Origin of the sequence: Motilibacter aurantiacus (assembly GCF_011250645.1) — a bacterium.
Lineage (GTDB): Bacteria > Actinomycetota > Actinomycetes > Motilibacterales > Motilibacteraceae > Motilibacter_A > Motilibacter_A aurantiacus.
Map to the genome: position 1 here is coordinate 387,367 of NZ_JAANNO010000001.1, position 230,686 is coordinate 618,052.

209 protein-coding genes, 3 tRNA genes and 2 pseudogenes (1 of these 214 cut by a window edge) are annotated in these 230,686 nt (G+C 73.8%); 57 read left to right on the forward strand and 157 right to left on the reverse strand.

Translation table 11 applies throughout. The annotated features are described in order from the left end of the window. A protein-coding gene (locus G9H72_RS01775) for a MerR family transcriptional regulator (RefSeq protein WP_166166514.1) crosses the window boundary here: on the reverse strand, positions 1-857 show its 5' portion. It extends 226 nt beyond the left edge of the window; the window shows 857 of its 1,083 coding nt (coding positions 1-857); the start codon lies at positions 855-857; the stop codon falls past the left edge of the window. Between the two features lie 135 nt (positions 858-992). On the opposite strand from G9H72_RS01775, the gene G9H72_RS01780 reads away from it, so the two are divergent. Continuing rightward, positions 993-1,310, forward strand: coding sequence for a WhiB family transcriptional regulator (locus G9H72_RS01780; RefSeq protein WP_166166516.1), 318 nt, complete (start codon positions 993-995; stop codon positions 1,308-1,310). Positions 1,311-1,496: 186 nt separating this feature from the next. On the opposite strand, the gene G9H72_RS20865 is transcribed toward G9H72_RS01780, so the two are convergent. The 3 genes from G9H72_RS20865 to groES form a co-directional block, all read right to left on the reverse strand. Beyond that, on the reverse strand, positions 1,497-3,008 hold the full coding sequence (locus G9H72_RS20865) for a D-alanyl-D-alanine carboxypeptidase family protein (RefSeq protein ID WP_196790624.1): 1,512 nt from the start codon (positions 3,006-3,008) through the stop codon (positions 1,497-1,499). Between the two features lie 244 nt (positions 3,009-3,252). Beyond that, the gene (groL, locus tag G9H72_RS01790; protein WP_166166518.1) at positions 3,253-4,875 is read right to left on the reverse strand and encodes a chaperonin GroEL; all 1,623 of its coding nucleotides are present in this window, start codon (positions 4,873-4,875) and stop codon (positions 3,253-3,255) included. A gap of 160 nt (positions 4,876-5,035) precedes the next feature. After that, positions 5,036-5,350 (reverse strand): co-chaperone GroES, encoded by a 315-nt coding sequence (groES, locus tag G9H72_RS01795; protein ID WP_166166520.1) that lies wholly within the window; start codon positions 5,348-5,350, stop codon positions 5,036-5,038. Between the two features lie 294 nt (positions 5,351-5,644). Here groES and G9H72_RS01800 point away from each other — a divergent pair, with 294 nt between their 5' ends. The 3 genes from G9H72_RS01800 (at position 5,645) to G9H72_RS01810 (ending at position 10,362) form a co-directional block, all read left to right on the forward strand. Next, entirely contained in the window at positions 5,645-7,195 is a 1,551-nt protein-coding gene (locus G9H72_RS01800) for a GntP family permease (RefSeq protein ID WP_166166522.1), read from the forward strand. 117 nt (positions 7,196-7,312) lie between these two features. Then, positions 7,313-8,755: an NADP-dependent phosphogluconate dehydrogenase gene (gene gndA, locus G9H72_RS01805; RefSeq protein WP_166166524.1), complete on the forward strand. Its 1,443-nt coding sequence runs from the start codon at positions 7,313-7,315 to the stop codon at positions 8,753-8,755. Next, entirely contained in the window at positions 8,752-10,362 is a 1,611-nt protein-coding gene (locus G9H72_RS01810; RefSeq protein ID WP_331271891.1) for a gluconokinase, read from the forward strand. The genes gndA and G9H72_RS01810 overlap by 4 nt, the downstream gene beginning before the upstream one ends. A 64-nt stretch (positions 10,363-10,426) precedes the next feature. Here the strand turns inward: G9H72_RS01810 and G9H72_RS01815 are convergent, their stop codons facing one another. From G9H72_RS01815 to G9H72_RS01825, 3 genes are all read right to left on the reverse strand, one after another. Further along, positions 10,427-11,299, reverse strand: a complete 873-nt coding sequence (locus G9H72_RS01815; protein ID WP_166166526.1) for an aldo/keto reductase — start codon at positions 11,297-11,299, stop codon at positions 10,427-10,429. A gap of 92 nt (positions 11,300-11,391) precedes the next feature. Continuing rightward, positions 11,392-12,897 carry a TolB-like translocation protein gene (locus G9H72_RS01820; protein WP_166166528.1) on the reverse strand — a complete coding sequence of 502 codons (1,506 nt, stop codon included), beginning with the start codon at positions 12,895-12,897 and terminating at the stop codon, positions 11,392-11,394. Between the two features lie 11 nt (positions 12,898-12,908). Then, complete coding sequence (locus tag G9H72_RS01825; RefSeq protein ID WP_166166530.1) at positions 12,909-14,564, reverse strand: WD40 repeat domain-containing protein; 1,656 nt, start codon at positions 14,562-14,564, stop codon at positions 12,909-12,911. Positions 14,565-14,704: 140 nt separating this feature from the next. On the opposite strand from G9H72_RS01825, the gene G9H72_RS01830 reads away from it, so the two are divergent. Both G9H72_RS01830 and G9H72_RS22760 read left to right on the forward strand, forming a co-directional pair. Beyond that, a complete protein-coding gene (locus G9H72_RS01830; RefSeq protein ID WP_331271892.1) occupies positions 14,705-15,892 on the forward strand; it encodes a class I SAM-dependent methyltransferase in 1,188 nt (395 codons plus the stop codon). After that, the gene (locus tag G9H72_RS22760) at positions 15,889-17,520 is read left to right on the forward strand and encodes an FUSC family protein (RefSeq protein ID WP_166166532.1); all 1,632 of its coding nucleotides are present in this window, start codon (positions 15,889-15,891) and stop codon (positions 17,518-17,520) included. The genes G9H72_RS01830 and G9H72_RS22760 overlap by 4 nt, the downstream gene beginning before the upstream one ends. Here the strand turns inward: G9H72_RS22760 and G9H72_RS01840 are convergent. Continuing rightward, positions 17,517-19,094, reverse strand: a complete 1,578-nt coding sequence (locus tag G9H72_RS01840) for an alkaline phosphatase D family protein (RefSeq protein WP_166166534.1) — start codon at positions 19,092-19,094, stop codon at positions 17,517-17,519. The two genes, G9H72_RS22760 and G9H72_RS01840, sit on opposite strands and share 4 nt — an antisense overlap. 202 nt (positions 19,095-19,296) lie before the next feature. Here G9H72_RS01840 and G9H72_RS01845 point away from each other — a divergent pair, with 202 nt between their 5' ends. Both G9H72_RS01845 and G9H72_RS01850 read left to right on the forward strand, forming a co-directional pair. Beyond that, positions 19,297-20,877 (forward strand): alkaline phosphatase D family protein, encoded by a 1,581-nt coding sequence (locus G9H72_RS01845; RefSeq protein ID WP_166166536.1) that lies wholly within the window; start codon positions 19,297-19,299, stop codon positions 20,875-20,877. A gap of 212 nt (positions 20,878-21,089) precedes the next feature. After that, positions 21,090-22,664 (forward strand): alkaline phosphatase D family protein, encoded by a 1,575-nt coding sequence (locus G9H72_RS01850; protein WP_166166537.1) that lies wholly within the window; start codon positions 21,090-21,092, stop codon positions 22,662-22,664. 148 nt (positions 22,665-22,812) lie between these two features. Here G9H72_RS01850 and rimI read toward each other — a convergent pair whose 3' ends face one another. Then, positions 22,813-23,277: a ribosomal protein S18-alanine N-acetyltransferase gene (gene rimI, locus G9H72_RS01855; RefSeq protein ID WP_166166538.1), complete on the reverse strand. Its 465-nt coding sequence runs from the start codon at positions 23,275-23,277 to the stop codon at positions 22,813-22,815. Positions 23,278-23,356: 79 nt separating this feature from the next. Between rimI and G9H72_RS01860 the strand changes: the two genes are divergently transcribed. Then, the gene (locus G9H72_RS01860) at positions 23,357-24,019 is read left to right on the forward strand and encodes a L,D-transpeptidase (protein ID WP_166166539.1); all 663 of its coding nucleotides are present in this window, start codon (positions 23,357-23,359) and stop codon (positions 24,017-24,019) included. A gap of 83 nt (positions 24,020-24,102) precedes the next feature. Here G9H72_RS01860 and G9H72_RS01865 read toward each other — a convergent pair whose 3' ends face one another. After that, positions 24,103-24,519: an organic hydroperoxide resistance protein gene (locus tag G9H72_RS01865; RefSeq protein ID WP_166166540.1), complete on the reverse strand. Its 417-nt coding sequence runs from the start codon at positions 24,517-24,519 to the stop codon at positions 24,103-24,105. A gap of 230 nt (positions 24,520-24,749) precedes the next feature. Here G9H72_RS01865 and G9H72_RS01870 point away from each other — a divergent pair. After that, positions 24,750-25,591, forward strand: a pseudogene (locus G9H72_RS01870) (class I SAM-dependent methyltransferase). Positions 25,592-25,652: 61 nt separating this feature from the next. On the opposite strand, the gene G9H72_RS01875 reads toward G9H72_RS01870, so the two are convergent. The 5 genes from G9H72_RS01875 to G9H72_RS01895 all read right to left on the reverse strand — a co-directional run bounded on the left by G9H72_RS01875 (position 25,653) and on the right by G9H72_RS01895 (position 30,337). Further along, the gene (locus G9H72_RS01875; RefSeq protein ID WP_166166541.1) at positions 25,653-26,270 is read right to left on the reverse strand and encodes a fasciclin domain-containing protein; all 618 of its coding nucleotides are present in this window, start codon (positions 26,268-26,270) and stop codon (positions 25,653-25,655) included. A 102-nt stretch (positions 26,271-26,372) separates the two neighbouring features. Beyond that, complete coding sequence (locus G9H72_RS01880) at positions 26,373-26,984, reverse strand: uracil-DNA glycosylase (protein WP_166166542.1); 612 nt, start codon at positions 26,982-26,984, stop codon at positions 26,373-26,375. Continuing rightward, positions 26,981-28,048: an alpha/beta fold hydrolase gene (locus G9H72_RS01885; protein WP_331271894.1), complete on the reverse strand. Its 1,068-nt coding sequence runs from the start codon at positions 28,046-28,048 to the stop codon at positions 26,981-26,983. The genes G9H72_RS01880 and G9H72_RS01885 overlap by 4 nt, the downstream gene beginning before the upstream one ends. After that, positions 28,045-29,187: an alanine racemase gene (gene alr, locus G9H72_RS01890; RefSeq protein WP_331271895.1), complete on the reverse strand. Its 1,143-nt coding sequence runs from the start codon at positions 29,185-29,187 to the stop codon at positions 28,045-28,047. Before alr ends, G9H72_RS01885 begins: the two co-directional genes overlap by 4 nt. A 52-nt stretch (positions 29,188-29,239) precedes the next feature. Then, a complete protein-coding gene (locus tag G9H72_RS01895) occupies positions 29,240-30,337 on the reverse strand; it encodes an alpha/beta fold hydrolase (protein WP_166166544.1) in 1,098 nt (365 codons plus the stop codon). A gap of 174 nt (positions 30,338-30,511) precedes the next feature. Here G9H72_RS01895 and ppk2 point away from each other — a divergent pair, with 174 nt between their 5' ends. Then, entirely contained in the window at positions 30,512-31,552 is a 1,041-nt protein-coding gene (ppk2, locus tag G9H72_RS01900; RefSeq protein WP_166166546.1) for a polyphosphate kinase 2, read from the forward strand. Positions 31,553-31,633: 81 nt separating this feature from the next. On the opposite strand, the gene G9H72_RS01905 is transcribed toward ppk2, so the two are convergent. The 6 genes from G9H72_RS01905 to G9H72_RS01930 form a co-directional block, all read right to left on the reverse strand. Then, positions 31,634-33,169 carry a glycoside hydrolase family 43 protein gene (locus tag G9H72_RS01905; RefSeq protein WP_166166548.1) on the reverse strand — a complete coding sequence of 512 codons (1,536 nt, stop codon included), beginning with the start codon at positions 33,167-33,169 and terminating at the stop codon, positions 31,634-31,636. Positions 33,170-33,296: 127 nt separating this feature from the next. Continuing rightward, positions 33,297-37,580: a family 16 glycoside hydrolase gene (locus G9H72_RS01910; RefSeq protein WP_166166550.1), complete on the reverse strand. Its 4,284-nt coding sequence runs from the start codon at positions 37,578-37,580 to the stop codon at positions 33,297-33,299. 512 nt (positions 37,581-38,092) lie between these two features. Next, positions 38,093-39,244 (reverse strand): UDP-galactopyranose mutase, encoded by a 1,152-nt coding sequence (glf, locus tag G9H72_RS01915; protein ID WP_166166552.1) that lies wholly within the window; start codon positions 39,242-39,244, stop codon positions 38,093-38,095. Beyond that, positions 39,241-39,534, reverse strand: a complete 294-nt coding sequence (locus G9H72_RS01920) for a hypothetical protein (protein WP_166166554.1) — start codon at positions 39,532-39,534, stop codon at positions 39,241-39,243. Before G9H72_RS01920 ends, glf begins: the two co-directional genes overlap by 4 nt. Next, entirely contained in the window at positions 39,531-42,071 is a 2,541-nt protein-coding gene (locus G9H72_RS01925; RefSeq protein ID WP_166166557.1) for a family 1 glycosylhydrolase, read from the reverse strand. The genes G9H72_RS01920 and G9H72_RS01925 overlap by 4 nt, the downstream gene beginning before the upstream one ends. A 155-nt stretch (positions 42,072-42,226) precedes the next feature. Then, positions 42,227-44,332 carry a hybrid sensor histidine kinase/response regulator gene (locus tag G9H72_RS01930; RefSeq protein ID WP_166166560.1) on the reverse strand — a complete coding sequence of 702 codons (2,106 nt, stop codon included), beginning with the start codon at positions 44,330-44,332 and terminating at the stop codon, positions 42,227-42,229. 170 nt (positions 44,333-44,502) lie between these two features. Between G9H72_RS01930 and G9H72_RS01935 the strand changes: the two genes are divergently transcribed. Further along, positions 44,503-46,977 carry an aminotransferase class I/II-fold pyridoxal phosphate-dependent enzyme gene (locus G9H72_RS01935; protein ID WP_166166563.1) on the forward strand — a complete coding sequence of 825 codons (2,475 nt, stop codon included), beginning with the start codon at positions 44,503-44,505 and terminating at the stop codon, positions 46,975-46,977. A gap of 26 nt (positions 46,978-47,003) precedes the next feature. Here G9H72_RS01935 and G9H72_RS01940 read toward each other — a convergent pair whose 3' ends face one another. From G9H72_RS01940 to eccCa, 18 genes are all read right to left on the reverse strand, one after another. Next, positions 47,004-48,416 carry an NAD(P)H-hydrate dehydratase gene (locus G9H72_RS01940; protein ID WP_166166566.1) on the reverse strand — a complete coding sequence of 471 codons (1,413 nt, stop codon included), beginning with the start codon at positions 48,414-48,416 and terminating at the stop codon, positions 47,004-47,006. Beyond that, positions 48,413-48,796: a holo-ACP synthase gene (locus G9H72_RS01945; protein ID WP_166166569.1), complete on the reverse strand. Its 384-nt coding sequence runs from the start codon at positions 48,794-48,796 to the stop codon at positions 48,413-48,415. The genes G9H72_RS01940 and G9H72_RS01945 overlap by 4 nt, the downstream gene beginning before the upstream one ends. Positions 48,797-48,800: 4 nt before the next feature. Beyond that, entirely contained in the window at positions 48,801-50,303 is a 1,503-nt protein-coding gene (locus G9H72_RS01950; RefSeq protein ID WP_166166572.1) for a GGDEF domain-containing protein, read from the reverse strand. Between the two features lie 383 nt (positions 50,304-50,686). After that, the gene (glmS, locus tag G9H72_RS01955) at positions 50,687-52,537 is read right to left on the reverse strand and encodes a glutamine--fructose-6-phosphate transaminase (isomerizing) (RefSeq protein WP_166166575.1); all 1,851 of its coding nucleotides are present in this window, start codon (positions 52,535-52,537) and stop codon (positions 50,687-50,689) included. A 52-nt stretch (positions 52,538-52,589) separates the two neighbouring features. Then, positions 52,590-54,821, reverse strand: coding sequence for a putative bifunctional diguanylate cyclase/phosphodiesterase (locus tag G9H72_RS01960; RefSeq protein ID WP_166166578.1), 2,232 nt, complete (start codon positions 54,819-54,821; stop codon positions 52,590-52,592). Positions 54,822-54,885: 64 nt separating this feature from the next. Beyond that, positions 54,886-56,277, reverse strand: coding sequence for a phosphoglucosamine mutase (gene glmM / locus G9H72_RS01965; RefSeq protein ID WP_166166581.1), 1,392 nt, complete (start codon positions 56,275-56,277; stop codon positions 54,886-54,888). 8 nt (positions 56,278-56,285) lie between these two features. After that, entirely contained in the window at positions 56,286-56,792 is a 507-nt protein-coding gene (gene rpsI / locus G9H72_RS01970; protein WP_166166584.1) for a 30S ribosomal protein S9, read from the reverse strand. Positions 56,793-56,898: 106 nt separating this feature from the next. After that, complete coding sequence (gene rplM, locus G9H72_RS01975; protein ID WP_166166587.1) at positions 56,899-57,342, reverse strand: 50S ribosomal protein L13; 444 nt, start codon at positions 57,340-57,342, stop codon at positions 56,899-56,901. 226 nt (positions 57,343-57,568) lie between these two features. Beyond that, a complete protein-coding gene (locus tag G9H72_RS01980) occupies positions 57,569-59,191 on the reverse strand; it encodes an ABC-F family ATP-binding cassette domain-containing protein (RefSeq protein ID WP_166166590.1) in 1,623 nt (540 codons plus the stop codon). A 75-nt stretch (positions 59,192-59,266) separates the two neighbouring features. Further along, on the reverse strand, positions 59,267-60,490 hold the full coding sequence (mycP, locus tag G9H72_RS01985; protein WP_166166592.1) for a type VII secretion-associated serine protease mycosin: 1,224 nt from the start codon (positions 60,488-60,490) through the stop codon (positions 59,267-59,269). A gap of 4 nt (positions 60,491-60,494) precedes the next feature. Next, on the reverse strand, positions 60,495-62,348 hold the full coding sequence (locus G9H72_RS01990) for a hypothetical protein (protein WP_166166595.1): 1,854 nt from the start codon (positions 62,346-62,348) through the stop codon (positions 60,495-60,497). Positions 62,349-62,351: 3 nt separating this feature from the next. After that, entirely contained in the window at positions 62,352-62,681 is a 330-nt protein-coding gene (locus G9H72_RS01995; protein ID WP_166166598.1) for a hypothetical protein, read from the reverse strand. Positions 62,682-62,812: 131 nt separating this feature from the next. Then, a complete protein-coding gene (locus tag G9H72_RS02000) occupies positions 62,813-63,100 on the reverse strand; it encodes a WXG100 family type VII secretion target (RefSeq protein ID WP_166166601.1) in 288 nt (95 codons plus the stop codon). Between the two features lie 9 nt (positions 63,101-63,109). Next, positions 63,110-63,421 carry a WXG100 family type VII secretion target gene (locus G9H72_RS22185; RefSeq protein ID WP_166166604.1) on the reverse strand — a complete coding sequence of 104 codons (312 nt, stop codon included), beginning with the start codon at positions 63,419-63,421 and terminating at the stop codon, positions 63,110-63,112. A gap of 234 nt (positions 63,422-63,655) precedes the next feature. Further along, a complete protein-coding gene (locus tag G9H72_RS02010) occupies positions 63,656-64,231 on the reverse strand; it encodes a hypothetical protein (protein WP_166166607.1) in 576 nt (191 codons plus the stop codon). An 86-nt stretch (positions 64,232-64,317) separates the two neighbouring features. Then, positions 64,318-65,997 (reverse strand): putative T7SS-secreted protein, encoded by a 1,680-nt coding sequence (locus G9H72_RS02015; protein ID WP_166166610.1) that lies wholly within the window; start codon positions 65,995-65,997, stop codon positions 64,318-64,320. Beyond that, positions 65,997-66,290 (reverse strand): hypothetical protein, encoded by a 294-nt coding sequence (locus tag G9H72_RS02020; RefSeq protein WP_166166613.1) that lies wholly within the window; start codon positions 66,288-66,290, stop codon positions 65,997-65,999. The genes G9H72_RS02015 and G9H72_RS02020 overlap by 1 nt, the downstream gene beginning before the upstream one ends. A gap of 30 nt (positions 66,291-66,320) precedes the next feature. Continuing rightward, positions 66,321-70,400, reverse strand: coding sequence for a type VII secretion protein EccCa (gene eccCa / locus G9H72_RS02025; protein ID WP_196790708.1), 4,080 nt, complete (start codon positions 70,398-70,400; stop codon positions 66,321-66,323). Positions 70,401-70,554: 154 nt separating this feature from the next. Here eccCa and eccD point away from each other — a divergent pair, with 154 nt between their 5' ends. After that, positions 70,555-71,943, forward strand: a complete 1,389-nt coding sequence (eccD, locus tag G9H72_RS02030) for a type VII secretion integral membrane protein EccD (protein ID WP_166166619.1) — start codon at positions 70,555-70,557, stop codon at positions 71,941-71,943. Positions 71,944-71,956: 13 nt separating this feature from the next. Here eccD and G9H72_RS02035 read toward each other — a convergent pair whose 3' ends face one another. From G9H72_RS02035 to eccE, 3 genes are all read right to left on the reverse strand, one after another. After that, on the reverse strand, positions 71,957-75,313 hold the full coding sequence (locus G9H72_RS02035) for a PAS domain S-box protein (protein WP_166166622.1): 3,357 nt from the start codon (positions 75,311-75,313) through the stop codon (positions 71,957-71,959). Positions 75,314-75,434: 121 nt separating this feature from the next. Then, complete coding sequence (locus G9H72_RS02040) at positions 75,435-76,133, reverse strand: hypothetical protein (protein WP_166166625.1); 699 nt, start codon at positions 76,131-76,133, stop codon at positions 75,435-75,437. Then, a complete protein-coding gene (eccE, locus tag G9H72_RS02045; protein WP_166166628.1) occupies positions 76,130-77,395 on the reverse strand; it encodes a type VII secretion protein EccE in 1,266 nt (421 codons plus the stop codon). Before eccE ends, G9H72_RS02040 begins: the two co-directional genes overlap by 4 nt. A 169-nt stretch (positions 77,396-77,564) precedes the next feature. On the opposite strand from eccE, the gene eccB reads away from it, so the two are divergent. Continuing rightward, entirely contained in the window at positions 77,565-79,034 is a 1,470-nt protein-coding gene (gene eccB, locus G9H72_RS02050) for a type VII secretion protein EccB (RefSeq protein WP_166166631.1), read from the forward strand. On the opposite strand, the gene G9H72_RS02055 is transcribed toward eccB, so the two are convergent. The 38 genes from G9H72_RS02055 to G9H72_RS02240 form a co-directional block, all read right to left on the reverse strand. Then, positions 79,003-80,316, reverse strand: a complete 1,314-nt coding sequence (locus G9H72_RS02055) for a S8 family serine peptidase (protein WP_166166634.1) — start codon at positions 80,314-80,316, stop codon at positions 79,003-79,005. The genes eccB and G9H72_RS02055 overlap by 32 nt on opposite strands. Before the next feature lie 10 nt (positions 80,317-80,326). After that, positions 80,327-81,151: a tRNA pseudouridine(38-40) synthase TruA gene (gene truA, locus G9H72_RS02060; RefSeq protein ID WP_407939538.1), complete on the reverse strand. Its 825-nt coding sequence runs from the start codon at positions 81,149-81,151 to the stop codon at positions 80,327-80,329. Between the two features lie 86 nt (positions 81,152-81,237). Further along, on the reverse strand, positions 81,238-81,909 hold the full coding sequence (gene rplQ / locus G9H72_RS23305) for a 50S ribosomal protein L17 (RefSeq protein WP_166166640.1): 672 nt from the start codon (positions 81,907-81,909) through the stop codon (positions 81,238-81,240). A 101-nt stretch (positions 81,910-82,010) separates the two neighbouring features. Beyond that, the gene (locus G9H72_RS02070) at positions 82,011-83,027 is read right to left on the reverse strand and encodes a DNA-directed RNA polymerase subunit alpha (protein WP_166166643.1); all 1,017 of its coding nucleotides are present in this window, start codon (positions 83,025-83,027) and stop codon (positions 82,011-82,013) included. A gap of 99 nt (positions 83,028-83,126) precedes the next feature. Next, on the reverse strand, positions 83,127-83,753 hold the full coding sequence (rpsD, locus tag G9H72_RS02075) for a 30S ribosomal protein S4 (RefSeq protein ID WP_166166646.1): 627 nt from the start codon (positions 83,751-83,753) through the stop codon (positions 83,127-83,129). 30 nt (positions 83,754-83,783) lie between these two features. Then, positions 83,784-84,194: a 30S ribosomal protein S11 gene (gene rpsK, locus G9H72_RS02080; protein ID WP_166166650.1), complete on the reverse strand. Its 411-nt coding sequence runs from the start codon at positions 84,192-84,194 to the stop codon at positions 83,784-83,786. 61 nt (positions 84,195-84,255) lie between these two features. Next, complete coding sequence (gene rpsM / locus G9H72_RS02085; protein ID WP_166166653.1) at positions 84,256-84,636, reverse strand: 30S ribosomal protein S13; 381 nt, start codon at positions 84,634-84,636, stop codon at positions 84,256-84,258. A gap of 290 nt (positions 84,637-84,926) precedes the next feature. Then, entirely contained in the window at positions 84,927-85,043 is a 117-nt protein-coding gene (gene rpmJ, locus G9H72_RS02090) for a 50S ribosomal protein L36 (RefSeq protein WP_166166656.1), read from the reverse strand. Between the two features lie 62 nt (positions 85,044-85,105). Continuing rightward, positions 85,106-85,327 carry a translation initiation factor IF-1 gene (infA, locus tag G9H72_RS02095; protein ID WP_121194827.1) on the reverse strand — a complete coding sequence of 74 codons (222 nt, stop codon included), beginning with the start codon at positions 85,325-85,327 and terminating at the stop codon, positions 85,106-85,108. 265 nt (positions 85,328-85,592) lie between these two features. Further along, positions 85,593-86,408, reverse strand: a complete 816-nt coding sequence (map, locus tag G9H72_RS02100; protein WP_166166659.1) for a type I methionyl aminopeptidase — start codon at positions 86,406-86,408, stop codon at positions 85,593-85,595. A 60-nt stretch (positions 86,409-86,468) separates the two neighbouring features. Then, positions 86,469-87,122 carry an adenylate kinase gene (locus tag G9H72_RS02105; RefSeq protein WP_166166662.1) on the reverse strand — a complete coding sequence of 218 codons (654 nt, stop codon included), beginning with the start codon at positions 87,120-87,122 and terminating at the stop codon, positions 86,469-86,471. Next, on the reverse strand, positions 87,122-88,420 hold the full coding sequence (secY, locus tag G9H72_RS02110) for a preprotein translocase subunit SecY (protein WP_166166665.1): 1,299 nt from the start codon (positions 88,418-88,420) through the stop codon (positions 87,122-87,124). The genes G9H72_RS02105 and secY overlap by 1 nt, the downstream gene beginning before the upstream one ends. A gap of 308 nt (positions 88,421-88,728) precedes the next feature. Continuing rightward, on the reverse strand, positions 88,729-89,148 hold the full coding sequence (gene rplO, locus G9H72_RS02115) for a 50S ribosomal protein L15 (RefSeq protein ID WP_196790711.1): 420 nt from the start codon (positions 89,146-89,148) through the stop codon (positions 88,729-88,731). A gap of 83 nt (positions 89,149-89,231) precedes the next feature. Beyond that, positions 89,232-89,432, reverse strand: coding sequence for a 50S ribosomal protein L30 (rpmD, locus tag G9H72_RS02120; RefSeq protein WP_166166671.1), 201 nt, complete (start codon positions 89,430-89,432; stop codon positions 89,232-89,234). Next, a complete protein-coding gene (gene rpsE / locus G9H72_RS02125) occupies positions 89,432-90,067 on the reverse strand; it encodes a 30S ribosomal protein S5 (RefSeq protein ID WP_166166674.1) in 636 nt (211 codons plus the stop codon). Before rpsE ends, rpmD begins: the two co-directional genes overlap by 1 nt. 62 nt (positions 90,068-90,129) lie before the next feature. Beyond that, positions 90,130-90,510: a 50S ribosomal protein L18 gene (gene rplR / locus G9H72_RS02130; protein WP_166166677.1), complete on the reverse strand. Its 381-nt coding sequence runs from the start codon at positions 90,508-90,510 to the stop codon at positions 90,130-90,132. 2 nt (positions 90,511-90,512) lie between these two features. After that, positions 90,513-91,052, reverse strand: a complete 540-nt coding sequence (gene rplF / locus G9H72_RS02135; RefSeq protein WP_166166680.1) for a 50S ribosomal protein L6 — start codon at positions 91,050-91,052, stop codon at positions 90,513-90,515. A 12-nt stretch (positions 91,053-91,064) separates the two neighbouring features. Then, positions 91,065-91,463: a 30S ribosomal protein S8 gene (rpsH, locus tag G9H72_RS02140; protein ID WP_166166683.1), complete on the reverse strand. Its 399-nt coding sequence runs from the start codon at positions 91,461-91,463 to the stop codon at positions 91,065-91,067. A gap of 118 nt (positions 91,464-91,581) precedes the next feature. Continuing rightward, positions 91,582-91,767, reverse strand: a complete 186-nt coding sequence (locus tag G9H72_RS02145) for a type Z 30S ribosomal protein S14 (protein ID WP_166166686.1) — start codon at positions 91,765-91,767, stop codon at positions 91,582-91,584. Between the two features lie 3 nt (positions 91,768-91,770). After that, the gene (gene rplE, locus G9H72_RS02150; protein WP_166166689.1) at positions 91,771-92,340 is read right to left on the reverse strand and encodes a 50S ribosomal protein L5; all 570 of its coding nucleotides are present in this window, start codon (positions 92,338-92,340) and stop codon (positions 91,771-91,773) included. Continuing rightward, positions 92,340-92,663, reverse strand: coding sequence for a 50S ribosomal protein L24 (gene rplX, locus G9H72_RS02155; protein ID WP_166167720.1), 324 nt, complete (start codon positions 92,661-92,663; stop codon positions 92,340-92,342). Before rplX ends, rplE begins: the two co-directional genes overlap by 1 nt. 10 nt (positions 92,664-92,673) lie before the next feature. Further along, positions 92,674-93,042 (reverse strand): 50S ribosomal protein L14, encoded by a 369-nt coding sequence (gene rplN, locus G9H72_RS02160; protein ID WP_166166692.1) that lies wholly within the window; start codon positions 93,040-93,042, stop codon positions 92,674-92,676. 9 nt (positions 93,043-93,051) lie between these two features. After that, entirely contained in the window at positions 93,052-93,378 is a 327-nt protein-coding gene (gene rpsQ / locus G9H72_RS02165; RefSeq protein WP_166166695.1) for a 30S ribosomal protein S17, read from the reverse strand. Beyond that, positions 93,375-93,608 (reverse strand): 50S ribosomal protein L29, encoded by a 234-nt coding sequence (gene rpmC, locus G9H72_RS02170; protein WP_166166698.1) that lies wholly within the window; start codon positions 93,606-93,608, stop codon positions 93,375-93,377. Before rpmC ends, rpsQ begins: the two co-directional genes overlap by 4 nt. Beyond that, positions 93,608-94,027: a 50S ribosomal protein L16 gene (gene rplP / locus G9H72_RS02175; protein WP_166166701.1), complete on the reverse strand. Its 420-nt coding sequence runs from the start codon at positions 94,025-94,027 to the stop codon at positions 93,608-93,610. Before rplP ends, rpmC begins: the two co-directional genes overlap by 1 nt. Positions 94,028-94,032: 5 nt before the next feature. Next, the gene (gene rpsC / locus G9H72_RS02180) at positions 94,033-94,923 is read right to left on the reverse strand and encodes a 30S ribosomal protein S3 (protein ID WP_166166704.1); all 891 of its coding nucleotides are present in this window, start codon (positions 94,921-94,923) and stop codon (positions 94,033-94,035) included. After that, the gene (gene rplV / locus G9H72_RS02185) at positions 94,923-95,321 is read right to left on the reverse strand and encodes a 50S ribosomal protein L22 (protein ID WP_331271897.1); all 399 of its coding nucleotides are present in this window, start codon (positions 95,319-95,321) and stop codon (positions 94,923-94,925) included. Before rplV ends, rpsC begins: the two co-directional genes overlap by 1 nt. Further along, a complete protein-coding gene (gene rpsS / locus G9H72_RS02190) occupies positions 95,314-95,595 on the reverse strand; it encodes a 30S ribosomal protein S19 (RefSeq protein WP_166166707.1) in 282 nt (93 codons plus the stop codon). The genes rplV and rpsS overlap by 8 nt, the downstream gene beginning before the upstream one ends. Positions 95,596-95,613: 18 nt before the next feature. Continuing rightward, the gene (rplB, locus tag G9H72_RS02195) at positions 95,614-96,450 is read right to left on the reverse strand and encodes a 50S ribosomal protein L2 (RefSeq protein WP_166166710.1); all 837 of its coding nucleotides are present in this window, start codon (positions 96,448-96,450) and stop codon (positions 95,614-95,616) included. 75 nt (positions 96,451-96,525) lie between these two features. Then, positions 96,526-96,822 (reverse strand): 50S ribosomal protein L23, encoded by a 297-nt coding sequence (gene rplW, locus G9H72_RS02200; protein WP_166283457.1) that lies wholly within the window; start codon positions 96,820-96,822, stop codon positions 96,526-96,528. Positions 96,823-96,860: 38 nt separating this feature from the next. Next, a complete protein-coding gene (gene rplD / locus G9H72_RS02205) occupies positions 96,861-97,556 on the reverse strand; it encodes a 50S ribosomal protein L4 (protein WP_166166713.1) in 696 nt (231 codons plus the stop codon). Beyond that, positions 97,553-98,224: a 50S ribosomal protein L3 gene (gene rplC / locus G9H72_RS02210; protein ID WP_166166716.1), complete on the reverse strand. Its 672-nt coding sequence runs from the start codon at positions 98,222-98,224 to the stop codon at positions 97,553-97,555. Before rplC ends, rplD begins: the two co-directional genes overlap by 4 nt. Before the next feature lie 72 nt (positions 98,225-98,296). Beyond that, entirely contained in the window at positions 98,297-98,605 is a 309-nt protein-coding gene (rpsJ, locus tag G9H72_RS02215) for a 30S ribosomal protein S10 (RefSeq protein WP_066889903.1), read from the reverse strand. Between the two features lie 561 nt (positions 98,606-99,166). Then, positions 99,167-100,360 (reverse strand): elongation factor Tu, encoded by a 1,194-nt coding sequence (gene tuf, locus G9H72_RS02220; protein WP_166166719.1) that lies wholly within the window; start codon positions 100,358-100,360, stop codon positions 99,167-99,169. A gap of 115 nt (positions 100,361-100,475) precedes the next feature. Further along, positions 100,476-102,575: an elongation factor G gene (fusA, locus tag G9H72_RS02225; protein ID WP_166166722.1), complete on the reverse strand. Its 2,100-nt coding sequence runs from the start codon at positions 102,573-102,575 to the stop codon at positions 100,476-100,478. Positions 102,576-102,646: 71 nt separating this feature from the next. Further along, on the reverse strand, positions 102,647-103,117 hold the full coding sequence (rpsG, locus tag G9H72_RS02230) for a 30S ribosomal protein S7 (RefSeq protein WP_166166725.1): 471 nt from the start codon (positions 103,115-103,117) through the stop codon (positions 102,647-102,649). 1 nt (position 103,118) lies between these two features. Beyond that, a complete protein-coding gene (gene rpsL, locus G9H72_RS02235) occupies positions 103,119-103,493 on the reverse strand; it encodes a 30S ribosomal protein S12 (RefSeq protein WP_088289628.1) in 375 nt (124 codons plus the stop codon). A 246-nt stretch (positions 103,494-103,739) separates the two neighbouring features. Further along, a complete protein-coding gene (locus tag G9H72_RS02240; protein WP_166166728.1) occupies positions 103,740-104,006 on the reverse strand; it encodes a hypothetical protein in 267 nt (88 codons plus the stop codon). A 9-nt stretch (positions 104,007-104,015) separates the two neighbouring features. On the opposite strand from G9H72_RS02240, the gene G9H72_RS02245 reads away from it, so the two are divergent. Further along, positions 104,016-104,213, forward strand: coding sequence for a hypothetical protein (locus tag G9H72_RS02245; RefSeq protein WP_166166731.1), 198 nt, complete (start codon positions 104,016-104,018; stop codon positions 104,211-104,213). 294 nt (positions 104,214-104,507) lie between these two features. On the opposite strand, the gene G9H72_RS02250 is transcribed toward G9H72_RS02245, so the two are convergent. The 8 genes from G9H72_RS02250 to secE all read right to left on the reverse strand — a co-directional run bounded on the left by G9H72_RS02250 (position 104,508) and on the right by secE (position 116,674). Next, positions 104,508-108,386, reverse strand: a complete 3,879-nt coding sequence (locus G9H72_RS02250; protein ID WP_166166734.1) for a DNA-directed RNA polymerase subunit beta' — start codon at positions 108,384-108,386, stop codon at positions 104,508-104,510. 92 nt (positions 108,387-108,478) lie between these two features. After that, positions 108,479-111,979 (reverse strand): DNA-directed RNA polymerase subunit beta, encoded by a 3,501-nt coding sequence (gene rpoB / locus G9H72_RS02255; RefSeq protein ID WP_231126173.1) that lies wholly within the window; start codon positions 111,977-111,979, stop codon positions 108,479-108,481. Between the two features lie 567 nt (positions 111,980-112,546). Then, positions 112,547-112,939, reverse strand: a complete 393-nt coding sequence (gene rplL, locus G9H72_RS02260) for a 50S ribosomal protein L7/L12 (protein WP_166166740.1) — start codon at positions 112,937-112,939, stop codon at positions 112,547-112,549. 74 nt (positions 112,940-113,013) lie between these two features. Beyond that, complete coding sequence (rplJ, locus tag G9H72_RS02265; protein WP_166166743.1) at positions 113,014-113,604, reverse strand: 50S ribosomal protein L10; 591 nt, start codon at positions 113,602-113,604, stop codon at positions 113,014-113,016. A 385-nt stretch (positions 113,605-113,989) separates the two neighbouring features. Continuing rightward, a complete protein-coding gene (gene rplA / locus G9H72_RS02270; protein WP_166166746.1) occupies positions 113,990-114,709 on the reverse strand; it encodes a 50S ribosomal protein L1 in 720 nt (239 codons plus the stop codon). Between the two features lie 82 nt (positions 114,710-114,791). After that, a complete protein-coding gene (rplK, locus tag G9H72_RS02275; RefSeq protein WP_166166749.1) occupies positions 114,792-115,223 on the reverse strand; it encodes a 50S ribosomal protein L11 in 432 nt (143 codons plus the stop codon). Between the two features lie 42 nt (positions 115,224-115,265). Further along, a complete protein-coding gene (gene nusG, locus G9H72_RS02280) occupies positions 115,266-116,084 on the reverse strand; it encodes a transcription termination/antitermination protein NusG (protein WP_166167730.1) in 819 nt (272 codons plus the stop codon). A 290-nt stretch (positions 116,085-116,374) separates the two neighbouring features. Then, positions 116,375-116,674 (reverse strand): preprotein translocase subunit SecE, encoded by a 300-nt coding sequence (gene secE / locus G9H72_RS02285; protein WP_331271898.1) that lies wholly within the window; start codon positions 116,672-116,674, stop codon positions 116,375-116,377. Positions 116,675-117,065: 391 nt separating this feature from the next. Here secE and G9H72_RS02290 point away from each other — a divergent pair, with 391 nt between their 5' ends. Beyond that, positions 117,066-118,304: a pyridoxal phosphate-dependent aminotransferase gene (locus G9H72_RS02290; protein WP_166166755.1), complete on the forward strand. Its 1,239-nt coding sequence runs from the start codon at positions 117,066-117,068 to the stop codon at positions 118,302-118,304. Positions 118,305-118,308: 4 nt separating this feature from the next. Then, positions 118,309-119,430: an adenosine deaminase gene (locus G9H72_RS02295; RefSeq protein ID WP_166167733.1), complete on the forward strand. Its 1,122-nt coding sequence runs from the start codon at positions 118,309-118,311 to the stop codon at positions 119,428-119,430. 134 nt (positions 119,431-119,564) lie between these two features. Here the strand turns inward: G9H72_RS02295 and G9H72_RS02300 are convergent, their stop codons facing one another. The 9 genes from G9H72_RS02300 to G9H72_RS02340 form a co-directional block, all read right to left on the reverse strand. Continuing rightward, positions 119,565-120,629, reverse strand: coding sequence for a UDP-N-acetylmuramate dehydrogenase (locus G9H72_RS02300; protein ID WP_166166758.1), 1,065 nt, complete (start codon positions 120,627-120,629; stop codon positions 119,565-119,567). 21 nt (positions 120,630-120,650) lie between these two features. Next, positions 120,651-121,076 (reverse strand): MaoC family dehydratase, encoded by a 426-nt coding sequence (locus G9H72_RS02305; protein ID WP_166166761.1) that lies wholly within the window; start codon positions 121,074-121,076, stop codon positions 120,651-120,653. Then, on the reverse strand, positions 121,073-121,528 hold the full coding sequence (locus G9H72_RS02310) for an FAS1-like dehydratase domain-containing protein (protein ID WP_166166764.1): 456 nt from the start codon (positions 121,526-121,528) through the stop codon (positions 121,073-121,075). Before G9H72_RS02310 ends, G9H72_RS02305 begins: the two co-directional genes overlap by 4 nt. A gap of 32 nt (positions 121,529-121,560) precedes the next feature. Further along, positions 121,561-121,725 carry a 50S ribosomal protein L33 gene (gene rpmG, locus G9H72_RS21175; RefSeq protein ID WP_166166767.1) on the reverse strand — a complete coding sequence of 55 codons (165 nt, stop codon included), beginning with the start codon at positions 121,723-121,725 and terminating at the stop codon, positions 121,561-121,563. A 43-nt stretch (positions 121,726-121,768) separates the two neighbouring features. Beyond that, positions 121,769-121,841 (reverse strand) — tRNA-Met (locus tag G9H72_RS02320). 34 nt (positions 121,842-121,875) lie between these two features. Next, positions 121,876-121,948 (reverse strand) — tRNA-Thr (locus G9H72_RS02325). A 106-nt stretch (positions 121,949-122,054) separates the two neighbouring features. Then, complete coding sequence (locus G9H72_RS02330; RefSeq protein WP_166166770.1) at positions 122,055-123,011, reverse strand: hypothetical protein; 957 nt, start codon at positions 123,009-123,011, stop codon at positions 122,055-122,057. Continuing rightward, positions 123,008-123,532 carry a SigE family RNA polymerase sigma factor gene (locus G9H72_RS02335; RefSeq protein WP_166166773.1) on the reverse strand — a complete coding sequence of 175 codons (525 nt, stop codon included), beginning with the start codon at positions 123,530-123,532 and terminating at the stop codon, positions 123,008-123,010. Before G9H72_RS02335 ends, G9H72_RS02330 begins: the two co-directional genes overlap by 4 nt. Before the next feature lie 308 nt (positions 123,533-123,840). After that, positions 123,841-123,922, reverse strand: a tRNA-Tyr gene (locus tag G9H72_RS02340). A 140-nt stretch (positions 123,923-124,062) separates the two neighbouring features. Here G9H72_RS02340 and G9H72_RS02345 point away from each other — a divergent pair. Next, positions 124,063-124,551 carry a YajQ family cyclic di-GMP-binding protein gene (locus tag G9H72_RS02345; RefSeq protein ID WP_166166775.1) on the forward strand — a complete coding sequence of 163 codons (489 nt, stop codon included), beginning with the start codon at positions 124,063-124,065 and terminating at the stop codon, positions 124,549-124,551. Positions 124,552-124,634: 83 nt separating this feature from the next. Beyond that, a complete protein-coding gene (locus tag G9H72_RS02350; protein ID WP_166166777.1) occupies positions 124,635-125,549 on the forward strand; it encodes a GDSL-type esterase/lipase family protein in 915 nt (304 codons plus the stop codon). Between the two features lie 39 nt (positions 125,550-125,588). On the opposite strand, the gene htpX is transcribed toward G9H72_RS02350, so the two are convergent. From htpX to G9H72_RS02370, 4 genes and pseudogenes are all read right to left on the reverse strand, one after another. After that, positions 125,589-126,452, reverse strand: a complete 864-nt coding sequence (gene htpX / locus G9H72_RS02355; protein ID WP_166166779.1) for a zinc metalloprotease HtpX — start codon at positions 126,450-126,452, stop codon at positions 125,589-125,591. Between the two features lie 98 nt (positions 126,453-126,550). Further along, positions 126,551-126,916 (reverse strand): annotated as a pseudogene (locus G9H72_RS02360) (4Fe-4S binding protein); the annotation flags it as partial. Then, entirely contained in the window at positions 126,913-127,485 is a 573-nt protein-coding gene (locus G9H72_RS02365) for an NADH-quinone oxidoreductase subunit C (protein WP_331271900.1), read from the reverse strand. The gene G9H72_RS02365 and the pseudogene G9H72_RS02360, both read right to left, overlap by 4 nt. After that, positions 127,482-127,946, reverse strand: coding sequence for an NADH-quinone oxidoreductase subunit B (locus G9H72_RS02370; RefSeq protein ID WP_166166783.1), 465 nt, complete (start codon positions 127,944-127,946; stop codon positions 127,482-127,484). The genes G9H72_RS02365 and G9H72_RS02370 overlap by 4 nt, the downstream gene beginning before the upstream one ends. 148 nt (positions 127,947-128,094) lie before the next feature. Between G9H72_RS02370 and G9H72_RS22765 the strand changes: the two genes are divergently transcribed. The 4 genes from G9H72_RS22765 to rarD all read left to right on the forward strand — a co-directional run bounded on the left by G9H72_RS22765 (position 128,095) and on the right by rarD (position 134,217). Continuing rightward, the gene (locus tag G9H72_RS22765) at positions 128,095-129,999 is read left to right on the forward strand and encodes a GmrSD restriction endonuclease domain-containing protein (protein ID WP_166166786.1); all 1,905 of its coding nucleotides are present in this window, start codon (positions 128,095-128,097) and stop codon (positions 129,997-129,999) included. Between the two features lie 296 nt (positions 130,000-130,295). Continuing rightward, complete coding sequence (locus G9H72_RS02380) at positions 130,296-132,185, forward strand: 2-oxoacid:acceptor oxidoreductase subunit alpha (RefSeq protein ID WP_166166788.1); 1,890 nt, start codon at positions 130,296-130,298, stop codon at positions 132,183-132,185. Then, complete coding sequence (locus G9H72_RS02385; protein ID WP_331271901.1) at positions 132,182-133,228, forward strand: 2-oxoacid:ferredoxin oxidoreductase subunit beta; 1,047 nt, start codon at positions 132,182-132,184, stop codon at positions 133,226-133,228. Before G9H72_RS02380 ends, G9H72_RS02385 begins: the two co-directional genes overlap by 4 nt. Before the next feature lie 26 nt (positions 133,229-133,254). Then, the gene (gene rarD, locus G9H72_RS02390) at positions 133,255-134,217 is read left to right on the forward strand and encodes an EamA family transporter RarD (protein ID WP_166166790.1); all 963 of its coding nucleotides are present in this window, start codon (positions 133,255-133,257) and stop codon (positions 134,215-134,217) included. 45 nt (positions 134,218-134,262) lie between these two features. Here the strand turns inward: rarD and G9H72_RS02395 are convergent, their stop codons facing one another. The 4 genes from G9H72_RS02395 to G9H72_RS02410 are packed head-to-tail and all read right to left on the reverse strand — an operon-like array spanning position 134,263 to position 137,847. After that, positions 134,263-135,096: a metal ABC transporter permease gene (locus tag G9H72_RS02395; RefSeq protein WP_166166793.1), complete on the reverse strand. Its 834-nt coding sequence runs from the start codon at positions 135,094-135,096 to the stop codon at positions 134,263-134,265. Further along, on the reverse strand, positions 135,096-135,962 hold the full coding sequence (locus tag G9H72_RS02400; protein WP_166166796.1) for a metal ABC transporter permease: 867 nt from the start codon (positions 135,960-135,962) through the stop codon (positions 135,096-135,098). Before G9H72_RS02400 ends, G9H72_RS02395 begins: the two co-directional genes overlap by 1 nt. Positions 135,963-136,007: 45 nt before the next feature. Continuing rightward, positions 136,008-136,775 (reverse strand): metal ABC transporter ATP-binding protein, encoded by a 768-nt coding sequence (locus G9H72_RS02405; RefSeq protein ID WP_331271902.1) that lies wholly within the window; start codon positions 136,773-136,775, stop codon positions 136,008-136,010. A 7-nt stretch (positions 136,776-136,782) separates the two neighbouring features. After that, positions 136,783-137,847: a metal ABC transporter substrate-binding protein gene (locus G9H72_RS02410; RefSeq protein WP_166166799.1), complete on the reverse strand. Its 1,065-nt coding sequence runs from the start codon at positions 137,845-137,847 to the stop codon at positions 136,783-136,785. A gap of 186 nt (positions 137,848-138,033) precedes the next feature. Here G9H72_RS02410 and G9H72_RS02415 point away from each other — a divergent pair, with 186 nt between their 5' ends. The 4 genes from G9H72_RS02415 (at position 138,034) to G9H72_RS02430 (ending at position 141,199) form a co-directional block, all read left to right on the forward strand. After that, positions 138,034-138,534: a VOC family protein gene (locus G9H72_RS02415; protein ID WP_166166802.1), complete on the forward strand. Its 501-nt coding sequence runs from the start codon at positions 138,034-138,036 to the stop codon at positions 138,532-138,534. A gap of 32 nt (positions 138,535-138,566) precedes the next feature. Further along, positions 138,567-139,310, forward strand: coding sequence for a Clp protease N-terminal domain-containing protein (locus G9H72_RS02420; RefSeq protein WP_166166805.1), 744 nt, complete (start codon positions 138,567-138,569; stop codon positions 139,308-139,310). Positions 139,311-139,418: 108 nt separating this feature from the next. Beyond that, on the forward strand, positions 139,419-139,943 hold the full coding sequence (locus G9H72_RS02425) for a SigE family RNA polymerase sigma factor (RefSeq protein ID WP_166166808.1): 525 nt from the start codon (positions 139,419-139,421) through the stop codon (positions 139,941-139,943). Then, positions 139,940-141,199, forward strand: a complete 1,260-nt coding sequence (locus G9H72_RS02430; RefSeq protein ID WP_166166812.1) for a TolB family protein — start codon at positions 139,940-139,942, stop codon at positions 141,197-141,199. The genes G9H72_RS02425 and G9H72_RS02430 overlap by 4 nt, the downstream gene beginning before the upstream one ends. A gap of 77 nt (positions 141,200-141,276) precedes the next feature. Here G9H72_RS02430 and G9H72_RS02435 read toward each other — a convergent pair whose 3' ends face one another. The 20 genes from G9H72_RS02435 to G9H72_RS02530 form a co-directional block, all read right to left on the reverse strand. Then, positions 141,277-142,269, reverse strand: coding sequence for a polyprenyl synthetase family protein (locus G9H72_RS02435; protein WP_166167745.1), 993 nt, complete (start codon positions 142,267-142,269; stop codon positions 141,277-141,279). Positions 142,270-142,313: 44 nt separating this feature from the next. Then, positions 142,314-143,906 carry an NADH-quinone oxidoreductase subunit NuoN gene (nuoN, locus tag G9H72_RS02440; protein WP_166166815.1) on the reverse strand — a complete coding sequence of 531 codons (1,593 nt, stop codon included), beginning with the start codon at positions 143,904-143,906 and terminating at the stop codon, positions 142,314-142,316. Continuing rightward, positions 143,903-145,453 carry an NADH-quinone oxidoreductase subunit M gene (locus G9H72_RS02445; RefSeq protein WP_166166818.1) on the reverse strand — a complete coding sequence of 517 codons (1,551 nt, stop codon included), beginning with the start codon at positions 145,451-145,453 and terminating at the stop codon, positions 143,903-143,905. Before G9H72_RS02445 ends, nuoN begins: the two co-directional genes overlap by 4 nt. A gap of 6 nt (positions 145,454-145,459) precedes the next feature. Further along, entirely contained in the window at positions 145,460-147,364 is a 1,905-nt protein-coding gene (gene nuoL, locus G9H72_RS02450; RefSeq protein WP_407939539.1) for an NADH-quinone oxidoreductase subunit L, read from the reverse strand. Positions 147,365-147,448: 84 nt separating this feature from the next. Continuing rightward, entirely contained in the window at positions 147,449-147,748 is a 300-nt protein-coding gene (gene nuoK, locus G9H72_RS02455; protein ID WP_166166821.1) for an NADH-quinone oxidoreductase subunit NuoK, read from the reverse strand. Continuing rightward, complete coding sequence (locus G9H72_RS02460; protein WP_331271905.1) at positions 147,748-148,587, reverse strand: NADH-quinone oxidoreductase subunit J; 840 nt, start codon at positions 148,585-148,587, stop codon at positions 147,748-147,750. The genes nuoK and G9H72_RS02460 overlap by 1 nt, the downstream gene beginning before the upstream one ends. Further along, positions 148,584-149,237 (reverse strand): NADH-quinone oxidoreductase subunit NuoI, encoded by a 654-nt coding sequence (nuoI, locus tag G9H72_RS02465; protein ID WP_166166824.1) that lies wholly within the window; start codon positions 149,235-149,237, stop codon positions 148,584-148,586. The genes G9H72_RS02460 and nuoI overlap by 4 nt, the downstream gene beginning before the upstream one ends. Beyond that, positions 149,230-150,552, reverse strand: coding sequence for an NADH-quinone oxidoreductase subunit NuoH (gene nuoH / locus G9H72_RS02470; RefSeq protein WP_166166827.1), 1,323 nt, complete (start codon positions 150,550-150,552; stop codon positions 149,230-149,232). Before nuoH ends, nuoI begins: the two co-directional genes overlap by 8 nt. Beyond that, positions 150,549-153,053 (reverse strand): NADH-quinone oxidoreductase subunit G, encoded by a 2,505-nt coding sequence (locus G9H72_RS02475; protein ID WP_166166830.1) that lies wholly within the window; start codon positions 153,051-153,053, stop codon positions 150,549-150,551. Before G9H72_RS02475 ends, nuoH begins: the two co-directional genes overlap by 4 nt. Further along, positions 153,050-154,369, reverse strand: coding sequence for an NADH-quinone oxidoreductase subunit NuoF (gene nuoF / locus G9H72_RS02480; RefSeq protein WP_166166833.1), 1,320 nt, complete (start codon positions 154,367-154,369; stop codon positions 153,050-153,052). Before nuoF ends, G9H72_RS02475 begins: the two co-directional genes overlap by 4 nt. Next, on the reverse strand, positions 154,366-155,193 hold the full coding sequence (gene nuoE, locus G9H72_RS02485; RefSeq protein ID WP_166166836.1) for an NADH-quinone oxidoreductase subunit NuoE: 828 nt from the start codon (positions 155,191-155,193) through the stop codon (positions 154,366-154,368). The genes nuoF and nuoE overlap by 4 nt, the downstream gene beginning before the upstream one ends. After that, positions 155,193-156,578 carry an NADH-quinone oxidoreductase subunit D gene (locus tag G9H72_RS02490; protein WP_231126175.1) on the reverse strand — a complete coding sequence of 462 codons (1,386 nt, stop codon included), beginning with the start codon at positions 156,576-156,578 and terminating at the stop codon, positions 155,193-155,195. The genes nuoE and G9H72_RS02490 overlap by 1 nt, the downstream gene beginning before the upstream one ends. Then, a complete protein-coding gene (locus G9H72_RS02495; RefSeq protein ID WP_166166838.1) occupies positions 156,575-157,351 on the reverse strand; it encodes an NADH-quinone oxidoreductase subunit C in 777 nt (258 codons plus the stop codon). The genes G9H72_RS02490 and G9H72_RS02495 overlap by 4 nt, the downstream gene beginning before the upstream one ends. Further along, entirely contained in the window at positions 157,348-157,902 is a 555-nt protein-coding gene (locus G9H72_RS02500) for a NuoB/complex I 20 kDa subunit family protein (protein ID WP_166166840.1), read from the reverse strand. The genes G9H72_RS02495 and G9H72_RS02500 overlap by 4 nt, the downstream gene beginning before the upstream one ends. A gap of 31 nt (positions 157,903-157,933) precedes the next feature. Further along, entirely contained in the window at positions 157,934-158,308 is a 375-nt protein-coding gene (locus tag G9H72_RS02505) for an NADH-quinone oxidoreductase subunit A (RefSeq protein WP_166166842.1), read from the reverse strand. Positions 158,309-158,436: 128 nt separating this feature from the next. After that, entirely contained in the window at positions 158,437-159,714 is a 1,278-nt protein-coding gene (locus G9H72_RS02510) for a geranylgeranyl reductase family protein (protein WP_166166844.1), read from the reverse strand. A gap of 165 nt (positions 159,715-159,879) precedes the next feature. Beyond that, entirely contained in the window at positions 159,880-160,053 is a 174-nt protein-coding gene (locus G9H72_RS02515) for a CsbD family protein (RefSeq protein WP_166166847.1), read from the reverse strand. Positions 160,054-160,129: 76 nt separating this feature from the next. Further along, on the reverse strand, positions 160,130-160,837 hold the full coding sequence (locus G9H72_RS02520; protein WP_166166850.1) for a demethylmenaquinone methyltransferase: 708 nt from the start codon (positions 160,835-160,837) through the stop codon (positions 160,130-160,132). Between the two features lie 411 nt (positions 160,838-161,248). After that, positions 161,249-162,979: a 2-succinyl-5-enolpyruvyl-6-hydroxy-3-cyclohexene-1-carboxylic-acid synthase gene (menD, locus tag G9H72_RS02525; protein ID WP_196790629.1), complete on the reverse strand. Its 1,731-nt coding sequence runs from the start codon at positions 162,977-162,979 to the stop codon at positions 161,249-161,251. 96 nt (positions 162,980-163,075) lie between these two features. Next, a complete protein-coding gene (locus G9H72_RS02530; protein ID WP_166166857.1) occupies positions 163,076-164,056 on the reverse strand; it encodes an o-succinylbenzoate synthase in 981 nt (326 codons plus the stop codon). Between the two features lie 20 nt (positions 164,057-164,076). On the opposite strand from G9H72_RS02530, the gene G9H72_RS02535 reads away from it, so the two are divergent. Beyond that, positions 164,077-164,994, forward strand: coding sequence for a 1,4-dihydroxy-2-naphthoyl-CoA synthase (locus G9H72_RS02535; protein ID WP_166166862.1), 918 nt, complete (start codon positions 164,077-164,079; stop codon positions 164,992-164,994). Between the two features lie 345 nt (positions 164,995-165,339). Here the strand turns inward: G9H72_RS02535 and G9H72_RS02540 are convergent, their stop codons facing one another. Further along, positions 165,340-166,050, reverse strand: coding sequence for a winged helix-turn-helix transcriptional regulator (locus tag G9H72_RS02540; RefSeq protein ID WP_231126176.1), 711 nt, complete (start codon positions 166,048-166,050; stop codon positions 165,340-165,342). A gap of 354 nt (positions 166,051-166,404) precedes the next feature. On the opposite strand from G9H72_RS02540, the gene G9H72_RS02545 reads away from it, so the two are divergent. The 13 genes from G9H72_RS02545 to G9H72_RS02605 all read left to right on the forward strand — a co-directional run bounded on the left by G9H72_RS02545 (position 166,405) and on the right by G9H72_RS02605 (position 181,346). Further along, positions 166,405-167,043: a TetR family transcriptional regulator gene (locus G9H72_RS02545; RefSeq protein WP_231126177.1), complete on the forward strand. Its 639-nt coding sequence runs from the start codon at positions 166,405-166,407 to the stop codon at positions 167,041-167,043. Positions 167,044-167,547: 504 nt separating this feature from the next. Beyond that, positions 167,548-169,056 (forward strand): MFS transporter, encoded by a 1,509-nt coding sequence (locus G9H72_RS02550; protein WP_331271907.1) that lies wholly within the window; start codon positions 167,548-167,550, stop codon positions 169,054-169,056. A gap of 82 nt (positions 169,057-169,138) precedes the next feature. Next, a complete protein-coding gene (locus G9H72_RS02555; RefSeq protein WP_166166871.1) occupies positions 169,139-169,918 on the forward strand; it encodes a phosphatase PAP2 family protein in 780 nt (259 codons plus the stop codon). A gap of 184 nt (positions 169,919-170,102) precedes the next feature. Then, positions 170,103-170,957, forward strand: coding sequence for a helix-turn-helix domain-containing protein (locus G9H72_RS02560; protein WP_166166875.1), 855 nt, complete (start codon positions 170,103-170,105; stop codon positions 170,955-170,957). Between the two features lie 93 nt (positions 170,958-171,050). Continuing rightward, positions 171,051-171,995: an NADP-dependent oxidoreductase gene (locus G9H72_RS02565; protein WP_166166879.1), complete on the forward strand. Its 945-nt coding sequence runs from the start codon at positions 171,051-171,053 to the stop codon at positions 171,993-171,995. Positions 171,996-172,181: 186 nt separating this feature from the next. Then, positions 172,182-173,129 (forward strand): NmrA/HSCARG family protein, encoded by a 948-nt coding sequence (locus G9H72_RS02570; protein ID WP_166166882.1) that lies wholly within the window; start codon positions 172,182-172,184, stop codon positions 173,127-173,129. A gap of 224 nt (positions 173,130-173,353) precedes the next feature. Further along, positions 173,354-173,698, forward strand: coding sequence for an FAD-binding protein (locus G9H72_RS22770; protein ID WP_166166885.1), 345 nt, complete (start codon positions 173,354-173,356; stop codon positions 173,696-173,698). Between the two features lie 658 nt (positions 173,699-174,356). Then, positions 174,357-176,000 (forward strand): amidase, encoded by a 1,644-nt coding sequence (locus G9H72_RS02580; RefSeq protein ID WP_331271908.1) that lies wholly within the window; start codon positions 174,357-174,359, stop codon positions 175,998-176,000. Positions 176,001-176,098: 98 nt separating this feature from the next. Then, complete coding sequence (gene menE / locus G9H72_RS21200) at positions 176,099-177,292, forward strand: o-succinylbenzoate--CoA ligase (RefSeq protein WP_166166888.1); 1,194 nt, start codon at positions 176,099-176,101, stop codon at positions 177,290-177,292. Then, entirely contained in the window at positions 177,289-178,164 is an 876-nt protein-coding gene (locus tag G9H72_RS21205; RefSeq protein WP_166166891.1) for a 1,4-dihydroxy-2-naphthoate polyprenyltransferase, read from the forward strand. The genes menE and G9H72_RS21205 overlap by 4 nt, the downstream gene beginning before the upstream one ends. Before the next feature lie 38 nt (positions 178,165-178,202). Continuing rightward, entirely contained in the window at positions 178,203-178,472 is a 270-nt protein-coding gene (locus G9H72_RS02595) for a hypothetical protein (RefSeq protein WP_166166894.1), read from the forward strand. A 141-nt stretch (positions 178,473-178,613) separates the two neighbouring features. After that, positions 178,614-180,548 carry a methyl-accepting chemotaxis protein gene (locus G9H72_RS02600; protein WP_166166897.1) on the forward strand — a complete coding sequence of 645 codons (1,935 nt, stop codon included), beginning with the start codon at positions 178,614-178,616 and terminating at the stop codon, positions 180,546-180,548. 39 nt (positions 180,549-180,587) lie between these two features. Next, positions 180,588-181,346, forward strand: coding sequence for a class E sortase (locus G9H72_RS02605; protein WP_166166900.1), 759 nt, complete (start codon positions 180,588-180,590; stop codon positions 181,344-181,346). A gap of 1 nt (position 181,347) precedes the next feature. Here the strand turns inward: G9H72_RS02605 and G9H72_RS02610 are convergent, their stop codons facing one another. Next, positions 181,348-181,965: a pentapeptide repeat-containing protein gene (locus tag G9H72_RS02610; protein ID WP_331271909.1), complete on the reverse strand. Its 618-nt coding sequence runs from the start codon at positions 181,963-181,965 to the stop codon at positions 181,348-181,350. Position 181,966: 1 nt separating this feature from the next. After that, on the reverse strand, positions 181,967-182,941 hold the full coding sequence (locus G9H72_RS02615; protein ID WP_166166902.1) for a YhjD/YihY/BrkB family envelope integrity protein: 975 nt from the start codon (positions 182,939-182,941) through the stop codon (positions 181,967-181,969). A 168-nt stretch (positions 182,942-183,109) separates the two neighbouring features. Between G9H72_RS02615 and G9H72_RS02620 the strand changes: the two genes are divergently transcribed. Genes G9H72_RS02620 through G9H72_RS02635 form a run of 4 tightly spaced genes read left to right on the forward strand, consistent with a single transcriptional unit; the run spans position 183,110 to position 188,155 of the window. After that, entirely contained in the window at positions 183,110-184,699 is a 1,590-nt protein-coding gene (locus G9H72_RS02620) for an alkaline phosphatase D family protein (RefSeq protein ID WP_166166905.1), read from the forward strand. Between the two features lie 35 nt (positions 184,700-184,734). Then, positions 184,735-186,384, forward strand: a complete 1,650-nt coding sequence (locus G9H72_RS02625) for a phosphatidylinositol-specific phospholipase C1-like protein (RefSeq protein WP_166166908.1) — start codon at positions 184,735-184,737, stop codon at positions 186,382-186,384. Between the two features lie 53 nt (positions 186,385-186,437). Continuing rightward, on the forward strand, positions 186,438-187,760 hold the full coding sequence (locus tag G9H72_RS02630) for a phytase (protein WP_166166911.1): 1,323 nt from the start codon (positions 186,438-186,440) through the stop codon (positions 187,758-187,760). Further along, entirely contained in the window at positions 187,757-188,155 is a 399-nt protein-coding gene (locus tag G9H72_RS02635) for a hypothetical protein (RefSeq protein ID WP_166166914.1), read from the forward strand. The genes G9H72_RS02630 and G9H72_RS02635 overlap by 4 nt, the downstream gene beginning before the upstream one ends. On the opposite strand, the gene G9H72_RS02640 is transcribed toward G9H72_RS02635, so the two are convergent. Then, positions 188,156-188,401 carry a DUF4229 domain-containing protein gene (locus tag G9H72_RS02640; RefSeq protein WP_166166917.1) on the reverse strand — a complete coding sequence of 82 codons (246 nt, stop codon included), beginning with the start codon at positions 188,399-188,401 and terminating at the stop codon, positions 188,156-188,158. A gap of 68 nt (positions 188,402-188,469) precedes the next feature. Between G9H72_RS02640 and G9H72_RS02645 the strand changes: the two genes are divergently transcribed. Beyond that, positions 188,470-188,847, forward strand: coding sequence for a PLD nuclease N-terminal domain-containing protein (locus tag G9H72_RS02645; protein WP_166166920.1), 378 nt, complete (start codon positions 188,470-188,472; stop codon positions 188,845-188,847). A 149-nt stretch (positions 188,848-188,996) separates the two neighbouring features. Here G9H72_RS02645 and ccsB read toward each other — a convergent pair whose 3' ends face one another. Genes ccsB through hemL form a run of 6 tightly spaced genes read right to left on the reverse strand, consistent with a single transcriptional unit; the run spans position 188,997 to position 194,918 of the window. Continuing rightward, positions 188,997-189,974, reverse strand: a complete 978-nt coding sequence (ccsB, locus tag G9H72_RS02650; protein WP_331271910.1) for a c-type cytochrome biogenesis protein CcsB — start codon at positions 189,972-189,974, stop codon at positions 188,997-188,999. After that, positions 189,971-191,572, reverse strand: a complete 1,602-nt coding sequence (gene resB, locus G9H72_RS02655) for a cytochrome c biogenesis protein ResB (protein WP_166166923.1) — start codon at positions 191,570-191,572, stop codon at positions 189,971-189,973. The genes ccsB and resB overlap by 4 nt, the downstream gene beginning before the upstream one ends. A 2-nt stretch (positions 191,573-191,574) precedes the next feature. Then, complete coding sequence (locus tag G9H72_RS02660; protein WP_166166926.1) at positions 191,575-192,354, reverse strand: cytochrome c biogenesis CcdA family protein; 780 nt, start codon at positions 192,352-192,354, stop codon at positions 191,575-191,577. Next, positions 192,351-192,965, reverse strand: coding sequence for a TlpA family protein disulfide reductase (locus G9H72_RS02665; protein ID WP_166166929.1), 615 nt, complete (start codon positions 192,963-192,965; stop codon positions 192,351-192,353). The genes G9H72_RS02660 and G9H72_RS02665 overlap by 4 nt, the downstream gene beginning before the upstream one ends. After that, positions 192,962-193,606, reverse strand: coding sequence for a histidine phosphatase family protein (locus tag G9H72_RS02670; RefSeq protein WP_166166934.1), 645 nt, complete (start codon positions 193,604-193,606; stop codon positions 192,962-192,964). Before G9H72_RS02670 ends, G9H72_RS02665 begins: the two co-directional genes overlap by 4 nt. Next, a complete protein-coding gene (hemL, locus tag G9H72_RS02675; RefSeq protein WP_166166937.1) occupies positions 193,599-194,918 on the reverse strand; it encodes a glutamate-1-semialdehyde 2,1-aminomutase in 1,320 nt (439 codons plus the stop codon). Before hemL ends, G9H72_RS02670 begins: the two co-directional genes overlap by 8 nt. A 213-nt stretch (positions 194,919-195,131) precedes the next feature. Here hemL and G9H72_RS02680 point away from each other — a divergent pair, with 213 nt between their 5' ends. Together G9H72_RS02680 and G9H72_RS02685 are read left to right on the forward strand one after the other, a co-directional pair. Continuing rightward, a complete protein-coding gene (locus G9H72_RS02680; protein WP_231126346.1) occupies positions 195,132-195,602 on the forward strand; it encodes an ATP-binding protein in 471 nt (156 codons plus the stop codon). 37 nt (positions 195,603-195,639) lie between these two features. Continuing rightward, positions 195,640-196,911, forward strand: a complete 1,272-nt coding sequence (locus G9H72_RS02685; RefSeq protein ID WP_166166943.1) for an MFS transporter — start codon at positions 195,640-195,642, stop codon at positions 196,909-196,911. Between the two features lie 260 nt (positions 196,912-197,171). Here G9H72_RS02685 and G9H72_RS02690 read toward each other — a convergent pair whose 3' ends face one another. From G9H72_RS02690 to G9H72_RS02710, 5 genes are all read right to left on the reverse strand, one after another. Continuing rightward, positions 197,172-197,852 carry a nucleoside/nucleotide kinase family protein gene (locus G9H72_RS02690; protein WP_166166946.1) on the reverse strand — a complete coding sequence of 227 codons (681 nt, stop codon included), beginning with the start codon at positions 197,850-197,852 and terminating at the stop codon, positions 197,172-197,174. Between the two features lie 13 nt (positions 197,853-197,865). Further along, positions 197,866-198,747: a sugar phosphate isomerase/epimerase family protein gene (locus G9H72_RS02695; protein WP_166166949.1), complete on the reverse strand. Its 882-nt coding sequence runs from the start codon at positions 198,745-198,747 to the stop codon at positions 197,866-197,868. 122 nt (positions 198,748-198,869) lie between these two features. After that, entirely contained in the window at positions 198,870-199,670 is an 801-nt protein-coding gene (locus G9H72_RS02700) for an ATP-binding cassette domain-containing protein (RefSeq protein ID WP_166166953.1), read from the reverse strand. After that, positions 199,667-200,707 carry an ABC transporter permease gene (locus G9H72_RS02705; protein WP_166166956.1) on the reverse strand — a complete coding sequence of 347 codons (1,041 nt, stop codon included), beginning with the start codon at positions 200,705-200,707 and terminating at the stop codon, positions 199,667-199,669. Before G9H72_RS02705 ends, G9H72_RS02700 begins: the two co-directional genes overlap by 4 nt. Positions 200,708-200,757: 50 nt before the next feature. Continuing rightward, positions 200,758-201,807, reverse strand: a complete 1,050-nt coding sequence (locus G9H72_RS02710; protein WP_166166959.1) for a sugar ABC transporter substrate-binding protein — start codon at positions 201,805-201,807, stop codon at positions 200,758-200,760. A gap of 138 nt (positions 201,808-201,945) precedes the next feature. Here G9H72_RS02710 and G9H72_RS02715 point away from each other — a divergent pair, with 138 nt between their 5' ends. Beyond that, entirely contained in the window at positions 201,946-203,169 is a 1,224-nt protein-coding gene (locus G9H72_RS02715; protein WP_331271911.1) for an ROK family protein, read from the forward strand. 213 nt (positions 203,170-203,382) lie between these two features. On the opposite strand, the gene G9H72_RS22190 is transcribed toward G9H72_RS02715, so the two are convergent. Then, positions 203,383-205,275, reverse strand: coding sequence for a prolyl oligopeptidase family serine peptidase (locus G9H72_RS22190; protein ID WP_166166962.1), 1,893 nt, complete (start codon positions 205,273-205,275; stop codon positions 203,383-203,385). A 37-nt stretch (positions 205,276-205,312) separates the two neighbouring features. Then, the gene (locus G9H72_RS02725; protein WP_166167772.1) at positions 205,313-207,853 is read right to left on the reverse strand and encodes a glutamate--cysteine ligase; all 2,541 of its coding nucleotides are present in this window, start codon (positions 207,851-207,853) and stop codon (positions 205,313-205,315) included. A gap of 358 nt (positions 207,854-208,211) precedes the next feature. Between G9H72_RS02725 and G9H72_RS02730 the strand changes: the two genes are divergently transcribed. The 3 genes from G9H72_RS02730 to mobA are packed head-to-tail and all read left to right on the forward strand — an operon-like array spanning position 208,212 to position 210,200. Beyond that, positions 208,212-209,306 carry a lytic transglycosylase domain-containing protein gene (locus tag G9H72_RS02730; protein ID WP_166166965.1) on the forward strand — a complete coding sequence of 365 codons (1,095 nt, stop codon included), beginning with the start codon at positions 208,212-208,214 and terminating at the stop codon, positions 209,304-209,306. A 31-nt stretch (positions 209,307-209,337) separates the two neighbouring features. Continuing rightward, complete coding sequence (locus G9H72_RS02735; RefSeq protein ID WP_331271912.1) at positions 209,338-209,601, forward strand: DUF6457 domain-containing protein; 264 nt, start codon at positions 209,338-209,340, stop codon at positions 209,599-209,601. After that, positions 209,598-210,200: a molybdenum cofactor guanylyltransferase gene (gene mobA / locus G9H72_RS02740; RefSeq protein WP_166166971.1), complete on the forward strand. Its 603-nt coding sequence runs from the start codon at positions 209,598-209,600 to the stop codon at positions 210,198-210,200. The genes G9H72_RS02735 and mobA overlap by 4 nt, the downstream gene beginning before the upstream one ends. A gap of 271 nt (positions 210,201-210,471) precedes the next feature. Here the strand turns inward: mobA and hemB are convergent, their stop codons facing one another. The 8 genes from hemB to G9H72_RS02780 form a co-directional block, all read right to left on the reverse strand. Then, complete coding sequence (gene hemB / locus G9H72_RS02745) at positions 210,472-211,458, reverse strand: porphobilinogen synthase (RefSeq protein WP_166166974.1); 987 nt, start codon at positions 211,456-211,458, stop codon at positions 210,472-210,474. Continuing rightward, complete coding sequence (locus G9H72_RS02750; RefSeq protein WP_166166977.1) at positions 211,455-213,095, reverse strand: bifunctional uroporphyrinogen-III C-methyltransferase/uroporphyrinogen-III synthase; 1,641 nt, start codon at positions 213,093-213,095, stop codon at positions 211,455-211,457. The genes hemB and G9H72_RS02750 overlap by 4 nt, the downstream gene beginning before the upstream one ends. Next, positions 213,092-214,087: a hydroxymethylbilane synthase gene (gene hemC, locus G9H72_RS02755; protein ID WP_166166980.1), complete on the reverse strand. Its 996-nt coding sequence runs from the start codon at positions 214,085-214,087 to the stop codon at positions 213,092-213,094. The genes G9H72_RS02750 and hemC overlap by 4 nt, the downstream gene beginning before the upstream one ends. Beyond that, on the reverse strand, positions 214,084-215,511 hold the full coding sequence (locus tag G9H72_RS02760; protein WP_166166983.1) for a glutamyl-tRNA reductase: 1,428 nt from the start codon (positions 215,509-215,511) through the stop codon (positions 214,084-214,086). The genes hemC and G9H72_RS02760 overlap by 4 nt, the downstream gene beginning before the upstream one ends. After that, the gene (locus G9H72_RS02765; RefSeq protein ID WP_166167775.1) at positions 215,508-216,242 is read right to left on the reverse strand and encodes a redox-sensing transcriptional repressor Rex; all 735 of its coding nucleotides are present in this window, start codon (positions 216,240-216,242) and stop codon (positions 215,508-215,510) included. Before G9H72_RS02765 ends, G9H72_RS02760 begins: the two co-directional genes overlap by 4 nt. Positions 216,243-216,618: 376 nt before the next feature. Next, entirely contained in the window at positions 216,619-217,308 is a 690-nt protein-coding gene (locus tag G9H72_RS02770; protein WP_231126181.1) for a Rid family hydrolase, read from the reverse strand. Between the two features lie 29 nt (positions 217,309-217,337). Then, complete coding sequence (locus G9H72_RS02775) at positions 217,338-218,936, reverse strand: flavin monoamine oxidase family protein (protein WP_166166986.1); 1,599 nt, start codon at positions 218,934-218,936, stop codon at positions 217,338-217,340. 186 nt (positions 218,937-219,122) lie between these two features. Further along, positions 219,123-219,383 carry a glutaredoxin family protein gene (locus G9H72_RS02780; protein ID WP_166166989.1) on the reverse strand — a complete coding sequence of 87 codons (261 nt, stop codon included), beginning with the start codon at positions 219,381-219,383 and terminating at the stop codon, positions 219,123-219,125. Positions 219,384-219,440: 57 nt separating this feature from the next. On the opposite strand from G9H72_RS02780, the gene G9H72_RS02785 reads away from it, so the two are divergent. Continuing rightward, entirely contained in the window at positions 219,441-220,313 is an 873-nt protein-coding gene (locus G9H72_RS02785; protein ID WP_166166992.1) for an HAD family hydrolase, read from the forward strand. Between the two features lie 7 nt (positions 220,314-220,320). Here the strand turns inward: G9H72_RS02785 and G9H72_RS02790 are convergent, their stop codons facing one another. Next, entirely contained in the window at positions 220,321-221,178 is an 858-nt protein-coding gene (locus tag G9H72_RS02790; protein ID WP_166166995.1) for a lysophospholipid acyltransferase family protein, read from the reverse strand. A gap of 164 nt (positions 221,179-221,342) precedes the next feature. Further along, the gene (locus G9H72_RS02795) at positions 221,343-221,438 is read right to left on the reverse strand and encodes a 30S ribosomal protein bS22 (RefSeq protein ID WP_166166998.1); all 96 of its coding nucleotides are present in this window, start codon (positions 221,436-221,438) and stop codon (positions 221,343-221,345) included. A 207-nt stretch (positions 221,439-221,645) separates the two neighbouring features. Between G9H72_RS02795 and G9H72_RS02800 the strand changes: the two genes are divergently transcribed. Beyond that, on the forward strand, positions 221,646-222,848 hold the full coding sequence (locus tag G9H72_RS02800; protein WP_331271914.1) for a sensor domain-containing phosphodiesterase: 1,203 nt from the start codon (positions 221,646-221,648) through the stop codon (positions 222,846-222,848). Here the strand turns inward: G9H72_RS02800 and G9H72_RS02805 are convergent. Continuing rightward, positions 222,815-223,030, reverse strand: a complete 216-nt coding sequence (locus G9H72_RS02805; protein ID WP_166167004.1) for a helix-turn-helix domain-containing protein — start codon at positions 223,028-223,030, stop codon at positions 222,815-222,817. The genes G9H72_RS02800 and G9H72_RS02805 overlap by 34 nt on opposite strands. A 209-nt stretch (positions 223,031-223,239) precedes the next feature. After that, positions 223,240-224,415, reverse strand: coding sequence for an acetoin utilization protein AcuC (locus tag G9H72_RS02810; protein ID WP_331271915.1), 1,176 nt, complete (start codon positions 224,413-224,415; stop codon positions 223,240-223,242). 38 nt (positions 224,416-224,453) lie between these two features. Here G9H72_RS02810 and G9H72_RS02815 point away from each other — a divergent pair, with 38 nt between their 5' ends. Then, positions 224,454-225,620, forward strand: coding sequence for an MFS transporter (locus G9H72_RS02815; RefSeq protein WP_166167007.1), 1,167 nt, complete (start codon positions 224,454-224,456; stop codon positions 225,618-225,620). A gap of 131 nt (positions 225,621-225,751) precedes the next feature. Here the strand turns inward: G9H72_RS02815 and G9H72_RS02820 are convergent, their stop codons facing one another. From G9H72_RS02820 to G9H72_RS22775, 3 genes are read right to left on the reverse strand one after another with little or no spacing between them, the layout of a single operon-like run. Beyond that, complete coding sequence (locus tag G9H72_RS02820) at positions 225,752-226,936, reverse strand: ABC transporter permease (protein ID WP_166167010.1); 1,185 nt, start codon at positions 226,934-226,936, stop codon at positions 225,752-225,754. Further along, entirely contained in the window at positions 226,933-227,646 is a 714-nt protein-coding gene (locus G9H72_RS02825) for an ABC transporter ATP-binding protein (RefSeq protein ID WP_166167013.1), read from the reverse strand. The genes G9H72_RS02820 and G9H72_RS02825 overlap by 4 nt, the downstream gene beginning before the upstream one ends. After that, entirely contained in the window at positions 227,643-229,031 is a 1,389-nt protein-coding gene (locus tag G9H72_RS22775; RefSeq protein ID WP_166167016.1) for an efflux RND transporter periplasmic adaptor subunit, read from the reverse strand. Before G9H72_RS22775 ends, G9H72_RS02825 begins: the two co-directional genes overlap by 4 nt. Positions 229,032-229,155: 124 nt before the next feature. Here G9H72_RS22775 and G9H72_RS02835 point away from each other — a divergent pair, with 124 nt between their 5' ends. Both G9H72_RS02835 and G9H72_RS02840 read left to right on the forward strand, forming a co-directional pair. Then, complete coding sequence (locus G9H72_RS02835; protein ID WP_166167019.1) at positions 229,156-229,647, forward strand: SigE family RNA polymerase sigma factor; 492 nt, start codon at positions 229,156-229,158, stop codon at positions 229,645-229,647. Continuing rightward, complete coding sequence (locus tag G9H72_RS02840) at positions 229,644-230,681, forward strand: hypothetical protein (RefSeq protein ID WP_166167022.1); 1,038 nt, start codon at positions 229,644-229,646, stop codon at positions 230,679-230,681. Before G9H72_RS02835 ends, G9H72_RS02840 begins: the two co-directional genes overlap by 4 nt. Positions 230,682-230,686: the final 5 nt, after the last annotated feature.

Sequence of the window (230,686 nt, forward strand, 5' to 3'; positions counted from 1 at the left end):
GCGTCCGAGAGGGCCCGCGGGGGCATCTGACCGCCCAGCATCCGGCTGGCCACCGACCGCTCGGCCAGCGCCGCCGACAGGGCGTGCAGCGGCAGCGAGTGCAGCTCGGAGTCGCTGCAGGCCAGCAGGACCGGCCGGCCGTTGATCGGCGTGCTCACCGACTCCGGGTACGCCCGCAGCGCGCTCATGACGACCTCGGAGAGCAGGTGCTCGACCTCGACGCCCTCACCGGTCTCCGCCCAGCGGGCCCCGATGCCGGCCAGCACCGGGGTCAGCAGCCCGTTCCAGGTCGCCACGACGCCCTTGGCCTGCAGGCTCGAGCGGATGATCTCGCGGCAGACGTGGGCGTCGAGCGCCATCGCGGCACGAGCCAGCCCGCGTGAGGCGGCACTGCCGCCGGGAATGGCGAGCACGCGGCCGCCTCCCGGGGTGGCGCGCGAGGCGGCCGCCTCGGGCAGGCCGGGCGGCGGCGTACGAAGCCGGGTGACCTCCGCCGGCAGCCGCTCCTCGGGGCCGGCGACCGGCAGGGCCGGGGGCCCGGCCGGGACGCTTCCCGCGAGCTCGGGGACGGCGTCCTCGGACGCGCGGGCGAGCGCGATCGCGGCCGCCTCTGCCGGCGGCACGCCCTCGAGGGTGAGGCGCCGCATGAGGGTGAGCCGGGCGAGGTCGGCGGCGGTGTAGCGGCGGTGCGCACCCGCGGTGTGGGAGGACGGGCCCAGGCCGTACCTCCGGTCCCAGGTGCGCAGGGTGGCCGGCGCCACGCCCAGCCGTCGGGCGACCGCGGCCACGGTCAGGGCCGGCTCAGGGGCGTTCGCCATGCGCTGCGCCCCCTCGACGTCGCCGCTCGTCGGCCTCATGGCCGAATCGTCCCCTGCGGGGTGGCTCTTCGCCACCGGAGGGGGTCGCGCCGCGCGCGGGAACTTTCTGCGATCGAGGGTTGAACCACTTCTGGCGCGGTATACGACCGATACCGACGTCAGGAAGGCCCTCCCATGGCCGAGCTCTCCCGGCTCCCCGGTCCGAACGCGGACCTGTGGGACTGGCAGTTGTCCGGGGCATGCCGCCGCACCGACCCCGACGTGTTCTTCCACCCCGACGGCGAGCGCGGCCCACGTCGCCGGGCCCGCGAGCTGGCCGCGAAGACAGTCTGTGCCTCTTGCCCGGTCATCGTCCAATGTGCGAAGCACGCACTGGCCGTCCGGGAGCCGTACGGCGTCTGGGGTGGGATGTCCGAGGACGAGCGCGAGGCGGTGTACGCCAGCGCGCGCGGGCCGGTGCCGAGCTTCCCCGACAGCAGCGCCGTCGCCTGAGTCGACGCCTGTCGCGTCGAGCCTCACGGCTGCCCCCGCAGATGCGGACGGCCGCCGCACCCGGGGGTGCGACGGCCGTCCGGTGTCCTGTCGGTGCTGTCGACGTGCTGCCAGTTCGGGGCGTGCTGCGGGTGCGGCGAGGGCTGTCGGCGCGTGTCGCCTGCCCTGTCCTGCCGCGACGGCGCCTCAGCCGCCGTACTCCCAGTGCCACGGCTCGGGCCGGCTGCCGGTCGCGTCCGCCCAGGCCGGGTGGTACCAGCCGTACGCCGTGGCGTTGAGCACCAGCCACTCGTGCTGCGGCGTGCCGAAGCTCTCCACCCCGTCGCAGAGGTCCACCGCGACGCCCCAGCCGTGGTTCGACGTGCCGGGGATGGCGGCGAGCGTGGGCTTGCGGACGTACAGGTCCTCCTGCATCGCCCGGTTGCGGTAGGAGTCGGTCACGCAGATCGGCGAGCCGAACGTTGCGGCGTACGCCTTGCTCATGGCGGTGAAGGCGGCAGCGGCGTCGGCGCGGAGCAGGTGGCCGGGCGCGCCCCAGATCGAGCAGAGCGCCGGGAGCGGGAGCTCTCCGTTGGGGTAGCCGGACACGTCCTCGCCGGTGCAGCCCACGGCGCCGGCGTCGGGCAGGACCGCCTCGCCGGCCGCGAGCGCGTTGGCGCGCTGCAGCGCGGCGGTCCGCCGCCGCTGCTCGGCGACCGAGAGCGCCTGGGACAGCTGGTCCGCGGTCCCGGTGGACAGCAGCTTGGCCTGCAGCGCGGAGACGACCGTGCGCTGCCGGGCGACCAGCTCGTCGGCCTTCGCCTTGGCCGCCTTCTCGGCGGCAGCCGTCCTCGCCGCCGTCTGCGCGGTCTCGTCGGCCTCGGCCGCGGCGGTCTTCTCGCCCTCGATCGCGTCCTGCAGCGCCGCGAGGGAGGCGGCCTGCGCGTCGGCGAGCACGTCGATGTCGGCCGCGCCGCGCAGCAGGTCGCTCGGGTCGTCCGCGCTGAGCAGCGCCCCGAGCCCCGAGCCGTGCGTCCCCAGCGGCCCGGCGCGGTACGCGTCGGCGGCGAAGCGGTTGAGCGTCGACTGGGCGCCCTCGGCCGCCTTCTGGGCGGCGGTGAGCTTCTTGCGGGCCTCGACGTCGTCGGCGCGCGCGTCGGCGGCGGTCTTCTTGGCGGCCGCGTGCGCCTCGAGGGCGCGGCGGGCCTCCTTGATCAGCTCGGCCAGCCGCGCGGTCGCCGTCTCGAGCGAGACGGTGCCGGCGTTGACCTCGGCCGCCAGCTCGGCGGCCTCCTCCGGCGAGAGCACCGGGACGGACGGCGCGGGCGTGGGGGTCGCCCCGGGGGTAGCACCCGGGTCAGCACCCGGCACAGGACTGCCCGTGGGCGTCGCGCCCGGGGTGGCGGACGTCGCCGGCGTCGCGCCGGCGGTGGGGGTCGGCTTCGGGGCCGCGCTCGCGGTCGGCTTCGCCGTGGGGGTCGGGCTGGCGGCCTGCCCGTCACCGACGTCGCCGAGCCCGCCGCCCGCGGTGGGGGCCGGAGCCGGTGTCGCGGCGGGCGCGGCGGCGGCGCCGGGCACGGTGAGCGTGAGCGTGGCCGCGACCGTCGCGGCGAGGCCGACCGCGAGCGGCAGGCGCCGCCGTGGCGACTCGTCCGCTCCGTGCCGCACTCGTCGCGCTCCCGTCATCGTCGTGCCGTCCGCCGCCCGCGTGCTACGCATCCGTCGAAAGCTCCCGACCGCTTCTCGTTCCACGACGCGGGACAACGCCCGCCAGGCTACCCGTGCTCCCTGGATCGACCAGCTCTTCACGGTACTGAAGCCGATTCTTCGCGTCCGCTCAGGAAGGCCTTCGCCCCCCGGCCGGCTCGCGTTCGCCCGCCGGACACCCGGCGGGGAAACGCAGGGCGGCCCGGGGGCGCCTCGATCGAGGCGCCCCCGGGCCGCGCCCGGTGAGGAAGGACGGTCAGTGGCTGTGGCCGTGACCGTGGCCGCCCGCAGCCGCGGGAGCCTCCTCCTCCTTCTTCTCGACGACCAGCGTCTCGGTGGTGAGGATCATGCTCGCGATCGACGCGGCGTTGGTCAGCGCGGAGCGCGTGACCTTGACCGGGTCGATGATGCCCGCCCCGATCAGGTCGCCGTACTCCCCGGTCGCGGCGTTGAGGCCGCTGCCGGGCTCCAGGGCACGGACGCGCTCGACGGCGACGTAGCCCTCCAGGCCCGCGTTCTCCGCGATCCAGCGGAGCGGCTCGACGACCGCGCGGCGCACGATCGACGCGCCGACCGCCTCGTCGCCCTCCAGCTGGAGGGTGTCGACGGCGGCGGAGGCGTGGACGAGGGCGGAGCCGCCACCGGCGACGATGCCCTCCTCGACGGCAGCGCGGGTCGCCGAGACGGCGTCCTCGATGCGGTGCTTGCGCTCCTTGAGCTCGACCTCCGTGGCCGCGCCGACGCGGATCACGCAGACGCCGCCGGCGAGCTTGGCGACCCGCTCCTGCAGCTTCTCGCGGTCCCAGTCGGAGTCGGTCGCCTCGATCTCGGCGCGCAGCTGACGGACCCGGTCGGAGACGGAGGCGGCCTCGCCGGCCCCGTCGACGATCGTCGTCTCGTCCTTGGTGACGGTCACGCGGCGGGCGCGGCCGAGCACCTCGAGGCCGACCTGGTCGAGCTTGAGCCCGACCTCGGGGGCGACGACCTGGCCGCCGGTGAGGATCGCGATGTCCTCGAGCATGGCCTTGCGACGGTCACCGAAGCCCGGGGCCTTGACCGCCACGGACGTGAACGTGCCGCGGATCTTGTTGACGACGAGCGTGGACAGCGCCTCGCCCTCGACGTCCTCGGCGATGATCAGCAGCTGCTTGCCGGCCTGGACGACCTTCTCCAGCAGCGGCAGCACCTCGGAGACGGCGCTGATCTTGCCCTGGTTGATCAGGACGTAGGCGTCCTCGAGGACAGCCTCCTGACGCTCCGCGTCGGTCACGAAGTAGGGCGAGATGTAGCCCTTGTCGAACTGCATGCCCTCGGTGAACTCGAGCTCGGTGCCGAAGGTCTGGGACTCCTCGACCGTGATGACACCGTCCTTGCCGACCTTGTCGATCGCCTCGGCGATCGTGGCGCCGATCTCGGGGCTCTGCGCGGAGACGGCCGCGACGCTCGCGACCTCCTCCTTGCCGGCGACCTCGCGGGCGACCTCGAGCAGGCGGGCGTTGACGGCCTCGACGGCCGTCCGGATGCCACGGTTCAGGCCGGAGGGGCTGGCACCGGCGGCGACGTTGCGCAGGCCCTCGCGCACGAGCGCCTGGGCGAGCACGGTCGCGGTCGTCGTGCCGTCACCGGCGACGTCGTTGGTCTTGGTCGCGACCTCCTTGGCGAGCTGGGCGCCGAGGTTCTCGTACGCGTCCTCGAGCTCGACCTCGCGGGCGATGGTCACGCCGTCGTTGGTGATCGTGGGCGCGCCCCACTTCTTGTCGATGACGACGTTGCGGCCCTTCGGGCCGAGCGTCACCTTCACCGCGTCCGCGAGCGCGTTGACGCCGCGCTCGAGCGCGCGACGCGCGTCATCCTCGAACTGCAGGAGCTTGGCGGCCATGCGGCCATCCTTTCCGTACACGTCACTGCGGAGCAGCGGGGCCGCGCCGCGGCGCCGCTGCACGAAAACGGGTCGACCCCGGCGCGAGCGCGCCACGGGGCCGGAACCGACTGCGGCGACCGAGCAGGAGTGCCCGATCGCCGCAGGGGTGGAGGAAGCCCTACTTCTCGACGATCGCGAGGATGTCGCGAGCGGAGAGGATGAGGTACTCCTCGTTGTTGTACTTGACCTCGGTGCCGCCGTACTTGCTGTAGATGACCACGTCGCCGACCTTGACGTCGAGCGGCACGCGCTTGGCGCCGTCCTCGTCGAAGCGGCCCGGGCCCACCGCGAGGACGGTGCCCTCCTGCGGCTTCTCCTTGGCGGTGTCGGGGATGACGAGGCCGGAAGCCGTCGTCTGCTCCGCCTCGAGAGCCTGGACGAGGATGCGGTCCTCGAGCGGCTTGATGGTGACCTTGGAAGCGGTCGTCGTCACGTCTGCGACCTCCCGATCGTGGAGAGACGTCCTGCACGGAACTGCACGAACTGGTCTGTGCTCGAACGCACTGCGTTGGGGCGGGCGAGTCGGCACGCCGTCGCGGGGGTCGGGCCTCGTCGCTCGTTGGCACACTCACCAGGAGAGTGCCAACACGAAGATTAGGAGGCTGCCTGGCACTCGGTCAAGGCGAGTGCCAGAAGTGCGCGGGAGGCGTGATCGGCGCGACGCCGGGGGTAGCTACGGGTGGGCCCGCCGGCCCACGGTCCGACTCGGCGAACGGGAGAGCAGCCCATGGTCCCAGCAGCGCTCGGCACGACGCTCGGGCAGGCGCACCTGCTCGCGGCCGAGCCCGAGGCCCAGACGTCCGCGAGCGACACCCGCCTCGTGCTGGCCGCCCTGGTCGGCATCGCGGTGATCGTGCTGCTGATCACGGTGGTGAAGCTGCACCCGTTCCTCTCGCTCACCCTGGGCTCGGGCGTGCTGGCCCTCGCGGCCGGCATCCCCTTCGCCGACACGTTCGCCAGCTTCACGGCCGGCCTCGGCTCGACCGTCTCCGGCGTCGGGGTGCTCATCGCCCTGGGGGCGATCATCGGCAAGCTGCTGACCGACAGCGGAGGCGCCGACGAGATCGTCGACACGATCCTCGCGCGGACGTCCGCGGCCCGGCTGCCGTGGGCCATGGCGCTCATCGCGTTCGTCATCGGGATCCCGCTCTTCTTCGAGGTCGGGGTCGTCCTCATCATCCCGGTGGTCATGCTGGTCGCCCGGCGGGCGCAGCAGTCCTTGATCCGGGTGGGGATGCCGGCCATCGCCGGGCTCTCGGTGCTGCACGGGCTCGTCCCTCCCCACCCCGGCCCGCTGATCGCGGTGGACGCCCTGGACGCGAACCTCGGCCTGACGCTGGGCCTGGGCCTGCTCGTCGCGGTGCCCACGCTGATCGTGTCCGGGCCGTTGCTGGTGCCGGTCATGGAGCGCTGGGTGCAGCTGCCGCCTCCGCCCGCCCTGGCGACGGCGGGAGCAGCGGGCGCGCAGGCCGGCCGCCGGCGGGAGACCACGCTGGCCCGAGGCGGGCGCGGTGACGACGACCTCGTCACCCCGCGCGACATCTCCGGCGAGCGCGCCGCGGGCGCCGGCGCAGTCAGCGCCGAGGAAGCGGCCGAGCCGGCCAGCGGTCGCCGGCCCGGGTTCGGCACCACCCTGTTCACGATCCTGCTCCCGGTCGTGCTCATGCTCGGCCGCACGCTCGCCGAGTCCGTCCTCGACGAGGGCACCCGGCTGCGCACCACGCTCGAGTTCATCGGCAGCCCGCTCGTGGCCCTGCTCGCCACCGCGCTCGTGGCGCTCGTGACCCTCGGGGTGTCGGTCGGGAGCGACCGCTCGACGCTCTCGCGCGCGGTCGACTCCTCCTTCACGGGCATCGCGAGCATCCTGCTGATCGTCGGCGCCGGCGGGGGCTTCAAGCAGACCCTCGTCGACTCCGGCGTCGCCGACGTGGTGGCCAAGGCCGCCGAGGACACGTCGCTCTCGCCGCTCGTCACCGGCTGGCTCATCGCGGTGCTCATCCGGCTCGCGACGGGCTCAGCCACCGTCGCGACGATCACGGCGGCCGGCATCGTCGCCCCGCTGGCGGCCGACCTCAGCGACACCCACGCGGCACTGCTGGCCCTCGCCGTGGGCGCCGGCTCGCTCTTCCTGTCCCACGTCAACGACGCCGGCTTCTGGCTCATCAAGGAGTACTTCGGCATGACGGTGGGCCAGACGTTCAAGACGTGGTCGTTCCTCGAGTGCGTGATCTCGACGGTGGCGCTGGTGGTCATCCTGCTGCTGAGCCTGGTGGTCTAGCGCCGACGAATTCGATGGGACACCTATCCCAATTCACCCGCGCTGTGGTGTGATCTTGTCGCGACGCGCGCGACGCCGTCGCCACCCGTGCACCATCCACCGTCGAATGGAGCCTTCGTGAGCCCGCAGCAACCCGCCCGGATCGGAGTCACCGGCCTCGCGACGATGGGCCGGAACCTCGCCCGCAACCTCGCCCGTCACGGCTTCCCGGTCGCGGTGCACAACCGCAGCCAGGAGCGGACCGACTCGCTGGTCGCCGAGCACGGTGACGAGGGCACCTTCGTGCCGGTGTCCACGCTGGAGGAGCTGGCCGCGGTGCTGGAGCGGCCGCGCCGGGTGCTCGTGATGGTGAAGGCGGGGCCGGCCACCGACGCGGTGATCGACGACCTGGCCGGCGTGCTCGAGCCCGGGGACATCGTGATCGACGGGGGCAACGCGCACTTCGCCGACACCCGCCGCCGGGAGGCGGCACTGAAGGAGAAGGGCATCCGCTTCTTCGGCGTCGGGGTGTCCGGCGGCGAGGAGGGCGCGCTCAACGGGCCGAGCATCATGCCGGGCGGGGACGCGGAGGCGTACCAGGAGCTGGCCCCGATGCTCGAGGCGATCGCCGCCCAGGTCGACGGCACCCCGTGCTGCACCTACATCGGGCCGGACGGCGCCGGCCACTTCGTCAAGATGGTCCACAACGGCATCGAGTACGCCGACATGCAGCTCATCGCGGAGGCGTACGACCTGCTCCGCTCGGCGCTCGACCTGGGCCCCGCGCAGCTGGGCGACGTCTTCGAGAGCTGGAACTCCGGGGACCTCGAGTCCTTCCTCATCGAGATCACCGCACGCGTCCTGCGACACGTCGACAGCACGACCGGCCGGCCCTTCGTCGACGTGGTGGTCGACCAGGCCGAGCAGAAGGGCACGGGGCTGTGGACGGTGCAGACCGCGCTGGAGCTGGGCGTGCCGGTGTCGGGCATCGCTGAAGCGGTGTTCGCCCGTGGGGTGTCGAGCCACGCCGAGCAGCGGGAGCGGGCGCGCGGCGTCCTGCCCGGGCCGGGAGGCCGGCCGGAGGTCGGTGACCGCGACGCCTTCGTCGAGGACGTGCGCAAGGCGCTCTACGCCTCGAAGCTCGTGGCCTACGCGCAGGGCTTCGACATGATGCGGCAGGCCAACGAGCGCTACGGCTGGGACATCGACCGCGGAGCGGTGGCGACGATCTGGCGCGGGGGCTGCATCATCCGCGCCCGCTTCCTCGACCGCATCCGCGAGGCGTACGACCGCGAGCGCGAGCTGCCGAGCCTGCTCTTCGACGAGTACTTCACCCGGGCGCTGGTCGACGGGCAGGAGGCCTGGCGGCGCGTGGTGTCGCTGGCGACCGCCTCGGGCGTGCCGGTGCCCGGCTTCTCCAGCGCCCTGGCCTACTACGACGCGCTGCGGGCCGACCGGCTGCCCGCCGCGCTGATCCAAGGCCAGCGTGACCTGTTCGGCGCGCACACCTACCGTCGGGTCGACCGCCCGGGCAGCTTCCACGCGGGGTGGTCGAGCGGGGGCCGGGAGGAGGAGCGGTGACGGCAGAAGCCGATGCCGTGAACGGCGCTGCGCAGGTCGTGCTGGGGGTGGACCTCGGCACGACGGCCACCAAGGTCGTGGCGTTCGACGTGCAGGGCCGCGAGCACGCCTCGGCGTCCGCGGGCTACCCGCTGCTGGAGCCGTCGCCGGGCGAGGCCGTGCAGGACCCCGCGGAGATCACCGCGGCGGCGTTCCGGGCGATCCGTACGGTCGTTGCGGAGCTCGCCTCGCGCGGCGCGGTCGTGCGCGCGGTGTCGTTCAGCTCGGCCCTGCACAGCCTGGTGGGCGTCGACGCGGACGGGGTCGCGCTCACCCCGTCGATCACCTGGGCCGACATCCGGGCCAAGGACCAGGCCGCCCGGCTGCGGTCGACCGGCAAGGGCCTCGAGCTGCACCTGCGGACCGGGACGCCCACCCACGCCATGTCGCCGCTGACCAAGCTGATGTGGTTCCGCGAGGAGCAGCCCGAGCTGCACGCGCGGGTGGCCCTGTGGGCCGGCATCAAGGAGGTCGTGCTCCACGCGCTGACCGGCGAGTGGGTCAGCGACCACTCCGTGGCGTCCGCCACCGGGCTGTTCAACCTGCGCTCGCGCACCTGGGACCGCGAGGCGCTCCAGCTGGCCGGCATCGGCCCCGAGCGGCTCCCCCGCCTGGTCGCGACGACGTACGCCGGCCTCCGCCCGCTGCCCGAGACCGCCACCGAGCTGGGCCTGCCGGCCGACGTCCCGCTCGTCGCCGGCGGGGGCGACGGCCCGCTGGCCAACCTCGGCCTCGGCGCGGTGCGCCCCGGCGTCGTCGCCTGCTCGGTCGGCACCAGCGGGGCGCTGCGGGTCGTCGTCGAGAGCCCGTCGGTCGACCCCCAGGGCCGGGTCTTCTGCTACGCGCTGACCGAGGACCGGTGGGCCGTGGGCGGAGCCATCACCAACGGCGGCGTGGCGGTGCGATGGGCCGGCGACACCATGGCCCCCGAGCTGGAGGAGCTGGCACCAGAGCTCGGCGACTCCCCCGTCGAGCCGGTGCTCGACCTCGCGGCGACGGTGCCACCGGGGTGCGGCGGGCTGATCATGCTGCCGTACCTGCTCAGCGAGCGGGCACCGTACTGGACCTCCGTGCCGTCGGCGGCGTACGTCGGGCTGACCCGCGCGCACGGGCGCGCTCACCTGGTCCGGGCCACGCTGGAGGGCATCTGCCAGCAGCTCGCCCTCGTGCTGGAGTCCATGCGGGCGGCGGGCAACGAGGTCACCGAGATCCGCGCGACCGGCGGGGTGTTCAACAGCAGGCTGTGGCGGCAGGCCCTCGCCGACGTGCTCGGCATGCCCGTGTCGTTCGCGAAGGGCCACGAGGGGTCGAGCTTCGGCGCGGCCCTGCTCGGCATGCAGGCGGTGGGGCTCGTCGGCTCCGTCGAGGCCGCCGAGTCGCTCATCGAGATCGAGGAGACCGTGCAGCCGGACGCCGCAGCGGTCGAGGTCTACGCCACCCTGCGCCCGCTCTACTCCCAGGTCTACGCCGCGCTGCTCCCGGCGTTCACCCGCATCCGCGAGCTGGAGGAGACCCTGCCGCTGGCGTACCCGGCGGACCTGGCCGAGCCCGGGCTCGAGGAGGACTGACGCGGCCCCCGGGCCGGGACGGCTGCTCGTGCAGCCGCCCCGACCGGCGGTCGTCGGCCGGCGGTCAGCCGGCGGCGTTCGTGAGGGTGTCGTACTCCTCGTCGGTCAGCTCGATCGTGCCGGCCTTCAGGTTCTCCTCCAGGTGCGCCACCCGGGAGGTGCCGGGGATCGGCAGCATCACCGGCGAGCGGCGCAGCAGCCAGGCCAGGGCCAGCTGCGCGGGCGTGGCGCCGTGCTCCTTGGACGCCGCGTCGAGCGGGCCGCCGGGGGCCGCCAGCTCCCCGGTCGCGATCGGGAACCACGGGATGAAGCCCAGCCCCTCGCGCTCGGCGTAGTGCAGGACCTCCTCGGACTGCCGGTTCGCGAGGTTGTAGAGGTTCTGCACGCTCACGACGTCGACGACGGCACGAGCCTGCTCGATCTGCTCGACGGACACCTCGGACAGGCCGATGTGCCGGATCTTGCCCTCCTGCTGGAGCAGCTCGAGCTCGCCGAGCGACTCCTCGAGCGGCACCTTCGGGTCGATGCGGTGCAGCTGGTAGAGGTCGATGCGCTCGACGCCGAGGTGGCGCAGCGACAGCTCAGCCTGCTGGCGGAGGTACTCGGGGCGCCCGACCGGCCGCCAGTCACCCGGGCCGGAGCGCGTGAGCCCGCCTTTCGTGGCGATGACGACGTCGTCGGCGTAGGGGTGGAGCGCCTCGCGGATGATCTGCTCGGACACGAACGGCCCGTAGGAGTCCGCGGTGTCGATGAAGGTGACGCCCAGCTCCACCGCGCGGCGCAGGACGCGGACGGCCTCGTCGCGGTCGCGCGGCTCGCCCCAGATGCCCGGGCCGGTGATCTGCATGGCGCCGTAGCCCAGGCGGTGGACCGGCAGGTCGCCACCGATGCGGAACGTCCCGCTCTGCGCGGCCGGCTGCGAAGTCTCGACTGTCACGTGCTCGCCTTCCCATCGTGAAGCTCGTGTACGGCTGGGGGCAACCCGGCCCCCCGCTTGACGCTTCCCGGCCTCGGCCGTCGCGAGCGGCTTCAGCTGTGGGCGGACAGCTCGGCCTCCGCGCTGACGCCCGGCCCGGTGGTCCGGGTCGCCGGCCGCTCGGCCAGCCAGTAGGAGGCCGCCTTGGGCGCCGGGCGGCGGGCGAGGAAGCTGCCGTCGCGGCGCACCGGCGCCGATCCCGCGCGAACCCACTCGACACCCGTCCAGCGCCGGAAGTGCACGCGACCGCCGGGGACGCCGCGCACCGTGCCGCGCAGCACCGCCCGGGTGCCCCGTCGGGTCACGGTGAGCCGCACCTGCGGGACGGCGAGCACCCGGGCCGGTTCCGTGACGAGGGAGCCGACGACCGCCCGCAGGAGGGTGTTGGCGGTGATCCGCAGCCTCACCCCCTCGCCGGGCACGATCCCACCCCGGCCGACCTCCTGCCAGCCGTCCGCGCGGTGGGCCTGCACGACGACGTCCACCCGGCCCGGGGAGGCCACCCGTACCAGCACCGGCACCTCGGCCGTCCGCCCGACCGGCAGGGTGAGCTGCGGCGGGAGCTCGGCGTCCTCCACGGTGGCGGCCAGGTCGAACACCGCCGGGAGCTGGCCGTGCGCGACGACGAGCTCGCGAGCTGCGAAGGGGCTGTGCAGGTCGGCCCGCACGTCGGCCAGCACCTGCACCGCCTCACCCCCGGCGGCCGGCGCCAGCCAGAGCGAGCGCGCCGCTGCGGTGGGGGTGTCGGGCTCGTCCCAGGAGTCGTCCGGGGTCGCCGCCGACGGCCGGCCCGTCGAGAGCGCGTAGGTCCCCTCGGCGGCGGCGGCGACCAGGGAGGCAGCCCGAAGGCGGGGGAACAGGTCGAAGCCGTCCGCCGTCGAGACGTCCTCACCACCCTCGGCCAGCACCACCCGACCGTCGGGCGCGAAGGCGGCCTGCAGCTCGTCGCCCGGCGCGCCGACGACCTGCCGCGAACGGTCGGCGAGGGTGAGGACCGTTGCCCGGTCCCCCGTCCACGTCGAGGAGGTGAAGACGAGCCGGGAGCCGTCCGCCGAGACGTCGATCCCGCTCACCGGTGCGGTCTCGAGGACGGTGCTGCGGGCGCCGGTGACGAGGTCGACCGCGAGGATCGTCCCGCTGTCGGGCTCGGGCTCGTCCTCGTCGTCCCACGACGGAGGCTCGCTGCGAACGTTCTCGACGGCGTACAGCGTCCGGCCGTCGGGCGCCAGGGCTGCCACCTCGACGTCCACGCCGGGCAGCGTCCAGACGCGCCCCGTGCCGGTGTCCGCCACGAAGACGCCCTGCTCGTTGGAGACCCCGAGCCGCGTGCCGTCCCGGCTGGCGAGGACCGCGCTGCCCGCGAGGACGTTGTCCAGCAGGCGCCGCGGCGCGGAGCCGTCGAGGCGCTGCGCCCAGAGCGCGCCGCCCTCGACGTAGGCCAGGTAGGCGTCGGCGGGCACCTGCAAGGCCGCCTCCGCCGGAGTGGGCGGGGCCAGGCCCACGGCAGCGGCGAGGACGGCGGCCGCGGCCACACCGGCGAGCGCCGGACGCGCCGGCATCGCCCGCGCCCTCACAGCTGCACCCCGCCGCTGTCGCCAGCCTCGTGCCGGGCGTCGGCGTCGCGCACGACCCGGTAGTAGGCGGGCTCGGCCGGGGGGACGCGGAACACGAAGCGGCCGGCCCGCACCGGGGCCGTGGCCACCGGCTCCCACCGGGCGGCCAGGGGCCGCCGGCCCCGGCGCTCGACCTCCGGGCTGACCTGGCGCTCCAGGCGCACCGTACCGCCGCTCGCGCCGTGCAGGGTGCCGCGCAGCACCCGGCGGGCACGCTCCTCCTCCGAGTCCGAGAGCCGCACCTGGTAGGCGACGGGAAGGGTGAGCTCGTCGCTCACCCGGCCCACGACGACCCGGAAGGTCGTGTAGCCCGCGGCCGCGACGCGGAAGCGGGCGCGGCCCGCCGTGACCGGGACGCTCGCCAGCCGGGCCCACCGGCCGGACTGCCAGCGGTAGAGCACGGCCGGCGGGAGCGTGCCCGGCTGCGTGACCTGGGCCCGGGCCTCCAGGAGCACGGGCTCGCCGGCCGGGTGCGGGCTCGGCGATGCGCCGACGCGGTCGTACGCGTTGCTCAGCTCGACGTCCTCGACGTGGCCGCGCAGGCGCAACGGGGCCGGGATCGGGCCGTAGGCGACCGCGAAGTCGCGGACGCCCGTCGGGACGAGCAGGTCGACCGGGCGCGAGCCGTCGGCCGGGGCGAAGGAGACCCGGGCCCGGCGTGCCTGCTCGTCGGCGGTGAGCGCGTAGGCGCCCTCGGGGCCGGCGTCGACCACCACCGAGTCGTAGCGCCCGGGGAAGAGGGGCCGACCGTCCACCGCGGAGGCGGCCGTCACGTGCGGCTCCTCGTCGGCCCCGCCCCCGACGAAGGCCACGACGCCGTCGCTCTCGTCCGGCGCGGCGCCCGCGTTCGGGTAGGCCGGGTACGGCGGGCCGCTGAGTGGGTCGGTGTAGTAGTCGTCGTCGCCGCGGGCCGTGGTGATCAGCAGCTCGTCCCCGGCGCCCCAGGCAACGGTCTGCACGTCGGCGTCGGGCGGGCCGACCCGGCTGTCCCGCCCGGTCACGAGGTCCACCACGTGGGCGGTCCCGCCGGGCCCGTAGCCGTATCCCCGGAGGACGGTGCCGCTGGCGTAGGCCAGCCGGCTCCCGTCGCTGCTGGGAGCGAGGTCCGTGACCGGCCACGGCGGGTCGGCGACCACCCGCAGGGCCCCCGTGCCGAGGTCCAGCGCGCGGACGATGCCGTCGCGGCCGAGGTTGCTGCTCTCGGCGAAGAAGAAGGTCAGCCCGTCCGGCGACAGCGCCGCCGCGTCGACGCGGCGGTCGAGCACCCGGCGCAGGGGGCGGGCACCGGTGCCCGTGCCGTAGAGCACCTCTCGGCCGGCCACGAGCACGAGCCGGGAGGCGTCCCGGCTGAGCAGCAGCCGGGGCACCGAGCCGGTGGGGTCGAGGTCGACGTTGTCGGCGAGCCGGCGAGGAGCGCCCCCGGCGAGGCGGGCCGCCCACACCGTGCCGTTCCAGTCGACCCAGGCCAGCAGCGCGTTTCGCGGCACCCCCCCGGCTGCCACCGCCGGAGCTGCCACCGCCGGCGCCGCGCCCGCCGGCAACGGCATCCCGCACACCACGGCAGCAGCCGCGAGACCGCCCAGTGCGGCAGCGCGCATCGCACGAGCCGGCATGGCCCGTCCTCCCCCCGTCCGCGCGGCCCGCTGCCGCGTCGCGCGGCACATTGTGTCCGAGGCTCCCGACGACGCACGGCCCGCAGGGAGGAGTCACCCTCCGGTGGCCGGCCCGCTGCCGGCTGCGACCATGTGCTCCCGTGCAGCCCGCCGACATCGACGCCCTGATGTCGCCCGCCGGGCGCGCGCTGCTCGCCGAGCTGACGACGTACGACGACACGGCCGCCCTCGCGGTCGGCGAGCGGCTGCGCAGGCAGGGCCTCGCCCCGGCGCTGGTGGCGGCCGCGATGACGCAGGCCCGGCTGCGGGCGCGCGCGGTCGCGAAGCTCGGGCCGGACGCCGAGCGGATGCTCTTCACGGCGGACGGCCTCGAGCAGGCCACCCGCCGAGAGGTCGCCGACCGGCGGGCGGCCCGGCTGGTGGCGGCGGGCGCGCGCCGGGTGGCCGACCTCGGGTGCGGGATCGGGGCCGACGCGCTCGCCTTCGCCCGCGCGGGGCTCGAGGTCCGCGCGGTCGAGCGCGACCCCGCCACCGCTGCGGTGGCACGGGCCAACGTGCGCTCGGCCGGGCTGGCCCACCTCGTCGAGGTGGTGGAGGCGGACGTCACGCAGGTCGGCCTCGCCGGGTGCGACGCCGCGTACCTCGACCCGGCCCGGCGCGGCGAGGGCCGTCGCCGCTACGACCCGCAGCAGTGGTCTCCGCCGTGGGAGTTCGTCCTCGGCGTGGCGGGGCAGATCCCGCGCACGGCGGCGAAGGTGGCCCCCGGGATCGACCACGCGCTGGTGCCGCCCGGGGCCGAGGCGGAGTGGGTGTCGGTGGACGGCGACGTGGTGGAGGCGGGGGTGTGGTTCGGCCCGCTCGCCGGGTCGTGGCCCCGGCGTGCCGCGCTGCTGCCGTCGGGCGCCACGGTCGCCGGGCCGGCCGTCCCACCGCCGGCGGCTGCGGCCCCCGGCCCCTACCTCTACGAGCCCGACGGCGCGGTGATCCGCGCCGGGCTCGTGGCCGAGGCGGCCGCCGAGGTCGACGGATGGCTGGTGGACCCCACCATCGCCTACGTCAGCGCGGGCCGGCACGTCCCGACGGCGCTGATGACGGCGTACCTCGTCCACGAGACGGCGCCGTTCTCCCAGCGCCGGGTGGTGCAGATGCTGCGCGCCCGCGGCGCCGGCGACGTGGTGGTGAAGAAGCGCGGCACGGCGGTCGTGCCCGAGCAGCTGCGCGCCCGGGTGCTTCCGGCGCTGCCCGAGCGCGGCCGCGGGCCCGCCGTCACGGTCGTGCTCACCCGCGTGCTCGGCAAGCACACCGCGCTGGTGGTCGAGCGGCTGTGAGAGGCAGGCTCGCGCTGCTCGCCCGCGGCCTCTCGCTGCGCGGCACGCTGACGCTGCGGCCCGTCGACGCCGTCTGGGCCCCCGCGCTGCGGGCCGCCGTGGCGGTCGCGCTCCCTCTCGTCCTGCTGCTGGCGCTGGGCCGGCTGGACCTCGCGGCCTGGGCCGGCTTCGGGGCGTTCACCGGCCTGTACGCCCGGGACGAGCCCTATCCCGCCCGGGCCCGCATCCTCGCCGTCGTCGGGTGCGCGCTGGTGGGCGCCGTCGCGGCCGGCTCGGTGGCCGGCGCCGCCGGCAGCGTCCTGCTCTCCTCGGTCACCGTCGGCCTGCTGGCAGCAGGCGGCACCGCGCTGTGCACCGCCATCCGGACCGGCCCGCCCGGCGCGCTCTTCCTGACCTTCGCTGGCGCCGCCGGCGCGGCCATCCCCGGCGTGCTGTCCGACGTGCCGCAGCGGGTGGGGCTCGCCGCCGCCGCGGCGGCCACGGCCTGGGTGGTCGGCATGTCCGGCTGGGTGATCCGGCCCTACGCCCCGGAGCGCCTCGCGGTGGCGCGGGCGCTCGACGCCGTCGCCGGCCTCGCCTCCCCCGGCCCGGCCACCCCCGCCGCCCGGCACGGCGCGGCGCTCGCCGTGCAGCACGCGTGGCAGCGGGTGGGGCGGCTGCAGGCCCGGCGGCGCGGCGGCGCGGCCCTGGCCGAGCGGCTGCGTCCCGTCGTCGCCCGGGCCGAGACGGCGCTGCACGGCGCGCCCGGTCCCCAGCGGGCCCAGGCCATGCGGGCGGCGGCCGACGAGCTGCGACGCGGCGGGCAGGCCCCGGTGGTCGAGCCGCTGCCCGCCGAGGCCGTCGAGCTGGCCGGGTGGTCGGTGGAGGCGGTGTACGCCGCCGGGCGGGCACCGTCCCGACGGGCCCAGCTGCTCGGCCTGGCCCGCCGGCCCGCCGCCCTGCTGGAGCCGGCCGCGCTGCGCGTGCTCGTCGCGGTCACCCTCGCCGGGCTGCTCGCCCAGGCCGTCGGGCTGGGCCAGACGTACTGGGCGGCCGTCGCTGCGGTGGCCGCCCTGCAGGCGCCGAACGCAGCCGCGGCAGTGGCCCGTGGGGTGCAGCGCTCGATCGGCACGGCGGTCGGGGTCGTCGGCGCGGGCCTCCTGCTCGCCGTCGAGCCGGGCCCCGCCGCGACCGTGGCATCCATCGTCGTGCTGCAGCTGCTGGCCGAGCTGTACGTCGCCCGCAACTACGCGCTGGCGATGCTGTTCATCACCCCGCTCTCACTGCTGCTGACCGAGGTCGGCCGGCACACCGGCACCGGGCAGCTGGTCCGTGACCGGCTGCTCGACACCCTCCTCGGCGCCGGTGTCGCCATCGCCTGCACCCTGGCGCTCACCGATCGGCACGCCGTCCCGGGGCTGGGCTCCGCGCTCTCGGCGTGCGAGGAGGCGTACGCGCGCGCCGCTGTTCCCGAGCCGGCGCACGCGGACGTCGAGCGGCTGGCCCAGCGCCTGCTGGAGCTGCGCACCGCGTACGACCGGGCGGCCGGGGAGCCCGTGGGCGACGACCTCCCGGCCGAGCAGGTGCTCGACCTGGAGCGCCGCGGCCACGAGCTGCTGGCGGCGTACGCGAGCGGACGGCCTGACTAGCGCGGCTGCAGGTCGGTGCTCCACAGCGTGGCGCCGGTGAGGTCCTTGAGCGCGACCGACAGGACCCGGCTGTCGGCGTCGATGTCGACCTGGCCGAAGAACTGGTAGCCCTCCAGCGGGGACGCGTTCGCCACCGGGGGCGCGGAGTAGAACTCGACCTTCGGCCCGAACGTCGCGTCCATGGCGTTGGGGCCGAACGCGCCGGCGTTGAGCGGGCCGGAGACGAACTCCCAGAAGGGGTCGAAGTCCTTGAACACCGCGCGCGCCGGGTCGTAGTGGTTGGCCGCCGTGTAGTGCACGTCCGCAGTCACCCAGACGACGTTCTTGACGCCGCGGCGCTTGATACCGCTGAGCAGTTGAGCGATCTCTACTTCGCGTCCCAACGGCACCCCGCCGTCACGGTTCGCGATCGCCTCGATGTCCCGGCCGTCCGGCACGATGATGCCGATCGGCATGTCCGAGGCGACGACCTTCCACGTCGCGGTGGAGCGCGCGAGCTCGCGCTCGAGCCAGCGGGCCTGCTGCTTGCCGAGGATCCCGTGCTCGGGGCGCGGCTCGAGGCCCGGGGTGTTGACGTCGCGATAGGTGCGCATGTCGAGGACGAACACGTCGAGCAGCTCGCCGAACCACTGCTTGCGGTAGACGCGGCCCATCCCGTCCGGGCCCTGGGGCGAGATCGGCACCCACTCGAACCACGCCTGACGTGCCCGCTCCTTCAGCACGTCGACGCTGCGCTCGGTGTAGCGCCGGTCGGTGAGCGTCTCGCCCGGGTACCAGTTGTTCGTGACCTCGTGGTCGTCCCACGAGTTGACCTGCGGCACCTCGGCGAAGAACGCGCGGACGTTCTCGTCCATCAGGTTGTAGCGGTACTGCCCGCGGTACTCGTCCAGCGTCTCGGCGACCTTGAGCTTCTCCTCGATGAGGACGTTGCGCCAGACCCGCCCGTCGGGCAGGACGACGGACTCCTGGAGCGGGCCGTCTGCGTAGACGGTGTCCCCGCTGTGGATGAAGAAGTCCGGCTGGAGCCGCCGCATCGACTCGAAGAGCTGCATGCCGTCGAGGTCGGGGTTGATGCCCCAGCCCTGGCCGACCATGTCCCCGGACCACAGGAAGCGCAGGTCCTGTGCCGCGGTGGGGGCGGTGCGGAACGAGCCCACGGTCGGCTCGCCGCGCAGCGAGGCGTCCGACAGATCGGCGAACGAGACGCGGTAGTAGTGCTCGCGCCCGGGCGTCAGCTTGCGCAGCCGGACCTTGGCGGTGAGGTCCGAGCCGGGCGTGACGACCGGGCCGTAGCGCAGCTCGGCGCCGCGGAACGACGGGTCCCGGCTCACCTCGACCAGCATCCGGGAGGGCCGGTCGGCGCGCGCCCAGACGATCGCGGAGTCCGCGGTCACGTCCCCGGCCTGGACGCCGTACGGGACCATCGGCCGGCCCGCCCGCACCAGCCCGGGGGCGGCGTACGCCGGGGACGGCCGACCGGGGAGCAGGGCGGGCACCGTGAGGGCACCCGCAGCGGCGGCCGAGGCGCGAAGGAAGCCGCGCCGGCCGAGGCCAGGGCCAAGGGGAGTCGTCATGACGCCACAGCGTGGCGAGTCCGTCACGGCCCCCGCGACGGACGGAGGGGGAACGTTCCGGAAACCCTGAGTGTCGTCAGGTGTCGGGCATGCACGGGTTTGGTTAGCGTCACCTAAGTCACCTTTTCTTCGGCTATGTGTGCGCCAGCCGTCATCCGCCGGCCGTTACCCCGGTAGCCGCTCGGGCGGTTCGCTGGGTCCCATGGCGACTACCCCCATCTCCCGACGCGCCGTCATCCTCGGCGGCGCCGCGGTCGGCGCCGGCGCTGCAGCCGGCGGCCTGCTCCCCGGCACGTCCGCGCTCGCGGTCCCGAAGATCCGCCCGGGACGCATCGCGTACCCCTTCACCCTCGGCATCGCGTCCGGCGACCCGTCCCCTGACGGCGTCGTCCTCTGGACCCGCCTCGCCGTCGACCCGCTGGCCGAGAACGGCCTCGGTGGCATGCCCGACGGCAAGCACGACGTCGAGTTCCAGGTAGCTGAAGACGTGAGCTTCAGCCGCATCGTCCGCCGCGGCACCAAGCACGCGCGGCAGGAGTCGGGCTACTCCATCCACGTGGAGCTCACCGGCCTGCAGCCCGGCCGTGAGTACTACTACCGGTTCCGCCTCGACGAGCACATCTCGCCCGTCGGCCGTACGTTGACCGCCCCGGCTCCCGGGACGACCGCCGCCTCGCTGACGATGGCGTTCGCCTCGTGCTCGAACTACCCGACCGGGTTCTTCACGGCCTACAAGCACCTGGCCGACGAGATGCCCGACCTGGTGCTTCACCTGGGCGACTACCAGTACGAGTACATCCAGCCCGCGGGCAACCAGGCCCGTCGTGTCGAGGGCCCGGAGACGACGACGCTGGCCGGCTACCGGCAGCGGCACGCGCAGTACAAGACCGACCCCGACCTGCAGGCCGCCCACCTGGTGGCCCCCTGGCTCGTCGTCAACGACGACCACGAGGTCGAGAACAACTTCGCCGGCGACATCAGTGAGAACAACGACCCGGTGGAGGTCTTCCGGCAGCGTCGCGCGTGGGCGTACCAGGCGTACTACGAGAACATGCCGCTGCGCCGCGCCTCGACGCCGGAGTACGCCGAGATCCAGCTCTACCGCCGGATCGGCTGGGGCAACCTCGCCAGCTTCCACATGCTCGACACCCGTCAGTTCCGCAGCGACCAGGCCTGCGGCGACGGCACCCGCGTGGACTGCGGGGCCCGGCTCGACCCGGTCCGCTCGATCACCGGCCTGAAGCAGGAGCGGTGGCTGCTCGACGGCCTGCGCCGCTCCCCCACGACCTGGGACATCCTCGGCCAGCAGGTGTTCTTCTCCCAGCGCGACTCCCGCCTGGGCGAGGTCGAGGCCTACTCCATGGACTCGTGGGACGGCTACGTCGCCTCCCGCGAGCGGATCATGAAGGGCTTCGGCGGGCCCAACGGCGCGGCCAACCCGGTGGTGCTCACCGGTGACGTCCACACCCACTGGGCCAGCGACATCAAGGCCGACTTCAACGAGCCGGACTCGAAGACGCTCGGGGTGGAGCTCGTCTGCACGTCGGTCACGTCCGGCGGCAACGGATCGGACATGACGACGGCCGGGCAGACCGCGCTCACGGAGAACCCGCACATCAAGTTCTTCAACTCCCAGCGCGGCTACGTGGTCACGAAGATCGACGCGGACGAGCTGCGCGCGGACTTCAAGGTCGTCCCGTTCGTCACGACCCCCGGCGCGCCCGTCTCGACGCGCGCCTCGTTCGTGGTCGAGGCCGGCAACCCGGGGCTCAACCGGCTCTGACCTCCCCCGACGTGCCGACCCCCACCCCCTGCTGTTCATGCGCGATCGCGTCGGTTCTCCACAGCGCCACCGCTGTGGAGAACTGACCGGTCGTGCAGGATCAGCGGGAGAGGTGGGGGTGGCGGCGCGTCGCCCGTTGTTGCCCGACACGTTCGGAACACGTCACCTGGAGTACGGCGCGGCGTCCCCCGCCGTCGCTTGGCTCTACGGCCGTGAACACTCCTCTCTCCCGCCGTTCGGTCCTCCTCGGTGGCGCTGCGGTCGGCGCCGGTGCCGCGGTCGGCGGTCTGCTCCCGGGCACGTCCGCGCTCGCCGTCCCCAAGATCCGCCCGGGCCGCATCGCCTACCCCTTCACCCTCGGCGTCGCCTCCGGTGACCCCTCGCCCGACGGTGTCGTCCTCTGGACCCGGCTCGCGGTCGACCCGCTGGCCGAGGACGGCTTCGGCGGCCTGACCGCTTCGAAGTACGACGTGGAGTTCCAGGTAGCAGAAGACCTGAACTTCAGCCGTGTCGTCCGCCGCGGGACCAAGCACGCCCGGCGCGACGGCGGCTACGCCATCCACGTCGAGCTGACCGGGCTGCCCTCCGGCGCCGAGTACTACTACCGCTTCCGCATCGACGAGCACATCTCCCCCGTCGGCCGGACGCTCACCGCGCCGGCCGCCGGCAGCAACGTCAGCGCCCTGACCATGGCCATCGCGTCGTGCTCGAACTTCTCCGCGGGCTACTTCACGGCGTACAAGCACCTGGCTGCCGAGATGCCCGACATCGTGCTGCACCTCGGCGACTACATCTACGAGGGCGCAGGCGGCACGGGCGCCCGACGGCACAGCGGCGGCAAGGAGATCAAGACCCTCGCCGACTACCGGACGCGGTACGCGCAGTACAAGACCGACCCCGACCTGCAGCTCGCGCACGCAGCCGCCCCCTGGGCCTCCGTGCCGGACGACCACGAGGTCGAGAACAACTACGCGGGGGACATCTCGGAGAACGCCGCGGACCCGGTCGAGTACTTCCGCCAGCGCCGCTCCTGGGCGTACCAGGCGTACTACGAGAACATGCCGTTCCGCCGCGCCACGACGCCGCGCGGGCTGGAGATGCAGCTGTTCCGCCGCATCGGCTGGGGCAACCTCGCGACCTTCCACATGATGGACACGCGGCAGTTCCGCAGCGACCAGGCCTGCGGCGACGGCTGGCGCGCCGGGTGCGACGAGCGCCTGGACGCCAAGCGCACCATCACGGGTGACCGCCAGGAGCGCTGGCTGCTCGAGGGCCTGCACAAGCACTCCGCGACGTGGGACATCCTCGGCCAGCAGGTGTTCTTCTCCCAGCGCGACCGGGTCGTCGGCGCGGTCGACGAGTACGGCATGGACTCCTGGGACGGGTACGTCGCCTCCCGCGAGCGGATCATGGCCGGCTTCGGCGGGCGCGGTGCCGCGAACCCGGTGGTCCTCACCGGCGACGTCCACGTGCACTACGCCAGCGACATCAAGGCCGACTTCCGCGACCCGGCCTCGAGGACGCTGGGCGTCGAGCTCGTCACGACCTCGATCACCTCGGGCGGCAACGGCTCGGAGACCACGGCGACGGGCAACAACCAGCTCGCCGAGAACCCGCACATCAAGCTCTACAACAGCCGCCGCGGCTACATCCTGGCGACGGCCGAGCGTGAGCAGCTGCGCGCGGACTTCAAGGTCGTCCCGTACGTCACCACCCAGGGCGCGCCGCTCGAGACCCGCGCGTCGTTCGTCGTCGAGGCGGGCAACCCGGGGCTGCAGCGCGCCTGACCCGCTCCCTGTCCCTCGCGCTGATCCTGGCGACCTGGTGGTTCTCCACAGGCCGCACGCCTGTGGAAAGCGCACAACATGTGCATGATCAGCGCGAGGGGATGGGTGGGCGCGGCGCGGGACCGCTGCTGGGGGTCGGTAGCGAGGCTCAGGAATCGGGCGTCAGGCGTCGGAGCACCGCTGCGTCGACGCGGCCGGCGTCGTAGTAGCCGCGGCGAACCGCGATCCGCTCGAAGCCGACGGACTCGTAGAGCCCGATCGCGCGCTCGTTGTCGACGCGTGCCTCGAGCAGGACGGCCGGGGCGCGCCGTCGGGCGGCCTCGTCGAGCAGTGCGGTGAGCAGTGCCCTGCCGATGCCCGTGCCCTGGGCGGCGGGCGCGACGGCGAGCGTCTGCACGTCGGCGTCCCCGGCCGGCGCGGACAGGCCGGCGTAGCCGACCAGCTCGTCCCCGCGTACGGCCACCAGGTAGTGCCGCGTCGCCGGCCACCCGGCCAGCTCGGACCAGAACAGCTCCGCGGACCACGGGTCGCCGGGGAAGAGCTGCCGCTCGAGCGCGAGCGCGGGCTCGACGTCCCACCAGCGCATCCGGCGCAGGCGCACCCGCCCGGTCATGGCGCGGTGTGCGGGACGGGGGTCGGGGCCGGCACGGTCGCAGGCTACGACCGTGGACGCGACCTGCGACGATGGGGGCATGTTCGGTACGCGCCGCACCCCGTCCGCGCTCCTCACCCTGACGCTCGGCCTCGGCAGCGTCCTCACGCAGGCCGGCTCGGCCTCGGCGACCCCGGTTCCGGTGGCCCCGGAGCTGCTCGCCCGCGACGTACGCGCCGCCGCGGTGGAGGCGGGCGCGGCACCGAAGGCAGCAGCCGGGACGGCCTCGGAGGGCGCGAACGAGGCCACCTCGCGGGCCGCGTCCAAGGACGTCGCGCCGAAGCCCAGGCGCACCGGCCTTCCGGCGCGGTCGGGCTCGGGCAAGCGCATCGTCTACTCCATCGCCCGGCAGCAGGTCTGGCTGGTGAGCGGGCAGGAGAAGGTCACCCGCACCTACCTCGTCTCGGGCCGCCCGTCCCAGCCGGACCCGGGCACGTTCCGCGTCTACTCCAAGTCGATGCACACGAGCAGCTCGGTGTCGGACGCGACGATGAACTACATGGTCCGGTTCACCTACGGAGAGCGCACCGGCGCGCCGATCGGCTTCCACGACATCCCCAAGAAGCGCAGCGGCGGCTACGAGCAGCGGCTGGCCGACCTCGGCAGGCCGCTGAGCGCAGGCTGCGTGCGGCAGGCTCCTGCCGACGCGGCTGCCCTGTGGAGCTTCGCTCCCGTCGGGACGAAGGTCGTCGTCACGCCCTGACCACGAGGCCCCCGGCGGGGCACCAGCACGTCGCGCCTCCTACCCGCTCGAACGGACAGGAGGCGCGACCGGCGTGCAGGGAGTCAGGCGAGGCCGAGGCTGACCTCGACGTTGCCGCGAGTGGCGTTGGAGTACGGGCACACCTGGTGCGCCTTCTCCAGCAGCTGCTTGCCCTTCGCCTCGTCGACGCTCGGCAGCTCGGCCTCGATCGCGACCTGCAGTGCGAACCCGCCCTTGCCGTTGTCGCCGATGCCGACGTCGACGGTGATGGCCGTGTCCTGCAGCGTGATGCCCTCCTGGCGGGCCACGAGCTTCAGCGCACCGTGGAAGCACGCGGCGTAGCCGGCGGCGAAGAGCTGCTCGGGGTTGGTCGCGCCGCCGGCGCCACCCATCTGCTCCGGTACCGCCAGCTCGAGGTCGAGGACCCCGTCGCTGCTGCGGGCATGGCCGTTGCGGCCGTCGCCGGTCGCGGTGGCGGAAGCGGTGTAGACAGCCTGCATGGAACCATCCGTTCGAATTCGTCCCGTTCTGCACGGGAACTGAGGACGACGCCGGGCCCTACCCGTGGCGCCACGACAGCGACTCCCTGTCCCGTAAGCCTAGCCCCCATTCCATCGCGCACAACTGAAGTGCGCACGAGGGCCGCCGGTGGTACGGAACGCGTACGGGTCGCCGCCGCGCCCGCTTCCCAGCGTCGGGAGGAGCGACGACCTCGACCGAGGAGGGCTCCATGACCAGCACCCTGCGCGCCACCGACGAGGACCGCGCCGTGAAGTCCAGGCACCCGGGCGCTGTGGGCGCTCGGCGACTACGGCGCCGTGGTGGACGAGGTGATCCGCGCCGCTCAGCCCCGTCCTCGTCGACGCGGCGGGCGTACGCCCGGGCCAGCGTGTGCTCGACGTGGCCTCCGGCACCGGGAACGTGGCGCTGCCGGCCGCGGCCGCGGGGGCTCAGGTGGCCGCCACCGACCTCATTCCGGAGCTGCTCGAGGTCGGCCGCCGGACGGCGAAGCGGTCCGGGCTGCAGCTCGACTGGCAGGAGGCGGACGCCGAGGCGCTCCCGTACGCGGACGCGAGCTTCGACGTGGTGCTCTCCTGCGCCGGGGTGATGTTCGCCCCGCACCACGGGGCGGCGGCCGGCGAGCTGCTGCGCGTCTGCCGGCCGGGCGGGCGCATCGGGCTGCTCAGCTGGACACCGGAGGGCTTCATCGGCCAGCTCCTCGCGACCAGGAAGCCGTACGCCCCGCCACCCCCGCCCGGCGCCTCACCGCCACCCTCGTGGGGCCGCGAGGAGCACGTGCACGAGCTGCTCGGTGCCGGCGTCGCCGAGGTCAGCGCACGGAGGCAGACACTGCCCGTGACGCCCTTCGCTTCGCCGGAGGAGCTTCGCGACTTCTTCAAGGCCTGCTACGGCCCGACCATCGCGGTCTACCGGGGCATGGCGGGCGACCCTGCACGGGTGGCCGCCCTCGACCGCGAGCTCGCGGACCTCGCGCGCCGCCAGGGCGCGACGGACGGGGCGGGCTTCGCGATGGAGTGGGAGTACCTCCTGCTCATGGCAGAGCGCCGCTGACCGCCCGGTGCCGCCCGCGTGCCGCGCCGTGCCGGCGCTCGCGGACGGCACCGGGACGGGGTCACAGCGGCAGCAGCACCCGTTCGATCCCGTGCGCGACCTGCAGGTTGCCCGCGTTGAGGTCGGGGTTCGTGACCTTCGCGTCCTTGGTCAGGCCGGAGACGTCGACGAGGCGGATCGACTGCCGCACGTCGACCGTGAGCGGCAGGCCCCGGGCCGTGGGGAGCGCGACCCCGTCCGCGGCGCTCGCGGCGGTCGAGTCGATCGTGACACCGGCCACGACGTGGTAGAGCAGCACGGTCTCGACGGTGTCGATGCCGAGCGAGGCGACGGCGGCCAGGTTGGCCTCCTCCGCCTTGACGGCCGACCCGGTGAGCGTGATGACGAGCTTGCGGAAGGCCCGGTCGTCGGGGAGGAACGCCGTGACGGGCCTGGTCCCGTCGGCGAGGACCGCGACCGGCGAGGACGGCTTCGCCGCGAGGACGGCGAGCACCGCGCCGGTGACGATGTCGTAGTCGTCCCCGTCACGGTCGTAGGTGGGGCCACCGTCGGACAGCAGGACCGAGGCGAGGGAGGCGGTGCCCGGGTCCGCCGCGGAGGCGGCGGGGGCGGTGGCGACGGCGGCGCTGCCGAGAAGTCCTGCAGCAGCGGCCGAGGCGAGGGCTCGACGAACGTGCATGAGACGCGTCCCTTCCGGGCGAATCGATGCGGACGTTGTTCAGCTAGGGCCGCCCGGGGTCCGCCGCCACTCGAACGGGGGACGCGCGGCGCGGGTACGCCCTCAGCGCCCGGCGCGCAGCTCGGCCGCCAGCGCCGCGGCCCGCGCGAGGTCCTCGCGCAGCGCCGCCATCGGCTGCCCCTTCGGCCCGAAGCGGATGGCGGCGGAGGGGTGGTAGGTGCACAGCACCCGACGTCCGGCGTAGTAGACATCGGAGAAGCGCACTTCACCAATGCGTACGCCCGGCTTCAGCACCCACTCGGCCGCCGTCCCGCCGAGCGTGACGACGAGGACCGGGTCGGCGAGCTCGATCTGCCGGTGCAGCCAGGGACGGCAGCGGGCCACCTCGGGCCTCGTCGGCTTGCGGTTCTTCGGCGGCCGGCACTTGAGGACGTTGGCGACGGCCACCCGCTCGCGGGGCAGCCCCGCCTCGGCGAGCAGCCCGTCGAGCAGCTGCCCGGCCTTGCCGACGAACGGCATGCCCGACTCGTCCTCCTGCGCACCGGGCGCCTCGCCCACGAGGAGCACGTCGGCGCCGGCGGGGCGCACGCCCGGGACGACGTTCGTGCGCGTGGCCACGAGCTCCGGGCAGGCGACGCAGCCGCGGGCGGCCGAGGCCAGCGCGTCCCAGCCCGGCTGCGCCGGCGCCGCCTCGGACGGGTCGAGGACCGTCACCGGGCACCTCCGGGCACGGCGCGGTCGAGCAGCCGGAGCAGGGCCTCGTCGACCGGGGCAGGTCGCTCGAGCAGCACCATGTGCCCGGCGTCGGGGACCGTGACGAGCTCGGCCAGGGGAAGGCGCTCCGCGATCGCGCGGCTGTGCTCGACCGGCGTCAGCAGGTCGCGCTCGCCGACGAGCACGAGGGAGGGCAGCCCGGCCAGCACGGCCAGCGCCTCCAGCTTGTCGTGGGCGGCGAACGCGGGGAACACCTCCGCCAGCGTCTGCACCGGGGTGGCCGCCACCATGTCCACCACGAGCGCCACCAGCTCCGGCGACACCTGCCCGCCGAACGCGTAGTGCCGGGTGAGGGCGTACGACAGCTCGTTGCCGGCCCGCCGGCCGCGCTCCACCAGCTCGGCCTGCCGCGTCGCGGTGCGCAGCACGCCCGGGGCGAGCCGATGGACCAGCCGCCCCGCGGCCGCGGGCAGCCCGAGCGTCACCTCGGCCAGCTGCCCCGGGGAGGTGGACAGCAGGGCCACCGCCACCACCCGCGGGCCGAACAGCTCGGGGTGCCGGTCGGCCAGGGCCATCACCGTCATCCCGCCCATCGAGTGCCCGACCAGGACGACGGGGCCGTCGGGCGCGGTCTCGGCGAGCACGCGGGCGAGGTCGGCGCCCAGCTGGTCGATGACCGACCGGAAGCGCGGGGACCGCGCGTCCGGCGTGCCGCCCGACCGTCCGTGCCCGCGCTGGTCGAAGAGGACCAGCCGGGCGTGCGGCCGGAGCGCCCGGCGCTGGTGGTGGAAGGCCCGCAGGTCGTTGCCGAAGCCGTGCACGAGCACCACGGTCGTCCGCGCCGGCCCCGCCGGCTCGTCGACCTCGACGTGCAGGGGCACCCCGTCGTCGGTCACCACGACCCGGGCCCTGCCCGTGCCTGCCTCGGCGCCCGTCGCCCCGGTGACGGCCGCCCGGCGGGTGAGCCGCAGCCCGGCGACGACACCGACGGCCGTCCCCGCCGCCGCCAGCCCGAGCCCGGCGCCGAGGGCGGTGGCCCGGCCGCCGAGCACGCCGATCCTCACCCGCCGGTCCAGACGCGGTGCACCCGCGGGCCGAGCCGGGTCACGATCTCGTAGGAGATGGTGCCCGCCGCCTGCGCCCAGTCCTCGGCGGTCGGCTCGCCGTGCTCGCCGGTGCCGAAGAGGACCACCTCGTCCCCGGCGGCGGCGACGTCATCGCCGAGGTCGAGCACGAACTGGTCCATGCAGACGCGGCCGGCGACCGTGCGCCGCCGTCCCGCGGCGAGCACCGGCCCGCGCTCGCCGGCGTGGCGCGGGATGCCGTCGGCGTACCCGAGCGGGACGAGACCGACCGTCGTCTCGCGGTCGGTGACGTAGGCGTGCCCGTAGGACACCCCGCTGCCGGCAGGGACCCGCTTGACCAGCGCGAGCTTCGCGGTGAGCGTCATCGCCGGGCGCAGGCCGTACGCCTCGGGGCCGCCGAGCTGCGGCACCGGCGAGAGCCCGTAGACCGCGATCCCGGGCCGGACCAGGTCGAACCGGCTGTCCGGCCGGGTCAGCGTCGCCGCACTGTTGGCCGCGTGGCGCACCTCGATGCGCGCGCCGGCGCGCTCCGCCCGCTCCACGGCGTACGCGAAGGCGTCGAGCTGCTTGTCGACCGTCGGGTGGTCCGGGACGTCGGCCCACGCCAGGTGCGTCCACACCCCCACGACCCGGACCGCGCCCTCGGCCTGCGCGCGCAGCGCGGCGTCGAGCAGCTCCGGCCAGCCCTCCGCGGTGGCACCGCCGCGCGACAGCCCGGTGTCGGCCTTGAGGTGCAGGCGGGCGGGGCGGCCCGCCACGGCGGCTGCGGCCACGGCGTCGGCCACACCCCATGGCGCCGACACCGAGAGGTCGACGTCCGCGGCCACCGCCTCGGCCAGCCGAGGCTCGGCCGGGCTGAGCAGCCAGGCGAGCAGCCGCCCCTCGACGCCACCGGCCCGCAGCGCGAGCGCCTCCTCCAGCAGCGCCACCCCGAGCCAGCTCGCCCCGGCGGCGCGTGCGGCCCGGGCGCACGGGAGGAGCCCGTGGCCGTACGCGTCGGCCTTCACGACCGCGAGCACCTCGGCCTGCCCCGCGTGCGCACGCAGGGACTCGACGTTGGAGCGGACGGCAGCGAGATCGATGCGCGCCGTCCGCGAGGGCCCGAGGTCTTCCGTCACACCGACCAATCCTGCCAGCCGTGCGGGGCCGGCCCCGGGCCGCGCCGCGTGCTCAGTCCAGCGTCTCCAGCCAGGAGCGGACCGCGGTCTCGAACTGCCCGTGCGTGCGCTCGAGCGTGAAGTTGTGCCCGGTCTCCGGGACCTCGACCTGGGTCACCCCGGCGCTTCCCGTGAACAGCGCGGCCTGCGCCTGCCCGGCCGGCGGCGGGAAGATCGCGTCCTTGCCGCCGCTGACGACCAGGACGGGGGCGGTCACCTGCGACAGGTACGTCAGGTCCGCCGTCTGCCCGGTCTTGTACGAGAGCAGGTCCCCGCACTCGTCCCGGTTGATCTGCCGAAGCGCGCTTCGCAAAACCCGGTTGTTGGTGTTCGCGAAGAGGTTGGCCGCCGCGTCCTCGGGCTTGCCGAAGGTCGAGTAGTTGCGGGCGCCCTTCTCACTGCGCTTGCCGCCCAGCCCGCAGGTGCGGGCGGCGTACCGCTGGGCGGTGGCTGCCGTCGCGGAGGCGACCGTGTCCGAGTAGCCGATGACCGCGAGCCCGTCGACGTTCTTGAACGAGTAGGCCGCGATCTGCGCGATCTGGGCGCCGTAGGAGTGGCCGGCCAGCACGACCTTGGCGAAGCGCAGCGGCGCACGCTTCTCCAGCGTGTAGCCGCCGGAGCGGAGCGCGCTGACCATCTGGTCGGCCATGTCGGCCTGCGAGCCGGTGCACACCGCCGTGCCCACGGGGTGGTCGCTGTCGCCGTACCCGAGCCGGTCGATCACGACCGACACCTGGCCCGCCGCCGCCTGGTTCGTCGCGTAGTCGTAGCCCGCGACGTTCTTGTAGTTCCAGAGGAACTTGCCGAAGCCGAGGCCGTGCAGGTAGAGCGTGGCGAGCCCCTCGACCCTGCCGCCCGGCCGGTCGAGCGCCGCGGCGGGCCCGACCAGGCTGCCCGTGACGTGGTACGTCGCGCCGTCCGGCGCGCACGGCACCAGCGACCGGTTGACGTTGCGGACGGTGAAGGTGATCGGCACCTCCACCACGGTCGCGCCGCGGGCCGCCGGAGCGGCCGCCGCCTGCGCGTCTGCTGGTGCCGCGGATGCCGCCGGGACGGAGGCGGCGGCCAGGCCGAGGGTCGCGACCAGGCCGAGGAGGAGAGATCGTCGCATGCGCGTGCGGTACCCGCCGGAGCTGCTGCTGACGCTTCCCCTCGCGAGGGGGACGTGGGCGGTCACGACGGGCAGATGTTCACCTCGCTGTGCGGTTGTCCGGCCGTGGGCGGGTACGGACTGCGGGAGCTGAGCGCACGAGCCTGCTCACATCTTCAGCGGAAGGAGCCGGCCATGGGCGAGGCCGAGACCGACGAGCTTGACCTGCCGGAGGGGACCGCGGCGAGCGCGGAGGCCGCCGGCTCGCCCGTCGACCACCTGCCGGCCGCGGCGGAGGTCGTGCCGCCGGAGATCCGTCGCACGGTCGAGCCGACCCCGCTCGCGGAGGAGCTGTCGCACCTGCGGGTGGACGTCGACGAGGAGGGCGAGCCGATCCTGCTGCGCTCCGACGGCAGCGTGATCGACACCTGGCGGGAGGGCTACCCGTACACCGAGCGCATGACCCGGCACGAGTACGACCGGACCAAGCGCCTGCTGCAGATCGAGCTGCTGAAGCTGCAGAACTGGGTCAAGGCGTCGGGAGAGCGGCTCGTCATCCTCTTCGAGGGGCGGGACGCGGCCGGCAAGGGCGGGACGATCAAGCGCTTCACCGAGCACCTCAACCCGCGCGGGGCGCAGGTGGTCGCGCTGGAGAAGCCCTCGGAGCGCGAGCGCACGCAGTGGTACTTCCAGCGCTACATCGCGCACCTGCCCGCCGCCGGCGAGATCGTGCTCTTCGACCGGTCCTGGTACAACCGCGCCGGTGTGGAGCGGGTCATGGGCTTCACGACGCCGTCGGAGTACCTCGAGTTCATGCGTCAGGCGCCCGACCTCGAGCGCATGCTGGTCCGCTCCGGCATCCACCTGGTGAAGCTGTGGTTCTCGGTCTCCCAGGCCGAGCAGCGCACCCGCTTCCTCATCCGGCAGATCGACCCTGTCCGCCAGTGGAAGCTCTCGCCGATGGACCTGGCCTCGCTGGACCGGTGGGACGACTACACCGAGGCCAAGGAGGCGATGTTCTTCTACACCGACACCGCCGATGCCCCCTGGACGGTGCTGAAGTCGAACGACAAGAAGCGCGCTCGGCTCGAGGCCATGCGCCACGTGCTCAGCCTCTTCGACTACGACGGCAAGGACGTCGAGGTCGTCGGCACGCCGGACCCGCTGATCGTGGGGCGCGGGTCGAAGGTCTTCGAGCAGGGCGAGAACGGGGACGTGCTCTTCCCCCGGCTCTGACCCCGGCCCAGGTGCCGAGGGCACCTTCTCGCAGCGCGATCGCGAGAAGGTGCCCTTCTGCCACGACGGGGCCGCGGCGGGTCAGCCGGCCCGCGAGACCAGGACCACGTCGGCCACCCGGCACGGCCCGAGCGCGGTGACCCGGACCTGCTGGGCGCCGGTCGGGGAGCCGAGCCCCACCAGCTCGTACGCGTCACCGGCCTCGACGACGACGGCCTCGTCCCCCAGCTCGACCCGGGCCCGGCCGGACACCGCCAGCGTGCACTCCACCGGCAGGCTCCCACCCCACTCGCGCACCAGCTGCTCCCCCGGCTCCAGGGCCTGCTCGGCGTCGACGTCGAGCCGCGAGGTGAGGGCCGAGTGCAGCACCGTGCCGCACTGCAGCTCCGGGCGGGCCGGTCCCTCGCGCCGGGCCACGATCGCGCCGTTGCGGCGCACGGTCAGGGCGGCCCCGTCGTACACGGCCTCCACCAGGCAGGCCGCGTCCCCGTCGAGGGCCACCCCCACGCCGTCGACGAGGGTGACGGCCCCCTGCATCCACGCGCGCAGGTGGAACGGGCCCACGGCCGCGTCGTACGCCGGGCGCGGCGGCAGCGGCTGCGGCCGCCCGGAAGGGCTGGTCGGGCGGGTGGCACCCCGGCCGAGCTGAGGCCCGTCGCCCACCCAGTAGAGCGGGTCGACGTGGACCTTGCGGCCGTACGCGTCGCCCACGTAGCCGTGGTAGACCGCGTACGGGGTGATGCCGTCGGGGGCCACGGTCACGCAGTGGTGCCCGGGGCCGGTCACGTCCGTCCCGCTGGTGAAGATCGGGTGCCGCGACGCCTTCTCCCAGGGGCCGGCGACGGAGTCGGCGACCGTGACGCCCAGGCTGTAGCCGTCGCCGCCGAAGAAGCCCCCCGAGTACATCTGGTAGTAGCGGCCGCGGCGCTTGAGCGTGAAGGGCGCCTCGTTCCAGTACTGGCCACCCTCCGGGTGGGCCTCCCACGGCTCGCTCGGGTACGCCACCGGGACCGGCTCGCCGGCGAGCGTGCCGTCGGGCAGGACACGGTCGACCACGTTGCCGCAGCCGAGCGTCCCGTCGGCGTGCCGGGTCTCCTCGTTGCGCACGTTGTAGAACAGCCACTCGCTGCCGTCGTCATCGACGAACGGGTGCGCGTCGATCGACCACTCGCCGACGAGCGGCTCGTCGTCCCACACGAACGGCCCGAGCGGCGAGCGTGCCCGGGCGGTGCCCTGCCGGCGCTGCTCGTCGTCGCCACCGTCGGCACCGGCGGCCTTGCCGGCGGTGCGGCCAGGCCCGCCGCGGCGGGTGGCCGCGACGTACATGACGAACTCGCCGCCCCGGTAGACGACCTCGGGCGCCCAGAGCTCGACCTCGGCCCAGTGCCCGGACGGCGCGCCGGTGAGAGCGGTGCCGGCCGGCTCCCAGGTGACGAGGTCGCTCGAGCGCCAGACGTCGATCCGGGTCGGGCCCGAGTAGTAGAGGAAGTACTCCCCGAGGAACTCCAGGACGAACGGGTCGCCGTGGTCCACCTGCGGGCCGGCGTCGAGCACGGGGTTGGCGAAGGCCCCCGCGACGACGGGAGTACGTGCCGGGGAGACGGCGCTGGATCTCACCCGCACCTGGTCGGCTCGCCGTCGCCACGGCTTGAGCGCCGCCGGGCAGCAGGTTGCGCCGAATGCGACAGGCCCCGCCCGGACCGGGTCCGGGCGGGGCCTGCGTGTCGCCCTCAGGCGAGGAGCATCACCGGTCGGCGAGCTCCGCGGCCTCCACGCGCTGCGCGTCGGCGATCAGCGCCGCGGCGTCGCGCTTGAGCAGCTGCCGGACCATGAGGTCGCGGTCGTCGCCCTTGACCTGGCTGTTGGCCCGGTCGACGAACTGCTCCAGGTAGGAGATCGTCCGCGCCTCGCTGCCGGCGTCGGCGGCCTGCTCGGCCTTGTCGAGCCGGTCGCGCAGCGCCGTCACGGTCTTGGCGCTGATCGTGCCGTCAGCGTGGAACGCCGCGATCAGGGCCTTGATGTCGGCGAACGAGGTCCCGACGGTGAAGGTCACCGTGCGGGTCGTCGTGTTGCCGGCGTTGTCCTTGGCCGTGACGGCCAGGGTGTGCTCGCCGAGCGCCAGCTCGTAGAGCGTCACGGTCGAGCCGGCCGCGAGAGCCTTGCCGTCGAGCGTGGCGGTCACCGCGCCCGAGAGGCCCGACCCGGCGTCCGTCGCCGACCACATCGGAACCAGATTGCCGGAATCGCCGTACGTGGCACCGGACTCCAGGCCGGAGACGGTCACGACCGGAGCGGCGGCGTCCACCTTGAACGAGACCGACTTGACGGCCGAGACGTTGCCCGTGGCGTCCGTCGCGCGGTACTCGAGCGTGTGCTCACCGGCGGCGGCGACCACGACCGGCGTCGCGTACGTGGTCCACGCGCCGCCGTCGAGGCGGTACTCGACCGTGACCGCGCCGGCCGAGTCGTCGGTGGCGTTGACGGCCACCGTGACCGGCGAGACGTACCAGCCGTTCTGGCCGTTCGCGGCGGCCGGGGTGACCGTCGCCGTGGCCGTCGGGGCCGTGGTGTCACCGAGGGCCTTGACCCGCACGTTGCGGTAGAAGACCTCGTCGCCCGTGCCGTGGTTCTGCAGGCCGATCATGCTCGGCGCGTTCATGCGGTTCGGGTCGGTGTCGACGTAGTCGTTGATCTTGACGCCGTTCAGCCAGACCTGGATGCGCTGGCCCTCGACGATGATCTCGTACGAGTTCCACTGCCCGGGGGCCTTGAGCACCGCGTCACGGGCCGCCGCGTCCGCAGCGCTGAAGCCGTAGATCGAGCCCGTGGTGTGGCTCGGGTCGTCCGTGGCGTCGATCTGGATCTCGTGGCCCTTGTTGACCGCGACCCACGGGTCGTTGCCCGGGTCCGGGAAGCCGACGAAGACGCCGCCGTTGTCGTCGCCCGCGAGCTTCCAGTCCAGCTTCAGGCTGTAGGAGGTGAACGTCTGCGGGTGGTAGAGCAGGCCGAGGCCGCCCACCGACAGGATCGAGCAGTCGTCCTGGCGCCCGAAGGAGCCCGGGCCCGCCATCTTCCACTGCTGGAAGCTGGCCAGCGTGCCGTCGAAGAGGCTGGTGTAGCCCGCCTCCGGCGCCGCCGGGGTGCAGACGTCCACGCCGCCGCCGACCTTGAGGGCGTCGAAGTTGACGTTGCCGTCGACCCCGGTCTCGTACTTGAACGTGATGGTGTTCGCGCCGGCCTGCAGGGTGAAGTCGCGGCTGACCGTCCGCCAGTTCTTCCAGCTGCCGGTGTCGGGCAGCGCCCACGGGTCGACCTTCGTGCCGTTCACGTAGACCGCGACGCGCTTGGTCCCGGTGAAGGGGTTCGGGCCGTTGGCGTAGCGCAGGTGGACCGGCTGCACGCCGGCCGTGGCGGCGTTGACGTTGAAGGTCAGCGTCGCACCGTTGTTGAAGAAGCCGCCGACGAAGCCCGAGCCGGAGTAGCCGCTGTGCTCGGTCTCGATGCTCGCGCCGGAGCTGAGCTGGCCGTCCTCGGCCTCGTACCAGCCCTTGTCGGCGGGGGCGACGTAGCCCGGCACCTCGTTGGCGGTGTACCAGACCTCGGTGCTCCAGAGCGCCTCGCCGTCAGCGGCGGCGAACGGGCGCGGGGAGCGGATGTGCACGACGCGGTCGGGCTTGACGCCCGTGACCGTCAGGCTGACCTTCTTGCCGTCGGCGCTGACCGTCGCCGCCGTGACGGCGAGGTTCTCCTGGTTGAGCTTCGGCCCGCCGTACTGGCTGGTCGGGTTGTAGCGCCACTGGTCGATCTGGTACTTCGACGCGAGGCCGGCGCGGGTCTCCTCCGACAGCGGCTTCGTGTAGGTGATGTCGAAGCCCTTGTCGGTGATCTCGGTCTTCAGGATGTCCATCGTGACGGTGTCGTTCGCCGTCAGCTTCTGGAAGCCGTAGCGGAGCTTGCCCGGCTGGTTCCAGTTGCCGTCGTAGCCGATGCCGCCGATGTAGAGGTCGCCGTCCGGGCCGAGCGCGAGCTCGTTGACGCCGGCCTCGAGCCCCTGGGTCATCCGGTAGAGCGCGCCCTGGAGCTGGCCGTTGACCTTCTCCAGCTGGACGCGCTGCAGGCCGCCGTAGGTCACGTCGCCGATGGCGAGCTGACCCGTGAACTGGCCCTCCTGCATGACCACGGGGGTCGAGGGCGAGTTGGCGATCTCGTTCTGCGGCATCCAGACGATCGGCTTCGTGACCGGCTGGTTGTCGAACCGGCCCGCCTCGGGCTGGCCCGCCGCGTTGTTGTGCGTGGTGAAGTGGTTGTAGAACGCACCCTGCTTGATCTGGACGAGCTTGCTCGCCGGGACCCATCCACCCTGGTTGTCGGTCACGAGGATCTCGCCCTCGGGGCCGAAGCCGATGCCGTTCGGGGTCCGCAGCCCGCCGGCGACGTACTCGATCGTGCCGGTGTCCTTGCTGACCTTGAGGAACGTGCCGCGGTCGGGGCCGGGCTGCGGGACGGTCGAGGAGCCGCTGCGCTCGAGCGCGACCGACAGCGCGACGTAGAAGTAGCCGTCCTTGTAGGGCAGGCCGAAGGCGAACTCGTGGAAGTTCTGGCCGTTGGGCCAGGTCGCGATGCGCTGGCGGCCCTCGAAGTAGCCGTCGCCGTTGGCGTCGACGAGCTTCTCGAGCCCGACCTTGGAGGTGATGTAGGTGTCGCCGTCGACGACCGCGACGCCCTGCGGCTCCTGCAGGCCGGCTGCGACCTCCTTGTAGGCCAGCTTCGCGGGGTCGACGACGCCCTGGACGTTGCTGACCCGGTAGAGCTTGCCGTTGGTGGAGACCTGCGCGGCGCCCCAGGTGAGGACGGCGGCGTCGCCGTTCGGGTACCACGAGATGCCCGAGACGTCGGGCTGGAAGCCGGCGGGACGCAGGTTGCTCAGCGTGAAGCTGGGGTGCACCTTCGTCAGCGGCAGGCCGTCGCCGGCGCCGTCGCTGAGCCCCTCGCACTCCTTGGTGCCGGGCGCGACGACGCGCGCGCCGCCGCCCTCGACCGAGAGCACGGAGTTCGGGACGACCTCGAAGGTCGTCGAGCCGGGCTTGCGCCAGGACAGCGTGAGCTTCTCGCCGCCGCCGGCCTGGAAGTAGCGGATCTCCAGCTGGTGCCGGCCCGCGGTCAGCGTGTAGTCGCCGTCCTTGGTGGTGGAGTCCTGCAGCCCGTCGTTGTCGATGACCTGCTGGCCGTCGATGAAGACCTTGGCACCGTCGTCGTTGAGGACGCGGAAGGTGTAGTTGCCGGCCTGCGCGACGTCGAGGTCCGCGACGACCTGGGCCTGGAAGTTGGCGGTGTAGCCGGCCCAGTCCGCGGTGGTCGACCAGTTGATGTTCGGGCGGAGCACGTCGACGTTCGGCGTCTGGCCCGGCTTGAGCGTGCAGAGCTTCTGCAGGGGGAGGCCCAGGTCGAAGATGCGGAGCGTGACGCCCTGCTCGCGGACCGCGCCGTCCGGCGTCTTCGCGACGGTGATGTTGTCGATGTTGACGTTGCCGCTGTTGCCCGACGCCACCCGCAGGTTCAGCGTGTTGCTGCCGGAGGCCAGGGTGACCGGGACGGTGACCGTCGCCCAGGTGTCCCAGCTGCCGCTCGGCGGCAGCTGAACCGGGACGTCGGTGCCGCCGACGGTCAGCGTCATGGTCCGCGTCGTGTTCTGACCGTCGCCACCGGTGGAGTTGGCGTAGCGGATCGTGACGTTGTGGGCGCCGTCCGCCGCCGCGTTGTAGCCGAAGGCGATGCTGGCCCCGGCGTTCACGCTGTCGACGAACCCGCTGCCGGTGTAGCCACGGTGGTCCGTGTTGGTCTTGGCGCCACCACCCAGCGTGGCCTGCTCCGCCTCGCACACCTGACCGGAGATGCAGGTCACGGCGGCGACGGCGGTGGGCACCGCGACGATGGAGCTGGAGACGGCGGCGACGGCGGCTACGAGCAGGCCGGTCGCGGCCCTTCGGCGGCCCCTGGAGGCATGCCGGTCGACGGTTCGGGAAATCACGTACTCGTCCTCCGAGATGAGGTCTTGACGCTGAGCCACGCGGCTCAGGGCAGCGTGGGTTGAGGCGCCTCGCCGGTTGGGGCCGGCGGGGCTGCGTGGAGTCGGCGTGCGGATGGAGCAGGGCTTCCCGGTCGGCCGTGCGGCAGGCACGATCGGCGCACGGCCGGGAGGCGGGCCCTATGCGTCCGAATTGGCAACGATGTCGGAGTTATCGGAACGGGCGCGGGGACGGCCGGGGGCCGCCCCGGGCGGGGGTGGTGGCACGAGGCTCCTCTGCGCTGAGGCTGGCCGGACGTGGTTTCTGTGCGGGCGCGGGACGCCGCGTACGTCACCCGTACGCCCACCCCGCGGAGGCAACGTAGTCACTTTCGTCGGCGCCGTCGAGCGATCGTGATCCACCCGTTACTAGTTCCGCCCCGGTCGAGCGATTTGGCGACGTTCCCCCACGCCATCACACAGAAGCGCCCTACCGGGTTGGTCCCGGTAGGGCGCTTCCCGCGCACCATGGTCCGCTAGGCGAGCCTCGACCGCAGCTCGTTGTCCACCATCGAGAACGCGGAGGCGATCGCCATGTGCATGTCTAGATATTTGTAGGTGCCGAGCCGGCCTCCGAACCACACGTCGCGCTCGGCCTGCGCACGCTCCCGGTACCGGTTCAGCCGCTCCCGGTCCCCGGCCGCGTTCACCGGGTAGTACGGCTCGTCGTCCTGCGCCGCCCATCGGGAGTACTCGCGCACGATGACGGTGCGGTCGGCCGGGTGCTCGCGCTCCGGGTGGAAGTGTCGGAACTCGTGGATCCGGGTCCACGGGACGTCCTCGTCCGCGTAGTTCATGACCGGCGTGCCCTGGAAGTCGCCGATCGGCAGGACCTCCTGCTCGAAGTCGAGCGTCCGCCAGGCCAGCGGCCCCTCGGCGTAGTCGAAGTAGCGGTCCAGCGCACCGGTGTAGACGATCGGCACCCCCGCCGGCAGCTCGCCACGGACGTCGAAGAAGTCCACGCCGAGTTGCACATCGATCAGCGGGGACTCGGTCATCCGGGTCAGCCAGGCCGCATACCCGTCGACCGGCAGCCCTTCGTACGTGTCGGTGAAGTAGCGGTTGTCGAAGGTGTAGCGCACCGGCAGCCGCGTGATGATTCCCGGGTCGAGCTCGCGCGGGTCCGTCTGCCACTGCTTCGCCGTGTAGCCGCGGACGAACGCCTCGTACAACGGCCGGCCGATCAGCGAGATCGCCTTCTCCTCGAGGTTGCCCGGCTCGCGGCCGGCCGTCTCCCCCGCCTGCTCGCGGACGAGCGCGCGCGCCTCCTCGGGGCTGAGGTACTCCCCGAAGTACTCGCAGATGGTGCCGAGGTTGATCGGCATCGGGTAGACGCGGCCCTTGAAGATGGAGAAGACCCGGTGCTGGTAGCCGGTGAAGGCGGTGAACCGGTTGACGTACTCCCACACCCGCTCGTTCGACGTGTGGAAGAGGTGCGCGCCGTAGCGGTGCACCTCGATCCCCGTCGTCGGCTCGCGCTCCGACCAGGCGTTGCCGCCGGGGTGGTCGCGCCGCTCGAGCACCAGCACGCGCCGGCCCAGCTCACGGGCCACCACCTCGGCGACGGTGAGGCCGAAGAGGCCTGCGCCGACGACGACCAGGTCGGGCTTTCCCTGAGGGGCGCTCATGCCGTCAGCGCTTCCGCCGTGCCGCACGGCGCCGGGACGGCGCAGGTGGGGCACGCCCCGGCCGGGTCGCCCGCCACCGGGTGCAGCAAGAGCGCGCGGGAGATCCGGGACAGCAGGGGCGCGCGCAGGAACGGGGTCGCCGACGAGACGGCTGCCTCCGCGAGGACCGGGACGCCGTTGCCGCTCAGCCGCAGCCCTCCGAGGGCCGGGTCCTGCATGCCGGCCACCGCCGCACCGACGCCCTGGCCGTGCGCCCGCTCCAGATCGGCGACCGCGGGGTGCCGGCTCACGCCAGTGCCCCTTGGGCCACCGCGCCGGCGCGGGCGCCGTCCGCGTCGAACAGGGCGTACATCGCCGAGGCGATCGCGTCCCACTCGTGCCGCTCCTGGATCGGGCGCAGCCGGCGGTCGCGGTCCGCGCGCGAGTGCTCGACGACGTGTCGGCAGGCGGCGGCGAACTCCGCCGCGTCGTCGGCCAGGTGCACCACTCCGTCGTAGTCGGCGACCACGTCGGGCACGCGGGTCGAGACGACGGGAAGCCCGGCGGCGAGGTACTCCAGCGTCTTCGTGGGGCTGATCGCCCGGGTCGCCTCGTTGAGCGCGAAGGGCATGAGCGCCACGTCGAAGCCGGCCATCACCTGGGGCAGCTCGTCGTACGCCGCCATGCCGGGGAACTCCAGGTTCTCCGCCTGCGGCAGGGCTGCGGGGTCGATCTTCGTCACGGGCCCGACGATGCGCAGCGTCCAGTCCGGCAGCTCGGCAGCCAGCCGGCCGAGCAGCTCGAGGTCGATCCGCTCGTCGATGACGCCGACGTAGCCCGCGACGCGGCGCTCGCGCGGCTCGCGCAGCAGCCGGGACGCCTCGTAGTGGCCGGCCTCGACGCCGCTGGGGAACAGGTGGGCATCGGGGCGGTGCGGCGTGACGCCGGCGTGCAGGGAGCGGCCCCCGGCGAAGACCACGTCCGCCTCGGCCAGGGCGCGCCGCTGCCGCAGCCGCAGGCCCTCCGGGGCGTTGAGGAAGGACGCGAGGTCGTCCATGACGTCGTAGCCCAGGCGCGCGGGCTGCAGCGCCTCGGCGACGTCGAGCGCCATCGGGGAGTAGAGCAGGACGTCGACCGGCGCGCTCACGCCCTGGTCCTCGAGCCAGCCGGCCAGCATCTCGCCGTACCCCTCGGCGGGCTCGGCGTCGAACCCGAGGAAGTCCGGCTGGCCGGGCCGGCGCGGCACGACGAGCCAGACCTGCGTGACCGGGCCCTGCTGGACGCTGCGGATCTCCGGCTCGGTGACGTCCCCGGACATCGGCTCCTCGACGAACCACGTGCGTGCGCCGGCGGCGGCGCGGTAGCCCGCGAAGCGCGACACGAGGTGCTGGGGCCGCTGCCAGACCCAGCCCCACCGCAGGTGCGACAGGACGACGAGGTCGGGACGGGCTTGGTCGACGGGCATGGCTGCCCCCTCCTCGGCAGGACTGCCGATTGACGGTTGGACGGGCTCGCTGCTCACGGGGGTCGTGTGCACGGGGACGGAGGGCACGGGGACGGAGGGCACGGCGTCGCCGGGCGGCGGGTCCTGCCAGGGCCAGTGCCCCAGCTGGGGCAGCAGCCCGGACAGCTGGGTCGAGCAGGGCTCCTGGAACCGGTACGCCGGCAGCTCGGCCGCGGGCGTGCCGGCCGCCGCCGCCGCCCACGCCGCGGTGAAGGACGTCGCCACGCGCTCGCCGCGGGCGCCCAGGCTCAGCACGCCGACGGGGTCGCGGCGGCCGCCGGCCCGCGCGAGCAGCGAGTCCCAGTCGCTCGAGTCCACGGTGGGGAACCAGCAGAACCCCTCGAGCGGGATGCCCTCGGCGACGGCCGCCTCGTACTGCTCGAGCATGTACCGCAGCCAGGAGGCGCGGTCGGTGGGCAGGCCGCGGATGTTGGTCTCGCTCAGCATGAGCGGCAGGCCGTAGCGCTCCCAGTACTGGCGGGCGATGGCGCGGAAGCCGACGGGGTACGGCGAGGGGGCGTGGGCCGCGCCGTCGTACCACCACTCGGAGTGGCAGTAGTAGTCCAGCCCGAGCACGTCCACCCGGGCCCGCGGCAGCTGCAGCAGGCGCTGCCCGCCGTCGGCCAGCAGCTGGCGCAGGAACGGGCGCTCCGGGTCGAGGTCGTGCTGCAGGACGAGGTCGAGCGCCACGTGGCGCCGGTCGTTGGCCAGCGCCGCGTACTCCGCGTCGCGCGGGGCGCCCGCGTGGTGCTCGGCGGTGTCGACCCACACGTGCCGGGCCTCCGGCAGCAGGTCGGCCCAGCACTGCGACGCGTCGCACAGGGCGGGCAGCACGTTCGCCAGCAGGCGGCGGAAGCCCTCCATGCCCCGGTCGTACGGCGGCCAGAGCGCCTCGTGGCCGCTGAGGAAGAGCGTGGCGAACGGCTCGTTGAACAGCGTGTACGAGCGCAGCCAGGGGTAGCGCCGGGCGACGGCCTCGGCGTAGCGCAGGTACGCGGCGCCGAAGCCGGGGTCGCGGAAACCGTCGGAGAGCCACCCGGGGTAGCTGGTGTGGTGGACGAGGTCCACGATCGGGTCGATCCCGACCTCGTGCAGGTGGCCGAGCGTCTCGTCGGCCTCGGCCCAGTCGAAGACCCCCGGCTCCGGCTCCAGCCGGTGCCACCGCAGCGACCAGCGGACGGTGCGTACGCCCGCGTCGAGCAGGACGCCGACGTCGTCGCGCCAGCGGGTGGCGTGGCCGGTCAGGTCGGCGACGTCGGTGTCGTAGGAGGGCAGCAGGGTGGTCTCGAAGGCGCCGAGGAAGGCGACGGGCCGGGCCGGGTGGCCGGGTGCAGGCGTGTGCACGCGTCGGTCCTCTCGTCCGGAGGGACACGAGCCGCGGCCGCCCAGGTGGCAGCCACGCTGCGGGCTCGTTCCTGAACCGACGCGACCGTGACCTCCCCGTGACGGCGCCGTCGAAACACTCTCCGGCCTCTCGGGTACGCGAGCGCGGCCCCTGCCTAGGCGGCTGTCGTCACCAGGGCGAGCTGCTCGTCCACCGCGCGCAGGAACGTGGCGAGGTCCAGCGGCTTGCCGACGAAGGCGTTCGCGCCGGCGGCGAGGACCCGGCGCTCGGCCTCCGGCGTCACGTCCGCGGTGACCACGACGACGGGCGTGGCCCGCAGGGCCGGGTCGGCGTCCGAGCGCAGCTGGGTCAGGACCGACCCGCCGTCCAGGTGGGGCAGGTGCAGGTCGAGCAGCAGCAGGTCCGGCCGCACCCGCCTCAGCATCTCCAGCCCGGCGACGCCGTCGGCGGCCACGAGCAGGCGCACCTCCGGACGGGATGCGAGCAGGCGGCGGACCAGCGTGACGTTGGACGGGTTGTCCTCGATGTAGAGGACGGTCCGGGCGTCGCCGCCGAGGTCGGACGGCTCGTCCGGCGTGGGCCGCCCGGCGAGCACGGGCGCAGCGGGCAGGGACGGCGGCCCGGGGGCCGTCGCCTGCGGCCGCTGCGCGACGGCGGGCACGGCCACCGCGGTCGGCAGGTCGACCGTGAACGCGGTCCCGACGCCCGGCGTGCTCTGCACGGCGACCCGGCCGCCCATGGCCTCGGCCAGGCTCTTCACGAGCGCCAGCCCGACCCCGGTGCCCTCGATCTCGCTGTGCTGCATCCCCGCCCGCTCGAACGGGACGAAGATGTCGTGCAGCCGGTCCTCGGGGATGCCGATCCCGGTGTCGACGACGCGGATCCGGGTCACGCCCGGCCCGGACCCGGGCACGCCGGCGCCGCCGGACAGCCGGGTGCACTCGACCCGGACAGAACCACCCTCGTGGTTGTACTTCACGGCGTTGGAGAGCAGGTTCACGAGGACCTGCTTGAGCCGTTGCCTGTCCGCGAGCACGTGGGGGTCTCCGTCGTCCCAGCAGACGGGCCCGCTCAGCGCGATGCCGTGCGCCGCGGCGGAGGGGCGTACCAGGTCAAGGCTCTCGGCCGCGACGGCGCGCACGTCCACGGGGCCGGAGGTGAGGGACCGGTGCTCGGTCTCCACGCTGGAGATGTCGAGCGTGTCGTTGATCAGGTCGAGCAGGTGCCGGCCTGCACGCAGGATGTGCTCGACGTTGTCCTGGTCGCCGGACTGCAGCCGGGGGCTGCGCCGCAGCAGCTGCCCGAACCCGAGGATCGCGGTGAGCGGCGTGCGCAGCTCATGGCTCATGCGCGAGAGGAACTGCGTCTTCGCCGAGCTGGCCCGCTCGGCCTCCTCGCGCGCCCGCTCGGCCTCCTCGCGGGCCGCCTTCTCCCGAGCCTCCGAGGCGCGCCGCTCGGTGACGTCGTGCAGCATCCCGGTGAACCCACGGTGGCTCCCGTCCGGGTCGATCACGGCGCGGCCGGTCACCTCCATCCACCGGACGCTGCCGTCGTGGGCGAGGAAGCGGACCTCCTTGGTGGTCTTCTCCCGCGTCAGCACTGCGTGGCGCATGTGCTCGGCGGCGGCCGGCCAGTCCTCCGGGTGCACGCTGTCGAGGGCGCCGCGCTCGGCCATCTCGCCGGCGGAGATGCCGGTCAGCTCGGTCCAGGCCCGGTTCACGAACGCCACCCGGCCGTCGGGCCCGATGCGCACGATGACGTCGGTGACCTCGTCGAGGACCGAGCGCAGGTAGGCCTGGGCCGCCTCGAGCTCGACGACCTCCGCCCGCTGCGCGAGGGCCCGGGAGAGCAGCCCCGCAGCGCGCTCGGCCAGCAGGGCCACCCGCGGCTCCAGTGGCGGCGCCGGGGGCAGGGCGGCGAGCTCGAGCCAGCCGAGACGGCCCGCGCCGGCCTGCAGCGGCAGCCGGAGGGCGGGGGCCAGGCCGGCCTGCGGCCCGCCCAGCTCGAAGGCGACCCGTTCGGTGCCCTCGATGTCGTCGTCCAGCACGACCCGCGCCACGACGGCGCCGGATGCGTCGAGCAGGAGGCGTAGCACGGCCTCGACCCGGTCCGGCAGCTCGGCGGCGCTCACGCCGACGAGCCCGGCGGCCACGGAGGCCAGCGCGCCGAGCACCGGCGCGTCCAGCAGCGGGTCATCGGCCTGCGGGCCGACGGGACCGGCCCCGGGCGCGGACGCGGGCGCTGACAGGGACTGCTGCATGACGATCCCATCGGCCGGAAGGCTCACCCGCCTGAGCAGAAAGGCCCAGCGCCATTTGCTTTCGCGCACATCCTCAAGGCGGATGCCAGGGGCGACGATCTTCGCACTCGGCGGTCGCACGGGCGATCATCAGCGCCGGTGGGCGCTGCAGCTCCTCAGGAGGAGACACAATGGCCAACGCCGAGCAGGTACTGCAGGCGGTCGACGACGTGATCAGCGACGGTGCCCGGCGCGGGATGCTGCATGCCGTGGCCGAGGACACCGAGCTCGACGGCCGCGTCATCACCGTGGACGGGCAACGGCTGGTGAGCTTCGGGTCCTGCAGCTACCTCGGGCTCGAGGTGCACCCGGCCCTCAAGGCCGGCGTGGTCGACGCCGTCGCGCGTTTCGGCACGCAGTTCTCCTCGTCGCGCGCGTACGTCTCGCCCCCGCGGTACGCCGAGGCGGAGGAGATGCTCACCACGCTCTTCGGCCGGCCCACCGTCATCACGCCCAGCACCACCATGGGCCACATCGCCACGATGCCCACGGTCATCGGCCCCGACGACGCGCTCGTCCTCGACCACCAGGTGCACAACAGTGTCCAGACCGCTGCGAAGCTCGCTCAGGCGCAGGGCACCTCGGTCGACCTGATCCCCCACAACGACCTGCGCACGCTCGAGCGACGTCTGCAGGAGTATTCCCGAAGCAGACGTCGGGTGTGGTACGCAGCCGACGGCCTCTACAGCATGTACGCGGACTTCGCGCCGATGGCGGAGCTCAACGAGCTCGTCGAGCGGCACGAGAGCCTCTGGCTCTACATCGACGACGCCCACTCGGTCTCGTGGACCGGGCGCCACGGCCGGGGCCACGCCCTCGAGCACCTCAGCAGCGCCGCCGCGGAGCGCACCGTCGTCGCTGCCTCGCTCAACAAGTCCTTCGCCGCCGCAGGTGGCGCGCTGACCTTCCCGACCGAGGAGATGCGGCGACGCGTCTTCACGGTCGGCGGCCCGCTGATCTTCTCGGGGCCGGTGCAGCCGCCCATGCTCGGCGCGATCCTCGCGTCGGCCGCGCTGCACATGAGCCCGGAGATCGTCGAGCGGCAGGAGCGCCTGCTCCACCTCATCCGCCTGTTCAACCGGCGGGCGGCAGAGGAGGGCCTGCCCCTCGTGAGCCCGAGCGAGGCGCCCATCCGCTGCATCGGCGCCGGCAGCCCGGAGGTGGCGTACAACCTCACCAAGCGCCTGCGCGACGCCGGCTACTTCGCCGACACCGCGACCTTTCCCGCGGTCGCGGCCAAGCGCTCCGGGGCGCGCGTCACGATCACGGCGAACCACACCGATGAGGACGTCGCCGGCCTGGTCGAGGCGCTCGCCACCGCGCTGCCGGCCGCGCTGCACGAGGAGGGCGGCTCGCTCGACGTCCTGCAGCGCTCGTTCAAGAAGCAGCTCGAGGGCCGGGAGGTACGCCTCCGGCCGCTGCAGGCCGCGCCGGCGGCTCCCGGAGCGCTCGCGCTCGAGCACCACACGAGCGTCGACGCGGTCGACAAGGCCGAGTGGGACGCCATGTTCGACGGGCGGGGCGCCTTCACCTGGGACGGCCTGCGGATGCTCGAGAGCGTCTTCGCCGACAAGGACGAGCCGGCCGTCGAGCACCGGTGGGCCTTCAACTACTGGGTCGTCCGCGACGGGGCCACGAAACGGCCGGTGGCGGCGACGTTCTTCACCACGGCGCTGTGGAAGGACGACATGCTCTCCGACGAGCACGTCTCGGCCGCCGTGGAGCGGCTGCGCGCCGACGACAGGTACTACCTCACCTCGCGGGTCGTCGGCATGGGCTCACTGCTGACCGAGGGCGACCACCTCTACCTCGACCGAGGGGCAGATTGGCGTAGCGCGCTTCGCCTGATCCTCGAGGCGGCGCGCGCGGAGGAGGACCTCGTCGACGCCACGTCCGTGGTGGTCCGTGACATCGCCGACGGCGACGAGGAGCTCCACGAGTTCATGGTGGCCGAGGGCTTCCTGCGCATCCCCGTCATGGCGACCTGGGAGCGCGACATCGACTTCGCCGACGACGAGGAGTTCCTCGCCGGCCTGCCGAAGAAGGCGCGCTACCACCAGCGCACGCAGGTCCTGGCCTGGGAGGGCAGGTACGACGTGCGCGCCTACGCCGGCGGCTCGGCCGAGGCGGCGCTGGTCAGCGCCGCAGAGCTCGACCACCTCTACTCGCTCTACCGCAACGTGCACGCCCGCAACCTCGAGCTCAACGTCTTCCCGCTCCCCCGTCGGGTGCTCGACGCCGTGCTCGCGACGCCGGGCTGGGAGCTGACCGTGCTGCGGCTCGTCGACGGCCCCGACGCGCCGGTCGCCTTCGGCGTCCAGCACCACGGCGGCGACCACGTCGCGCCGCTCTTCGTCGGGCTGGACTACGGCTACGTCGCCTCCCACCGGGCGTACCAGCAGACGCTCTGGCAGGCGATCCGCAGCGGGCGTCGCCGCGGAGCGCGCCGGATCCTCTTCGGGATGAGCGCGGACCTGCAGAAGTCGCGGTTCGGCGCGACCGGCCAGCAGCGGTGGGCGTACGTCCAGGCGAGCGAGACGTACAACCTCGACGTCCTCACCCGGATCCAGGAGAGCCTGCCCTCGAGCCTCCCGGTCGCCGCCTGACCCCTCTCCCTCCGATCGCGCGGCGCTCAGCGCAGGGTGGCGCGCAGCGCGCCGGGGAGCGCGTCGAGCACCGCGGACGCGCTCGTCGGGGCGCCGTCGGCCGCGAGCCGTCCGGCCAGCCCGTGCACCCAGGCCGCGACGGAGCCCGCGTCGTAGGCGTCGAGCCCGCCGGCGAGCAGGGCCCCGGCCAGCCCGGCCAGCACGTCGCCGGACCCGGCCGTCGCCAGCCACGGCGTGCCGGTCGGGTTGACCCGGGCCCGGCCGTCGGGGGCCGCCACGACCGTCGTCGACCCCTTGAGCAGGACCACGCACCCGGTCCGCCGGGCCGCCTCGCGCGCGAAGTGGAGCGTGCGCGCCTCGACCTGCCCGCGGCCCACCTCGAGGCCGGCCGCGGCGAGCACGCGCACGAGCTCGCCCGCGTGCGGGGTCAGCAGGGCGGGGCCGCCCGCCCGGGCGTACGCAGTGGCGGCGGCGGCGTCCAGGACGACCGGCTCCGGGCGCGCGACCTGGTCCAGGACCGCGTCGAGCTCGGGGATGCCCGGGCCGATGACGCGGGCCTGCACGCGCCCGCCACCGGCGACGACCTCCGGCCAGCGGGCGAGCACGCGGTCGGTCGCGTGCCCCGGCCCGACGTAGCGCACCATGCCGGCGCCCCCGCGCACGGCCGCCCCGGCACAGAGGACCGCCGCTCCGGGGTACTCGTCGCTGCCCGCGACGACCCCGACGACACCGCGAGAGTACTTGTCCGCGTCCGGGCCGGGGACCGGCAGCAGGGCCGCCACGTCGTCCGCGTCCAGCGCCTCGACGGCGGGGGCGCCGAGCCAGGGCCCGAGCCCGATGTCCACGACCTCCACGAGCCCGGCGTACGTCGCCCCGGGGTCGACGAGCAGGCCGGGCTTGAGCGCGCCGGGGGCCAGCGTGACGTCCGCGTGGACCGCCGCCCCCGCCGCCTCGCCCGTGGCGGCGTCCACCCCGCTGGGCACGTCGACGGCGACGAGCAGCGCGGCCGAGCCCTCCGCGCGCGCGACCGCACGGGCCGCCTCCGGCCGCAGCCCGCCCGAGCCGCCGATCCCGACGATGCCGTCGAGCACCAGGTCCGCGTCGTCGAGAAGGTCGAGCCCCTCGCCGGGCCCGTGCAGGCGGCCTCCCGCCGCCCGCAGTGCTGCGGCTCCGCCCGGGTGCTGCCGCCCACCGAGGGCCAGCGCGTCGACGCGGGCGCCGCGCCGCGCCAGCCGGGCGCCCGCGTGCAGGGCGTCCCCGCCGTTGTCGCCGCTGCCGACGAGCAGCACGACCCGGGCGCCGTACGCCCCGCCCAGCAGCCGGGCGCAGCCCGCGGCGATGCCGGCGGCCGCCCGGTCCATCAGCGTGCCGTCGGGCAGGCCGGCCGCCAGCGCGGCCTCGGCCGAGCGGACCGCCTCGACGTCGTACGCCGTCCTCATGTGCCGTCCTGTCCCGCCCCGAGGTCGGGGGCTCCTTCGGCGATGACCACGGCGGACGCGATGCCCGCGTCGTGGCTGAGCGACACGTGCCAGGAGATGACGCCGCGCCGGGCGGCCTCGGCCGCGACGGTCCCGCCGACCCGCAGGTGCGGGCGGCCCGCCTCGTCCCGGACGACCTCGGCGTCGACCCAGCGCAGCCCGCGCGGGGCACCGAGCGCCTTGGCCACCGCCTCCTTCGCCGCGAACCGCGCGGCCAGGCTGGCGGGGGGCAGCCTGCGCTCCCCGGGCGTGAAGAGCCGCTCGTACAACCGCGGGGAGCGCTCGAGCGTCGCCGAGAAACGGGCGACGTCGACCACGTCGATGCCGACTCCGAGGATCACCCCGTCATCCTGCCCGGGCCCGCGGCGGCGGCCGGCGGCGCCCGTCCGCGCCGCGCTTGACGGCGTACATCTTGGCGTCCGCCGCCCGCAGCATCGCCTCGAAGTCGTGCGCACCGTCCTCCGGGCCGGCCGCGCCGATGCTCACCCCGACCGTGACCACCCGGCCGTCGACGAGGTACGGCGAGGACACCTGCTCGACGAGGCGCTGGACGGCGGCCTCCACGTCACCCGGCCCACGCACGCTGGTCGTGAGCAGCACGCAGAACTCGTCGCCGCCGATCCGGGCGGGCAGGTCGCCCTCGCGCAGCGCGGCGCGCATGCGGTCCGCGACCTGGCGGAGCAGCTCGTCCCCGGCCCGGTGCCCGTACTCGTCGTTGACCTGCTTGAAGCCGTCCAGGTCCAGGTAGAGCAGCGCCAGGTGCCCGCCCTCCCGGCGTGCCCGGGCCAGCTCCCGCCGGGCGACCTCGTCGAGCTGGCCGCGGTTGGCCAGTCCCGTGAGCCCGTCGTGCCGGGCCGCGTGGTGCAGCCGGCTGCGCTCGATCATCCCCTCGACCGAGCGGCGCGCCGCGTCCACCATCGTCGCCGCGACGTCGGCCACCGCCGGCGCCATGGGGCCGGGCGGGTGCACGAGGAGCCACTCGCGCCGCTCCCCGGCCGCCGGCAGCTCGAGCGCGGGCTCCCCCGGCGGCGGCGGCTCGCACGTGAAGTAGGCCCGTGCGCCCTCGACGACGTCCGTGAGGGCATGCCGGAGCCGCTCGCGGACGTCTCCCGCCGACCGCAGGGCGGACAGCTCGACGACGAAGCCCAGGGCCCGGTGCAGCCGCTCGGTCTCCCGGCGCTGCCGCTCGCGCAGCGCCACCAGCACGCTCAGCGCGCCCACCACGACCGCGGCGCACCACAGCGCCGCTGTCGAGGCCCGCGCCGCGGCGGCCAGCCCGACGCCTGCTGCGGCGGCGAGGGCGGCGAGCGGCACGGTCCCCCGCCGGGGCTCCAGCACGGGGCCGCCGCAGGCCCCGAGGCGGGTCCGGACGAGCAGCCCCCGCGTCATCGCGGCGGAGCCGACCGCGGCGAGCGCGGCCGCGCCGGCGCGTACGGCGAAGGGCTCGTCGCGGGCTCCGAGGACGCCGAGCAGGCCCACCGCGCCGCTGACGGCCCGCGCCGCCGTGGTGACCGCCGCCCGCTGCCACGCGCTCCGCTCCTGCAGCAGCAGCGCCGCTGACATGCCGGTCACGAGCGTCAGCAGGGCGGCGGGCCCGGGCAGCAGGGACGCGGCCGGGACGTACGCGAGCGCGGCCGCGCCGGGCAGCTCGGCGCCCTGCCGGGCCGCGGCGCCCGCGCCGAAGTGCACCGGCCCGGAGAAGCCGCCGTGGGCGGCGAAGGCGAGCAACGCGCAGGGGGCGATGCTCGGCCAGGCCAGGCTCGTGGGCAGCAGCAGGGCGGCGGCCACGCAGCAGGACAGCGCCACCGCGAGCAATGGGCGGGTGAGCGGCAGCAGCCGGGACCGCATTTGCGCCGGGTCGGCCGGCCGCATGTGGGCGGGCCGCGCAGGGCGCGGCGGGGATGCCGGACGCGGGGAGCGATGGCGACCGCGAGCCCGGGACGGCGCGGTCCCGTCACTCTTCGCAGTCACTCGTCGCCTTTCCTCCACCACCTTCGGTGCCCTCGGCACTGAGAGTAATCAGAGGACAGTTGCAGGGAGGAGGATTCGGCGGAGCGCCACCGGAATGGACGAGCCTTATCGCATTCTGCAGAAGTACCGACGCGGAGCGTCACGAGCCGCCGGTGGAAATGCCGGGAACCCCTGGCGAATACCACGAGCGCGCTAGCCAGTTCTAGTGCAGAAGGACCGCCGGGGAGAATCCCCGGCGGTCCTTCTGCGCGAGCCGTGTGCTACTCCACGGTGACCGACTTGGCCAGGTTGCGCGGCTGGTCGACGTCCAGGCCGCGCGCCAGCGCCAGCTCGCACGCGAAGACCTGCAGCGGCACGGTCGCCACGAGCGGCGCGAGCAGGGTGGCGGTCCGCGGCGTGCGGATGACCGTGTCGGCGTACGGCGTCACGGCCTCGTCCCCCTCCTCGGCGATGACGATGGTGCGGGCGCCGCGGGCGCGTACCTCCTGGATGTTGCTGACGATCTTCTGGTGGATGACCGACCGGCCGCGCGGCGAGGGCACGACCACGACGACCGGGAGGCCTTCCTCGATCAGGGCGATCGGCCCGTGCTTGAGCTCGCCGGCCGCGAACGCCTCGGCGTGCATGTAGGCCAGCTCCTTGAGCTTGAGCGCGCCCTCGAGCGCCACCGGGTAGCCGACGTGCCGGCCGAGGAAGAGGACCGCCTTGGCGTCGGCCAGCGACCGGGCCAGCTCACGCACCGGCTCCACCGTGTCGAGGACGACGTCCACGGCCTCCGGCATCGCGGCGAGCTCGTGGACGATCCCCTGCACCTCGTCCTCGAACTTGGTGCCGCGCACCTGGGCGAGGAAGAGGCCGAGCAGGTAGCACGCCACGACCTGGGTGAGGAAGGTCTTGGTGGCGGCCACGCCGACCTCCGGCCCGGCGTGGGTGTAGAGCACCGCGTCGGACTCGCGGGGGATCGTCGACCCGTTCGTGTTGCAGATCGCGATGACCCGCGCCTTCTGCTCACGCGCGTGCCTGACCGCCATCAGCGTGTCCATGCTCTCGCCGGACTGCGAGATCGCCACGACGAGCGTGGACCGGTCGATGATCGGGTCGCGGTAGCGGAACTCGGACGCCACCTCGACCTCGACGGGCAGCCTCGTCCAGTGCTCGATCGCGTACTTCGCGATCAGCCCGGCGTGGTACGACGAGCCGCAGGCGATGACGATGACCTTGTCGACGTCGCGCAGGTCCTCCTCGGACAGCCGCACCTCGTCCAGCGCGAGCCGCCCAGTCTCGTCGATGCGCCCGAGCAAGGTGTCGGCGACCGCCTTGGGCTGCTCGGCGATCTCCTTGAGCATGAAGTACGGGTAGCCGCCCTTCTCCGCGGCGGAGGCGTCCCAGTCGACGTGGTACTCCTTCGGGGAGACCGGCTCGCCGTCGAAGTCGGTGAGGGTGATCCCCTCCGGGCGCAGCTCGACGACCTGGCCGTCGGACACCTCGACGGCGTTGCGGGTGTACTGGATGAACGCCGCGACATCGGAGGCGAGGAAGTTCTCCCCCTCACCGCGGCCCACCACGAGCGGGCTGTTGCGCCGCGCGGCCACGACCACGTCGGGCACCGACGCGTGCGTCACGACGAGGGTGAAGGCCCCGTCCAGCCGGCGGCAGACCCGGCGCAGCGCACCTGCGAGGTCGCCGTCGGAGGGGTCGAACTCGTCGGCGAGCAGGTGCGCGACGACCTCGGTGTCGGTCTCGGACACCAGCTCGTGCCCACGGGCCTCCAGCTCGGCGCGCAGCGCGGCGAAGTTCTCGATGATCCCGTTGTGGATCACCGCGACGCTGCCCGTGTCGTCCAGGTGAGGGTGGGCGTTGCGGTCGTTGGGCGCCCCGTGGGTCGCCCACCGGGTGTGCCCCATCCCCGTGCTGCTCTCGGGGAGCGGCAGCTCCCCGAGGGCGGCCTCCAGGTTGGCCAGCTTGCCCGCCCGCTTCCTGGTCGCGAGCTTGTCCCCGGCCACCACGACCACACCGGCCGAGTCGTAGCCGCGGTACTCCAGGCGGCGCAGCCCGTTCATCACGACGTCCAGCGCCGGCTTGCTCCCGACGTATCCCACGATCCCGCACATGGGCTCCAGGCTACGGGGCGAGGAGGCCCACCGACGAGAGGCGGCGCCGGGGTCAGCGCGCGGCGAGGGCCGCCGCCTCGCGCAGCCTCGCCTCGAGCTCGGCCGCGGGCAGCGGCCGGTCGAACAGATAGCCCTGGCAGCGGGGCACCCCCAGCTCGACCAGCCGGTCGCGCTGCCGGGCCGTCTCGACCCCCTCGGCCAGCACCTCCAGCCCGCACGCCCGGGCGAGCCCGACGAGCATGCGCAGCACGTGGACGGGCGCGTCCTCGGTCACGAGCGGGTCCACGAGCGGCTTGGCCACCTTCAGCACGTCGGCGGGGATCTGCTCCAGGTAGGCGAGCGAGGAGTAGCCGGTCCCGAAGTCGTCGAGCCCGACCCGCAGGCCGTACGCCCGCAAGCGGGCGAGCGCGTCGCGCACCGCCGCACTGCTGGCCGCCGCCTCCTCGGTGACCTCGACGAGCAGCCGCTGCGGCGCGATGCCGGCCGCGGACAGCACGCGCAGCACCTCGTCGACCAGCTCGGGGCGCTCCAGCGAGCGGATGGAGAAGTTGACCCCCAGGTAGTGCTGCTCGCTGCCGAGCCGGGCCGCGTCCCAGGCGGCCAGCTGCCCGACCGCCCGCTGCAGCACGAACCGGTCGATCTCCACGATGAGCCCGGTGGTGTGCGCGACCGGGAGGAAGTCCGCCGGCGACACCAGGCTGCCGTCCCGGCGCCAGCGGACGAGCGCCTCGGAGCCCAGCATCCGGCCCGTCGCGGACGCGACCACCGGCTGGTAGTGCACCTCGAGCTCTCCGGCCTCGAGGGCGTGCTCGAGGCGAGCGGCCAGCGCCGGCCAGGAGAGGACGGCGGAGTCGTGCTCCGGGCGGTGCTCCACGGCCTGCCCGCCGCCACGGGCCTTGGCCACCGACAGCGCGACGTCGGCCGCGGCCAGCAGGGCGTCGGCGGTGCCGGCGGACGAGCCGGTCCCCGCCATACCGGCGCTCGCCCGCAGCGGCGTCCGCTCGCCGCGCACGTCGAAGGGCGCCCGCAGGCAGCGCACCAGCTCGTCGCCGAGGACCGCGGCCGCGTCCGTCGCGCCCGGGCCGGTGAGCAGCGCGCCGAACTCGTCCCCGCCGAGCCGCGCCCAGACGGCCGACGGCGCGCAGGCGCGCGCCCGGTCGGCGGCATCGAGCAGCAGCCGGTTGCCGGCCTCGTGGCCCGCCAGGTCGTTGACCGCACGGAAGCCGTCCAGGTCCACCCGCACCACGGCCGCCTCCCGCCCCTCGGTGAGGGCCTCGGCGACGACCGCGCCGAAGCGCTCCCGGTTGAGCAGCCCCGTCAGCGCGTCGTGCGCGGCCCGGTGGGCGATCAGCTGGGCCGAGGCCCGGACGGCGGCCACCAGTCGCGACGTGCGCCAGAGCACCAGGCCCGTGAGGACGAGCGAGGCGACCGCGATGACCCGCAGGTCGATCCCCTCGGGGTCGTCGATGGTGAGCAGGAGGAACGGCCCGACGGCCGCGCAGGCGCCGACGAGCAGCAGGCGGTGCCGGCCGAGGAACGTCGTCTCCGCCGGCGTCGGGGGTGTGGCGGCGGCGCGATGCCAGGCCGCGGCGGCCAGCAGGGCGTACTCGAGCAGGAAGGCGCAGTTGGACAGCTGCCCCACCGCTGCGTCGACCTCGTACACCTCCTGCACGAGGAAGGCGACGTCCGCGACGACCGCACAGAGCAGGCCGAGGGCGAGCAGGCGGAGGGCGCCGTTGCGCCACTCCCCTTCGAGCAGCATCCGCGCGAGGACCGCCACGACCAGCAGGTCGGCCAGCGGGTACGCAGCCCCGATCGCCCGTGCGAGCACACTGCCCTCGCCGCCGACCACGGTGGGCTCGAGCACCCACTCCCACGCCCCGAGGGCGAGCGCCAGCGCGACCACGCCCGCCTCGAGGCCGGCGGACGCCTCGCGGTCCGTGCGCCGGGCCCGCAGCAGGAGCAGCACGCCGGCGAGCAGCGGGACGTAGCCGCCGAGGTATGCCGCGTCGGCCGCCGAGGGGAACGGGTCCTGGTCGAGGACGTGCTCGTAGTACATCCAGAGCGCGTCGCCCAGGACGAAGCAGCCGAGCGCCACGACCAGCGCCCACCAGGCGCCCTGCGGGCACGGCCGGCGGGAGGCCACCGCCGTGGCCATCCCGGCGAGGACGGCCACGGCGACGGCCAGGTAGTACGCGTCGGCCCACGCGCCGGCCCCGAGCAGCGGGTATCCCAGCGCGGCTCCCACGCCGGCCGCCGGCCAGACAACCCCCCGCAGACTCACGGCCTCCTGTCGGCCGCGGCACGCGGTTCCTTAGCCCTCCGGCCCGGTGGGCTCGCCGGTCAGCTCAGGAGACGGAGAGCTCGGACCGCACGACCGCGGCCAGCCGCTCGGCGAGCGCCGCCGCCTGCTCCTGTGTCGTGGCCTCGACCATGACCCGGACCAGCTGCTCGGTCCCGCTCGGGCGCAGCAGCACGCGGCCGGACTCCCCGAGCTCGGCCTCGGCTTGCGCCACCGCGGACTTGACCGAGACGTCGTCGTCCACGCGGGACTTGTCGACGTCCCTGACGTTCACGAGCACCTGCGGAAGGCGCTGCATCACGGCCGCGAGCTCGGCGAGCGGCTTGCCCGTCTGAGCCATCCGCCCGAGCAGGTAGAGCGCCGTGAGCAGCCCGTCACCAGTGGTCGCGTGCTCGAGCAGCACCACATGGCCGGACTGCTCCCCGCCGAGGGTGTAGCCGCCGGCGCGCATCGCCTCGAGGACGTAACGGTCGCCCACCTTGGTCTCGACGACCGAGATGCCCTCGCGCCGCATCGCCAGCTTGAACCCGAGGTTGGCCATGACCGTCGCCACCACGGTGTCGTGGCGCAGCGTGCCCGCCTCGCGCATCCCGAGGGCCAGGACCGCGAGGATCTGGTCGCCGTCGACCTCGTTGCCGGCAGCATCGATGGCCAGGCACCGGTCGGCGTCCCCGTCGTGGGCGATGCCCACGTCGGCGCCGTGCTCCAGCACCGCGGCGCGCAGGTGGCCCAGGTGGGTCGACCCGACGCCGTCGTTGATGTTGACGCCGTCCGGCTCGGCGGCGATGGCCACGACCTCGGCCCCCAGCCGCCGCAGCGTCTCCGGGGCCGCGGCGTAGGCGGCGCCGTTCGCCGCGTCCACGACGACCTTGAGCCCGTCGAGCCGGTGCGGCGCGACGGCGAGCAGGTGGCCGCTGTAGAGGCCACGGGCGTCCTTGGAACGACGGACGCGGCCGACGCCGGCGCCCGTCGGCCGGGTCCACGGCTCGTGCCGGCGCTGCTCGATCGCGTCCTCGAGCTCGTCGGCGAGCTTGACCCCGCCCCGGGCGAAGAACTTGATCCCGTTGTCCGGCATCGCGTTGTGCGAGGCGGACAGCATGACGCCGAGGTCGGCGCCGAGCACGGCCGTCAGGTGGGCGACGGCCGGCGTGGGCAGCACGCCCACGTCGAGCACGTCGACGCCGGCGCTCGCCAGCCCGGCCGTGACCGCCGCGGCGAGGAACTCCCCGGACGCGCGCGGGTCACGGCCGACCACTGCGGTCGGCCGGTGGCCGGCGAAGGCACCGGTGTCGGCCAGCACGTGCGCCGCCGCCACGGCGAGCTCGAGGGCGAGCTCGGCCGTGAGGTCGACGTTCGCCAGGCCTCGGACCCCGTCTGTGCCGAACAGCCGGCCAGCAGAGGACTGCTGACCGGCTGCGGGCTGCGGGCTTGCCGCCATTCCTGGCCTCAGCGCTTGCTGTACTGAGGAGCCTTGCGGGCCTTCTTGAGGCCGTACTTCTTCCGCTCCTTGGCCCGCGGGTCACGGGTGAGGAAGCCGGCCTTCTTCAGCGCCGGGCGGTTGGCCTCGACGTCGACCCCGTTGAGCGCGCGGGCCACGCCCAGGCGCAGCGCGCCGGCCTGGCCGGAGACGCCGCCGCCGTGCACGCGGGCGATGACGTCGTACGCGCCGTCGATCTCGAGGGTCTTGAACGGCTCGTTGACGAGCTGCTGGTGGACCTTGTTCGGGAAGTAGTCCTCGAGCGTGCGCCCGTTGACCTTCCACACGCCGGTGCCCGGGATGATCCGGACGCGGGCGACAGCCTCCTTGCGGCGGCCGGTGGCGGCGCCGGGGCCGGTCGCGGCGGCACGGGCGACGCCGCCGACCGCGCCGGGCGCGGACTCGGTGGTGTAGTCGCCGACGTACTCCTCGACGTCCGCGTCAGTGTCGAGAGTCTCGACGGGGGTGTCCGTCACGGTCCTTCTTCCTCGCGCTTCGCTGTTCGATCAGGGTGGGGGTCGTTCAACTCCGCGCCGTGGCGCGAAGGGCTCCAGCCGAAGCCCGGCCGGTGTGGGCCGGGTGCTACTGGGCGACCTGGCTGATCTCGTACGGCTGCGGCTGCTGCGACACGTGCGGGTGCTCCGGGCCGGCGTAGACCTTGAGCTTCTTGAGCTGCTGACGGCCGAGGCTGTTGTGCGGGAGCATGCCGCGCACCGCCTTCTCGACCGCCTTGCGCGGGTCCTTGGCGAGCAGCTCGGTGTAGGGCGTGGCCTTGAGGCCGCCGGGGAAACCGGAGTGGCTGTAGGCCATCTTCTGCTCACGCTTGCTGCCGGTCAGGGCGACCTTCCCGGCGTTGATGATGACCACGAAGTCACCGGTGTCGATGTGCGGGGCGAACGTCGGCTTGTGCTTGCCGCGCAGCAGCTTCGCCGTCTGGCTGGCCAGCCGGCCGAGGACGACGTCGGTGGCGTCGATGACGTGCCACTGGCGCGAGACCTCGCCGGGCTTGGGGGTGTAGGTACGCACGGGTTCGCAACCTTCGTCGTCGCAGGGCCTGACGAGCGGAGACGCTCGAAAGGGCACGGAGTGCTCCGGGAGTGGCGCCCGCCCCTGACGACCGGCACGGTCGCGTCGGGACGCATGGGCACAACAGCCGCTCAGGCTACCCGGTCCCTCCCCCGGCCTCCAAACCCCGGCCCCACCCGGGCCCGCGCGGGGCCCGGAGCGCTGGAGGGCGGCCGGGGGGCGGCTGTCAGCGCACCCGCTCCACCCGCCCCTCGTCCCACACCGGCTGCGGGGCCTCGCGCACCCGGCCGTCGGCGCCGAACACGACGTAGCGCTCGAACCGGCGGGCCAGCCAGCGGTCGTGCGTCACCGCGACGACCGTGCCGTCGAAGGCGTCGAGGGCGTCCTCGAGCGCCTGCGCGCTGGCCAGGTCGAGGTTGTCGGTCGGCTCGTCGAGCAGCAGCAGCGTGCAGCCGGCGAGCTCGAGCAGCAGGACCTGGAAGCGCGCCTGCTGCCCGCCGGACAGGGTCTCGAACGCCTGCTCGGCCTGGCGGTCCAGCTCGTAGCGGCGCAGCACCGGCATCGCCCGCCCCCTGTCGCGCGCCCAGTCCTCCTCGAGCACCTGCAGGAGGGTGCGCCCGAGCAGCTCCGGGTGCTCGTGGGTCTGGGCGAAATGGCCGGGGACGACACGCGCGCCGAGCCGCCACCGCCCCGCGTGCGCGACCTCGCCGCCGGCGAGCAGGCGCAGGAAGTGCGACTTGCCCGAGCCGTTGCTCCCGAGCACCGCCAGCCGGTCGCCGTAGTAGAGCTCCAGGTCGAACGGGCGCATGAGGCCGGTCAGCTCGAGCTGCTCGCAGATGACCGCGCGGACCCCCGTCCGGCCGCCGCGCAGCCGCATGGTGACCTTCTGCTCGCGGGGCCGCTCCTCCGGCGGGCCCTCGGACTCGAAGCGCTCGAGCCGCTTCTGGGCCGCCTGGTAGCGGCTCGCGAGACCGTCGTTGTAGGCCGCCTTGTTCTTGTAGAAGAGGACGAGCTCCTTGAGCTTGACGTGCTCCTCGTCCCAGCGGCGGCGCAGCTCGTCGAGGCGCTCGAAGCGGTCGTGCCGGGCCTGCGCCCACGTCGCGAACCCGCCGCCGTGCACCCACACGCCGCCGCCGGCGGCACCGCCGGCCTCGACGGTCACGACGCGCTCGGCCGTCCGCGCGAGCAGCTCGCGGTCGTGGGAGACGTAGAGCACGGTCTTCGGGCTCTCGGCGATCGTGCGCTCTAGCCACTCCTTGCCCGGGACGTCGAGGTAGTTGTCCGGCTCGTCGAGCAGCAGCACCTGGTCCGGGCCGCGGAAGAGCGCCTCGAGCACGAGCCGCTTCTGCTCACCGCCGGACAGCGTGCGCACCTCGCGCCACTGTGCCCGGTCGTACGGCACCCCGAGCGCGGACGTGCAGCAGGTGTCCCAGAGCACCTCGGCCTCGTAGCCGCCGGCGTCGGCCCAGTCGGCGAGCGCCTGCGCGTAGCGCAGCTGCGTCGGCTCGTCGTCGCGCTCCATCATCGCCAGCTCGGCCGCGTCCAGCGCGGCGGCCGCGGCGCGCACCGACGGCTGGGCGACGGAGACGAGCAGGTCGCGCACCGTCGACTCGTCACGCCCGCTGCCGACCAGCTGGCGCATGACGCCGAGCCCGCCGCTGCGCGTGACGGCGCCGTGCTGCGGGGTCAGGTCCCCGGCGACGAGGCGCAGCAGCGTGGTCTTGCCGGCTCCGTTCGCTCCGACCAGCGCGGCCTTGAGGCCGTCCCCGACCCGGAACGACACGTCCGACAGCAGCATCCGGCCGTCGGGCAGGGCGTGGCTGACCCCGGACACGTCGACATGACCCATGGCCCGATTGTGCCTACGGGGCGCGCCCGGGTGCGCGGGGTTTTGCGCGGGGGCGGTGGACGGGCCCCGCCGGCCTCAGCCGGACGACAGCGGGGAGGAGCCGGCCGTCGACCGGCGCAGCAGCGCGGCCAGCGCTCCCGCCCCGAGGAGCAGCCCGGCCAGGCCGACGCCGAGCCACAGCAGCGGGGACGTGCCCCCGCCTCCGGCGTCGCCGGCCGCCGGCAGCACGGCCGCCGGCCCGGGGGACGAGGTCGCTGCGCCCTCGCTCGCAGGCGGCGCCGTGGTCGCTGCTGCGGAGGGGGCCGCCGGCTGCGCGGCCCCCTCGCGGGGGTCGAGCAGCGGGTTCTCCGTGACCGGAGCGACGTCGGCCGTCAGCGCCTTGACCGGGTCGACGACGCCGAAGCCGTACTTGTCGTCCCGGCCGGGCGCGCCCTCGTCCCGCGCGGTGCGGATCATCCGCTCGATGACCGACGGCGCGTCGAGCTCCGGGTACTCGGCGCGGATCAGCGCCGCCGTCGCGGAGACGAGCGCCGCCGACGCGCTCGTTCCCGTGGCGTACGTGTAGTCGGTGCCCCGGGTCGCCGTGACCACGCGCACGCCGGGCGCGGCGAGCGCGACCTCCGGCCCCGTGGCGGACACCGAGGAGAAGCGGCCCCTGCGGTCGGTGGCCGAGACGGCGACCACCCCCGGGCGGCTCGCGGGGGTCGTGACGGCGTAGTCGCCCCGGCTGGTGTTGCCCGCGCCGGCCACGACCACGACGTCCTTGGACAGGGCGTACTCCACCGCGGCGGCCTCGGCCGCGCTGCCGCCGCCGGTGCTGACCGACAGGTTGATGACGTCGGCGCCGTGGTCGGCGGCCCAGCGGATGGCGCGCGGCAGGTCGCGCTCCTGCGCCACCGCTCCCCCGCCGAGGAAGCGCACCGGCAGGATCCGGGCCCCGGGGGCCAGCCCGGTGGCGCCGGTGCCGCCCGGCGCGCCGCTGCCCGCGATGAGGGCGGCAACCTCGGTGCCGTGGCCGTCGGTGTCGGTACGGCCGCGCTGCTCGCCCCCCAGGTAGTCGACCCCGGGGAGCACCTGCCCGCGCAACTCCGGATGGGTGAGGTCCACGCCGCTGTCGATCACCGCCACGACCACGCCCTCGCCGGTGCTGACGGCGTTCGCCCGCTCCGCCCCGAGCGCGCCCAGGTGCCACTGCATCGAACGCGCCGTGTCGGCCGCGCGGGCCGGCTGAACCAGAGCGGGCACCGCCGCCACCGCCACGAGGGCGGCGACGGCAGCGCCGCGCAGGGAGCGGGGCATCGGGTCAGGACCCGGTGCCCAGCACCGGCGGGGCGGCCTTCCCGTCCCCCCACACGTCGTCGTCCTCGACCAGCCAGGTGGTACGCCGGCGCTGCGGCTCCTCGGCGGCCGCCGCGCCACTGCCGCGCAGCGGTGCGCCGGAGGCACCGCTCGCGGGCGTCGTCCCGCGCGCGGAGGCGGGGCCGGACTCGGCAGCGGCGGGCGCGCTGGAGCCCGGCAGTGCGCCGGGGCCTGCGGCAGCGGTCGCGCGTCCGGCGGGCGCGCCCTCGACGGCCGCCACCGTGCCCGTCGCCGCCGGCGCGCCGCCGACACGGCCACCGGTGGCCTGCCCTGCGACACCGCCGCGGGCCGTACCGCGACCGGCGCGCTCGGCCGCGTCATCCACGGCTGCGGTCGGCGTGCCGCGCAGCGCCGGCCGCGCGCCTGCCTGCTCCGCCGCGGCGGGAACGCCGGCCCCGCCCGTGCGCGTGGTGGCCGGCGGCTCCGCGCCGCCGAGGGCACGGGCCGGTGCGGGGCGTGCGCCCGGGCTCGTCCCGGGAGCCGCGACGGCTCCGCTCCTGGCGACGACCGGCTCAGCGGCCACGGGCGCCACGCGCCCCGGGAGCGCCCGCGACGCCCCACCCACGGGCGAGCGGCCGGCCACGGCCCCGCTCCCAGCCCCGGCCCCAGCCCCGGTTACAGCGCCCGAGCCCGGCGTCACCGGGCGGCTCGTCGCGGGCGTGGCTCCGCGCGCCACGGTCCCGCCGCCGGCGGTCGGAGACCCGCCGGTCCCTGCTCGGTTGGCCCCGCCCCGGCCGAGCAACGCAGGTGCGGCGATCAGCCCGCCGGCGATGGCACCGGCCGCCGCCGCGCCCGCCAGGCCAGCCGGAGCTGACGTGGCCGGCAGCACGTGGGACCCGCCGGCCGCCACCGTGCCGGGCGTGCCGCCGGGCAGGGCGCCGCCGCCACCGACGACCCCCGTCGGCGAGGTGGGCGCCACCGGGCCGCCGTCCGCAGCGGTCGAGCCGGGGTCGTAGGAGCCGACGCCCACGGGCACCTGCCCGCCCGCGCCACCGCTGCCCGCACCGCCGGGGCCTGGGGATGCGGGAGCGTGCCCGTGCCCGGTCGAGGGGCCGTGAACACCTCCCCCGCCGGCCCCGCCGCCGACGGCACCGGCAGCGCCGCCCGCGGAGCCGGCGCCGCCCGCGCCCGACCAGCTCGCGCCGGACGGGCTCGTCGGCGCACCCGAGTAGCTGCCTGCGCCCGGGCCGCTGCCTGCGCCGGGGAGGGAGAAGTCGTCGCCGTCGCCGATACCGCCCACGGCCGGCGGCGGCCCCTGGTAGGGCGGGGCCTCCGTGAGCTGGCCCTGGGCGAGGCTGTAGGAGCCGCCGAGCGCCGTCATGACGGCGACGGCCTTCTGCCGCTCCTCCTCCTCGCGCTGGTCGTAGTAGGCGTCGGCCGCCTTGCGCGCCGCGAGCGCCCCGAGCGGGCCGCCGACCACGGCGCCGCCGCCGGTCGCGATGGCCTCCGCGTGCGCCGGGCGCTGGTAGGGCGGGGGCATCTCGGCCTTCGCCGTGTCGACCGCCTCGGCCGCCGCCAGGAGCGCGTTCCAGTTCGCGCTCGCACTCGTCGAGGCCGCGCGGCTCGTCTCGGCCAGGGTGCGCATCTGGGCGATGTACGCGTCCGCGGCGGCGCCCTCCCAGACGTGGGCCAGGGAGTCGAGCCCGGCGTCGAGCTGCGCGGCGCGGTCGCCCATGGTGCGGCTGGTGACCTGCCAGTTGCCGGCCATCTCGCGGATGGAGCCGGCGTCGGCGGAGTCCAGCAGCGAGATGAGCTGCTCGTGGCTGTACGCGTCGAAGTTGGTGCAGTAACCGGACATGCCTCACAGCCCCGTCGTCGTGGGCGCCGGGGTGCCCATGGTGGACGTGATCTCCTCGAGGCGGACCCGGGACAGCTCGTCCGCGCCCTCGTAGCGCGCCGCGATCTGCTGGGCGGCGGCCTGCGCGGTCGCGATGCCGGCGCGCACCTGCTGCAGGAGGTCCCGCATCTGCTGGAGCACCAGGTCGTGCCTGTCGCGCAGGCCGATCGCCTCACCGAACCCGCCGCCGAAAGCGGCATTCCCGTTCAGCCGTTGGGGTGCGCGCTCCAGCGCGGCGATCTCGGTCTCGAGCTCGGACGCGTAGTCCTGCAGAGACTCGACCTGAACCCGCACGATGGCGCCTGCGCTACCGCCTCCGCCGTCGACCGCCACTGGCCACCTCCGAAACTCACTTGCTGAATTGCGCAACGCCGAAGTGGACTGCTGCCTCCCCGGCCCGCGCGACGGGCCGGGGAGCAGGCAGCTCAGGCCCAGATGCTCGCGTTGCTGTTCTCCGCCGCCTGGAAGTCGTCGCCGGCGGCGCCGAGCGCCCGGCCGATCTGCTCCAGGATCGAGTTGAGCTCGGCGGCGGCCTCGTCCCACTGGCGCTGCTTGGCGTTGTAGTTCTCCGCCGCCGCGCCGGTCCACGTGGACACCATCGGGGCGAGGTAGGACTTGAGGTCGGCCAGCTGGCCGTTGAGGTTGCTCGCCGTCGAGGCGACGTCCGCCTGCCCCTGCGAGATGGCCGAGAAGGTGACCAGGATCTCCGACATCTGCTCCCCCTAGCCCAGCACGCTGGTGATGCTCGAGAACGACTGCTGCTGCGACTCGTCGGACCGCTGGTAGGTGGTGCCCGACACCGCGATCGCCTGGCTGATGTCCGAGAGCGCGTCGTTGAGCTTGGCGGCGTTCTCGTTCCAGCGCTGGTGCAGTGCCTGGAAGCTGACCGCCGAGCTGCCCTTCCACGCCGCCGACAGCGGCTCGAGCCGTGACATCAGGCTCGACAGCTGGCCCTGGATCTGCTGGTTGACGTCGGCCACGTGGCGCGACGCCTCCTGCATGGTGTCTAGCTGGGTGCCGTAGGAATCGGCCACGGCGTCACCTCGCTCGTCTCGGCCGCTCGCGCGGCAGCTCCGATGTTGACGGGGCCTTGCGTACCCACCCCGACAGGGCAGCCGAAACCTCCTTCCGGTGAAGAGCGGGCAGATCACCCGTTGGGAACCCACGCAACGCCTCGCTACCGTGACGCTGCGCATCGAGGCGCGGACGCCCGGAGGCCCGGCCGCGGCGGTCGAGACCGCACGGCGTGCCGCCGGGACGGTGCGTCGTCAGCTCGCCTGGTCGGAGTAGCGGAAGAGGTAGTTGGCGGTGACGGGGTTGGACTCCGTCCCGGGGCGCAGCTCGACCTCGATGTGCAGGAAGCCCTCGCGGAGCCCCTGGATGACCCCGAACCCCGAGCCGCCGCCCGCTGCGCCCCCGCCGCCCGGGTCCGGCCCCGCGACGCTCGCCAGGCCCGTCTCGTCGAGCCCGAGCGCCTCGCGGTAGGCGTAGAGCTGCTCGGCGGCCGCGCTCACCGACGGGTAGTTCACGTTCACGACCGTGGAGGAGGGCGGGGCGGTCTTCGAGTCCGGCGGCGGGCTCAGCGGGCTGCCGAGGGACTCGCTGCCCAGGCTGAAGGCCAGCAGCTCCACGGACTGCCCGCCGGGCAGCAGCACCGTGGTGCGGATGCCGTCCGAGCCCTCCGGGCGGTCTTCGAAGTGGCCGTTCTCCCCCGGGAGCATGCCCAGCGACTCCCGGGTGGGCCGCGTCCGCAGGTCCAGGGTCGCCTGCCCGTCGCTGACGAGCGGCGAAGCGGTCGCCGTCGCGGGCTGCGCCCTGTCGCCGTTGTCCTCACCGATGGTCACGCTGCACCCTCCCAGAAGCACCGTCGCGGAGACCGCCAGCCCGAGCGCCGCCCCCGCGCGGGCGGAGCGCCTGTCCCTGGAGCGCCTCACGGCCCGAGGTCCAGGTCGCCGTCGACGTTGATGTGCCAGTCGTCGAGCAGCCGACGCAGGATGTCGTCGTACTGGTTGGCGATCCGCTGCGCCTCGATCCGCGCGGTCACGTCCGAGCCGACCAGGTCTGCGGCCCGGTCGGGGTCCTCGAGCACCTGCTGGTACGCCGGCAGGGTGTCGTTGATGATCATGTCCCACCGGGCGTTGCGGTCGGCGATGTTGAAGTCCGGCAGCGGCGTCTCGACCGTCACCTCCACGTCCGCGTCGACCAGCGGCAGGGTGACGACCGGGATCTCCCCGCTGAACGTCAGCGGGGAGTACTGCCCGGGGGTCTGCGCGCCGGGGATGGAGGGCGCTCCGACCGCGGTCAGGAGGTACGTGAACGCCTCGCCGCTGGGGAAGTGGTCGCGCATCTCGTCGTACTCGTTGGGGATGATCTGCATCTGCTCGCGGCGCAGCAGGGCCTGGTTGCCGGCGGCCAGCATGGCGTCGTCCCCGGTGCGGTGCCCCTGGTCGATCGCGGCCCACGCTTCGCGCGCCCCGGTGTCGAGGACGCCGGCAGCCAGCAGCTCGTCGAGCGCGGCGTTGCCGCCCCCGAGGTAGGCCTCGTGCATCATCCCCTGGTCGAAGAAGATCTCCTTCTGCATCCCGAGCAGCATGCGCTCGTAGTACGCAAGCTCAGCGCCGCCGAGATCGGCCAGGTCCGACATCCCGGCGAGGGCCGGCGGCAGGAGCGGGCCGCCGCCCGGGACCCGGTCCAGCCCGTCGGCGACGCCGCGGGCGATGTCCTTGAACAGGTCCAGGTCCAGGAAGCCGCCGGCGAACGAGGGGCCGATGAGGTTGGCCATGCCGGCCCACTGCAGCTCGGGGTGGTCCAGGAAGAGCTGGCCGTAGTAGCGGTAGACGGCCTCGATCGTCTCCCGGTTCGCCCCGGCGCCGGCCGCCGGGTCCCACGCCGAGAGGTCGATCCCGGCGCGCTCGGCGGCGACGGCGGTCCAGTACTGCCGGAGGAGCCCGGCGTACTGCGTCGGCTGCATGCCCATCGACCGGGCGAGCTCGAGCAGCTGGGCGAGCGTGGCCGAGTCGGTCGGCAGCCCGGCCACGGGGCCGCCGGGGGTGCGGCCGTCGCTGCCGGTGGCGAGGTCGTCGTAGGGCGAGGTCGGGACGGGGACCACGGGCCCGCGCGGCGCCAGGATCGCCGCGGCGCGCACGGTCGCGGCGGCATTGGCGCCCGCCTCGTCCACCGCCTGACGGGCCCCCGTCAGCTCGGCGGTCGCGCGGTCGCGGTCGGCCTGGCCCGGGTCGCGGAAGGGCCCGGTCGCGGTGCCCGCCTGGACGTCGGCGTTGTAGGCGGCCACCGCCTCGTTGGTCCGGCGGACGGCGTCGTTGTAGCTCGTCAGGGCACGGCTCGCCTGCTGCTGCGCGCGCTCGAGGGCGTCGGCGTAGGCCGCGACCGCGGCGGACGCCCGGCGGACGGCGGCGGCCGCGTCGCTCCACGCGCCGGCCGCCCTGCGCCGCACGTCCTCGAAGGCGTCCGCGGCCTTGCCGTCCCACACCCCGGTCGAGACCTTGCCGACGGCGGCGGACGACTCGTCCATGCCTCCGGCGGCGTCCGCGAGAAGGCGGGCGTGAGCGCGTAGCGCACCGACGTCGCCGGGGACCGTGAAGTCTGGCATCAGTCGAACAGGCCGGCGAGCGAGCCGAACATCCGGGACAGGGCGGCGTCCACCTGCGCGTACGACAGGGCGTTCACGCGCAGCCCGTCGCCCATCCGCGTGGTGTCCGTGGTCAGGGCCTGCGCCCCGCGTGCCCAGGACGACGAGAACGTCGCCAGGGCCCCCGCCAGCTCGTCGTTGCCCACGTCACCCGGGGCACCGGAGCCGGCGCTCGCCGCGCGCGCGTCGACCGCCGCGGCCATCGCCGCGCCCGCCTGCCCGAGGTCCTCGACCACCACCCGGAAGCCGCCCATGCCGACCTCCCTTCCCGGAGACCGGACCGGTCACGCGTGCGAGGTCGACGGCGGGAGCCACGCCACCTGGACGAGCTGCGGCCCGACCCGCCGGTCGACGAGCGTCCCCCGGCCCGGGGGCTGCGGTGACGGGCGCACGTCCCCGAGCAGGACGCCCTCGTCCCGGCTGCCCGACAGCACCACGCCGGGCGTCCCGGTCTCGCGCAGCCGTTGGAGCACCGGCTCGAAGAGCGCGCGTCCGGCGCCGCCGCTGCGCCGCGCGAGCACCACGTGCAGGCCGATGTCGCGCGCCTGCGGCACGAGCGGGGCCAGCGGCGCCAGCGGGTTCTCCGACGGGGTCACCACGAGGTCGTAGTCGTCGACCACGAGGAAGAGCTCCGGCCCGCTCCACCACGACCGCGCGCGCAGCTGCTCGGGGCGTACGTCGGGGCCGGGCAGCCGGCGCTGCATGGAGCCCATGACCTCGCTCACCATCGGGGCGAGCGCGGTGCCGGAGGTGGCGTACGACAGCAGGTGCGGGCCCTCGACCACGTCGAGCAGCGTGCGCCGGTAGTCGACGACGATGAGCCGCGCCTCGTCCGGGGTGTAGCGCGAGGTGATGCCTGCGACCAGGGTGCGCAGCAGCGCGGTCTTGCCCGACTCGACGTCCCCGAAGCAGAGGAAGTGCGGGTCGGCGTCGGGGTCGAGCGCGACCAGGCTGAGGTCGGACTCGCGGACGCCCAGCGGGAGCGCGTGCCGGGAGGCGCCCGGGCGCGCTGCGGGCAGCTCGTCCACCCGCAGCATGCGCGGCAGCAGCCGGACCGGCGGCGCCGGAGGGCCGGGCCAGGCGTCCGCGACGGCCTTGACCAGGGCCGACGCGGCGGGCGCCAGCCCGTCCGCCGAGGCCGCCCCGTCCGTGCGCGGCAGCGCGGCGAGGAAGGCGAACCCGTCGCGGGTCAGGCCGCGGCCGGGTGCGCCCTGCGGCACGCCCTGGGCGGTACGCCGGTCCACCTCGGACTCGGCCGGGTCTCCGAGGCGCAGCTCGAAGCGGGTGCCGAGCAGGTCGCGCAGGGCGGGGCGGATGTCCGCCCAGCGGGTGGAGGAGACGACGACGTGCACGCCGTAGCTGAGCCCGCGGGCCGCGAGCGCGGTCACCTGCTGCTCGGCTCCCTCGTAGTCCTGGCGGAAGGCGCCCCAGCCGTCGATCACGAGGAACACGTCGCCGAAGCGCTCGTCCCGCAGCCGCCCGGCCGCCCGCTGCGCCCGGAACTCCGCGACCGACGCGATCCCCAGCTCGGCGAAGCGGGCCTCGCGCTCAGCGAGCACGGTGGCTACCTCGGCGAGCGTCCGGCGGACCCGCTCGGTGTCCAGCCGCTGGGCGATGCCGCCGACGTGCGGCAGCCCCTGCAGCGCCCCGAGCTGGCCGCCGCCGAGGTCGATCGCGTAGACCTGCACCTGCTCCGGGGTGTGGGTGAGCGCGAGGCTCGAGACGAGCGTGCGCAGCAGCGTGCTCTTGCCGCTCTGCGGCCCGCCCACGACCGCGACGTGCCCCGCCGACCCGTCGAGCTCGGCGACGAGCAGGTCGCGCCGCTGCTCCAGCGGCTTGTCGACCACGCCCACCGGCACCCGCAGGGCGGGCGCCTCCCACTCGACCGGCGACAGGCCGCGCGCCGGGTCCGGCTCGAGCGCCGGCAGCAGCTCGTCGAGCGGCACCGGGTCGGTCAGCGGCGGCAGCCACACCTGGTGGGCGGGTGGCCCGGCGTCGCGCAGCCGCTCCACGATGACGTCCAGCACGGTCTCACCGGGCGGCTCGGGCGCGAGGTCCGGCTCCTGCGCGGGCGCGGCCGGCCGGGCGTCCACCGCCTGCGGCTCCAGCGTCCACGGGACGACCGTCCGCTCCTCGCCTCCGGCCACCGAGGCGCGTACCGAGCGCGCGCGGACCGGGCCGGAGACGTACGCCGCCTTGAACCGCACGAGCGTGGAGGTGTCCGCCTTGAGGTAGCCGGAGCCGGGGACGGGCGGCAGCTCGTACGCGTCGGGGACGCCGAGGACGACGCGGCTCTCGGCCGCGGAGAACGTGCGCAGCGCGATGCGGTAGCTCAGGTGGCTGTCGAGCCCGCGCAGCCGGCCCTCCTCCAGCCGCTGCGAGGCGAGCATCAGGTGGATGCCGAGGCTGCGGCCGAGCCGGCCGATCGCGACGAACAGGTCGATGAAGTCCGGCTTCGCGGTCAGCAGCTCGCTGAACTCGTCGCAGACCACGAGCAGCGACGGCAGCGGCGTCAGCGGGGCCCCGGCCTCGCGCGCACGCTCGTAGTCGCGGACCGAGGCGAAGTTGCCCGCCGCGCGCAGCAGCTCCTGGCGCCGGACCAGCTCGCCCTGGAGCGCGTCGCGCATGCGGTCGACCATCGTCAGGTCGTCCGCGAGGTTGGTGATGACCGCGCTCGTGTGCGGCAGGCCCGCCATCCCCGCGAACGTCGCGCCGCCCTTGAAGTCGACGAGCACGAAGTTCAGCGTCTCCGACGAGTGCGTCACCGCCAGCCCGAGGACGAGGGTGCGCAGCAGCTCGCTCTTGCCCGAGCCGGTCGCCCCGATGACCAGGCCGTGCGGCCCCATCCCCTCGAGCGCGGACTCCTTGAGGTCCAGGTCGACCGGCAGCCGGGCCTCGTCCACCCCGAGCGGCACCCGCAGCCGCTCGCGCTGGGCGCGCGCCCGCCAGGTGCGCGTCGTGTCGACCTGCTCCGGGTCGCCGATGCCGAGCAGCTCGGTCAGGCCCAGGTCCGAGGCGAGCGGCTCCTCCTCGGTCCCCGTCGCCAGCCGGACGGGCGCGAGGACGCGGGCCAGCGCGACGGCCTGCGCCGGCGAGAGCGCATCGGCCCGGCCGAGCGGCTCGACGCCGCCACCTGCCGCGAGCACGCCGAGCGGCACCCGCTCGCGGTCCGGCCCGGGGCGCGCGGCACGCCGGCGCCGGGTGGGACGTACGCCGTCGCGGGCCGCCCGCGGTGCCTCCCGCGCCGGCTCCGGCTCGCCCACCACCAGGCGGATCCGCGACCGGTCCGCGTCGACGGCGCGGGCCGCGGCGGCGAGGTCGGCCAGCGGGCGCAGGTCGACGACGGTGACCCCCAGCACCCCGTCCTCGGACAGGGTCTGGGCCTCCGCGCCCGCGATCCCGCCGTCGAGCACGACGACGACGTGCGGGGAGTCGGCCGGCAGCGGCGTGTCGGGGACGAACCGGGGGCGCTCGGCGAGCAGGCCCCCGGACAGCGCCTCGAGCTCCTCGAGCCGGTCGGAGACGAGCCGGACGGGGCCGGCCGCGTCCGAGGCGGTCGGCGACTGCGCGTGCGGCGCCCACTTGACCCAGTCCCAGTCGCCGCGCCGCTCCGGGGAGGCGCAGACCCACAGCTGGAGGTCCTCCGGCGTGTGGAAGGTGAGCAGCTGGGCGACGAGCGCGCGGGCCAGCGGCGCGGTGGCCGACCGGTCCCCGAGGAGGTCGACCCGGGCGAAGGCGCGCAGCGACAGTGACAGCGGCAGGTCGGGCACGGTGGAGTGGGCGCGCACGAACCGGCGCAGCGCGCTGGCCGACAGCGGCTCGAGGTCCTCGTACGGCGCGGTCTCGGCCGGCACGAGCGGCGTCGCAAGCCGCTGGGTGCCGGTGCCGATGCGTGCGACCGCGAAGTCCTCGTCGCCGGGGCGCCGCTCCCACAGCCGGGTGCCGCCCGCCACCGCCCACAGCGCGGCGGGCTCGGGATGGCGCCAGCCGAGCGCCGTCCGCTGCCGCTGCGCGGTCTCGCGCGCCCTGCGGCGGACCTGCGCCAGGTAGCGCAGGTAGTCGCGGCGCTCCGCGTCGAGCTCGGCGCGCTTGCCCGCCTGCGGCCGCCCGATCGTCACCGCCACCATGCCGAGCATGGAGATGCCGAACATGGCGCCGACGATGTAGGTCAGCGCGCCTCCGCCCCGGCCGGCGTACATGAACGCCATCGCGCCCGCGCCGGCCACCATCGGCAGGACGAGCATCAGCTGGCCGAGGCCCTGCCGCACGGTCGAGACCTGCGGGGGCGCGGCCAGCGGCACGTCGCCGGCAGGCAGCTCGGGGGCGTCGGCACGCGGCGGGCGGCGGAAGACGTACGTCGTCAGGGGGGCCTCCCGGGGTGGCGGGCGTCTGCGGCATCCTGCACCACCGCGGGGGCGTCCGCGCGCGCCGGTAGCCTCCGTCGAGCAACCGAGGCGGGCCGCGGGCCCGCCACGTCGAGCGAGCGGAGGTCCGGTGCCCCCGAGGAGCCGTGCGGGCATGGCCCGGGTCACCGTGGTGGCCCCGCACACCCGGGTGGACCTCGCGCTGCCCCATGCCGCGACCCTGGCCGAGCTGCTGCCCGCCCTGCTGCGCGTGACCGGCGAGGACCTGGCCGGCGACGCCCGCCCGGGCGGCGACTGGTCGCTCGCCCGCTTCGCCGAGCCCCCGCTCGACCCCGGGCGGACGTTCGAGGCCCTGGCGCTGCGCGACGGCGAGCTGCTCTACCTGTCCCCCCGCGCCCAGCAGCAGCCGGCGCCGGTCTTCGACGACGTGGTCGACGCGGTCGCCTCGGCCGCCGGCGACCCGCTGCGCCGCTGGGGCCCGCGGGCCAGTCGGCTCGCCGGGCTGCTCGCGGCGGTCGCGCTGCTGGCCGGCGCCGCCTTCGTCGCGTCTTACGCCGCCACGGACGGGGCTGCCTCGACGGCCGTGACCGCGACGGCCACCGCGGCCGCCGGCGGCGCGGCCCTGGTGCTCGTCCTCGTGGCAGCGGTGCTGTCGCGCGCCTTCGGCGACGCCGCGGCCGGGGGCGCGGCCGCCGGCTCGGGAGCGGTGGCCGCCGCTGCCGCCGGCGTGGCCGCGGCGGTCACCGCGGGGGCCCCGGGCGACGGGCGGGCTGCGCTGGCCTGCGCCGGCGGCTCCGTCGCCTTCTCGGCGGCCCTCGGGGCGCTCGCCGTCGGCGACTTCGGGCCGGCCTTCGCCGCCGTCGCCGTGCTCGCCGCGGGGGGCGCGGCCGCCGCGCTCGGCACCGTCGCCCTGGACGCCTCGACCGCCAGTGCCGCGGCCGTGACCGCCGCCCTGGCGCTCGCCCTGCAACCGGTCCTGCCGGCGCTGGCCCTCCGGCTGGCCCGGCTGCCGCTGCCCCGGCTGCCGGCCGACCTCACGGGCGCGGCCCGCGACGACGACGCGCTGGCCGGCGTCGACACGGTCCACCGCGCGGCGGCCGCGTCGCGGTTCCTCGCGGCTCTCGTCGTGGCGCTCGGCGTGCTCCTCGCAGCTTCGGGGGTGCTCCTCGCGATCGAGGACAGCGTCGCGGCCCGCTGGCTGGGCGGGATCGTCGCGGTCGCCGCCGTGCTCCGGTCGCGGACGCACGCCGGGACGCTGGAGCGCGGCGCGCTGCTGCTCGCCGGGGCCGTCCCGGCCGCCGTCCTCGTCGCCCGGCTCGTGGCCGACGCGGCGCCGGCCACCCGGGTCGCGGCCGGCGCCGCCACGCTCTTCGTCGCCGGGCTCGTCGCGCTGTGGGCGACGCTGGCCACCCGCGGGCTGGAGCCTTCGCCGTACTGGTGGCGGGCGCTGGACCTGCTCGAGCTCGCCGCCCTCGTGGCGGTGCTGCCGGTACTGCTCGCCGTCACGGGCTCGTACGGCTACGTCCGGGGGCTGGGCGGCTGACCGGGGCGGCCGCTCATCGGGCTGCCGGCCGGCGCCCCGGGTCGAGTGCGAGGACGCGGTCGACCTGCGGTGCCGGCGCCGGCCGGTGCAGCAGGAAGCCCTGCAGCAGGTCGCAGCCGAGCCGGCGCAGCTGGTCGGCCTGCTCGTCGCGCTCGACGCCCTCGGCCACGACCGTCAGCCCGAGCGCCTTCGCCAGCGTCACCATGCTCGTCGTGATCGCGGTGTCGGTGCGGTCCGTGCCCAGCCCGGTGACGTAGACGCGGTCGATCTTCAAGGTGTCGAACGGCAGCGCGCGCAGGTGCGACATGTCGTTGTGGCCGGTCCCGAAGTCGTCGAGGGCGAGCCGGCAGCCCAGCGCCACGAGCCCGTCCAGGTCGCGCCGCACCACCTCGTCGATCTCGACGACCTGGCGCTCGGTGATCTCCAGGCAGAGCTTGCCCGCGGGAAGGCCGCTGCTGCCCAGGACGTCGGCCACGCACCCGGTCAGGTCGGCAGCCCCGAGCTGGCGGCTCGACACGTTCACCCAGACCTCCGGGGCCGCCGCCCCCAGCCGCCGGTGCCACGCCGCGCCCTGCACGCAGGCCGCGCGCAGCACCCAGGCGCCGAGTGGGACCATCAGCTCGCGGTCCTCGGCGACGTCGAGGAAGGCGCCGGGCAGCAGCAGCCCGTGCTCGGGGTGCTGCCAGCGGATCAGCGCCTCGAGCGCGACGACCGCGCCGGTCCCCGCGTCGAACGTCGGCTGGTAGTGCAGGACGAGCTCGTCGTCGGCCTCGAGCGCGCGCCGCAGGTCCGCGGCCAGCCGCACCTGCCGGAGCGCCCGGGCCTGGTGCTCCGGGTCCGCGAGGGCGAACGTGCCGCGCCCGGCGCGCTTGGCGCGGTACATCGCGGTGTCCGCCTCCCGCAGCAGGTCCGCCCCGGTTTCGTGGCCGCTGCTCACGGCGATCCCGATGCTCGCGGTCACCCGGACCGGGTGGTCGCGGACCGGCACGTCGACGTCGAGCGCCTCCTCGACGCGCGAGGCGATGCCGCTGGCCTCCTCCGGCCCGGCCAGGTCCTCGCAGACCACCACGAACTCGTCGCCGCCGAGGCGCGCCGCGGTGTCGGAGTCGCGCAGGCAGGCGGTCAGCCTGCGGGAGAACTCGACGAGCAGCTCGTCGCCGGCCGCGTGGCCGAGCGCGTCGTTCACGTCCTTGAAGTTGTCCAGGTCCAGGTAGAGCACCGCGACGTGCCCGCCGTGCCGGGCGGACCGGGCGAGCGCGCTCTGCAGGTGGTCGAGGAGGAGCAGCCGGTTGGGCAGGCCGGTGAGCGCGTCGTGCATCGCCTGGTACGCCAGCCGCTGCTCGGCGGCGCGGCGGGCGGTGACGTCCTCGACCTGGGTGATGGCGTACAGCGGCCGCGCGTCGAGGGCGTGGACGACGGACGTGCTCAGCCTGGCCCACACGGCCGCGCCCGAGCTGTGGCACAGCCGGCGCTCGGCGTTCCACTCGGCGGTGAGCCCCCGGGCGAGGTCCTGCACGACGACCTCGCTCGCCGGCACGTCGTCCGGGTGCAGCACCGCGGAGGAGTCGCAGCCGATCAGCTCCTCGGCGGAGCGCCCCAGCAGCGTGCAGACCGTCCGGTTGACGTGGATGATCCGGCCGCGGTTGTGCTCCTCCAGCCCGGTCAGCACCATCCCGGTGGGGGCGTCCGCGAACGCCTGCCGGAACTGCTCCTCGCTCGCGTGCAGCTGGCGCTGCAGTGCGCGGTTCTCGGTCACGTCGCGGATCGTTGCGATCACGGCCGGCCCGTCGTCCAGCACCACGGCGGCGAGGCTGACCTCGACCGGGAGGGCCGAGCCGTCGCTGCGCCGCGCGACGGCGTCCCGCGGCGCGCTCGTCACGGGTCCGTCCGCCCCGTTGCCCTGCGCCCCGGCCAGCCCGAGAGCGTCCGCGCCGGGGACGAGCAGCTCGACCGGCCGGCCGACGAGGTCCGCCGCCGGATAGCCGAACAGCAGCTCGGTGCGGGTGTTCACCTCGCGGACCTCGCCCCTGCCGTCGACCACCACCACAGCGTCCGGGATGCCCTGGAGCAGGCTGCGCTGGCGCTGCTCGCTGGCCTGCAGGCGGCGGGCCGCCTCCTCGCGCTCGTGCTCGTCGAGCACGGTCGCCAGCACCGCGCGCGGCCGGCCCATCGCGTCGTGGACCACGGTCGCGGAGATCAGGACCGGATGCAGGCTGCCGTCCTTGCGCCGGTAGCGGCGCGGCGTGAGCTGGCGCCGGTAGCCCGGAGTGCCCCACCCGCCCATGTCGGCCAGCAGCCGCGCCCTGTCGGCCGGGGCCACCAGGTCGACGATCTGTCGGCCGATCAGCTCGCCCGGCCCGTACCCGAGCATCTGCTCGAGGCAGTGGTTCGTGGTCAGCAGCCGTCCGTCCAGGCTCACCTCGGCCTGCCCCACGGCAGCCTGCTCGAACAGCGCCCGGTACCGCTGCTCGGACTCGTAGAGCCGGGCGCGCGCGCCCTCTGGGTCGTCCACCTCGACCCGGATGGCCCCGACCGCGTACACCTCGCCGTCCTCGTCCCGCAGCGGGAACTTCGTCGTCGCGTAGACGGCGGGCCGGCTGTCCTGGCGGCGGACGGTCTCGAGCAGGTGCACGGCCTGCCCGGTCCGCGCGACCTCCTGGTCACGCGCCATCCACTCCTCGGCGTACGGCCCGAGCTCGGTGGCGCGCCGGCCGAGGATCTGCTCCTGCGTGAGCCCGGTACGCCGGGCCACCTCCCGGTTGACCAGCAGGTAGCGCCCCTGCAGGTCCTTGACCGCCACCAGCGCCGCCGTGTGGGCGAGCAGCGCGTCCAGCAGCCCGCGGGCGTGGGCCAGCTCGGTCGAGCGCTCGATGCCCTGCGCCGACTGGCCGGTCAGCCGCAGCAGCGCCATCGCCTGCCGCCCCAGCGCCTCCAGCTGCGCCCACTGGCCGTCGGTCAGCCGGCGGCGCGCCCGCAGGTCCTGCACCGCCAGCGCCCCGACCGGCCGGCCGTCGGGGCCGCGCAGCGGGACCCCCGCGTAGTAGCGGACGCCGGGCCGCCCGGCCACGGGGGGCAGCTCGGCGAAGCGCTGGTCGGCCGCGGCGTCCTCGATCTCGAGCCGCTCGCCGGTCCCCACGACCACCTCGCACAGGGTGTCGCCGACACACGCGTCGGCGAGGCGCAGCCCGTGGGCGGCAGGGAAGGTCACGCGGTCGTCGACCAGCAGGCTGACCACTGCGATCGGCGCGTCGCACACGCCGGCCGCGAGGCCGGCCAGCTCGCGCAGCTCGCCCGACACCGCGCCGCTCAGCTGCTCGAGCTCGCGCGCGACCGACGGCGGCCGGCCGTCCTCCCTGCCCAGGCGCTCCACGTCGCATCCCCGTTGAGGACGTAGGAATCCAGAACGCAGAGTGTGCCTTTCCCGCGTCCGGCACGCACGGCAATCCGGCGTTTCGCGACCGGCTGCCCGCCCGCCCGCCCTGCCCGGTCGCTCAGCCGGCGGGCTCGGCCAGCCGATGCTCCAGGCTCGTCGGCGCGAGCGTCACCGCCACCGGCGCGCCGCCCCGCGGCAGCAGCACCAGCGCCTGCGCGGGCAGCCCGACGAGGGTCGGGGCGGTCCACGGGTCCACCTCCAGGGCCCGGCAGACCGCGGTCGCCTGCTCCGGGGCGAGCGCCCCGACGAGCGCGACGTCGGCGGCCGCGAGACTGCGCTGCAGCGACGGGTCGAGGTCGCGCAGCACGGTGAGCAGCGCGCGCCACGGCCCCGTGACCGGCCCCTCGGCCGCGGGCGCCTCCCGGCCGGTACGCCGGGCCTCGGCCACGCCGTCGCGCACCACGAGCAGCGGGAAGTGCATGCTCGCGCCGGTCCCCGGGCGTACCGGCCCCTGGACCACGCTCACCCGGCGTGCCGACTCCCCCGCGACCCGGGACACCGAGCGCCATGCGGTCGGGCGGGTCGTGCCCACGGACACCGTCGCCCCGAGCCCCAGCGCGCGGAAGGCGAGCACCCGGGCGAGCTCGAGCGAGCCCACGACCACCCGCGTGCTGCTCCGCCCGAACAGCCGCAGCGCGACGGCCTCGCCCGCGTCCGAGCGGCCCAGCACCAGCCCCGCAGGAGCGGTGCTCAGCGCCGGGACGCCCCCAGGGTCCGGGGGCAGCGGTAGCGCGGGCCGGCCCGCCCTGCCGGTCATCGCTGCCCCAGCCCGGCCAGCGGCAGCGACGCCACGACCCCGGCGGCCTGCTCGCCGTCGAGCCGCAGCAGCCCGAGCCCCGCCGCCCGGGCACTCTGCTCGACCTCGGCCCGTGCGGCGTCGAGGTGGCCGGGCGGGGCGGTGACGCGGACGAGCGCCTGCGCCGTCACGGCCCCGCGGGCGTCCCGGCCGAGCAGCAGGGACGTGCAGAGGGTCGAGGCGTGCGGGGCCGTCACCGCGTCGAGGCCCGCGCCACCCGCCCGCCAGCGGCGGACGGCCCAGCTGGTGTGCGCCGCGCCGGCCCGCTCCCAACGGTCCCAGTGCTCGGCGCCCGAGGCGGTGGCCGAGGCGGACGCCGCCTCCGTGGCGCCCCCCGCCTCGAGCACCGCCTCGAGCAGGCCCGGCGCGTCGAGCACGCGGGCGGGGGCGGCGGGCGTGTCCAGCGCCGCGGCGAGCCGCGCCGCGACCCCGAGCAGGGCGCGCCGGGCGCCCTCCGGGCCGCCGCCCCGGCGGGCGACGGCGTCCGGGCAGCCGGCGGGGTCCAGCCGGAGCGCCACCCACGAGGAGCGGTGGGCCGGCGGCCGGGGGTGGTCGTCGGACGCCACCGTGCCGAGCAGCTCGGCGTAGGAGAAGGCGGTGGGGTCGTCGGCGACGGGCAGCCGCGCGGAAGGGGCGGGCACCGACAGGGTCAGCGCCTGCACGGAGGCCACCCGCTGCTCGGGGTCCTCGAAGACCGCGGCGAGGTCCTCCACGGTGACCGGCCCCGGCTGCCCGGCCACCACCGGGCCGGCCGGCTCGAGCGAGAGCACCGCGGCCCAGCCGCCCGGGTCGACCGCGAGGCCCACCCGCTCGCCGGAGCGGTCGCGGGCCTCCTCGACGCGTACGCCCGGCAGCAGCGTGCCGAGCGGCGCGAGCCGGGGCTCCCGGGCGGTGACCGCAGCCCTGCCGGTGGCCCGCCGGCGGAAGCGGGCGGCCACGCGCAGGTGGTCGGAGAGCCAGCGGCCGCGGCGCCGGCCCAGCGTGAGGACGACGAGCAGCAGCGCGACCGGCGCGGCGACCGCCAGGGCGAGCGCCGACCGGGCCGCGGCGAGGACGGCGAGCGCGACAGCGGCCTCGCAGACGACGACCCGCGTGGCGAGCGGCCGCCCGGCCGCGACCGCGGTGCCGACGCGGCCGTTGCCGCCGGGGCCCGGCGGGAGCGTGGCGCCGCGCCCGCCCGAAGCGCGGCTCCGGCGTCCGCGGCCTGCGAGCGACGTCGACAACGGCCCTCCGGTGCGAGCAGGCCGGCGCGGGGCACCGGTCGGACGATGGGGGTCGCCATGCTAGGCGGCAGGCGTGAGGGCGGTGCCTGCCCGGGCTGCCCCGCCGCGTCCTTAGGCTGGCGGCCCGGCCACTCCCGGCCGGAGGACACCTGCAGGAGGGACCCGCTCGATGCGCTCGCGCAGGGACCAGCTGCACGCGTACCAGTTCCTCGCCCGGCGCACGACCGACGCACTGGTGGGCGGCGACGCGGACGGCTTCGGTCCCCCGGTCGCGCGCATCACCCGGGCCACGTTCGCCGGGGCGATGCTGTCCGTGGTCGTCCTGGCCGGGTTCGGGGTCTTCGGGCTGGTCCGCCCCGGCTCGGCGACCACGTGGCGGGAGGCCGACGGCGTCGTCATCGAGCGCGACACCGGCGCTCGCTACGCGTGGTTCGACGGCCGGCTGCACCCGATGCTCAACTACGCGTCCGCCCGGCTCGCCGTCGGCGGCGAGGGCCGGGTGTCACGGGTCTCCGCCGAATCGCTGGAGGGCGTGCCGCGGACTCCCACGGCCCTCGGCATCCCCGGCGCGCCGGACGCGCTGCCGGGCCCCGACGACCTCGTCGCCGGCCCGTGGACCGCGTGCTCGGCGCCGGTGGCACCGGCCCCCGGTGCCCTGCCGACGCTGGCCGGGGCGCGGCAGGACGCGCTCTACGTCGGCGTCCGCGTCCCGGCGACGCCGCTCGCGCCCGACGAGGCGCTGCTGGTCACCGCCGGGGAGGGCGCCCCGCAATGGCTGGTCTGGCGGGGCGTGCGCCTGCAGCTGCCCGACCCGCGGGCGGCGGTGCCGCTCGGCGTCGGCGACGCGCCCGCCCGCCCCGTGGGCGAGGCCTGGCTCAACACCCTGCCCCAGGGCCCGGACCTCGCCTTCCCCGCCGTCAGCGGCCGCGGCAGCGCCGGGCCGCAGGTCGGGGGCGCCGCCACCCGGGTCGGCACGGTGCTGCGGGCACGCGGAGCCGCCGGCGACCAGTACGCGCTGGTGCTCGCCGACGGCGTCGCGCCGCTCACCCCGCTCGCCGCCGACCTCGTCCTCGCCGACCCCGACGTCGCCGCCGCGTACCCCGGCTCCACGCCGGCCCCCGTGGACGTGGCGCCCGAGGCGCTGACGGCCGCGCCACGGGCCACCGCCCCGCCTCAGCTGGAGCGGCTGCCCGCGACGCGGCTGCGTCCCGCGGACGTCGACCCCCAGCGGCGCGTGCTCTGCGTGGCGGTCGCGCCGGCCGCCGGCGCGAGCGGGCAGCCCCAGGTCGCGGTCGCGGCCGCGCTGCCCGGCGGGACGGTGCCGACCGTCCCGGCCCCGGCCGCCACGCCCGCAGCAGGGGCGCCCGCCCGCCCCGCCGCGCCTCGTCCGGCGACGGCGGACCTCGTCGCGCTGCCACCGGGCGGCGTGGCCTACGCGCAGTCCGAGCCGGCCCCGGGCGTCGGCACGACCCGCTACGTGGTGACCGACGCGGGCCGCCGCTTCGCGGTCGCCGACAACGACGCCGCCGCGGCGCTGGGATACGGCTCCACCGCCCCGCTGCGCGTGCCCCCTGCGTTCCTCGCCCTGCTTCCCGAGGGCCCCGCGCTCAGCCGTCAGGAGGCCGGCCGGCCGGGCTGACCCCGCGCAGCGCCTCCACCGCCGCGGCCGAGGAGTCGGCGCGGACGGCTGCCGGAGCGTCGTCGAGGCGTCCCGGACGCCAGGCGCGCGCCCGGCCGCGACGGGCCGCGGCGACCAGTCCGAGCGCGAGCAGGGCCGCGGCCAGCCCGCCTGCCGCCAGCGCGGCCGCGACGGCCCGGCCCGGGCGCGCGCGGGGGGCGGGCTCCGGCGCGAGCACCGGCCCCGCCACCACGGCGGGGGCCCGGGCCCCGGCCGGCTCCCGGGAGGCGGCCGCGCGCTCGCCGGGCAGCGTGGCGGCCACGGCGGCGTACACGTCGAGCACCCCGGCCCCGATCCCGGCCCGGGCGCCGAGGGCGGGGGGCGTGGCGGTCGCCTCGATCCGGGCCTTCACCTGCGCGGCCGTCAGCCCCGGCCGGTACGCCCGCACCAGCGCCGCAGCTCCGGCCACGAGCGGCGCCGCGAAGCTCGTGCCGGTCGCGACCGCGTAACGCCCGGGCCCGTTCGGCCCGGCCGTCACCACGTCGGCTCCGGGAGCGCCGATGTCGACGTAGCCGGCCGCGTGCGAGGTGTCCGCCCGCGCGTCGTCCGGCCCGGTCGAGGCCACCGCCAGCACCTCGGGGTACGCCGCCGGGTAGTACGTCGCGTCCGTGCGCTGCCGGGCCTGCGGCTCGTCGTTGCCGGCGGCCGCGACGACCAGCACGTCGCGGGCGGTGGCGTAGCGGACGGCCGCACGCAGCGCAGGCGTGCCCGTGTCGGAGGTGGCGGAGACGTTGACGACGCGGGCGCCAGCGTCGGCCGCGGCCCGGATCGCGCGGGCCAGGCCCGCGGTGTCCCCGCGACGGCGGCCGTCGACGTCCTCGGTCTGCCGGATGCTCAGGACGCGGGCCGCGGGCGCGATCCCCGCGAAGGGCGTGCCGGGCAGCACGCGGCCGGCGATCAGGCTCGCCACCTGCGTCCCGTGGCCGCTGCAGTCCTGCGTCGACGGTCCGCCCGGTGCGCCCAACAGGTCCGGCCCCCGGACGACGGCCCCGCGCAGGTGCGCCGAGGACGCGTCCACGCCGCTGTCCACCACCCCCACCGTCACGCCGCCGCCCTGGCTCAGGTGCCAGGCCCGGCCCGGCTGGAGCCGGCGCAGCTGCCAGGGCTCGGCGGTCTCCTCGTCCGGGGTGGTCGCGCACTCCCGGTCCGGCTCGACCGCGGACGCCGGTCCCGGCACCGCGGCGGCGGGGAGCAGGGCGGCCGCGGCGAGGGCCAGCGCCCGCAGCGTCTTCACGGCTGGCACGCAGGGCACGCTACTCGGCGGCCCCGGCCGTCGCGCCGAGCACCCGGACCGCTCGTGCCGTCGTCGCCCGGGCCGCCAGCTGGTCGTCCGCGGGATAGCGCACCTCCTCGAGCACCAGCCCGTGGGCGGGCGCGACCGCAACCCCGGGGTCGCGCAGGCCGGCGTCGAGCACCCGCCGCGGCCACTCGACGTCACGACGGCCGTCCCCGACCGCGAGCAGCCCACCCATCAGCGCCCGCACCATCGAGTGGCAGAAGGCGTCCGCCACGAGCGTCGCCACCGCGCGCCCGGTGGCGTCCCGCTCCCACTCCAGGCTCAGCAGCTCCCGCACGGTCGTGGCGCCCTCGCGGGGCTTGCAGTACGCCGCGAAGTCGTGCTCGCCGAGCAGCAGCCGGGACGCCAGCTGGAGCGCGGGCAGGTCGAGCGGGCGGGGGTGGCGCAGCACCCAGCCCCGCTCCAGCGGGTCGGCGGTGCTGTCGTCGTCGCGCACCCGGTAGGCGTAGCGCCGCGACACCGCGGAGAAGCGGGCGTCGAACCCGGGCGGGGCAGGAGCGGCCCGCCGGACGCGGATGTCGTCCGGCAGCATCCGGGCCAGCCGCCGGACGAGCGTGGCCCCGGTGCGCGCCCACGCCTCGGCCGGGGCGTCGACGTGGCACACCTGCCCGCGGGCATGCACCCCGGCGTCGGTACGCCCGGCGACCGTCAGCTGCACCGGCTCCCGCCAGACCAGCCCGAGCGCCTCCTCCAGCGTCCCCTGAACCGTGCGCTGCCCGGGCTGCCGGGCCCACCCGGCGTACGCCGTCCCGTCGTAGCCCAGGTCGAGACGGACGCGCACCGGCGGGGCGGGGGCCGCAGAAGCGGCGAGCCCGCCGCCCCCGGCAAGGGGGGCGACGGGCTCGTCGTCGTGCGGGTGCTGCTCGGTCACGCCTTGTTCGGGTCGTTGTCCGGGTCTCCCTCGGCCTGCGACTCCTCGGTGGCACCCGCCGTCTGCGCGGAGGTGCCCTCCTCGGCCGCCTGGTCGTCGCCCTCGGGGGCGGACACGTCCGTCGCCGGGGTCTCGTCGCTCGCCGTCGTGCTCTCGTCAACCACGCTCTGCTCCTCCGCGGGAACCTGCTCGCCAGCATCGGTCGCAGCAGAGGTACCCGCAGCGGCGGCCGCCTCACCCGTGGAGACGTTGCCGCGCGCGGCGCGCGCCGTGGCCGCCTCGGCCTCGCCGACAGCGGTCTGCTGCACGGTGAGGGCCTCGACGAGCTCGATGATCGCCATCGGGGCGTTGTCGCCCGAGCGCGGGCCGATCTTCACGATGCGGGTGTAGCCACCCGGGCGGTTCGCGAAGCGCGGGCCGATCTCCGTGAAGAGCGTGTGCACGATGCTCTTGTCGCGGATCACGGTGAGCACCTGCCGCCGCGACGCCATGTCGCCCTTCTTGGCGAAGGTGATGAGCTTCTCGGCGTACGGGCGCAGCCGCTTGGCCTTGGCCTCGGTGGTCTTGATCCGGCCGTGCTCGAACAGCGAGGTGGCGAGGTTGGCGAGGAGAGCCTTCTCCTGCGCGGGGCCGCCGCCGAGGCGCGGGCCCTTGGTGGGCGTGGGCATGAGTGGCTTTTCCTTGTCAGTCTCGGGTCACGGAGTCGCTGTCAACCGCGAAGAGCGGGGTGCAGATGGCCGGAAGGCCGAACGGTGCTGAGCCTAGAGGCTCAGTACTGCTCGTCCTCCGCGAAGGCCGCGTCGTCGTCGGTGCCGAAGCCCTCGACGGCGGCGCTCGGGTCGAACCCGGGCGGGCTGTCCTTGAGCGAGAGGCCCATCGTCGCCAGCTTGGCCTTGACCTCGTCGATGGACTTCGCGCCGAAGTTGCGGATGTCGAGCAGGTCGGCCTCGCTGCGGCTCATCAGCTCGCCGACGGTGTGGATGCCCTCGCGCTTGAGGCAGTTGTAGGACCGGACCGTGAGCTCGAGCTCCTCGATCGGCATGCCGAGGTTCTCGGCGAACGCCTGGTCCTGCGGGGACGGGCCCATGTCGATGCCCTCGGCCTCGACGTTGAGCTCGCGGGCCAGGCCGAAGAGCTCGACGAGGGTCTTGCCCGCGCTGGCCATCGCGTCGCGGGGCAGGATCGAGGGCTTGGTCTCGACGTCGACCACGAGCCGGTCGAAGTCGGTGCGCTGCTCGACGCGGGTCGCCTCGACCTTGTACGTCACCTTGAGCACCGGCGAGTAGATCGAGTCGACCGGGATGCGGCCGATCTCCTGGCCGGGCTGCTTGTTCTGCACGGCCGAGACGTAGCCACGACCGCGCTCGACGGTCAGCTCGATCTCGAGCTTGCCCTTCTCGTTGACCGTGGCGATGTGCAGGTCGGGGTTGTGCACCTCGACGCCCGCCGGCGGCGCGATGTCCGCGGCGGTGACGGCGCCCGGGCCCTGCTTGCGCAGGTACATGACGACCGGCTCGTCGTGCTCGCTGCTCACGACGAGGTTCTTGATGTTGAGGATGATCTCGGTGACGTCCTCCTTCACGCCGGGAACGGTCGTGAACTCGTGGAGGACGCCCTCGATGCGGAGGCTGGTGACCGAGGCACCCGGGATCGAGGAGAGCAGGGTGCGGCGGAGGGAGTTGCCGAGGGTGTAGCCGAAGCCCGGCTCGAGCGGCTCGATGACGAACCGCGAGCGGTAGTCGGAGATCGGCTCCTCAGCGAGGGTGGGCCGCTGGGCGATGAGCACGAGGTTTCCTTCCGGCGGCGTCCGCCATATGACGCCGCGACGAGGGAATGGCGGTGTCCCGGGGCCGCCCGTGTCGGACGCGGCCCCGGGACACTGGGATCACTTGGAGTAGAGCTCGACGATCAGCTGCTCCTGGACCGGCGTGTCGATGACCTGCCGGGCCGGGAGGGCGTGGACGAGGATGCGCATCTGGTTCGGGATGACCTCGAGCCAGGCCGGGACCGGGCGCTCGCCGGCCGTGGCACGGGCGACCACGAACGGTGTGAGCTCGACCGAGCCGGCGCGCACCTCGACGATGTCGTTCTCGGTGACGCGGTACGACGGGATGTCGACCTTCTTGCCGTTGACCAGGAAGTGGCCGTGGCGGACGACCTGGCGCGCGGCGTCACGGCTGGGCGCGAAGCCCGCCCGGTAGACCACGTTGTCGAGCCGGCTCTCGAGGATGCGGAGCAGGTTCTCGCCGGTCTTGCCCTGGCGCTTGTTGGCTTCCTCGTAGTAGCCCCGGAACTGCTTCTCGAGGACGCCGTAGATGCGAGCGCACTTCTGCTTCTCCCGCTTCTGCAGGAGGTACTCGCTGTCCTTGGTCCGGCCCCGGCCGTGCTGGCCCGGGGGGTAGGGACGGATCTCGATCGGGCACTTCGGGGACTCGCACTTGCTGCCCTTGAGGAACAGCTTCATCTTCTCGCGACGGCAGCGCTTGCAGTCCGCGCCGGTGTAGCGGGCCATTACGTGTTCTCTCCTACGTTCGTGGGCGCGTCAGACGCGGCGGCGCTTGGGCGGGCGGCAGCCGTTGTGCGGCACCGGCGTGACGTCCTGGATCGAGCCCACCTCGAGGCCGGTGGCCTGCAGCGAGCGGATCGCGGTCTCACGGCCCGAGCCCGGGCCCTTGACGAAGACGTCGACCTTGCGCATGCCGTGCTCCTGAGCACGGCGGGCGGCGGCCTCGGCCGCCATCTGCGCGGCGAACGGCGTCGACTTGCGCGAGCCCTTGAAGCCCACGTGGCCGGCGCTGGCCCACGAGATCACGTTGCCCTGCGGGTCCGTGATCGAGACGATGGTGTTGTTGAACGTGCTCTTGATGTGCGCGTGGCCGTGCGCGACATTCTTCTTTTCCTTGCGGCGCACCTTCTTGGCGCCGCCGGCCTGCTGCCGGGTCCTGGGGGGCATGTCTGCTCTCGCTCCTGGAGGTCGTCGGTCTCTTCCGTGCCGGAGAGGCCGTACGGAAGGACTACTTCTTGCCGGGCTTCTTCTTACCGGCGATCGCGCGGCGGGGGCCCTTGCGGGTGCGCGCGTTCGTGTGGGTGCGCTGGCCGTGGACCGGCAGGCCGCGGCGGTGCCGCAGGCCCTGGTAGCTGCCGATCTCGACCTTGCGGCGGATGTCCGCGGCGACCTCGCGTCGGAGGTCACCCTCGGTCCGGTAGTTGCCCTCGATCCAGTCGCGGAGCCGGACGAGGTCGTCCTCGGCCAGGTCACGGACGCGGGTGTCCGGGCTGACCCCGGTCTGGGCCAGCGTCTCCTGGGCACGGGTACGACCGATGCCGTAGATGTAGGTCAAGGCGATCTCCACGCGCTTCTCGCGCGGGAGGTCGACGCCGACGAGGCGTGCCATGCGGTATGCGTCTCCTGGGTAGTACGGAGGTCCTGCGCAGCGCCGTTCCCGTTCCTCGGCCGGGCCTGTCCTCCTCGCAGGCCGTCGGTTGGAGCGGGTCCCCGGCCTCCGTGCCGGGGGTGTCGTCCCGCGGATCTCCCCGCGGGGGTCGGGACGCTACGTCCTACGCCGGCGCCTGCCGCCGGATGGCGACGGAGCCGGGTCGAACGAGCCGGCCGGTCGGTGCAATCGACCGGGTCGGCGGACGGGGGCGAGCCCCGCCGGTGCGGGCGGGCCGGGGCCCGCCCCGCTCAGCCCTGCCGCTGCTTGTGGCGCGGGGTGGCGGAGCAGATGACCATGACCCGGCCGTGACGGCGGATCACCTTGCACTTGTCGCAGATCTTCTTGACGCTGGGCTGGACCTTCATGGAAATGAACCCCTGGACGTCTCGCCGGTGCGCGGGAGGCACGCCCGGATTCGTGTCGTTGGCTACTTGTAGCGGTAGACGATGCGGCCGCGGTTGAGGTCGTACGGGCTGAGCTCGACGACCACCCGGTCCTCGGGGAGGATTCGGATGTAGTGCTGGCGCATCTTGCCCGAGATGTGCGCGAGGACCTTGTGCCCGTTAGCGAGCTCGACCCGGAAGAATGCATTGGGCAGAGACTCGATGACGGTGCCCTCGATCTCGATGGCCCCTTCCTTCTTGGGCATGTCCTCCGCAATCCGTGGCGTGATCGAAGTAGCTTGATGGTCTACCGTGCGTGGCCGCCGGAGCTGCTGCGGGCTGACGTCTGCGACGCCGCCCACCCGTGACACTGTGCCTGCACGAGACGAACGCTGCGCGTGCACATGACAGACCCACGGCCGACATAGAAGTCTACGTGACGAGGCCCCAGCGTCCAAACCCGGTCGCAGCCACCCGTGCCGGTGCCGTCGCCACGGCGCTGCGGTCGCCCCCCGGCCGGGCCGGCGCGGCTCAGGCCGGCGTCGACACACCCAGCGCTGCGAGCCGCTCGCGGCCCCCGTCGGGAGCGGTCAGCACCCAGGGGCCCTCGGCGGTCAGGGCGACCGTGTGCTCGAAGTGGGCGGAGAGCCGGCCGTCGGCGGTCACGACCGTCCAGCCGTCCTCGAGCTCCTCGACGGCGTGGGTGCCGAGCGTCAGCATGGGCTCCACCGCGAGCGCCATGCCGGCGACGAGGTGCGGCCCGCGGCCGGCCCGCCCGACGTTGGGGACGTGCGGGTCCATGTGCATCTGCGAGCCGATGCCGTGCCCGCCGTAGCCCTCGACCACGCCGTACGCCCCGCGCCCGCGGGCCGCCTGCTCGACCGCCGCGGAGATGTCGCCGAGCCGGCCGCCGACGACCGCCTTGGCCAACCCCGCCCACATCGCGTCCTCGCACGCGGCGAGCAGGCCGGCCTGCTCCGCCGTGGGCACCCCCACCGTCACCGTCACCGCGGAGTCGCCGTGCCACCCCTCGTAGATCGCGCCGCAGTCCATGGAGACGACGTCTCCGGCCTGCAACCGCCGTCCGCCCGGGATGCCGTGGACGACCTCCTCGTTGACCGACAGGCAGGTCGAGGCCGGGAACCCGTGGTAGCCGAGGAACGAGGGCACCGCTCCCGCCGAGCGGATGACCTCCTCGGCGACGGCGTCCAGCTCCTTGGTGGTGACGCCGGGCGACAGGGCACGGGTCATGGCTGCGAGCGCGTCGGCCACGACGAGCCCGGCCCGGCGCATCAGCTCGATCTGCTCGGCGGTCTTCAGCTCGATGTCGTCGCGACGGCGGAACACTCGCTGGTCTCCTTCACACCGGCGGCCGCCCCGCGGCACGCCGTGTCGGTCGTCGAGGCGCTATCGGTCGAAGCGCCGGAGCACCGCCAGGATGCGCGCGGTGACCCCGTCCACCGTCCCCGTCGCGTCGATCCGCTCGAGGAGGCCGCGCTCGGCGTAGAAGCCGACGACGGGCGCGGTCTGCTCGGCGTAGACCTGCAGCCGGCGGCGGATCGTCTCGGGCTTGTCGTCGTCACGCTGGAACAGGGTGCCGCCGCAGTGGTCGCACTGCCCCTCCACCGAGGACGGGTCGAAGTCCACGTGCCACACCCGGCCGCACGAGCTGCACGTCCGGCGCCCGGACAGCCGCCGGACGACCTCCTCGTCGTCCACGACGAGCTCGAGGACGACGTCCAGCGACGTCCCCGCGCGCTCGAGCAGGGTGTCGAGGACCTCGGCCTGGGCGACGTTGCGGGGGAACCCGTCGAGCAGGAACCCCTTGGCCGCGTCGTCCTGCAGGAGCCGGTCCTCGACCATCGCGATCGTGACGGAGTCGGGGACGAGCTCGCCGGCGTCCATGTAGCGCTTGGCCTCGAGCCCCAGCGGGGTGCTCTGGCCGACATTGGCCCGGAAGATGTCGCCGGTGGACACCTGGGGCACGTCGTACTGGGCGGCGATGAACTGGGCCTGGGTGCCCTTCCCCGCGCCTGGGGGGCCTACGAGGACGAGACGCACTAGCGGAGGAACCCCTCGTAGTTGCGCTGCTGCAACTGGCTCTCGACCTGCTTCAGAGTCTCGAGGCCGACGCCGACCATGATCAGCACGCTGGTGCCGCCGAACGGGAAGTTCTGGTTCGCGCTGAACAGGCCCAGGGCGAGGATCGGGATGATCGCGACGACCGACAGGTAGATCGACCCCGGCAGCGTGATCCGCGAGAGCACGTAGTCGAGGTACTCCTCCGTCGGGCGGCCGGCTCGGATGCCCGGGATGAACCCGCCGTAGCGCTTCATGTTGTCCGAGATCTCCTTCGGGTTGAAGGTGATCGCGACGTAGAAGAACGTGAAGAAGATGATCAGCGCCACGAACATCAGCACGTAGAGCGGGTGGTCACCGCGGGAGATGTGGACCTCGATCCACTGGCGCCAGCCGCTCGTCGAGTCCCCGAGCTGCGAGACCAGCTGCGGCAGGTACAGCAGCGAGGAGGCGAAGATGACCGGGATGACACCGGCCTGGTTGACCTTGATCGGGATGTAGGTCGACGTCCCGCCGTACATGCGGCGGCCCACCATGCGCTTGGCGTACTGGACCGGGATGCGGCGCTGCGCCTGCTCGAAGAGGACGACGGCCGCGACCACGACGAGGCCCACGACGATCATGACGATGAAGGCGTCCCAGCCCTTGGAGGCCTTGACGTTCCACAGGCCGTTCGGGAAGCCGGCGCAGATGGAGGTGAAGATCAGCAGGCTCATGCCGTTGCCGACGCCGCGGTCGGTGATGAGCTCGCCGAACCACATGATGATGCCGGTGCCGGCCGTCATCACGATGATCATGGTGAGGACGCGGAAGAGCGAGTCGTCCGGGACCAGGTCGGCGGCGCAGTTCTGGAAGATGCGGCCGGGCGTGCGGGCCAGCGCGAGCAGGGCGGTCGACTGGAGCACGGCCAGCGCCACGGTGAGGTAGCGGGTGTACTGCGTCAGCTTCGCCGTGCCGGACTGGCCCTCCTTCTTCAGGGCCTCGAAGCGCGGGATCACCACCGTCAGCAGCTGCACGATGATGCTCGCCGTGATGTACGGCATGATCCCGAGCGCGAAGACCGACAGCTGGAGCAGCGCCCCGCCGCTGAACAGGTTGACCATGCCGTAGATGCCGGCGTCGTCTTCCACGCTCGTCGTGCACTGGCGAACCGCGTCGTAGTCCACACCCGGCGTCGGCAGCAGCGACCCGAACCGGAAGAGCGCGATGATCGCGAGCGTGAAGAGGAGCTTCTTGCGCAGGTCGGGCGTACGGAACGCCCGGGCGAACGCGGTGAGCACGGTTCCTCCTGCACAAGCGCCCACGGGTGCGGGCGGGGTAGTCGAACGGATCCACGATGTCACGGCACCGGGTGGAGCCGCGAGGGGCGCAGGCACCGACGGCGGCTCTCGGTGACACCCGAGGGGCATCGAGGGCAACGGCGGCTGCAGTGCCGGCTGGAAAGGCTAGCCGGACGACGATAACGCACGAACGGCACGTGCCCGCCCTGTCAGCGAAGACGGGGCGGGCACGAGCGGCATTTCTTCGGTTCCTGGCGGCCGGTGCCGCTCCCCCGGCGCAGCGCCGGGACAGCGGACCGACCGGCGGGTCAGAGCTCGGTCGTGGAGCCCCCGGCCGCCGCGATCTTCTCGCGGGCGGCGCCGGAGAACGCGTCGACGGTGACGTTGAGCGCCACGGACACCTCGCCGCTGCCCAGCACCTTCACCGGGCGCCCGCGCTTGACCACGCCGCGCTCGATGAGGCTCTCCACCGTCACGTCGCCGCCGTCCGGGTACAGCGCCGAGAGCTTGTCGAGGTTGACGACCTCGAACTCGACCCGGAACGGGTTGCGGAAGCCCTTGAGCTTCGGGACCCGCATGTGCAGCGGCATCTGGCCGCCCTCGAACGCGGCCGGCACCTGGTAACGGGCCTTCGTGCCCTTGGTGCCACGGCCCGCCGTCTTGCCCTTCGAGCCCTCACCACGGCCGACGCGCTGCTTGGCCTTCTTGGCGCCCGGAGCAGGACGCAGGTGGTGGACCTTGAGCGGGCTCTTGCCGACGCGCGCGGCGGTGCTCGCCGGGGCGTCCTTCTCGAGGTGGACGGTCTCGTCGGTCACGACTGGGCCTCCTCTCCGGAGATCTCCTCGACGGTCACGAGGTGCGCGACCGTGCGGACCATCCCGCGGATCTCGGGACGGTCCTCCTTGATGACGCTGTGGCGGATGCGCTTGAGGCCGAGCGAGCGCAGGGTGTCGCGCTGGCCCTGCGTGCCGCCGATCTTCGAACGGACCTGCGTGACCCGGATCTGACCCATCAGGCCACCCCCGCCCGCGCACGCAGCAGCGCCGCCGGGGCGACGTCCTCGAGCGGCAGGCCACGGCGCGCCGCGACGGCCTCGGGACGCTCGAGCCCCTTGAGCGCGGCAACCGTCGCATGGACGATGTTGATCGCGTTCGAGGAGCCGAGCGACTTGCTCAGCACGTCGTGGATGCCGGCGCACTCCAGGACGGCGCGCACCGGGCCACCGGCGATGACACCGGTACCGGCGCTCGCCGGCTTGAGCATGACCACACCGGCCGCCGCCTCCCCCTGGATGGGGTGCGGGATGGTGCCCTGGATGCGCGGCACCTTGAAGAAGTGCTTCTTGGCCTCCTCGACGCCCTTGGCGATCGCCGCGGGCACCTCCTTGGCCTTGCCGTAGCCGACGCCCACCGTGCCGTCGCCGTCACCGACGACGACCAGCGCGGTGAAGCTGAAGCGCCGACCACCCTTCACGACCTTCGCGACACGGTTGATCGCGACGACGCGCTCGACGTACGCGGTCTTGTCGCCGGCCGCGTCCTGCCCGCGCCGGTCGTCACGGCCGCGCCGGTCACGGCGCTCGCCGCCGGGTCCTCCGGTGCCGCCGCCGGCACCGCCGCCGGCGCCTCGGCGCTGGGGTCCAGGCATGGGGTTTCCTCTTCCTTCGTCTCTGGTCGAGCTAGTTCAGGCTGCTGCTTGCCCGGCGGGCGTCAGAACGACAGGCCGGCTTCGCGAGCGGCGTCAGCCACCGCGGCCACCCGGCCGTGGTACTGGTTGCCGCCACGGTCGAAGACGACCGCCGTCACGCCCGCCTGCTGGGCACGCTGGGCCACGAGCTCGCCGACCCGGCGGGCCTTGGCCGTCTTGTCACCGTCGGAGCCGCGCAGCTCCGCCTCCATGGTGGAGGCCGAGGCCAGCGTGCGGCCGACGGTGTCGTCCACGACCTGGACGACCATGTGCCGGGCGGACCGGGTGACCACGAGGCGCGGGCGGACCGGCGTGCCAGAGACCCGCTTGCGGACGCGCAGGTGACGCCGCGCCCGCTTGATGCCCTTGGCCTCGACGCGCTTGCGCTTGATACCGAGTGCCATGACTACTTACCAGCCTTCCCGACCTTGCGGCGGACGACCTCGCCCTGGTACCGCACGCCCTTGCCCTTGTAGGGGTCGGGCTTGCGGATCTTGCGGATCTTGGCCGCGACCTCGCCGACCTTCTGCTTGTCGATGCCCGACACCACGAACCGGGTGGGGGCCTCGACCGCGAACGTGATGCCGTCCGGCGGGTCGATGACCACCGGGTGGCTGAAGCCGAGCGCGAACTCCAGCGAGCTCCCCCGCGCCTGGACGCGGTAGCCGACGCCGACGATCTCGAGCGTCTTGGAGTAGCCCTCGGTGACGCCGGTGACCATGTTGGCCACCAGCGTGCGCGACAGGCCGTGGAGCGACTTGCTCTCCCGGGTGTCGTCCGGGCGGGCGAACTGGAGGCTGCCGTCGTCCGCCTTCGCGACCGTGATGGGCGCGGCGAGCGTGTGCGTCAGCTGGCCCTTGGGGCCCTTGACGGTGACCGTGGAGTCGGCGATGGAGACGTCGACCCCGCTGGGAACCTGCACGGGCAGGCGACCGATGCGCGACATGTTGAGGACCCCTTACCAGACGTAGGCGAGGACTTCCCCGCCCACGCCGCGCTTCTGGGCCTGCCGGTCGGTCAACAGGCCGGAGGACGTCGAGATGATGGCGATGCCGAGGCCCCCGAGCACGCGGGGCAGGCCGGTGGACTTCGCGTAGACGCGGAGGCCGGGCTTGCTCACGCGGCGCAGGCCGGCGATCGAGCGCTCACGGTTGGGGCCGTACTTGAGGTCGAGCACGAGCTCCTGGCCCACGGTCGCCTCCTGCACCTTCCAGCCGGAGATGTAGCCCTCCTGCTGCAGGATCTCGGCGATGCCCGCCTTGATCTTGGAGTGCGGCATGCGGACCTCGTCGTGGTACGCGGTGTTGCCGTTGCGCAGACGCGTGAGCATGTCTGCGATGGGGTCGGTCATCGTCATGGCCGGGTGTTCCTCCCCGCCGCGGTTCCGCGCGCCTGGCCCCGGAGGGCGGCGCCGGCCTGCGGCGATCGATAAGAGATGAGAACCGGGGTTGCCGTGAGTCGCGGCAGGCGCACGCCTACCAGCTGCTCTTGGTGACGCCCGGCAGCTCGCCGCGGTGCGCCATCTCGCGAAGGCAGATGCGGCAGAGGCCGAACTTGCGGAAGACCGAGTGCGGCCGCCCGCAGCGCTGGCAGCGGGTGTAGCCGCGGACAGCGAACTTCGGCTTGGACATGGCCTTGTGGATCAGGGCCTTCTTCGCCACTGCTCAGGACTCCTTGAACGGGAAGCCGAGGTGGCGCAGGAGCGCGCGGCCCTCGTCGTCGGTCTTGGCGGTCGTGACCACCGTGATGTCCATGCCACGCACGCGGTCGATGCGGTCCTGGTCGATCTCGTGGAACATCGACTGCTCGGTGAGGCCGAACGTGTAGTTGCCCGACCCGTCGAACTGGCGCGGGTTGAGGCCGCGGAAGTCACGGATGCGCGGCAGCGCCGTCGAGAGCAGGCGGTCCAGGAACTCCCACATGCGGTCGCCGCGCAGCGTGGTGTGCGCGCCGATCGCCTGGCCCTCGCGCAGCTTGAACTGCGCGATGGACTTGCGGGCCTTCGTGACCGCCGGCTTCTGGCCGGTGATCGCGGTGAGGTCGCGGATCGCCCCGTCCATCAGCTTGGAGTCTCGAGCCGCCTCGCCGACGCCCATGTTCACGACGACCTTGACGACCGTCGGGACCTGCATGGGGTTGGCGAAGGAGAACTGCTCGGTCAGCGCCGGGACGATCTCGGCCCGGTAGCGCGTCTTGAGCCGCGGGGTGACCTTCTCAGGTGCTTCTGCAGTCATCAGATGTCCTCGCCGGTCCGCTTGGCGACCCGGACCTTGTTGCCGTCCTCGTCGACCCGGAAGCCGATCCGGGTGCCGACGCGCTTGCCGTCCTTCTCCACGACGAGCATCACGTTGCTCACGTGGATGGGGGCCTCGGTCGTCACGATGCCGCCGGTCTTGGCCCCACGAGCGGTCTGGCCGACCTTCGTGTGCTTCTTGACGCGGTTGACACCCTCGACGATGACCTTGTCGTCCTTCGGGAAGGCCTCGATGACCCGCCCGGTGGCGCCCTTGTCCTTGCCCGCGATCACGAGGACGCGGTCACCCTTCTTGATGCGCATCTGAGCCATCTCAGATCACCTCCGGCGCGAGCGAGATGATGCGCATGAAGCGCTTCTCGCGGAGCTCACGGCCGACCGGGCCGAAGATGCGCGTGCCGCGCGGGTCCCCGCCGTCCTTGATGATGACCGCGGCGTTCTCGTCGAAGCGGATGTACGAGCCGTCCTGGCGGCGCCGCTCCTTGACGGTGCGAACGACGACGGCCTTGACGACGTCACCCTTCTTCACGGTCCCGCCGGGGATCGCGTCCTTCACGGTGGCGACGATGACGTCACCGATGCCGGCGTAGCGCCGCCCTGACCCACCGAGGACGCGGATGCAGAGCAGCTCCTTGGCCCCGGTGTTGTCGGCGACGCGCAGCCGCGACTCCTGCTGAATCATCGATAGTCCTTACTTGGCCTTCTCGAGGATCTCGACGATCCGCCAGCGCTTCGAGGCGGACAGCGGCCGCGTCTCCATCAGGAGGACGCGGTCGCCGACGCCGGCGTCGTTGCGCTCGTCGTGAGCCTTGAGCCGGCTCGTGCGACGCACGACCTTGCCGTAGAGCGGGTGCTTGAAGCGGTCCTCGACGGCGACCACGACGGTCTTGTCCATCTTGTCGCTGACCACGAGGCCCTCTCGGGTCTTGCGGTAGCCGCGGCCCTGCGTCTTCTCGCCGGCGGCGCCGGGCGCAGACGCCGGAGCCGCCTGCGCGATCTCAGGGGTCTGGTCGCTCATGCGGCGCCCTCCGAATCGACGGTCGTGATGCCGAGCTCGCGCTCGCGCAGGATCGTGTAGATACGGGCGATCTCACGGCGGACAGCCTTGAGACGACCGTGGTTGTCGAGCTGGCCGGTGGCCGCCTGGAAGCGGAGGTTGAACAGCTCCTCCTTGGCCTCGCGCAGCTTGCCGAGGAGCTCCTGGTCCTCGACCTCGCGCAGCTCGGCCGCCTTGGTCCCGAGAGCCATCAGCCAACACCCTCTTCGCGCTTGACGATGCGGCACTTCATGGGGAGCTTGTGCGCCGCGCGCAGCAGGGCCTCCCGGGCCGTCTTCTCGTTGGGGTAGGACAGCTCGAACATGACCCGGCCCGGCTTCACGTTCGCGATCCACCACTCCGGCGAGCCCTTGCCGGAGCCCATGCGGGTCTCGGCAGGCTTCTTGGTCAGCGGGCGGTCCGGGTAGATGTTGATCCAGACCTTGCCGCCACGACGGATGTGACGGGTGATCGCGATACGGGCCGACTCGATCTGGCGGTTGGTGACGTACGCCGGCTCGAGCGCCTGGATGCCGTACTCGCCGAAGGTCACTCGCGTCCCGCCCTTGGCAGCACCCGAACGGCTCGGGTGGTGCTGCTTGCGGTGCTTGACCCGACGGGGGATGAGCATGAGGGTCAGCCCTCCTGTCCGTTGTCAGCCGGCGCGGTGTTCTGCTGCTGCGCCTCGCGGATCGTCGCCTCGACGGCCGAAGCCTCGGTCTGCGCCTGGTGCGGCCCGGCCTCGCTGTGCGCCGTGTCGGCCGCGGCCGAGACCGCGCCCTGCGCGTCGCGACGCGGGCCACCGCCCTGGCCGCCACGGGCGCCGCCACGGGCCGGGCGGGCGCCGGCGTCGCGCCGCGGCTGGCGCGCAGCGGCAGCAGCCGCCTGGCGCTCGGCCGACAGGCTCGTGACGTCGCCCTTGTAGATCCAGACCTTGACGCCGATGCGGCCGAACGTCGTGCGGGCCTCGAAGAAGCCGTAGTCGATGTTCGCGCGCAGCGTGTGCAGCGGGACGCGACCCTCGCGGTAGAACTCCGAGCGGGACATCTCCGCGCCGCCGAGGCGGCCCGAGCACTGGACCCGGATGCCCTTGGCGCCGGCCTTCGTCGCGCTCTGCATCGCCTTGCGCATTGCGCGGCGGAACGAGACACGGCTCGACAGCTGCTCGGCGACGCCCTGCGCGACGAGCTGAGCCTCGATCTCGGGGTTCTTGACCTCGAGGATGTTCAGCTGGACCTGCTTGCCGGTTAGCTTCTCGAGGTCGCCACGGATGCGGTCGGCCTCGGCGCCACGGCGGCCGATGACGATGCCCGGCCGGGCCGTGTGGATGTCCACGCGGACGCGGTCACGGGTGCGCTCGATCTCGACCTTGGCGATGCCCGCGCGCTCCATGCCACGCGTCATCATCCGGCGGATCGCCACGTCTTCCTTGACGTAGTCCTTGTAGAGCTTGTCGGCGTACCAGCGGCTCTTGAAGTCGGTGGTGATGCCGAGCCGGAACCCGTGCGGGTTGACCTTCTGACCCACTAGCGGGCCCCTCCCTTCGCACCGGCGCGCTGCTGCACCGACTCCACGACCACGGTGATGTGGCTCGTGCGCTTGCGGATGCGGTACGCGCGGCCCTGCGCACGAGGCCTGAACCTCTTCAACGTCGGGCCCTCGTCCGCGTATGCCTGGCTCACGCGGAGCGTCGCGCGGTCGAGCTGCTTGTTGTTCTCGGCGTTCGCCATGGCGCTCGCGAGGACCTTGCCGACCGGCTCGCTCGCGGCCTGCGGGGCGAACCGCAGCACGTTCAGCGCCTGCTCGGCGTCCATGCCACGGATCAGGTCGATGACGCGGCGGACCTTGGTGGGCGACATGCGCACGTAGCGCGCCGTCGCCAGGGCCTCGTTCTCGCCGAGGTGGCGGGTCTTGTTCTCAGCCACGGCGAGACCTCCGGTCCTCCTTGACGTGGCCACGGAAGGTCCGCGTTGGCGCGAACTCGCCGAGCTTGTGCCCGACCATCGCGTCGGTGACGAACACCGGGACGTGCTTACGGCCGTCGTGCACCGCGATCGTGTGGCCGATCATGGCCGGCACGACCATCGAGCGCCGGGACCAGGTACGGATGACGTTCTTCGTGCCCTTGTCGTTCTGGGCGTCCACCTTCTTGAGAAGGTGGTCGTCCACGAAGGGGCCCTTCTTCAGGCTGCGCGGCATCGCTGGCTACCTGCTCCCTCAGCGCTTCTTGCCGGTCTTGCGACGGCGGACGATGAGCCGGTCGCTGGGCCGATTGGCCCGGCGGGTACGGCCTTCGGGCTTTCCATTGGGGTTGACCGGGTGGCGACCACCGCTGGTCTTGCCCTCACCACCGCCGTGCGGGTGGTCGACGGGGTTCATGGCCACACCACGCACGGTGGGGCGCTTGCCCCGCCAGCGGTTGCGGCCGGCCTTGCCCCAGTTGATCGAGGACTGCTCGGCGTTGCCGACCTCCCCGACCGTCGCGCGGCAGCGCACGTCCACGTTGCGCGTCTCCCCGGAGGGCATGCGCAGCAGCGCGTACGGGCCTTCCTTGGCCACGAGCTGCACGCTCGCGCCGGCCGAGCGGGCGATCTTCGCGCCGCCACCGGGGCGGAGCTCGATGCAGTGGACGGTGGTACCGACGGGGATGTTGCGCAGCGGCAGGTTGTTGCCGGGCTTGATGTCCGCGCCGGGGCCGTTCTCGATCTGGTCGCCCTGCGACAGGCGGTTCGGCGCCACGATGTAGCGCTTCGTGCCGTCGACGTAGTGCAGCAGCGCGATGCGCGCCGTGCGGTTCGGGTCGTACTCGATGTGCGCGACCTTGGCCGGCACGCCGTCCTTGTCGTCGCGGCGCCAGTCGATGAGCCGGTACGCCCGCTTGTGGCCGCCACCCTGGTGCCGAGTGGTGATGCGGCCGGTGTTGTTGCGGCCGCCCTTCTTCGGCAGCGGCACGACCAGCGACTTCTCCGGCTCACTGCGCGTGATCTCGGCGAAGTCGGCAACGCTCGCGCCGCGCCGGCCCGGCGTCGTCGGCTTGTACTTGCGGATGCCCATGGGGTGTCGCGTCCTCGTCAGCTGTTCGTCGGCTCGTCTTGTGTTCGCTCGTTAGAGGGGCTGCTGACCCGGAGGTCAGGAGACCGGCCCACCGAAGATGTCGATGCGGTCGCCCTCGGCGAGCGTCACGATCGCGCGCTTGGTCGAGACCCGCTGGCCGAAGCCGAAGCGGGTGCGCTTGCGCTTGCCCTCGCGGTTGATGGTGTTGACGTTCAGCACCCGAACCCCGAAGACCTTCTCGACCGCGGTCTTGACCTCGGTCTTGTTGGCGTCCGGCCGGACGAGGAACGTGTACTGGTTCAGGTCCAGCAGGCCGTAGCTCTTCTCGCTGACCAGCGGGGCCAGCAGGACGTCCCGGGAGTCCCGGGCCAGAAGGGCACGGCTCGCGCTCGGACCGTTGATCGCGCGGCTCACTGCGCACTCCCCTGCTCGTCGAGGGACAGCTCGCTCTCGCGGGCGACGGCCGTGGAGGCGCGGCCCTTGGGCGGGCCGGCGAGGAACGCCTCGAGGGCGCCCCGCGTGAAGACCACGTCGTCGGAGACGAGCACGTCGTAGGTGTTCAGCTGGTCGGCGTAGATCCAGTGGACCTGCGGCGCGTTGCGCAGGCTGCGCAGGCCCAGCTCGTCCGACCGCTCGAGGACGACCAGCACGTGACGGCGGTCGGTGATGCCGGCGAGGGCGGCGATCGCGGCCTTGGTCGACGGGGCGTCGCCCTCGATGACCGCGGACAGCACGTGCACGCGCCCGTGGCGCGCCCGGTCGGAGAGGGCACCGCGCAGGGCGGCGGCCTTCATCTTCTTGGGCGTCCGCTGCGAGTAGTCGCGCGGCGTCGGGCCGTGGACCGTGCCACCGCCGACCCACTGCGGCGAGCGGGTCGAGCCCTGCCGGCCGCGGCCGGTGCCCTTCTGGCGGAACGGCTTCTTGCCGCCACCGCTGACCTCGCCGCGGGTCTTCGTGTCGTGCGTCCCCTGGCGGGCCGCCGCGAGCTGGGCGACGACGACCTGGTGGATCAGCGGGATGTTCGCCTGCACGTCGAAGACCTCGGCGGGCAGCTCCACCGTGCCGGCGGTACCGCCGGCCGGGGTGCGGACGTCGATCGTGGTCATCGGCCAGCCGCCTTCGCCGGAGTCTTGGACGCCGTGCGGACGAGCACCACGCTGCCGCGCGGGCCGGGAACGGCGCCCTTGATGAGGATGAGGCCCTTCTCGGCATCGATCGCGTGCACGACCAGGCCCTGGGTCGTCGTGCGCACGTTGCCCATGCGGCCGGCCATCTTCAGGCCGGGGAACACGCGGGCCGGCGTCGCGCAGGCGCCGATGGAGCCCGGCGCGCGGTGCTTGCGCTGCGTGCCGTGGCCGGCGCCCAGGCCCTTGAAGCCGTGGCGCTTCATGACACCAGCGGTGCCCTTGCCCTTGCTACGGCCGACGACGTCGACCTTCTGACCCGCCTCGAAGACGTCCGCGGTGAGCTCCTGGCCCGGCGCGAACTCGGCTGCGTCCTCCGTCCGGACCTCGACGAGGAAGCGGCGCGGAGTGGTGCCGGCCTTCGCGAAGTGGCCGGAGAGCGGCTTGATCACCTTGCGGGGGTCGATCGCGCCGTAGCCGAGCTGGACGGCCGAGTAGCCGTCGCTCTCGAGGCTGCGGATCTGCGTCACCACGCACGGCCCGGCCTGGACCACCGTGACCGGCACGAGCCGGCCGGCGTCGTCCCAGACCTGGGTCATGCCCAGCTTCTCGCCGAGGAGCCCTCGGACATTGGGTACCTGCGCTGCCATTCTGCTTTCGTCCTCTGTCGTCCGTTGTCGTCCGCTGTCAGTCGACCGCTGTAGTCGAGAACCGTGGCCGGACTAGAGCTTGATCTCGATGTCGACGCCGGCCGGGAGGTCGAGCCGCATGAGCGAGTCGACGGTCTTCGGCGTCGGGTCGAGAATGTCGATGAGCCGCTTGTGGGTGCGCATCTCGAAGTGCTCGCGCGAGTCCTTGTACTTGTGCGGCGAGCGGATGACGCAGTAGACGTTCTTCTCGGTCGGCAGCGGCACCGGGCCCGCGACCTGCGCACCAGTCCTGGTCACCGTCTCGACGATCTTGCGCGCCGAGCTGTCGATGACCTCGTGGTCGTAGGCCTTGAGCCGGATGCGGATCTTCTGTCCCGCCATGGCGTTGGAATCGTCCTTCGTCTCGTACCGCTGCTCGTGCCGGGCTGTTGCCCGTCCCGATCTGGTCTCGCCGGTTCAGCTGTGGCATCGGGCCTGCGGGGGCCGGCTCGCATCGGGCCGCGCTCGCCGCTCCGACCCCCGAGGTCGGGCGTGTCGCGCTGCTGCTCGCACTCCGCCGCCTGCCACTGCTGCCGACCGGGCCTTGGCGAGGCGAGCCCCGCGCAAGTCCCGTGCCCTTCCAGGTGTCGGGTGCCAGCTCCGTCGGCGCTGCACGCACACAACGAACCCGTCACCCGCCAAGGCAACTTGCCCAGTATGCCAAACGGGGCGGCCCCGGGTCCAATCGCGGTCGTGCGGACCGGCCTTGACCGACTGTCCGACCGCTACACGCCCCCTGGCGCCTCGCCGGTGCGGCGCGGCGTCGGCCGTCCGAGTCGTCCGAGTCGTCACCGGCCGCGGTTCGGGCAGAGCCGCCTGCGTCCGGCGCCGGATCGGCCGGCGGGGGTCACACGAGTGGGCCGGCACCAGGCTCACGGCCTGGTGCCGGCCCACTCGGGGGAGCTACTTGTTGATCTTGGTGACGCGACCCGCGCCGACGGTACGGCCGCCCTCGCGGATAGCGAAGCGCAGGCCCTCCTCCATGGCGATGGGGTGGATGAGCTGCACCGACATCTCGGTGTTGTCGCCCGGCATGACCATCTCGGTGCCCTCGGGGAGGGTCACGACGCCGGTCACGTCGGTCGTCCGGAAGTAGAACTGCGGACGGTAGTTGTTGAAGAACGGCGTGTGCCGGCCACCCTCGTCCTTGGACAGGATGTAGACCTGCGCCTCGAACTCGGTGTGCGGCGTCGTCGTGCCCGGCTTGATGATGACCTGGCCGCGCTCGACGTCCTCGCGCTTGATGCCACGCAGGAGCAGACCGACGTTCTCACCGGCCTGGCCCTCGTCGAGCAGCTTGCGGAACATCTCGATGCCGGTGACCGTGGTGGTGGTCTTCTCCGGACGGATGCCGACGATGTCGACCGTCTCGTTCACCTTGACGACACCGCGCTCGATACGGCCGGTGACGACCGTACCGCGACCGGTGATCGTGAACACGTCCTCGACGGGCATGAGGAACGGCTTGTCGACCTCGCGCTCGGGCTGCGGGATCGCGGTGTCGACCGCGTTCATCAGCTCCATGAGCTTGTCGGCCCACTCCTCGTCGCCCTCGAGCGCCTTGAGCGCCGAGACGCGCACGACGGGGACGTCGTCGCCCGGGAACTCGTACTCGGAGAGGAGCTCACGGACCTCGAGCTCGACGAGCTCGAGGATCTCCTCGTCGTCGACCATGTCGGCCTTGTTGAGCGCCACGACGATGTAGGGGACGCCGACCTGGCGGGCCAGGAGGACGTGCTCCTTCGTCTGCGGCATGGGGCCGTCGGTCGCCGCGACCACGAGGATGGCGCCGTCCATCTGCGCCGCGCCCGTGATCATGTTCTTGATGTAGTCGGCGTGACCGGGGCAGTCGACGTGCGCGTAGTGGCGCGCCTCGGTCTGGTACTCGACGTGCGCGATGGAGATGGTGATACCGCGCTGCCGCTCCTCCGGCGCCTTGTCGATCTGGTCGAACGGCGTGAAGGGGTTGACGTCCGGGTAGCGGTCGTGCAGGACCTTGGTGATCGCCGCCGTGAGCGTCGTCTTGCCGTGGTCGATGTGCCCGATCGTCCCGATGTTGACGTGCGGCTTGGTCCGCTCGAACTTCGCCTTCGCCACGGGTGGGTCCCTCCTAGGAAACGTTTCGGGGGCGGGTGCAGGGCCGGTGCCTGCCGCCTGTGTGCCTGCTGCGGGTACTGATGGTGTCAGATGCCGTCACGGGCCGAGCAGTTGGCTACTCGCCGCGAACCTTCTTGACGATCTCCTCCGCCACGTTGCGCGGCACCTCGGCGTAGGAGTCGAACTGCATGGAGTAGCTGGCGCGCCCCGACGTCTTGCTGCGCAGGTCGCCGACGTAGCCGAACATCTCCGAGAGCGGCACGAGCGCCTTGACGACGCGGGCGCCGGAACGCTCGTCCATGGCCTGGATCTGGCCACGGCGGGAGTTGAGGTCGCCGATCACGTCACCCATGTAGTCCTCGGGCGTGGTGACCTCGACGGCCATGATCGGCTCGAGCAGGACCGGGTCGGCCTTGCGGGCGGCCTCCTTGAAGGCCATCGAGCCGGCGATCTTGAACGCCATCTCCGAGGAGTCGACCTCGTGGTAGGCGCCGTCGAGCAGCGTCACCTTGACGTCCACCATCGGGTAGCCGGCGAGGATGCCGAGCTCCATGGCCTCCTGGGCGCCCGCGTCCACCGAGGGGATGTACTCACGGGGGATGCGGCCACCGGTGACCTTGTTCTCGAACTCGTAGCCGCCGTCGCCGCCACCCGTCGGGGCGAGGGCGATCTGGACCTTGGCGAACTGCCCGGAGCCACCGGTCTGCTTCTTGTGCGTGTAGTCGTAGCGCTCGACGGTCTTGCGGATCGTCTCGCGGTACGCCACCTGCGGCTTGCCGATGTTCGCCTCGACGCGGAACTCGCGGCGCATCCGGTCGACCAGCACCTCGAGGTGCAGCTCGCCCATGCCGGCGAGGATGGTCTGGCCCGTCTCCTCGTCCGTGCGGACCTGGAAGGTCGGGTCCTCCTCGGCCAGGCGCTGGATAGCGACGCCGAGCTTCTCCTGGTCGCCCTTGGACTTCGGCTCGACGGCGACCGAGATGACCGGCGCCGGGAAGTTCATCGACTCCAGGACGACAGGTGCCTCGGGGCCGCAGAGCGTGTCACCGGTGGTGGTGTTCTTGAGCCCCATGACGGCCACGATGTGGCCCGCGGTGACCTTGTCGATCTCGTCACGCTTGTTCGCGTGCATCCGGTAGATCTTGCCGATGCGCTCCTTGTGGCCCTTGCTGCTGTTCAGCACCTGGGTCCCCGTGGTGAGCGTCCCGGAGTAGACCCGGATGTAGGTGAGCTTGCCGAGGTGCGGGTCGCTCATGATCTTGAAAGCGAGGGCCGAGAGGGGGGCGTCGTCCGCGGGCTCGCGGGTGACGACCTCCTCCTCGTTGTTGACCGCGTGGCCCTCCACCGCGCCGATGTCGAGCGGCGAGGGCAGGTAGCGCACGACCGCGTCGAGCATGGGCTGGACGCCCTTGTTCTTGAACGCGGAGCCGGTGAGCACCGGGGTGACCGAGCCGGCGATCGTCGCGCGCCGGATGGCGGCGATGATCTCCTCCTCGGAGGGCTCGTTGCCCTCGAGGTACTGCTCCATGACCTGGTCGTCGTTCTCGGCCAGGGTCTCGAGCAGCTTGTCGCGCCACTCCTGGGCGGCCTCGGTGTGCGTGGCCGGGATGTCGAGCGTGTCGTACATCTCGCCCTTGGCCGCCTCGGCGCTCCAGACCAGGGCCTTCATCGCGATCAGGTCGACGACGCCCTTGAAGTCAGCCTCGGCACCGATCGGGATCTGCAGCACCAGCGGGGTCGCGCCGAGCCGGTCCACGATCATGTCGACGCAGCGGTGGAACTCCGCGCCGGTGCGGTCGAGCTTGTTGATGAAGCAGATGCGGGGGACGTTGTAGCGGTCGGCCTGGCGCCAGACCGTCTCCGACTGCGGCTCGACGCCGGCCACACCGTCGAAGACCGCCACGGCGCCGTCGAGGACGCGCAGCGAGCGCTCGACCTCGACGGTGAAGTCGACGTGGCCGGGCGTGTCGATGATGTTGATCGTGTGGCCGTCCCACTGGCAGGTCGTCGCGGCCGACGTGATCGTGATGCCGCGCTCCTGCTCCTGCTCCATCCAGTCCATCGTGGCCGCGCCCTCGTGGACCTCACCGATCTTGTAGTTGATACCGGTGTAGAAGAGGATGCGCTCGGTGGTGGTGGTCTTGCCGGCATCGATGTGCGCCATGATGCCGATGTTGCGGACCTTGGCGAGGTCGGTGGTTACGTCGGTGGCCATGTGGGTCTACGCGTCCCTCGTCGGCTCGAAGCTGGTATGTGCGCCCGCTGGGGGGAACCCGGGGTTCCGGATTACCAGCGGTAGTGGGCGAAGGCCTTGTTCGACTCGGCCATCTTGTGCGTGTCCTCGCGCCGCTTGACGCTCGCGCCGAGACCGTTGCTCGCGTCGAGCAGCTCGTTCATGAGCCGCTCGGTCATCGTCTTCTCACGACGGCCGCGCGAGTAGCTCACCAGCCAGCGCAGCGCCAGCGTCGTGGAGCGGTTCGGCTTGACCTCGACCGGCACCTGGTAGGTCGCGCCACCCACACGGCGGCTGCGGACCTCGAGGGTCGGCTTCACGTTGTCGAGCGCGCGACGCAGCGTCACGACGGGGTCGTTGCCGGTCTTCTCGCGGGTGCCCTCGAGGGCGCCGTAGACGATCTGCTCGGCGATCGACTTCTTGCCGCTCTGCAGGATCTTGTTGACGAGCTGCGTCACCAGCGGCGACCCGTAGACCGGGTCGACGACGAGCGGGCGCTTCGGCGCCGGTCCCTTGCGGGGCATGTCAGCTCTTCTCCTTCTTCGCGCCGTAGCGGCTGCGAGCCTGCTTGCGGTTCTTCACGCCCTGGGTGTCGAGCGAGCCGCGAATGATCTTGTAACGGACGCCGGGGAGGTCCTTCACACGGCCGCCACGCACGAGCACGATCGAGTGCTCCTGCAGGTTGTGGCCGACGCCGGGGATGTACGCGGTGACCTCGATCTGGCTGGTCAGCCGAACACGCGCGACCTTGCGGAGCGCCGAGTTCGGCTTCTTCGGCGTGGTGGTGTAGACGCGCGTGCAGACGCCGCGGCGCTGGGGCGAGCCCTTGAGCGCCGGCGTCTTGGTCTTGCCGACCTTGTCCTGGCGGCCCTTGCGGACCAGCTGCTGAATCGTGGGCACCGCGTTCAGTCTTCCCTTCAGTCCCGTACTCGCGTGGCAGAGCTCGCGCGTGTCCATTCGCGTCGAATTGACCCGTAGGAAGACCGCTCCTCAGCGGCCCCCGCAGTCGGGCGTGTCGCCCGGTGCGAGGAGATCACCTGCAGTGAGCTGCGGGCGAGCTTCCCTGTCGCGCTGGCGCGCGCACACGCGAAGGCCTGGGTTCCCCCAGGCACGAGTAACCAGATTACAGAGCGGGCCCCGATGGGGTCAAAAGAGGTGGGGATCCGGACGGCTCCGATGCTCAGGTCGCAAGCCCGACACGCCGAGACCGGGCCGCTTCACGAGCCCGATCGCGGCGCCGAGCACCGCCACCAGCACCCGACCACCACCAGCACCCGACCACCACCAGCACCCGACCACCACGGAGCCCGACCAGCCGGCACAGCCGCCACGGCCGCACCCCGCGGTTCGCTGACCCCCGGCCGAGGCCGCCACCCAGACCAGCAGCCCGATGCCCAGCGCGAGCAGCGCCATGAGCGCCAGGTGCAGCCAGCCACGATGCGGGCGGCCGTCACGAGCCCCTCCCCCGTGCGCGTCCCGCCCGAGGACCGGATCGAGCGCTCCGCCGACCCGGCCAGCACGAGCGCCACGACGGCGGGCACGACGGGGAGGACGACGAACGAGGTGATGGCGCAGACCAGGGCCGCGATGGCGGTGCCGTCCGGCTGCGGGGCGGCGTAGCCGGGGGCTCCCCCCCGGGACCGGGTGGCCCCACGTCCCGCCACCGGGAACGGGCTGGCGACCGTACGGGGCCTGCCCGCCGTACGGGGCCTGCCCGCCGTACGGGTACGGCGGGGCGGGAGGCGTATCCCGCCCGGCCCCTGGTCGCCCATACGCCCACTCCCCCGCTCGACGGGGAGGCCATGGTTCCACGCCGGGCCGCCGGCAGGGCAACCGCACGTGGCCGGCGCCGGAACGGCGGACGCCGGCCGCCCCCCAGGGGACGGCCGGCGTCGGCGCGGCAGGACGGTGCGATCAGCCCGTGTAGGGGCCGTAGTCGTAGTCCTCGAGCGGGACGGCCTGACCCGAGCCCTGGCCGAAGGGGCTGTAGTCCAGCTCCTCGTAGCCGGGCAGCGAGTACATGGCCGCCTTCGCCTCCTCGGTGGGCTCGACCCGGATGTTGCGGTAGCGGGCGAGGCCCGTGCCGGCCGGGATGAGCTTGCCGATGATGACGTTCTCCTTGAGGCCGAGCAGCGAGTCGCTCTTGGCCTCCATCGCCGCGGTCGTGAGGACCCGCGTCGTCTCCTGGAAGGACGCCGCCGAGAGCCAGGACTCCGTGGCCAGCGAGGCCTTGGTGATGCCCATGAGCTCCGGACGGCCCGAGGCCGGCTGCCCGCCCTCGGCCACCACGCGGCGGTTCTCCACCTCGAAACGCGACCGCTCCACCAGCTCGCCCGGCAGCAGCTCCGCGTCGCCGGACTCGATGATCGTCACCCGCTTGAGCATCTGGCGAACGATGACCTCGATGTGCTTGTCGTGGATCGACACGCCCTGCGAGCGGTAGACCTCCTGGACCTGCTCGACCAGGTGGATCTGCACCTGGCGAGGGCCGAGGATGCGCAGCACCTGCTTGGGGTCGACCGCGCCCTGCACGAGCTTCTGCCCGACCTCGACCCGGTCGCCCTCGCCCACCAGCAGACGGGCGCGCTTGGAGACCGGGTAGCCGATCTCCTCCGAGCCGTCGTCCGGCGTCACCACGAGCTTGCGCGACTTGTCGGTCTCCTCGATGGAGACCCGACCCGCCGCCTCCGAGATCGGCGCCACGCCCTTGGGCGTACGGGCCTCGAAGAGCTCGACCACACGCGGGAGGCCGTGGGTGATGTCGTCACCCGCGACACCGCCGGTGTGGAAGGTACGCATCGTCAGCTGCGTGCCCGGCTCACCGATCGACTGGGCGGCGATGATGCCGACCGCCTCGCCGACGTCGACGAGCTTGCCGGTGGCCAGCGAGCGGCCGTAGCACATCGCGCAGGTGCCGACCTTGCTGTCGCAGGTCAGGACCGAGCGGACCTTGACCGTCTCGACCCCCGCGTCGACCAGGCGGCCGATCACGACGTCGCCGAGGTCGGTGTTGGCCGGCGCCACCTCGGTGCCCTCAGGCCCGACGGCCGGCTCGGCGAGGTTGCGCGAGTAGACGCTCGTCTCGACGTTCTCGGCGCGCACCAGCTTCGTGCCGTCGGCGGACCGGTCCGCGATCCGCATCACGATGCCGCGGTCGGTGCCGCAGTCCTCCTCGCGGATGATGACGTCCTGCGACACGTCGACCAGACGACGGGTGAGGTAGCCCGAGTCGGCGGTACGCAGCGCCGTGTCCGCGAGGCCCTTGCGGGCGCCGTGGGTGGCGATGAAGTACTCCAGGACCGAGAGGCCCTCGCGGAAGTTGGACTTGATCGGGCGCGGGATGATCTCGCCCTTGGGGTTCGCCACGAGGCCGCGCATACCGGCGATCTGGCGGACCTGCATCCAGTTACCACGCGCGCCCGAGTTGACCATCATGAAGACGGTGTTCTGGCGCGGGAACTCCTGCTGCATGGCGTCGGCGACCTTGTTCGTCGCCTCGGTCCAGATGTTGATGAGCTCCTGGCGACGCTCGTCGTCGGTGATGAGGCCGCGCTCGTACTGGCCCTGCACCTTCTCCGCGCGGAGCTCGTGCTCGTCGAGGATGGCCTGCTTCGCCTTCGGCGTGACGACGTCCTCGATCGAGATCGTGACGCCGGAACGGGTCGACCAGTGGAAGCCGGCCGCCTTGAGGGCGTCGAGCGTCGCGGCGACCTGGACCTTGGGGTAGCGCTCGGCGAGGTCGTTGACGATGCCGGAGAGCACCTTCTTGTCGACGACGCGGTCGACGAACGGGTAGTCCGTCGGCAGCGCCTCGTTGAAGAGGGTGCGCCCGAGCGTGGTCTCCAGGACGTACGGCTGGCCCGGCTCCCAGCCCTCGGGAGCGGTGAAGCCCGCCGGCGGGACGACGTCCTGGACGCGGATCCGGACCCGCGCCTGCAGCGACAGCGTCCGCTGGTCGTACGCCATGACGGCCTCGGCGGCCGACGCGAACACGCGCCCCTCGCCCTCGGCCCCGTCGAGCTGGGACGTCAGGTAGTAGATGCCGAGCACCATGTCCTGCGTCGGCGCGGTGATCGGACGACCGTGCGCCGGCGAGAGGATGTTGTTGCTCGACAGCATGAGGATGCGGGCCTCGGCCTGCGCCTCGGCCGACAGCGGCAGGTGGACCGCCATCTGGTCACCGTCGAAGTCGGCGTTGAAGGCGGTGCAGACCAGCGGGTGGATCTGGATCGCCTTGCCCTCGACCAGCTGGGGCTCGAAGGCCTGGATGCCGAGGCGGTGCAGCGTGGGGGCACGGTTGAGCAGCACCGGGTGCTCGGTGATGACCTCCTCGAGCACGTCCCACACCACCGGGCGGGCGCGCTCGACCATGCGCTTGGCCGACTTGATGTTCTGCGCGTGGTTGAGGTCTACGAGCCGCTTCATCACGAACGGCTTGAACAGCTCGAGCGCCATCTGCTTGGGCAGGCCGCACTGGTGGAGCTTGAGCTGCGGGCCGACCACGATGACCGAACGGCCCGAGTAGTCGACGCGCTTGCCGAGCAGGTTCTGCCGGAAGCGGCCCTGCTTGCCCTTGAGCATGTCCGACAGCGACTTCAACGGCCGGTTGCCCGGGCCGGTGACCGGGCGCCCGCGGCGGCCGTTGTCGAACAGCGCGTCGACGGCCTCCTGGAGCATGCGCTTCTCGTTGTTGACGATGATCTCGGGGGCCCCGAGGTCGAGAAGGCGCTTCAGGCGGTTGTTGCGGTTGATGACGCGGCGGTAGAGGTCGTTGAGGTCGCTCGTCGCGAAGCGGCCACCGTCGAGCTGCACCATCGGGCGCAGGTCCGGCGGGATGACCGGGACGCAGTCGAGCACCATGCCCATGGGCGAGTTGCGCGTGTTGAGGAACGCGCTGACGACCTTGAGCCGCTTGAGGGCGCGGGTCTTCTTCTGGCCCTTGCCGGTGCGGATGATCTCGCGCAGCTTCTCGGCCTCGGCCTCGAGGTCGAAGGACTGCAGGCGGGCCTGGATCGCCGCGGCGCCCATGCCGCCCTTGAAGTACTCGCCGAAGCGGTCGCGCATCTCGCGGTAGAGGATCTCGTCGCCCTCGAGGTCCTGGACCTTGAGCCCCTTGAAGCGGTCCCAGACCTCGTTGAGGCGGTCGATCTCGCGCTGGGCACGGTCGCGGATCTGCTTCATCTCGCGCTCGGCACCCTCGCGCACCTTGCGGCGCGCGTCGCTCTTGGCCCCCTCGGCCTCGAGCGCGGCGATGTCCTCCTCCAGCTTGCGCTGGCGGGCCTCGACGTCGGAGTCGCGGCGCTGCTCGAGCTGGCCGCGCTCGACGCCGATCTGCGCCTCGAGCGAGGGCAGGTCGACGTGGCGACGCTCCTCGTCGACCTCGGTGATCATGTAGGCCGCGAAGTAGATGATCTTCTCGAGGTCCTTGGGAGCCAGGTCGAGCAGGTAGCCCAGCCGGCTCGGGACGCCCTTGAAGTACCAGATGTGCGTGACCGGGGCGGCCAGCTCGATGTGGCCCATCCGCTCACGGCGCACCTTCGCCCGCGTGACCTCGACACCGCAGCGCTCGCAGATGATGCCCTTGAAGCGGACGCGCTTGTACTTGCCGCAGTAGCACTCCCAGTCCCGGGTGGGACCGAAGATCTTCTCGCAGAAGAGGCCATCCTTCTCCGGCTTCAGCGTCCGGTAGTTGATGGTCTCGGGCTTCTTGACCTCGCCGTGCGACCACTGACGGATGTCGTCGGCGGTCGCGAGGCCGATGCGCAGCTCGTCAAAGAAGTTGACGTCCAGCACGCGGTTTCCTTCTCTCAAATCAAGGTCTCGTCACGACGCGATGGCGGGGGCCGGCGGGGGCGTCCTGCAAGGGACGCCCCGCCGGCCTCCCGTCAGACCTCTTCGACGCTGCTCGGCTCGCGCCGCGACAGGTCGATGCCCAGCTCCTCGGCCGCCCGGAAGACGTCCTCGTCGGTCTCGCGCATCTCGATCGACATGCCGTCGCTCGAGAGCACCTCGACGTTCAGGCAGAGCGACTGCATCTCCTTGATGAGCACCTTGAACGACTCAGGAATGCCCGGCTCGGGGATGTTCTCGCCCTTGACGATGGCCTCGTAGACCTTCACGCGGCCGAGGACGTCGTCGGACTTGATGGTCAGCAGCTCCTGCAGGGCGTACGACGCGCCGTACGCCTCGAGCGCCCAGACCTCCATCTCACCGAAGCGCTGGCCACCGAACTGGGCCTTACCGCCGAGCGGCTGCTGGGTGATCATGGAGTACGGGCCGGTCGAGCGAGCGTGGATCTTGTCGTCGACCAGGTGGTGGAGCTTCAGGATGTAGATGTAGCCGACCGAGACCGGGGCGGGGAACGGCTCGCCGGAGCGCCCGTCGAACAGCCGGGCCTTGCCCGAGCTGCCGATGAGGCGGACCCCGTCACGCGTGGGCGTGGTGGAGTCGAGCAGGCCGGTGATCTCCTCCTCGCGGGCACCGTCGAAGACCGGGGTCGCGACGTTGGTCCCGGCAGGCGCGGAGTCGGCGCCGATCGAGCGCAGCGAGGCCTTCCACGACTCGCCGGGCTCGTCCTCGCCCTCGACGTTCCAGCCTGTCTTGGCCACCCAGCCCAAGTGGGTCTCCAGCACCTGCCCGACGTTCATGCGGCCGGGCACGCCCAGCGGGTTGAGCACGATGTCGACCGGCGTGCCGTCCTCGAGGAACGGCATGTCCTCGACCGGGAGGATCTTGGAGATGACGCCCTTGTTGCCGTGCCGGCCCGCGAGCTTGTCGCCGTCGGTGATCTTGCGCTTCTGGGCGACGTAGACGCGGACCAGCTGGTTGACGCCCGGCGGGAGCTCGAAGCCCTCGTCACGGTCGAAGACACGCACGCCGATGACCTTGCCGGACTCCCCGTGCGGCACCTTGAGGCTGGTGTCGCGGACCTCTCGCGCCTTCTCACCGAAGATCGCGCGGAGCAGGCGCTCCTCCGGCGTCAGCTCGGTCTCGCCCTTCGGCGTGACCTTGCCGACCAGGATGTCGCCGGTGACGACGTCGGCGCCGATGCGGATGATGCCGCGCTCGTCGAGGTCGGCGAGGACCTCCTCGGAGACGTTCGGGATGTCCCGGGTGATCTCCTCGGGGCCGAGCTTGGTGTCGCGGGCGTCGACCTCGTGCTCCTCGATGTGGATCGAGGAGAGGACGTCGTCCTGCACCAGGCGCTGGCTGAGGATGATCGCGTCCTCGTAGTTGTGGCCCTCCCACGACATGAACGCCACGAGGAGGTTCTTGCCGAGCGCCATCTCGCCCTGGTCCGTGCAGGGACCGTCGGCGATGACCTGGCCCTCCTCGAGCCGCTGGCCCTCGTCCACGATCGGGCGCTGGTTGAAGGCCGTGCCCTGGTTGGAGCGACGGAACTTCTGCACCCGGTACGTCTGGTAGGTGCCGTCGTCGTTGGCGACCGTGATGTAGTCGGCCGAGACCTCCTGCACCACGCCGGCCTTCTCGGCCACGATGACGTCGCCCGCGTCCTTGGCGCCGCGGTACTCCATGCCGGTGCCCACCAGCGGGGACTCGCTGCGCAGCAGCGGGACCGCCTGGCGCTGCATGTTCGCCCCCATGAGCGCGCGGTTGGCGTCGTCGTGCTCGAGGAACGGGATCATCGCCGTCGCGACCGACACCATCTGGCGCGGCGAGACGTCCATGTAGTCGACCTCGTCGGCCGGGATGAACTCGACCTCGCCGCCCTTGCGGCGGACGAGCACGCGGGCCTCGGCGAACGAGCCGTCCGGGTTCAGCGGGGCGTTCGCCTGCGCGATCGTGTGCTCGTCCTCCTCGTCCGCGGTGAGGTAGTCGACGTCGTCGCTGACGCGGCCGTCGACCACCTTGCGGTACGGGGTCTCGACGAACCCGAACGCGTTGATCCGGGCGTACGTCGCGAGCGAGCCGATCAGGCCGATGTTCGGGCCTTCAGGGGTCTCGATCGGGCACATGCGCCCGTAGTGGCTCGGGTGGACGTCACGGACCTCCATGCCCGCACGCTCGCGGGACAGGCCGCCGGGGCCGAGCGCCGAGAGCCGGCGCTTGTGCGTGAGGCCGGCGACCGGGTTGGTCTGGTCCATGAACTGGCTGAGCTGGGAGGTCCCGAAGAACTCCTTGATGCTCGCCACGACCGGCCGGATGTTGATCAGGGTCTGCGGCGTGATCGCCTCGACGTCCTGGGTCGTCATGCGCTCGCGGACGACGCGCTCCATCCGGGACAGGCCGGTGCGGACCTGGTTCTGGATGAGCTCGCCGACCGTGCGCAGGCGACGGTTGCCGAAGTGGTCGATGTCGTCGACCTCGACCCGCACGGGGCCGCGCGCGGAGTCGATCGTCGGCTGGCCCGCGTGCAGGGCGACGAGGTACTTGATCGTGGCGACGATGTCGTCCACGGTCAGCACGCCGGCGCCGATCTCGCCCTCGGTGCCGATCTTCTTGTTCACCTTGTAGCGGCCGACCTTGGCCAGGTCGTAGCGCTTGGGGTTGAAGTAGAGGTTCTCCAGCAGCGTCTGCGCGGCCTCACGGGTCGGCGGCTCACCCGGGCGCAGCTTGCGGTAGATGTCGAGCAGCGCGTCGTCCTGCCCGGTGGTGTGGTCCTTCTCGAGCGTCGAGCGCATCGACTCGAACTCGCCGAACTCCTCGAGGATCCTCGCGTCGTCCCAGCCGAGGGCCTTGAGCAGGACCGTGACCGACTGCTTGCGCTTGCGGTCGACGCGGACGCCGACCTGGTCGCGCTTGTCGATCTCGAACTCGAGCCACGCGCCGCGGCTCGGGATGATCTTGGCGCCGAAGACGTCCTTGTCCGAGGTCTTGTCCAGCGTCTTGTCGAAGTAGACGCCCGGCGAGCGGACCAGCTGGGACACGACGACACGCTCGGTGCCGTTGATGATGAACGTGCCCTTGTTGGTCATGAGCGGGAAGTCACCCATGAACACCGTCTGCGACTTGATCTCGCCGGTGTTGTTGTTCATGAACTCGGCCGTGACGAACAGCGGCGCCGAGTAGGTGATGTCGCGCTCCTTGCACTCCTCGACGGAGTACTTGGGCTCGTAGAACTCGGGGTCCGAGAACGACAGGGACATCGTCCCCTGGAAGTCCTCGATCGGGCTGATCTCCTCGAAGATCTCCTGGAGACCGGACTTCTCCGGGACGAGGAGGCCGTCGGCCCGCATCGCCTCGACGCGGGCCTTCCACTTCGCGTTGCCGAGCAGCCAGTCGAAGCTGTCGGTCTGCAGCGCGAGGAGGTTCGGGACCTCAAGCGGCTCGCGGATCTTGGCGAAGGAGATACGGGTGGGAGCGGTGCTCTCCCAGTTGTTCAACTGCTGGTTGGTGCCGGGTTCTGCAGTGCGCGGGGCGGCCAAGAGGGGTCCTTCCGAGGCTCGGAGCTCGAGGCAGACAGGCGAGCCCGGCCCCCCACCTCCGACGGCACGAGCCTGTCGGGGCATCTGAGGTACATCGGGCAGCGCAAAGCGTCAGCATACCCTCACGGGCAGGCTGACGCAAGCCCCGGCGTCGCTACGCGCGGTTCCCTCCCGGCGGCCGTACGGCCACCGCAGGCTTCGCACGCTCCTCCTGCGAACTTCCCACACCGGGCCCGGCGCCCCGTCGGAGGCTCTCGCCCCGTACGGGCCGGCGTTCCGGTCCGGCGGCAAGAGGATTACTCCCCGACCGTGTCCCGGTCAAGCGCATCGCCGCAAGTGCACCCTCGCCGTCCCGCTCCGGCGACGGCGAGTCACTGCGGGTCACCGCTGATCGCGTCCTACCCAGGGCGGGCCGGCCGGGAAACCGTGGCGCACTCCACTGGCCGACGGGCAGCTCCGCCACCGCGGCCGCCCGAGGGGCCGGAACGCAGCGAGCCGCCCACCCCCGCGACGGGGATGGGCGGCTCGGTCCCGCGTGCCCGGACGAGCCGGGCGGCGAGAGGGGGCTTACTTGACCGAGACCGAAGCGCCGGCGCCCTCGAGGGCAGCCTTGGCCTTGTCGGCGGTCTCCTTGTTGACCTTCTCCAGGACGGGCTTCGGCGCGCCGTCGACCAGGTCCTTGGCCTCCTTGAGGCCGAGGTTCGTGAGGCCACGGACCTCCTTGATGACCTGGATCTTCTTGTCGCCGGCCGACTCGAGGATGACGTCGAACTCGTCCTTCTCCTCGGGGGCGTCGGCGGCCGCGCCGCCGCCAGCGGCGCCGGGCGCAGCCGCGACCGCGACCGGGGCAGCGGCGGTGACGCCGAAGGTCTCCTCGAACTGCTTCACGAACTCGCTGAGCTCGATGAGCGTGAGCTCCTTGAACGCGTCGAGCAGCTCTTCGGTGCTGAGCTTCGCCATGGTGGCGGGTCCTTCCTAACGGTGGGGGAAAGCGATGTCTGCGGAGCGTCGGGCCGTGCGGCCCGACCTCGGGGTCAGGCCTCGGCCGGAGCCTCGGCCGGCGCGTCCGCCTCGTCGGCTGCGGCGGGCGCAGCCTCCTCGGCGGGAGCACCCTCGGCCTGCTTGGCGCGCAGCGCGTCGGCCAGCCGGGCAGCCTGCGACAGCGGCGCCTGGAACAGCGCAGCCGCCTTGGCCATGGTCGCGTTCATCGCGCCGGCAGCCTTGGCGAGGAGGACCTCACGGGACTCGAGGTCCGCGAGCTTGGAGATGTCCTCCGCCGAGATCGGGCGGCCGTCGAGCACGCCGCCCTTGATGATGAGCAGGGGGTTCGCGCGGGCGAAGTCACGCAGGCCCTTGGCGGCCTCGACCGGCTCGCCCTTGACGAACGCCACGGCCGAGGGGCCGGCCAGCAGGTCGTCGAGGCCGTCGATGCCCGCGTCACGGGCAGCGATCTTGGTCAGCGTGTTCTTCACCACGGCGTACGTCGCACCGTCGCCGAGCGACCGGCGCAGCTCCTTGAGCTGGGCGACGGTGAGACCGCGGTACTCGGTGAGCACCGCCGCGGACGAGCTGCGGAAGTGCTCCGTCAGCTCGGCGACGGCGGCTGCCTTGTCGGGCCTCGCCATGGGTCTCCCTTCGGGTGCCGGCACTCGAACAACCCGCGGAGACGACGAACGCCCCGGCGCGCGGCGCACGGGGCGTGGGACGACGGCACACTGACGTGGTCGTCGAGCACTTCCGGTCACCTGCGCGGGTCGCCCGCGGTTGCGGGGCTTTCGGCTCCCCACCCTGGCGACGGGCGTCGCGGAGGCAGGCAGCGGCCAGCGGTCTTCGGCGTGCTCAGAGTACGTGACGGCGGGGCCGGCGCCAAATGCTCGCTGCACGCGCGACGCCGCGCGCTCGGTGAAGCGGCCCCGCCGTGCCCGGAGGCCCTCCGCACCGCCCCCGCAACGGCGAAGGGGCACCCCCGGACAGGTCCGGCGGCGCCCCTTCGCGGGCCGTGCAGCGGCGTCAGGCCGAGGCAGGGGCCTCGTCCTCGATCACAGCACGACGAGCGGCGTCCAGCGGGATGCCCGGGCCCATCGTCGTCGTGATCGTCGCCTTCTTGATGTAGCGGCCCTTGGCCGCCGAGGGCTTGAGACGGTTGATCTCGTCCATGGCGGCGGCGTAGTTCTCGACCAGCGCACGCTCGTCGAAGCTCGCCTTGCCGATGATGAAGTGCAGGTTCGAGTGCCGGTCGACGCGGAACTCGATCTTGCCGCCCTTGATGTCGCTGACGGCCTTGGCCACGTCCGCGGTGACGGTGCCGGTCTTCGGGTTCGGCATCAGGCCACGCGGGCCGAGGACGCGGCCGAGACGGCCGACCTTGCCCATGAGGTCGGGGGTCGCGACGACGGCGTCGAAGTCGAGGCGGCCCTTCTGGACCTCCTCGATCAGCTCGTCGGCGCCGACGATGTCCGCGCCGGCGGCCTCGGCCTGGGCCGCACGGTCACCGGTGGCGAAGACGAGGACGCGAGCCGTCTTGCCGGTGCCGTGCGGGAGGTTGACCGTGCCGCGGACCATCTGGTCGGCCTTGCGCGGGTCGACGCCGAGGCGGAGGGCGACCTCGACCGTGGCGTCGTACTTGACCGTCGAGGTCTCCTTCGCGAGCCGGACGGCCTCGACCGGGCCGTACAGCTTGTCGAAGTCGATCTTCTCGGCCGCAGAGCGGTATGCCTTGCTGCGCTTCACTGCTGCTCCTGAACGTGGGGTGGAGTCGTGGTCAGCGGGCCGCGCGCGGCCCTTCCACGGGAACTGTCGCCGATCGGAACGCTCAGCCCTCGACCGTGATGCCCATCTGACGGGCGGTGCCGGCGATGATCTTCTCGGCGGCGTCGAGGTCGTTGGCGTTGAGGTCGGGCATCTTGGTCTGCGCGATCTCACGGACCTGGTCGCGCGTCAGCTTGGCGACCTTGGTCTTGTGCGGCTCGCTGGAGCCCTTCGGGATCCCGGCGGCGGCAAGGATGAGCTTCGCGGCCGGCGGCGTCTTGGTGATGAACGTGAACGAGCGGTCCTCGAACACGCTGATCTCGACGGGGACGACCTGTCCGCGCTGGGCCTCCGTCGCGGCGTTGTACGCCTTGACGAACTCCATGATGTTGACGCCGTGCTGACCGAGCGCCGGGCCGACCGGCGGCGCGGGCGTGGCCGCGCCGGCCTGGATCTGCAGCTTGATGATGGCTGCAAGCTTCTTCTTGGGGGGCATCTTTCGCGTCCTTCGATCTTCTGCGCTTGTTGGTGGGCCGGCTCAGATCTTCTGGATCTGGCTGAACGGGAGCTCGACCGGGGTCTCACGGCCGAAGATCTCGACGAGGGCACGCACCTTGCGGGCGTCCACGTCGATCTCGGTGATCGTGGCGTGCAGCGTGGCGAACGGGCCCTCGTTGACCATGACCGAGTCGCCCACGGAGAAGTCCACGACCTTGACCTCGGGGGCGGCGGCACCGCTGGTCCCGGGTCGCTTCTCCTCGGGCTTGGGCGCGATCATCCGCCCGACCTCGTCGAGGCTGAGCGGCGTCGGGGAGTGGGTGTGCCCCACGAAGCCGGTCACGCCGGGGGTGTTGCGCACCGCGCCCCACGACTCGTCCGTGAGGTCCATGCGGACCAGGACGTAGCCGGGGAACTTGTTGCGCCGGACCTGCTTGCGCTGGCCGTTCTTGATCTCGGTGACCTCTTCCATGGGCACCTCGATCTGGAAGATGAAGTCCTCCATGTTCAAGCTCGAGATGCGCTGCTCGAGGTTGGACTTCACCCGGTTCTCGTAGCCCGCGTAGGAGTGCACGACATACCAGTCGCCGGGCGCCCGCCGCAGTGCGGTGTAGAACGCCTCGACCGGGTCCTCGTCCTCCTCGGGCTCGGCCGCAGCCTCAGCGCCGGTCCCCGGGCCGGTCTCCGGGCCGGTCTCCGGGCTGGTCTCCGGGCTGGTCTCGGCGCTCGCGTCGCCGGGGCCCTCGACCGAGTCGGCCGACGCGTCCGCGAAGCCGCCCTCGGCCAGCTCGTCCTGGGTCGCGCCGGAGACCGCGGCGCCCTCGACGTAGCCGCTGGTCGCGTCGGTGGTGCCGCCCAGCTCGTCGGTGCCGGTGCCCAGGTCGTCGCCGGGGTCGGCCGCCGTGTCGTCGATCCCGACGCCCGCCGCGTAGGGCGAGACCCGCGGCGCGACGCCCTCGGCGTCGGCGACCTCGGCGTTCTCGCTGCGCTGCAGGCCGTACTCGGGGTCCTCCGGAGCGGTCTGCTCGAAGGGGCTCTGGGACACGTTCGGCTACCTCGGTTCGGTGCGGGTGCTGGGACGTCGGGACTGCGTACGGCCGGAGCCGGGGGCGCGCTGGTCGGCGCGAGCGGTGCGGGCGGCCGGTGGGCTCAGCCGAAGACCCAGAACATGAGCCGGCCGAAGCCGTAGTCCAGGACCGAGATGAGCGCGATCATCACGAGCACGAAGACCAGCACGACGATCGTGTAGTGCGTCAGCTCGGTGCGCGTCGGCCAGATGACCTTGCGCATCTCCGCCACGACCTGGCGGAAGTAGAGCGAGGTCCGGGCCACCGGCGAGGGCCGGCGCTCGCCCCGGTCCGAGCGGTCCCGCGCGGCGACGGAGCCGTCGCGGCCGTCGTCGCCGGTCTCGCGCTCGGGGACGGCGCTTCCGTCGTGCAGCTCGGTCACGCGTCGGCTCCAGTGCTTCTCGGTGGGCTTCCGGGGCTGCCCGGTGGCGCTCACGTTGTCGTATGTCGCTGTCGAATGCTGCTGTTCGGGTGGTGCTGTTCGGGTGGTGCTGCCGCCGGCTCCCGCGAGCGAGGAAGCCTGCGGCATCCTCGCCGTACGGGGCGCGCCGCGGTCCGCATCCACCCCACCGGGCTCGTTGCTGGTGCACGAGGTGGACCGAGGGCACGCGGGCGCGCGACAGCGCCGACGGGCCAGTGTACGGCGCAGCGGGCGTTCAGGTCGAACGCCGGGGAAACCCGGCCTGCTCGGGCGGCAGCCGTCGGGCCGATCCGACGGCCTGCCGGGGCAAACTGCTCGGCGGCCCGTCGGCGCGGCGTGAAAGCATCTGCCCATGAGTGCGCTAGCCGGCCAGCCCCCGACGTCCCCTGCCTCCCGCCGCGTGTCCCAGCGGCTCGCTGCGATCACCGAGTCGGCCACCCTGGCCGTCGACGCGAAGGCCAAGGCGCTGAAGGCGGCCGGCCGCCCGGTCATCGGCTTCGCCGCCGGGGAGCCGGACTTCCCCACGCCCGAGCACATCGTCGAGGCCGCGGTCCGCGCCTGCACCGACCCGCGCATGCACCACTACACCCCCGCCGCGGGCCTGCCCGAGCTGCGCGAGGCCGTCGCCGCCAAGACCGCCCGCGACTCCGGGCTCATGGTGGCCGCCTCGCAGGTCCTCATCACCAACGGCGGCAAGCAGGCCGTCTACAACGCCTTCGCGGCCCTGCTCGACCCGGGCGACGAGGTGCTCGTGCCCGCGCCGTACTGGACGACGTACCCCGAGAGCATCAAGCTCGCCGGCGGGGTGCCGGTCGACGTGCCGAGCGACGAGAGCACCGGCTACCGGGTGAGCGTCGAGCAGCTCGAGGCGGCGCTCACCGAGCGCACCAAGGTGCTGCTCTTCGTCTCGCCCTCGAACCCCACGGGCGCCGTCTACTCCCCCGGGGCCGTCGCCGAGATCGGCCGCTGGGCCGCGCAGAAGGGGCTGTGGGTCGTCACCGACGAGATCTACGAGCACCTGGTCTACGGCGAGGCTCGCTTCAGCTCGATCTCGGTCGCCGTCCCCGAGCTCGCCGACCGCACCGTGGTCGTCAACGGCGTCGCGAAGACGTGGGCGATGACCGGCTGGCGCGTCGGCTGGCTGATCGGGCCGAAGGACGTGGTGAAGGCCGCGGCCGACCTGCAGTCCCACGCGACGTCCAACGTGGCGAACGTGTCCCAGGCCGCGGCGCTCGCCGCCGTCACCGACGACCTGTCCGCGGCACGCGAGATGCGGGTCGCGTTCGACCGCCGCCGTCAGACGATGGTGCGGATGCTCAACGAGGTCCCCGGCTTCGTCTGCCCGGAGCCCGAGGGGGCGTTCTACTGCTACCCCTCGGTCAAGGGCGCGCTCGGCCGGGAGATCCGCGGCCGGCGGGTGGAGACGTCCGCGCAGCTCTGCGAGGTCGTGCTGGAGGAGGCCGAGGTGGCGATGGTGCCGGGCGAGGCGTTCGGCACCCCGGGCTACGTGCGGCTGTCCTACGCGCTGGGTGACGGGGACCTCGCCGAGGGCGTCGGCCGGGTCCAGCGGCTGCTCGGCGAGACGAGCTGACGCCCTGACCGCACACCGACCCGCAGGTGGGCCGACCGGCCGGCGTGACCTCAACCGGCTTCCCAAGGCCCATCTGCACCTGCACTTCACCGGCTCGATGCGGCACCGCACCCTCGTCGAGCTGGCCTACCGGGCCGGCGTACGCCTCCCCCCGGCGCTGCGCTCGGACGAGCCCCCGCAGTTGACCGACGTGGAGAGCCGCGGCTGGTTCCGGTTCCAGCGGCTCTACGACACCGCGCGCTCGGTGCTGCACACCGAGGACGACGTGCGCCGGCTGCTGCGCGAGGCCGCCGAGGACGAGGCGGCCGAGGGGTCCGGGTGGCTGGAGATGCAGGTGGACCCGTCGGGCTACGGCTCGCGGTTCGACGGCATCACCGCCTTCCTCGAGCTCTTCCTGGACGCAGCGGCCGACGCCGCCGAGCGGGCCGGGATCGGCTTCGGCGTCGTCGTGGCCGCCAACCGCACGCGCCACCCGCTCGACGCACGGACGCTGGCCCGGCTGGCCACCCGCTACGCCGGCCGCGGGGTCGTCGGCTTCGGGCTGTCCAACGACGAGCGGCGCGGCCGGACCGAGGACTTCGCCGCCGCCTTCGCCATCGCGGCTCGCGCCGGGCTACCGGGGGTTCCGCACGGCGGGGAGCTGCTCGGCCCGGCGTCGGTCCGCGCCTGCGTCGACGCGCTCGGCGCCCGCCGGCTCGGCCACGGCGTACGCGCTGCCGAGGACCCGGCCCTGCTCGAGCAGCTGGCAGCGGCCGGCGTGGCCTGCGAGGTCTGCCCGTCCTCCAACGTCAGCCTCGGGGTGTTCGACCGGCCCGGCGACGTGCCCCTGAAGGCGCTGCTCGCCGCCGGGGTGCCGGTCGCGCTCGGCGCGGACGACCCGCTGCTGTTCGGTTCCCGGCTGACGGCGCAGTACGCCCTGGCCCGCGACGCGCACGGCCTCGACGACGCGGCGCTGGCCGGGCTGGCCCGCAGCTCGATCACGGCGTCCTTCGCCCCGCAGGACGTCAAGGACCGGCTGCTCAAGGGCGTCGACGGCTGGCTGGCCGCCCCGCCCCCACCGTCGTACCCCGCTGACGAGCCTGTCCTACGCACCCCCGCTCCCCCTTCCCGGGCCTCCCGCCGCTGATCAGGCACGACCCGGTCGGTTCTCCACAGCGGGTGGTGCCTGTGGAGTACTGGCCGGGTGTGCCTGATCAGCGCGATGTCGGTGGTGTGTGGAGGGGACGCGGTGGTCTCAGCCGGGGGGAGGGCAGCGGAGGGCTAGAGCTCCAGGCCGACCAGCACCGGCTCGGGGACCAGCTCGATCCCGAAGCGGGCGCGCACGCCGTCGCGGACCTCGCGGGCGAGCGCGGCCAGGTCAGCGGCCGAGGCGCCGCCGCGGTTGGTGAGGGCCAGGGTGTGCTTGGTGGAGAGCCGGGCGGGGCCGGCGCCGTGCCCTTTGCCGAAGCCGGAGCTCTCGATGAGCCACGCGGCCGGCACCTTGACCAGGCCGTCGCCGGCGGGCCAGCGAGGCGCGCCCTCGGGCAGCGCGGCGGCGGCCTCGGCGTCGAGCACGGGGTTGGTGAAGAACGACCCGGCGCTCCACGTGTCCGGGTCCTCGGCGTCGAGCACCATCCCCTTGGCCGCGCGCAGGGACAGCACGGCCGCGCGGACGTCGGCCAGCGGCGCGCGGGCGTTCAGCTCGACGCCCAGGGCGCGGGCCAGCTCCGCGTAGCGAACCGGGTCGGACAGCGACGCGGGGCGCAGGGCGTACTCCACCGAGAGCACGACGTAGCGCCCGGGCTCCCGCTTGAAGCGGCTGGTGCGGTAGCCGAAGCCGCACTCCCCCACCGGGAAGGTCCGGGTGCGGCGCTCGGCCCGGTCGTACGCCCGGACCCGCTCGACGGTCGAGGCGACCTCCTGGCCGTACGCACCGACGTTCTGGACCGGGGTCGCGCCCGCGGTGCCCGGAATCCCGGACAGGCACTCGACGCCCGCGAGGGAGTCCTCGATCGCGCGCACGACCACCGCGTCCCACTCGGTCCCGGCGGCCACCTGCACGGTGGGGTAGCCGCAGCCGCAGTCGATCACCTCGATGCCACTGGTCGCGACGTGCACGACCGTCCCGGCGAAGCCGGAGTCCGCGACGAGGACGTTGCTGCCTCCGCCGAGGACGAGCACCGGCTCGCCCGCCTCGTCGCAGCCGCGGACGGCGTCGATCAGCTCGGCCTCGCTCGTGGCCCGGACGTAGCGGGAGGCCGGGCCGCCGACGCGCAGGGTGGTGAGGCCGGCCAGCGCCGGGGTGTCAACCGCAGGCGGGGCCGCGGCGAGCTCGGAGGAGGTCACCGACAAACGGTATGCGAGGGCTCAGGCCAGCTGCAGGACGGCGCGAGCCACGCCGAGGACCTTGACCCCGGCGGAGGTGGCGGTGAGCTCGACGCGGACGCGGCCCCCGTCGAGCAGCTCGGTGACGCGGCCGGTCACGACGAGCTCCGCGGTCTCCGGGCCAGGCGGCACCACGACCGGCTTGGTGAAGCGGGTGGAGTACTCGACGACGGCGCCGGGGTCGCCCGCCCAGTCGGTGAGCACGCGGGCGGCCTGGGCCATCGAGAGCATGCCGTGGGCGACGACGCCCGGCAGGCCGATGGCGAGGGCGGCCGCCTCGTCCCAGTGGATGGGGTTGAAGTCCCCGGAGGCGCCCGCGTAGCGGACGAGGTCCCCGCGGCCGAGCCGGACGGTCAGCGCGGGCAGCTCGTCGCCGACGGCCACGCCGGCGACGGGCCGGCGGCTCATGCGGCGCCCTCGGGGGCGCGTACCAGCAGCGAGGACCAGGCCGCGCCCAGCTCCTCGCCGGACTCGGTGCGCAGGTCGACGCGGACCGACAGCAGCGCGTTGCCCCCGACGACACGGACGGACTCGACGGTCGCCGCGCCGCGGACGCGGTCGCCGGCGCGCAGCGGGCGCGTGAGCGCGAACCGCTGGTCGCCGTGGACCACCCGCTCGAGGCCGATGCCCAGGTCGGGGTCGGCCAGCAGCGGGGCCAGCCCGCGCCAGGCGACGAGGAAGGGGAAGGTCGGCGGGGCGACGACGTCCGGATAGCCCAACGCCCGCGCTGCGTCGGGGTCGACGTAGGCGGGCGTGGTGTCGCCGAGGGCCTCGGCCAGCTCGCGGAGCTTCTCGCGCCCCACCTCGTAGGGCGCGGACGCCGGGTAGGCGCGGCCGGTGAGGGAGGAGTCGAGCGGCACGGGGCTGGCAGGAGAGGCGCTGGACCCGAGGGTCAGCGGGTCTCGCGGTGCTCGGTGTGCGTCCGGCAGTTCGGGCAGAACTTCTTCAGCTCGAGCCGGTCGGGGTCGTTGCGGCGGTTCTTCTTGGTGATGTAGTTGCGGTGCTTGCAGACCGTGCAGGCCAGCGTGATCTTCGGACGTACGTCGGTGGCAGCCACGGCGGGTGCAGCCTTCCTTGAGCAACGGATGCGGAACGCGGGGTAGCGGTGACCGGACTTGAACCGGTGACACAGCGATTATGAGCCGCTTGCTCTGCCAACTGAGCTACACCGCCGCGAATGCCTCCCCGGGTGGGGAGGCATTGTCAGAGCCCCAATACGGAATCGAACCGTAGACCTTCTCCTTACCATGGAGACGCTCTGCCGACTGAGCTATTGGGGCACGCGAGGAACGAGGATACACAACGTCGGGGCGGATCGGCGAACCGGTGGTCGAGTCCGTGGCCCGGGCGGTCGGGTTCGGCCGCCGCCCGGGACGTCTCGGCAGGTCAGGGCAGGCGCTCGGCCCGCCCGGCGGTGGGCGACGGGCTCGGGGTGCCCGTGTCGGACGGGGTCGGGGTCGGCGTCGCCGTGGGGGTGGCCGTGGGGCCCCCGCCCTCGATCGTCACGACCGCGGTGTCGGAGCGCCGCGTCACGTCCCCGTCGCACCCGCGGGCGGTCACCCAGGCCCGCAACTGGTGCGTCCCGGCCTTCGCCAGGTCGACCACGCCCTCGGCGACGCCCGGAGCGGGAGCCAGGGTGCAGTCGTCGCTGATGGAGCGCTGGCTCAGCCGCTCGTCCCCGTCGTAGATCGAGACGCTCGCCACCGGGTCCGACCCACCGGACCAGCTGACCCGCCAGGTCACGGTGGCCCCCGTGACCTCGACGGCCAGCGTGACGGCCATGGCCTGCGGCCCGGCCGGAGGGGCGCTGGACGGCGTCGAGGAGGCCGATGAGGACGGTGTCGGCGCAGCGGGCGCGGTCGGCGTCGTCACCGGGGACGGAGGCGTCGTCGGGGTCACCGGCGGGCCGACGGCGCCCTCCGGCGGGCCGGTGGGCACCGGGGCGGTCCCGCCCGGCGTGCCCGTCCCTGCCGTCGCGCCGGGTGCGGGCGCCGTGGGGACGACGAGCACGGAGGGCGGCAGCGTCGGGCTGGGCGACGGGGAGGCGAGGAAGGGCGAGGCGCTCGCCGCCGCTCCCCCGGCGAGGTTGCCCCCGCCGGAGACGCCGCCACGGTCGGCCACGCCCAGCGCCCAGCCGGCGAGCGCCGCCACGGGCACCATCGCCGCCGCCGTGACCGCCAGGCGGCGCGAGGCCCGGTCGTGCCGGGCCCGGGTGAGCACCGCGGCGCTCAGCTCCTGGGCGTCGACGTAGCGCGGGCTCTCGTCGGCCAGCCGGCCGAGGCCTCGGCGCAGCACCTCGTCGACGCCGGCGTCGAACGCGTCGAAGGGGTCGGGGCGGCTCACGGCGCGCCTTTCTCGTGCGGGGTGGGCAGGGGGTGGGCCTCGTCGGCGACCATGGAGCGCAGCCGCGCCATCGCCGCCGAGGCTGTGCTCTTGACCGTGCCCGGCGAGATCCCGAGCGACTCGGCGATGTCCTTCTCGCTCATGTCCTCGTAGAACCGCAGGACTATCACCGCGCGCTGGCGCCGGGGCAGCCCCGCCAGCAGGGTGCGGACGTACTCGCGCTCGTCGGCCGCGCCGTACGGGTCGAGGAGCTCGACGTCGGGCAGGTCGGCCGTGGGGCGCTCGCCGTTCCACTTGCGCTGCCACCAGCGGGTGTAGACGCTGACCATGACCTTGCGGACGTAGGCCTCGGCCGCCGCCTCGTCGCGCAGCGAGGACCAGCGCAGGTAGGTCTTGGTGAGCGCCGCCTGGAGCAGGTCCTCGGCCAGGTGCCGGTCGCCCGTGAGCAGGTACGCGGTCCGCAGCAGGGCCGCGGAGCGCTCGCGCAGGAGCCGGTCGAACGCCTCAGGCGCGCTGTCCATGCGCCTCCCGTCGCCGACCGCCTGCAGTCCCCCGTCCAGTGTCGCTTCCGCAGCTGGACGCGGGGCCAGGGTAGGCGGCGGAGCGGCGCGCGGGGGTGCTCCCCCCGCGACACGCCCGATCACGGCGCCAGACAGTGCCTGCACGTCCAGAAGGAGACATGAGGCAGGCGGTCCGGTTCATCCGCGCCCGCGGCCCGTCGCGTCGCCCGGGGTCAGCCGGTCGGCCGGCCGGGGGTGGCGGCGGCCGTGCGGGCGAGGCCGGGAACGCCGACGGCGCCCGGCCAGGAGGCCGGGCGCCGTCAGTGGTGTGGCAGGTGAAGGATTCGAACCTTCGTAGGCAAAGCCGACGGATTTACAGTCCGCTCCCATTGGCCGCTCGGGCAACCTGCCGTGACCCGCCGCGGCATGTCTGCCCGGTGGGACTGCGGAAGAATAACCGATCGCGGGGAGGCGCGGCGCCACCAGGGCGCGCTCGTGCCCTCCCCGACAGCCGCGCAGAGACCGCACGTGAGGGAGAGGCAGCACCGAAGATGGCCGACTCGTCGTTCGACATCGTGAGCAAGGTGGACCGCCAGGAGGTGGACAACGCGCTCAACCAGACCGCCAAGGAGCTGTCCCAGCGCTTCGACTTCAAGGGCACGGGCGCCTCGATCGCCTGGTCCGGGGAGCGCATCGCGATGAGCGCGGGGTCCGAGGAGCGGCTCAAGGCGGCGCTCGACGTGTTCAAGGAGAAGCTGATCAAGCGCGGCATCTCGCTCAAGGCACTGGACGCCGGCGAGCCGCAGGCCTCGGGCAAGGAGTACAAGCTCACCGCCGACCTCAAGCAGGGCATCGGCCAGGAGGACGCCAAGAAGCTCGGCAAGATCATCCGCGACGAGGGCCCCAAGGGCGTGAAGGCGCAGGTGCAGGGCGAGGAGCTGCGGGTGTCGTCCAAGAGCCGCGACGACCTGCAGGCCGTGATCTCGCTGCTGAAGGGCAAGGACCTCGACATTGCCCTGCAGTTCGTGAACTACCGCTGACCCTGCTCTGGCGCGGCGGGCGGCTCGACGGCAAGACTGCGCCGAGCCGCCCGTCAAGGCGGTCCGCCTGCCCGAGGAGAACCGTGGCCGCCTCCCGTCGCCGGTCGCGTACCGGCACCCGCCTTCCCGCCCCCACCGGCCGGGGGCGTGCCCGAGCTGCGGCGCTGCTCGCCGCGCCCGCCCTGGTCGTCCCGCTGCTGGCGTCTGCCCTGCTGGGGCCGGCAGCCCCCGCCGCTGCCGCGACCGGCCCGCGCACCGTGCCCGCCCCGGCCGTCATGGCGGTGCTCGGCGACTCGATCACCCGCGGGTTCGACAGCTGCGCCGCGCTGCAGGACTGCCCCGAGGCCTCCTGGTCCACGGGGGCGAGCCCTGCGGTCCGCAGCCACGCGAGCCGCATCGCCGCGGTCGCGCCGGGGCTCACGGCGCTCAACCTCGGCGTGACCGGCGCGGCGTCGGCGGCGCTGCCCGCCATGGCCGCGGCCGCGGTCGCGGCCCGCGCCGACTACGTCGAGGTGCTCATGGGCGCGAACGACGCCTGCCGCCCGACCGAGGCGCAGATGACGCCGGTGGCGGCCTTCCGGGCCAACTACCAGGCCGCGCTGGCGCAGCTGGCGGCGAACGGCACACGGGTCTTCGCCGCGTCGATCCCCGACGTGGAGGCCGTGTGGCGGGCCGCGAAGGACGTGCCCGCAGCGCGCGCCGTCTGGGCGACGTTCCGGCTCTGCCAGTCGCTGCTCGCCGACCCGCTCTCGACCGAGCGGGAGGACCGCGAGCGGCGCACCCGGGTCCGCGAGCGCGTGCAGGACTACAACACCGCGATCCAGCAGGCCTGCGCCGCCACGGCGAACTGCCGCTTCGACCACCGTGCGGTCTTCAAGCACAAGCCGACGCTGGCCGAGCTCTCACCGATCGACTTCTACCACCCGAGCGTCGAGGGGCAGCGGCTGCTGTCCGAGCGGACGTGGGAGGAGACGTACCGTTTCCGCCCCGCCGGCTGACGGCGGCTCGCGCTGCCCGGTCCGGGGGAAGGAGGCCGGCTAGCGCTGGTGGCCGGCGATCTCCAGCAGCCGGGCCACCCGCTCCTCGGTCGGCGGGTGCGTGGAGAACAGCCGGGCCGGGCCGTCGGCGCGGAACGGGTTGGCGATCATGAGCGCGCTGGTGGTGCGCAGCCGCGGCTCCGGGACGAGCGGGAGGCGGCGTACGCCCGCCTCGATCTTGCGCAGGGCGCTGGCCAGCGCGAGCGGGTCGCCGGTCACGGCGGCACCCGAGGCATCGGCCTGGAACTCGCGTGCCCGGCTGACGCCGAGCCGGACGAGCGTGGCGGCGACCGGGCCGAGCACGAGCAGCAGGAGCATGCCCAGCGGGTTCACCCCCTCGTCGTCGTCGTCCCCGCCCAAGGGGACGAGCCACGCCAGATGGGCGAGCCAGACCACCACGCTGGCGAGCCCGGCCGCGACCGAGGAGAGCAGGATGTCGCGGTTGTAGACGTGGGAGAGCTCGTGGCCGATCACACCGCGCAGCTCGCGCTCGTCGAGGAGCCCGAGGATCCCCTCGGTCACGCACACCGCCGCGTGCCGCGGGTTGCGCCCGGTGGCGAAGGCGTTGGGCGCTGCGGTCGGCGCGACGTAGAGCCGCGGCATCGGACGGCGCGCAGCCGTGGACAGCTCGCGGACCACCCGGTAGAGGCCCGGGGCCTCGAACTCGCTGACCGGCCGGGCGCGCACCGAGCGCAGCGCGATCGTGGCGCTGGCGAAGTAGGCGACGCCGTTGGTCGCGAGCGCCACCAGCACGGCCGCCGTGAGCCCCGTCGCCCCCCCGACCGCCCGCCCCACGAGCAGGATCAGCGCTGACAGGGCACCGAGCAGGACCGCCGTCCTGACACCGTTGTGGTGCCGATGCACGCGTCACTCCCTCCGACCGGCGCCGCTCGCGCCGCCGATGCGAGAACGCCGCCGCGCGGGCGGGGCGTTCCCCGGCCGGCAGGTCAGTCGTCGGCGGGGGCGCCGGGCAGCGCGGCAGGCGGGACGTCCGCCATCCACTGGCCGAGCCGGTCGCGCTCGTGCACCAGATCGCGCACGTCGAGCGCCGAGTAGCCGGGGTCGGGCGCCCAGAACAGGGCGTCGAACGGGCAGGCCTCGACGCAGATGCCGCAGTACATGCAGAGCCCGTAGTCGATGGCGAACCGGTCGAGCACGTGGACCGAGCGGGGCCGGCCTCCGGGGCCTTCGGCGGGCTGGCGCTCCACGTGCGAGTCGATCTCGATGCACCAGTCGGGGCACTCGCGGACGCAGAGCATGCAGACCGTGCAGTTCTGCTCGAGCAGCGCGATGACGCCGCGACTGCGGTCCGGTGCCGGATAGCTCATCGCTGCCCCCAGGTGCCGGGCTCGGGTACGCCGGGGGGCAGGGTGCGCCGGCGCGCCCGCCCGCTCGGCTCGTGCTCGCCCGGCCACGGCCGGGCCACCCGGCTGGCCAGAACGAAGCCCTTGCGCAGCGGGTGGCCGGCGAAGCCGTCGGGCAGCAGGAGCGGGCGCAGCCCGGGGTGGCCCTCGAAGACGACGCCGAACATCTCGTGGGCCTCCCGCTCGTGCCAGGCGGCGCCGGCGAAGACGTCCACGACGCTGGCGACCTGGGGCGCGGACGGGTCCGTGAGGGTACGCAGCAGCACGCCGTGGCCACGGTGCCCGCCGTCGGGCGCGAGCAGCGAGGCGACGACACGGACGCCCTCGTCGAGCTCGTCGACCGCGGTCAGCCAGTCGAACCACGCGAGCCCGAGCCCGTCACGGGCGGCGAGCAGGCTCTCGCGCCAGCGCGGCGCGGCGACGTCGGCGTACGCCGTGCCGGTGGCGGTGCCCACGGCGAGCAGGGAGTCGCCGAGGGCGGGCTCGAGCGCGGCGCGCAGCTCGGCCTCGGCGACGGGGGCAGCGGCGGTCACGGCAGCAGGGCCTCGAGCTTGGCCAGCCCGTCGGCCAGCGCCTCGGGCCGGGGCGGGCAGCCGGGGACCCAGACGTCGACCGGGAGGAACTGGTCGATGCCCTTGGTCACGCAGTAGGAGTCCCAGTACGGTCCGCCGCTGGTGACGCAGGCCCCGTACGCGACGACCCGCCGCGGCTCGGGGAGCGCGGCGTACGCGTCGAGGACGGCCGGCAGCAGGGTGTCGGTGACAGTGCCGCTCACGAGCAGCACGTGGACCGGAACCGGACCGGGCAGGGTGTCGGCCGCGGCGGACGGGCGCGCGACGGCTGCGGCCACCTCGACCGCGCAGCAGGCGAGCCCGGCGTCCGCCACGTGCAGCAGGTGCCCGCGCCCCCACGGCAGCGGGGCGCGCTCGGCGGGGCCGACCGGGGCGGGGCGGGGGCGCCCCACGGTGGGCAGCGGCAGGAAGGCGGGGCTCACGACCCCTTCAGGTTAACGGCAGCCGAACGTCGCGCCCGGACGAGCTAACGCCGGACGGGACGCGATCAGTCCGGTTACGGTGGCGCGGCACAGCGTTCCACCGCCCGGCCGGCCGGGCGCGTTCACTTCTTTTCGGGGGGTCTGCTTCGTGAGCTCGATTCGACGTGCCGTCGTGGCGGCGGCCGCCGGGATCGCCGTGGCGGCAGGGGGCCTGGCCTCCGGTGGTGGCAGCGCGATCGCGGCACCCGGCGCCGGCCAGTCGGCTGTCGCGCCCGCGGCGGCCAAGGTCACCGCCAGGGCCGCGCTCGCCAGGCTGAAGGTGAAGCCGTACGGCTCGCTCGCCGGCTACTCCGGCGCGAAGTTCGGCAGGACGTGGGCCGACATCGACGCGAACAAGTGCGACACCCGCAACGACATCCTCTGGCGCGACATGGTCCGGACCGCCAAGCTCAAGCCGCGCAGCCGCTGCGCGGTCGCCAGCGGGTCGCTCACCAGCCCCTACACCGGGCGGGTCGTCGCCTACCGTGCGGCCAGGCCGGTCGTGGCGGTGGACCGCACGGTCACCCTGCAGGAGGCGTGGCGCAGCGGGGCAGGCCGGTGGAGCCAGGCCAAGCGACTGGTGTTCGCCAACGACCCGCTCAACCTGCAGGCGGTCGACGTCGCGTCGAGCAAGAGGCGCGGCACGAAGGACGCCGCCTCCTGGCTGCCGTCGAGCGCGAAGTACCGCTGCGCCTACGTGGCCCGCCGGGTCGGGGTGAAGACGAAGTACGGCCTGCCCGTAACCACCGCCGAGAAGCAGGCGATGAGCTCGGTGCTGGCGAGCTGCCCCTCGCGGGTCATGCCGACCGGCGGCGCCTCGCTGCCGCGGGGCGGCAACGCCGGCGGCAAGCCGCAGCCGGGCTCGCCCCCCGGTGTCGACGTGCCGCCGGTCACCGACGCGCCCGACCTCCCGCCGGGCACCACCTCGCCGACGCCCACCCCGACGCCGACGAGCCCAGCTCCCGCGAGCCCTGCGCCGGGGACGCCCACCGACCCGCGCAACCCGGGCACCCCGCCCTACACCCCGGGCACCGGGACCGGGGCCCTGCCGCGGCCCGGCGTCGAGGGCCAGGACTGGACCCCCGCCATGGGCAGCGCCTTCTTCACCCCGGCCACGTTCTCCGAGCTGCGCAAGGCCATCGCGGCGGCCCGGCCGGGCACCGTCATCACGCTGGGCGACGGGGCGTACCTCTCGCGCATCGTGCTGTCCGCCAACGGCACGAAGGAGAACCCCATCGTGCTGCGCGGCAGCCGCGGCGCGATCCTCAGCTCCGGCGGCATCTCCAGCGGCGTCGGGCTCACCATCACCGGGGACTACTGGCGGGTCGAGGGCATCACGATGACCCACTCGCAGAAGGGCGTCCTGCTCGACGGCTCGGTCGGCACCGTTCTCGACGGCATCGAGGTCAGCGACACCGGCAACGAGGCCGTGCACTTCCGCAAGGGCTCCAGCGACGGGGTGATCCGCAACAGCTGGATCCACCACACCGGGGTCAGCAAGCAGGAGTACGGCGAGGGCGTCTACATCGGCTCCGCGGTGTCGAACTGGCCCTCGCTCACCGCGGGGCAGCCCGACCTCTCCGACCGGGTCCTCGTCGAGAACAACGTGATCGAGCACACCTCCGCCGAGGGCGTCGACATCAAGGAGGGGACCACGGGCGGCATCGTGCGCGGCAACACGTTCGTCCGCTCCGGCGTCTCCGGCGCCAACTTCGCCGACTCCTGGATCGACGTGAAGGGCAGCGGCTACTCGATCGTCGGCAACTCCGGCAGCGGCGCCGACTTCCTGCGTGACGCCATCCAGGTGCACGCGACGAAGTACCCGAAGAAGCACCCGCGCGAGGGCTACGTCATCGAGGGCTCCGGAAACGGCAACTACTTCAGCGGCAACCGCGCCCTGGACGGGATTCCCGACTACACGGTCAACGTGGTCGCCGGCTCGGGCAACGTCGTGGCCTGCGACAACACGCACGCGCTGGGCGCCGGCCACGTGAGCAACATCCGCTGCAGCTGAACCCTCCGCCCCGCACGACGGGCCCGGCACCCCGAGGTGCCGGGCCCGTCGCCGTCGGGCGCCGGACGTGACTCGTGACACAGGCCGCTCGGCGCGGAAGGGGCGGCCGGGTGCGGGCGTTGCAGTCGGTCGAGGCAAGGGTTGCCTACCCGTAACATAGGTAGGCGCGACAGACGGCGGCAGTGCCTGCGCAGAGCTCCCGAGGACGACGCGCGTCGGCTCTCCCGCAGTCCGCCGCATGCGCTCGTTGCCGCAGTCCTTGCAGGGACGCTCCGCCGACCAGGAGGCTAGTTCGCGTGGCAAAGCAGGTCCAGCAGCTCGAGCGGGTCGTCATCCGTTTCGCCGGCGACTCCGGTGACGGCATGCAGCTGACCGGGGACCGGTTCACGGCGGAGACGGCGTCGTTCGGCAACGACCTGTCGACCCTGCCCAACTTCCCCGCCGAGATCCGAGCCCCCGCCGGGACGCTGCTCGGCGTCTCCTCGTTCCAGCTGCACTTCGCCGACCGCGACATCATGACCCCGGGCGACGCGCCCGACGTGCTGGTGGCGATGAACCCCGCCGCGCTCAAGGCCAACCTGGACGACGTGCCCAAGGGCGCCTCGATCATCGTCAACACCGACGAGTTCACCAAGCGCAACCTGGCCAAGGTCGGCTGGTCGAGCAGCCCGCTGGACGACGACACGCTCGCCGCGTGGAACGTGCGCAAGGTGCCGCTGACGACCATGACCGTGCGCGCCGTCGAGGGCATCTCGATCAGCAAGAAGGACGCCGAGCGGGCGAAGAACATGTTCGCCCTCGGCCTGCTGAGCTGGCTCTACAACCGGCCGACCCAGGGCACGATCTCGTTCCTCGAGTCCAAGTTCGGCCGCAAGCCCGAGATCCTCGAGGCCAACATCGCGGCCTTCAAGGCGGGCTACAACTACGGCGACACGACCGAGGACTTCGCGGTCACGTACGAGGTCAAGCCGGCGCCGATGCCGACCGGCACCTACCGCAACATCACCGGCAACCTCGCGCTCTCGTACGGCCTGGTGGCCGCCGCGGAGCGCTCCGGCCTGCCGCTCTTCCTCGGGGCGTACCCGATCACCCCCGCATCGGACATCCTGCACGAGCTGTCCAAGCACAAGAAGTTCGGCGTGCGCACGTTCCAGGCCGAGGACGAGATCGCCGGCGTCGGCGCCGCCCTGGGCGCGTCGTTCGGCGGCGCGCTCGGCGTCACGACGACCTCCGGGCCGGGCGTGGTGCTCAAGGCCGAGACGATCGGCCTCGCGGTGATGCAGGAGCTCCCGCTGGTCATCGTCGATGTGCAGCGCGGCGGCCCGTCCACGGGCCTGCCGACCAAGACCGAGCAGGCCGACCTGCTGCTGGCGATGTTCGGCCGCAACGGCGAGTCCCCCGTGCCGATCGTGGCGCCGCGCTCGCCGTCGGACTGCTTCGACGCCGCGATCGAGGCCTGCCGCCTGGCGCTGCAGTTCCGCACGCCGGTCTTCCTGCTCTCCGACGGCTATGTCGCCAACGGCTCGGAGCCGTGGCGGATCCCGTCGGTCGAGGACCTGCCCGACCTGCGAGTGGAGTTCGCGACCGCCATGAACCACACCGCCCCCGACGGCGGCGAGGTGTTCTGGCCGTACCTTCGCGACCCGGAGACGCTGGCCCGACCCTGGGCGATCCCCGGCACCCCCGGCCTGGAGCACCGCCTCGGCGGCATCGAGAAGGCCGACGGCTCGGGCGAGATCTCGTACGACCCGGGCAACCACGACCTGATGGTCCGGACCCGGCAGGCGAAGGTCGACGGCATCTCGCGCTACATTCCCGAGCTCGAGGTGGACGACCCGGACGGCGACGCGAAGGTCCTCGTGCTGGGCTGGGGCTCGACCTACGGCCCGATCGGCGCCGGCGTCCGGCGGGCACGCCGGGACGGGCACAAGGTCGCGCAGGCGCATCTGCGTCATCTCAACCCGTTCCCGGCGAATACCGGCGAGGTGCTCCGGCGTTACGACAAGGTCCTCGTGCCCGAGATGAACCTCGGCCAGCTGGCCCTGCTGCTGCGCGCGAAGTACCTCGTGGACGTGACGTCGTACAACCAGGTGCGTGGCCTGCCCTTCCGCGCCGTCGAGCTGGCGAACGTGATCGCCGGGCTCGTCGAGGACGTGGAGAAGAACGCTGAAGTGGAGCTCGCGTGACTGTCGCGGACCTGCCCACCCCGAAGCTGACGGCCAAGGACTTCAAGACGGACCAGGAGGTCCGCTGGTGCCCCGGCTGCGGTGACTACGCCATCCTCGCCGCCGTCCAGGGCTTCATGCCCGAGCTGGGCGTGGCGCGCGAGAACATCGCCATCGTCTCCGGCATCGGGTGCTCCTCGCGCTTCCCGTACTACATGAACACCTACGGGATGCACTCGATCCACGGGCGCGCCCCGGCGATCGCCACCGGCCTGGCCGCATCCCGGCAGGACCTCTCGGTCTGGGTCATCACCGGCGACGGCGACGCGCTCTCGATCGGGGGCAACCACCTGATCCACGCGCTGCGGCGCAACGTCGAGCTGAAGATCCTGCTGTTCAACAACCAGATCTACGGCCTGACCAAGGGGCAGTTCTCCCCCACGTCCGAGCTGGGCAAGATCACCAAGTCCACGCCGATGGGCTCGCTGGACGCGCCGTTCAACCCGGTCTCGCTGGCCCTCGGCGCCGAGGCGACGTTCGTCGCGCGCACCATGGACTCCGACCGCAAGCACCTGACGTCGGTGCTGCGCGCGGCGGCCGAGCACAAGGGCTCGGCGCTCGTGGAGATCTACCAGAACTGCAACATCTTCAACGACGGCGCGTTCGACGTGCTCAAGGACCCGGAGACCCGCGAGGACTTCGGCTTCCAGCTGCAGGACGGCGAGCCGATCCGCTGGGGCAAGGACGGCCGGTACGGCATCGTCCGCGACGCGGCTACCGGCTCGCTGCGCGTGGTCGACGACGTCGACGACGACAGCGTCGGCCGGCTGCTCGTGCACGACGCGCGCAACCCCGACCCGTCCACGGCGTTCGCGCTCTCCCGGCTGCAGGACTCCTCGCTCGCGCGTACCGCGTTCGGGGTGTTCCGCGACGTCAACCGCCCGGCCTACGGCGCCCTGGTCGAGGACCAGATCCACCGGGCCAAGGCGACGCAGGGCGAGGGCGACCTCGGGGCGCTGCTGGCCGGCGGCGACACCTGGACCATCTCCGGGACGATCAACTGAGCAGCCCTGCTTCGTCGAAGGGGCCGGTGGAGACACCGGCCCCTTCGACGTCTCCCGGGGCCTCCGCCGCCGAGGCCGCGGGCCGCGGCACGCTCTTCGGCGCCGCGGCGTACCTGCTCTGGGGGCTCTTCCCGCTCTACTGGCCGCTGCTGGAGCCCGCCGGCGCGCTGGAGATCCTCGCCCATCGGATGGTGTGGTCGCTGGCCGCCGTGGGCGTGCTGCTGGCGGTGACGAGGCGCGGGCTGCCCTGGCGCGGGCTGGGGCGGCGGCGGGTCGGGCTGCTCATGGCCGCCGGCGCCGTCGTCTCGGTCAACTGGCTCGTCTACATCGTCGGCGTCAACTCCGGCCACACGGTCGAGACGTCACTGGGCTACTTCATCAACCCCCTGGTGACGATCCTGTTCGGCGTCTTCCTGCTCGGGGAGAAGCTGCGCCGCCCGCAGTGGGTGGCCGTCGGCATCGCCGCGGCCGCGGTCGTCGTGCTCACCGGCGCGTACGGCCGCCCGCCTTGGATCGCGCTGATCCTGGCGCTGTCCTTCGGCACCTACGGCCTGCTCAAGAACCGGGCCAAGGTGGACGCGGTCTCCTCCCTCGGGGTCGAGACCGCCACCGTGGCGCCCTTCGCCCTGGCCTACATCGTCGCCCTGCAGGCCGCCGGCGACGCGACGTTCGGCTCCGAGGGCGCGGGCCAGGCCGCCCTGCTCGTCGGCAGCGGCGTGGTGACCGCGATCCCGCTGCTGCTGTTCGGGGCCGCCGCCGTCCGGGTGCCCCTGACCGTGATGGGCCTGCTGCAGTACCTCGCCCCGGTCGTGCAGTTCCTCATCGGGGTCCTGGTGCAGCACGAGCACATGCCGGCCTCGCGCTGGGCCGGGTTCGCCCTGGTGTGGCTCGCCCTGGTGGTCCTGACCGTCGACGGGCTGCGCGCCCGCCGGGCCGCGTCGCGCCCGCTGGTCGAGGCGGCCACCGAGCCGGAGGCCGCGCCCGCCTGACGCCTCGTCGCCAGGGCCCCGGTGGCGCCCCGAGCGCAGCGGCCGCTATGCCGCAGCGGCGAGCTCTCGCTGCAGCCGGCGTGCGCGCACCCGCCTGAGCGCGGGTGCGGCCGCCACGGACAGCACGAAGACCACGGTCGTGCCCAACGTGATCGCGCCGCCGGTGGCGACGCGCACGTGCTGGGAGACCAGCACCCCGAGGACGCCGCACCCGCTGCCGATGAGGACGGCGAGCCCGGTCATCGGCCCCAGCCGCTCCACCCACAGGCGGGCCGCCGCGGCCGGAGCCACGATCAACGCGACCGACAGGATCGTCCCGACCGACGGGACGGCGGTCACGATCGCGATCTCGACGAGGAGCAGGACGGCGAGGTCGAGGGCGAAGGAGGGGTAGCCGGCGGCGCGCAGCCCGGTCGGGTCGAAGGCCCCGAAGACCAGCTCCTTGCCGATGACCGCGAGCACCGCCGCGACCGCCACCAGGACCCCTGCGGTGATGACGACGTCCGAGGTCTGCACGGTCAGGATCGAGCCGACGAGGTACGCCGAGAGGTCCTTGCTGAAGCCCTCCTGGGCGGAGACCAGCACGACGCCGAGCGCGAAGCCGGCGGAGAGCACCACCCCGGTGGCGGTGGCGAAGTCCTGCCCCCGGCCGCGGGCGAGCCCGGCCACGCCGACGGCGACGAAGACGCCGAAGACCCAGCCCCCGACGAAGATGTTGATGCCGAGGATCGCGGCGAGCACGACGCCGGGGAACGTCGCGTGGGTCATGGCCATGGTGAAGAACGACAGCCGACGCAGCACGACGTGGACCCCGACGAGCCCGCCGATCGCGCCGACGAGGGCGGCCTCGATGAGGGCCCGGAGGGTGTAGGCGTCCATCAGTGCCCCACCCCCGCCGCAGGCGCGGTGTCGGCCGGGAGCCGGCGTGCCCGCGACCGCGCCACGGCCCGGCGCGCGGGCAGGGCCGCGAGGGCCAGCAGGTAGAGCGCGACCAGGGCGAGGACGATCGTCGCGCCGGAGGCGAGGCGCACGCCGTGGCCGACCGACGCCTCGTAGCTCGCGGCCAGCCCGAGCCATCCCCCGGCCGCGCCGACCACCGCGCCGATGGGCGCGAGCCAGAGCAGCCGGTCGGTCAGCGCCCGGGCGGCCGCGGCGGGGACGATGAGCAGCGCGATCACCAGGATCGTCCCGACGGCCTGCACGGCCGCGACGATGACCAGCGCGACCAGCAGGTTGAGGACCAGGTCGAGCCCGACCACGCGGTAGCCGGCCGCCCGCGCGCCCACCGGGTCGAACGAGCGCAGCACGAGCTCCTTGCCCGCCACGGCGAGGACGAGCAGGGTCAGCACCGCGACGACGGCGGTCTGCACGATCTGCTCGCGGGTCACGACGAGGATCCGGCCGAAGAGGAAGGCGGTCAGGTCCGCCGAGTAGGACGAGCGCCGGGACACCAGGACGACGCCGACGCTGAACATGCCGGTGAGCAGCACGGCGAGCGCGGCGTCCTCGCTGACCAGCTCGCGGGCGGTCAGCAGGGTGAGCAGCACGGCGGTGACGACCGCCGCCACCAGCGCGCCCCAGAAGACCCCGCCGGTGCCTGCGGCCAGGAACCCCAGCACGACGCCGGGGAAGACGGTGTGCGTCATGGTGTCGGCGACGAACGCGAGCCGCCGCAGCAGCACGTAGACCCCGACGATGCCGCCGAGCGCCCCGAGCAGGACCACCTCGAGCAGGGCTCGGGCCATGAACGGAGCCTCGAAGGGCTCCACGAGCAGGTCGTACACGTGCGGTCAGCCGGTCACGATCACGCGGTCGCCGCGCAGCTCGAGGGCGTGGCCGCCGTACGCCGCCCGCAGGTTCTCCGGGGTGAGCGTCTCGTCGACCGGCCCGAAGGCGAACTGGTGGTGGTTGAGCAGGCACACGTCGTCGCACGCGAGGTGGGCGAGCGCGAGGTCGTGGGTGCTGACGATGACAGCCACCCCCTGCCGCTTGAGCTCGTGGATCGCGCCGAGCAGCGCGTCCTGGCTCACCGCGTCCAGCCCGTTGAACGGCTCGTCGAGCAGCAGCAGGCGCGGCTCCTGGGCGATCGCCCGGGCGAGCAGCACCCGCTGGCGCTGGCCACCCGAGAGCAGCCCGAACCGGGTGCTCGCCCGAGAGGAGAGCCCGACCGCCTCGAGCGCCTCGAGCGCGAGCCGCCGGTCCTCCCGGCCGGGCCGCCGCAGCCACCCGATGCGCCGGTAGCGCCCCATGAGCACGACCTGCGCGGCCGTCACCGGGAAGCCGGGGTCCAGCGCGTCGGCCTGCGGGACGTACGCGACCTCCCGCCGGGCCTGCCGCGGCGCCTCGCCGAGGACCCGGATCTGCCCGGACACGACCGGGACGAGGCCGAGGACGGCCTTGATGAGCGTCGACTTGCCGGCCCCGTTGGGGCCGATCAGCGCGACCGCCTCCCCGGGCGCGACGACGCCGTGCACACCCTCGAGGACGGGTACCTCGCCGTACGCGATGCTCGCCGAGTCCAGGACGAGCGCTGGGGAGAAGCTGGCGGGGACCGTCACTGCGCAATCATCCCCCGAGCGCGGCGACGATGGTGTCGGTGTTGTGAGCTTCAGCCTTGAGGTAGGTGTCGCCGGCCGAGCCCTGCGGGCCGAGTGCGTCGCCGTAGAGCGCGTCCTCCCCGGCCACGACCTCGACGCCGGCCCGCTCGGCGATGGACTCGGCCGTCCGCGGCGGCAGCGAGGACTCGGAGAAGACGGCCTTCACGCCGGACGCCTTGATCTCGTCCACGAGCGCGTTGACGTCGGCACCGGACAGCTCGGCGGAGCTGTCGAAGCTCGGGATGATCGAGCCGACGAAGGTCAGCCCGTAGTGCTCGACGTAGTAGCCGAACGCGTCGTGGTTGGTCACGAGCTTGCGGTCGGCGGCGGGGATCGTCTCGAGCTTGCGCTTGTTGTCCGCGTCGAGCTGGTCGATCTGCTCGGAGTACGCCGCCGCGTTCGCCGCGTAGGCGCCGGCGTCCTCGGCGTCGGCCGCGGCGAAGGCCTTCTCGATGTTCGCGACCATGAGCTTGGCGTTCTGCGGGTTGTGCCAGATGTGGGGGTCGCCCTCCTCGTGGGCGTGCTCCTCCTCCGCGTGCTCCTCCTCCGCGTGCTCGTCGGCGTGCTCCTCCTCCGCGTGGCCCTCCTCGGAGCCCTCGTGAATCTCCACGCCCTCGCTGGAGTCGACCAGCGTGCCGTCGAAGCCGGAGGCGCTGATCGTGTCGTCCAGCCAGTGCTCGAGCCCGACGCCGTTCTCCACGACGACCTCGGCCTCGCCGATGGCGACGATGTCGGCGGGCGAGGGCTCGAAGTCGTGGGGGTCGACGTTCGGCTGCAGGATCTGGGTGACCTCCACGCGGTCACCGCCGACGTTGCGCGCGAAGTCCGCCACGATCGCCGTCGTCGCGACGACCTTGAGCTTGTCCCCACCCCCACCGGTGGCGGCGGCGGCGGACGAGTCGCCGTCGTCACCGCAGGCCGCGAGCCCGAGCGCCAGCGCGCTCGCGAGCGCGACGGCGCCTGCCGTCCGCTGGCGACGGGAACGGCGGGGGCGGTCGGCGGCCGGGACGACGGGGTGGGATGCGGTGCTCATGGCAACCACTGTAGCCGCCATGGATACCGTTTTCATTACCGGAGGCAAGGTCTCCAGCGTCACCCTGCGAAGAGCCCACGAACGAGGGGCCCGCGGAGCAGGGCAACGATGAGCCCGCGCGAGCTCGGACGTCTGCACCGACACAGCGGCTCCCCGGGCCGCGCCGACCGACGGAAGGACCCCCCGATGCCGAAGACCATCCCCTGCCTGTGGTTCGACGGGCAGGCCGAGGACGCCGCCGAGCTCTACGTCTCGCTCTTCCCGAACTCCTCCATCACCAGGGTCACGCGCTATGGGCCGGACCAGCACGGCGCCGAGGGCGCGGTGCTGACCGTCGAGTTCACCCTCGACGGGCAGGACTACGTCGGGCTCAACGGCGGGCCGCAGTTCCGCTTCACCGAGGCGGTCTCGTTCCAGATCTCCACCAGGGGCCAGGAGGAGACCGACCACTACTGGGACGGGTTGACCGCGCACGGCGGTGAGGAGAGCCAGTGCGGCTGGCTCAAGGACCGGTTCGGGCTCTCCTGGCAGGTCGTCCCGGCGGAGCTGATGGATCTGCTGTCCGACCCCGACCCCGGGCGCGCCAACCGCGCGACGCAGGCGATGCTGCAGATGCGCCGGATCGTGATCGCCGACGTGCGGGCAGCGGCCGACGGGGTGCCGTTCTCGACGTCAACCACTGGTTGACGACAGCGAGGGCGTCAACCTACCGTTGACGCATGACCACACCTCTGCCGCTCGACCCGCCGGTCCGGCTCGACGAGCTGATCACCGCGATCAAGAAGGTCCACACCGACGCCCTCGACCAGCTCAGCGACGCGGTCCTGGCGGCGGACCACCTCGGTGAGCTGGCCGATCACCTCATCGGCCACTTCGTCGACCAGGCCCGGCGCTCCGGCGCCTCCTGGACCGACATCGGGCGCAGCATGGGCGTCTCGAAGCAGGCGGCGCAGAAGCGGTTCGTGCCGCGGACGCCGGCCGAGCCGTCGGCCTTGAACCCGAACGAGGGCTTCAACCGGTTCACGCCGCGGGCCCGCAACGTGATCGCCGCCGCCCAGAACGAGGCCCGCACCGCCGGGAACGCGAGCATCACCCCGGCGCACCTCGTGCTCGGCCTGCTCACCGAGCCCGACGGGCTCGCGGTCAAGGCGCTGGCGGCGCAATCGGTCGACCCCGCTGCGGTCCGGCAGGCGGGTGCGGCCGCCCTGCCGCCGCGTACCGAGAGCGCGCCCGAGCTCGTCCCCTTCGACGCCGACGCCCGCAAGGCGCTCGAGCTGACCTTCCGCGAGGCGCTGCGCCTCGGGCACAACTACGTCGGGACCGAGCACCTGCTGCTCGCCCTGCTCGAGCAGGAGAACGGCAGCGGCGTGCTGCACGGGCTCGGCGTCGACAAGGCGGGCGTCGAGGAGTGGGTACGCGCCGCGCTCGCCACCCTGACGGGGGCGCAGCCGCCGCGGCCGTGAGGCACGCGACGTCCGCTGCCGCTGTCACGACACCCGGCGCCGCATGCTTCCTGGCGGGCCGTCAACCATGGGACGGCGCCCCGCGTGAGGAACGGCGAGGGGGTGCGCATGGAACGGCGCTGGGACCGGCTCGACGAGTTCGCGGCGGCGCGCGGGCAAGCGCTGCTGCGCACCGCGTACGTGCTGACCGGGGACGCGCAGGCTGCGGAGGACCTCGTGCAGACCGGGCTGACGCAGGCCGCCGCCCGCTGGCACCGCATCGCCGGCGACCAGGAGGCCTACGTCCGCAAGGTCATGTACAACGCGCACGTCTCGGCCTGGCGCAGGCTGCACGGCGCGTCGGTCCGGTCCTACGGGGACGTTCCGCCGGACGCGGCCGTGCCCGTCGCGGACGCCGAGGTGGAGGACCGTCTCGTCCTCCGGACGGCACTCGGCCGGCTCGCACCCCGGCAACGGGCGGTGCTCGTGCTGCGCTACTACGAGGACCTCACCGAGGCGCAGACGGCCGAGGTGCTCGGCTGCTCCGTCGGCTCGGTCAAGCGGACCGCGCACGTCGCCCTCAGGCGGCTCCGGGAACGGATGCCCGAGCTGGCCGCTCTCCCCCTGGTGACCCTCGAGGAGGGCGCGCGATGAGCTCCGACCTGCACTCGCGGCTGCATGCGCTGGAGGACGACTCGCCCCTCCTGTCGCCGGACGCCTGGGCGGCCCGCGCGGCCCGGGCGCAGGCAGCGGCACGCGCGCGGACGACGCGGCGGCGGGCCGCTGCGGCCGCCGCCTCCGCTCTGGTGGCGCTTGCAGCGGTGATGACCCCGGTCGTCCTTACGAAGGAGGAGACGGAGCCTGCCGCTCCGCCGGTCAGTGGGCCGGGCACGTTCCCCCGGACGCAGCCCGCCGTGCCGGACGACGGCTCGTCCGTGCCGGCGCTCGCGGACGCCCCGATACGCCGTGCCGCGATGCTGCACTCCGTCATCGACTGGGCCGCGTCGGACGTTCGAGACGTAGCGACCGGTGCCCGGATCACCGCCCGGCCGACGGCCCCTACCGGGTACACCGGGACCGTCGTCGTGGACGTGCTCGCCTATGACGCGGACGGCAGCGGCTGGCGCCGGTTGCCGGGGCAGTTGCGGCGAGGGGCGTCCGAGGACCCGAGCCCGCCCGACGCCTTCGCCCAACTGTCCGACGACGGTACGCGAACTGCGGGAGGCGGGCAGTTCATGCGGCCGGTCGTGGTGCGCACGTTCGTGTTCGCGACGGGTGAGCAGCGCGATTACAGCTTGGACCGGTTCGGCAGCGTCCGCGACCTGCGCTGGTCGCCGGACAACCGCTACATCGCGTTCGCACTGGGTGTCGCCCGTCCTGACCACACCAGCGCGGAACGCGGACAGCGCCTGATGCTCCTGGACACGCGCACAGGTGAGTTCCGCACGCTGGCCCAGCAGGTGTCCGCACCGGTCGCGTGGAGCTCGGACTCCCGGCGGCTGGCGGCGGTCATCGGAGAGGCCGGCTCGAGAGCGCCGAAGCAACCCACGCTCGCCGTCATCGACGCGCGCTCGGGACACGTCAAGGACCTGACCCGGCGGCCCCTCTCCACGACCGGGGCCCCGGTCTGGTCGCGCGACGGCCGCACGCTCTGGGTCCTCGGCTACGGCAGCGCCGGACGCACCGTCCTGCGGACGGTGGACGTCGACGGCGGTGGAGAGCGTGTCGAGCCGGTGCCGGGTGCAGGAGTCATGCCGATCACCGGACGTGGTGACGCGATCGTCGTGGCGGGCGGCTCCGGGTTGGGCCTGCTGAGTCCCGAGACGGGCCGCACGAGGCCCCTCACAGAAGTGCGATGGAGCGGCGGGAGCATGGCCCTCGGGATACTTCGTGAGGGCCACATCCGCTGACGCTCCGGGAAGGCACGCGGCGCCCACTGCCGCTCCCCCACGACGGCAGACGCCGCCCGCCCGCGCCGCAGCACAGCTCAAGCCGAGCGATCCACCACCACGTCGCACAGCGCCTCGAGCGCGGCCTTGGCCGGGACGTCCGGCAGCGGCGCGAGCGTGGCCCGTGCCCGCTCGGCCCACCGCCGCAGATCGGCCTGCGCGGCGTCCACCGCGGGGTGCGCGCGCAGCAGCCCCAGCGCCTCGGCGAGCGCGGCGTCGGAGGACAGGTCGCCGTCGAGCAGCTCGATGAGCCGCGCGTCGGCCGGGTCGCGTACGTCCGCAAGCCGCCGCGCGTGCAGCACCGGCAGCGTCGGGACCCCCTCGCGCAGGTCGGTGCCGAGCGCCTTGCCGGACAGCCCGCTCTCCCCCGCCACGTCGAGCAGGTCGTCCGAGAGCTGGAACGCGACACCGATGAGCTCGCCGTACGTCGTCAGCACGTCGTCCACGCCGGCGGGCGCGCCGCTCTGCCAGGCGCCGAAGCGGCCGCTGGTCGCGATGAGCGAGCCGGTCTTGTCCGCGAGCACGTCGAGGTAGTGCTCGACGGGGTCGGTGCCCTCCGGCGGCTTGATCGTCTCGCGGATCTGGCCGGTGATGAGCCGTTCGAAGGTGCGCGCCTGCAGCCGCACGGCGTCCGGCCCGAGGTCGGCGACGAGGTGCGCGGCCCGGGCGAAGAGGAAGTCGCCGGTGAGGATGGCCATCGAGTTGCCGTAGCGGGCGTTGGCGCTGGGGGCGCCGCGCCGCAGCGGCGCCTCGTCCATGACGTCGTCGTGGTAGAGCGAGGCCAGGTGGGTCAGCTCGACCACGACCGCCGCAGGGACGACGCCCGCCGCCTTCGGGTCGCCGAACTGCGCGGCCAGCAGGACGAGCAGCGGCCGGAAGCGCTTGCCGCCGGCGTCGACGAGGTGCCGGGAGGCCTCCGTGACGAAGCCGAGGGAGCTGCTCACGCACTCGCGGAGCAGCTCCTCCACCTCGTCGAGCCCCTGGGCGAGGCTCGCCTCGAGCTCGGCGTGGATCGGGGGCAGCCCGAGCAGCTGACCAGCGGTCGGCGGACTGGAAGACGCGGTCACGGCGCCCGTCAGCGGACGAAGGCCGCGGCGTCGCCGGCCAGGTCGAGGACGGGCTGAGGAATCACTCCGAGCACGAGAGTGACGGTAACGCCTAGCGCGAGCGCGACCGTCGTGAGGATGCTCGGAACGGCCACCGTGGGCCCGTCGGCGGCCGGCTCGCTGAAGAACATGAGCACGATGACGCGCACGTAGAAGAACGCCGCCACGACCGAGGCGAGCACGGCCACGATCACCACCGGCGACGCCCCCCCGTCCAGCGCGGCGGAGAACACGGCGTACTTGCTCATGAAGCCGGACGTCAGCGGGATGCCCGCGAACGAGAGCAGGAACAGTGCGAACGCGCCCGCGACCAGCGGGGACCGCCTCCCGAGCCCGGCCCACTGGGACAGGTGGGTGGCCTCGCCGGCCGGGTCGCGCACCATCGTCACGACGGCGAACGCCCCGATCGTCGCGAAGCCGTAGGCGAGCAGGTAGAACAGCACGCCCCGCAGCCCGGCGTCGTCGGCCGCGAGCACCCCGACGAGCACGAAGCCGGCGTGGGCGATCGAGGAGTACGCCAGCATGCGCTTCACGTCCTGCTGGGTGAGCGAGATCACCGCGCCCACCAGCATGGTGAGGATCGCGACACCCCACATGAGGGGCCGCCACTCCCACCTCAGCCCGCCGAAGGCCACGTAGTAGATCCGCAGCAGCGCGCCGAAGGCCGCCACCTTGGTGCAGGCGGCCATGAACGCGGTGACCGCGGTCGGGGCGCCCTGGTAGACGTCGGGCGTCCACGCGTGGAACGGCGCGGCGCCGGCCTTGAACAGCAGGCCGACGGTGACCAGCGCGACGCCGCTGAGCAGCAGCACGTCGCTGCCGGCGGCCTGGCTGGTCGCGTCGGCGATCTCGGAGAGCCGCACCGAGCCGGCGTAGCCGTACAGCAGCGCGACGCCGTAGAGGAAGAAGGCCGACGAGAACGCCCCGAGCAGGAAGTACTTCATCGCGGCCTCCTGCGACAGCAGGCGGCGGCGCCGGGCGAGCCCGCAGAGCAGGTAGAGCGGGAGCGACAGCACCTCGAGCGCGACGAACGCCACGAGCAGGTCGTTGGCGGCCGGGAAGAGCAGCATGCCGCCGACGGCGAAGAGGGTCAGCGGGAAGACCTCGGTCTGCGCCGCCCCGGCACGCGTCACCTCCAGCTCGGCCGGCGAGCCGGGCACCGTCGAGGCCTGCGCGGCGAACGCGCCGCTCGGCCCCGGGTCGAGCCGGCGCTCGGCCAGCAGCAGCACGGCGACGAGGGCGAGCAGCAGGACGGTGCCCTGCAGGAACAGTGCGGGCCCGTCCACGGTGACCGCGCCCTCCGCGACGACCGCGTCCGCGCCCTTCCAGTCGTCCCCGGACGCCACCAGCACGACGGCGACGAAGGCGCCGACGAGCCCGAGCAGCGAGAGCCCGACCTGGATCCCCCAGCGCGCGGCCCGCGGGGCGAACGCCTCCACGAGGACGCCGAGGACCGCGGCGCCGAACACCACGAACAGCGGCGACAGGGCGCCGTACTCGATGTGCGGGGCGGGGATGCTGTCCGCGGCGGAGACCGCGGACACCCCGGCAAGGACCGTCATCGCCCGTTCTCCTGCTCCGCCGTGGCCGGCACGGCCGGCGCCGGGTCGCCCTGGTTGACCGACTCCAACGTCCGCTCCACCGCCGGGTTGATGACGTCGAGGGCCAGCTGCGGCGCGACGCCGAGCCCGAGCAGCAGCGCGATCACCGGCGCCACGGCCCAGACCTCGCGGGCACGCAGGTCACGGAACCCCTCGACCGCCTTCGCCACGGGACCGGTCATCACCCGTTGGTAGACGATCAGGATGTAGAGCGCGGCGAGCACGATGCCGAGCGTCGCGACGATCGCCGCCACGGTGTAGCGGCCGTACGTCCCTGCGAGCACGAGGAACTCGCTGACGAAGCTGGAGAACCCGGGCAGCGCGAGGCTGGACAGGCCCGCCATGAGGAAGAGCCCGGCCAGGACCGGCGCCACGCGCTGCACACCGCCGAAGTCCGCGATCCGCCGCGAGCCTCGCCGGGAGGCGAGCATCCCCGCGAGCAGGAAGAGCGCGGCGGTCGAGAAGCCGTGGCTGAGCATGTAGAGCGTCGAGCCCGCCTGGCCCTGGGACGTCATCGCGAAGACGCCGAGCGCGATGAACCCGAAGTGCGACACGGAGGTGTACGCGATCAGCCGCATGAGGTCGACCTGGCCGATGGCGACCAGCGCCCCGTAGATCACACCGACGACGCAGAGCACGATCACGGCGGGCCGCGCCCACACCGACGCGTCCGGGAAGAGCGGCAGGCAGTACGCGATCATGCCGAAGGTGCCGATCTTGTCGAGCACGCCGACGAGCATGACCGCGCCACCGGGCGGCGCCTCGGACGCCGCGTCCGGCAGCCAAGTGTGCAGCGGCCAGAGCGGGGCCTTGATGGCGAACGCGATGAAGAACCCCAGGAAGAGCCAGCGCTGGGTCGTGGGGTCGATGGACGCGCCCTCGAGCGTGCTGCGCAGGAAGCCCTGCTCCCCGCCCGGCCCGGCGACGTAGAGGCCGATGACCGAAGCCAGCATCAGCAGTCCGCCGAGCAGCGAGTAGATCAGGAACTTGACCGCGGCGTACGAGCGCTGCGCGCCGCCGAAACCGCCGATGATGAAGTACATCGGGATGAGCACTGCCTCGAACAGCACGTAGAACAGGAAGACGTCCGTCGCCGCGAAGACCCCGACGAGGATGCCCTCCGTGGTCAGCATGAGCGCGAAGAACGTCTGCACCCGCCGTGCCCCCTGCACCTCGGTGACGTCGTGCCACGAGGCCAGCAGGCAGACCGGTGTCAGCAGCGCGACGAGCGCGAGCAGCACCAGCGCGATGCCGTCGACGCCCAACGCATAGCTGACACCGAACTCAGGAATCCACCTGTGGTACTCGGTGAACTGGAAGGTGCCGGCCCCGTCGGTGTCGAACTGCAGGCCGATCGCCACGACGAGCGCGAGCACGATGAGGGAGACGGCGACCGCCAGCTGCTTGGCCAGCAGCTCACGGCCGCGCGGCACGGCGGCCACGGCCACGGCGCCGACGAGGGGGACGGCGGCGAGCACGCTCAGCCAGGGGAACTCGGGATCGTTCACGCGCCGTCAGATCCTCACGAGGAGAAGGGCGCCGACCACGAGGGCGGCGCCACCGAGCATGGACAGGGCGTAGCTGCGCACGAACCCGGTCTGCAGCCTGCGCAGCCGGCCGGAGGTTCCGCCCACGAGGGCGGCGAAGCCGTTCACCACGCCGTCCACGCCGCGGTTGTCCGCGTAGACCAGCGAGCGGGTGAGGTACTGGCCCGGGCGCATGAGCACGGCCTCGTTGACCGCGTCCTGGTAGAGGTCGCGCCGCGCGGCGATGGTGGCCGGGGAGCCCACCGGGGCGACGACCGGGACCTCGCGCCGCCCGTACTGCAGCCAGGCCCCCGCCGCGCCACCTGCCACGACGAGCAGCGTCAGCAGGGTCACGACGATGGGCGAGAGCGTCGTGACGCCCTCCTCCTCGCCGTGCCCGCCGACCACCGGCTCGAGCCAGTCCTGCAGCATGCCGCCGTACGCCAGCACCCCGCCGAGGAACACCGAGCCGAGCGCCAGCACGACCATCGGGGCGGTCATGACCGCCGGCGCCTCGTGCGGGTGGGCGTCGTCGGCCCAGCGGCGCGGGCCGAAGAAGGTCATCACCATCACGCGGGTCATGTAGAACGCGGTGATGCCGGCCCCGAGCAGCGCCACGACGCCGAGCGTCCAGCCCTTGACACCGCCCTCGTGGAACGCGGTCTCGATGATCTTGTCCTTGCTCCAGAAGCCGGACAGCAGCGGGAAGCCGATGATCGCGAGGTAGCCGAGCCCGAAGGTCACGAAGGTCACCGGCATGACCGAGCGCAGCCCGCCGAAGCGGCGCATGTCGGTGGTGTCGTTCATTGCGTGCATGACGGACCCGGCGCCGAGGAAGAGCCCGGCCTTGAAGAAGCCGTGGGTCAGCAGGTGGAAGACCGCCACCGCGTACCCCGCCGGCCCGAGCCCGGCTGCGAGGACCATGTAGCCGATCTGGCTCATCGTCGAGGCCGCGAGCGCCTTCTTGATGTCGTCCTTGGCCAGGCCGATCACGGCCCCGAAGACCAGCGTGACCGCGCCCACGATCGCCACGACCAGCTGTGCCGTGGGGGCGAGGTCGAAGATCGGCCCGGAGCGGACGATGAGGTAGACGCCGGCGGTGACCATCGTGGCGGCATGGATGAGCGCCGAGACCGGCGTCGGGCCGGCCATGGCGTCGCCGAGCCAGGACTGCAGCGGCAGCTGCGCGGACTTGCCGCAGGCCGCCAGCAGGAGCAGCAGGCCGATGGCCGTGAGCGTCCCCTCGCCGGCCCCGGCCGCGGCGGCGTGCACCCGCACGAAGTCCGTGGCGCCGAAGGTGGTGAACATCAGGATGATCGCGAGCGACATGCCGACGTCGCCGACCCGGTTGGCGACGAACGCCTTCTTCGCCGCCGTGGCGTAGGCCGGGTTGCGCCCCCAGAACCCGATCAGCAGGTACGACGCGAGGCCGACGCCCTCCCAGCCGATGTAGACCGTGAAGTAGTCCGACCCGAGGACGAGCAGCAGCATCGCCGCGACGAAGAGGTTGAGGTAGGCGAAGAACCGGCGCCGGTCGGGGTCGCGCGCCATGTAGCCGATCGAGTAGACGTGGATCAGCGTGCCGACGCCGGTGATGAGCAGCACGAACGCCATCGACAGCTGGTCCAGCTGCAGCGCGATGTCGACGTGGAAGCGCCCGACGTCGATCGCGGTCCAGAGCTTCTGGACCGTCGCGCGCTCGGCGGCGTCGCGCCCGATCATGTCCAGCCAGAGCACCAGCGCCACGACGAAGGACGCCGCCGAGGCGAGCGTCCCGAGCAGGTGCCCGAACCCGTCCGTGCGGCGGCCGCCGAGCAGCAGGACCGTCGCCCCCGCGATCGGGAAGGCGAGCAGCAGCCACGTCAGGTCGGCGGTGCCGCTGGCCTGCGCCACGGACGCGGGCTCGGCGGCCGCCAGCACCGGCGCGTACGGGAAGCTCACGTCGTCTCTCCGTCAGTCACTGCGGGTCCGTCCGTCTCAGTACTTGAGGAGGTTGGCGTCGTCGACCGAGGTGGACCGCCGCGTCCGGAAGATCGTCACGATGATGGCGAGCCCCACCACGACCTCCGCCGCGGCCACCACCATCACGAAGAACGCGATGACCTGGCCGTCGAGGTTGCCGTGGATGCGGGCGAAGGTGACGAAGGCCAGGTTGGTGGCGTTGAGCATCAGCTCCACGCACATGAAGACCACGATGGCGTTGCGCCGCAGCAGCACGCCTGCCGCGCCGATCGTGAAGAGGATCGCGGACAGGTACAGGTAGTTCTGCACGCCCATCAGTAGCGCCCTCCGTGCGGCGGCTCCGGGCGCACGTCCTCCGGCGCCTCTCCGGCCTCGAGCGACCGCTGCTCCGTGGCCTCGACCTCGGGGGCCGCCTCGCGGACGTCGCCGCGCGCCACGAGCACGCGGGACACCGACAGGTCCGCGGTGCTCCCGTCGGGCAGCAGCGCCGGGAAGTCGACGGCATTGTGCCGCGCGTACACGCCGGGGGGAGGCAGCGGGCCGGGGTGCTCGTCGGAGCGGAACCGTTCCTCCGACAGCTCGCGCTGGGTCTTGCGCGCCGTGAGCCGCTCGCGGTGCGCCAGCACCATCGCGCCGACGGCCGCGGTGATGAGCAGCGCGCTCGTCACCTCGAAGGCCAGCACGTAGTCGGTGAAGAGCAGCCGGGCGATGCCCTCGACGTTGCCGTCGGCGTTGGCCGCCCCGAGCCCGACGACCGTGACGTCGTCGAACGCGGCCGAGCCGAGGGCGCCCACGAGCAGCACGCCGAACCCCAGAGCGAGCAGCAGCCCGGTGAGCCGCTGCCCGCGCAGGGTCTCGACCAGAGAGTCGCTGGAGTCGACGCCCACGAGCATGAGGACGAACAGGAAGAGCATCATCACGGCGCCGGTGTAGACGACGACCTGCACCACGCCGAGGAACGGCCCGCTCTGGGCGAGGTAGAACACGGCGAGGACCATCATGGTCAGCGCGAGCAGCAGAGCCGAGTGGACCGCCTTGCGCACGAACAGCATCGCCAGCGCCGCGAGGACCGCGATCGGCCCCAGCACCCAGAAGCCGAACGCCTCGGCCCCCGAGGTCTGCTGGGCCGCGGCGAGCAGCGGGTCGGGGCTCACAGCGGTGCCTCCTCGGCGGGCGTGACGATCGGCCGGCCCGCACGCTCGGCGGCGTACCGGATCTGGGCGTCGGTCGCCCCGGACACCCGGCCGCCGTAGTAGTCGTCCGCGTCTGTGCCCTCGACCATCGGGTGCGGCGCGGGCACCATGCCCGAGAGCATGGGGCCGAGCAGGTCCTGCTTCTCGAAGATGAGGTCGGCCCGTGAGGTGTCCGCCAGCTCGTACTCGTTGGTCATCGTGAGCGCGCGCGTGGGGCAGGCCTCGATGCACAGGCCGCAGAAAATACAGCGGAGGTAGTTGATCTGGTAGACGCGGCCGTAGCGCTCACCGGGGGAGTAGCGCTCCTCCTCGGTGTTGTCGGCGCCCTCGACGTAGATCGCGTCCGCCGGGCAGGCCCAGGCGCAGAGCTCGCAGCCGATGCACTTCTCCAGCCCGTCCGGGTAGCGGTTGAGCTGGTGCCGGCCGTGGAACCGCGGCGCGGTCGGCTTCTTCTCCTCGGGGTACTGCTCGGTCACGACCTTCTTGAACATCGTCGAGAACGTGACGCCGAAGCCCTTGACCGGGTCGAGAGCGCCCGGCTGGGGGCGGTCCGCCCCGGCGGGGGCCGTCGTCCCGGCCGGACGGGTCGCGGGTGTGCGTTCCTCAGCCACGGTCGCCCTCCTGCGCTGCGTCGGTCTCGGTCGCACGTCCCTGCTCGCCCGCGCGGGCCGCCCCGGCGTACGCCGGCTCGTCCGGGCCCTGGCCCGGCAGCGGGGGCACCGGGAAGCCCCCGGCGAAGGCGTCGCGCTGCGTGGGGGCCGTGCGCACCTGGAGCCGGGTGGACTCCCGGCGGGCGGCCACGGCGTCCCACACGAAGCTCAGCACCAGCCCGACGATCAGCACGCCGGCGAAGGTGAACAGCAGCGTGCGGGTGTCGACGTCGGTCTCGCGCCGCACGGTCATCACGGTCGCCAGCAGCACGATCCAGGCCAGCGAGGCCGGGATCAGCCCCTTCCAGCCCAGCTTCATGAACTGGTCGTAGCGCAGCCGGGGCAGGGTGCCGCGCAGCCACACGAACACGAAGATCAGCAGGACGACCTTCGAGACCCACCACAGCAGCGGCCACCAGCCCTCGTTCGCCCCGTCCCACAGCGAGATGGGCCAGGGCGCGCGCCACCCGCCGAGGAACAGCGTCGTCGCGAGGGCGGAGACGTTGACCATGTTGATGTACTCGGCGAGGAAGAACAGCGCGAACTTCAGCGACGAGTACTCCGTGTGGAAGCCGCCGACTAGCTCGCCCTCGGCCTCCGGCAGGTCGAACGGCGCCCGGTTCGTCTCGCCCACCATCGCGATGAGGTAGATCGCGAACGAGGGGAAGAGCAGGATGCCGTACCACCAGTCCGACTGCTGCGCGACGATCTCGGACGTCGACATCGACCCGGCGACGAGGAAGACCGCGACGAACGACAGCCCCATCGCGATCTCGTAGGAGATCATCTGCGCCGACGAGCGCAACCCGCCCAGCAGCGGGTAGGTCGAGCCGCTGGACCAGCCGGCGAGCACGATCCCGTAGATCCCGACCGACGCGATGGCCAGGACGTAGAGCACGCCGACCGGGAAGTCGGCCAGCTGCAAGGTCGTCCGCTCGCCGAAGATCGAGACTTCCGGCCCGAACGGGATGACCGCGAAGGCCAGGAACGCCGGGGCCGTCGAGATGACAGGGGCGAGGAAGAAGACGACCTTGTCGGCGGTGCTCGGTGTCAGGTCCTCCTTGAACGCCAGCTTCACCCCGTCGGCGAGGGACTGCAGGCTGCCGAACGGGCCGTGCCGGTTCGGGCCGATGCGGTGCTGCATGCGGGCGACGACGCGCCGCTCGAACACGATGTTGAACAGCGTGATGAGGACGAGGAAGCCGAAGACGCAGACCGCCTTGAAGGCGATGAGCCACCACGGGTCGTCGGCGAGCAGGCTCGCGGTGTCGTTCATGCCAACGCCCTTCCGGCAGCGGCGACGGAGACGACCGCCCCCGCGTCGACGCCGAGGGTGCGGCGCACCTGCGAGCCGACGGAGTTGGTCGGCACCCAGACGACCCGGTCGGGCATCTCGGTGACGAGCAGCGGCAGAGTGACCGACCCCGCTGCGGTCGAGACGCTCACCAGGCCGCCGGGCGGCACCCCCACCTCGGCGGCGGTCCCGGGTGACATCCGGGCGTACGCCGGCTTGGCAGTGGCCGCGAGGTGCGGCTCGCCGTCCTGCAGGCGCCCGAGGTCGAGCAGCTGGTGCCAGGTGGCGAGCACCGCCTGCCCGGCGACGGGGCGCGGCGGCTCGGGAACGGCGGATGCGGGCGCCGGCGCGGGCCGGCCCTCCCACCCGGCGAGCTCGGCCAGCTCGACGCGGGCCGCCTCCACGGTCGGCAGGCCGAGGCGTACGCCCATCTCCTCGGCGAGCGCGTCGAGCACGCGCAGGTCGGCCATGCTGGGCAGCGTCTGCTGCGGGTTGGCCAGCGCCGCCGCGAACGGGCGGGCTCGCCCTTCCCAGTCGACGAAGGTGCCGGCCCGCTCGGCGACCGGCGCGACGGGCAGCACCACGTCGGCCCGCTCGGTGACCGCGCTCGGCCGCATCTCCAGGCTCACCAGGAAGCCGGCCCGGTCCAGCGCGGCGAGCGCCTCGGCCGGCGAGGGCAGGTCGTACGGGTCCACCCCGCCCACGACGAGGCCGCCGAGCTGGCCGGCGGCGGCCGCGCGCAGGATGGCGGAGGTGTCGCGCCCCGGCGTGGCCGGGAGCCGGCCGCCCTCGTGCAGCGCGAGCCCCCACGTGGCAGCGACGTCGATCCGAGCCTCGGCGTCGTCGACGGGGCGGCCACCGGGCAGCAGCGTCGGCAGCGCTCCGGCCTCCAGCGCCCCGCGCTCCCCCGCGCGGCGCGGCACCCACGCGACCCGGGCGCCGGTCGCGCCGACCAGCCGGGCCACGGCGGACAGCGCGCCCGGAGCGGCGGCCAGCCGCTCGCCGACGAGCACGACCGCGCCGGGCGCGCGCAGCAGCGCGCCCAGCTCGGCGAGCTCGCCGTCCGGTGCGGCGATCACGTCGAGCACCTCGGCCTCGGTGCCCGGTGCGGACGGGACGAGCTGCCCCGAGAGCTTGTCCAGGCCGCGCGTCCGCCAGGGGGCGACGGCCAGGACCCTGAGCCGGCTCTTCCGGACGGCCTTGCGCAGCCGGAGGAAGACGATGGGCGACTCCTCCTCCGGCTCGAGGCCGGCGAGCAGCACCGCGGGCGCCGCCTCCAGGTCGGCGTACGTGACCGACCCGGCGCGCCCGAGCGTGCGGCCGGCGACGTGCGAGCCGAGGAAGGCCGTCTCCTCCGCCGAGTGCGGACGGGAGCGGAAGTCGACGTCGTTGGTTCCGAGGGCCAGCCGGGCGAACTTCGCGTAGCCGTAGGCGTCCTCCTGGGTGACGCGGCCGCCCAGCAGCACGCCGACCCCGCCGCTCGCGCGGGCGGAGAGCAGCCCGCGGGCCGCGACGTCGAGGGCGTCGGCCCAGGAGGTGGGGACGAGCTCGCCGTTGTCGCGCACCAGCGGGGTGGTGATGCGGTCGGGCTGCGCGGCGTAGCGGAAGGCGAACCTGCCCTTGTCGCAGTTCCACTCCTCGTTGACCTGCGGCTCGTCGCCGGCGAGCCGGCGCTGCACGGCCCCGCGACGCACGTCGGTGCGCAGCGCGCAGCCGGAGGCGCAGTGCTCGCACGCGGTCGGCGTGGACACCAGGTCGAACGGGCGCGCGCGGAAGCGGTAGTCCGCCGAGGTGAGCGCGCCGACCGGGCAGATCTGGATGGTGTTGCCGGAGAAGTAGGACTCGAACGGCTGCTCGGCGTAGATGCCGACCTGCTGGAGCGCGCCACGCTCCAGCATCTCGATGAACGGGTCGCCGGCTACCTGGTTGGAGAAGCGGGTGCAGCGCGCGCAGAGGACGCAGCGCTCGCGGTCGAGCAGCACCTGCGCCGAGATCGGCACCGGCTTCGGGTAGGTCCGCTTGACGCCGTCGAAGCGCGACTCCGGACGCCCGTTCGTCATCGCCTGGTTCTGCAGCGGGCACTCCCCGCCCTTGTCGCACACCGGGCAGTCGAGGGGGTGGTTGACGAGCAGCAGCTCCATCACGCCCTTCTGCGCCTTGTCGGCCACGGGCGAGGAGAGCTGGGTGCGCACGACCATCCCCGGCGCGACCGTCGTGGTGCAGGAGGCCGCCGGCTTCGGCATCCCCCGCCCGTTGCCCGCGTCCGGGACCTCGACCAGGCACTGCCGGCAGGCCCCGACGGGGTCCAGCAGCGGGTGGTCGCAGAACCGCGGGATCGCGATGCCGAGCATCTCGGCGGCCCGGATGACGAGGGTCCCCTTGGGGACGCTCACCTCGAAGCCGTCGATGGTCAGCGTGACCAGCTCTTCGTGCTTCTGCACGTCCCCGCCGCTGCCGGCGGGCGTGCTCGTCGTGACGGTCATCGGGTCAGGGCTCCCGCGAAGACGGTCGAGGCGACGGGGTCGAAGGGGCACCCGCCGTTCGTGAGATGCGCGACGTACTCGTCGCGGAAGTACTTCAGCGACGACGTGATCGGGCTGGTGGCGCCGTCCCCCAGGGCGCAGAAGGACCGGCCGAGGATGTTGTCGCACAGGTCGAGCAGCCGGGCCAGGTCCTCCTCGGTGCCCTCCCCCGCCTCGAGCTTGCGCAAGGACTGGACGAGCCAGTAGGTCCCCTCGCGGCACGGGGTGCACTTGCCGCAGGACTCGTGGGCGTAGAACTCGGTCCAGCGCAGCACGCAGCGCAGGACGCAGACGGTCTCGTCGAAGACCTGCAGCGCCTTGGTGCCGAGCATCGACCCGGCGGCGCCGACGCCCTCGTAGTCCAGCGGGACGTCGAGGTGCTCGGCCGTGAGCAGTGGGGTTGAGGACCCGCCCGGTGTCCAGAACTTGAGCTCGTGCCCCTCGCGGACACCGCCGGCCAGATCGAGCAGCTGGCGCAGGGTGACCCCGAGCGGCGCTTCGTACTGCCCGGGCCGGGTGACGTGGCCGGACAGCGAGTAGAGCGTCATGCCGGCCGACTTCTCGGTGCCCATGGACTTGAACCAGTCGGCGCCGTTGAGGACGACCACCGGCACCGTCGAGATCGACTCGACGTTGTTGATGACGGTCGGAACCCCGTAGAGGCCGGCGATCGCCGGGAACGGCGGGCGCAGCCGGGGCTGGCCGCGGTAGCCCTCCAGCGAGTCCAGCAGCGCGGTCTCCTCGCCGCAGATGTACGCCCCGGCCCCGGCGTGCACGACGATGTCGACGTCGAAGCCGGACTGCAGGACGTTGCGGCCGAGGTAGCCCGCGGCGTACGCCTCGCGTACCGCGGCGAGCAGCCGCCGGTAGACGTGCACGACCTCGCCGCGCACGTAGATGAAGGCCGTGCTGGCCCGGATCGCGTACGCCGCGATGATGACGCCCTCGACCAGCTGGTGCGGGGCGGCCAGCATCAGCGGGATGTCCTTGCAGGTGCCCGGCTCGCTCTCGTCGGCGTTGACGACGAGGTAGTGCGGCTTGCCGTCGCCCTGCGGGATGAACCCCCACTTCATGCCGGTGGGGAAGCCGGCGCCGCCCCGGCCGCGCAGCCCGGAGTCCTTGACGAGCGAGATGACCTCGTCCGGGCTCATGCCGAGCGCGGCGTGCAGGCCGCGGTAGCCGTCCTTGGACTTGTACGCCTCCAGCGACCAGGAGCGGTCGGCGTCCCAGGTGCGCGACAGCACCGGGGTCAACGGGCTCGTCGACTGCTCGCTCACGTGCTCTTGCCTCCCTCGCTGGAGCTCTCGTCCGGGGCACTGCCGGGCGTCGGGTTGGCCGGGTCGGACGTCGCCGTGCTCAGCGGCGCGTCGTCCCCGCTGGGGCCTCCGCGCGGGCCGTAGCCCGAGACGGGGACGCCCGCGTCGCCGGCGTGGCCCCCGTCCGCGTTGGGGTGCGGGGCCGACCAGCCGTGCGCGCGCGCGAGCCGCAGCCCGGCGAGCGTCGCCGGGCCGGCACCGACCCCCGTGTCGGCGAGGCCGTCCTCGAAGCCGGCCAGGACCCGCTCGACCTGCTTGAAGGTGCAGAGCCGCGACGCGCCGCGCGTGGGGGCGGGCGGGTCGCCGGCGCGCAGCCGGTCGACGAGGTCGACGGCGCCCTGCGGGGTGACGTTGTCGAAGAACTCCCAGTTGACCATCACCACGGGGGCGTAGTCGCAGGCGGCGTTGCACTCGATGTGCTCGAGGGTGACCTTGCCGTCCGGCGTCGTCTCGTCGGTCCCGACACCGAGGTGCTGCTCGAGCCGGGCGAGGATCTCGTCGCCGCCGAGGACGGCGCAGAGGGTGTTGGTGCACACCCCCACGCTGTAGTCGCCGTTGGGCCGGCGCTTGTACATGGTGTAGAAGGTCGCGACCGCGCTGACCTCCGCGGTCGTCAGGTCGAGCCAGCGGGCGCAGAGCTCGATGCCCTGCGGGCTGACGTAGCCCTCCTCGGACTGCACCAGGTGCAGCAGCGGCAGCAGGGCCGACCGCGGCCGGGGGTAGCGGGCGATGACCTCCTTGGCGTCGAGCTCGAGCCGGGAGAGCACGTCGGCGGACAGGGCCATCAGCGGTCCACCCCGCCCATCACCGGGTCGATCGACGCGACCGCCGCGATGACGTCGGCCACCTGGCCGCCTTCGGTCATCGCCGGGGCCGATTGGAGATTGGTGAACGAGGGGTCGCGGAAGTGCACCCGGTAGGGGCGCGTGCCGCCGTCGCTGACCAGGTGGCAGCCGAGCTCGCCGCGGGGCGACTCGATCGCGGTGTAGACCTGCCCCGGCGGGACGCGGAAGCCCTCGGTCACGAGCTTGAAGTGGTGGATCAGCGCCTCCATCGACTCGCCCATGATGTGGCGGATGTGGTCCAGGGAGTTGCCGAGGCCGTCACCGCCGAGCGCGAGCTGCGCCGGCCAGGCGATCTTCTTGTCCTCCACCATGACCGGCCCGGGCGCGAGCCGCTCGAGGCACTGGTCGACGATGTGCAGCGACTGCTTCATCTCCTCGAGCCGGATGCGGAAGCGGCCGTAGGCGTCGCAGGTGTCCCAGGTCGCGACGTCGAAGTCGTAGGTCTCGTAGCCGCAGTAGGGCTGGGACTTGCGCAGGTCGTGCGGGAGGCCGGTCGCGCGCAGGATCGGGCCGGTGATGCCCAGCGCCATGCAGCCGGTCAGGTCGAGGTAGCCGACCCCGACGGTCCGCTTCTTGAAGATGTAGTTCTCGTTGCAGAGGTCCTCGTACTCGTGCAGCCGGCTGCGGACCAGGTCGACGTTGCGCCGGATCAGGTCCGTCGCGCCGTTCGGCAGGTCCTGCGCCACGCCGCCCGGGCGGAAGTACGCGTGGTTCATGCGCAGACCGGTGACGGCCTCGAAGATGTCGAGGATCAGCTCCCGCTCCCGGAAGCCGATGGTCATGACGGTGAGGGCGCCGAGCTCCATGCCGCCGGTCGCGATGCAGACCAGGTGCGAGGAGACCCGGTTGAGCTCCATCAGCATCACGCGGATGACGTTGGCCCGGTCCGGGACCTGGTCGGTGATGCCGAGCAGGCGCTCGACGCCGAGGACGTAGGCCGCCTCGTTGAAGAACGGCGCGAGGTAGTCCATGCGCGTGACGAACGTGACGCCCTGGGTCCAGTTCCGGTACTCGGCGTTCTTCTCGATGCCGGTGTGGAGGTAGCCGATCCCGAGGCGGGTCTCGGTGACCGTCTCCCCCTCCATCTCGAGGATCAGCCGGAGCACGCCGTGGGTGGAGGGGTGCTGCGGCCCCATGTTGACCACGATGCGCTCTTCACCAATGTGCGAATCAGGGTCGCTGCTTCCGACGACGTCCCAGTCGGAGCCGCTCACCGTGAAGACGCGGCCCTCCGACGGCGCCTCGCCGGCGGCGTCCCCCAGCGGGGTCTGCTCGAAGGGGTCGTCGGCGCCCGCGGGGCGGGCATCGAACATGCTGCTGCTCATCCGGAGTACGACCTCCGCTCGTCCGGCGGCGGGATCTGGGCGCCCTTGTACTCCACCGGGATGCCGCCGAGGGGGTAGTCCTTGCGCTGCGGGTGCCCGGGCCAGTCGTCCGGCATCAGGATCCGGGTCAGGGCCGGGTGGCCGTCGAAGACGATGCCGAACATGTCCCAGGCCTCGCGCTCGTGCCAGTCGTCCGTGGGGTAGACGGCCACCGCGCTGGGGACGTGCGGGTCCGCGTCCGGGCACGTCGTCTCGACGCGCACCCGCCGGTTGTGGGTGATGGACAGCAGCGGCCACGTGACGTGCAGCTCGCGGCCCGTGTCCTCCGGGTAGTGGACGCCGGTCGCCCCGAGGCAGAGCTCGAAGCGGAGCGCGGCGTCGTCCCGCAGCACCCGCAGCACCTCGACGACGTGCTCACGGCGTACGACGAAGGTCAGCTCACCGCGGTCGACGACCACGCGCTCGAGCGCCTCGTCGAGCTGCGGGTACGCACGCTCCAGGGCGTCCGCGACGACGTCGAACGTCCCGCCGTACGGGCGCTCGGACGCGCCGGGCATCTGCACCCGGCGGACGATGCGGCCGTAGCCGGTGGTGTCACCGCCGCTGCGGCCGCCGAACATTCCGCGACGGGTCTGGAAGACCTCGTTCGGCACCCCGCTCGCGGTGGGGCTGGGCTGCGCCTCGAGCTGCTGCCCGGCGTCCTTGGCCTCGAGGGGCGAGCCCTCGGTGCGGTCGGTGACCGAGCGGCGCGCGCTGTCGCTGGGCTCGCTCACCGCAGCAGGCCCTTCAGCTCCGATGTCGGCGCGCTCGTCAGCGCCAGCCGCTCGGCCTCGTGCTCCTCGCGGACCCGGTTCACCCCGAGCTTGGAGTGTTGGATCTTGTCGTGCAGCGTGAGGATCGCGTCGAGCAGCATCTCCGGCCGCGGCGGGCACCCGGGCAGGTAGACGTCGACCGGGACGATGTGGTCGACGCCCTGCACGATGGCGTAGTTGTTGAACATCCCGCCGCTGGAGGCGCAGACGCCCATCGCCAGCACCCACTTGGGGTTGGCCATCTGGTCGTAGATCTGTCGCAGGACCGGTGCCATCTTCTGGCTCACCCGCCCGGCCACGATCATCAGGTCCGCCTGCCGCGGGGACGCACGGAAGACCTCCATGCCGAAGCGCGCGCTGTCGTAGCGCGGGCCGCCGGTCGTCATCATCTCGATGGCGCAGCAGGCCAGGCCGAACGTCGCCGGCCACAGGGACGCCTTGCGCACCCAGCCCGCGGCGGCCTCGACCGTCGTCAGCAGAAAACCGCTCGGAAGCTGCTCTTCGAGGCCCATGGGCTGGTCGTCCTTCCTTGCCTAGTCCCGCTCAGTCCCACTCGAGGCCGCCGCGACGCCACACATAGGCGAACGCGACGAACACGGTGGCGATGAAGAGCACCATCTCGATCAACCCGAACAGGGCGAGGCTGTCGAAGGCCACGGCCCAGGGGTAGAGGAAGACGATCTCGATGTCGAAGATGATGAAGAGCATCGCGGTGAGGTAGTACTTCACCGGGAAGCGCCCGCCGCCGGCCGGCTGCGGCGTCGGCTCGATGCCGCACTCGTACGCCTGGAGCTTGGCTCGGTTGTAGCGCCGGGGCCCGGTGAGGGCGCCCGCCACGACGGAGAAGACCGCGAATCCGAACGCGAGACCGCCCAGCCAGGCGATGGGTACCCAGTCCACGAGCCGCTCCCTCCTCATCGAGTTCCGCCGCGTGGCCCCGCCGGGCCCGGGCCGGAACTATACGGATTCGACCGGCGCTGTCCGCCGGTTCTGCGCAACTCCCACTGTCGCGATTCGATCACGGACGAGCGGTCTCCAGCGGCTCCTCATGCGGCCGGAGCCACCTTCGTCATGGCGGTGATGACGCGGTCCATCGCGTCGCCGCCCTTCGGGTCCGTGAGATTGGCGAGAAGCTTGAGCGTGAAGCGCATGAGCAGCGGGTGCGGCAGCCCGTGCCGCGTCGCCAGCCGCATGACGCGCGGGTCGCCGATGAGCTTCACGAAGACCCGGCCGAGGGTGTAGTAGCCGCCGTAGGTCTCCTTGAGCGCCCGCGGGTAGGCGCTGAGCGCCAGCTCGCGGCCGGGCCCCTCCGGGCGCGCCAGCGCCTGCGCGGCGACCTCGGCGGCCATCGCGCCGGACTCCATCGCGTACGCGATGCCCTCGCCGTTGAACGGGTTGACCATGCCGCCGGCGTCCCCGACCAGCATCAGGCCACGGGTGTAGTGCGGCTGGCGGTTGAAGCCCATGGGCAGCGCGGCGCCGCGCACCGGGCCGACGCGGTTCTCCTCGCGCAGGCCCCACTCCTCCGGGGTCGTCTCGGTCCACCGCTTGAGGAGAGCCTTGTAGTCGACCTTGCCCCAGGCGCTGGAGGTGTTGAGGACGCCGAGCCCGACATTGCTCGTGCCGTCGCCCATGCCGAACACCCAGCCGTAGCCGGGCAGCAGGTCGTCGCCCTCCCAGAGCTCCAGCCACGACTCGAGCCAGTCGTCGTCGTGGCGCCGGGAGGTGTAGTAGGTGCGGACCGCCACGCCCATCGGGCGGTCCTCGCGCTTGTGCAGGCCGACCGCGAGCGAGAGCCGCGAGGAGTTGCCGTCGGCCGCCAGCACCAGCGGCGCGCGGGCCTCGAGCGGCTCGCCCTCCGGGCCGGTGGCGGTGACGCCGATGACGCGGCCGGTGCGCTCGTCGAGGACCGGCCCGGTGACCGTGGTCCGCTCCGCGAGGCGGGCGCCGGCCTTCTGCGCGGTGCGTGCGAGCAGCTCGTCGAAGTCCTCGCGGCGCCGGACGAGGCCGTAGGGCGGGAAGCTGGCCAGCTCCGGCCACGGGAGCTCGAGCCGCATGCCGCCGCCGAGGATGCGCAGGCCCTTGTTGTGCAGCCAGCCGGCCTCGGGGCTGGTGTCGATGCCCATGCGCACGAGCTGGGCGACCGCGCGGGGGGTGAGCCCGTCACCGCAGACCTTCTCGCGGGGGAACGCGGTCTTCTCCAGCAGCAGGACGTCCACCCCGGCCCGGGCCAGGTGGTAGGCGGCGGTCGAGCCCGCCGGCCCGGCTCCCACGACGATGACATCCGCGGTCGTCGAACCCGCGATGCCGGCCGTGTCGCTCACGAGAACCTCCGGTCATGTGCGCTTGTGAACTGCTTCACATGCGCCCGATGCCGGAACTCTAACTCTCGAGCCTGCCTCGCGCGGGGCGGGGTGAGCTACCCGCGCCCCGCGCGCCGCGCCCACGCGGTGCTCGCCGTCGGGAGGCCGCGGGGACGCGGGGGCGGGTCAGCCCTTGAAGACGTCCTTGACCTTCTCGCCGGCCTGCTTGAGGTCGGCCTTCGCCTGGTCCCCCTGGCCCTCGGCCTGCAGGTCCGGGTTGTCGGTGGCGTCGCCGTAGGCCTCCTTGGCCTGGCCACCGAGCTTGTCCGTCGCGTTCGAGATCTTGTCGCTGAGTCCCATGGAGGTGTCCTACCCGCGGGCCCGCTCGATCCATGCCTGGCCGGGTGGCCCTGCCGCGGCAAGGGCGACGGCGGGCCTACGAGAGCGGCTTGCGCCCGCGGTGCAGCGCGACGATGCCACCGGTGAGGTCGCGCCACTCCACCTCGGCCCAGCCCGCGGCCGCCACCCGGCGGGCGAGCCCCTCCTGCGCCGGCCAGTCCGCGATCGACTCGGCCAGGTACGCGTACGCCGGGCCGTTCGTGCCGACACGGCGGGCCACCCGCGGCAGGGCGCGCATGAGATAGCCGGAGTAGACGGCCCGGAAGGGGCGGAAGGTCGGCGTGCTGAACTCGCAGACGACGAGGCGGCCGCCGGGGCGGGTGACCCGGAGCAGCTCCCGCAGCGCACGGTCGGTGTCGGAGACGTTGCGCAGGCCGAAGGAGATGGTGACCGCGTCGAAGGCTCCGTCCCGGAAGGGCAGCGCGAGCGCGTCGGCGGCGGTGAACGCCAGGCCCCGCGTCCCCGATCGCCGGGCGTGCCCGGCTCGCAGCATGCCCAACGAGAAGTCGGCGGCGACCACCTGCGCCCCGGCCGCGGCGAACGGCAGGGCCGAGGTCCCGGTGCCGGCGGCCAGGTCGAGCACCCGGTCGCGCGGCCGCGGGTCGACCGCGCGCAGCACGGCCCGCCGCCAGAGCCGGTCCTGCCCGAGGGACAGCACCCCGTTCGCCAGGTCGTAGCGGGGAGCCACGTCGTCGAACATCGCCGAGACGTCGTGCGGGTCCTTGTCGAGGTCGGCTCGGCTCATTCCCCGAAGCCTGCCATGCCCGCCCGTCAGGCCGGCTCGCCCGGCCTCAGCGGTGCCGGGGCCCGCGCGCCCGGTCGCGGCGGCGGGCTGCCGGGTAGGGCCGGGCCGCTGAGCGACAGCGCGCCCCGCGCCGTGTCGAGCATCGCGAGCAGCACGTCGAGCGGGGTGTCGCCCCGGCGACAGGAGCTGCAACAGGAACCGTCCGTGAGCGTTCGATCACAGGAAGCCGGGCACGCCGACGTGCCGGAGCACGCTCGTGACACCCACGTGGGCTGTCCGGGGCTTCTTGCCGGCGACGGCTTGCGGACGCCAGGAGCACCTGCGCGGGACGGCAGGCGGTCCCGGCCTTCCCGCCGCCGGCCGACCTGATGCGTCGGCGTGAGCCGAGGACGGCGTCGGCCGACGAGCGCCTCAGCCGAGGACGGCGTCGACCGCGGCGTGCAGACGGTCGTGGACGCCGGGCGTCGCCTGCCGGTCCACGCGCACCTCGACCACCCGGATCCCGAGGCCGGGCTCCAGCGCGAGCTCGAGCTCGTCGGCGGAACGGGCTCGCACGTACGGCGTGGACGTGGCCGAGCACAGAGCTCGGAGGTCGACACCGTGGGGCGTGCCGAACACCCGCTCGAACGGCACGGACAGCTCGGGGGCGCCCTGCTCGAGCAGGCCGAAGATGCCGCCACCGTCGTCGTTCACCACGACGATGGTGAGCCCGGGCAGCGGCTCGCCCTTCCCGATGACGAGAGCCGTAGCGTCATGCAGGAACGTGAGGTCACCCATCAGTGCGTACGCCGGGCCGCCACCGGCGCGCTGGTGCCCCAGCGCGGCGCCGATCGCGGTGGACACCGTGCCGTCGATACCGGAGACCCCCCGGTTCGCGAGCACCCGCGCGGGCTGGAGCACCCAGGACCCCACGTTGTCCAGGTCCCGCACCGGGTTGCTCGACCCGACGACGAGCAGCCCGTCACCGGGGACGTTGCCGGCCACCGCCTGCGCGATGTGGAAGCCGGAGGGCCAGGGCTCCTTGCGCAGCACCGCGGACACGGCATTGGCCACGGACTCGCCGGCCACGCGCCACGCTTCGGCGAAACCCTCTTCGCCCTTCACCGGATCGTCGGCGATGAAGGACCACTCCGGGTGCACCGCGAACGCCGGCCCGGTCAGCAGCGCGGGCGGGAGCACCGTCTCCGCGGTCGTCGCCGGGTCGGGCCAACGCGGGGAGCCCGCGACGACGTCGACCGCGACACCGGGTGTGCGCAGCAGCTCCGTCACTGCCCGCGAGAGCGTCGGCCGGCCGACGAGCAGCACCCGCTCCGGCCGGTTGACACGGACGAAGTCCTCGGCGGCGAGCAGCAGCGAGGGCAGCGCGGCGTTGCCGAGGCCGGCCGACGGCTCGGCGACGATCGGCCAGTCGCGCTCGCCGGCGAGCCGGAGCGCCCCCTGGGCGAGGGCCGGGGCGCAGTCCCCGACCAGGACGAGGGTGCGAGGGGCGCCGGCGTAGGGCGGCACCGCACCGGTGGCGCGCCCGACCGCGGCCCACGGAGCGCCGTCGGGGCGGCCGTCCAACGGCTCGACCCAATCGTCGGCCCCCGACGGCACGAGCGGCTCCCGGAAGGCCACGTCGATGTGGACCGGGCCCGGGTCCTCGTCGAGCCGTCCGCACGAGGTCGCGAGCGCGCGTGCCGTCAGGGCCCGCCACCACCGGACCTGGCCGGTCCGGGAGTCAGGCGCAGGCACGACGAAGGATTCACGAACGGCCGATCCGTAGACCGAGCGCTGGTCGACGAGCGTCTGGTTCGCCCCCACCCCGCGCATCTCCACCGGCCGGTCGGCGGTCAGCGCGAGCACCGGCACGCTGGAGTAGGACGCTTCGAGCACCGCGGGGTGCAGGTTGGCGGTGGCCGTCCCCGACGTCGTGACCACCGGCACCGGGAGCCCTGAGGCCTTCGCCAGGCCGAGCGCGAGGAAGCCGGCGGTGCGCTCGTCGATCCGGACGTGCAGCCGGAGCAGGCCGCGCGCCTCTGCGGCGTGCAGGGCGTACGCGAGGGGAGCCGAGCGCGACCCCGGGGAGAGGACCGCCTCCTGGACGCCGCCCCGCACGAGCTCGTCGACGAGGACGGTCGCGAGCGCCTCGGCGGGCGTCATGACCGGCACGGTAGGACGCTCCTTCTTCCACGGCGCTTCGGTAGCAGAGGGTACGCCAGGCGGCCTCTAGATCGTCATGGTCGATCTAGACACTCCTCACGCATCAGCCTGCACCCTGGCCAGCCGCTCCGCCCATCGGAGCCTTCCCTCGTCGTCGAGCGCTGACGCCTCGAGCAGGTCGGGGTCCGGCGCCACCCGGCGCACGGCGATACGGCCGTCGACCGCGACGAGCGGCTCGCTGGCGAGGTCGGCCCCGAGCAGCCGTGCCGTCCCGAGGCCGCAGGCGTACGGCAGCTCCGGCAGCGCCGCCGCCAGCGCGACCCCCGCCGCGAGCCCGACGGACGTCTCCAGTGCCGAGGACACCACGACGGGCACGCCGACCTGCTCGGCCACGATGAGGCAGGACGCGACCCCGCCCATCGGGGCGACCTTCAGCACGACGATGTCGGCGGCCTCGGCCCGCACGACCCGCAACGGGTCGTCGCTCATCCGCACGGACTCGTCGGCGGCCACGGGCACGTTGACCCGGCGGCGGACCGACGCGAGCTCATCGATGGTCGGGCAGGGCTGCTCGACGTACTCCAGCCCGCCGGCGGCGATGTCCAGCGCGCGGATGCGCTGGACCGCCTCCTCGGCCCCCCACGCGCCGTTGGCGTCCACGCGGATGCGCCCCTCCGGCCCCAGCACGTCACGGACGGCGGCCACCCGCTCGACGTCGGCGTCGAGCCCCTGGCCCGGCTCCGCGACCTTCACCTTCACGGTTGTGCATCCGGCGGCCCGGACCAGCTCCTGTGCCCGCTCCGGGCTGACCGCCGGCACGGTCGAGTTCACCGGGACGCTGTCCCGCACGGGCGGCGGCCACCCGCTGAAGGCGGCCTCCCGCGCGGCGTACAGCCAGGGGACGGCCCGCCAGGTGTCGTAGTCCCAGAACGGCGAGAACTCCCCCCAGCCGGCCGGCCCGTGCAGCAGCACGCCCTCTCGGGCGTCCACCCCGCGGAAGCGGACCGCCATCGGCAGCGCGAACGAAGCGGCGAACGGGGCGCCCTCCGCGGGGGCGTCCGGGACGGGCGAGCTCATGGTCCCTATCGTGGCCTGCCGTGGAGAACCCGTTGTTCGACCCCTCCGCCTGGCGCCCGGTCGAGGGCTTCGACGGCCTCACGGACGTGACCTACCACCGCGCCGTCGAGGACGGCCACGACACCGGCACCGTCCGGGTCGCCTTCGACCGGCCAGAGGTCCGCAACGCGTTCCGGCCGCGGACGGTCGACGAGCTGCTGGCCACCCTCGACCACGCGCGGGCCACGCCCGACGTCGGGTGCGTGCTGCTCACCGGCAACGGCCCCTCCCCGAGGGACGGCGGGTGGGCGTTCTCCTCCGGCGGCGACCAGCGCATCCGCGGCCGCAGCGGCTACGTCGACGCCGCCTCCGAGGCTGCGGCCACACCGGCCGAGCGGGCGCGCGCGGGGCGGCTGCACATCCTCGAGGTGCAGCGGCTGATCCGCTTCATGCCGAAGGTCGTCATCGCGGTCGTGCCCGGATGGGCGGCCGGCGGCGGGCACAGCCTGCACGTCGTCTGCGACCTGACGCTCGCCTCGCGCGAGCACGCCCGGTTCAAGCAGACCGACGCCGACGTCGCCAGCTTCGACGGCGGGTACGGGTCGGCGTACCTCGCTCGCCAGGTGGGGCAGAAGCGGGCGCGGGAGGTGTTCTTCCTCGGCCGCGAGTACTCCGCGCAGGAGGCGTACGAGATGGGCATGGTCAACGCGGTCGTCCCCCACGCCGAGCTCGAGCAGGTCGCGCTGCAGTGGGCGCGCGAGGTCAATGCCAAGTCCCCCACCGCGCAACGGATGCTCAAGTACGCCTTCAACCTGCCCGACGACGGGCTCGTCGGGCAGCAGCTGTTCGCGGGGGAGGCCACGCGGCTGGCGTACGGCACCGACGAGGCCGCCGAGGGGCGCGACTCGTTCCTGGAGAAGCGCGCGCCGGACTGGTCCCCGTTCCCCTGGCACTACTGAGCCCGGTCGCGTGGCCCGCGGGCGTGAGCCGCGAGGGGCGAGGGATCAGTTCCGCGTCGGGCCCCGTGCCGGTCCGCCCCTGGTGATCGCGCTGGTGGGGCAGGACGGGGACGCGGGCCGGGGCCTGGCCCGGGGATAGCGGGGCATCGGCTCGAGCCGCCGATCACGTGGACCACCGGTTTGTCCGGCGGCGCCGGGGCGGTGATGCAGAAGGCGGCCCGCGCGGTGTCGAGGACCGGGGCCAGCAGCGACAGCTCGCGTCCCGGCTCGGTCGACTGCGCGGCGGCCGCGGCGCAGGACGGGCCCGGCGCCGCGACGGCCCTCGGCCATCTGTCCTGGGGTGAGCTACGTCGGGGCCAGCGCTGTGCTGCCGAGCGCCTCCCGGCGGCTCAGCCCCTCGGCGAAGAGCGTGGTGTCGAACCAGGTCGGGAAGGCCCGGGTCAGTGCGGCCGGCCCGAGCAGGCGTGCCGACCCCGGCCGCCGCGAGCCGGCCGAACGGCACCAGCCCGACGAGCCAGCGGTGCATGTCGCCGGTGGGGGCCTCGAGGGCGAGGTCGCAGTCGAGCCCGGGTCGTCGCGGCACACCGACATCGCGCGGCGGTCGATGTCGAGCCAGCCCTGCGCCGCGCCGTCGCCGGTGAGCTGCACGAGGACGACGGCCCGTCGCTCGGGCAGGGCGTCCGGCACCGCGTGCTGGTGCATCCGCCACAGCAGGGACAGCCCGTCGCAGTCCTCGGCCGTCGGGTCGCCGAAGACCCACTCGGCGGCCCACTGGCCGAGCGCCCGGACGATCGGGGTCAGCCCCTCCCCGGCCGGGGTCAGCGTGTAGCAGGCCGGCCGACCGGGCCCGGTCTCCCCGCGCCGGACCAGCCCCTGCCGCTCCAGCTGGCGCAGCCGCCGGGCGAGCAGGGTACGGCTCATCCGCGGCAGGCCCCGGGAGATCTCGTGGAACCCGCTGGCGCCGACCATGAGCTCGCGGATCACGAGCGGCGTCCAGCGGTCCCCGAGCACGTCGACGCCGACCGTGATGGGGCAGTAGTCCCCTCGCGCGGGCATGCCCTCATGGTGGCCCCGTAGGGGCGCTCGGGGTAGTACACGTTCCGTACCTGGCGCTCCCGCGCATGCGCGCGCGGGCCAGGCCCGGCCGGGCCGCGACACCGCGGGCCCGACCTCGGCACCGCCGACGTCGATCGGGCCGCCAGCGGGTGGCGGGTTCCCGCCGGGCACCGGTCACGATCTGACCGCATCACCTTCTACGGTCCCGCCCATGCACACGACGCCTTCCCTGCACGTTCTTCCCCGCCCGTCGCCGGGCAGCACCCGACCGACCGGCCCAGCCCCCGCACTCGGTCCGAACATGTACGGCACCAAAGCTTGAACGCCGTCCAAGATTGCTGCTAAGGTCTTGCCATGACCCCGACGCCCTCTCCGGCCGAACCCGGCCTCGGAGTGTGCGCCGGGGGCAAGGCGATGGGCCTGCGCGAGCGCAAGAAGCTCGAGGCCTGGCGCTCGATCCGTGAGTGCGCGCTCCGCCTGATCAGCGAGCGTGGGTTCGACGCGGTCAGTGTGGAAGAGATCGCCGAGGAGGCGAACGTCTCCCGCACGACCTTCTTCAACTACTTCTCCTGCAAGGAAGCGGTCGTCTTCGACCCGGACCCGCAGGAGCCGCAGGTCTGGCAGGGGCTGCTGGCGGAGCATCCGGCCGACGAGCCGCTGTGGGAGGCCTTGACGGGCATCCTGCTCGGCTACGTCTCGCACTTCAGCGACACCCTCGCCATCCACAAGCGGCTCAAGACCGAGTCGCCGGCGGTCGCGGCGTCGGCGCGTGGTGCCGGCGACCGGTTCCAGGCAGAGCTCCGCGCCTGGGTCGCCGACCGGACGCCGCCGGGCCGCGAGCTCGACGCGCAGCTCATGCTCAACACCGCAACCGCAGCGATCGGCACCGCGCTCTCCCTGTGGAAGCCGACCGACCCGTTCGAGGACTTCCTCGACATCGCCCGCACCTGTCTGCAGAAGGCTGGTTCCGGGCTCGCCGCGCTGACCGTCTGACCCTCCGGCAGGACTCCCCCGCCGCACGGCTGCCGCCGTCCGGACGACGAGCCCCTGCCCCGACGCCCCCCTTCCTTCTCCTGCGCGCCATCCGGCGCAGAGAGGACGGCTGCTCATGACCGTTCGACGCACTTCCGGGCCCGCTCTTCCCGCCACCGTGATGGGTGGCCCGGGCCGCGCCCTGATCCTCCGCCTGGGCACGCGCCGCCCGGACCGGCCCTCCGGGCCGGCGCGCCCGGGGAGCCGCCCGGACCGCGCACCCGCCGCCCGGGTCTCCCCCGGCCGGGTGACCTGCTCGTCCCGTACCTGACCGGGTGGCCGGCCGGAGCCCTCCGGTGAAATCGTGTGGCCCGGGACCTGTCCCGACCACGAGACTGGGAGCTCCGCCCTCATCCGGACGCCCCGCCGGTGCGCGCTGCACGACGCGCGCACCGCACCTTCACCAACACACGAAGCGCACTGTGCACATCCCAGATCGGGTATCGCACAGCGAAGGAGAACGACGTGACGACGACTTCCGACCAGGCGTCCTTCCCAGGCCAGCGCGCAGAGGCCGAGGCGCCGCCCGATCCGAAGCGATGGCTGGCGCTCGCCGTCGTCGCCATCGCGCAGCTGATGGTGGTGCTCGACGCCTCCATCGTGAACATCGCGCTCCCCTCGGCGCGTGACGACCTCGGCATCAGCGACGCCAACGTGCAGTGGGTCATCACGGCCTACACCCTGGCCTTCGGCGGGCTGCTGCTCCTCGGGGGCCGGATCGCCGACTTCACCGGGCGCAAGCGCGCCTTCGTGATCGGCCTCCTCGGCTTCGCCGGTGCCTCCGCTCTCGGCGGCTTCGCGCCGAATCAGGAACTCCTCTTCGCTGCTCGCGCACTTCAGGGCGCCTTCGGCGCACTGCTCGCGCCCGCAGCGCTGTCCATCATCACGGTGACGTTCACCGAGCCCAAGGAACGTGCCCGCGCGTTCGGCGTGTTCGGCGCCATCGCCGGCGGTGGCGCGGCGATCGGCCTGATCCTCGGCGGCGTCCTCACCGAGTACGCGTCCTGGCGCTGGTGCCTCGGGGTGAACGTCCCGATCGCGATCGCCACGGCGCTTGCCGCCATCCCGCTGGTGCGCGAGAGCCGCGCCCCCGGTGACCGGCGCTACGACGTCCCCGGCACCGTCCTCGCGACCGCCGGCCTGGTGGCGCTCGTCTACGGCTTCACCCGCGCCGCCGAGCCGGGCGTCGGCTGGTCCGCGCCCTCGACGATCGTGCTTCTCGTCGGGTCCGTCGCCCTGCTCGCCGCCTTCGTCGCCTACGAGGCGCGGGCGAAGAACCCGCTGCTTCCGCTGCGCATCGTGCTCGACCGCAACCGGGGTGGGTCCTACCTCATCTTCCTGCTGGTCGGCGCCGCGATGTTCGCGATGTTCCTCTTCCTGACGTTCTACCTGCAGCAGACGCTGGGCTACAGCCCGCTGAAGTCCGGCTTCGCCTTCCTCCCCTTCAGCCTCGGCATCATCGTCACCGCGGGGGTCGCGGCTCAGCTGCTGCCCAAGGTCGGGCCGCGGCCGCTGATGCTGACCGGTCTCGTCATGGGGACCGTCGGCATGCTGTGGCTGACCCAGATCACGCCGGACACCTCGTACTGGACCCACGTGCTGCCCTCCGAGCTCGTCATGAGCATCGGCATGGCCCTGGTGTTCATCCCGACTTCGAGCACCGCGCTCGTCGGTGTCGGGGGGCACGACGCCGGCATCGCGTCCGCGGTGCTCAACACCTCTCAGCAGATCGGCGGCGCGCTCGGCACGGCGCTGCTCAACACGCTGTACGCGTCGGCTGTCACCGCGTACATCTCGGACAACGCGACGTCCCCCGCCGACGTCGCCCGGGTGCAGCCGGACGCGCTGGTGCACGGCTACCACGTGGCGTTCGCCTGGGGCGCGGTCCTGCTGGTCGTCGGCCTGGTGACGGCGGCGGTGGCCATCCGCGCCGCCCGCCAGGACATGCCGGCCGAAGCGGCCGTCGCGGTCTGACCCACGGCACCTGCCCGCTGTCGCCCGGGCCCGGCTCGGCCCGGGCGGCGGCGGGGGCACCACCACGATCGAGGGAGGCAACGTGAGCATCGCCGGCCCCGCCTCCCTCCTGGGAAGCCTCGGCCCGCAGACGGGGCGGGCCGAGGCTCCCCGCCTGCACCGGCGTGCGGTCGTCCCCGCCCTGCTCGGGCAGGCCGTCCTGCTCGGTGCGCTGCTGGGGATGTACATGTGGGCCCGGCTGCAAGCCGCCGGTGAGGCCTCGTCCGCGGTGGCCAACGCGCACTCGCTGTACGCGTGGGAGCGCGCCGTGGGGCTGCCGGACGAGCTCGCCCTCCAGAAGTGGCTCCTGGACCGGCCCACGCTCGCTCGGACGGCCAACACCTACTACGCCACCGTGCACTTCCCGTTCACGGGCCTGGTGCTCGCGTGGCTCTTCCTGCGTGACCGGGTGCAGTTCCGGTGGGCCCGGACCGTGCTCGTCGCGGTGACGGCCGCCGCCCTGGTGCTGACCTTCACCGTCCCGCTCGCACCACCTCGCCTCATGCCCGATCTCGGCTTCACTGATGTAGCGGCCGTCCTCGGCCCCTCCGTCTACGCCCACTCCGCCTCCGGCGCGACGAACCAGCTGGCCGCCATGCCCTCCCTGCACGTCGGCTGGGCGGTGCTCGTCGCGGTGGCGCTGGTCCGGGCCGGGCACACACGCTGGCGCTGGCTCTGGCTGGTGCACCCTGCGGTCACCTGGCTGGTCGTCGTCGCGACCGCGAACCACTACTGGGCGGACGGGCTCGTGGCCGTCGCGATGCTCCTCGCCGTCATGGCATCGGCGAGCGCCCTGCGCCGCGAGCGCGGCACCGGCCCGTGAGACCGTCGGCGCCCCTGCGGTGCCACCGCCCTCGCGGAGTCCCTGCCCTCCCGTCTGCACGTTCTCCCGCGCAGCGTGACCTTCCGCGAGACCGCCGCCGCACCCACCGACGGTCGCTCCCAGCCGGAGCACGCCGCTCGCGCGAAGCATTTCCTTCGCGCGGCTGTCCGGGCAGACTTGCGCCGTGAAGCGTCAGGAGTTCGGCGCGGCGGTGCGCCAGCTGCGCGAGGGCACGGCCCCCGACCTCGTCGGGCTGCCGCCCGGCGCTCGACGGGTGCGCGGGCTGCGCCGTGAGGAGCTCGGCGAGCTCGCGGGGATGTCCGCCGACTACGTGCGCAGACTGGAACAGGGCCGCAGCCACCCGTCGGCCGGGGTGGTGAACGCCATCGCCCGGGCACTGCGGGTCGGGCGCGCGGACTACGAGCGGCTCTGTGCACTGGCCGGGTACGCCGCCGCGGACGGGCAGGTGCCCACCGACCTCGGCGTCGGCGCGACGCGACTGCTCGAGCGGTTCTCGGACACCCCCATGTTCGTCTCGGACGCGGCGATGAACCTCGTGGCGGTCAACGGCGCCTTCCTGGCCCTGGGGCACTGGGAGCTCACGGGAAGCCCCTGGGAGTGGAACATCGCCTGGCGCACCTTCTGCGAGCCCTTCCCCGCGTTCCAGCAGTCGCCAGCTGACGCGGCCGATCACCAGGCCGTCCTCGTGACCCAGCTGAGGAGCGCGCTGCTGCGCTACCCCGCCGACACCTCGCTCGCCGCTCTCGTGGACGAGATCCGCAGCCGGAGCCGGGTGTTCGACACCTTGTGGCGCATCCCCCGACCGGTGGAGGCCTACGAGAGCAGCGCGACCTTCGTCCGCCCGGACGGTGACCCCGTCACCCTCGTCGGGAACATGCTCGCCATCCCCGGCGACGACCTGGCGGCGCTGATGCTGACCGCTGCGCCGGGATCGGACGACGCGGCCCGGCTGGCCGAGGTGGTCAGCGCAGCAGACGGGCCCCCGGTCATCAAGGTGGGCCGATCCGGCCCAGGATGACCGCGCCGGAACCTGCCAACGTGAGTGACGTCCCCCGGAGCCGCCGACCGGCCCGGGGAGCACGTCAACCCACTCACGAAGGCAGGTTCAGCGATGAAGGCAGTGCGTTTCCACGAGTTCGGCGGTCCTGAGGTCCTGCGCTACGAGGACGTCGAGCTGCCCGTCCCCGGCCCTGGCCAGGCCCGGATCCGGGTCGCCGCCACGTCGTTCAACGGCGTCGACGCGAACATCCGCGCGGGCTACATGCAGGGCCCGATCCCGGTCCGGCTGCCGCACATCCCCGGCATCGACGTCTCCGGGACGGTCGACGCGCTCGGCGAGGGCGTGGGCACCGTCGCGATCGGCGACCGGGTCGTCGGCTTCCTGCCGATGACGGAGGCCGGGGCGGCTGCCGAGTACGCCATCGCGCCGGCCGAGATCCTGACCGGAGCACCGAAGAACGTCCCGCTGGCCGACGCCGCGGCCCTGCCGATCGTCGGCCTGACCGCGTGGCAGGCGCTGTTCGAGCACGGCGACCTCACGGCCGGGCAGCGGGTGCTGGTCAACGGGGCCGGCGGAGCCGTCGGCGGGTACGCGGTGCAGCTGGCCAAGGAGGCCGGCGCGCACGTGATCGCGACCGCGAGCCCGCGCAGCGCCGTGCGGGTGAAGGCCGCGGGCGCCGACGAGGTCGTCGACCACACCACCAGCGAGGTGACCGCAGCGGTGACCGAGCCCGTCGACCTCGTGCTCAACCTCGCGCCGGTAGCCCCGGAACAACTGGCCGCGCTGGTCACGCTGGTGCGCGACGGCGGCAGGCTCGTCAACACGACGGTCTGGATGCCCGCACCTTCGGACGACGAGCGCGATGTGCGCGGGATCGACCTGTTCGTCCGCAGCGACGCCGACCAGCTCGCCGACCTGGTCGCCCGCGTGAGCACCGGCGAGCTGCTCCTCGACGTCGCCCAGCGGGTGGCGCTCGCCGACCTTCCCGCGCTGCACGCGCAGGCCGGCGCCGGCGAGCTGTCGGGCAAGGCCGTCGTCGTGGCGCCCACCGCCTGAGCGGCGCCCCTGAAACGGGCACCCCTGCTCGTCCTGTGCCGGCGACGCCGCTCGCCGCACCACCTCTGACCACCTCGCTCGGCGCGGACGCCCCCGGGCGACCGCGCCCACCGACCGACCGAACCCACGGACCGACGGAACCCACGGACCGACGGAGCCACCAACCGACGGGAGACACCCATGTCCATGTCACAGACATCCGATCAGCAGCTCGTCACCGTCCTCGGCGCCACCGGCACCCAGGGCGGCGCGGTCGCCCGCGCCCTGCTGGCCGAGGGCACCTTCGCGGTCCGCGGCGTGACCCGCGACGCCTCCTCCGCCAGAGCGCAGGCCCTGAGCGAGCTGGGCGCCGAGATGGTCGAGGCGGAGCTGACCGACGAGAGCAGCCTGCGCACAGCGTTCGACGGCGCGTACGGGGCCTTCGTCGTCACCCCGTTCTGGGAGCACCGCTCCCCGGAGCGTGAGCTGGCCGAGGTGCGCACCGTCATCGCCGCGGCCCAGGCCGCGCGGCCGCAGCACGTGGTGTGGTCCACCTTGGAGGACACCCGGCAGGCCATCGCCGCCGACGACCAGCGGATGCCCTTCCTCGACGGCTACCGGGTCCCGCACTTCGACGTCAAGGGCGGCGCGGCCGACGCCCTCTTCGCCGCGTCCGGGCTACCGGTGACCTACGTGCTGATGTCCTTCTACTGGGACCAGCTGCTCGGCGACCTCGCGCCGCAGCGCGACGAGGACGGCACTCTCGCCCTGCACCTGCCCGTCGCGGACGCCCCGGTCGCCGGCATCGCCTCCGACGACATCGGCCGCGTCGTGCTGCGGGTGCTGCAACAGCCCGCCACCACCATCGGCGCCACCGTCCCCGCCGTCGGCGACGTCCTCACCGGGGGGCAGATGGCGGCCGCGTTCACCGCGGTCCTCGGTGAGCCGGTGGCGTACCGGCCGCTCACCGCCGCGCAGTTCCGTGCCTTCCCCTTCCCCGGCGCCGAGGAGCTGGCCAACATGTTCCAGTACTACGCCGAGTTCCCAGACTCCTACACCGGGCGCCGGGACGTGGCGGCCGCGCGCGCGGTCAACCCCGAGCACCTGAGCCTTCCCGACTTCCTGCGCGCCCACGGGGCCCGGGTCCCCGGCTGAGCTCGCTGCTCCGCCGCCGAGCCGGCGCCTCCCCGCACATCGCGCACCCATGCCGGCAGGAGCGCCCGGGAGCAGCACCGGCACCACGTCCCGCACCCGCGGCGCGGGCGCCCCCGGAGGCCTCGCACCCTTCAGCCCGCCCGGGAGCGCGGAGCACGAAGCGGCGACCGCGGCGTGCCCGCTCGCCGTCCCCGTCGAGCCCACCGCGGCCTTCGTCGCGCAGCGTGCGCGAGATCGCCGACGCCGTCACCACCGCCCGCCGTACGCGAGTCCCGCTACGAATCAGCACCACCGGCCATGCCAAGGGGCGCACCGGACCGCTGGCGGGGTCGCTGCTGGTGCGCCCGGTCCTCGATGCTCCGGTACGCGTCGACCCGCACGCCCGCACGGCGGGCGTGCCGGCCGGCAGGACCCGGGGCGACGTGCTGCCCGAGGTGCTGCCCCACGGCCTGACCGCACCGCACGGGTCCTCCTCCCCCACGGTCGGCGTCATCGGCTACCTGCCCGGCGGCGGCTCGGCTTCTCCGGCCGGCGCGTCGGCCTCGCCGCGAACCTCGTGCGGTCGCTGACCGTCGTGCTGGCCGACGGGCAGGTCGTCGAGACCAGCGCCACGGAGCGCCCGGAGCTGTTCCGGGCGCTGCGCGGTGGCGGCGGTGGCTCCGGGGTGTCGTGGAGGCAGAGATCGAGCCGGTGCCGCTGCCCACGCTGCCGCCGGCGCTGGCCGGCAATCGCGTGCTCGCCCTCGACCGGGGCAGTGGCGGCGTCCACCGAGGCTGACCTGCCGCTGCACCACGACGCCGTCGGGCTGGCCGCGCCCGGCACCGCGGCACGGGCCGCCGTGGGCCTGCAGGCCGCACGCTCCGCCCTGCAGCCTTACCTCACGGGCAGGACTGCGCCGAGCTTCGTCGACTCCTTCGAGCAGCCGCAGCGCAGCACGACGACGCGACCCGCGCCCGTGTGCAGCGGGTGCGGGAGACGGTGGGCCCGAGGGGTGTCTCGCCCGCGGACGTCGCGCCCATCACGACGGAGCGCGGGCGCAGCTGCGGCCCGGTCGGAGCGAGCGTCGTCCGCGCCTCGCGACTGCCTGCTTCTGCACGCCGTGACGAGGGCCACCCGACTAATTAACACGCCGGCAAATCCGGAGATGCTTGCCCGGAACAATCCCCTAGTGAGGTGTGCCGCGTCCCCCCACCGGGTCGCCCCGACCCGTCCCCCGAAAGGGCAGACGTGCATTCCTCTTCGCTCTTCTCCACCCGCCGCAAGGGGCTGACCGGCCTCGCCGCGCTCGGTCTGGCGGCCTCGCTCGTGGCTCCGGCCACCGCCACCGCGGCCCCGGCTCCCGCCCCTGCCCTGCTGAGCCCGGCGGCCGTCGCGCAGGACGTCGTCTCGATGGGCGTCGCCGAGCTGCAGGCCCTGCTCAAGCAGGGCAAGGTCACGTCAGTCCAGCTCGTCCAGGCCTACCTCGACCGGATCCAGGCCTACGAGAACGCCTACGGCAGCCAGCCCGGCGTCAACGCCGTCATCGCCACGAGCCGGACGGCGCTCGCCGAGGCGCGCCGGCTGGACGCGGAGCGCAAGTCCGGCAAGGTCCGCGGTGCGCTGCACGGCATCCCGATCCTGGTGAAGGACAACTACGACACCGGCGACATGCCCACGACGAGCGCGTCCGAGGCGCTGGAGGACTTCCGGCCCGCTGACGACGCCACGCAGGTGGCGAAGCTGCGCGCCGCGGGCGCGATCGTCGTCGCGAAGACCAACCTGCACGAGTACGCCGCCGGCATCACCTCCATCAGCTCCCTGGGCGGCCAGACCCGCAACCCGTTCGACCAGACCCGCAACCCCGGTGGCTCCAGCGGCGGTACCGGCGCCGGGATCGCCGCGAGCTTCGGCGCCATCGGGCTCGGCTCGGACAGCTGCGGCTCGATCCGCATCCCGGCCGCGCAGAACAGCCTCGTCGGCCTGCGCCCGAGCCTCGGCCTGTCCAGCCGGGACGGCATCGCCCCGATGTCGGCGACGCAGGACGTCGGCGGCCCGATCGGCAAGTCCGTACGCGACGTCGCCCTGGTGATGGACGCGACCGCCGGCTACGACCCCAAGGACCCGGTCACCGCGTCCTCCATCGGCCAGGTCCCGAAGAGCTACACCTCCTCCCTGCAGGGCAGGGCGCTCAAGGGCAAGCGGGTCGGGCTGCTGACCGACCTCCTCGGCACGACGCCGGACGAGATGCCCACGACGACCCTCGTGCGGCAGGCCACGAAGGACATGGCGCGGGCCGGGGCGTACGTGCTCGAGGTGCCGGGCCAGCCGGAGCTGGTCCGCCTCATCGGCGCCTCCGGCGTGATCGCCGACGAGATGGAGCGCGACCTCAACCGCTACCTGGCCCAGCCGGGCGCGCGCTTCGACAAGGCCCTCGCCGCCCGCGTGGCGCCGGCGGACAAGCTCACGATCGCCGACATCGTCGACTCGGGCGAGGTCACGCCGAGCGTCCTGACGTTCCTGCGGTCGCTGGTCGGCACATCGGGACCGGACGACGCCTACACCGCCAAGCTGCTCGCCCGCCAGCAACTGCAGCAGCTGACCCGCGAGCTGATGGAGGCGTACGACCTCGACGCCCTGGTCTACCCGACCATCAAGCAGGTCGCCCGCACGATCGGCGAGGCCCAGCCCGGAAGCAACTGCGGCCTGTCGGCGCAGACCGGCTTCCCGGCCCTGACCGTCCCGGCAGGCCTCACGCCCGGCGGCATGCCCGTCGGCGTCGAGCTGCTCGGCCTGCCGTTCAGCGAGCCGACGCTGCTCGGGATGGGCTACAGCTACGAGCAGCTCACCAAGCACCACGCGCTGCCGGCCAGCACGCCGGCGCTGCGCCGCTAGCCCCGGCCCGGCGGCCCACGAGGCCCCGGCCCGCCCTCCGGCGGCCGGGGCCTCAGCCGTCCCGGCGGCGCGGCCGGCGACAGTACGCTGGGGACGCCATGCCGCAGCCTTCCGTCGCGCCGCTCACCGCGCTGCCCGCGCCCACCGGCACGGACGTGGTGCGCACCTTCGTCCCGGCGCTCGCCGCGGCCCTCGACGGCACCGGGCCCGCGCTGCTCCCCCTGCCGCCGCTGCCCGCGCCCGCCCGGGCCCGGGCCCTCGCCGCACTCCGGCCGGACGACCCGGCCGCGCCGCTCGAACGGGACGACGTCGTCGTGGTCGTCCCCACCAGCGGCTCGACCGGCGACCCCAAGGGATCCCTGCTTCAGCGAAGCGCTCTTCAGGCATCAGCCGCGGCGACGGCACAGCGGCTCGGCGGCCCGGCCCACTGGCTGCTGGCGCTCGGCGTCGGTCACGTCGCCGGCCTGCAGGTCGTCGCCCGGTCGCTGCTCGCGGGGACCGAGCCGGAGGTGCTCGACGTGGCCGCGGGCTTCACCTGCGAGGCCTTCGTCGCCGCCACGGGCCGGCTGCGGCGGCGCGCGCCCCGGGCGTACACCTCGCTCGTCCCCACCCAGCTGACGCGGCTTCTCGACGGCGGCCCGGCCGCACACGCCGCCCTCACGTCCTACGACGCCGTCCTCGTCGGCGGCGCGGCGACGCCCACCGCCCTGCTGGCGCGGGCCCGCTCGGCCGGCGTGCGGGTGGTGACGACCTACGGCATGTCCGAGACGTGCGGGGGCTGCGTCTACGACGGGGCACCGCTGGACGGGGTCGGCGTGGCCCTCGAGGACGACGGCCGCATCGTGCTGTCCGGGCCCGTCGTCGCCGCGGGGTACCGGCTGCGTCCCGGCCTCACCGCCGAGCGGTTCGGGCCCGCGGGCTTCCGCACCGACGACCTCGGCGAGCGTGCCGCCGACGGGCGCCTGCGCGTCCTCGGCCGGGCCGACGACGTCGTCGTCACGGGCGGGGAGAAGGTCGCGCTGGCGGCCGTCGAGGACGCGGCGGCGGGGCACCCCGGCGTCCGCGAGGCCGCCGCGTTCTCGCGGCCGGACCCGGAGTGGGGAGAACGCGTGCTGCTGGCCGTGGTGCCGACGGACCCGGCGGCGCCGCCGGCGCTGGACGACGTACGGGCGGCCGTGCGCGACCGCGCCGGCCGGGCCGCGGCCCCGCGCGAGCTCGTGCTGCTGCCCGCGCTCCCCCTGCTGCCGTCGGGAAAGGTCGACCGGGCCGCGTTGCGGGGGGCACGGCCGTGACGACCGCCGCCCAGTGGGTCTCCGGCTCCCGCCCGCGCACGCTCCCCGCGGCGGTCGCCCCGGTCCTCGTGGGCACCGGCGCGGCCGCCGCCGTCGACGGAGCGGTCGCCTGGCGTGCCGTCGTCGCGGGGGTGGTCGCCCTGGCCCTGCAGGTCGGGGTCAACTACGCCAACGACTACAGCGACGGCATCCGCGGGACGGACGAGAACCGCGTCGGCCCGTTCCGCCTGGTCGGCTCCGGCGCAGCCCGCCCCGCCGCGGTCAAGGCCGCTGCGTTCGCGTCCTTCGGGGTCGGCGCGATCGCGGGGCTCGCACTGGTCGTCGCCACGGGCGCCTGGTGGCTGGTGGGCGTGGGCGCGGTCTGCATCGCGGCCGCCTGGGGCTACACCGGCACCTCCAAGCCGTACGGCTACCGCGGCCTCGGCGAGATCGCCGTCTTCGTCTTCTTCGGCCTGGTCGCGGTCGTCGGCACGACCTTCGCCCAGGCCGAGCGGGTGCCGGCCGAGTCCGTCGTCGCCGCGCTGCCCGTCGGCGCGCTGGCCTGCGCCCTGCTCGTGGCCAACAACCTGCGCGACATCCCGACCGACACCGTCTCGGGCAAGCGGACGCTGGCCGTCACGATGGGCGACCGCCGCAGCCGGCTGCTGTACGCCGCGCTGCTCGCCGTCGGCGCGGCCGCCCCGGTGGCGCTGGCCCTCCTGGCCGGGCCGTGGCCGCTGCTCGCCCTGCTCGCCGCGCCGCTCGCCCTCGGGCCGCTCCGGGTCGTGCTCGGAGGCGCCCTGGGCCGTGACCTCGTCCCCGCGCTCGCGGGCACCGGCAAGCTGCAGCTGGCGTACGGCGCGCTGCTCGGGCTGGGGCTCGCGCTCTCCTAGCGCTCGCGCCGCCCCTTCCCATGGGATAGGAACACCCCATGCATGCCGACGACATCGACGTGACCGCCGACGGGGAGCACGCCTACTGCGCGACGCTCGGGGAGCGGACGCTGCGCGTCACCGTCGATCCCCGGCTGCTCGAGGAGCTGGGGCTGACGACCGTGCAGGAGCCGCTGCTGCTGCGCCGGGTGCTCGACGGGCTGCCGGCCGCCGAGCTCGCGGGGCTGTCGGGCACGATCGGGCTGACCGAGCTGGCGCACCGGGTCCCGGGGTTCCCGGACGCCGTGGTGGCACGGCTGCGGGCCTGAGCGCCCCCTCGAGGTCCTCCCCGCCCGCGGCCCACGGGGTGGCGTGACGACCGCGACAGGGCCGGCTGCTCAGTAGCTGGCGCGAGCGGCCGATGGTTGGCGGAACCGGTCGGACGGCGGCCGCGACGGAAGGCCCTGAGGGTGCAGTCGCTCGTCCGCCCCGCCCGCGCTCTGACCGCCCGGCTCCCCTACGCGGGCAAGCTCGCCGCCCTGACCGTCGTCCTGCTGCTCCCGCTGGGCTTCGTGGCACAGCAGTACCTCTCCGCGCAGAACGCGCAGACCGGCTTCAGCGCCAAGGAGCGGGTCGGTGTCGAGTACGCCCGGCCGGTCCTGCAGCTGCTCGCGGGCGCCGTCGACGCGCGCCACGCGGCCGTCTCCGGCCAGGCCCTTCCGGACCTCGCCGGCCGGGTGGCTGCGGTCGAGGACGCCACCGCCCGGCTCGGCGGGGAGCTCGGCGTGACCGACGAGTGGGAGGCCGCGTCGAAGGCGCTGACAGCGGCGAGCGCCTCGGGCGGCCCGGCGACCGCGTACGCCGGATGGAGCGCAGCGACCAGCGCTCTGCTCGCTCTCGTCGTGGCGACGTCGGACGGGTCCAACCTGACGCTCGACCCGGACCTGGACTCCTACTACGTGATGGACGCGGTGATGTTCCGGCTGCCGCTCCTGCTCGACACGGCCGCCGGTGCCGTGGACCGGGCCGCGGTCGCCCGGCAGGACGGCTCCGCGGCCGAGCTCGACGCCGCGCGCGTCTCGCTCGCGGTCTCGACGGGCACGCTGACCACGACGCTGACCGCGGTGACGACCGGTCTGCAGACCTCGACGCGGGAGACCGCGGACGGGCAGCTGCGGCAGGTCGGGGCGCAGGTCACCACGGCTGCCGGTGCCGCCCAGGACGTCCTCGACACCGTCACGGCGGCGGTGGCCGACGGGCGCATCGACGCGATCCCCGTGCCGGCGGCCGAGGCGGCGACGAGCGCCGTGGCCGGGCTCTCCGACCGCCTCGTGACGGACCTGGACCGGCTGCTGGAGACCCGGATCGACGGGTTCGTCTCCGCCAAGCGGGTCGTGCAGGGCGTGACGGGGGCCGCGCTGCTGCTGTTCGCGTACCTGCTGGCCGGGTGCTACCTGTCGACGGTGCCGCCGCTGCGCCGCACCCGCCAGGCGCTCGACCGGATCCGCGAGGGCGACCTCACGGTCCGGGTCGCCGTCGACACCTCGGACGAGGTGGGCGCGATGGGCCGCGCGCTCAACGAGGCGGCCGAGTCCCTGACGGGCACCATGCAGGCCATCACGTCGAACGCCGAGGCCGTGTCGAGCGCCGCCGGCACGCTGCGCAACGCCTCCGGCGACCTCTTCGACGCCTCGCGTACCGCCGCGGGCGAGACCGCGTCCGCGGCGCAGGAGGTGCGCACGGTCACGACGTCCGCCGACACGGTCGCGCAGGGCACGACCGAGATCGGCGCCGCCATCCGCGAGATCGCCCAGGGCTCGTCCGCAGCGACCGCCGTCGCGGCGTCCGCGGTCGCGTCGACCCGCGGCAGCAGCGAGCTGGTGGCCCGGCTCGGGCGCACCAGCGAGGAGATCGGCACGGTGGTCAAGGTCGTCACCGCGGTCGCGGAGCAGACCCATCTGCTCGCGCTCAACGCCACGATCGAGGCCGCCCGCGCCGGCGAGGCCGGCCGCGGCTTCGCGGTCGTGGCCGAGGAGGTCAAGCAGCTCGCGCAGCAGACGGCCGCAGCGGCCGAGGAGATCGTCGCCCGCGTCGCGGGCATCCAGGACGACGCGCGGGTGGCCGTCGGGTCGATCGACGCCTCCGCCCAGGTGGTGGTGCAGATCGCCGACATCCAGCAGTCGATCGCCGCCGCCGTCGAGGAGCAGGACGCGGCCACCGGCGAGATGGCCCGCAACGTCGGGGATGTCGCCGGGGCGAGCGCGCGCATCGCCGGCAGCGTCGAGGCTGCCGCGCGGTCGGCCCGCGCGGTCGAGGAGAGCGCGGCGACGACGCGCACGGTCGCGGAGGGGCTCAGTGGCAACGCCGAGCAACTGCGCGCGGCGGTCGCCCGCTTCACCGTCTGAGGCAGGCCCGCGCGCCGCGCCCGGCGCGTACCGTTAACCATGGCCCCGAGACGTCCGCCCCGCGACCTGCGCCGTCACGCCCTGCTCGCCGCGGCCCTCACCCTCGGCCTCGCCGGGTGCGCGTACGGCGACGAGCCCGGCTCGGTGCAGCAGGCAGCGGCCACGTCGCCCTCGTCGCCCTCGCCAGCCGCAGCCGCCACCCCGCCCGGCCCCAGCCCCAGCCCCGAGCGCTCTCAGCCGCGGCGTACGCCCCGGCCGGCGCCCAGCGCCTCGCCCGCACGCACGCGCGTCGTGACCGCGTCGATGTCGATCCCGGCGCTGGGCCTGCGCGGGCTGAAGGTCGTCCCCTACACCGGCACCACCGACGACGCGCCGGGCACGCGCATCCAGAACCGCGGGGTAGCGGCCAGCCCGCGAGGAACGGCCGGCGGCGTCGGGCCCGGGGAGATCGGCAACTACCTCGTCACCGGGCACCGGCTGTCCGCCGGAGGGGTCTTCCGTGAGCTGCCGGCGCTCGAGGAGGGGGACACGGTCACCGTCACCTCCGACGGGGTCGCCTACACGTACGTCATCACCGGCACCCGCGAGACGTCCTTCCGCTCGCGGACGTCGCTCGCCCGCCAGCGCGCCGCGGTGCCCGGCTTCCCCGGCCGGAAGCCGACGAAGGCGATGATCACCATCTCCACGTGCGCCACCCCGGAGGACCACGCCGAGGGCAACTACTGGTCCGACCAGTTCGACAACCCGGAGCACCGCATCGACAAGATCGGCGTGCTGAGGTCGAGCCGGGAGCTCTGAGTCAGCCGTCGTCGTCCGGCCGCACCTCGAGGCCGAGGGCGCGGACGAGGACGACGGCCTGCTGCACGTCGACGACCGCGCCGCGCAGCTCGACCCCGAGCGGGTCGACCCCCGAGAGGTCCGAGCCGCGCAGGTCGCACCGGGAGAGGTCGGCTCGGTGCAGCGTGGCCCCGGACAGGTCCAGACCCCGCAGGACCGCACCGGCGCACTTGGCAGCACTGAGGTCGGCTTCACGCATGCGGACGCCGTCGAAGGACGCCTTGCGCAGGTCCGCCGCTGCCAGGCCCGCGAACGACCAGTCGCCCCCCTCCACCCGCAGCAGGTCGAACGTGCAGCGGGAGAAGGCGCTGCCGGTCAGCTTGCAGCGGGTGAGCGCGGCGTCGAAGAACGAGCAGCTCGTGAAGGTGCAGCTCAGGAACGCCGAGTCGGCGTGCCGGGAGGCGTTGAGCTGGCATGCGCGGAACGTGCAGCCGGTGAACGTCGCGCCCACGCTGGACGCCTCGGTGAGGTCGACGTCGACGAAGGTCACCGAGGTGAACGTCCGCCCCGACAGGTCGAGCCCGTCCCAGTCGGCGCCGCGCACCTCACCACCGGCGGGGACCGCCTCGGGCAGGGCCACGTCAGCTCCTCGGCCGGAACGTCACGTCGACCTCCTCGAACCCCTTGGCGCGCTGGGCCTGCGCCTGGGTGGTGTAGGCGGCCTTGTCGCCGGGCGTCAGGTCGACCGCGTCCGTGAACGGGGTCAGCAGGGCGCGCGGGTGCAGCCGGTCGACCCGGACGACGTTCAGCTCGACGCAGAGGACGACAGCCATGGCGGCAAGGTAGACGAACGCGATCAGGCCGAGCATGAGGGCGAAGACGCCGTTGGTGTCGCTCGCGGCCTTGACCACCCGGCCCACGTAGACCGCGCCGAAGGTCTGCAACAGCTGCCAGACGACAGCAGCGGCCACGGCGCCCGGCGCGATGTCGCGTACCCGCAGCCGACGTGCCGTCGCGACGAGGAACGCCAGCAGGAAGACCCCGGTGTTCACCACCACGGACGCGAGGAGCACGAGCACCCGGATGAGGTCGTCGAGGTCCGCGCCGTACGACCCGGCCGTCGCGCCGAGCGCCGACAGCACCGTCGTGCCGAGGACGGCCAGGCCCAGCGTGGCCAGCAGTAGCAGCCCGCGCAGGCGGGCCATGATCGGATTGGGCCGGCTGTTGCGCGGCACCCTCCACGCGGTGTTCATCGCGTGCTGCACCGCCTGCGCCGCGCCGGTCCCGCCGTAGAGGCCGACGACGACCGCGATGACGACGCCGGCCGTTCCGCCGCTGAGCTGTTCCGGGGTCTGCAGCTGCGGCCCGATGACCGGGAACTGGGACAGCGCGGAGTCGCGGACCTGGACCTGCAGCTCGGGATAGTTGTCGAGCAGGACGCTGAGCAGCGTCGACAGCAGCAGGAGCACCGGCAGCACCGCGACGATGACGTAGTACGTGATCAGGGCGGCCAGGTAGTTGCCGTGGTCGTCGAAGAACTTGTAGACCACGGCGAGCGGGAACCCGGCTGCGGGATGGCGGCGCTGGAAACGGTCCAGACGCTCCGTGAGCGACATGGGTGCAGCATTCCCGATGCTTGCGCTCCGGAACTGTGCGGTGATCACGGGCCTGGGGGGCGCCCCCAGGCCGCGCGGGCCGCGCAGCCCCGACCGGACGCGTCCGGTTCGTCCCGGCGTAAGGCTGCGGCCACCCGGACAGCAGCAACGGCCACTAGACCCGTGCGCATGCCGACCCCGCCTTCTCGTCCCGACGCCGCGCTCGACCGCCGCCGCTTCCTCGCCGCGGTCGGGGGCGTCGCGGGCCTGGCGGTCGCCGCCCAGGTGCCCGCGGAGCTCAGCGCCTTCGCCGCGGTCCGCGAGAAGGACGAATACCCGTTCACGCTCGGCGTCGCGTCCGGCGACCCCACGTCCGACGGCGTCGTGCTCTGGACGCGGCTCGCCCCACGGCCGTTCGAGCCGGGCTACGGCATGCGCGAGAAGACGACGAACGTGCACTGGCGGGTCGCCTCCGACCCGGCGATGACGAGAAGCGTCCGGCACGGGACGGCGCGGGTCAGCCCTGCCCTCGGGCACTCGGTGCACGTGGAGGTCGAGGGGCTGCAGCCGGACCGCGAGTACTACTACCAGTTCCGCTACCACGGCCACTACACGCCGGTCGCGCGCACCCGGACCCTGCCCGCGCCCGGTGCTGCGGTGAACGACCTGACGTTCGCGTTCGTCTCCTGTCAGGACTACAGCAGCGGCTACTACCCGTCCTACCGCTTCATCGCGGAGGACGACCTCGACCTGGTCGTCCACCTCGGCGACTACGTCTACGAGGGCTCCATCGGCGCCGACGGCGGCAACCGGCGTACGCCCGTCCCGGCCGCCGCCCGCCCGGCGCCGCGCACCCTCGACCAGTGGCGCATGCGCTACGCGCTCTACAAGAGCGACCCGGACCTGCAGGCGGCGCACGCCGCGCACCCGTTCCTGGTCACCTGGGACGACCACGAGGTCGTCAACGACTACGCCGGCACCGAGGCAAACCGGCAGCCGGACATCTCCGCCCTGCGGGCCGCGGCGTACCAGGCCTACTACGAGCACCAGCCGCTGCGCCGGCGCTCCATCCCGGTCGACGGCAACATGACCCTCTACCGGCGGATCCAGTACGGCGACCTCGCCCAGCTGGACATGCTCGACGGGCGGCAGTACCGCGACGTGCCGCCCTGCGGCTGGGGCGAGGCGCAGGCCTGTGCCGCCGCGTACGACCCCGAGATCACCATGCTCGGCCGACCGCAGGAGAAGTGGCTCCTCGACGGGCTCACCGCGTCCACGGCCCGCTGGAACATCCTCGGCAACAACGTCATGGCGGCCCGGCTCGACCACGACGGCGCGAAGGGCGAGCTGCTCTGGCACGACGCGTGGGACGGCTTCCCCGCGGCGCGCAACCGGCTGACGGGCCACATCCAGGACGTCGGGGTGCGCAACGCGGTCTTCGTGACCGGCGACTGGCACTCCACGTTCGTCAACGACGTCAAGCGCGACTTCGACGCCCCGGACTCGCCGGTGGTGGCGACCGAGTTCGTCGGGACGTCGATCTCGACCAACGGTGACGCGCCGGTCTACGGCCCGTACTACGGGCCCATGATCGGTTTCAACCCGCACATCAGGTTCTTCGACGGTGACCGCCGGGGGCACGTGCGCTGCACCGTCGGCCGCGACCAGTGGCGCACCGACCTGCAGATGGTCGACACGGTGAGCCGGCGGGACGCGCGCGCGTACACCCACGCGTCCTTCGTGGTGGACGACCGGGTGCCCGGCGCCCGCCGCATTTGAGCCCCCTTCAGCAGCGAGCCCTCCGGAGGCCAGCCATGCCCCTTCCTGCCCTGCACCGCCGCCGTGCCACCCGCGCGGGCCTGGCGCTGGCGGCGCTGGTGACGACCGCCGCCGCACCGACCATGCTGACCGCCTCCGGCCCCGCTGTGGCTGCCGACCGGCACGGACGCGACAAGGACCTGCGGATCACCGATCTGCAGATCATGGGTACGCACAACACGTACCACCGGGAGCTGTCGGAGGCCGAGAAGCAGGTACAGCTCGCCTCCGGGGCGGCCAACCGCAACCTCTGGTACGCCCACGCGGGCATCGCTGACCAGCTGGAGCGGCAGGCCGTTCGCGGGCTCGAGCTCGACCTGTTCCGCGACCCGCAGGGCGGGCTGTACAAGGCCCCCCTAATACGCCGTCTCGCCGGCCTCTCCCCCGAGCACCCGGCTGCCACGGCGATGTCGCAGCCCGGCATCAAGGTGCTGCACGTCGCGGACTTCGACTACAACAGCACCTGCTGGACGTTCAGGGACTGCCTCACGCAGGTGAAGTCCTGGTCCGACGCCCACCCCGACCACGTGCCGATCCCGATCATGGTGGAGCTCAAGACCTCCGACGCCGCCGTGGTGCGCGCCGGTGGGGTCACCGCGCCGGCCTGGGACGCAGCCGGCCTGGACGAGATGGACGCCGAGATCCGGTCGGTCTTCGCGCCCGGCGACCTGATCACGCCCGACGACGTGCGCGGCGCGCACGCGACGCTGGAGCAGGCCGTGCTCGAGGACGGCTGGCCGAAGCTCGAGGGCTCGCGGGGGAAGGTGTTCTTCCTCATGGACCAGGGCGGTGCGATCCGCGACGCCTACCGGTCCGGCGGCCGCGACGTCCTGCAGGGGCGCGCCGCGTTCACGAACTCTCTCGCCGGCCAGCCGGACGCGGCTTTCCTGAAGCTCAACAACCCGACCTCGTCCGGCTTCCACCAGATCCGCGAGGCGGTGAGGAAGGGCTACTACGTGCGCACGCGCTCGGACGAGCCGATCTCCACCGTCAGCTCGGGGGACACCGGGATGCGCGACGCCGCCCTCTCGAGCGGCGCCCAGCTCATCAGCACCGACTTCCCGGTGGCCGGCATGGCGGCCCGCTACGGCACCGACTTCGTCGCGGAGCTGCCCGGTGGCGTCCCCGTGCGCTGCAACCCGGTCACCGCGACGAGCCGGTGCCGGGACGACGACCTCGAGGAGCCGCGTAGCGCCGCGGCAGCCCCGAACGACGGCGGCTTCGCCTTCGAGGCGGAGGACCTGCTGCCGGCGCTGCGCAACGACGCACCGCTCGAGGCGTCGGGCAACTCCAGCGGCATCGCCTGGTCCGGCGGAGCGCACCTCTGGATGAGCTCGACACGTGCGGGCCAGTCGTTCACGGTGCCCTTCAACCTGACCGGCAAGGGCGGGCGTTTCGCCCTGCGGGCGGCGTTCACACAGAAGGCCGAGTACTCGCAGGTGCAGATCAGCGTCGACGGCAAGCCGGTCGGCGGGCCGGTGGACACGTACGCCCCGACGATCCGGCTGTCGGAGCTGATCGACCTGGGGACGCTCGACCTGCGCGGTGGGCGACACGAGCTGACGGCCACCGCCGTGGGCAGGAACGCCGCCGCCACGAGCTACCGGATCAGCCTCGACCGCGTCGTGCTCAGCCCTGCCCGCTGACCTGGGCTTCACCAAGCTCGCTTCACCGATCCGTGCTTCTCCGGAAGGAATCCATGCTGCGCTGGACTGCAGTGCGTCGGGTGCTCGCCGTGTCCGCCCTGCCCGGGCTCGCCGTGCTCGGCGTCCCCGGGACGGGCTCCGCCGCGAGCGACAAGCTCGCTCTGCACCCGGTCACGGCCAGGGCCGAGACGGCGTCCAGCTTCGACGACGCGGCCGGGGGCGACGCCGACGCGGACGACCCGGCGATCTGGGTGTCGCCGACGGAGCCGGCGCAGAGCGTCGTGCTGGGGACGCTGAAGAACGGCGGCCTGACGGTGTTCGACCTCGCCGGCCGCACGCTGCAGCACGTTTCCACGCCTCCGGCGCCGGGCGAGGGGCTGGAGGCCGGCCGCTTCAACAACGTCGACATCCTGCAGCGGGTCGCCTGGGGGAACGGCACCGCCGACATCGCCGTCGTGACCGACCGGGGACGCGACCGGCTGCGCTTCTACCTCATCGACCCGCGCGGATCCGCCGCCGGCGACGCGGTGCTCCGGGACGTCACCGCCCCCGACGTCCCGCGGTTGTTCAGCGCCACCGAGGCGGACGTGGAGGGGCAGCGCACCGGGTACGGGCTCGCCCTGCGCGCCGCGCCCGGCGGCGGGCTGCCCTACGCGGTCGTCAGCCGCCGGCACGAGACGCGGATCGGGCTCTTCGCGCTCCGCGCGGTCGGCGGCCTTCTGACGTACGCCCCGGCCGCCTCCGTCGACCTGCCTGCGCGCTTCGCCGTGGCCGGCGGCACCTGGTCCCCGTGCCAGGACCCGGGCGAGCGCCCGCAGGTCGAGGGCATGGTCGTCGACGGCGAGACGGACACGCTGTACGCCGCCCAGGAGGACGTCGGCGTCTGGCGGGTACCCCTGAGCGCCAGCGGGTTCGGGAAGCCGAAGCTGGTCGAGAAGACGCGCAGCTTCGGGCTCGAGGCCGAGTTCGACGAGGAGACCGAGGAGTGCGTGCCGACCGGCGGAGGCACCCCGGCAGCCGGCGCCGTGCTGGAGGCCGACGCCGAGGGGCTGACGATCGCCCGCAGCGCGGGCGGGCGGGACCTGCTCCTCGCGTCGAGCCAGGGCGACAGCACGTTCGCGGTCTTCGCGCTGCGGCACGCCTCGCCGCGGCTGGTCGGCCGGGTGGAGGTCACGGACGGCACGGTGGACGGCGTCCAGCACAGCGATGGCGCCGCGGTCACCACGACTCCGCTCGGCCCCGCGTTCCCGAACGGGATGCTCGTCGTCCACGACGGGGAGAACACGCCCCGCACCGTCGACGCCGAGGGCGACGAGCGGACCGACACGAACTTCAAGCTCGTCGACTGGCAGGACGTGCAGATGACGCTGCGGTGAGGGAGCTGCCCGTGGGGCGCGCCCGGCTGCGCGCCCCGGGGCTCCCGTGGCTGCTGGCGGGGGTCGTCGTGGTGCCGACGTGCGCCCTGCTGAGCCTGGTCGCGATCGTCCTGCCGCGGGGGCAGGTCGTCGGCAGCCCCGGCAAGATCTGCACGCTGTCCCCGCCCGAGGGCGCTCCGGGGGCGCCCCACCGCGCGGTCGACGTGGAGCGGGTGTGGTGGCCGCTCGGCATGCGCCGCCGCTACGAGAACGACGCGGGGAACGTGGTCGGGGCAGGGCCGACGTCCTGGGACATGACCGTGCTGCTCGCCCTTGCGGCGGGTGCCGCCGGAGTCCGGGCGCTGGTCGCCGCTGCGCTGCTCACCAAACGGGCCGTGATCGGCCGGAGTGCGTGACTACTCGTCCTCGGACGCCGCGGCCGAGTCGAGCCGGCCGCGGGTGCGGTCCAGGCGCGCCGCGATCGCCTCGGAGACCGCGTCGCGCTGCTTGGACAGCAGCTTGAGGCTGAGGATGCTCGACACGACCAGCGCGATGAGCAGGGCCAGCACGCCGTTCACGCCCATGAGCGACAGGACGAGCGCCACCACGACGAGGAGCGCAGTGCGCATGGCGAAGAACACGAGGACGGGGTGGCGCTGCACACCCCGAGCGTACGCCGCCTGAGCTCGCCGGCCTGCCGTACCGGGTGCAACCGGCCTACGCTGGGCCTGTGCTGAGGGTACTCACCGTCCTGATCCCGCTCGCCCTGCTCGTGTGGGCGCTGGTCGACTGCCTCCAGACCCGGGAGGAGGACATCAAGGGCATGCCCAAGGTGCTCTGGGTCCTCTTCATGCTGCTCATCCCGCTGGTCGGCTCGCTGGTCTGGATCTTCGCGGGCAAGGACCGGCGGCGCCAGCGCCCGGCGGGCAACGGGCAGCCGTACGCCGCCGGGCCCGCCGGCCCCTACGGCGGCTCCCGCCCCGTCGCGCCGGACGACGACCCGAACTTCCTGGAGCGGCTGCGGCTGCACAAGCTCGAGCAGGACCTCAAGGCGCGTGAGGAGAAGCTGCGCCGCGAGGAGGGCGGCGACGACGACCGCCGCCCCTGAGCCGTCCCCCACGTCCCTCGGGCGGCACTGGCTGTCGCGTCCGCAGCAGCGGGCGCCCATGCCCTGGCGAGGCCGAGGACCGGTGGCACGGACGTCGGCGCCCGCTGCCGTTCCTCCGGCAGCGGGCACCGACGTGCGTCGAGCGGCGGTCAGACCTGCGCGTAGCCCGAGTGGATGCCGCCCAGCCAGACGTTCACGCCGATGAAGTTGAACATCAGCGCGGCATAGCCCACGAGCGCGATCGCGTCGGACTTCCAGCCGCGCCAGCCCGTGGTCGCCCGGGCGTGCAGGTAGCCCGCGTAGACGATCCAGGTGATGAGCGCCCAGGTCTCCTTGGGGTCCCAGCCCCAGTAGCGGCCCCACGCGTTCTCCGCCCAGATCGCGCCGGCCATGACCGCGAACGTCCACACCGGGAACGTGAAGACGTGCACGCGGTACGCCCAGGTGTCGAGCCGCTGCGCGGGCGGCACCGCGATGCCCGCCAGCCGCTTCTCGTCGCCCGTGCGGGTCCGCCACCAGTGCGCAGCCGACAGCACGGCGCCGAGCGTGAACCCTCCGGTGGCCACGATCGCGGCCGCGACGTGGATGACCAGCCAGTACGACTGCAGCGAGGGGACGAGCTCCTCGGGCTCGGTGTAGAGCACGGTGACAGCGAGACCGAGGACCAGGAGCACGAAGGGCACGACGACCGCGCCGGCCAGCCGGATCGGCCAGCGGCGCAGTGCGACCAGGAAGACGGCGACGGCGGCGAACGAGCCCGCGACCGCGAACTCGTACATGTTGCCCCAGGGGGCACGCGTGGCTGCGATGCCGCGGCTGACGAGCGCGGCGAGGTGCAGGAGCGCGGCGACGACGGTGAAGGAGACCGCGATGCGGCCCCAGCGCGCCGAGTCCGGGGCCGGCCCGGCCGGAGGCACGGCGGGCGCGGCCGGCGGGCGCTCCTTCGTGAGCAGGTCTCCCTCGGCGGGCGCGGCACGGCGGGCCGCGGCCTGGGCGGGCACCGGCGCTGCGGCCGCGGCCGGCACCGGCCGGCCGAGCGCCAGCTCCACGAAGGAGCAGAGCATCGCGAGCGCGTACACCGCCATCGCGGCGTAGACGAGGTCGAGACTGAGTTCGGCGACGCTCACTGGCGCTCCTGCTCGATGGTTCGGTGGGTGTCGAGGGTGCCCGGGGACGTGCGGAGCCCGTCGGTGACCCGCTCGACCTCGGCGACGAGGCCGTCGGCGTCGCCCTTGCCGAGGCCCGCGACCTCCACGACGGTACGCCCATCGTCCCCGGGAGTCGCGCGGACCCAGACCCGGCGCCGCCGCAGCAGCAGCGAGCCCATGAGGCCCACGAGCGCGAGCACCGCGGCGGCCAGGGTCGGGCCGTTGCCCGTCGTGTCGGAGACCTGGAAGTTGGCGAAGCGGATGACGTCGAGGAGCTCGATCGTCCCCTGCCCGTCGGGCAACGTGGCCGACTCCCCGACCGCCAGCTGGGCGAGCCAGGGCTGGCCGTCGACCTCGACCCGGTCGAGCCCCTCGGTGTCGAGGGTGAAGACCGAGCCCGCCGCGCGCCCGTCCTCCGCGCCCCGGTAGGCGTTGAGGAAGACCTTCGGCTCGACGAGGTCCGGATAGGTCGAGATCGGGCCGAGCACGTCGTCGACGGTCGCGGTCGGCAGGAAGAACCCGCTGAACGCCAGCCCGCCCCCGGCGGCCGACGGCGCCTTCACCGCCCCCAGCGAGGTCATGTTGGTGTCGCGCGGGAGGAACGGCTGCGGCCCCTCGTAGACGACGGTCCCGGTCGAGTCCGTGACCCGGAAGACCGGCGCGTAGCCGTTGCCGGTGAGGAAGACCTTGGTGCCGTCGATCTCCAGCGGGTGGTTGGGCGCGACCGACGCGCTGCCGGTGCCGGCCTCGTGGCTCCACGTGACGTTCGCGTCGAAGCGCCGGGGCTCGCCGATGCGCGGGCCGTCCTGCTCGTAGCGCACGTCGAGTCGGTCGAGCGTGACCTTGAAGGGCGGCAAGCTGTCCCCGTCGAAGCGCGCGCCCGAGCGGACCGAGTCGTACTGCCCCGCGGCGTTGACGAACGAGCCGCCCTCGACGACGACCTTGTTGGCGGTGTAGCCGACCAGCTGGCCGACCGCGACCGTGACGAGCAGGAGCAGCAGGGCGACGTGGAAGAGCAGGTTGGCGCTCTCCTTGGCGTAGCCCCTCTCCGCCGCCAGGGACTGTGGGTACGCCTCGACGCGGAAGCCGCGCAGCTGCTCGCGCGCCGCCCCGAGCACCTGCTCCGGCGGCCCGTCGACCACGAAGGACCGGTGCACGGGCAGCCGCTCCAGCCGCCGCGGCGTCGCCGGCGGACGCGAGCGCAGCGCCTTCCAGTGCACCCGCGTGCGCGGGATGACGCACCCCACGAGCGAGGTGAACAGCAGCAGGTAGACCGCCGCGAACCACGGCGAGGAGTAGACGTTGAAGCCGCCGAGCCGGTCGACGAGCTCGCCGAGCCGGCCGTGCTCCTCGATCCAGGTCGCCACCTCGTCCGGGGCGGACGAGCGCTGCGGCAGCACCGAGCCGGGCACCGCGACGACGGCGAGCAGCAGCAGGAGCAGCAGGGCCGTACGCATCGAGGTGAGCGTCCGCCAGCCCCAGCGCAGCCAGCCGACCGCGCCGAGGGCGGCCTCCGGCGGGGCCGAGGGGGGCGGGGCGGGGGCGCCGGCGCTGTCGGTGGCGGCCCCGGTGGTCACGGTCACAGCGTCGGGACGAAGTCGGCGTAGCTCGCGCGGAGCTCGGAGACGAGGTCGGCCCAGGTGCCGGTCACCAGCAGGACCCCGACGGCGACCAGCATCGCGCCGCCCGCGCGGAGCACCCACTGCGAGTGCGTGCGGACCAGCTTCATCGCGCCGAGGGCCCGCCGGTAGGCGAGGCCGGCGACCAGGAACGGGATGCCCAGCCCGGCGCAGTACGCGAGCGCGAGCCCCAGCCCGCGGCCCTGGCCGCCGCCGTCGGCGAGCGAGAGCGCCATGACGGCCCCGAGGGTCGGGCCGATGCACGGCGCCCAGCCCAGCGCGAACAGCCCGCCGAGCAGGGGCGCGCCGGCCAGGCCGACGGCGGGGCGCTTGTGCAGCCGCCACTCGCGCGACATCCCCGGCAGGGCACCGGCGAAGGCGAGGCCGAGCAGGATCGTGAACACGCCCATCACCCGCTGCAGCGCGGTCGCGTGCTCGAGGAGGAACGCGCCGGCGGCGGCCTGCACGAGCACGAACTCCAGGACGAAGACGACCGAGAAGCCCGCGACGAAGAGGATCGTGCCCGCGGCGACGCGGCCCTGGCGCCGCTCGGCCATCTCCTCGCCGGACAGCCCGGTGACGTAGGACAGGTAGCCCGGGACGAGCGGCAGCACGCAGGGGGAGAGGAAGGACACCAGCCCGGCGGCGGCCGCGATCGGCAGCGCGAGCACCAGCGGGCCGGAGGAGACCGTGCTGGCCGGTCCCGCCAGCACCGCGCCGACGTCGGTCACGGTGCTCATCCGGGCGACCCCGTGGCCGCGGGCTCGGGCGTCCAGCTCGACTCGGCCGGGCCACCGGCGTCCGCGATCAGCCCGCGCAGGATCGACTCGTCCTCGAGCGTGCCGCTGACGCGGCCGGCGATGCGGCCCTCGGGGTCGATCACGAGCGTCGAGGGCGGCGACTGGGGCACGAGGCCGCGCAGCTTCACGAGCACCGAGCCGTCGGTGTCGTAGATGCTCGGGTAGGTCAGGCCGTACTGCTTCTCGAACGCCTCGGCCGCGGCCCTGCCGCCGCCGTAGGAGCCCTCGAGGTCGAGCCCGACGAACTGCACCCCCTGCGGCATCAGCTCGTTGGAGACCTTCGCCAGGGCGGGCGCCTCGACCTTGCACGGTCCGCACCAGGAGCCCCAGACGTTGAGGACGACCACCGAGCCCTTGAGCGCGGCCAGGTCGAGCGGCTCACCGTCTCGCGTCCGTCCCGCGAGCGCCGGCAGCTCGCGCCGCTCGGACACGTCCTGCCAGGACTGCACGCGGTCGACGCCGATGCTGACGCCGTCGTCCTCCCCGCCCCCGCTGCACCCGGCGACGGTGAGCAGCAGCACGGCTGCCGCGGCGGCGCGCACCCGGCTCATGCGCCGAACCCCGCCTTCACCGGGACCAGGTCGGCGGCCGGCTCGGAGTACTCCACCGCCACGAGCCTGTCCCCCTTCCACACCAGCGTCGTCACCGAGGCCAGCGCGCACTGCCGGCGGCGCGGGTCGTGGAAGAGCTTGCGCCCCTCGTACGAGGATCGCGCGGTCCACACCGGCAGCTGGTGGCTCACCAGCACCGCCTCGTGGCCGCGTGCCCGGGCCCGGGCGTCGGCGACGGCCGCCCGCATGCGCGTGGCGATCCCGAGGTACGGCTCCCCCCACGAGGGGCGGAACGGGTCGACCAGCAGCGGCCAGACCTCGGGCCGCTTGAGCGAGCCGTCGCCCACCCCGAACGTCTTGCCCTCGAACCGGTTGCCCGCCTCGATCACCCGCGCGTCGGTGCCGATGCCGAGCCCGAGCCGGTCGGCCAGCGGCCGAGCGGTCTCCTGGGCCCGCTCGAGCGGGGAGGCGGTGACGTCGACGATGTCGCGGCCGCCGAGCGCCTCGCCCACCCGCACGGCCATCGCCCGGCCGAGGTCGGACAGCGAGTAGCCGGGCAGCCGGCCGTAGAGCACGCCGCGCGGGTTGAACACCTCGCCGTGGCGCACGAGATGGACGCGGGTGGTCTCCTGCTCAGCCACGGGAGGGCTCCTTCGCCGCTGCAGCGGCCTTGGCGGCGGTGGGCAGCGCCTCCGCGACCCGGGCGAGCGCGGCCGAGTCGTGCGCGGCGGACAGGAACCACGCCTCGAAGGCCGAGGGGGGCAGGTACACCCCGGCACCCAGCATGGCGTGGAAGAACGGGCCGTAGCGCCAGGCCTGCTGGGCCTTCGCGCCGGCGTAGTCGACGACCTCGTCCGCGGTGAAGAAGATGCTGAACATGTTGCCCGCGAACTGCACGCGGTGCGCGACGCCCTCCGCGGCCAGGGCGGACGAGGCCAGTGCGGCGAGCTCCTGGGCGGACCGGTCGACCCGGGCGTACGCCTCGGCGTCGGCGGCGCGCAGCGTGGCGAGACCGGCGGCGGTGGCGACGGGGTTCCCGGAGAGGGTGCCGGCCTGGTAGACCGGCCCGGCCGGCGCCAACTGCCCCATGAGGTCGGCCCGTCCCCCGAAGGCGGCCGCCGGGAAGCCTCCGCCCATGACCTTGCCGAAGGTCAGCAGGTCGGGCCGCACGCCCTCCAGGCCGAACCAGCCGGCGGGCGACACGCGGAACCCGGTCATCACCTCGTCGCTGATCAGCAGCGCGCCCTGCTCGTCGCACAGGTCGCGCAGCCCCTGCGTGAAGCCCGGCCGCGGCGGGACCACGCCCATGTTGCCGGCGGCGGCCTCGGTGATGACGCAGGCGACCTTCCCGTCCGCGGCCGCGAAGGCAGCCCGCACCGCCTCGAGGTCGTTGTAGGCGACCACGACCGTGTCGGCCGCCGCACCGGCCGTCACCCCCGGGGTGCCCGGGATGCCGAGCGTGGCGACCCCGCTGCCGGCGTCGACGAGCAGGCTGTCGGAGTGGCCGTGGTAGTGGCCCGCGAACTTGATCACCGTGTCGCGGCCGGTCGCGGCGCGGGCGAGCCGGACCGCCGACATGGTGGCCTCGGTGCCCGAGCTGACCAGCCGGACCTGCTCGACGGGGTCGATGCGGGCGACGATCTCCTCGGCCAGCTCGAGCTCGTTCACGGTGGGCGCGCCGTACGACGTCCCGAGCGCCGCCTGCCGGGTGACCGCCTCGACCACGGCCGGGTGCGCGTGGCCCAGCAGGAGCGGGCCCCACGAGCAGACCAGGTCGACGTAGTCGTGGCCGTCGGCGTCGGTGAGGTAGGCCCCCTCGCCCTTGACGAAGAAACGCGGGACGCCGCCCACCGCGCGGAAGGCGCGCACCGGGGAGTTGACCCCGCCCGGGCTCACGGCCAGCGCGCGCTCGAAGAGGGTGGCCGAGGTCGACGCGTCGTCGCGGGATCGCACAGGGACATTCTCCCTGCTGCCGGGCCGATGGCGCGCGTGGCGTCCACCACGCTCCCCGCGCCCGGCACCGCGCAAGGCGTTCGCAAGCACCGCCGACCCGCGCGCACAATGGGTCCAGACCGGAACGAACCGGACCGCGGGCCTGCCGCGTCCGCTCCGACGGGGACACGGACGCCCCGACCGCGCGATCTGCAGAAGGGCTGCCCGACCGTGATGACTCTGCCTGGCCCTGGGGACCTCCTGCTCGGCGGGGCGGTCTACGGGTCGCCCCAGGAGGCGCCGGCGCTCGCGGCGGGCACCCCGGTCGCCCGGCTCCAGCTGCCCGGCGTCGCCGAGTCGGTGCCGACAGCACGCGCCTTCCTCACCGACCTGCTGCGCAGGTGGAAGGTGCCCGCGACCGCGGTCGAGGACGTCGAGCTGCTCGTCAGCGAGGTGGCCGGCAACGCCGTGCGCCACGGGCGCGGGGACGTCGCGGTCGAGGTCAGCAAGTCCGCCGACACCGTGCACATCGAGGTGCACGACGAGGAGCGGTCGATGCCGCAGCTGGTCGACTCCGAGGTCCACCCCGACGCCGAGGGCGGGCGCGGCATGTGGCTCGTCGACGCACTGGCCGAGCGCTGGGGCACGCGCGGGCTCGACAACGGCAAGGCGGTGTGGTTCGAGGTGGCCGCCCGTCAGGGGTAGCCGTTGCCCGGGGCGACCGTGAGGCAGGATCGAGCGAGTGCCCCGTCTGCTCCTCGACCTGGCCCCGCTGCGCGAGATCCCTGACTTCCGCCGGCTGTGGCTCGGCAACAGCCTCTCCGGCGCGGGCGCGCAGCTGACCGCCGTGGCGGTGGGGCTACAGGTCTACGACGTGACCGGCTCGACGTTCGCGGTCGGGCTGGTGGGCGCGTTCGCGCTCGTCCCGCTGGTCGCGATGGGCCTGTACGGCGGGGCCATCACCGACGCCCACGACCGGCGGCGGGTGGTCCTCGTCACCGGCCTCGGGATGCTGGCCGTGGCGGCCGCCTTCGCCCTCCAGGCAGGGCTGTCGCTCGACGACGTCTGGCTGCTCTACGTCCTCGTCGCCGTGCAGCAGGGCTGCTACGCCGTCAGCTCGGCCGCCCGCGCCTCGATCGTCCCGCGCCTGCTGCCGGCGCGGCTGCTGCCGGCGGGCAACGCCCTCAACTCGCTCTCGATGGGCTTCGCCATGGGCGTCGGGCCGCTCCTGGCCGGCCTGCTCGTGGGTAGGGCCGGCTACGCCATGACGTACGCGGTGGAGGTCGCCCTGCTCGCGGTGGCCCTCGTCGGCGCTGCCGGCCTGCCGCCGCTGCGCCCCGAGGGCGAAGTCGTCCGCGCCGGGCTCGCGTCGGTGCTGGACGGGCTGCGCTTCCTGCGCGGGCGGCCGAACCTGCGCATGACGTTCCTCGTCGACCTCTCCGCCATGGTCCTCGCGCTGCCCCGGGTGCTGTTCCCGGCGATCGCCGCCGGCGTGCTCGGCGGCGGCCCCGGGACCGTCGGCGTGCTGACCGCCGCGATCGCGGTCGGGACCATGGCGGCCGGCCTGCTGTCCGGGCCCCTCGGGGGCGTACGCCGGCAGGGCCTCGCGGTGCTGGTCTCCGTCGCGGGCTGGGGCTGTGCGGTCGCGTCGTTCGGGCTCGTCGTCATGGCCGCGCCGGGCAACGACGAGAGCTCGACGCACTGGCTGATCTGGCCCGCGGCGGCGTGCCTGGCCGCGGCGGGCGCGTGCGACGCGGTCAGCGCGGTCTTCCGGTCGACGATCCTGCAGGCGGCGACCCCGGACGCGCTGCGCGGGCGCCTGCAGGGCGTCTTCCTCGTCGTCGTCGCGGGCGGCCCGCGCCTCGGCGACCTCGTGCTCGGGTCGCTCGCCTCGTGGACGGCCGACTCGACCGCCGCGCTGCTCGGCGGGCTCGGCTGCGTCACCGCCGTCGTCGTGCTCGCAGCCGTGCAGCCCGGCTTCGCGCGCTACGACGCGCGGCACCCGGTGCCGTAGCGCCTGCTCCGCGGCCCGTCGCGGTCTGTCGTCGCCGCCGTTGCTGCTGCACGCCTCGCCGCCGTCACTGCGTGCCTTGGCCGCCGTCGCTGCCTGTCGTGACTGCCGTCGAGTGGCCGCGTGGCCGTCGTCGTTGCGCCACGGGCCCTCGGATGAATGTGACGTCCCGCCCAACCGGCTTCGGGTGAATGGCGCCCTCTGACGATAGGTTCGTCAGAAGGCGCCATTCATCCAGTACGGCGGCGGGGCCCGACGCGGCGCTACGCGGCGGGCGGCGCGCCCAGGGACTCGACGAGGGCGCTCGGCACGACGAGGTCCGCCCGGTCGCGGGTGGCGGCAATGAGCTCGGCGTTGCGCTGGTCCACGTCCTGCACCCAGGCCCGGGCCGCGTCCGGCGCCTTGCCGAACCGCTCGTGCCGGGCGACCAGCCGGGCGAGGCGGACGTCCTCGTCGAGGTCCACGTACCAGACCTCCGCGATCGCGGCCCGCGCCCGCCGCCACGCCCGGCCCTCATGGAGCAGGTAGTTGCCTTCAGTGATCACGAGCCGGGCTGCCGGGAGGACCGGGATGCTGCCCGCGATCGGCTGCTCGATCGTCCGCTCGAACGCCGGGGCGTACACGGTCTCGCCCGTCTCCTGCAGGGCCCGCTCCAGCAGGGCGGCGTAGCCGTGCGCGTCGAACGTGTCGGGCGCCCCCTTGCGCCCGCGCCGCCCCAGCCGGTCCAGCTCGACGTCGGCCAGGTGGTAGCCGTCCATCGGCAGGTGCGCCACCCACTCGCCGGCCGGCAGGCCTGCGGGCGGGACGTCGCGCAGCGCGGCCAGGAGCTCCTCGGCCAGGGTCGACTTGCCGGCGCCCGGGCTGCCCGTGATGCCGAGGACCGCACGCGGGCCGTCCGGGGTGACGAGGGACCGGGCGCGCTCGACGAGGTCGGAGAGGTCCATGGCTCCGAGCGTCTCAGGCCGCGGCGCGCGGAGCGGCCGCGGCGAGGCCGTTCGCGATGAACCGGCGGGCGTGCGTCGCGAGGTCCTCGCCGTCGTCCCACAGGTTGCGCCAGATGGCCAGGTCGTTGGACAGCCCGCGCGCGACGACCGCGGACGAGAAGGACTCGAACGTGATCGGCCCGGTGTAGGAGATGTCGGCCAGGGCGTGGAAGAACGACGTGAAGTCCAGGTGCCCCGAGCCGAGGTAGCCGCGGTGGTTCTCGCCGATGTGGACGTAGCCGAGCCGGTCACCCACCAGGTGCACGGGGCGCACGAGGTCGTCCTCCTCGATGTTCATGTGGTACGTGTCGAGGTGGATGAGGACGTTGTCCTCGCCGATGTCGTCGGCCAGCCGCAACGCGTCCGCCGCGGTGTTGATGACGTTGGTCTCGTAGCGGTTGCAGATCTCCAGGCCGAGCGTCATCCCGCGGCCCTGCGCCTCCTTGGCCAGGCCCTGCAGCACCGAGACGATGTTGCGGCGGCCGGCCTGCGTGAGCGGGGCGCCGTACTTGCCCAGCGCCGAGTAGAGCGCGCCGGTGAAGTGCGTGCCGCCGAGGTCGCCGGTGATCGCCAGCGACTGCTGCAGCAGCTTCTCCCCGCGAGCGACGGTGCCCGGGTCGTCGCTCGACACGTCCGCGTCGAAGGCGAGGCCACGAGAGCATGCGACCGCGACGCCGGCCTCCTCGAGCTGGGTGCGGGCGGCGGGCACGTCGAGGTTGACCGAGTCGTGCAGCGAGATCTCGAGCAGGTCGAAGCCGGCCGCCTTTGTCCTGGCCACGGCGGTCTCGACACTGGCCGGCGAGGTGTCGCCGACCCAGACGAGGGCGTGGACGCCGAGCGGGTTGGTCGTGGTCACGGTGGAGCTCCTGTCCTTGCGGGTGTACGTGGCGCGGCCGGGGCGGCCGGGCCGGCCCGTGCAGGCGGCCGGCCCGGCCCGGCTCTCGTGGCGCGGCTACGCCACGACTCTGAATGGCGCGGCTACGCCGCTTGTGCCCCCGTGATGAGAGCGACGATCTCCTCGCCCGTGGTCTCGGCGGTGCGGCGGCCCGCGACGCAGCGGCCCGCACGCATGACCCACACCTGGTCCGAGAGGCGCATGACCTGCGCGAAGTTGTGGCTGATGAGCAGCACCGCATGGCCCTCGTCGCGCAGCCGGATGATGAGCTCCTCCACACGCGCCGTCTCCTGGACCCCGAGCGCTGCGGTCGGCTCGTCCATGATGACGAGCTTGGAGCTGAACCCGGCCGCGCGGCAGATCGCGACGGCCTGCCGCTGCCCGCCGGAGAGGCGGCGTACGCGGCTGTTCACGGCCGGGACGTTGACCGCCAGCCCGGACACCATCTCCTGGGCCCGGCGCTGCATCGCCTTGCGGTTGAGGAACGCCACCGGCCCGAAGCGGGTCACGATCTCGCGGTTGAGGAACAGGTTCTGCCAGACCGTGAGGTCCTCGACGAGGGCGAGGTTCTGGTGGACCGTCTCGATGCCCGCGTCCCGCGCCTCCTCGGGCGACCTGAAGTCGATCGGCTTGCCGTCGAAGACGATCTCACCGGCGTCCGGGCGGTGCACGCCGCTGATGCAGCGCACCATCGTCGACTTGCCGGCGCCGTTGTCGCCGACGATCGCGGTCACCTCTCCCTGGCGCAGGACCAGGTCGACGTCGCGCAGCGCACGGACGTTGCCGAAGGAGATCGACACGTTGCGGGCCTCGAGCAGCGGCGCGCCCGGGGCGGTCGCAGCGGGAGCCGGGGACAGCTGAACGCCAATTTGCGAGTTCGTCATCGCTGGAACCTCGTGAGGAGAGCGGCCAGCACCACGACGGCGCCGACGGCGACGGGCTGGTAGAACTGCGAGACGCCGAGCAGGGTCAGGCCGTTGGCCAGGACCGTGATGAGCAGGGCGCCGACGACCGGGCCGATGATCGTGGCCCGGCCGCCCACGAGGCTCACGCCGCCCAGCACCACCGCGGCGACGGAGTTCAGCAGGAACGACGTGTTCGAGGCCGGCTCCGCCGCGCCCACCCGGGCCACGAGCAGCACGGCGGCGAGGCCTGCCGCGGTGCCGCTGATCGTGTAGACCGCGATCTTGATGCGGGCCGGGCTGATGCCGGTCGCCGCAGCGGCCTCGGAGTTGCCGCCTGCGGCCAGGACGTGGGTGCCGAACCGCGTGCGGAAGAGGACGACGTGGGCGACCAGGGCGACCACCGCAGCCACGATGACGGACCAGCCGAAGACGCCGACGCCCTGGGTGGACAGACGGAGCAGGAACCGGTCGATGACGGTGACCGGCTTGCCGTCGGCGACGACGAGCGCGACACCGGAAGCCGCAGACAGGGTTCCGAGCGTGACGATGAAGTCGGTGATCTTGCCCTTGCCGATGAGCAGGCCGTTGACCACGCCGACCACGGCACCAGCGACGACCGCGGCCGCGCAGCAGAGCACGATGGGCCAGTCCGCCGAGTAGGCGACACCGAAGACGACCGCGCCGAACGTCATGGTGGACGCGAGCGAGAGGTCGATGCCCCCGGTGGCGACGGTGAAGGTCTGCCCCACCGACAGGACGATCAGGATCGCCGCCGCCGTGAGCATCGCCCGGATGTTGCCCTCCGACAGGAACGTCGTGTCGGAGGCCTGGAAGACCACCACGAGGGCGACGAGGCCGATCAGGGCCGCCCACTCGGCCCAGAAGCTGATGTCCTTGGCCCGGCTCAGCACCGCCGCCCGGCCCGTACCCGCGCCGCCCGCTGCCGGGGTCGGCCCGCCCGCCGGGCCCGGGCTGCCGACGGCAGGGCCGCTTCCCTTGATCGCGGTGTCTGGCATGTTCATCCTTCCGATCGCGCTCCGCCTGTGCTTGCCGAGGCCGACGGGCCTCAGCCGGCGAGGTCGGCCAGCGGGTTGTCGAACTCCTCGAACGGCTGGGGGAACGTGGCGATGGCGTCGGCAGCGACGTCCTTGGTCACGAGGGCGACCGGGGACTCGATGTTCTCCGGCAGGTCCTTGCCCTGCTCGGCCGCGACGCAGGCCTGCACGCCGAGCGAGCCGATGGCGTACGGGTACTGCGCGACCGTCGCCGTCAGCGTCCCGGCCTGCACGGCCTCCAGCGCGTCCTTGTTGCCGTCCACGCTGATGACGGAGACCTGGCCGGCCTTGCCGGCGTTGGCGACGGCCTGCGCGGCGCCGAGGCCCATGTCGTCGTTCGCGGCGAAGATGCCCTTGAGGTCGGGGTTGGCGGTCAGCAGGTCGGTCGCGATGGTCAGCGCCTTCTGCCGCTCCCAGTCGGCCGCCTGGACCGGCAGCGCGGTGAGCGTGGTCCCGATCGCCTGCGTGAAGCCCTCGATGCGGGCGGCGCTGGTGACGTCACCGGCGAGCCCGCCGATGACGGCGACCTTGCCACTGCCGACGGCCTCGACCATCTGCTCGCCCGCGAGCTTGCCGGCGTTGACGTTGTTGGTGCCGATGTACGTGGCGGTCTCCAGGCCGGCCGCCTCGGCCGCCTCCGCGTCCACGGGCTGGTCGATGTTGACCACCGGAATGCCGCGCGCGGCGATCTGGGCCAGGCCCTGGACCAGGTTGTTGCCCGTGATCGGGTTGACGATGAAGCAGCCGTAGCTCTGCTGGGCGAGGGCGCTCAGCCGGTCCGCCTGGCCGGTCGTGTCCGTGATGGCCTGGGCGGCCTGCACCTGGACCGTGGTGCCGGAGGTCGAGGCCTGGCTCTCGATGCCCTCCTGCATGGTCTGGAAGAAGGGGTTGTCCAGGCCCTTGATGACGGCCGCGACGGGCTCGCCGCTGCCGCCCGCCGGAGCGGAGCCTCCACCCGTCGGGGCGGCGGCGTCCGAGCTGTCGTCCGAGCCGCAGCCCGAGAGCAGCAGGGCGCCGGTGAGCGCAACGGCGCCCATCACCGCGGGTCGAGCAGCACGCATGGCTCGCATAGGAGCCTCCTTCCGGTTCTGGTACGCCGAAGGTAACGAGGCTTCTGCTCGATCACAAGCGCGTGATGTGATTGTTATGGATAGAAGTTGCCCCTTGCAGTGTCGTCAATCGTCGCTAGTCTTCCCCGTGTGACCGCACCAGCGCTTCCCCGACCCGTGGGCCCGCCGCGATCGACGGTGGGCCTGGCCGAGGTGCTCGAGCTGTTCCGCAGGGACCAGGCGGAGCTGACCCGGGCGGACGTCATCGGCCTGACCGGGCTCTCGCGCTCCACCGTCAACCTGCGCCTCGAGGCGCTGCTCGGTGCCGGCCTGCTGGTGCCCGTGGCCGAGGAGGCGCGCACCCGCGGGCGGCCGGCCGGCCAGTTCGCGTTCAACCGCGACCGGGGCGTCCTCCTGGTCGCGGACGTGGGCGCGACCGGGGCCCGGCTGGCGCTCTGCGACCTCAAGGGGGCTGTGCAGGCCGAGCGGACCGTGGCCTGCTCGGTCACCGACGGCCCCGAGCCGGTCCTGGGCGTCGTCCGGTCGGTCTTCGCCGACCTGCTCGCCGACGCGGGGCGCCCGGCCACGGACGTGCTGGGCGTCGGGATCGACGTGCCGGGGCCGGTCGACGCGGCGGCGGGGCTGGTCGTGAGCCCGCCGATCATGACCGGCTGGGACCGCTACGACATCCCCGGCTGGTTCGGCCAGCACTACGACTGCCCGGTCGTCGTCGAGAAGGACGCGAACGCGATGGCGCTGGGCGAGCAGCGCGCTCACCACCCCGAGGCCCAGCACCTGCTCTTCGTCAAGGCCGGGACCGGGATCGGCACCGGCATCATCGCCGGCGGGCAGCTGCACCACGGGGCGGACGGCGCGGCGGGCGACCTCGGCCACGTCCACATCACGGTCCTCGACGTCGAGCAGGAGCCCGACTGCCGCTGCGGCAACAGCGGCTGCGTCGAGGCGTACGCCGGCGGCTGGGCCCTCGTGCGCGACCTGCGCGCCGCCGGGCACGACGTCCACGACGTCGACAGCGCGGTCGCGCTCGTCCGCACCGGCGACGACACCGCCGTCCGCGTCGCCCGGCGGGCCGCCCGGATCCTCGGCGAGGCCATCGCCGACGCGGTCAACCTGCTCAACCCGCGCGCGGTCGTCGTCGGCGGGCAGCTGGCCACCACCGACCAGATCCTGTTCGCGGGCATCCGCGAGATGGTCTACCGGCGCTCGCTGCCACTGGCCACTCGCAACCTGCAGATCGTGCGCAGCGAGCTGGGGCCGCACGCCGGCGTCGCCGGGATGGCACTGCTCGTGGCCGACCGCATCTTCTGCGCCGAGCGGGTGGACACGCTGGTCGCGAGCGCGTTGGCGGACTGATCGCCCACGGCTGACGCCGGCCGGGCCGGGGCGCACGGCGCCCGCTGTGGCGTACCCGAGCCCGAAGCCGCGCGTCCGATCGTTCGGCCGGAGTGGCTGCCCGCACGACCACTGACGCCCGACGATCAGACGGCGGTCGCAGGTGCGCAGCCCGAGCCGGTGGCGTGGACGGCGTTCCGGGCCCGCCGCCACGGTGGGTGGCCCGGGAGCTCGCTAGCGGACCCCGAGGTGCCTGCACACCCAGTCGACCGTCTCCTGCACGAACCGCACGCGGTTGGGCGTCGCGAGCAGCACGTGGCCCTCGCCCTCGACCCGCCAGTAGCGCACCTCGACCCCGCGCTCCTGCAGCGCGGCGACGACCTGGTCGGCCTCGATCACGGGGACGTTGGTGTCCTCGGCGCCGTGGACGACGAGCAGCGGGGCGCGCAGGTTGTCGATGTGGGTCATGGGCGACAGGTCGTGCAGCAGCTCGCGGTCGCGCTCGGGATGGCCGTACTTGCTGACCGCAGCCGCGGCGATGTAGGGCTCCGTGTGCTCGTAGAACGTCGCGAAGTCGCTCATGCCGCAGACGTCCACGCCCACGGCGTAGAGCTCGGGGTCGGAGACCAGCGCGGCCAGGGTGAGGTAGCCGCCGTAGGAGCGGCCCATGACGCCGACCTTGCCCCGGGGCGCGATGCCGGACTCCGTGAGGTACGCCGCGCACGCCGCGACGTCCCGGATCGCGCCGTAGCGCCGGCCCAGGTCGTCGGCGTGGACGAAGGTGCGCCCGAAGCCCGCCGAGCCGCGCACGTTGGGCGCGAACACCGCGACGCCCGCCGCGGCCAGCGACTGGAACAGCGAGTTGTAGACGGGCCGCTCCTGCGCCTCCGGACCCCCGTGCAGGTGGATCATGGTGGGCCACGGGCCGGCGTGCGACGGCCGGTAGAGCCAGCCGGTCACCGGCGTGCCGTCGTCGGAGAGCAGCCAGCGCAGCTGCGGCGCGGCCAGCGTCCCGCGGTCGACCGAATGGGTCGTCGCCGCGGGCGAGCTGAGCAGCACCCGGCCACCGGTGGAGCTGAGCGGCTGCGCCTCGCGCGTGCCGGGGTCCAGGGCCCAGACCCCGCGCGGGTCGGCCCAGCCCTCGGCCGTCAGCAGGAGCCGGCGTCCGTCAGGGGTGAAGCGGACGTCGTCGATGACCTCGCGCGGCAGCGGGTCCAGCTGGCGCTGGCTGTCGTCGTCGAGGTCGAGCAGGCTCAGCGCGCTGCGCCCCCCGAGGACGTTCCAGACCAGCGCGATCGACCGGCCGTCCGGGGAGAGCGCGATGTCGGCGAGGTCGGCGTCGTGGCGCTGGGCCACGACGCGGGGCGCGTCGCCGTTCAGCGGCACCGCGACGAGCGCGACGAGCTCTCGCCCGACGTCCGTGCGGGCGTAGACGACCTCACCGTCCGCCGACACCACCCCGGCGTCGGTGGACCCCTCGCCCGGGCCCGGGACCACCGGGATCTCGACGCCCTGCTCGCGGTCGACGACGAAGAGGCTGCGTGCCCCCCGGGGGCCGCGCCGCAGCAGCGCGCGGCGGCCGGAGCGGTCCACGTCGAGCAGGGTCAGCAGCGACCCCTCGGCCACGACCTCCTGGTCCCCGCTCAGCGGGTCGACGAGGAGGGCGCGCGAGAGGGCCCCGGTCTCGGTGACGAGCAGCCGCCCGTCCTCCACCCACGCGTGCCCGCGCCCGGTGCCGATCGTGGCGTTGGTGTCGCCCCGGCCGCCCACGAGCCGCAGCCCGGTGCCGTCGGGCCGGACGATCCAGGCCTCGCTGCGCGAGCGCCCGTGCGCCGCCACGGAGCAGGCCAGCCACTTGCCGTCCGGCGACCAGCTCACCATGTCGACCCGGCCGAAGTCTGCGGCGAGCCGCGCCCACCCGGTGAGGCGCCCGTCGCGCGGCTCGGCCAACCACACCCGCGGCTCGCCGCTGCGGTCGGAGACGAACGCGATCTGCGTGCCGTCCGGGGACGCCGTCGGCGACCAGCTGCTGTAGACGTCCTCGGGCACCGGCAGCTGCGGTGTCCCGGTCGGGCTCGCCGTCCGGTGCTGCAGCGCAGCCTGCCCGTCGCTGCCCCTGTCGCTCACGGCGCCACCCTGCGTGATCGACCGCGGCCGAGGCAAATCAACCGAGCAGCCACGTGTCCTTCGACCCGCCGCCCCGCGAGGAGTTGACGATCATGCTGCCCTGCGGCGCCACCCGGGTCAGTGCCGCCGGCGCGACAGCCGCCTCGTCGCCCAGGAAGACGAAGGCGCGCAGGTCGACGTGGCGCGGGTCGAGCCGGCTGCCGTCGAACGTCGGGTGGGTGGACAGCTGCACGGTCTCCTGGGCGATCCAGCGGTGGGGCGCGGCCAGCATCTGCCGCCGGCCGGTCTCCAGCTCCTCCTCGGTCGCCGTCGGGCCGATGAGCACCCCCTCCCCGCCGTAGCCGTCGACCGGCTTGAGCACCAGCTCCGGCAGCCGCGCGAGCACGTGCTCGCGCTGCTCGGGGACCCCGCAGAGGTACGTCGGCACGGACGCGAGCAGCGGCTCCTCACCCAGGTAGTACTTCACGAAGTCCGCGACGTACGCGTAGACCGCCTTGTCGTCGCCCACCCCGTTGCCCGGGGCGTTGGCCAGGGCGACGCGCCCGGCGTCGACCGCGGCCAGCAGGGGCGGGCCGAGCGGCCAGCCGTCCGCGCTCGGGGCGTGGAGCAGGTCGTTCTCGCCGATCCGCAGGTAGATCACGTCGACCCGCTTGCGGGTGCCACCGCGTACGAGGAGCACGGTGCCGTCCTGCACGACGAGGTCAGTGGTCACGACGACCGGGACGCCCATCTCCTCGGCCAGCATCCGGTGCTCGAACCACGCCGAGCCGGCCGGCCCCTCGCTGAGCAGGACGACGCCCGGGCTGTCGGCGGCCCCCGGCAGCGCGGCCTGCTCGAGCACCGCCCGCAGCAGCTGCGGCGTGCGCTCGACGTCGAGGACCTGCGGCGGCAGCGGCAGGTCGGGCATGACCGCCTTGGTCAGCCGCCGGTTCTGCACGGCGTACCCGATGCCGGAGGGCACGCGCAGGTTGTCCTCCAGCACGAACCAGCCGCCGTCGCCGTCGCGCACGAGGTCCATCCCGCTGATGTGGGCGCGCACCCGCTGCCGGCGCATCAGCGCCCCGGACGACCGCAGCCCCGGGGCGCTGTCGACGACCCAGCCGGGGATCACGCCGTCGGCGATCGCGGCCCGCTCGCCGTAGACGTCGTGCAGGAACGCGTCCAGGGCCCGGACGCGCTGGGTCAGCCCGGCCTGCAGCGCCCCCCACTCGTCCGTCGGCACGATCCGCGGCACGAGGTCGACCGGGAAGAGCCGGGTGCTGGCCTCCCCCGCCACCATGAAGGTCACCCCGCGGGCGCGCTGCTCGTCGTCGCGGGCGGTCTCCCGCCGGCGCAGCCCCGCCGCCCCCAGCCGGTCGAGCGCGGCGAGCACCCCGGCGTACGCGGGCAGCGGCTCGGTCCCGGCGAGGGCCTCGTCACCGCCGGCGACGTAGTGGCCGTACAGCCCGCTGTCCCCGGCCACCGGCTCCGACGACCTCGCGTCCGGCGCCGACCGGGTCTGCCGGAGGACGAGGTCGACGACCTCGGTCAGGCGCCCGCTCCGCTCGTACGCCCGCCGCTGCTGAGCGGCGGAGCTCCCGTTGGCGCAGGCCCGCCGGGCGAGCTCGCTGACCTGCTCCCAGTCGCCGGTGTCCTCCAGGTAGGGGCGCGCCCGGTCCAGCAGCCCGGTCACCGCGATGTCCGCAGGCACCGGGCGCGGCGACTGGGCGAGCGCGAGCAGGTTGTCCTCGAGCCCGGAGCGGGCCGCACGCCACATGGCCGCGCGCAGCATGGGCGCCTGCGGCAGCAGCAGCGGCCGGCCGGCGAGCACGGCCTCGCGCTCGCGGCGCACCAGCGCCCGGAAGAGGCCCGCCAGCAGCACCACGGACTCCACGTCCGGGCAGGCGTCGCCGACGCGCAGCTCGAGCGTGGGCAGGTGGGCCGAGGGGCGTACGTCGAAGTAGATCATCTTGGGGTCGCTGATGGCGCCGGACGCGACGAGGTCGGCGACCAGGGCGTCGTGCTCGGCCGCGGTCGAGATCGACCCGCTGAGGCCGGCCGTCGGCCAGCGCTGCCAGACCAGCGAGCGCATGCTCGCGTAGCCGCTGTCCGCGCCCATCCAGTACGGGGAGCTGGCGGTGAGCGCCAGCAGGATCGGCAGCTCCGGGGCGAGCCGCTGGGCGACGGCGACCGCCATGTCCCGGTCGGCGAGCCCGACGTGCACCTGCGCCCCGCAGATCAGCTGCTCGCGGGCGAGCAGCTGATACTCGTCGAGCATCTGCCGGTAGCGGGTGGTCGGCGTGATCTCCAGCGCGTGCACGTCGACGAGTGGCACCGAGCCGGTGGCCGCCACTCCGAGGCCGGCGGCGTCGGCCACCCCGACGAGCAGACGCCGGGTCCGGACGAGGTCGGCGCGCAGCTCGTCCAGGCCGGTGGCGACCTCGCTGTTGGTCTCGACCACGCTGCGGTGCAGCTCGCCGAGGAACTTCCCGGTCGGCAGCCGCTCCAGCAGCTCGGGGGCGCGCGGGACGAGCTCGCGGGTCGTGAGGTCGACGACGTGGAACTCCTCCTCGACCCCCAGCGTGGTGGCGTCCGGCAGCGCGGCGATCCCGGCAAAGACAGCGGCCCCGGCGGGCAGGCCGTCGACGGCCGTGCCCACCCCCCGTGTCTGGAGGTCCTCAGCCAAGAAAGTCTCCGATCCGTGACTCCGTCGGTGCAGCGCGTGTCCTTCGGGGCCGGTTTCCGGGCGATCGTGGCCCCTCTCCTTCCCCAGCCCGGCCGCGGAGACGCCTCAGGGTGGCCCTCGTGTGTGTCGCGTACGTTCCGCGCGTGTGAAATGCCCGACGCCCGGCCGGCGTTCAGTTCCGGAGGGAGATGCGGCACAGTGCTATGTGGCGTTTTCCACCCCCGGCCGGCAGCGGCCGAGCCAACGTCCAGAGCCGAGGAGCCGCCACCGCATGCGCCTGCCGCGCTGGACGCCTGACCGGGGCCGGGTCCTCGGCTCGACCACCGTCGTCACGGTGGCGCTCGCCGGGATCGGCGCGTCCGCCGCGCCCCGCCCGCCGGCGCCCGCGCCGGCGGCAGCGCCCGCGTCGCCCGTCGTCGCCATCGCCGTGCCGGAGGACCCGGCCGTCTCCCCGCTCGGCGCGGAGCTGCGCGCCGGCGGCCTGACCGGGCCGACCACGCCCCCCGCGGCGGCCCCGGAACAGGCGACGTCCGCACGCGTCGTGCCCTCCGAGCTCACCCGCAGCGGCATCCCGGTGGCCGCCCTGACGGCGTACCGCCGGGCGCAGATCCTGCTCGGTCGATGGGAGCCCGGCTGCCATTTGGACTGGTCGCTGCTCGCCGCCATCGGGCGGGTCGAGTCCAACCACGGCCGCTTCGGCGGCAGCGTGCTCGGCACCGACGGCAAGGCCAGCCCCGCGATCCTGGGCCCCCGGCTGGACGGCGTGGCGTTCGCCCGCATCCTCGACTCCGACGGCGGCCGCCTCGACGGCGACACCGAGTTCGACCGCGCCGTCGGGCCCATGCAGTTCATCCCGACCACCTGGGCGATGGTGGCCGCGGACGGCGACGGCGACGGGGTCGAGGACCCGCACGACCTCGACGATGCGGCCGTGGCCGCCGGGCTCTACCTCTGCTCCGGCGGCCGCGACGTCTCGGCGCTCGAGGGCCGGCAGGCGGCCGTCTTCAGCTACAACCGCAGCGACACGTACGTCTACGACGTGCTCATGCTGTCGCACGCGTACGCCACCGGCCTGACGGCGGCGCTGCCCACCCCGGTCGTGCCCGACCGGCCGAAGCCCACCCCGACGGTCTCCGCGTCCCAGCCCGCCTCGCCGGTGCAGCCGCCGGCCGCGAAGCCCACGCCGGCCGGGACGCCCGCGACGGCTCCTTCCCCGAAGCCGACCCCGAAGCCGACCCCGACGGCCTCGCCGGCTCCGGCGGCCCCCACGCCCACGGCGAAGGCCACCCCGAGCCGCGGGGCAACGACTACGCCCGGCACGCCGCCGCAGGCGGCGCCAGCGGCCACGCCGGCGCCCTCCGCCTGAGCCACCGGCGGCGCGCGGCAGGATGTGCGGCGTGAGCCGCCTCGAAGACTGGACCGACCGCCTCGTCCGGGAGCTCGGCCTGCCCGAGCAGCTGGCCGGCACCGACGTGCGCGACCTCGTCCTCGACCTCGCCCGTGACGCCGCGCACGGCGTGGCACGCCCCGCCGCGCCGCTGACGACGTTCCTCGTCGGGTACGCCGCCGGCCGCTCCGGCGCCGACGGCGCGGCCCTGCGCGCGCTGGCCGAGCGGGCGGTGGCGCAGATCCCGACCGCCGAGGCGGCCGGCCCCGCATGAAGGGCGGGCTGCCTGCGTACGCGGCGGTCGTCCTGGCCGGCGGCGCCGCGCGGCGCATGGGCGGCGCGGACAAGACCGCGGCCCTCGTCGGCGGGCGGCCGCTCCTCGACCGCGTGCTCGACGCGGTCGCCTCGTCCGCGACGACGGTGGTCGTGGGGCCGGAGCGGCAGACGTCGCGCCCCGTGTCCTGGGCCCGCGAGGAGCCCCCTGGCGGCGGGCCGGCCGCCGCGGTGGCCGCCGGCGTACGGCTCGTCACCGAGCCCGTGGTCGCCCTGCTGTCGGCCGACCTGCCGTTCCTGACACCGGATGCGGTGGACCGGCTGCGGCGGGAGCTGGGCGCCGGCGCCGGCGAGGGGGCGCTCTACGTCGACGGCAGCGGTGCCGAGCAGCTGCTGTGCGGGATGTGGCCGACATCGGCGCTGCGGGCCGCGGTCGAGCGCGCGGGCGAGGTCGACGGGCTGCCGTTGCGACGGCTGCTGCAGGGTCTGCCGCGGGTGGGCGTGCCGGCAGCAGGGGACGGGCCGGCGCCGTGGACCGACTGCGACACCCCGGAGCAGCTGGCGCGGGCGCGGCGGCTGGCGGCGGGCGTACAGCCCTGAGAGCCCCGAGGCCCGGCTCGAGACGGGGGATGCTCGAGCCGGGCTGGCTTCGACGGTACGCCGCTGCGCCGCCCCCGGCAGCTGGGCGGGCCGAAGTCTTCGCGATCCTTCAGGAACCGGGCTGCAGGTGACGAGGTCGGTCCGAGGACTGCTCCACCCCCACCCCCTCGCTGATCATGCAGTCATGGCGAGTTGTCCACAGCCGCTCAGCTGTGGACAACTCGCCGGACGTGCATGATCGGCGCGTGAGGGTGAGGGCAGAGGCCAAGCGTCAGCGGGCGCTGCGCAGCCACCCGGCGGCCTCGGTCGCCCAGTAGGTCAGCACGAAGTCCGCGCCGGCGCGGCGGATGGCGGTCAGCGACTCCAGCACCGCGCGGTCGCGGTCGATCCACCCGTTGGCGGCGGCGGCCTCGATCATGGCGTACTCCCCCGACACCTGGTAGGCCGCGACGGGCACGTCGGACTCGTCGGCGACGGCGCGCAGGATGTCGAGGTAGGCCGAGGCCGGCTTCACCATGACCATGTCCGCGCCCTCGGCGAGGTCGAGCCGCACCTCGCGCAGCGCCTCGCGGGCGTTGGCGCTGTCCTGCTGGTACGCCCGCCGGTCCCCCTTCAGCGAGGAGTCGACCGCCTCGCGGAAGGGCCCGTAGAACGCCGAAGCGTACTTCGCTGAATAGGCGAGCACCGACACGTTGCCAAAGCCGGACTCGTCAAGTGCGCTTCGGATGACGCCCACCTGGCCGTCCATCATCCCGCTGGGCGCGACGACGTGGGCGCCGGCCTCGGCCTGAACCATCGCCATCTCGGCGTAGCGCACCAGCGTCGCGTCGTTGTCCACGGACCCGTCGGCCGCAAGCACGCCGCAGTGGCCGTGGTCGGTGAACTCGTCGAGGCACAGGTCGCTCATGACGACGAGCGCGTCCCCCGCCTCCTCGACGACGGCGCGCAGGCCCTGCTGCAGGATCCCGTCGGGGTCCGTGCCGGCCGAGCCCACGGCGTCCTTCGCGGCCGGGATGCCGAAGAGCATGATCCCCCCGACCCCGGCGGCGGCCGCCTCGGCCGCCGCCTTGCGCAGGCCGTCGAGCGGGTGCTGCACCACACCCGGCATCGACCCGATCGGGACCGGCACGTCGATGCCCTCGCGGACGAACACCGGCAGCACCAGCTGCCGGGGCTCGACCGTGGTCTCGGCGACCAGGCGGCGGAGCGCCGGCGTCGACCGCAGCCGACGCGGGCGCACCGCGGGGAAGCCGGTCACTTGCTGGCCTTCCTCCGCGCAGACGGCCGCTTCTCCGAGGGGCGGAGCACCGGCTCCCCCGCCTCGGCCGCGGCGAGCCGCAGCGCGGTGCCGTACTCGGCCAGGCCGGCGGCGAGCGCCGACACCGACGGCTCGGCCGCGAGGACGTCGACCCGCAGGCCGTGCTCCTCGGCGGTCTTCGCCGTCGCGGGGCCGATGCAGGCGACGACGGTCGTGGCGTGCGGCTTGCCCGCGATGCCGACCAGGTTGCGCACCGTCGAGGACGATGTGAAGAGCACCGCGTCGAAGCCGCCGGACTTGATCGCGTCGCGGACCGGCGCGGGCGGCGGCGCGGCCCGGACGGTGCGATACGCCGTGACGTCCTCGACCTGCCACCCGAGGTCGGTGAGCCCCTCGACAAGGGTCTCGGTCGCGATGTCGGCGCGTGGCAGGAAGACGCGGTCGATCGGGTCGAGGACGGAGTCGTACTCGGGCCACTCGGCCAGCAGGCCGGCGCTGGACTGCTCGCCCTTGGGGACCAGGTCGGGCACGATCCCCCAGGCGCGCAGGTCCGCCGCGGTCTGCTCGCCGACGGCGGCCACCTTGATGCCGGAGAACGCGCGCGCGTCGAGGCCGTACTCCTCGAACTTCTCCCGGATCGCCTTGACCGCGTTGCGGGAGGTGAAGGCGATCCACTCGAAGCGGCCGGTGACGAGGCCCTTGACGGCGCGCTCGACCTGCTGCGGCGTGCGCGGCGGCTCGACGGCGATCGTCGGGACCTCCTCGGGCACGGCTCCGTAGGAGCGCAGCTGCTCGGACAGGGCCCCGGCCTGCTCGCGGGTCCGCGGCACGAGGACGCGCCAGCCGAACAGCGGCTTGGTCTCGAACCAGGAGAGCTTCTCGCGCTGGGAGACGACGTCCCCGACGACGACGACCGCCTGGCCGCTCGCGCACGCCGCGATGGCCCCGGCCGCGTCCGCGGCCACGGCGGCCAGCGTCGACACCACCGTCTGCTGGCGGGTCGTCGTGCCCTCGCAGGTGACGGCCACCGGGGTGTTCGCCGAGCGGCCTGCAGCGACGAGCCGGGCGGCGACGTCGGCGAGCTCGGGCGCGGCGTTGAGCAGCACCAGCGTCGCGCTGCCGCCGGCGAGCGCCTCCCACGAGACGTTCTTCGCGGTCACGTCGACGACGCGCACCTCCGGCGCCTTGGCGGAGGTGAGCGGCACCCCCGCGTACGCCGGGACGGCGGTGGCGCTGGAGAGCCCGGGGACGACCTCGAAGGGCACCTTCGCCTTGGCGAGCGCGGCGGCCGCGTCGGCGCCGTGCGACTCGACGAACGGGTCGCCGGCGAAGAGCCGGACGACGTTGCGGCCGTCGCGCGAGTGGCGGACGAGGATGCGGGCGAGCTCGGTGTCGGTGAGCCCGCCGTCCTTGGTGTCGACACGCTCGACGTCCGCCCGCGTGTGCCGGGCGAGGACCTCCTCGTGGCGGGTCAGGTCGCCGACGACGACGTCGGCGGTACCGAGCAGCTCCACGGCGCGGACCGTGAGCAGGGCCGGGTCACCGGGCCCGGCGCCGACGAGGGCGACGCCGCCGGAGGGCGTGGCGGACGAGACCTTCTCGCCGCTGGGCTTCTTCTGCGTGACGGGGCGGGTCACGGCACACGCTCCCCTGTCTGTGTTGTGGGTGGGTTGGGACGTCTGGGCAGGGGATCCGGCCCGGGTACGGGCGGGCGGTCAGGCATCAGCTCCGCGGCGCCGGCGTCGAACAGCTCGGCGGCCAGCCGGCGGCCGAGGCCGTCCGCGTCCGCGAGCGGCCCGGTGGCGGACAGCCGCACGGCGGCCCCGTCGGGCGCGGCGACCACCCCCCGCAGGTAGATCTCGGGCCCGTCGTCGCCCTCGGCCGTCTCGGCGAGCGCCCCGACCGGGGCGGCGCAGCCGGCCTCGAGCGCCGCCAGCAGAGCGCGCTCCGCGGTGACGGCGGCGCGGGTGAGCGGGGCGTCGAGCACGGCGAGCAGCTGCGCGGTGGCGGTGTCGTCCAGGCGGCACTCCACCGCGAGCGCCCCCTGACCGGGCGCGGGCAGCATCTGCAGCGGGTCGAGCGTCTCGGTCACCTCGTCGAGCCGGCCGAGCCGGGACAGCCCGGCACGCGCGAGCACCACGGCGTCCACCTCGCCGTCGGTGACGAGGCGCAGCCGGGTGTCGACGTTGCCGCGGATCGGCACCGTCTGCAGGCCGAGCCCGAGCGCCGCGAGCTGCGCCGCCCGGCGGGGCGACCCGGTCCCGACCCGGGAGCCGGCCGGCAGCTCGCCGAGCGTGAGCCCGTCGCGGGCGGCGAGCGCGTCGCGCGGGTCCTCGCGGACCGGCACGGCGGCCAGCCCGATGCCGTCGGGCGCCGCGGTGGGCAGGTCCTTGAGCGAGTGGACCGCGAAGTCCACCTCGGCGGCGAGCAGCGCCTCGCGCAGCGCGCTGACGAACACGCCCGTGCCGCCGAGGGCGGTCAGCGCCTCCCGCGAGACGTCGCCGAGCGTGGTGACCTCGACCAGCTGCACCTCGCGCCCGGTGGCGGCGCGCACCGCGTCGGCCACGTGCCCGGACTGGGCGAGCGCGAGGGCGCTGCGCCGCGTGCCCAGCCGGAGCGGCGCGGTCACGGCCGGCGCCGTTCGGGCGCGGCCAGCAGGTCGGTCTGCGAGAGCGGGTCGACCCCGGTCGTGCCGGGCTCCTCGACCACCGGGCGCGACAGCGCCTGCGCCGGGCCGGGGCCGAGGTCGAACAGCTCGCGCAGCACCTCGGCGTACGAGACCGGGACCGGCTCGTCGGCCAGCTGCTTCACCCGCACGGTCGGCGCGTGCAGCAGCTTGTCGACGACGCGGCGTACGGCCTGGTCGACCTCGCGGCGCACGCGCTCGTCCAGCTGCGGCAGCCGGCCGGCGAGGCGCTCGAGCTCGGTCTGCACCACCGTCTCGGCCCGGGCGCGCAGCGCCACGACCGTCGGCGCGACGCTGGCGGCCCGCTGCCAGGCGAGGAAGGCCTCGACCTCGTCGGCGACGATGCGGCGCGCGGAGGCGACGTCCGGCCCGCCCTCCTGCGCCGCGACGAGCGCGCCGACCTTCTCCAGGTCCATGAGCGTGACGCCGGGCAGCTGCGCCACCTCGGGGTCCACGTCGCGCGGCAGGGCGAGGTCGACGACGGCCAGGTCGCCGGGGCGTCCGGCCGCCGTGCGCCGCGCGACCGACCGCTCCACGACGTCGGCGGAGATGACCGTCCCGAGCGCGCCGGTGCAGGAGACCACGACATCGGCCGTCGCCAGCGCGTCCTCGAGCCCGTCGAGCGTGACGTGCCGCCCGCCGACGGCGGCGGCGACGCGCCGGCCGTGCTCAGGGGTGCGGTTGGCCACGACGATGTCGACGGCTCCGGCGCGGGCGAGGGTGGTCGCGGCCAGCGCGCTGAGCGAGCCGGCACCGACGACGAGCGCGGACCGGCCGGCCAGCCCGTCGAGCGTGGTGAGGCTGCCGCCGGCCAGGACGTCGATGCCCTCGCCGCCGAACGCCGCCGCCGCGAATCCGAGCCCGACCCCGACGACGCTCTGGCCGGCCCGGTCGATGCCCGTCTCGTGACGGGCGCGCTTGCCCACCCGCAGCGCGGCCTGGAGCAGCTCGTTGGTCACCCGGCCGGCGGTCCCGGTCTCCTGCGCGGTGCGCAGCGCCTGCTTGACCTGGCCGAGGATCTGCCCCTCGCCGACGACCATGGAGTCCAGCCCGGCCGCCACCGAGAACAGGTGGGCGACGGCGCGCTCCTCGTAGTGCACGTAGATGTGCGGGGTCAGCTCCTCCAGCGTCATCCCCGACCGCTTGGAGAGCAGCTCCCCGAGCGCGGCGACGCCGCCGTGGAACTTGTCGACCTCTGCGTAGACCTCGACCCGGTTGCACGTCGACACCACGACCGCCTCGGCGATGTGGTCGGCGGCCACCGCGGCCAGCAGGACGTCCGGCACGTCGGACGCGGGGACGGCGGCGCGCTCGAGCACCGGGACCGGCGCGGTCCGGTGCGACAGGCCGACGGCGAGCAGTGTCACTGCGCCCCTCCCACGGCCGCGCCCAGGGCCTCGCCCGAGGCCATGGCCTTCGTCGTCTTGCGTTGTTCCTTGAAGGCCAAGATCTGCAGCTCCATGGACAGGTCGACCTTGCGCACGTCCACGTCGGGGGGGACGGTGAGCACGACCGGCGCGAAATTGAGGATGCTCCGCACGCCTGCGGCGACGAGCCGGTCGCACATGGGCTGCGCGACGGGCGCGGGGGTGGCGAGGACGCCGATGCACGCGCCGGTGCGGCGCACGACGTCCTCGAGGTCGGCGGCAGGCTGCACCGGCAGCCCGCGCACCGTGGTCCCGATGACGGCGGGGTCGGCGTCGACGAGCGCGCAGACGCGGAACCCGCGCGAGGCGAAGCCGGCGTAGCCGGCCAGTGCGGAGCCGAGGTTTCCCACACCGACGATGAGCACCGGCCAGTCCTGGGTGAGACCGAGCTCACGGCTGACCTGGTAGGCGAGGTGGTCGACGTCGTAGCCGACCCCGCGGGTGCCGTAGGAGCCCAGGTGCGACAGGTCGCGGCGCAGCTTCGCCGACCCGACCCCGGCCAGCGCCGCGAGCTCGTCCGAGCTGACGGTGCGGGTGCCCGCGTCGGCCAGCGCGCCGAGGACGCGCAGGTAGATGGGCAGACGGGCGACGGTAGCCTCGGGGATCCCGCGCGAGGCCGGCCCCGTATCCCCGACAGGGACCTCCGGCGCCGTCCGAGGGGTGCCGAGCACCGCGTCGTCGACGTCGACGGGTGGGTCGGTCCGGCGGTCGGTCACTCGGGGGCTCGCACTCCCTGAAAGTCCTGGTGGGGCGCCGCACAGGCTACGTGTTTGTGAACGTTGGAACAAAGTCGGTGATCATCGCCGCGACGCCCCTCGAGCCGGTAAGGCGACCCTAAGCCGCGAGTGTCGGCGTACCCGTCCGCACGCGAGGAACGCTGCACCTCAGGGCTTCCGGGCGCGCTCGCTGCCCGGCGCGGGTGAATGCACGCCCTGCCGCTGCCGGGAAATGTTCCCTACGCCACACGCCCGGCGGCACGCGTCGGCCCCGCCCTCGCCAGGAGGCGAGGACGGGGCCGGTGACAGGTCGGTGCTGCGGCAACCGGGGTCAGCGCGGGTAGACCGCGTCCACCTCGATCTCGATCAGCCAGCCCTCGACGGCGAGGCTGGCCACCTCGAGCGTCGACCGGGAGACGCGGGTCGGGTTGACGAAGAGCGGCGGCGCCGCGGGGGCGGTGCCGAGCGGGACGTTGATCGTCGCGCCGGTGAGCAGGTTGGTGTTGGCGAAGTACTGCCGGTACGCGCGGTTCCAGCCGGCGTAGTCGGCGCGGGCCGCCCCGGGAGGCGCGTCGAGGAAGACACGCATCGTGACGACGTCCTTGTAGGTCAGGCCCATCGCGGACAGGTTCTCCCCGATGCGGCGCAGGTTGTTGATCGCCTGCGCCTCGGTGACCGTCACACCCTGCGGCAGCACGCCGCCCGGGAAGATCGCCGTGTCGATGTAGCGCTCCGGGGTCCCTGCGGGCGCCGCGGTGTTGAGCCCCGACGGGCCGATCCCGCTCGAGTTGTAGAGCGCGACGTTCTTGGCGAACGCGACACCGTTCGCGATCGACGGGTTGGCCTGGCCGGCCGGCAGGATCGTGACGGCCGTGCGCGACTTGGGGATCGACGGGCCGTCGGCGACCGCGCCGGCGGTGAAGCCGCCACCGGCGACCAGCATGCCCGCCGCGGCCAGCACGCCGATGCGCGCACGGCGCGACGGCAGGGCCGAGCGCACCTTCGCAGATGCGAAGTTCATGGAAACACCCTTCATGGAGTTGGCAGAGGTCAGCGGCTGAGCACGCGCTCGTGCAGCTTGGTGATGGCGTAGCGGGCGGACTCGATGGCGCCGTGCTGCCAGGCGATCGTGTTGCTCAGGTGGTCGCCGACGAAGTAGACGTTGCCCGTGGGCTCGAGCAGCTTCGCGTAGTGGCCGTTCGTCCGAGAGGGCCAGGAGTTCCAGGCCGCCTCCTGGTACTTGACCAGGTCCCAGGAGATGCTGAACGTCGACTTGATGTCCTGCTTGTACTTCTCGCCGTGGATCTTGGCGCCCTGGGCGAGAGCGCGCTCGACGCGGGCCGCGTGGTTCACGTTGCCGTAGTTCGCCGACGAGCTGTAGTAGCCAATGACGACCCCGCGCTCGCCGTGGAACCCGTACGACGGGTACCACATGTTCGACAGGTCCATGTTGGTGTTGGTGATGCCGCCGTAGATGCGCTCGTCCTCCTCCCACCAGCGCCGGTTGTACTCGATGCCGAGCTTGCCACTGCGGGACTTCGAGGCGTACGCGTTGGCCGCGACGATGTCGGCGGGAAGGTTCGAGGGCGTCTTGGCGACGATCTGCGGCGGGATGTTGCAGATGACGTAGTCGGCCCAGACCTCGCGCATGTGGCGGCCACGGGAGAGGTACTGCACCTTGACGCCGGTCGAGGTGTTCTCGATGTTGGTGATCTCCGCCTCGTAGCGGAAGTTCTCCTTGCCGATCGCCTTCTCGAAGGCGTACGGGATGGCGTCCATGCCCCCGACGGGCTGGAACATCATCATGGCCTGGTCCCAGCCGAACTCGAACGAGAAGTAGTTGCCGAGCCCGGCCGCCAGCACGTCCTGCATGGCGAAGGGCGGGGCGATCTCGCCCTCGTCGAAGCCGGCGCCGGGTGCGCGCACGTAGCCGCGCCGGCTGGTGCCGGTGTACTTGTAGCTGGCGGCCGCGTCACCGGCGACCTTGTTGCCGATGGCGCCGAAGTTGCGCAGGAACGCGATGAGCGCGTCCTTGTCGGTCGGCGTGAGGTAGCTGTCGAGCGAGCCCTGGTCCGTCGCCTTGGCGAGCAGCTCGGAGACGTAGCCGTAGACGTCGGCCTTCGCCTCGCGGTGCCGGATCGGCCGGTTGGACACGCCGGTGGTGCCCTCGCGGTACTGGTAGGCGTCCGCGTTCTGGTTGATGAACGGCTCGATCGGCACGCCCAGCTCACGGCAGTAGTCGAGGGTGACCATGTTCTGCGGCAGGCGGCCCGGGCCGGCGTTCATGTACTCGCCACGGGTGAACGTGGCTTCCTGGGTCTCGCCCCGCAGGTCCGTCACGGTGTCACCCTTGCGGACGGTGAAGTTGCGGCCGCCGGGCCGGTTGTTGGCCTCGAGGATCGTGACGTCGTACCCCGCGTTCTGCAGGTGGTACGCGGCGGTGAGGCCGCCGATCCCCGCGCCGAGGATGAGGACGTTCTTGTGCGCCTTCCCCGTCAGCGAGAAGTCGGACTTCTTCGGCGCACGGAAGGGCGCCGCCTTCGCCTCGGCCGCGGGCGCCAGGCCCATCGCGCCCATCGTGGAGAACATGACTCCAGCACCACCGGTGATGCCCACCTGCTGGAGGAACTGCCGTCGCGTGACCGCCATGGAAAGCCTCTCGTACAGAGCACGGAAGAACGCCCCAACGAGGGCGCGCCGGAACTCTTGCGGGGGCGTGTTACGGGCGCATCAACGTCGTGTAAGGGTGTGGCAACCGACGGTTGCTCGCACAAACGAACGGGAAGAGAAGTTCTCCTGTTGCGGGAAAGCCGCCGCGCGGTGGCCGGAGCAGCGCTAGAGTCGGCGCCCGCGCGCGAGGGCGGCCCGCATCCGCTGCTCGTCGACGTGCCAGTAGTCGACCTGGACGCCGTCGACCAGCAGGACGGGGATCCGCTCCCAGTAGCGCTCGTGCAGCTGCTGGTCGTCGAGGATGCTGTGCTCGACCCACTCCTCGCCCGTGTCCGCAGCGACGCGGGCCACCGTGGCGCGGGCCGCCTCGCACAGGTGGCAGCCCGGCTTGCCGACGAGGACGATGCGGGGCAGGGCTGCAGGCATGCCCAGATCCTCGCACCGCTCGCCCCCGCGTCCCGCCGCCCCGGGTACGGTCGGGCCATGAGGTGGTTCCGCCGGAGCCCCGCGGCGGCCCGCGTCGCCGGAGAGGCGTCCGCGGAGCGCGCTGCCCGGGCGGCCGGCGCTGCGCCCGGCGGAGACGCCGCTGCGGCCGCGACCGCGGCCGCCTTCTTCGACCTGGACGGGACGGTCCTGCAGGGGGCCTCCCTGTTCCACCTGGCGCGGGGCCTGCACGCCCGCGGGTTCTTCGACGGGCGCGACCTGCTGCGCTTCGCCCGCCGGCAGGCGATGTTCCGGCTGCGCGGCGTCGAGGACCCGGCCGCCGTCCGGGAGGCCCGCGAGACGGCGCTCGAGTTCATCCGCGGCCGCCGGGTGGACGAGCTGGCCGCGCTCGGCGAGGAGGTCTTCGAGACGGTGATCCGGGAGAAGGTCTGGCCCGGCACCCGCGCCCTCGCCCGTGGCCACCTCGACGACGGCCAGCGGGTGTGGCTCGTCACCGCCAGCCCCGCGGAGATCGCCACCACGATCGCGGGCCGGCTGGGCATGACCGGCGCCCTCGGAACCGTGGCCGAGTCCGTCGACGGGGTCTACACCGGGCGGCTGGCCGGCGAGATCCTGCACGGCGACGCCAAGGCCGAGGCCGTCCGCGCCCTCGCCGCCCGCGAGGGGCTGCAGCTCGCCGACTGCGCGGCGTACAGCGACTCGGCCAACGACGTCCCGCTGCTCGAGATCGTCGGCCACCCCTGCGCGGTCAACCCGGACCCGCGCCTGCGCCTGCACGCGCGCCGGCACGGGTGGCCCGTCCGCGACTACCGCTCGGCGCGGCGCACCGCGCAGCGGGCTGCCCTGCTCGCACTGATCACGGCGGCCGCAGCCGGCGCGGTCGCCGCAGCCCGTGCGTACCGACGTCGGTGAGCCGTGCTCAGCCGAAGGCCGGCCCGCGCTCCTCGAGCAGCTGGCCCAGCTTCTGCGCGATCGACTCGCGGACGCGCGCGGTGAGCTCCAGCACCAGCGCGCGGTCGTCCGCGGCGCCCGGCCCATAGCCGGCTGTCCGCAACGGCGGGAGGAACTCGATCAGCCACTTGGACGGCAGGGGCACGAGCCCGAGCGGGCCGAGCCAGGGGAACGTCGGGGTGACGGGGAAGTACGGCAGCCCGAGCAGGCGCGCGAGCGGGGCCGCGTCCGCGACCATCGGATAGATCTCCTCCGCGCCGACGATGGCGCACGGGACGATCGGCGTGCCCGTGCGCAGCGCGGCCCGCACGAAGCCGCCGCGCCCGAACCGCCGCAGCCGGTAGCGCTCGGCGTACGGCTTGCCCAGCCCTTTGTAGCCCTCCGGGAAGACCCCCACCAGCTCGCCGGAGGTCAGCAGCCGCTCGGCGTTCTCCCGGCGGGCCATGGTCGCACCGCTCCTGCGGGCGATCTCCCCGATCAACGGCAGGGTGAAGACGAGGTCGCCGGCGAGCAGCCGGAGCGGGCGGTGGGCCGGGTGCCGGTCCATGAGCACGGCCTGGGTCACCAGCGCGTCGATCGGCAGCGTGCCGGAGTGGTTGGCCGCGACGAGGGCGCCGCCGTCGGCAGGGACGTGGGCCAGCCCGCGGGACTCCACGCGGAACCAGTGGTCGACCAGAGGGCGCAGCGGAGCGGCCAGCACCGTCTCGGTGAGCTCGCGGTCGAAGCCGAACGCGTCGACGGCAGGGTCGCCGGCCATCCGGGACCGGACGAGGGCGAGCCCACGTGCGAGCCAGGGCGGCAGGGGGCCGGCGCTCTGCTCAGCCATGGGACGACGCGACCCGCTCGGGAAGGTGGCGCACACCTGCGGGCGAGGACCGGGAGCCGCTCACCCGGCCGACCCGGCGGCGGGCGCGGCGAAGCCGCGGCCCCGACCGGAGGTCGTCCGGCTCGGTGCCGCGGCGCGCTCGACGTCCCTGATGTGCGCGGGGCCTACTTCTTGCGACGCTGCACGCGGGTGCGACGGAGCAGCTTGCGGTGCTTCTTCTTCGCCATCCGCTTGCGGCGCTTCTTGATGACAGAACCCACGCGAGCTCCTAGCCCAGATCGAGACAGATCAACTTCGCACTTGCGCCCGGCGTGTGACTCCGCTCCCGAGGGGCAGGCACAGGACAGGACCGTGACCGACGACTCTACCGTCTCGTTCCGGTCTCATTCAGCGAACCCCGCGACTATCGTCGGCGGACCTGTAGTTACTTGTTCACGGTCTGTGGAACTGACGGGGGCATGAGCACGGTGGCGACAGCTTTGGCCGAGCGCAGGCAGCGCGTCCTGCACCTTGCACGAACCCACCTCGGCATGGACGTCGCCTGGCTGTCGCGGTTCACCGGCGGAGAGCAACTGATCGTCCAGGCCGACGGCGACCTCGCCGGCATCGGCCTGGAGATCAACTGCGGCACGAGCTACGAGGACTCCTACTGCGCCCGGGTGCTCACCGGTGACCTTCCCTCGGTCATCCCACGGGCGCGGCACGACCCCCGCACCCGCGACCTCCCGATCACCGCCCGGCTCGGGATCGGGGCCTACGTCGGGGTCCCGGTGAGCCGGCCGGACGGGTCGGCCGAGGGCATGCTCTGCTGCGTCAGCCGCAGCGCCCAGCCCCGGCTCGACGACCGGGACGCGCGCTTCCTCCAGCTGCTGGCCCGGCTGCTCGAGGAGAGCGACGACAGCGCGCTGCAGGCCGCCGCGGCCGACGAGGAGCAGGCCCGCGACCGCTCCCGGACCCGGATGCTGCGGGCGCTCGCCGCCCGCGAGGTCCAGCCGGTCTTCCAGGCCATCGTCCGCCTCCACGACCTGCAGGTCGTCGGGGTCGAGGCGCTCTCCCGCTTCGACCGCTCGCTCGGCACCGACCCGGCCCAGGTCTTCTCCGACGCCGGGCAGCTGGGCCTCGGCCCGGACCTGGAGCTGGTCGCCATCGAGCGGGCGCTGGAGCAGCTCGCCGACCTGCCGGAGGGGATGCGGCTGGGCCTCAACGCCTCGCCGCAGGCCCTGATGGACCCGCGGCTGACCGCCCGGCTGCTCGACGAGCGCGGGGACCGGCTCTGCCTCGAGGTCACCGAGCACGCGCCCGTGCGCGACTACCCCACGCTGGTGCGCACGCTCGACGGGCTGCGCGCCGAAGGCGTGAAGATCGCCGTGGACGACGCCGGCGCGGGCTTCGCCAGCCTGCGTCACATTCTCCAGCTGCGCCCGGACTCGATCAAGCTCGATCTGGAGATCACCCGCGGCATCGCGGCCGACCCGGTGCGCCAGGCCCTCGCGCAGAGCCTGCTCGGCTTCGCCCGCTCACTGCAGGCGGAGCTGCTGGCCGAGGGCGTGGAGACGGGCGAGGACCTGCAGGCCCTCCGGTCCCTGGGGGTCGACCTGGTGCAGGGCTACCTGTTCGGCCGTCCCGGGCCGCTGGCTCAGGCGGTCTCGACGAAGGAGTCGCGCAGGTAGTCGTGGACGGCCTGCTCCGGCACGCGGAAGGACCGGCCGACGCGGACCGCGGGCAGGTCGCCGTTGTGGACGAGCCGGTAGACCGTCATCTTGGAGACACGCATGATCGACGCGACCTCGGCGACGGTCAGGAACCGCACCTCGCCGAGGGCCGCTCCCGCGGCCCGGTCCTTGCCTGCCATCGCCCACCGGCTCCCTGCGACCGGGCGGGTGCCGGCTTCCCCTCCGGCACACGCGTCACCCGGACGCCCGCCGTAAGCGTAGGGGCGTGAGGTGCTCGTGGGGAAGCCGGTGTGTCGGTTAGGCCCGGAAGGGTCAGCCGTGGTAGGAGCCGGCCGCGCGGCGAACCGGGGGCAGGAGGCGCCGCGCCAGCTCGTCCACGGCGGCCGGGTCAGGGCTGCGGGTCCAGCCCGAAGCACGGGAAGACAGCGGCCCGGGTCGCCAGGACCGCCTGGTCCAGCGGGTCCGCCGGGTCGTAGCCCCGCGCCCACGGGACGAACGACGGGTCGGCGCCGTCGGTCATGCGCGCCGGAGCGGGGCGGCCGACGAGCTCGCTGACGTACGACCGCCAGGAGTCCGGGCAGGCGGTCGCGGGGTCGACCGGCCGGTGCGCGGCGATGGCGAGCAGGTGCGCCCAGGCCCGCGGGACCACGTCGACGGGCTCGTAGCCCCCACCGCCCGTCGCGATCCAGCGCCCCTCGCAGTGCTCGTGGGCGAGCTCGTGCAGGGTGGCGTACGACTGGCGCTGGGCGTCGAGCGAGAGCGCGAGGTGCGCCAGCGGGTCGGCGGCATGGCTGTCGGCGCCGTGCTGGGTGACCAGCACCTGCGGCCGGAACTCGGCGAGCAGCGGGGGCACGACGGCGTCGAAGGCGCGCAGCCAGCCCGAGTCGCCCGTCCCCGGCGGCAGGGCGACGTTGACGGCGGTCCCCTCCGCCCCCGCTGCCCCGCTCGAAGCCGGCCAGCCGGTGCCGGGGAAGAGCGCGAGCCCGGTCTCGTGCAGGCTGATCGTCAGCACCCGAGGGTCCGCGTAGAACGCCTCCTCCACGCCGTCGCCGTGGTGGACGTCGACGTCGACGTACGCGACCCGCTCGGCGCCGAGCTCGAGCAGCCGCGAGATCGCGACCCCGCAGTCGTTGTAGACGCAGAACCCGGCCGCCGAGCCGCGCAGCGCGTGGTGCATCCCCCCGCTGATGTTCACCGCGTGGGCCGCCTGCCCGGACCACACGTGCTCCGCGCCCTGCACGGTCGCCCCGACGTAGTGCGCGCTGGCCTCGTGCATGCCGGAGAAGGCGGGGGTGTCGTCGGTGCCGAGCCCGTGGTCGAAGTCGGCGTACGCGGGCTCGAGGCTGGCCGCCTTGACCGCCTCGACGTACCCGGCGTCGTGGACCAGCCCGAGCAGCCGTTCGTCGGCGAGCGGGGCGTCGGTCACCTTCACCCCCGCCAGCAGGCCCAGCTCGTCGGCCAGCCGCATGGTCAGGTCGAGCCGGAGCGGCGACATCGGGTGGCAGGGGCCGAAGTCATAGGACAGGAACGAGGCGTCCCACGCGACCTCGACCGGACTCGTCACGGCGGTCACCGTACGCCGGGCGATGACAGGATCCCAGCGTGAGCCCGAACGCGCGTGCCCGCGGCCGCGCGCCGGTCTTCCTCGCCTTCGCCGGCTTCGCGCTCTTCTGGGGCTGCTGGGGCGCGCTGCTCCCGGCCGTCCAGGAGTCCGCGGGCGTCGACGACCGCGCGCTCGGGCTCGCGCTGCTCATGGTGGGGCTCGGCGCGCTGCTGACCATGCGGGCGACCGGGGCGCTGGTCGACCGATACGGCCCGCGGGTCCTCCCGCTGACCGCGCTGGCCCTGGCAGCGGCCGCGCTCGGGCCCGCGCTGGTGTCCGGCGGCGCGGCGCTGGCCGCGGCACTGCTCCTGCTCGGGGCCGCGTCCGGCGCCATGGACGTGGCGATGAGCGCCGCGGCCGTCGCCCGGGAGACGGCCGAGCGGCGGCCGCTGCTCAACCTGGCGAACGCCGCCTTCTCGGCGACCGTGGTCGTGGCGAGCCTGGCCGCCGGCGGCCTGCGCGCGGCCGGGGTGGGCCCGCTGGCCGTGTTCGGCGGCGTCGCCCTCGTCCTCGTCGGGCTGGCCGCGACCGTGCTCCGCCCGGCACGCGGGGCCCCTCGCCCGGTGGCCCGGGCGCGCGGCCCCCGCCCCCGACGGCTGCTGCCCGCCCCCACGCTGCTCGTCCTCGGCGGGCTGGGCGGCCTGGCGTACCTCGTGGAGAACGCGTGGCAGAGCTGGGGCGCCGTGCACCTGGAGTCCACGCTCGACGCGCCGGCGGGGATCTCGGCGGCGGCGCCGGCGACGTTCGCGGCCTGTGCCGCGGTGGGCCGGGTCGCCGGCAACCGGCTGCTGTCCGCGTACGCCGCCCCGGCCCTGCTCCCCGTCGCCGCCGCCGTCGCCGCGCTGGGGTCGCTGCTCGCGGCCCTCGCCCCCACGGCTCCGGTCGCGCTCGCCGGCATCGCGCTCGCCGGCACCGGGACCTCGGTCTGCATGCCGACGCTCGTGAGCGTCGCGGGCGCGTGGGCCGGCGACGACCGGCAGGCCTCGGCGACCTCGTCCGTGGCCGCCACGGCGTACCTCGGCTTCCTCGTCGGGCCGGCGGTGGTCGGGCTGGTGGCGGGCGCGGCGTCCCTGCGGGCCGCGCTCGTCGGGGTGGCGGCCCTGGCGGCGCTGCTGTGCGTGCTCGCACCGGCGGTAGGCTGGGCGGCCCGCAGGCCGCGCCGGTGACCGCCGGTCCGCGCCGGCCGGCGGCGCAGGCTCCGGTGCCCCGCGCCCCCGGCCCGCGCACAGGATCGGACGGCGCTCCGCGGCGTCCCGGTGGCACCGTCACCGGCCGCCTCGCCTGCACCGGGAGCCCCCTACTCCTGCCGCAGCGCCACCACCGGGTCGAGCCGGCCCGCGCGCCGCGCCGGCGCGACGCCGAAGAAGACGCCCACCGCGACGGACACCGCGAAGGCGACCGCCGGCGACCACCACGACACGACGGCCGGCAGCGGGGAGACCGCATCGACGAGCAGCGAGCCGCCGACCCCGAGCCCGATCCCGATGACCCCGCCGACGGTCGTCAGCAGCACGGCCTCGACCAGGAACTGCAGCAGGATGTCGCGCTGGCGCGCACCGAGCGCCTTGCGCAGCCCGATCTCGCGCGTCCGCTCGCGCACGCTCACCAGCATGATGTTGGACACCCCCACGCCGCCCACCACCAGCGAGATGGCCGCGATCGCCGCGAGCACGAGCGTCAGCAGCCCGAGGATGGTCCCGACGGTGCCGAGGATCTGCGACTGGGAGACGGCGGAGAACTCCTCGTCGGGGTACTTGTCCTGCAGCGCCTCGACCAGCCGCGGGGCCAGCCGGTCGACGTCGTCGCTGGTGGGCGCCTTCACGGCGAGGCCGTCGATGCGGTCCACGCCGAAGAGCCGTTGCGCGGCGGTGACGGGGACCTGCACCTCCTGGTCGCGGCTCACCCCGAAGGCCGTGCCGCGCTCGGCGAGCACGCCCGTGACCCGGAACCGCACGCCCCCGATCGTGACGAAGCGGCCGAGCGGCTCGCGGTCACCGAAGAGCGTCTCGGCCACCACAGACCCGAGGACCGCCACCCGGCGGCGCGTCTCCACGTCCGTCTCGGTGAAGTAGCTGCCGCGGGCCAGCGGCTGGTCGAGGACGAACGGCACGTTCTCGTTCGTGCCGCTGACGGTCACGAACAACGAGCGGGAGCCGACCCGTACCTGCTCGCCGGAGGCGACCGTCACCGCCACCGCGCGCCGGTCCCCGACCACGCGGCCGAGCACGTCGATGTCGTCCAGCGTCAGCCGGCTGATCGACGGCGCCGACCCGAGCTCGAACCGGCCCGGCACCACCAGCAGCAGGTTCGCGCCGAGGCCCTCGACCTGGGTCTCGACCTCGCGCTTCGCGCCGCTGCCGATCGCGACCAGCAGGACGACCGCGGCCACGCCGATGACCACGCCCACCATGGTGAGCGCGGAGCGCAGCCGGTTCGCCCGCAGCGCGTCCAGCGCGACCCGGAACGCCTCCGCGGTTCTCACGGAGCCGGCTCCAGCGCCGTGTCCCGCTCGACCAGCCCGTCGCGCACGTGCACCTGGCGCCGCGCCCGGGCGGCCACGGCCAGGTCGTGGGTCACCAGTACGACAGCAACGCCGTTCTGCGAATTCAGGTTCTCCAGGACAGCCATCACCTCTTCCCCCGTCCGGGTGTCGAGGTTGCCGGTCGGCTCGTCGGCCAGCAGCACCGCGGGCTCGCCCACGAGGGCCCGGGCGATGGCCACGCGCTGCTGCTCGCCGCCGGACATCTGGTTCGGCCGGTGCGTCATCCGGTGCCCCAGCCCCACCCGCTGCAGGGCGGCCTCCGCCCGCTCGCGGCGCTCACGCCGCGGCACCCCGCGGTAGACCAGCGGCAGCCCCACGTTGTCCACGGCGCTGGTGCGCGCGAGCAGCTGGAAGCTCTGGAAGACGAAGCCGATGGTCGCGTTGCGCAGCTCGGCGAGGGCGGCGTCGTCCAGCCCGGCGACGTCCTGGCCCCCGACGCGCAGCGTCCCGGTCGTCGGCCGGTCCAGGCAGCCCAGCAGGTGCATCAGCGTGGACTTGCCCGAGCCGGAGGGCCCGACGACGGCGGCGTACTCGCCCGGGTCGATCCGCAGGGACACCCCGCGCAGCGCGTCGACCGTCACGCCCTCGAGCACGTAGGACCGCGTCACGTCGGCGGCCTCGATTGCCGGCCCGGCGCCGGCCGCGCTCATCCGATCCCCTGGCCCGCGCGCACCCGGTCGGCCCCCCGCACGACGACCGTCTCCCCACCCTTGAGCCCCTTCGTGACCTGGACGACGTCCTCGCCCTGCGCGCCGAGCGTGACCCGGCGCTTCTCGGCCCGCCCGGTCCGCACCACCCACACGGTGTCCTGGTCGCCGTCGCGGAACACCGCGGCGACGGGGACCGCGACGGCGTCCCGGACGGTGCGGACGGCGAGGTCGGCGACCGCGCTCATGCCCGGGCGCGGCTGCGGCGCCTCCGACCCGTCGGCGAGCTTGCCGTCGACGAGGCGGAGCCGGACGCGGTACGTGACCCCGCCGCCCGTCGACGTCGCCGGAGCCGTCTCGACCGAGGACACCACGGCGCGGTAGCGCGCGCCCTCCACGGCGTCGAGCTCGACCGCCGCCCGCACCCCGCGGCGTACCAGCAGGATGTCGGTCTCGTCGACGTCGGCCACGAGCGACACCGTCGACGCGTCGGTGACGGTGAGCAGGGGCGTGCCGGCCGACACCGGTGCGCCCTCGGTGATGGCGCCGGCGCCGGCGGCCCCACCGTCGCCCGTACCCCCCGCGGAGCCGCCGAGCAGCGCCGACGCCTGGTCCTGCAGGTCGGCGGGCAGCGAGCCCAGCGCCCCGCCCAGGTCGCCGCCCCCGGGCCCGCCGCCGCCGCCGGCGGCGGCGAGGGTGACCGTGCCGCCGATCGGCGCCCGGACCACCAGCGCGTCCACGGTCTGCTCGGCCACCTCCACCGCGGCCCTGGTCTGGACGCGCTGCGCGCCGGCCAACGAGGACAGCGCGCGTGCGAGCCCCCCGAGCCCGTCGTCGACCCGGCGCACGGCGTCGGCCGCCGCGTCGCTGGCGGCGGCGTACTGCCCCTCGGCGGTGGCCACGGCGGCGAGCGCCCGCGCCCGGGCGGTGGGGTCGGGGATCTCCTCGGCCGCGGCCCGGGCCTGTGCGAACCCGCGCTCGGCCGCCTCGTCCGCCTGCCGCTGCTGCTCCCCCAGGCCGGCCGGGGAGGAGACGTCCACGTCGGCCGCGTCCGCCGCCTCCGCGTCCGCCCGGCGCGCCTGCGCGAGCCGTGCCTCGGCCTGGGGGGAGTCGACCCGCAGCAGCACCTGCCCGGCCGTGACCTGCTCGCCGTCGCGGACCAGCAGCCGCAGCACGGTCCCGTCGGCCGGGCTCGTCACGGCCGCAGTCGCCTTCGCGACCACCGAGGCCGGAGCCTCGACCACCTCACCGACCGTCGCGCGACCGACCTCCGCGGTCCTCACGTCAGGGCTGTCGTCCCCACGCGTCGCGGCGTAGGCCCCCGCCGCCGCCACGAGGGCTGCGATCGGGCCGGCGACGACGGCGGCCCGGCGTACGCGACGAGGCACGCAGCCAGGCTACGTGCGCCGGGGGGCCGCCGCCGGTCGAGCGCGCGGCGCAGCGGGCGCCGGACGCAGCAGCCCGGGCACCCCGTCGCATCTACTGGGAGAGGCGAGGACGGGGGCGGACGGCATGGAGTTCGAGGAGTACGTCGCGGCGCGCGGTCAGCACCTGCTGCGCCTGGCGATGCTGCTCGCGGACGACGCCCACGCCGCCGAGGACCTGGTGCAGACCGCTCTGCTCGACGCGTACCGGCACTGGCGGCGGGTGCGGAAGGCCGGCGCGCCCGATGCGTACGTCCGCAGGATCCTCGTGAACGCCGCCCTCGCGAGCCGCCGACGCAGGTCGAGCACCGAGCTGGTGGTGGCCGAGGTACGCCCCGTCGCGAGCGTGCCGGACCACGCCGAGGCCACGGTGGCGCAGGACGCCGCCTGGCGGGCGATCGCCGCGCTGCCGCCCCGGTCGCGGGCGGTGCTGGCCCTGCGGTACTTCGAGGACCTGGACGACGAGGCGGTCGCCGACGCGCTCGGCATCACCCGCTCCACGGTCCGCTCCACGGCCGCGCGGGCGCTCGCGTCGCTGCGGTCGCAGGTGACGGCCCCGCTGCCCGGAGGCGAGCGTTGAACGACGTCGAGCGGCTCGTCCGCGACACGCTGGAGGCGCGGGCCGCGACCGCGCCGCGGGCGACGGGGCTCGCCGACCGCGTCCGGCTGGAGTCGGCCCGGCGGCGCCGGCGGGGCCTGGCGGTGGGAGCCTCCGTGGCCGCAGTAGCCGCCGTGCTCGGGGCGGTGCTCGCGCCCGGCGCCCTCCGGCCGCAGCCCACGACGCCCCCGGCCGCTCCCGCGATGCCGGCGACGGCTGAACTGCGCTTCCGGGGCGTGGAGGTCACCGTGCCGCGCGAGTGGCTCGACCCGGGGCGGGCGCCCTGCGGCAGCGCGGCGGCGGACGCGGCGTACCTCGTGGGCTACGGCAGCCGGCTGTGCCGGGTGCAGGTCGAGCGCCCCGAGCTGCTCACCGAGGTCACGCTCGGCCCGGCGGAGGAGCGCGCGGGGGGCGCCGGCCCGCTCCGCGAGGGCACCGACCGGCTGCCGGACGGGCGCACCCGCGTGACGCGCGTCGTCGACGAGCGCGCCGTCGTGCTGCGGGTGGTCGGCCCGGACGCGGCCCGCGCGAGGGCCCTGGCGTCGACGCTGCACGTGCTGACCGACGGCGACTCGGTCGACGGCTGCCGGGCCCGGCCCGCTCGCGAGCCGCTGGCGTTCCCGGCCCAGGCCGGGGCCCCGCTGGTCACCGGCACGGTGAGGGGCGCCCGGGTCTGCGAGTACGCCCAGGAGTGGCTGAGCGCGGTCCGCAGCGCCGATGCGGCGCGCGCGCAGGCCCTGGCCGGCCAGCTCAACGCGCGGCCGGGCCCGGGGGTCTACGGCGCGAAGGGCGCCTCCTGCGCCGCCACCCTCCAGCCGTCGCTCGTGGTCCGCTTCGCCACGTCCGCAGGCGACCGCTACGTCTGGCTCAACGTGTCGAGCTGCGCCTCGCTGCACGGCCCGGCCGGCAGCCCCGGCGGGCTCGGCATCAACGGGGCGGTCAACGACCGCGGGGCGAGCAGGGGGGCGAGCATCCCGCTGATCAACCGGCTCGTCGCGTTGCCGCGGGCCGACTGACCCCG

Coding starts and splice junctions, on each gene's coding strand:
- rpmD (WP_166166671.1), bottom strand. CDS start 89,432: ATGGGTCAGATCCGGGTCACGCAGGTCCGTTCGAAGATCGGCGGCACG.
- glmM (WP_166166581.1), bottom strand. CDS start 56,277: ATGGCGGCAAGCCCGCAGCCCGCAGCCGGTCAGCAGTCCTCTGCTGGC.
- G9H72_RS02400 (WP_166166796.1), bottom strand. CDS start 135,962: ATGGCCCGAGCCCTGCTCGAGGTGGTCCTGCTCGGGGCGCTCGGCGGC.
- G9H72_RS01860 (WP_166166539.1), top strand. CDS start 23,357: ATGTTCGGTACGCGCCGCACCCCGTCCGCGCTCCTCACCCTGACGCTC.
- G9H72_RS01780 (WP_166166516.1), top strand. CDS start 993: ATGGCCGAGCTCTCCCGGCTCCCCGGTCCGAACGCGGACCTGTGGGAC.
- G9H72_RS01865 (WP_166166540.1), bottom strand. CDS start 24,519: ATGCAGGCTGTCTACACCGCTTCCGCCACCGCGACCGGCGACGGCCGC.
- G9H72_RS02775 (WP_166166986.1), bottom strand. CDS start 218,936: ATGGCGGTCACGCGACGGCAGTTCCTCCAGCAGGTGGGCATCACCGGT.
- rplE (WP_166166689.1), bottom strand. CDS start 92,340: ATGACTGCAGAAGCACCTGAGAAGGTCACCCCGCGGCTCAAGACGCGC.
- rpmC (WP_166166698.1), bottom strand. CDS start 93,608: ATGGCTCTCGGGACCAAGGCGGCCGAGCTGCGCGAGGTCGAGGACCAG.
- rpsQ (WP_166166695.1), bottom strand. CDS start 93,378: ATGAGCGACCAGACCCCTGAGATCGCGCAGGCGGCTCCGGCGTCTGCG.
- G9H72_RS02700 (WP_166166953.1), bottom strand. CDS start 199,670: ATGACGAACTCGCAAATTGGCGTTCAGCTGTCCCCGGCTCCCGCTGCG.
- nuoH (WP_166166827.1), bottom strand. CDS start 150,552: ATGAACGACACCGCGAGCCTGCTCGCCGACGACCCGTGGTGGCTCATC.
- G9H72_RS02500 (WP_166166840.1), bottom strand. CDS start 157,902: ATGGGCCTCGAAGAGCAGCTTCCGAGCGGTTTTCTGCTGACGACGGTC.
- G9H72_RS02290 (WP_166166755.1), top strand. CDS start 117,066: ATGAGTGCGCTAGCCGGCCAGCCCCCGACGTCCCCTGCCTCCCGCCGC.
- G9H72_RS01895 (WP_166166544.1), bottom strand. CDS start 30,337: ATGCGACGATCTCTCCTCCTCGGCCTGGTCGCGACCCTCGGCCTGGCC.
- G9H72_RS02605 (WP_166166900.1), top strand. CDS start 180,588: ATGGCCCCGAGACGTCCGCCCCGCGACCTGCGCCGTCACGCCCTGCTC.
- G9H72_RS02530 (WP_166166857.1), bottom strand. CDS start 164,056: ATGAGCTCGCCCGTCCCGGACGCCCCCGCGGAGGGCGCCCCGTTCGCC.
- G9H72_RS01845 (WP_166166536.1), top strand. CDS start 19,297: ATGGCGACTACCCCCATCTCCCGACGCGCCGTCATCCTCGGCGGCGCC.
- G9H72_RS02705 (WP_166166956.1), bottom strand. CDS start 200,707: ATGCCAGACACCGCGATCAAGGGAAGCGGCCCTGCCGTCGGCAGCCCG.
- rpsG (WP_166166725.1), bottom strand. CDS start 103,117: ATGCCCCGCAAGGGACCGGCGCCGAAGCGCCCGCTCGTCGTCGACCCG.
- G9H72_RS02520 (WP_166166850.1), bottom strand. CDS start 160,837: ATGAGCCGAGCCGACCTCGACAAGGACCCGCACGACGTCTCGGCGATG.
- rpsD (WP_166166646.1), bottom strand. CDS start 83,753: ATGGCCCGCTACACCGGCGCGGACTGCAAGCGCTGCCGTCGCGAGAAG.
- rpmJ (WP_166166656.1), bottom strand. CDS start 85,043: ATGAAGGTCCAGCCCAGCGTCAAGAAGATCTGCGACAAGTGCAAGGTG.
- G9H72_RS01875 (WP_166166541.1), bottom strand. CDS start 26,270: ATGCACGTTCGTCGAGCCCTCGCCTCGGCCGCTGCTGCAGGACTTCTC.
- G9H72_RS02785 (WP_166166992.1), top strand. CDS start 219,441: ATGAGGTGGTTCCGCCGGAGCCCCGCGGCGGCCCGCGTCGCCGGAGAG.
- G9H72_RS02790 (WP_166166995.1), bottom strand. CDS start 221,178: ATGGCTGAGCAGAGCGCCGGCCCCCTGCCGCCCTGGCTCGCACGTGGG.
- nuoK (WP_166166821.1), bottom strand. CDS start 147,748: ATGGGCGTGCAGAACTACCTGTACCTGTCCGCGATCCTCTTCACGATC.
- rplJ (WP_166166743.1), bottom strand. CDS start 113,604: ATGGCGAGGCCCGACAAGGCAGCCGCCGTCGCCGAGCTGACGGAGCAC.
- nuoE (WP_166166836.1), bottom strand. CDS start 155,193: ATGGCCCTGTCCGCCGACGTGCTCTCCCGGCTCGAGCTCGACGCCAAG.
- G9H72_RS02625 (WP_166166908.1), top strand. CDS start 184,735: ATGCCCCTTCCTGCCCTGCACCGCCGCCGTGCCACCCGCGCGGGCCTG.
- rpsE (WP_166166674.1), bottom strand. CDS start 90,067: ATGCCTGGACCCCAGCGCCGAGGCGCCGGCGGCGGTGCCGGCGGCGGC.
- rimI (WP_166166538.1), bottom strand. CDS start 23,277: ATGACCGGGCGGGTGCGCCTGCGCCGGATGCGCTGGTGGGACGTCGAG.
- glf (WP_166166552.1), bottom strand. CDS start 39,244: ATGAGCGCCCCTCAGGGAAAGCCCGACCTGGTCGTCGTCGGCGCAGGC.
- G9H72_RS02020 (WP_166166613.1), bottom strand. CDS start 66,290: ATGGGCGGCTTCCGGGTGGTGGTCGAGGACCTCGGGCAGGCGGGCGCG.
- G9H72_RS02040 (WP_166166625.1), bottom strand. CDS start 76,133: ATGACCGGCAGGGCGGGCCGGCCCGCGCTACCGCTGCCCCCGGACCCT.
- rpsH (WP_166166683.1), bottom strand. CDS start 91,463: ATGACGATGACCGACCCCATCGCAGACATGCTCACGCGTCTGCGCAAC.
- eccD (WP_166166619.1), top strand. CDS start 70,555: ATGGCCCGGGTCACCGTGGTGGCCCCGCACACCCGGGTGGACCTCGCG.
- glmS (WP_166166575.1), bottom strand. CDS start 52,537: ATGTGCGGGATCGTGGGATACGTCGGGAGCAAGCCGGCGCTGGACGTC.
- G9H72_RS02665 (WP_166166929.1), bottom strand. CDS start 192,965: ATGAGCCGGGTGCGCGCCGCCGCGGCAGCCGTGCTGCTGCTCACCGTC.
- rplP (WP_166166701.1), bottom strand. CDS start 94,027: ATGCTCATCCCCCGTCGGGTCAAGCACCGCAAGCAGCACCACCCGAGC.
- menD (WP_196790629.1), bottom strand. CDS start 162,979: ATGACGCCCGCCGAGGCGCTCGCGACCGTCCTCGTCGACGAGCTCGTG.
- rplD (WP_166166713.1), bottom strand. CDS start 97,556: ATGACCACGATCGACGTCCGCACCCCGGCCGGCGGTACCGCCGGCACG.
- G9H72_RS20865 (WP_196790624.1), bottom strand. CDS start 3,008: ATGCGTAGCACGCGGGCGGCGGACGGCACGACGATGACGGGAGCGCGA.
- G9H72_RS02000 (WP_166166601.1), bottom strand. CDS start 63,100: ATGTCGGAGATCCTGGTCACCTTCTCGGCCATCTCGCAGGGGCAGGCG.
- G9H72_RS02515 (WP_166166847.1), bottom strand. CDS start 160,053: ATGGGACTCAGCGACAAGATCTCGAACGCGACGGACAAGCTCGGTGGC.
- mycP (WP_166166592.1), bottom strand. CDS start 60,490: ATGCCCCGCTCCCTGCGCGGCGCTGCCGTCGCCGCCCTCGTGGCGGTG.
- G9H72_RS01950 (WP_166166572.1), bottom strand. CDS start 50,303: ATGCGGTCCCGGCTGCTGCCGCTCACCCGCCCATTGCTCGCGGTGGCG.
- G9H72_RS02835 (WP_166167019.1), top strand. CDS start 229,156: ATGGAGTTCGAGGAGTACGTCGCGGCGCGCGGTCAGCACCTGCTGCGC.
- G9H72_RS01930 (WP_166166560.1), bottom strand. CDS start 44,332: ATGCAGCAGTCCCTGTCAGCGCCCGCGTCCGCGCCCGGGGCCGGTCCC.
- G9H72_RS02680 (WP_231126346.1), top strand. CDS start 195,132: ATGACTCTGCCTGGCCCTGGGGACCTCCTGCTCGGCGGGGCGGTCTAC.
- G9H72_RS02345 (WP_166166775.1), top strand. CDS start 124,063: ATGGCCGACTCGTCGTTCGACATCGTGAGCAAGGTGGACCGCCAGGAG.
- menE (WP_166166888.1), top strand. CDS start 176,099: ATGCCGCAGCCTTCCGTCGCGCCGCTCACCGCGCTGCCCGCGCCCACC.
- groL (WP_166166518.1), bottom strand. CDS start 4,875: ATGGCCGCCAAGCTCCTGCAGTTCGAGGATGACGCGCGTCGCGCGCTC.
- G9H72_RS02420 (WP_166166805.1), top strand. CDS start 138,567: ATGACCACACCTCTGCCGCTCGACCCGCCGGTCCGGCTCGACGAGCTG.
- rplL (WP_166166740.1), bottom strand. CDS start 112,939: ATGGCGAAGCTCAGCACCGAAGAGCTGCTCGACGCGTTCAAGGAGCTC.
- G9H72_RS02710 (WP_166166959.1), bottom strand. CDS start 201,807: ATGCGTGCTGCTCGACCCGCGGTGATGGGCGCCGTTGCGCTCACCGGC.
- G9H72_RS02240 (WP_166166728.1), bottom strand. CDS start 104,006: ATGGCGCTGCTCGCGCTGGGCATCGGGCTGCTGGTCTGGGTGGCGGCC.
- G9H72_RS02620 (WP_166166905.1), top strand. CDS start 183,110: ATGCCGACCCCGCCTTCTCGTCCCGACGCCGCGCTCGACCGCCGCCGC.
- rplF (WP_166166680.1), bottom strand. CDS start 91,052: ATGTCGCGCATCGGTCGCCTGCCCGTGCAGGTTCCCAGCGGGGTCGAC.
- G9H72_RS02490 (WP_231126175.1), bottom strand. CDS start 156,578: ATGAGCAGCAGCATGTTCGATGCCCGCCCCGCGGGCGCCGACGACCCC.
- rplC (WP_166166716.1), bottom strand. CDS start 98,224: ATGGCAGCGCAGGTACCCAATGTCCGAGGGCTCCTCGGCGAGAAGCTG.
- G9H72_RS02565 (WP_166166879.1), top strand. CDS start 171,051: ATGAAGGCAGTGCGTTTCCACGAGTTCGGCGGTCCTGAGGTCCTGCGC.
- G9H72_RS02540 (WP_231126176.1), bottom strand. CDS start 166,050: ATGCCCGCGCGAGGGGACTACTGCCCCATCACGGTCGGCGTCGACGTG.
- G9H72_RS01935 (WP_166166563.1), top strand. CDS start 44,503: ATGGCCAACGCCGAGCAGGTACTGCAGGCGGTCGACGACGTGATCAGC.
- G9H72_RS02415 (WP_166166802.1), top strand. CDS start 138,034: ATGCCGAAGACCATCCCCTGCCTGTGGTTCGACGGGCAGGCCGAGGAC.
- G9H72_RS02615 (WP_166166902.1), bottom strand. CDS start 182,941: ATGTCGCTCACGGAGCGTCTGGACCGTTTCCAGCGCCGCCATCCCGCA.
- G9H72_RS02770 (WP_231126181.1), bottom strand. CDS start 217,308: ATGAACTTCGCATCTGCGAAGGTGCGCTCGGCCCTGCCGTCGCGCCGT.
- G9H72_RS02570 (WP_166166882.1), top strand. CDS start 172,182: ATGTCACAGACATCCGATCAGCAGCTCGTCACCGTCCTCGGCGCCACC.
- rplX (WP_166167720.1), bottom strand. CDS start 92,663: ATGCGCATCAAGAAGGGTGACCGCGTCCTCGTGATCGCGGGCAAGGAC.
- rpsM (WP_166166653.1), bottom strand. CDS start 84,636: ATGGCACGCCTCGTCGGCGTCGACCTCCCGCGCGAGAAGCGCGTGGAG.
- G9H72_RS02305 (WP_166166761.1), bottom strand. CDS start 121,076: ATGAGCCGCCGGCCCGTCGCCGGCGTGGCCGTCGGCGACGAGCTGCCC.
- G9H72_RS02505 (WP_166166842.1), bottom strand. CDS start 158,308: ATGAGGAGGGAGCGGCTCGTGGACTGGGTACCCATCGCCTGGCTGGGC.
- G9H72_RS02630 (WP_166166911.1), top strand. CDS start 186,438: ATGCTGCGCTGGACTGCAGTGCGTCGGGTGCTCGCCGTGTCCGCCCTG.
- G9H72_RS01820 (WP_166166528.1), bottom strand. CDS start 12,897: ATGCCGGCGCGTCCGGCGCTCGCCGGTGTGGCCGCGGCCGCCGTCCTC.
- G9H72_RS02395 (WP_166166793.1), bottom strand. CDS start 135,096: ATGGACGCCTACACCCTCCGGGCCCTCATCGAGGCCGCCCTCGTCGGC.
- G9H72_RS02335 (WP_166166773.1), bottom strand. CDS start 123,532: ATGGACAGCGCGCCTGAGGCGTTCGACCGGCTCCTGCGCGAGCGCTCC.
- G9H72_RS02410 (WP_166166799.1), bottom strand. CDS start 137,847: ATGAGCACCGCATCCCACCCCGTCGTCCCGGCCGCCGACCGCCCCCGC.
- rpsS (WP_166166707.1), bottom strand. CDS start 95,595: ATGCCGCGCAGCCTGAAGAAGGGCCCCTTCGTGGACGACCACCTTCTC.
- G9H72_RS02425 (WP_166166808.1), top strand. CDS start 139,419: ATGGAACGGCGCTGGGACCGGCTCGACGAGTTCGCGGCGGCGCGCGGG.
- rpsJ (WP_066889903.1), bottom strand. CDS start 98,605: ATGGCGGGACAGAAGATCCGCATCCGGCTCAAGGCCTACGACCACGAG.
- G9H72_RS02595 (WP_166166894.1), top strand. CDS start 178,203: ATGCATGCCGACGACATCGACGTGACCGCCGACGGGGAGCACGCCTAC.
- G9H72_RS02430 (WP_166166812.1), top strand. CDS start 139,940: ATGAGCTCCGACCTGCACTCGCGGCTGCATGCGCTGGAGGACGACTCG.
- G9H72_RS01800 (WP_166166522.1), top strand. CDS start 5,645: ATGGTCCCAGCAGCGCTCGGCACGACGCTCGGGCAGGCGCACCTGCTC.
- fusA (WP_166166722.1), bottom strand. CDS start 102,575: ATGGCCACCGACGTAACCACCGACCTCGCCAAGGTCCGCAACATCGGC.
- rplB (WP_166166710.1), bottom strand. CDS start 96,450: ATGGGCATCCGCAAGTACAAGCCGACGACGCCGGGCCGGCGCGGCGCG.
- G9H72_RS01825 (WP_166166530.1), bottom strand. CDS start 14,564: ATGCCGGCTCGTGCGATGCGCGCTGCCGCACTGGGCGGTCTCGCGGCT.
- G9H72_RS02660 (WP_166166926.1), bottom strand. CDS start 192,354: ATGAGCACCGTGACCGACGTCGGCGCGGTGCTGGCGGGACCGGCCAGC.
- rplK (WP_166166749.1), bottom strand. CDS start 115,223: ATGCCCCCCAAGAAGAAGCTTGCAGCCATCATCAAGCTGCAGATCCAG.
- G9H72_RS02805 (WP_166167004.1), bottom strand. CDS start 223,030: ATGGCAGGCAAGGACCGGGCCGCGGGAGCGGCCCTCGGCGAGGTGCGG.
- infA (WP_121194827.1), bottom strand. CDS start 85,327: ATGCCCAAGAAGGAAGGGGCCATCGAGATCGAGGGCACCGTCATCGAG.
- G9H72_RS01840 (WP_166166534.1), bottom strand. CDS start 19,094: ATGACGACTCCCCTTGGCCCTGGCCTCGGCCGGCGCGGCTTCCTTCGC.
- rpsK (WP_166166650.1), bottom strand. CDS start 84,194: ATGCCCCCCAGGACCCGGCAGCAGGCCGGCGGCGCCAAGAAGGTGCGC.
- ppk2 (WP_166166546.1), top strand. CDS start 30,512: ATGGGCGAGGCCGAGACCGACGAGCTTGACCTGCCGGAGGGGACCGCG.
- mobA (WP_166166971.1), top strand. CDS start 209,598: ATGAAGGGCGGGCTGCCTGCGTACGCGGCGGTCGTCCTGGCCGGCGGC.
- G9H72_RS02730 (WP_166166965.1), top strand. CDS start 208,212: ATGCGCCTGCCGCGCTGGACGCCTGACCGGGGCCGGGTCCTCGGCTCG.
- nuoN (WP_166166815.1), bottom strand. CDS start 143,906: ATGACGGTCCTTGCCGGGGTGTCCGCGGTCTCCGCCGCGGACAGCATC.
- G9H72_RS01980 (WP_166166590.1), bottom strand. CDS start 59,191: ATGGGTCATGTCGACGTGTCCGGGGTCAGCCACGCCCTGCCCGACGGC.
- G9H72_RS02475 (WP_166166830.1), bottom strand. CDS start 153,053: ATGACCGTCACGACGAGCACGCCCGCCGGCAGCGGCGGGGACGTGCAG.
- G9H72_RS02545 (WP_231126177.1), top strand. CDS start 166,405: ATGACCCCGACGCCCTCTCCGGCCGAACCCGGCCTCGGAGTGTGCGCC.
- G9H72_RS01990 (WP_166166595.1), bottom strand. CDS start 62,348: ATGTCCGGTTACTGCACCAACTTCGACGCGTACAGCCACGAGCAGCTC.
- rplR (WP_166166677.1), bottom strand. CDS start 90,510: ATGGCACTCGGTATCAAGCGCAAGCGCGTCGAGGCCAAGGGCATCAAG.
- eccB (WP_166166631.1), top strand. CDS start 77,565: ATGCGCTCGCGCAGGGACCAGCTGCACGCGTACCAGTTCCTCGCCCGG.
- G9H72_RS02690 (WP_166166946.1), bottom strand. CDS start 197,852: ATGGACCTCTCCGACCTCGTCGAGCGCGCCCGGTCCCTCGTCACCCCG.
- G9H72_RS02780 (WP_166166989.1), bottom strand. CDS start 219,383: ATGCCTGCAGCCCTGCCCCGCATCGTCCTCGTCGGCAAGCCGGGCTGC.
- G9H72_RS02015 (WP_166166610.1), bottom strand. CDS start 65,997: ATGCCAGACTTCACGGTCCCCGGCGACGTCGGTGCGCTACGCGCTCAC.
- rplN (WP_166166692.1), bottom strand. CDS start 93,042: ATGATTCAGCAGGAGTCGCGGCTGCGCGTCGCCGACAACACCGGGGCC.
- G9H72_RS02825 (WP_166167013.1), bottom strand. CDS start 227,646: ATGAGCGCGGCCGGCGCCGGGCCGGCAATCGAGGCCGCCGACGTGACG.
- G9H72_RS01940 (WP_166166566.1), bottom strand. CDS start 48,416: ATGAGGACGGCGTACGACGTCGAGGCGGTCCGCTCGGCCGAGGCCGCG.
- rplQ (WP_166166640.1), bottom strand. CDS start 81,909: ATGCCCACGCCCACCAAGGGCCCGCGCCTCGGCGGCGGCCCCGCGCAG.